Origin of the sequence: Amycolatopsis sp. NPDC051903, assembly GCF_044452505.1 — a bacterium.
Classification (GTDB): Bacteria; Actinomycetota; Actinomycetes; order Mycobacteriales; family Pseudonocardiaceae; genus Amycolatopsis.
On record NZ_JBITBT010000017.1, the window covers coordinates 1,286 to 172,194 of the forward strand.

At 72.2% G+C, this 170,909-nt stretch carries 130 protein-coding genes and 3 pseudogenes; 84 read left to right on the top strand and 49 right to left on the bottom strand.

Annotated elements, in window-relative coordinates; translation table 11 throughout:
* Positions 1–1,144: hypothetical protein (locus tag ACIA77_RS29580; RefSeq protein ID WP_395889268.1), on the bottom strand; the 1,144-nt coding region annotated here is incomplete at its 3' end.
* A gap of 180 nt (positions 1,145–1,324) precedes the next feature.
* On the opposite strand from ACIA77_RS29580, the gene ACIA77_RS29585 reads away from it, so the two are divergent.
* From ACIA77_RS29585 to ACIA77_RS29625, 9 genes are all read left to right on the top strand, one after another.
* A complete protein-coding gene (locus ACIA77_RS29585) occupies positions 1,325–2,059 on the top strand; it encodes a hypothetical protein (RefSeq protein ID WP_395889269.1) in 735 nt (244 codons plus the stop codon).
* Positions 2,052–3,038: an HAD-IIA family hydrolase gene (locus tag ACIA77_RS29590; RefSeq protein WP_395889270.1), complete on the top strand. Its 987-nt coding sequence runs from the start codon at positions 2,052–2,054 to the stop codon at positions 3,036–3,038. The genes ACIA77_RS29585 and ACIA77_RS29590 overlap by 8 nt, the downstream gene beginning before the upstream one ends.
* 16 nt (positions 3,039–3,054) lie before the next feature.
* Entirely contained in the window at positions 3,055–3,261 is a 207-nt protein-coding gene (locus ACIA77_RS29595) for a hypothetical protein (protein WP_395889271.1), read from the top strand.
* A 5-nt stretch (positions 3,262–3,266) separates the two neighbouring features.
* Positions 3,267–4,145 carry a TlyA family RNA methyltransferase gene (locus tag ACIA77_RS29600; RefSeq protein ID WP_395889272.1) on the top strand — a complete coding sequence of 293 codons (879 nt, stop codon included), beginning with the start codon at positions 3,267–3,269 and terminating at the stop codon, positions 4,143–4,145.
* Positions 4,142–5,068: an NAD kinase gene (locus ACIA77_RS29605; protein WP_395889273.1), complete on the top strand. Its 927-nt coding sequence runs from the start codon at positions 4,142–4,144 to the stop codon at positions 5,066–5,068. The genes ACIA77_RS29600 and ACIA77_RS29605 overlap by 4 nt, the downstream gene beginning before the upstream one ends.
* Positions 5,069–5,202: 134 nt before the next feature.
* Positions 5,203–6,984, top strand: coding sequence for a DNA repair protein RecN (gene recN / locus ACIA77_RS29610; RefSeq protein WP_395889274.1), 1,782 nt, complete (start codon positions 5,203–5,205; stop codon positions 6,982–6,984).
* A gap of 9 nt (positions 6,985–6,993) precedes the next feature.
* Positions 6,994–8,139: a DUF1266 domain-containing protein gene (locus tag ACIA77_RS29615; RefSeq protein WP_395889275.1), complete on the top strand. Its 1,146-nt coding sequence runs from the start codon at positions 6,994–6,996 to the stop codon at positions 8,137–8,139.
* A 96-nt stretch (positions 8,140–8,235) separates the two neighbouring features.
* Entirely contained in the window at positions 8,236–9,420 is a 1,185-nt protein-coding gene (steA, locus tag ACIA77_RS29620; protein ID WP_395889276.1) for a putative cytokinetic ring protein SteA, read from the top strand.
* Positions 9,417–10,367 (top strand): copper transporter, encoded by a 951-nt coding sequence (locus ACIA77_RS29625; RefSeq protein ID WP_395889277.1) that lies wholly within the window; start codon positions 9,417–9,419, stop codon positions 10,365–10,367. The genes steA and ACIA77_RS29625 overlap by 4 nt, the downstream gene beginning before the upstream one ends.
* Before the next feature lie 79 nt (positions 10,368–10,446).
* On the opposite strand, the gene ACIA77_RS29630 is transcribed toward ACIA77_RS29625, so the two are convergent.
* The 3 genes from ACIA77_RS29630 to ACIA77_RS29640 form a co-directional block, all read right to left on the bottom strand.
* Positions 10,447–12,363 carry a glycosyl hydrolase family 18 protein gene (locus ACIA77_RS29630; RefSeq protein ID WP_395889278.1) on the bottom strand — a complete coding sequence of 639 codons (1,917 nt, stop codon included), beginning with the start codon at positions 12,361–12,363 and terminating at the stop codon, positions 10,447–10,449.
* 209 nt (positions 12,364–12,572) lie between these two features.
* Positions 12,573–13,787 carry an alginate lyase family protein gene (locus tag ACIA77_RS29635; protein WP_395889279.1) on the bottom strand — a complete coding sequence of 405 codons (1,215 nt, stop codon included), beginning with the start codon at positions 13,785–13,787 and terminating at the stop codon, positions 12,573–12,575.
* 191 nt (positions 13,788–13,978) lie between these two features.
* Positions 13,979–14,608 (bottom strand): LUD domain-containing protein, encoded by a 630-nt coding sequence (locus ACIA77_RS29640; protein ID WP_395889280.1) that lies wholly within the window; start codon positions 14,606–14,608, stop codon positions 13,979–13,981.
* 144 nt (positions 14,609–14,752) lie between these two features.
* Here ACIA77_RS29640 and sigJ point away from each other — a divergent pair, with 144 nt between their 5' ends.
* Both sigJ and ACIA77_RS29650 read left to right on the top strand, forming a co-directional pair.
* The gene (sigJ, locus tag ACIA77_RS29645) at positions 14,753–15,676 is read left to right on the top strand and encodes an RNA polymerase sigma factor SigJ (RefSeq protein WP_395889281.1); all 924 of its coding nucleotides are present in this window, start codon (positions 14,753–14,755) and stop codon (positions 15,674–15,676) included.
* Between the two features lie 186 nt (positions 15,677–15,862).
* Entirely contained in the window at positions 15,863–17,023 is a 1,161-nt protein-coding gene (locus ACIA77_RS29650) for an acyltransferase (protein WP_395889282.1), read from the top strand.
* On the opposite strand, the gene ACIA77_RS29655 is transcribed toward ACIA77_RS29650, so the two are convergent.
* Together ACIA77_RS29655 and ACIA77_RS29660 are read right to left on the bottom strand one after the other, a co-directional pair.
* Positions 16,992–17,705, bottom strand: coding sequence for an aspartate/glutamate racemase family protein (locus ACIA77_RS29655; RefSeq protein WP_395889391.1), 714 nt, complete (start codon positions 17,703–17,705; stop codon positions 16,992–16,994). The two genes, ACIA77_RS29650 and ACIA77_RS29655, sit on opposite strands and share 32 nt — an antisense overlap.
* A complete protein-coding gene (locus ACIA77_RS29660; protein ID WP_395889283.1) occupies positions 17,705–19,141 on the bottom strand; it encodes an NCS1 family nucleobase:cation symporter-1 in 1,437 nt (478 codons plus the stop codon). Before ACIA77_RS29660 ends, ACIA77_RS29655 begins: the two co-directional genes overlap by 1 nt.
* A gap of 133 nt (positions 19,142–19,274) precedes the next feature.
* Here ACIA77_RS29660 and ACIA77_RS29665 point away from each other — a divergent pair, with 133 nt between their 5' ends.
* A complete protein-coding gene (locus ACIA77_RS29665; protein WP_395889284.1) occupies positions 19,275–19,925 on the top strand; it encodes a GntR family transcriptional regulator in 651 nt (216 codons plus the stop codon).
* Positions 19,926–20,321: 396 nt separating this feature from the next.
* Here ACIA77_RS29665 and aroA read toward each other — a convergent pair whose 3' ends face one another.
* Entirely contained in the window at positions 20,322–21,641 is a 1,320-nt protein-coding gene (aroA, locus tag ACIA77_RS29670; protein ID WP_395889285.1) for a 3-phosphoshikimate 1-carboxyvinyltransferase, read from the bottom strand.
* Between the two features lie 95 nt (positions 21,642–21,736).
* Between aroA and ACIA77_RS29675 the strand changes: the two genes are divergently transcribed.
* The 9 genes from ACIA77_RS29675 (at position 21,737) to ACIA77_RS29715 (ending at position 31,622) form a co-directional block, all read left to right on the top strand.
* Positions 21,737–23,437 (top strand): CTP synthase, encoded by a 1,701-nt coding sequence (locus tag ACIA77_RS29675; protein WP_395889286.1) that lies wholly within the window; start codon positions 21,737–21,739, stop codon positions 23,435–23,437.
* Positions 23,434–24,066 carry an NUDIX domain-containing protein gene (locus ACIA77_RS29680; RefSeq protein WP_395889287.1) on the top strand — a complete coding sequence of 211 codons (633 nt, stop codon included), beginning with the start codon at positions 23,434–23,436 and terminating at the stop codon, positions 24,064–24,066. The genes ACIA77_RS29675 and ACIA77_RS29680 overlap by 4 nt, the downstream gene beginning before the upstream one ends.
* 99 nt (positions 24,067–24,165) lie before the next feature.
* Complete coding sequence (gene xerD / locus ACIA77_RS29685) at positions 24,166–25,068, top strand: site-specific tyrosine recombinase XerD (protein ID WP_395889392.1); 903 nt, start codon at positions 24,166–24,168, stop codon at positions 25,066–25,068.
* A gap of 124 nt (positions 25,069–25,192) precedes the next feature.
* Positions 25,193–26,203: a ParA family protein gene (locus ACIA77_RS29690; RefSeq protein WP_395889288.1), complete on the top strand. Its 1,011-nt coding sequence runs from the start codon at positions 25,193–25,195 to the stop codon at positions 26,201–26,203.
* Entirely contained in the window at positions 26,200–26,604 is a 405-nt protein-coding gene (locus tag ACIA77_RS29695; protein WP_395889289.1) for a cobyrinic acid a,c-diamide synthase, read from the top strand. The genes ACIA77_RS29690 and ACIA77_RS29695 overlap by 4 nt, the downstream gene beginning before the upstream one ends.
* Positions 26,604–27,530, top strand: coding sequence for a segregation and condensation protein A (locus tag ACIA77_RS29700; protein WP_395889290.1), 927 nt, complete (start codon positions 26,604–26,606; stop codon positions 27,528–27,530). The genes ACIA77_RS29695 and ACIA77_RS29700 overlap by 1 nt, the downstream gene beginning before the upstream one ends.
* A gap of 344 nt (positions 27,531–27,874) precedes the next feature.
* Entirely contained in the window at positions 27,875–28,882 is a 1,008-nt protein-coding gene (scpB, locus tag ACIA77_RS29705; protein ID WP_395889393.1) for an SMC-Scp complex subunit ScpB, read from the top strand.
* A complete protein-coding gene (locus tag ACIA77_RS29710; protein WP_395889291.1) occupies positions 28,872–29,624 on the top strand; it encodes a pseudouridine synthase in 753 nt (250 codons plus the stop codon). The genes scpB and ACIA77_RS29710 overlap by 11 nt, the downstream gene beginning before the upstream one ends.
* Before the next feature lie 102 nt (positions 29,625–29,726).
* Positions 29,727–31,622 (top strand): Xaa-Pro dipeptidyl-peptidase, encoded by a 1,896-nt coding sequence (locus ACIA77_RS29715; protein WP_395889292.1) that lies wholly within the window; start codon positions 29,727–29,729, stop codon positions 31,620–31,622.
* Positions 31,623–31,664: 42 nt separating this feature from the next.
* Here the strand turns inward: ACIA77_RS29715 and ACIA77_RS29720 are convergent, their stop codons facing one another.
* The 3 genes from ACIA77_RS29720 to ACIA77_RS29730 are packed head-to-tail and all read right to left on the bottom strand — an operon-like array spanning position 31,665 to position 33,742.
* The gene (locus tag ACIA77_RS29720; protein ID WP_395889293.1) at positions 31,665–32,855 is read right to left on the bottom strand and encodes a cation:proton antiporter; all 1,191 of its coding nucleotides are present in this window, start codon (positions 32,853–32,855) and stop codon (positions 31,665–31,667) included.
* A complete protein-coding gene (locus ACIA77_RS29725; RefSeq protein WP_395889294.1) occupies positions 32,855–33,337 on the bottom strand; it encodes a cation:proton antiporter regulatory subunit in 483 nt (160 codons plus the stop codon). Before ACIA77_RS29725 ends, ACIA77_RS29720 begins: the two co-directional genes overlap by 1 nt.
* A gap of 36 nt (positions 33,338–33,373) precedes the next feature.
* The gene (locus tag ACIA77_RS29730; RefSeq protein WP_395889295.1) at positions 33,374–33,742 is read right to left on the bottom strand and encodes a DUF4267 domain-containing protein; all 369 of its coding nucleotides are present in this window, start codon (positions 33,740–33,742) and stop codon (positions 33,374–33,376) included.
* 248 nt (positions 33,743–33,990) lie between these two features.
* On the opposite strand from ACIA77_RS29730, the gene cmk reads away from it, so the two are divergent.
* From cmk to ACIA77_RS29765, 7 genes are all read left to right on the top strand, one after another.
* Complete coding sequence (gene cmk / locus ACIA77_RS29735; protein ID WP_395889394.1) at positions 33,991–34,707, top strand: (d)CMP kinase; 717 nt, start codon at positions 33,991–33,993, stop codon at positions 34,705–34,707.
* The gene (locus tag ACIA77_RS29740; RefSeq protein ID WP_395889296.1) at positions 34,704–35,363 is read left to right on the top strand and encodes a lysophospholipid acyltransferase family protein; all 660 of its coding nucleotides are present in this window, start codon (positions 34,704–34,706) and stop codon (positions 35,361–35,363) included. Before cmk ends, ACIA77_RS29740 begins: the two co-directional genes overlap by 4 nt.
* Positions 35,364–35,379: 16 nt before the next feature.
* Entirely contained in the window at positions 35,380–36,864 is a 1,485-nt protein-coding gene (gene der, locus ACIA77_RS29745) for a ribosome biogenesis GTPase Der (protein WP_395889297.1), read from the top strand.
* 303 nt (positions 36,865–37,167) lie between these two features.
* Positions 37,168–41,106, top strand: coding sequence for a Pls/PosA family non-ribosomal peptide synthetase (locus ACIA77_RS29750; protein WP_395889298.1), 3,939 nt, complete (start codon positions 37,168–37,170; stop codon positions 41,104–41,106).
* Between the two features lie 82 nt (positions 41,107–41,188).
* Complete coding sequence (locus ACIA77_RS29755) at positions 41,189–42,610, top strand: M1 family metallopeptidase (RefSeq protein ID WP_395889299.1); 1,422 nt, start codon at positions 41,189–41,191, stop codon at positions 42,608–42,610.
* Positions 42,611–42,668: 58 nt separating this feature from the next.
* A complete protein-coding gene (locus tag ACIA77_RS29760) occupies positions 42,669–43,526 on the top strand; it encodes a peptidylprolyl isomerase (RefSeq protein ID WP_395889300.1) in 858 nt (285 codons plus the stop codon).
* Positions 43,527–43,598: 72 nt separating this feature from the next.
* Positions 43,599–45,137: a hypothetical protein gene (locus ACIA77_RS29765; RefSeq protein WP_395889301.1), complete on the top strand. Its 1,539-nt coding sequence runs from the start codon at positions 43,599–43,601 to the stop codon at positions 45,135–45,137.
* A gap of 61 nt (positions 45,138–45,198) precedes the next feature.
* Here the strand turns inward: ACIA77_RS29765 and ACIA77_RS29770 are convergent, their stop codons facing one another.
* The 3 genes from ACIA77_RS29770 to ACIA77_RS29780 all read right to left on the bottom strand — a co-directional run bounded on the left by ACIA77_RS29770 (position 45,199) and on the right by ACIA77_RS29780 (position 49,877).
* Positions 45,199–46,953 (bottom strand): FAD-dependent oxidoreductase, encoded by a 1,755-nt coding sequence (locus ACIA77_RS29770; protein WP_395889302.1) that lies wholly within the window; start codon positions 46,951–46,953, stop codon positions 45,199–45,201.
* Between the two features lie 14 nt (positions 46,954–46,967).
* Entirely contained in the window at positions 46,968–48,890 is a 1,923-nt protein-coding gene (locus ACIA77_RS29775; RefSeq protein ID WP_395889303.1) for a maleylacetate reductase and hydroxyquinol 1,2-dioxygenase domain-containing protein, read from the bottom strand.
* A 105-nt stretch (positions 48,891–48,995) separates the two neighbouring features.
* Positions 48,996–49,877: a helix-turn-helix domain-containing protein gene (locus ACIA77_RS29780; protein WP_395889304.1), complete on the bottom strand. Its 882-nt coding sequence runs from the start codon at positions 49,875–49,877 to the stop codon at positions 48,996–48,998.
* 394 nt (positions 49,878–50,271) lie between these two features.
* Between ACIA77_RS29780 and ACIA77_RS29785 the strand changes: the two are divergent.
* Positions 50,272–50,445, top strand: a pseudogene (locus ACIA77_RS29785) (IS30 family transposase); the annotation flags it as partial.
* A 73-nt stretch (positions 50,446–50,518) separates the two neighbouring features.
* On the opposite strand, the gene ACIA77_RS29790 reads toward ACIA77_RS29785, so the two are convergent.
* Entirely contained in the window at positions 50,519–51,343 is an 825-nt protein-coding gene (locus ACIA77_RS29790; RefSeq protein ID WP_395889305.1) for an NAD-dependent epimerase/dehydratase family protein, read from the bottom strand.
* Positions 51,344–51,383: 40 nt separating this feature from the next.
* Positions 51,384–52,199: an IclR family transcriptional regulator gene (locus tag ACIA77_RS29795; RefSeq protein WP_395889306.1), complete on the bottom strand. Its 816-nt coding sequence runs from the start codon at positions 52,197–52,199 to the stop codon at positions 51,384–51,386.
* 217 nt (positions 52,200–52,416) lie between these two features.
* Between ACIA77_RS29795 and ACIA77_RS29800 the strand changes: the two genes are divergently transcribed.
* From ACIA77_RS29800 to ACIA77_RS29825, 6 genes are all read left to right on the top strand, one after another.
* Positions 52,417–53,355: a 5-dehydro-4-deoxyglucarate dehydratase gene (locus ACIA77_RS29800; RefSeq protein ID WP_395889307.1), complete on the top strand. Its 939-nt coding sequence runs from the start codon at positions 52,417–52,419 to the stop codon at positions 53,353–53,355.
* Complete coding sequence (locus ACIA77_RS29805) at positions 53,355–54,614, top strand: glucarate dehydratase family protein (protein ID WP_395889308.1); 1,260 nt, start codon at positions 53,355–53,357, stop codon at positions 54,612–54,614. Before ACIA77_RS29800 ends, ACIA77_RS29805 begins: the two co-directional genes overlap by 1 nt.
* Positions 54,615–54,618: 4 nt before the next feature.
* Complete coding sequence (locus tag ACIA77_RS29810; RefSeq protein ID WP_395889309.1) at positions 54,619–55,767, top strand: hypothetical protein; 1,149 nt, start codon at positions 54,619–54,621, stop codon at positions 55,765–55,767.
* 54 nt (positions 55,768–55,821) lie between these two features.
* Positions 55,822–57,276 (top strand): aldehyde dehydrogenase (NADP(+)), encoded by a 1,455-nt coding sequence (locus ACIA77_RS29815; RefSeq protein WP_395889310.1) that lies wholly within the window; start codon positions 55,822–55,824, stop codon positions 57,274–57,276.
* Between the two features lie 88 nt (positions 57,277–57,364).
* A complete protein-coding gene (locus tag ACIA77_RS29820; protein WP_395889311.1) occupies positions 57,365–59,731 on the top strand; it encodes a polysaccharide lyase 8 family protein in 2,367 nt (788 codons plus the stop codon).
* 102 nt (positions 59,732–59,833) lie between these two features.
* Positions 59,834–61,312, top strand: coding sequence for a flavin-containing monooxygenase (locus ACIA77_RS29825; protein ID WP_395889395.1), 1,479 nt, complete (start codon positions 59,834–59,836; stop codon positions 61,310–61,312).
* A gap of 324 nt (positions 61,313–61,636) precedes the next feature.
* Here ACIA77_RS29825 and ykgO read toward each other — a convergent pair whose 3' ends face one another.
* From ykgO to ACIA77_RS29860, 7 genes are all read right to left on the bottom strand, one after another.
* Positions 61,637–61,759 (bottom strand): type B 50S ribosomal protein L36, encoded by a 123-nt coding sequence (gene ykgO / locus ACIA77_RS29830; RefSeq protein ID WP_204095298.1) that lies wholly within the window; start codon positions 61,757–61,759, stop codon positions 61,637–61,639.
* Between the two features lie 67 nt (positions 61,760–61,826).
* Complete coding sequence (locus ACIA77_RS29835) at positions 61,827–62,996, bottom strand: VWA domain-containing protein (protein WP_395889312.1); 1,170 nt, start codon at positions 62,994–62,996, stop codon at positions 61,827–61,829.
* Complete coding sequence (locus ACIA77_RS29840; protein ID WP_395889313.1) at positions 62,993–65,173, bottom strand: DUF5682 family protein; 2,181 nt, start codon at positions 65,171–65,173, stop codon at positions 62,993–62,995. The genes ACIA77_RS29835 and ACIA77_RS29840 overlap by 4 nt, the downstream gene beginning before the upstream one ends.
* Positions 65,170–66,255, bottom strand: a complete 1,086-nt coding sequence (locus ACIA77_RS29845; RefSeq protein WP_395889314.1) for an AAA family ATPase — start codon at positions 66,253–66,255, stop codon at positions 65,170–65,172. Before ACIA77_RS29845 ends, ACIA77_RS29840 begins: the two co-directional genes overlap by 4 nt.
* Positions 66,252–67,694, bottom strand: a complete 1,443-nt coding sequence (locus ACIA77_RS29850) for a DUF5691 domain-containing protein (protein ID WP_395889315.1) — start codon at positions 67,692–67,694, stop codon at positions 66,252–66,254. The genes ACIA77_RS29845 and ACIA77_RS29850 overlap by 4 nt, the downstream gene beginning before the upstream one ends.
* Positions 67,695–67,743: 49 nt before the next feature.
* Positions 67,744–69,057: an SWIM zinc finger family protein gene (locus ACIA77_RS29855; protein WP_395889316.1), complete on the bottom strand. Its 1,314-nt coding sequence runs from the start codon at positions 69,055–69,057 to the stop codon at positions 67,744–67,746.
* A gap of 169 nt (positions 69,058–69,226) precedes the next feature.
* A complete protein-coding gene (locus ACIA77_RS29860) occupies positions 69,227–70,381 on the bottom strand; it encodes an NAD-dependent epimerase/dehydratase family protein (protein WP_395889317.1) in 1,155 nt (384 codons plus the stop codon).
* 181 nt (positions 70,382–70,562) lie between these two features.
* On the opposite strand from ACIA77_RS29860, the gene ACIA77_RS29865 reads away from it, so the two are divergent.
* Entirely contained in the window at positions 70,563–71,069 is a 507-nt protein-coding gene (locus tag ACIA77_RS29865; RefSeq protein WP_395889318.1) for a GtrA family protein, read from the top strand.
* On the opposite strand, the gene ACIA77_RS29870 is transcribed toward ACIA77_RS29865, so the two are convergent.
* Both ACIA77_RS29870 and ACIA77_RS29875 read right to left on the bottom strand, forming a co-directional pair.
* Positions 70,999–73,173, bottom strand: coding sequence for a glycosyltransferase (locus ACIA77_RS29870; RefSeq protein WP_395889319.1), 2,175 nt, complete (start codon positions 73,171–73,173; stop codon positions 70,999–71,001). The genes ACIA77_RS29865 and ACIA77_RS29870 overlap by 71 nt on opposite strands.
* Positions 73,170–74,114 (bottom strand): NAD-dependent epimerase/dehydratase family protein, encoded by a 945-nt coding sequence (locus tag ACIA77_RS29875; RefSeq protein ID WP_395889320.1) that lies wholly within the window; start codon positions 74,112–74,114, stop codon positions 73,170–73,172. Before ACIA77_RS29875 ends, ACIA77_RS29870 begins: the two co-directional genes overlap by 4 nt.
* Positions 74,115–74,385: 271 nt before the next feature.
* On the opposite strand from ACIA77_RS29875, the gene ACIA77_RS29880 reads away from it, so the two are divergent.
* Genes ACIA77_RS29880 through ACIA77_RS29890 form a run of 3 tightly spaced genes read left to right on the top strand, consistent with a single transcriptional unit; the run spans position 74,386 to position 76,560 of the window.
* On the top strand, positions 74,386–74,895 hold the full coding sequence (locus tag ACIA77_RS29880; RefSeq protein WP_395889321.1) for an XRE family transcriptional regulator: 510 nt from the start codon (positions 74,386–74,388) through the stop codon (positions 74,893–74,895).
* A 2-nt stretch (positions 74,896–74,897) separates the two neighbouring features.
* Positions 74,898–75,482 (top strand): hypothetical protein, encoded by a 585-nt coding sequence (locus ACIA77_RS29885; RefSeq protein WP_395889322.1) that lies wholly within the window; start codon positions 74,898–74,900, stop codon positions 75,480–75,482.
* A 7-nt stretch (positions 75,483–75,489) separates the two neighbouring features.
* Positions 75,490–76,560 (top strand): hypothetical protein, encoded by a 1,071-nt coding sequence (locus ACIA77_RS29890; protein ID WP_395889323.1) that lies wholly within the window; start codon positions 75,490–75,492, stop codon positions 76,558–76,560.
* On the opposite strand, the gene ACIA77_RS29895 is transcribed toward ACIA77_RS29890, so the two are convergent.
* From ACIA77_RS29895 to ACIA77_RS29905, 3 genes are all read right to left on the bottom strand, one after another.
* Complete coding sequence (locus ACIA77_RS29895; protein ID WP_395889324.1) at positions 76,502–77,023, bottom strand: 2'-5' RNA ligase family protein; 522 nt, start codon at positions 77,021–77,023, stop codon at positions 76,502–76,504. The two genes, ACIA77_RS29890 and ACIA77_RS29895, sit on opposite strands and share 59 nt — an antisense overlap.
* Before the next feature lie 350 nt (positions 77,024–77,373).
* Positions 77,374–77,790, bottom strand: coding sequence for a nucleoside deaminase (locus ACIA77_RS29900; RefSeq protein ID WP_395889325.1), 417 nt, complete (start codon positions 77,788–77,790; stop codon positions 77,374–77,376).
* Complete coding sequence (locus ACIA77_RS29905; RefSeq protein ID WP_395889326.1) at positions 77,787–78,644, bottom strand: LLM class flavin-dependent oxidoreductase; 858 nt, start codon at positions 78,642–78,644, stop codon at positions 77,787–77,789. The genes ACIA77_RS29900 and ACIA77_RS29905 overlap by 4 nt, the downstream gene beginning before the upstream one ends.
* Positions 78,645–78,738: 94 nt before the next feature.
* On the opposite strand from ACIA77_RS29905, the gene ACIA77_RS29910 reads away from it, so the two are divergent.
* The 5 genes from ACIA77_RS29910 (at position 78,739) to ACIA77_RS29930 (ending at position 83,307) form a co-directional block, all read left to right on the top strand.
* Positions 78,739–79,188 carry an Lrp/AsnC family transcriptional regulator gene (locus tag ACIA77_RS29910; protein ID WP_395889327.1) on the top strand — a complete coding sequence of 150 codons (450 nt, stop codon included), beginning with the start codon at positions 78,739–78,741 and terminating at the stop codon, positions 79,186–79,188.
* A 71-nt stretch (positions 79,189–79,259) separates the two neighbouring features.
* A complete protein-coding gene (locus ACIA77_RS29915) occupies positions 79,260–79,982 on the top strand; it encodes an SRPBCC domain-containing protein (RefSeq protein WP_395889328.1) in 723 nt (240 codons plus the stop codon).
* A gap of 112 nt (positions 79,983–80,094) precedes the next feature.
* Positions 80,095–81,618 carry a CehA/McbA family metallohydrolase gene (locus tag ACIA77_RS29920; RefSeq protein WP_395889329.1) on the top strand — a complete coding sequence of 508 codons (1,524 nt, stop codon included), beginning with the start codon at positions 80,095–80,097 and terminating at the stop codon, positions 81,616–81,618.
* A 106-nt stretch (positions 81,619–81,724) separates the two neighbouring features.
* Entirely contained in the window at positions 81,725–82,543 is an 819-nt protein-coding gene (locus ACIA77_RS29925; protein WP_395889330.1) for a hypothetical protein, read from the top strand.
* Between the two features lie 257 nt (positions 82,544–82,800).
* Positions 82,801–83,307 carry a hypothetical protein gene (locus ACIA77_RS29930; RefSeq protein ID WP_395889331.1) on the top strand — a complete coding sequence of 169 codons (507 nt, stop codon included), beginning with the start codon at positions 82,801–82,803 and terminating at the stop codon, positions 83,305–83,307.
* On the opposite strand, the gene ACIA77_RS29935 is transcribed toward ACIA77_RS29930, so the two are convergent.
* Both ACIA77_RS29935 and ACIA77_RS29940 read right to left on the bottom strand, forming a co-directional pair.
* Positions 83,258–84,073: an SAM-dependent methyltransferase gene (locus ACIA77_RS29935; RefSeq protein WP_395889332.1), complete on the bottom strand. Its 816-nt coding sequence runs from the start codon at positions 84,071–84,073 to the stop codon at positions 83,258–83,260. The genes ACIA77_RS29930 and ACIA77_RS29935 overlap by 50 nt on opposite strands.
* Positions 84,074–84,728: 655 nt before the next feature.
* A complete protein-coding gene (locus ACIA77_RS29940) occupies positions 84,729–85,616 on the bottom strand; it encodes a cyclase family protein (RefSeq protein WP_395889333.1) in 888 nt (295 codons plus the stop codon).
* A gap of 711 nt (positions 85,617–86,327) precedes the next feature.
* Here ACIA77_RS29940 and ACIA77_RS29945 point away from each other — a divergent pair.
* The 6 genes from ACIA77_RS29945 (at position 86,328) to ACIA77_RS29970 (ending at position 100,654) form a co-directional block, all read left to right on the top strand.
* The gene (locus ACIA77_RS29945) at positions 86,328–86,852 is read left to right on the top strand and encodes a DUF4234 domain-containing protein (RefSeq protein ID WP_395889334.1); all 525 of its coding nucleotides are present in this window, start codon (positions 86,328–86,330) and stop codon (positions 86,850–86,852) included.
* A 1,495-nt stretch (positions 86,853–88,347) separates the two neighbouring features.
* A complete protein-coding gene (locus ACIA77_RS29950; protein ID WP_395889335.1) occupies positions 88,348–91,629 on the top strand; it encodes a family 78 glycoside hydrolase catalytic domain in 3,282 nt (1,093 codons plus the stop codon).
* A gap of 11 nt (positions 91,630–91,640) precedes the next feature.
* Entirely contained in the window at positions 91,641–94,982 is a 3,342-nt protein-coding gene (locus tag ACIA77_RS29955) for a glycosylhydrolase-like jelly roll fold domain-containing protein (RefSeq protein ID WP_395889336.1), read from the top strand.
* Positions 94,979–97,900: a glycosyl hydrolase gene (locus tag ACIA77_RS29960; protein WP_395889337.1), complete on the top strand. Its 2,922-nt coding sequence runs from the start codon at positions 94,979–94,981 to the stop codon at positions 97,898–97,900. The genes ACIA77_RS29955 and ACIA77_RS29960 overlap by 4 nt, the downstream gene beginning before the upstream one ends.
* Positions 97,897–100,344: a beta-L-arabinofuranosidase domain-containing protein gene (locus ACIA77_RS29965; protein WP_395889338.1), complete on the top strand. Its 2,448-nt coding sequence runs from the start codon at positions 97,897–97,899 to the stop codon at positions 100,342–100,344. The genes ACIA77_RS29960 and ACIA77_RS29965 overlap by 4 nt, the downstream gene beginning before the upstream one ends.
* 175 nt (positions 100,345–100,519) lie before the next feature.
* Positions 100,520–100,654 (top strand): hypothetical protein, encoded by a 135-nt coding sequence (locus ACIA77_RS29970; RefSeq protein WP_395889339.1) that lies wholly within the window; start codon positions 100,520–100,522, stop codon positions 100,652–100,654.
* Positions 100,655–100,743: 89 nt separating this feature from the next.
* On the opposite strand, the gene ACIA77_RS29975 is transcribed toward ACIA77_RS29970, so the two are convergent.
* The 4 genes from ACIA77_RS29975 to ACIA77_RS29990 all read right to left on the bottom strand — a co-directional run bounded on the left by ACIA77_RS29975 (position 100,744) and on the right by ACIA77_RS29990 (position 104,439).
* Positions 100,744–102,153 carry an MFS transporter gene (locus tag ACIA77_RS29975; RefSeq protein WP_395889340.1) on the bottom strand — a complete coding sequence of 470 codons (1,410 nt, stop codon included), beginning with the start codon at positions 102,151–102,153 and terminating at the stop codon, positions 100,744–100,746.
* An 80-nt stretch (positions 102,154–102,233) separates the two neighbouring features.
* A complete protein-coding gene (locus tag ACIA77_RS29980) occupies positions 102,234–103,019 on the bottom strand; it encodes a trypsin-like serine peptidase (protein WP_395889341.1) in 786 nt (261 codons plus the stop codon).
* A 96-nt stretch (positions 103,020–103,115) separates the two neighbouring features.
* On the bottom strand, positions 103,116–103,514 hold the full coding sequence (locus ACIA77_RS29985; protein ID WP_395889342.1) for a hypothetical protein: 399 nt from the start codon (positions 103,512–103,514) through the stop codon (positions 103,116–103,118).
* A 115-nt stretch (positions 103,515–103,629) separates the two neighbouring features.
* The gene (locus ACIA77_RS29990; RefSeq protein WP_395889343.1) at positions 103,630–104,439 is read right to left on the bottom strand and encodes an alpha/beta fold hydrolase; all 810 of its coding nucleotides are present in this window, start codon (positions 104,437–104,439) and stop codon (positions 103,630–103,632) included.
* Between the two features lie 109 nt (positions 104,440–104,548).
* Here ACIA77_RS29990 and ACIA77_RS29995 point away from each other — a divergent pair, with 109 nt between their 5' ends.
* The 4 genes from ACIA77_RS29995 to ACIA77_RS30010 all read left to right on the top strand — a co-directional run bounded on the left by ACIA77_RS29995 (position 104,549) and on the right by ACIA77_RS30010 (position 109,004).
* Positions 104,549–105,229, top strand: a complete 681-nt coding sequence (locus tag ACIA77_RS29995; RefSeq protein ID WP_395889344.1) for a GntR family transcriptional regulator — start codon at positions 104,549–104,551, stop codon at positions 105,227–105,229.
* Between the two features lie 78 nt (positions 105,230–105,307).
* On the top strand, positions 105,308–106,726 hold the full coding sequence (locus ACIA77_RS30000) for an aldehyde dehydrogenase family protein (protein WP_395889345.1): 1,419 nt from the start codon (positions 105,308–105,310) through the stop codon (positions 106,724–106,726).
* A gap of 38 nt (positions 106,727–106,764) precedes the next feature.
* Positions 106,765–107,853, top strand: a complete 1,089-nt coding sequence (locus ACIA77_RS30005; RefSeq protein WP_395889346.1) for a Zn-dependent alcohol dehydrogenase — start codon at positions 106,765–106,767, stop codon at positions 107,851–107,853.
* Positions 107,853–109,004, top strand: a complete 1,152-nt coding sequence (locus ACIA77_RS30010; protein WP_395889347.1) for an acyl-CoA dehydrogenase family protein — start codon at positions 107,853–107,855, stop codon at positions 109,002–109,004. The genes ACIA77_RS30005 and ACIA77_RS30010 overlap by 1 nt, the downstream gene beginning before the upstream one ends.
* A gap of 22 nt (positions 109,005–109,026) precedes the next feature.
* On the opposite strand, the gene ACIA77_RS30015 is transcribed toward ACIA77_RS30010, so the two are convergent.
* Positions 109,027–111,345: a transketolase-like TK C-terminal-containing protein gene (locus ACIA77_RS30015; protein WP_395889348.1), complete on the bottom strand. Its 2,319-nt coding sequence runs from the start codon at positions 111,343–111,345 to the stop codon at positions 109,027–109,029.
* Between the two features lie 139 nt (positions 111,346–111,484).
* Here ACIA77_RS30015 and ACIA77_RS30020 point away from each other — a divergent pair, with 139 nt between their 5' ends.
* On the top strand, positions 111,485–111,967 hold the full coding sequence (locus ACIA77_RS30020) for an Lrp/AsnC family transcriptional regulator (protein WP_395889349.1): 483 nt from the start codon (positions 111,485–111,487) through the stop codon (positions 111,965–111,967).
* Positions 111,968–111,989: 22 nt separating this feature from the next.
* A complete protein-coding gene (locus tag ACIA77_RS30025) occupies positions 111,990–113,105 on the top strand; it encodes an acyl-CoA dehydrogenase family protein (protein WP_395889350.1) in 1,116 nt (371 codons plus the stop codon).
* A 36-nt stretch (positions 113,106–113,141) separates the two neighbouring features.
* Here the strand turns inward: ACIA77_RS30025 and ACIA77_RS30030 are convergent, their stop codons facing one another.
* Positions 113,142–113,435 (bottom strand): DUF3040 domain-containing protein, encoded by a 294-nt coding sequence (locus ACIA77_RS30030; RefSeq protein WP_395889351.1) that lies wholly within the window; start codon positions 113,433–113,435, stop codon positions 113,142–113,144.
* 194 nt (positions 113,436–113,629) lie between these two features.
* On the opposite strand from ACIA77_RS30030, the gene ACIA77_RS30035 reads away from it, so the two are divergent.
* The 13 genes and pseudogenes from ACIA77_RS30035 to ACIA77_RS30095 form a co-directional block, all read left to right on the top strand.
* Entirely contained in the window at positions 113,630–114,490 is an 861-nt protein-coding gene (locus ACIA77_RS30035) for an LLM class F420-dependent oxidoreductase (RefSeq protein WP_395889352.1), read from the top strand.
* A gap of 434 nt (positions 114,491–114,924) precedes the next feature.
* Positions 114,925–116,904: a 4-alpha-glucanotransferase gene (gene malQ / locus ACIA77_RS30040; RefSeq protein ID WP_395889353.1), complete on the top strand. Its 1,980-nt coding sequence runs from the start codon at positions 114,925–114,927 to the stop codon at positions 116,902–116,904.
* A gap of 124 nt (positions 116,905–117,028) precedes the next feature.
* Positions 117,029–119,158: a glycogen debranching protein GlgX gene (glgX, locus tag ACIA77_RS30045; RefSeq protein WP_395889354.1), complete on the top strand. Its 2,130-nt coding sequence runs from the start codon at positions 117,029–117,031 to the stop codon at positions 119,156–119,158.
* Positions 119,155–121,449 (top strand): malto-oligosyltrehalose synthase, encoded by a 2,295-nt coding sequence (gene treY / locus ACIA77_RS30050; protein ID WP_395889355.1) that lies wholly within the window; start codon positions 119,155–119,157, stop codon positions 121,447–121,449. The genes glgX (ACIA77_RS30045) and treY overlap by 4 nt, the downstream gene beginning before the upstream one ends.
* Positions 121,446–123,170 carry a malto-oligosyltrehalose trehalohydrolase gene (gene treZ / locus ACIA77_RS30055; RefSeq protein ID WP_395889396.1) on the top strand — a complete coding sequence of 575 codons (1,725 nt, stop codon included), beginning with the start codon at positions 121,446–121,448 and terminating at the stop codon, positions 123,168–123,170. The genes treY and treZ overlap by 4 nt, the downstream gene beginning before the upstream one ends.
* A gap of 92 nt (positions 123,171–123,262) precedes the next feature.
* Positions 123,263–125,407 (top strand): glycogen debranching protein GlgX, encoded by a 2,145-nt coding sequence (gene glgX / locus ACIA77_RS30060; protein ID WP_395889356.1) that lies wholly within the window; start codon positions 123,263–123,265, stop codon positions 125,405–125,407.
* 145 nt (positions 125,408–125,552) lie between these two features.
* Positions 125,553–127,109, top strand: coding sequence for a Re/Si-specific NAD(P)(+) transhydrogenase subunit alpha (locus tag ACIA77_RS30065; RefSeq protein WP_395889357.1), 1,557 nt, complete (start codon positions 125,553–125,555; stop codon positions 127,107–127,109).
* 4 nt (positions 127,110–127,113) lie between these two features.
* Positions 127,114–128,532: a Re/Si-specific NAD(P)(+) transhydrogenase subunit beta gene (gene pntB, locus ACIA77_RS30070; RefSeq protein ID WP_395889358.1), complete on the top strand. Its 1,419-nt coding sequence runs from the start codon at positions 127,114–127,116 to the stop codon at positions 128,530–128,532.
* 379 nt (positions 128,533–128,911) lie between these two features.
* Positions 128,912–130,891, top strand: coding sequence for a maltotransferase domain-containing protein (locus ACIA77_RS30075; protein ID WP_395889359.1), 1,980 nt, complete (start codon positions 128,912–128,914; stop codon positions 130,889–130,891).
* 93 nt (positions 130,892–130,984) lie between these two features.
* Positions 130,985–132,793: a maltose alpha-D-glucosyltransferase gene (treS, locus tag ACIA77_RS30080; RefSeq protein ID WP_395889360.1), complete on the top strand. Its 1,809-nt coding sequence runs from the start codon at positions 130,985–130,987 to the stop codon at positions 132,791–132,793.
* Between the two features lie 5 nt (positions 132,794–132,798).
* Positions 132,799–134,187, top strand: a complete 1,389-nt coding sequence (locus tag ACIA77_RS30085; protein WP_395889361.1) for an aminoglycoside phosphotransferase — start codon at positions 132,799–132,801, stop codon at positions 134,185–134,187.
* 4 nt (positions 134,188–134,191) lie between these two features.
* Positions 134,192–136,396, top strand: coding sequence for a 1,4-alpha-glucan branching protein GlgB (glgB, locus tag ACIA77_RS30090; RefSeq protein ID WP_395889362.1), 2,205 nt, complete (start codon positions 134,192–134,194; stop codon positions 136,394–136,396).
* A 127-nt stretch (positions 136,397–136,523) separates the two neighbouring features.
* Positions 136,524–137,348 (top strand): annotated as a pseudogene (locus tag ACIA77_RS30095) (family 16 glycosylhydrolase); the annotation flags it as partial.
* Positions 137,349–137,832: 484 nt separating this feature from the next.
* On the opposite strand, the gene ACIA77_RS30100 reads toward ACIA77_RS30095, so the two are convergent.
* A complete protein-coding gene (locus ACIA77_RS30100) occupies positions 137,833–138,843 on the bottom strand; it encodes a helix-turn-helix domain-containing protein (RefSeq protein WP_395889363.1) in 1,011 nt (336 codons plus the stop codon).
* Between the two features lie 87 nt (positions 138,844–138,930).
* Between ACIA77_RS30100 and ACIA77_RS30105 the strand changes: the two genes are divergently transcribed.
* The 3 genes from ACIA77_RS30105 to ACIA77_RS30115 all read left to right on the top strand — a co-directional run bounded on the left by ACIA77_RS30105 (position 138,931) and on the right by ACIA77_RS30115 (position 144,878).
* Positions 138,931–143,082 carry a S8 family serine peptidase gene (locus ACIA77_RS30105; protein WP_395889364.1) on the top strand — a complete coding sequence of 1,384 codons (4,152 nt, stop codon included), beginning with the start codon at positions 138,931–138,933 and terminating at the stop codon, positions 143,080–143,082.
* Positions 143,083–143,209: 127 nt separating this feature from the next.
* On the top strand, positions 143,210–144,064 hold the full coding sequence (locus tag ACIA77_RS30110; protein WP_395889365.1) for an SDR family NAD(P)-dependent oxidoreductase: 855 nt from the start codon (positions 143,210–143,212) through the stop codon (positions 144,062–144,064).
* A 265-nt stretch (positions 144,065–144,329) separates the two neighbouring features.
* Positions 144,330–144,878, top strand: coding sequence for a hypothetical protein (locus ACIA77_RS30115; RefSeq protein WP_395889366.1), 549 nt, complete (start codon positions 144,330–144,332; stop codon positions 144,876–144,878).
* Here ACIA77_RS30115 and ACIA77_RS30120 read toward each other — a convergent pair.
* Positions 144,875–145,600 (bottom strand): M24 family metallopeptidase, encoded by a 726-nt coding sequence (locus tag ACIA77_RS30120; RefSeq protein ID WP_395889367.1) that lies wholly within the window; start codon positions 145,598–145,600, stop codon positions 144,875–144,877. The two genes, ACIA77_RS30115 and ACIA77_RS30120, sit on opposite strands and share 4 nt — an antisense overlap.
* Before the next feature lie 200 nt (positions 145,601–145,800).
* Between ACIA77_RS30120 and ACIA77_RS30125 the strand changes: the two genes are divergently transcribed.
* Both ACIA77_RS30125 and ACIA77_RS30130 read left to right on the top strand, forming a co-directional pair.
* On the top strand, positions 145,801–147,405 hold the full coding sequence (locus tag ACIA77_RS30125) for a S1C family serine protease (RefSeq protein WP_395889368.1): 1,605 nt from the start codon (positions 145,801–145,803) through the stop codon (positions 147,403–147,405).
* 251 nt (positions 147,406–147,656) lie between these two features.
* Positions 147,657–149,222, top strand: a complete 1,566-nt coding sequence (locus ACIA77_RS30130) for an AMP-binding protein (protein ID WP_395889369.1) — start codon at positions 147,657–147,659, stop codon at positions 149,220–149,222.
* Between the two features lie 7 nt (positions 149,223–149,229).
* On the opposite strand, the gene ACIA77_RS30135 is transcribed toward ACIA77_RS30130, so the two are convergent.
* From ACIA77_RS30135 to ACIA77_RS30150, 4 genes are all read right to left on the bottom strand, one after another.
* Positions 149,230–150,279, bottom strand: coding sequence for a class I SAM-dependent methyltransferase (locus ACIA77_RS30135; protein WP_395889370.1), 1,050 nt, complete (start codon positions 150,277–150,279; stop codon positions 149,230–149,232).
* Between the two features lie 207 nt (positions 150,280–150,486).
* A complete protein-coding gene (locus tag ACIA77_RS30140) occupies positions 150,487–150,801 on the bottom strand; it encodes a hypothetical protein (RefSeq protein WP_395889371.1) in 315 nt (104 codons plus the stop codon).
* Positions 150,802–150,890: 89 nt separating this feature from the next.
* Positions 150,891–151,508 carry a hypothetical protein gene (locus tag ACIA77_RS30145; RefSeq protein ID WP_395889372.1) on the bottom strand — a complete coding sequence of 206 codons (618 nt, stop codon included), beginning with the start codon at positions 151,506–151,508 and terminating at the stop codon, positions 150,891–150,893.
* On the bottom strand, positions 151,505–151,837 hold the full coding sequence (locus ACIA77_RS30150; RefSeq protein WP_395889373.1) for a PadR family transcriptional regulator: 333 nt from the start codon (positions 151,835–151,837) through the stop codon (positions 151,505–151,507). Before ACIA77_RS30150 ends, ACIA77_RS30145 begins: the two co-directional genes overlap by 4 nt.
* Before the next feature lie 314 nt (positions 151,838–152,151).
* Here ACIA77_RS30150 and ACIA77_RS30155 point away from each other — a divergent pair, with 314 nt between their 5' ends.
* Positions 152,152–152,901 carry a short-chain dehydrogenase/reductase gene (locus ACIA77_RS30155; protein WP_395889374.1) on the top strand — a complete coding sequence of 250 codons (750 nt, stop codon included), beginning with the start codon at positions 152,152–152,154 and terminating at the stop codon, positions 152,899–152,901.
* Here ACIA77_RS30155 and ACIA77_RS30160 read toward each other — a convergent pair whose 3' ends face one another.
* Positions 152,902–153,564, bottom strand: coding sequence for a helix-turn-helix domain-containing protein (locus tag ACIA77_RS30160; RefSeq protein ID WP_395889375.1), 663 nt, complete (start codon positions 153,562–153,564; stop codon positions 152,902–152,904). It lies immediately after the preceding gene.
* Positions 153,565–153,699: 135 nt separating this feature from the next.
* On the opposite strand from ACIA77_RS30160, the gene ACIA77_RS30165 reads away from it, so the two are divergent.
* Complete coding sequence (locus tag ACIA77_RS30165) at positions 153,700–154,515, top strand: class I SAM-dependent methyltransferase (protein WP_395889376.1); 816 nt, start codon at positions 153,700–153,702, stop codon at positions 154,513–154,515.
* A gap of 572 nt (positions 154,516–155,087) precedes the next feature.
* Here the strand turns inward: ACIA77_RS30165 and ACIA77_RS30170 are convergent.
* Entirely contained in the window at positions 155,088–155,912 is an 825-nt protein-coding gene (locus ACIA77_RS30170; RefSeq protein WP_395889377.1) for an oxidoreductase, read from the bottom strand.
* 85 nt (positions 155,913–155,997) lie between these two features.
* Between ACIA77_RS30170 and ACIA77_RS30175 the strand changes: the two genes are divergently transcribed.
* Positions 155,998–156,534: a MarR family winged helix-turn-helix transcriptional regulator gene (locus ACIA77_RS30175; RefSeq protein WP_395889378.1), complete on the top strand. Its 537-nt coding sequence runs from the start codon at positions 155,998–156,000 to the stop codon at positions 156,532–156,534.
* Positions 156,535–156,591: 57 nt separating this feature from the next.
* Here ACIA77_RS30175 and fdhA read toward each other — a convergent pair whose 3' ends face one another.
* Positions 156,592–157,806: a formaldehyde dehydrogenase, glutathione-independent gene (fdhA, locus tag ACIA77_RS30180; RefSeq protein WP_395889379.1), complete on the bottom strand. Its 1,215-nt coding sequence runs from the start codon at positions 157,804–157,806 to the stop codon at positions 156,592–156,594.
* A gap of 202 nt (positions 157,807–158,008) precedes the next feature.
* Between fdhA and ACIA77_RS30185 the strand changes: the two genes are divergently transcribed.
* Positions 158,009–159,007, top strand: a complete 999-nt coding sequence (locus ACIA77_RS30185; protein WP_395889380.1) for an acetamidase/formamidase family protein — start codon at positions 158,009–158,011, stop codon at positions 159,005–159,007.
* 11 nt (positions 159,008–159,018) lie between these two features.
* On the top strand, positions 159,019–159,780 hold the full coding sequence (locus ACIA77_RS30190) for an SDR family NAD(P)-dependent oxidoreductase (RefSeq protein WP_395889381.1): 762 nt from the start codon (positions 159,019–159,021) through the stop codon (positions 159,778–159,780).
* Positions 159,781–159,783: 3 nt separating this feature from the next.
* Here the strand turns inward: ACIA77_RS30190 and ACIA77_RS30195 are convergent, their stop codons facing one another.
* The 4 genes from ACIA77_RS30195 to ACIA77_RS30210 all read right to left on the bottom strand — a co-directional run bounded on the left by ACIA77_RS30195 (position 159,784) and on the right by ACIA77_RS30210 (position 164,482).
* On the bottom strand, positions 159,784–160,707 hold the full coding sequence (locus ACIA77_RS30195; RefSeq protein ID WP_395889382.1) for an alpha/beta hydrolase fold domain-containing protein: 924 nt from the start codon (positions 160,705–160,707) through the stop codon (positions 159,784–159,786).
* 80 nt (positions 160,708–160,787) lie between these two features.
* Positions 160,788–161,063, bottom strand: coding sequence for a YggT family protein (locus tag ACIA77_RS30200; RefSeq protein ID WP_395889383.1), 276 nt, complete (start codon positions 161,061–161,063; stop codon positions 160,788–160,790).
* 90 nt (positions 161,064–161,153) lie between these two features.
* Positions 161,154–163,466: a beta-glucosidase gene (locus ACIA77_RS30205; RefSeq protein ID WP_395889384.1), complete on the bottom strand. Its 2,313-nt coding sequence runs from the start codon at positions 163,464–163,466 to the stop codon at positions 161,154–161,156.
* Positions 163,463–164,482 (bottom strand): LacI family DNA-binding transcriptional regulator, encoded by a 1,020-nt coding sequence (locus tag ACIA77_RS30210; protein WP_395889385.1) that lies wholly within the window; start codon positions 164,480–164,482, stop codon positions 163,463–163,465. The genes ACIA77_RS30205 and ACIA77_RS30210 overlap by 4 nt, the downstream gene beginning before the upstream one ends.
* Before the next feature lie 134 nt (positions 164,483–164,616).
* Between ACIA77_RS30210 and ACIA77_RS30215 the strand changes: the two genes are divergently transcribed.
* The 5 genes from ACIA77_RS30215 to ACIA77_RS30235 all read left to right on the top strand — a co-directional run bounded on the left by ACIA77_RS30215 (position 164,617) and on the right by ACIA77_RS30235 (position 170,351).
* The gene (locus ACIA77_RS30215; protein ID WP_395889386.1) at positions 164,617–165,909 is read left to right on the top strand and encodes an extracellular solute-binding protein; all 1,293 of its coding nucleotides are present in this window, start codon (positions 164,617–164,619) and stop codon (positions 165,907–165,909) included.
* Positions 165,909–166,874, top strand: coding sequence for a carbohydrate ABC transporter permease (locus tag ACIA77_RS30220; RefSeq protein WP_395889387.1), 966 nt, complete (start codon positions 165,909–165,911; stop codon positions 166,872–166,874). Before ACIA77_RS30215 ends, ACIA77_RS30220 begins: the two co-directional genes overlap by 1 nt.
* Before the next feature lies 1 nt (position 166,875).
* Positions 166,876–167,700, top strand: a complete 825-nt coding sequence (locus tag ACIA77_RS30225) for a carbohydrate ABC transporter permease (protein ID WP_395889388.1) — start codon at positions 166,876–166,878, stop codon at positions 167,698–167,700.
* Positions 167,701–167,771: 71 nt separating this feature from the next.
* On the top strand, positions 167,772–169,505 hold the full coding sequence (locus ACIA77_RS30230; protein WP_395889389.1) for an IlvD/Edd family dehydratase: 1,734 nt from the start codon (positions 167,772–167,774) through the stop codon (positions 169,503–169,505).
* Between the two features lie 9 nt (positions 169,506–169,514).
* Entirely contained in the window at positions 169,515–170,351 is an 837-nt protein-coding gene (locus tag ACIA77_RS30235) for a fumarylacetoacetate hydrolase family protein (RefSeq protein WP_395889390.1), read from the top strand.
* Between the two features lie 153 nt (positions 170,352–170,504).
* On the opposite strand, the pseudogene ACIA77_RS30240 reads toward ACIA77_RS30235, so the two are convergent.
* Positions 170,505–170,870, bottom strand: a pseudogene (locus ACIA77_RS30240) (class I SAM-dependent methyltransferase); the annotation flags it as partial.
* Positions 170,871–170,909: the final 39 nt, after the last annotated feature.

Sequence of the window (170,909 nt, forward strand, 5' to 3'; positions counted from 1 at the left end):
CGATCGTGACGGTGGCGGTTTCCGGAACGACCGCGACAAGGGCGGGTACCGCGACCGCGATGGCGGCGGTTTCCGCAATGACCGGGACAAGGGCGGCTATCGCGATCGTGACGGTGGCGGTTTCCGGAACGACCGCGACAAGGGCGGGTACCGCGACCGCGATGGCGGCGGTTTCCGCAATGACCGGGACAAGGGCGGGTACCGCGACCGTGACGGTGGCGGTTTCCGCAATGACCGGGACAAGGGCGGGTACCGCGACCGCGATGGTGGCGGTTTCCGCAACGACCGGGACAAGGGCGGCTACCGGGACCGTGACGGTGGCGGCACCCGCAACGACCGCGACGGTGGCTTCCGGAATGACCGCGGCTCGAGCGGCGGGTTCCGCAGCTCCGGATCGGGCTTCCGCAAGGATGATCGTGGTGGGTTCCGCGGGGACCGTCGTGATGATCGGGGCGGTTCGCGCGGGGTTGACCGCCGCGAGGGCGGCCAGCGTGACCGCGGCTCCTGGAACCGTGACGACAACCGGGGCGACCGCGGTGGCTTCCGCGGCCGTCGCGACTCCGCGGATTCGGGCCCGCGCAAGGACTTCGACCGCGCCGGCGACGAGCGTGCCGAAACGCGGGGCTTCGGCTCGGAGGACTTCGACCTCACCGACGACGATGCTCTCATCCCCGGCGGCACCACCCGCGACGACGACTTCGCCATCGCTGACGCCGGCGACGGCGACCGCTTCACCGCCGACCTGGTGGAAGACGGCGCTGCGGACGCGGACTTCGCGACTGACCGCGAAACCGGCGACGACCGGTCCTCTCGCGACAGCGACCAGGACGACCGGTCGACTGATGACGACGTCGCGCCTGCGACCGAGCGGTCCTCTCGCACCGACGAGGCGGACGCCGCCCACCGCGGCGATGTGATCGACGGCGCCGGTGGCCTCGAGGAGTCCTCGCGCGACGATCGTGACGAATCCGCCCGCGACAGCCAGGACGGCGGCACCGCCGACCGCGACCAGGCCGACGGCGCCGGTACTGACGACAGTGACGGCGACGAGCGATCCACCCGCGACGGCCGCGACAGTGTCGAGCCGTCCCACGGTGACGCCGTGGAAGGCAGCGAGCGGTCCTCGCGCGACCGCGACAGCCACGAGAGGTCCGGCAGCGACGGGCGCAGCGGGAGCGAATGGTCCGGTCGTGACGAGCGGGACGGTGGCGAGCGGTCCCACCGCGACGACCGCGATCGTCCGCGCCGTGACAGCCGTGACAGCCGTGACAGCCGTGGCGGGCGTGAGGACCGGCCGGGGCGCGGTGACCGCGACGAGCGGCCCGTGCGGGGCAAGCGCACCCGCGCCGGTGGGGAGGAGCTCGACGACGCGGCTCTGGCCCGCGAGCTGCTCGAAGCGCCGGAGCTGCCGGAGGGCGTGGAGTACTCCGATCTCGACGAAGAGGTCCGCCGTGAGCTGCTGACGTTGCCGAAGGGCCTGGCGGAGACCGTCGGGAAGCACCTGGTCGCCGCGGGTGGGTTGATCGACGTCGACCCGGAGGCGGCGCTGGAGCACGCCAAGTACGCCAAGACGAAGGCTTCGCGGGTGCCGATCGTGCGGGAGGCGCTCGGGCTGACGGCCTACCACGCCGGCAACTGGCAGGAGGCGCTGTCGGAGCTGCGGGCCGTGCGGCGGATGACCCGCAGCGACGAGCACCTCGCCATCATCGCCGACGCCGAGCGTGCGCTGGGCCGTCCGGAGCGGGCGCTGGACCTGGCGAAGGAAGCCGACAAGAACCGGCTGTCGAAGGCGACGCAGGTGGAGCTCGCGATCGTTGCCGCGGGGGCGCGGCGGGATCTCGGGCAGGTGGACGCGTCGGTGGTGTCGCTGCAAGGCCCGGACCTCGTGCCGTCGAAGCGGGACCCGTGGAGCGCGCGCCTGTTCTACGCGTACGCCGACAACCTGGCGGCCGCCGGGCGCAAGGACGAGGCCCTGCGCTGGTTCCTGAACGCGGCGGAAGCCGACAACGACGACGAGACCGACGCCGCCGAGCGGGCCGCGGAGCTCGCGGATGAGTGACGCGCTCCTGGCGGCCTACGACGCGGTCCTGTTCGACCTCGACGGCACCGTCTACCACGGCTCGCAGGTCATCGCGGGAGCGCCGGAGGCGGTCGCGGCGGTGCGGGAACACGGGGCGGCCGTCCGGTTCGTGACGAACAACGCCTCGAAGGCGCCCGAGGACGTCGTGGCGCACCTGCGCGGGCTCGGGCTGGCGGCCGAGGTCGACGAGGTGCACACGAGCGCCCAGGCCGCCGCCGCCGTGCTCGGCGAACGCGTGCCCACGGGCGCGCAGGTGCTGGTCGTCGGCACGGACTCGCTGGCCGCCGAGGTGATCGCGCAGGGCCTCACGACCACGCGCCGGACCGGCCCCGACGTGGCCGCCGTCGTGCAGGGGCACTCGCCGGACACGGCGTGGGCCGACCTCGCCGAGGCGTGCCTGGCCATCCGCGCGGGCGCGTTGTGGGTCGCCTGCAACGTCGACGCCACCCTGCCCACCGAACGCGGGCTGTTGCCGGGCAACGGCTCCATGGTCAACGCGCTGCGGTCGGCCACCGACACCGAGCCGGTCGTCGCCGGCAAGCCGCAGCCGCTGCTGCTCCAGACGGCCGCGCGGTCGGCGGACGCGAGCCGTCCGCTGGTCGTGGGCGACCGGCTGGACACGGACATCGCCGGTGCCGTCGCGGCGGGCGTCGACGTGCTCGCGGTGCTCTCGGGCGTGTCGACGGCGAAGGACCTCGTGCACGCGATCCCCGCCGAACGCCCCACGCACCTCGCCGCCGACTTGACCGCGCTCACCCAGCGCGCCGACGAGCTGAAGATCGGCCCGCGGCCCGGCTGGGAGATCACACCGGGCGACGCGCTGACCGTCCGCGGCGACGGCGCCGCGCTCGACCTGCTCCGCGCGCTGTGCCAGGCGGCGTGGGAGACGGGCGTGACCGAGGTGCGCGCGGACGGCGACGCGGCCGGGGCGGCGCTGACCGGGCTCGGCCTGGTCTGACTGGTAGTTTGGGACCGTGCAACCGAACGCCCCCCGGCCCGTGCCGGGCCCTCCGCCGGTACCCGGTCCCGGCCCGCAGCAGACCGATCCCCGCGCGGGGATCGACGAAGCCGTGGCGGGCCTGGACGACCTGAATTCGGTCCCTCTCGCCGAGCACGTCGACCGCTTCGAGGCCGTGCACACCGAGCTGACCGTGGCCCTGTCCAGCATCGACCGGGTCTGACCGGCGTGCCCAAACGGGCCCGCCTCGACGCGGAACTGGTTCGCCGCGGCCTGGCCCGCTCCCGGGAACAGGCGTCGGCGCTGATCACCGGCGGCAAGGTCACCGTGCGCGGGATGGTCGCGGCCAAACCCGCCACCGGCGTCGAGAACGACGCCCCCATCGTGGTCAAGGACGAGGACGACCCCGGCTGGGCTTCGCGCGGCGCGCACAAACTGCTGGGAGCGCTCGAAAGGTTCGGCCCCGAAGGGCTCACGGTCGAGGGCCGCCGCTGCCTCGACGCCGGCGCGTCGACCGGCGGGTTCACCGACGTCCTGCTCCGCCACGGCGCCGCCACCGTCGTCGCCGCCGACGTGGGCCGCGGTCTGCTCGACTGGCGGCTGCAGACCGACGACCGCGTGGTCGTGCTCGACCGCACCAACGTGCGCAACCTGACTCCCGACGTGCTCGGCGGCCAGGTCGACCTCGTCGTCGGCGACCTGTCGTTCATCTCGCTCAAGCTCGTGCTGCCGGCGCTCGTCGCGTGCGCACGCGAGGGCGCCGACCTGGTACCGATGGTCAAACCGCAGTTCGAGGTCGGCAAGGACCGGCTCGGCAGCGGCGGCGTCGTCCGCGATCCGGAGCTGCGCGTCCAGTCCGTGCTCGGAGTGCTCGCCGAGGCCGCGAAGCTCGGGCTCGCGTTGCGCGGCGTCGTCGCGAGCCCGCTGCCGGGGCCGTCGGGCAACGTCGAGTACTTCGTGTGGCTGCGTCGCCACGAGATCCGCCGCCAGGAGATCCGCCGTGACGAGGTTCGCCGTCAAGACGCGGGCGCACCCGGCACCGGCGATGGCACTGTGGACGACGTCGAGCGGCTCGTGCGAACCGCTGTCGAGGAAGGACCACAGTGACCACCGAACGCGAAGTGCTGCTCGTCGCGCACCCGGACCGGGAGACCACCCGGGAGGCCGCCCGCGAGGTGTCCGCGCGGTTCACGAAGGCCGGGATCCGGCTGCGCGTGACCGACGAGGACGTGCAGCGCCTCATCGATCCCGACGGCTGCATGGCCATGCCGTGCACCGTCGTCGCCCCGCAGGACGACCCGGCGCGCGGGGCGGAGCTGGTGTTCGTCCTCGGCGGCGACGGCACGCTGCTGCGGGCGGCCGAGCTCGCGCGCCCGGCCGGTGTGCCGGTGCTGGGCGTGAACCTCGGCCGCGTGGGGTTCCTCGCCGAAGCCGACTCCGACGCGCTCGCCGATGCCGTGCAGCGCGTGGTCGACCGCGAGTACCACGTCGAGGAGCGGATGACGGTCGACGTCACCGTGACCAACGGGGGCACCGAGCTGTACCGCACGTGGGCGCTGAACGAGGCGAGCGTCGAGAAGTTCTCGCGTGAGCGCGTGCTCGACGCCCTCATCGAGGTCGACGGCCGTCCGGTCTCCTCCTTCGGCTGCGACGGGGTCCTGTGCGCGACGCCCACGGGCTCCACCGCGTACGCGTTCTCCGCCGGCGGCCCGATCATGTGGCCGGACGTCGAAGCGCTGCTCGTGGTGCCCAGCAACGCCCACGCCCTGTTCGCCCGGCCCCTCGTCGTCTCACCCGACTCGGTGATCACCGTCGGCATCGACCCGGCGGGCCACAGCGCGGTCCTGACGTGCGACGGACTGCGCAGCTTCGACATGCCGCCGGGCTCCCTCGTCCGCGTCGTCTGCGGTCAGCGCCCGGTGCGGCTCGTGCGCCTGTGGGAGGGCGTGTTCACCGATCGGCTGGTGTACAAGTTCGGCCTCCCGGTCCGCAGCTGGCGCGAACGCCGCAGCGGTGGCCGTTCCGTCTGACCCGGCTGCCGGTCGCGGGTGACTCGCGACACGCCCGGCCGCGGTGCGTTCGCACAAGCGTTCGACCAGCCAAAAGGAGCGTTAGCACCGGTCGAGCGCACGGAAGGTCGGTGGGGGCGGCTACCGTATGCGTCGTGCTGGCCGAGATGCGCATCCAGGGCCTCGGAGTCATCGAGGACGCCCTGCTGGAACTGCACCCGGGCTTCACCGTCGTCACCGGTGAGACGGGGGCCGGGAAGACCATGGTCGTCACCGGGCTGCACCTGCTCTCCGGCGGGCGGGCCGAGGCGTCCAAAGTCCGGAACGGAATGCTCAAGGCCTTCGTGGAGGGCCGGTTCACCCTCGACAAGGCGGACGCCGCGAGCCGCATCGTCACCGACGCGGGCGCGGACATCGACGAGGACGGCAGCGTGATCGCGTTGCGCACGGTGGCCGTCGACGGGCGCTCGAGAGCGCACCTGGGCGGCCGGTCCGTGCCGGTCGGGGTGCTGGCGGACCTGTCCGAGCAGGTGATCGCCGTGCACGGGCAGAACGACCAGCTGCGGCTGCTGCGCCCGAGCGAGCAGCGGGCCGTGATCGACCGGTTCGCGGGCACCGCCGTGACCGGGCCGCTGGCGACCTACCGCGAGGTGCGGGAGGAGTGGCTCGCGATCATCGCCGAGCTCACTGAGCGATCCACCCGCTCGCGCGAGATGGCCCAGCAGGCCGACCTCCTCAAGCACGGCCTCACGGAGATCGACGCCGTGGCGCCGGAGCCGGGCGAGGACGTGGAGCTCACCGAGCAGATCAAGCGGCTGATGGCGGTCGACGAGCTGCGCGCGTCGGCGACCGAGGCCCACGTCGCGGTGTCCGGTTCGCCCGACGGCGATCCCGACGCGCCGGGTGCGCTCGGGCTCGTCGGCGAAGCGGTCCGCCGCCTCGTCTCGGCCGAGGATTCAGCGCTGCGCGACCTCGTGCCGCGGCTGGAGGAGGCGTCGGTGCTGCTCACCGACGTCGGCGCGGAGCTCGGCGGTTACGTCGAGGGGCTGGACGCCGATCCGGGGCTGCTGGAGAAGGTGCTCGCGCGCCAGGCCGACCTCAAGCGCCTCACCCGCAAGTACGCGGCCGACATCGACGGGGTGCTGGCGTGGGCCGACGACGCCCGCCGCCGGCTCGAGTCGATGGACACGTCCGAGGAAGCGCTCGCCCAACTGGCCGGCCGCCGCGACGAACTCGCCGCGCAGCTGGCCGGCAACGCCACCGAGGTGTCGGCCGCGCGCGGCAAGGCCGCGGCCGAGCTGGCGTCGGCGATCACGAAGGAGCTGTCCGGCCTCGCGATGGGGCAGGCGGAGCTGGAGATCACCGTCGAGCAGCGGCCCGCCGAGCACGGCGACCGCCAGGCGCTGGCGATCGACGGCCACGCGGTCCACGCGGGTCCCGACGGCATCGACGAGGTCGAGTTGCTGCTGCGCGCGCACAACGGCGCCCCGCCGCTGCCGGTGCACAAGGCGGCCTCCGGCGGTGAGCTCTCGCGGGTGATGCTGGCCATCGAGGTCGTCCTCGCCCACGCCGACACCGTGCAGACGCTGGTGTTCGACGAGGTCGACGCCGGCGTCGGCGGCCGCGCCGCGGTCGAGATCGGCCGCCGCCTGGCCCGGCTCGCGCGTACCCACCAGGTGCTCGTGGTGACGCACCTGCCGCAGGTCGCCGCGTTCGCCGACCAGCACCTCGTGGTGGACAAGGGCACCAGCGGCGGCGTCACGCGAAGCGGCGTGAAGCTGCTGGAGCAGGGTGAACGCGTGAAGGAGCTCGCGCGCATGCTCGCCGGCATGGACGGCACGGAGACCGGCCGCGCCCACGCCGAAGAGCTGCTCGCCGTGGCGGAGAAGGACAAGGCGGCCGCGGCGCCCAAGCGCAAGCGCGCCAAGAAGGGCTGATCCCACGTCATGATCTGGGCCGCGGTGGCCGACGTCGAGGCGGAACTCGCCCAGGCCCGGCGCGACGGCGATCTCGACCGGTTCCTCGGGCTCCTCGGCGACGAAGAGCTGTTCGTGCCCATCCACCGGGAAGACGCGGAGAAGCTGGCCGACGACCGCGCCTGGTCGTCGGCGAAACCGTGCTGCGCCGAGCACGCGCTGCAGGTGTTCACGCGCGGCGCGCTGCCCGACCTCGGGTCCGAGGTGGTGTTCCTCAGCGGCGACCTCGACTGGGCGCTGCACGGCCTCGGCGCCGACGAGCAGGTGGTCTTCAACCGCGGCACGCTCGGCGAGTGGCACGTGCCCGCGTCGGCCGCGCTGCCGTGGCTCGACGCGAACCCGCACCGCGTCACGGCCGTCGAACAGCAGGTCGAGCGGCTCAACACTGCGCGCTACGGCCACTTCGACGGCCCGCTCGCCCACGCGCTCGCGTGCGGCGCGCACCAGGCCGTGCTCACCGCGGAGCCGTGGAACGTGCTCGGTGCGCGCTACCACGACTACGTCGCCGAGGTCCGCGGCCTGCGCGACTGGTGGGGTGTGTCCGACGCGGCCGGCTGGCGCACCGCGATGGCCGGCCTGGTCGGCGACGGGTACGCGCTCACGCCGGGCAACCTGGTGCTCGTCCTGCGCGCCCGGCACGGCGGCGACCTCGACCCGCTGTCGTGGGCCGAGCTCGTGCTGCGCTGGTGCGCGGAGAACGGCGTGCAGGACCAAGCGGCCGAGCTCACCGGCGTCGTGCGCCGCGTGGTGCGGTACGAACAGCGGTTCCGCGCGGACGGGCTGCTGCCCCCGGGCCGGGGCGTCGCGACAACCGTCGGCTGGGACGTCGCCCGGGCGGTGGCGATGGCGCGCTGGGGTCTGGCCGTCGGCCACTGCGACGCGCTCACCGCCGAGCTGATGGTCCTGGAGGCCGGCGCGGTGGCGCGCCGCTACCACCAGTCATGGGCCCAGCTGTCCGCGAGCTACGTCATGGGCCGCGTCCTCGCCCTGGACGACGAGGGTTTCGGCGAGGAGTACCAGTCGGCGGCGCGGGTCCACCACCTGCTGCTTCAAGATCAGGCGAGCCCCTGGACGAACCTCGATTTCGCCGCGGCGGAACCCCCCATCCAACCCTGAACGGCCGCCTGCGGCGACACGGCTCACCACAATGAGTCACGCCCGCTTCGGCGCGTCGGCGTTCGTCCCACGCTCAAATTTGTCACCATCAGCCACATGAAGCTCACCGGTCTGCTCGCGCGAAACCACGAAGCCCTCCCCGGCATCACCGGCGTCGCGCGGGTCGACCGCCGCACGCGGGAGCTGCTGCGCCGCGTCAGTGCCGGCGACGTGGTGGTGCTCGATCAGCTCGACCTCGACCGGGCGACGGCCGACGCGCTGGTCGACGCCGAGGTCGCCGCGGTGCTGAACGCGTCGCCGTCGATCTCCGGCCGCTTCCCGAACCTGGGCCCGGAGATCCTCGTCGACGCCGGGATCCCGCTCATCGACTCGGTCGGCGGCGAGCTGCTGCGCACGGTCAAGGACGGCACGAAGCTGCGTGTCCACGAAGGCGGCGTGTTCATCGGGGAGCGCCAGATCGCCTCGGGCGTCGAGCAGACGGCCGAGAGCGTCGCCGACCAGATGATCGAGGCCAAGGCCGGGATGTCGACGCAGCTGGAGGCGTTCTCGGCCAACACCATCGAGTTCCTGCGCCGCGAGCGCACGCTGATCCTCGACGGGGTCGGCGTGCCCGAGCTGCGGGCGCCGATGCGCGACCGGCACGTGCTGGTCGTCGCTGGCGGCACCGGCCACGCCGAGGACCTCAAGCGGCTCAAGAAGTACATCGGGGAGCACCGGCCGGTGGTGGTCGGCGTCGACGCGGGCGCCGACACCCTGCGCGCGCAGGGCTACCCGCCCGACGTGATCGTGGGCGACCCGACCGGCATCGGCACCGCGACGCTGCGCAGCGGTGGTGAGGTCGTGGTGCCCGCCCAGCCCGACGGCCACGCGCCCGGCGTCGAGCGCATCCAGGACCTCGGCATCGGCGCGGTCACGTTCCCGGCGACCGGCAACTCCGAGGACCTCGCCCTGCTGCTGGCCGACGCGCACGGCGCGAGCCTCGTGGTCACCGTCGGGTTCCAGGCCACGCTGCGGGAGTTCCTCGACCACGGCCGCTCGGGCTCCAACCCGTCGACGTTCCTCACCCGGCTCAAGCTGGGCACGAAGCTGGTCGACGGCAAGGCCGTCGCGACGCTGCACCGCAGCAGGGTGTCGCTGGGCGCCGTCGCGCTGCTCGTTCTCGCCGCCGTCGTCGTGGTGGTCGCCGCCCTGCTCGTCTCCGACGTCGGCTCCGTCTACCTGGACTGGATCCAGCACACCTGGACCACGTTCACGACCTGGGTGAAGGGGCTCTTCACGTGATTTCCCTGCGCTACCACATCGTTTCCATCACCGCGTGTTTCCTCGCGCTGGCCGTCGGCGTGGTGCTGGGGTCCACCGCGCTCAACGGTTCGCTGCTCTCGGGCCTGTCGGACCAGAAGAAGGACCTCGGCACGCAGGTTTCCGACCTCGAAGCGCAGCGCAACGCGCTCAACGCGCGCCTGTCCGACGCCGACGCGTTCGCCGGGTCGATGGGCCCGAAGGTCGTGGCCGGCACGCTCGACAAGCGCTCGGTGGTGCTCGTGACCACCGAGGACGCGCGCCCGGCCGACCGCGACGCGCTCAAGCAGCTCGTGCAGCAGTCCGGAGCGTCGGTGACGGGGGAGCTGCAGCTGACCGACGCGTTCACCGATCCGGAGAAGGCCGATCAGCTGCGCGACGTCGTCACGCGCCTGCAGCCGGCGGGTTCGCACTTCCCGACCGCGGGGGACTCCGGCACGCTCGCCGGCGCGCTGCTGGGTTCGGTGCTGCTGCTGGACAAGAGCACCGCCAAACCGCAGTCCACGGGTGACGAGCTGGCCGCGGCGCTGGGCGGGCTCACCGACGGCGGCTTCGTGAAGCCCAGCCAGGGTGTGCAGCCCGCGCAGCTGGCCATCGTGCTGACCGGCGCGCAGCAGACGGGCGAAGGCGCGGGGGACCGCGCCGCGACGATCGCGCGGTTCGCGACGCAGCTCGACCGCTCCGGCGCGGGCACCGTGCTCGCCGGCGACCCGGGGTCGGCCGACGGCTCCGGCCCGCTCGGCGTGGTGCGCGCCGACACCTCCGCCACCTCGATTCTGTCCACTGTGGACAACGTCGACTCCGCCGCCGGGCGCGTCGCGACGCTGCTGGCCCTGCGCGAGCAGCTCGACGGCGGCTCGGGCCGCTACGGCATCGCCGGCAACGCTCAGGCACCCGCGCCGGGCGTCGGCTCGTCGGCCGGGAACTGACCGCACCGCACCGCACGTCGGCGGCGGGCCGGGGTCTCTTCGAGGGTGAGAGATCCGCGACCCGCCGTCGATTTCGTGCTCAGCAGGCGCCGTTGTCGGCCCAGACGCCCTGGCTGCCGCCCGGGGTGTCGCCCTGCGTCCACCACTTCGCGGTCCACTTGTGCCCGTTGTACGACACGGTCGCGCCGCCGCTGTAGGCCTGCGCCGCGCTCCACGCGGCCGGGCACGCGCCGCCCGGCGACGTGGTCGGGCCACCGCTCGAGGTGCAGAAGCCGTTGTCCGTCCACACACCCTGGCTACCGCCGGGGGTGTCGCCCTGCGTCCACCACTTGGCCGTCCACTGGTGCCCGTTGTACGACACCACCGCGCCGCCGGTGTACGCCTGGGTGGCGCTCCACGCCGGGGCCGAACACGAGCCGCCGCCCGGAGACGTCGGCGTGGTCGGGGTGGTGGGCGTCGTCGGAGTCGTGGGCGTCGTGGGGGTGGTCGGGGTGGTGGGACTGGTCGGCGGCGGGGAGCTGCAGCCCGTCGTGGACGCCGCCAGTCCGTTGACGACGTCCTTGAACAGCGTCGCGTTCGGATCGAGGTCGTAGAGGGAGAACATCATCGCGCCGGCGAGGCCGTTGCAGTGGACGTAGTCCGTGCGCGCCTTGATCGACTGCGCCGACGAACCACCGTAGAAGTTGGTGCCGTCGTAGAACCACGCCGACTGCGTGGCCGGGTCGAAGAACGTGTCCGCCGGGTTGTCGACGATGCCGCTCAGTTCCTTGTACATCGCGATGCCGGGGACGTTGCCGCTCAACGTCTTCCCGGCCGACGGTCCGGTCGCCGACTGGTACAGGCCGTGGTTGGAGCCGGCGGGCACGCCCGTCCAGCCGCGGTAGTAGAACGGGATGCCGAGCGTGAGCTTGTTCGCCGGGAACCCGCCGGGGATGCCGTACGCGGAGGATCCCTGGGTGTAGGCCTTGATCACCGCGTCCGTCGTGTACTTCTCGGTGCCCGGCGGGATGGTGCCGGACGGATCGTCGGGCGAACCGTAGAGCGGGTCCTGGAAGTTCGTCGGCCCGGTCGCGTCCCACGCGCCGTGCATGTCGTAGGTCATCGCGTCGGCGAAGTCGAGGTAGTTCCCGATCTTGTCGGTCTGCAGCTTCGCGATCTTGTCCTGCCCGCCCGGCAGCGCGGCCGAGAGCGAGTAGTGCTTGCCGCCCAGCGCGTCGAGCTCCGAGCGGAACTCCGCGAGCAGCGCGGTGAAGTTCGCCGTGTCGTTCGCGCTGACGTGGTTGCCGAGGTGACCGGTGTTCGAACCGGGGTACTCCCAGTCGATGTCGAACCCGTCGAAGATCCCGGCCGCGGTGCCGGGGCCGCCGTAGCCGCCCTGCGAGGGGAGGTTGCCCTTGATGAACATGTCGATGCACGAGCTCACGAACTTCTTGCGCGACGCGTCGGTGGCGGCCACGTCGGAGAAGTACTTCGAGTACGTCCAGCCGCCGAGGGAGAGCACGACCTTGAGGTTCGGGTGACGCGCCTTGAGTTCCTGCAGCTGGTGGAAGTTGCCGACGATGGGCATGCCGAACGCGTCGGCCGTGCCATCGACGCTGATGTCCGAGCCGAACGACTTCTGGTAGTCGGCGAACGCGTCGCCCGCGCCGTCGCCGGCGTTCGGGTTGTTCTCCCCGGCCGGGTCGGGATCGCTGGCCTTGGTGGCCTCGAAGCAGGTGAGGGTGGCCGGATCGATGTTCTCGAAGTCGTAGATCAGGTAGTCGAGGTTGCCCGCGAGCGCGTCGACGTTCTTGGGGTAGTAGGCGTTCTGGTAGATGCTCCACTGGTCGTAGTAGGCGACGCGCAGGCCGCCCGACGCGGCGGCTTGCGCGCTCGCGGCCGGAGCGGCCCCCGCGCCTTCCGCCGCCGGGCCGGCCAGCGTCGTGAGCCCGCCGACGACCACGGCCGCGACGGCGGCCGAGAGCCACGCGGCTCTTCTGGATACCTTGTGCTGCATGGGTTCTCCCTCGCGCAGGCGAACGGCCCTCCGCGCACGCGGGGTGCGCGGAGGGGGCACGCGACGTGTGGATCACTGCCTGAGCGGTACCGGCCCGGACTGAATGTGAACCAGGCCACGGGGAGAGTCAATACTTTGGACTAGACCAATTCCGGGCTGTGGGCATTATGGGGTGTTTCGTCCGGAAATGCCCGCCGAAGGTCGGCCCGTCACTTGAGCGGCGGGTCGAGCGGGAAACAGGTGACGCGCGCCGGCCACGTGTCCCCGCCGGCAGGCAGCGGCATCCGCTCGAGCGCGTTCGCCGCGTCGGTGTCGCGGGCTTCGTCGGCGGCCGCGTGGAAGATGTCCGCGGCGATCGACTGGTCGAACACGCCGATCTGCGGGTACGGCCACGACGGTGCGCCGTTCAGCGCCGCGGGGATGAGCCGGTCGACGACCTTGCGCAGCGTCGCGCCGTTGCTCGCCTCGTAGCCCCAGACGTCGACGCCGAGGTTGTGCCCGACCTCCGCCATCCGGCCCCACGCCGTGAGGTTGAAGTTGACGTAGTGCCAGGAAATCGTGCGCGTGAGCTCGAGGGGCTGGTTGCCGTCGGCGTCGAACTGCACCGGGAACCGCTTGTGCAGCGCGTCGGTCACGATCCCGCGCGCTTCGGCCGTCTTGCCGAGGTAGGCGGCGATGGTGGCGTTCTGCAGGTCGAGGAACGTGCCGTGGTTGTTGGTGGCGGCCAGTTCCAGCTTCGCCTGCGGACTGGTCTGCATCCAGGTGAGGTAGCGGCCGAGCCAGTCGCGGATCCCGGAGCGGTCGCGGCCGGACCAGCCGGGCGCGCCGGCGTCGAGCAGCGCGAACGCGTCGACCACCTGCGTGAACGACTGCGTCGAATCGATGATCCCCGTGCCGCTGATCGTGTTCTTGCACGGCACGATCTGCGAGTAGGTCATGTTCGGGTTCATGCGCGTGGCCGGGTCGAGGAACCACGTGCGGATGTCGAGAGCCGCGCGCCGGGCGTACTTGGCGTCGCCCGTGTAGTACCAGGCGGTGCTGAGGTAGTAGATCGCGTCCCACGCCACCATGCGGTAGGTGTGGTCGGTGATCGCGTCGGCCTCGGGGTTGCGCTCGCCGTCGCGGTTCACGTACGGGCAGCCCTGCGGGTTGTCGGGCGTCTTCGGCTGGCTCGCCCACTGGTAGGGCGCCTGGCTCTGGTAGTCGTGCTTGTCGCCGCTGGGTGGCGTGGTCGGCTTGTCCAGCACGGACCACGGACCGGCGGTGAGCGCGTCGTCCGCCTTGGCCAGCACCGTGTTCAACGCGGCGCGCTGGGCCGCGGTGGCGTGCCCGCTGCGCAGCGCGCCGCGGATCTGCGCCAGCTTCTTGCCGTCCGCCACGATCGTGTGCGGCACCGGCTGCGCCGCCGCTGTCGTGCCGCTCACCGGGACCACCGCGAGTACCGAAATGAGCGCGGTCGCGCCGAGCACGCGTAACTGCCTTCGCACTGTTTCGCCCTTCGACTTCCGGGGACGCCAGGGATCCCCACGGCAACCGGGCGGCGGTGCGGCTGTGGCGACGGAATTCTGCTGGGCCGCGGGAGGCGGTGTCAATCGGACAGCGTCTTCCGGTGGCCTCAGAAGCCGATGGCTTCGCGCAGCAGGATGACGGTGCTGCGGCCGGGGACGGGTTCCGCGTTGAGGATGAGCAGGCGGTTGACGGCACTGGGCCAGCCGTAGACCGCCTGGGCGCGGGCGCATTCGAGCGGGAGACAGTGGTCTTCGACGCGGCGCAGCGCGGTGTCCAGGTCGGGGACGATCTTCTGCGCTCCGACGATCCAGATCGCGTGGGCGGCGCCGCCCGCGTAGCCGGGGAGCTGGCTGCCGCTGCCGGAGGCGATCACGACGGAGCCGGTTTCGGTGACCGCGGCGACGCTGCCCACGATGAAGTCGGGGCTGGCGCGAAGCCGCCGGATCTCGTCGGCGGCGGTGACGCGGTCCATGGCCAGCGTTCGCGGTCTCACGGCCTGGTACCGGCCGCTGGTGTTGAGGTCGTCGTCGAGGCCGGACAGGCGGAGGGTTTCGCTGGCCGCGGTGAGTACGCTGGCGCCGGCGGGGATCAGGTCGATGACGCGGGCGCGCGCCGCGACAGCGTCGTCGAGGATTTCGACGGCGAACCCGTGCGCCGTCAGCGCGGTGGCCGTGCGGTGCAGGCTCGGCGCGGGAGCCGGTGCGGTGAACGGTGGTGCCGGAGTCGGGGCGGTCATGGGGTCTCCCTGGCTGGTCGTCGCGTGGTGTGCTCGTCTCGGCAGTTCGACAACACACGCCCGCGGAATGTGAGGCCTCACGTTCCGGTGGGCTGTCCGGTCGAACTGGTGAGGGCAGCAGCGACCGAGGGAGCCGACGCGACCATGACCACCTCCGAGCCGGGACCCGGCGGGGCCGATCCGGGCCTCGCCGCGATCATGGGCGAGCGGCGGCACCTGCTGAACCTCGCCTACCGGCTCCTCAGCTCGCTGGCCGAGGCCGAGGACGCCGTCCAGGAGACCTACGCCCGCTGGTACGCGCTGTCGCGCGCCCAGCAGGACGCCGTCGAGTCGCCCGGGGCCTGGCTGACGACGGTGGCCACGCGGATCTGCCTCAACCTGCTCGGCTCGGCCCGGGCCCGGCGGGAGACCTATGTGGGCGAGTGGATCCCCGAGCCGCTGCCCGGACCGGCGGAATGGCTCGGCAGCAGGCCGGGTGACCCGGCCGACCGGGTCACCCTGGACGAGTCGGTCGGCATGGCCTTCCTCGTGGTGCTCGAGTCGATGACCCCGGCCGAGCGCGTCGCGTTCGTCCTGCACGACGTCTTCCGCTACCCGTTTCCCGAAGTGGCCGAGATCGTCGGCCGCACCCCGGCGGCGTGTCGCCAGCTGGCGTCCTCGGCCCGCCGACGCATCCGCGCCGCGCACGGTCCCGCGAGCCCGACGACCCGGCAGGCCGGTCTCGTCCGGGACTTCAAGCAGGCGTGGGAAGCCCAGGACATCACGGCCCTGATCGGCCTGCTCGATCCGGACGCCACGGCGATCGCCGACGGCGGCGGGCTCGCCACCGCCTTCCTCGATCCCATCGAAGGCGCCGAGCAGATCGCGCGCGCCTGGATCGAAATCGCCAAGCGGGCGGCGGGCACCACGACGTTCCTGGAACGCCCCGTCAACGGCCAGCCCGGTCTGGTGGCTCAGGACAACGGCAGCACGGTGACGGTGCTCGCGTTCGACATCGAGGGCGAGAAGATCAAGCGGATCTGGGTGATCCGCAACCCCGAGAAACTCCGGCCCTGGACGGCGAGCTGAAGCCATCGCCGAGTGGTATGTACCACTCGGCGACGCTCGAATCCCAGCGGGTGGACGCGACGTGATTGTCGTTACTGCGCCCTTCCTGCGGAAAAGGCGGTTCTCAGCCGGTTCATGGCAGTTTCACAGGTGATCGGGCAAGTGTGGGGGTGTGATCCACTGTGAAGCCCGGGGCCGCGCCCGCCGATGACGACCACCGAGATCCCACGTCCCACCCAGGGGGAGCCGGAACGCGCGGCGCGGCGGGGGCACCTGCGCCAGCTCGACCTGTACCGGCTGATGACCTTCGTCCTCGTGATCTTCATGCACGTGCTGGGCGCGACGACCTTCCCGCAGGACGTCGTTTCCGACGCGCTCGAGACGCCGCTGCACCTGACGCGCGAGGCGTTCTTCGCGCTGACCACGTTCGTGCTCGTGTTCCGGTACCGCGCCCGCCCGTTGCGGGCCGGGACGTTCTGGCGCAAGCGGGTGCCGCTCGTCGCGGTGCCGTACGTGGTCTGGTCGGTGCTCTACTGGGCCTACTCGCTGCTCACGGCCGAGCAGCCCGCCGGGTCGGTCGCCGCCGCGCTGCGCGCACTGGCGATCGAGATCGTGACCGGCACGGCGTGGTACCACTTGTACTTCCTGCTCGTGACGCTGCAGGTGTACCTGCTGTTCCCGCTGCTGCTCAAGCTCGTGCGGGTGATCCGGGCGCACCCGTGGGTCGTGCTGGGAAGCTCCGGCGCGCTGCAGGTCGCCGTGACGGTGTTCCTGAGCTACCCGCCCGAAGGGGTCGAGTACTCGACCGTCAGCCGGTTCTTCACCACGCTGCTGCCGTACCAGTTCTACTCGGTCCTCGGCGCCGTGGCGGCCGTGCACTTCGAGGCCGTGCACGCGTGGGTGCGCCGCCACCGGTGGGTCGTGGCCGGCGGCCTGGTGGGGTCCCTCGCCGTCGCCGAGGCGGGCTACTTCCTCAGTGTCCACAACGGAGAGTGGCCCGAGCTGGCGAGCGACGCGTTCCGGCCCTACCTCATCCCGTGGTGCGTCGCCGCGATCGCGGGGCTCTACCTCGCCGGCACGCGCTGGGCCGAATCGAGCCGGCGCGGGAGCCGGCTCGTGTCGTGGGCGGTGGACCGGTCGTTCGCGATCTTCCTGGCGCACCCGATCGCGCTGGCCCTCCTGGCGCCGTTGATCGCGTTCGTCGGCGACGGGGCCGGGGCGCCGTGGACGACGGTCGCCGTGTTCCCGGCGACGCTGGCGCTCACCTTCCTGATCGTCGAGGTGCTGCGGCGCCTGCCGTGGAGCCGTGCACTCACGGGCCGGCCGCCGCTGGAGCTCAAGCGGGTGGGTGCCACAGTCGCTGCTTAGGCAACGGCCGGCCGTACGAGCCGGCGCGGCTCGTGGTCAGCCCCAGCGCCACCAGGGATTCGGCAAGCCGGACGGCTGCGGCCACGCCGTCGACCACGGGCACGTCGAGCGCGGCGGACAGGCGCCGGTCGAGGCCGGTCATGCCGGCGCAGCCGAGCACGAGGACCTCCGCGCCGGCGTCGCGCACGCGCCGGGCGGCCGTGAGCATCGCCGACTCGGTGCGGGCCTCGTCGCGCAGCTCGAGCACACCGAGCCCGGTGCCGGTGATGGCGACGCAGTGGTCGGCCAGGCCCGCGGTGCGCAGGCTGTCCTCGATGAGCCCGCACGTGCGGTCCAGAGTGGTCACCACGCCCCAGCGGCGGCCGAGCAGACCCGCGAAGTGCGCGGCGGCCTCGGTGATGTCGACCACCGGGACCGCGAGCAGTTCGCGTGCCGCCTCGCGGCCGTGTTCGCCGAAGCCCGCCAGCACCACGGCGTCGAACGGTTCTTCCGTGCTGCGCAACAGATCGAGCACAGCGGCGGCCGACAGGAAGCTGTCGAGCCAGCCCTCCGCCGAGTCCGGGCCCCACGCCGGCGTGCGCGCGAGGATCTCCGTGCCGGGGCTCGCGGCGAGGCGGGCTCCGGCTTCGATCTCCTTCGTCATCGCCTCGGTGGTGTTGCAGTTGGTCACCAGGATGCGCATCACGCGGCCCGCTTCGACCGCATGACGGCGAAGTAGCCCAGCCCGGCCGACGCCGTCCCGATGAACCACGAGTACGGCGCGGCGGGCGCGAAGAACGGCACGAGCGCGACCACCGCCGACAGCGCGGCCGTGGGCCCGAACGTCGCGAGCGCGCGCGGGTTCACGCCGTGGCGGTAGTGGTAGGGCCCGTCCTTCGCGAACAGCTTCGCGACGTCGACCTCGCGGCGCCGGATCAGGTAGTAGTCCACGATCATGATCCCGAACAGCGGCCCGAGGAACGCGCCGAGCCCGCCGAGGAAGTAGTTGACCACCACGGGGGAGGAGTAGAGCTTCCACGGCAGCACGCACAGCGCGGCCACGGCGCTGATCACCCCGCCGACGGTGAAGGTGATCCGCTTCGGCCAGATGTTGGCGAGGTCGTAGGCGGGGGAGACGAAGTTGGCGACGATGTTGACCCCCATCGTGGCGATCGCGAACGTGAGCGCGCCGATCACGAGCACCGGGGTGCTGTGCACGCGGGCCAGCAGTTCGGCCGGGTCGGTGATGGCTTCGCCGAACACCTGGAGGCTGCCCGCGGTGACGATCACCGACAGCAGCGCGAACGCCGTCGAGTTGATGGGCAGGCCCCAGAAGTTGCCGCGCCGCACCGTCTTCTGGTCGGGCGCGAAGCGGGAGAAGTCGCAGAAGTTGAGCATCAGCGTGCCGTAGGTCGACAGGATCAGGCCGGCCGCGCCGAACCACTGGCGCACCTGCTCCCCTGTGGACAGTCGCACCGGGCTGCTGGTCAGGGAGATCTGCCAGTGCCCGGCGGCGAGGATCCAGACGGCGAGCGCGATCATCACGACCCAGATGAGCGGCCCGCACCAGTCCTGGAACTTGCGCACGGCCTCCATGCCGCGGGTGAGCACGAGCCCCTGCGCGGCCCACAGCAGCACGAAGCAGATCCAGCCGAGCGCGTGCAGACCGAGGAACCCGTGTTCCGTCAACGGTTTCAGGCCCGGCGCGATCGTGAGCACCAGCAGCGTCACGGCGACGCTCGCGAGGTAGGTCTGGATGCCGTACCAGAAGATGGCGATGACGGCGCGGATGAGCGCGGGCAGGTTCGCGCCGAACGTGCCGAAGCTGATGCGCGCCACCACTGGGAACGGCACCCCGGTGCGCTGGCCGATGCGGCCCATCAGGTTCATGCCCGCGTAGATGATCACGAAGCCGAACAGCAGCGCCGTGAACACCTGCCACGCGGAGAGCCCGAGCACGAACAGGCCCGCCGCGAACGTGTAGTTGCCGAGGTTGTGCACGTCCGACATCCAGAGCGCGAAGATGTCGTAGACCTTCCAGCGCCGTTCCTTCGCCGGCGCGAGGTCTTCGTTCCACAGCCGGGGATCGGGTTGCGTGCTGGTGTGCTGCTGGGTTCCGGTCAGCGGCGCTGCTGCCATGGGGCCCTCCGGTCGACGTGCCGGGCATTTTGGTATCCCAAAATTGGTATCCCAAATATCGCGCCGAGATCCACCGCCGTCAACCCTCCGCCGATAAACTGCGGTCGACGGGGAGGCCGGCAGGAGGCACTGCGTGACCACGACGGAGGATCGGGCCCCACTCGCGGCGACGCGCCGGCGGGTGCTCGACGAGCTGCGCGAGCGGATCCTGTCCGGGCGCCTGCGGCCCGGCGACCGGCTGGTCGAACGGGAACTCGCCGACGGGCTCGGGGTGTCGCGCGTGCCCGTGCGCGAGGCGATCCGCAGCCTCGAAGCCGAGGGGTTCGTGGTCGTGGAGTCGCCGCGCCGCGTGGTCGTGCGGACGCTCGCGCGGGTCGACGTCGAGGAGCTGTTCGACGTCCGCGAGTCGCTGGAGAGCCTGGCCGCCGGGCTCGCGGCGACGCGGGCGGGTCAATCCGACCTGCGCCGCCTGGAGCGGCTGCTGGCCGACGCGGCGCGGGCCGCCGCCCGAGGCGATGCCGCGCGGACGACGGTGCTGAACAGCCGCTTCCACGACGAGATCGTCGCCATCGCCGGCAACACCCTGCTCACCACGCTGCTGGCCCCGCTCGAAGGGCGGCTGCGCTGGCTGACCAGCCAGAACGAGCACTGGTCCGATCTGCACGAGGAGCACCACCGGCTCGTGGAGGCCATCGCGTCGGGTGACGCCGCGCGAGCGCGGGAGTACGCGGCGGAGCACGTGCGCGTGAACCGCCGCGTGACGCTGGAGGCCCTGTTCGGTTGAGGAACGGTCGCTCCGACTCGCGGGACGGGGATTGGCCCACCCCGGGTGAACCCGCGGCGGGTAGCCACACGAGACAAGGCTTCGGGCGTGGTGTTCCGCCCGCGTTCCGCGGCTGGAGCGCGGCTCCTGCGCCTGACCTCGCCACGGCGGGCCCGCCGAAGGGCCTCCGCCGGCCGACGCGGCGTGCCGTCCCGGCCGACGTGCGCGACCACCTGCTGCGAGCGAGTTTTTCACGCCCCGGAGCTGCGCACGCGCTCCGCGCCGAGCGCGCCGCCTGGCGCACCACCCTGCCAACGCCGCCCGCGGCGTCGTACGCGGCCGCCCGTCGTGGCGGCCCGGTCCGGGTACCTCGTGCCGGTCACCGAGTCCGGGGTCGTCGCCGGCGAGGTCGGGCGGTTACCGGCCTGAGCCGAGCATCCCGGACCACGTGTCGACGAACCCGGGGAAGGTCTTGCCGACCGTGGCGGGGTTTTCGACGCGGACCCCTTCCACGCGCAGGGCCAGCACCGCGGCGGCCATGACCAGGCGGTGGTCGTCGTAGGTGTGGAACACGCCGCCGTGCAGCGGGGCCGGGGTGATGCGCAGGCCGTCGTCGGTTTCGGCGACGTCGGCGCCCAGCGCGGACAGCTCGGTGGCCAGTGCGGTGATGCGGTCGGTCTCGTGGCCGCGCAGGTGCGCGACGCCGGAGATGACCGACGAGCCGTCGGCGAAGCAGAGCAGAGCCGCGATCACCGGGGTCAGCTCGCCGACCTCGTGCAGATCGAGCTCGACCCCCGGGATGCGCGGGCCGCCGGTCACGGCGAGGCCGTCGTCGTCCAGCTCGACCGTGGCGCCGAGCGCGGGCAGGAGGCTGCGCAGCCAGTCGCCGGGCTGCGTGGTGGTGCGAGGCCAGCCCGCGACGCGCACCGTGCCGCCCGCGGCGACCGCCGCGGCGACGAACGGCGCGGCCGTCGACAGGTCCGGCTCCACCACGTACTCGGGGCACGACAGCTTCGAGGGCGCGACGTGGAACTCCGCGCCCTCGCGCTCGACGGTCGCGCCGAAGCGGCGCAGCATGTCCAGCGTCATCGCGATGTGCGGTTCGCTCGGCGGCGCGTCGCCGACGAGGCGGACCGTCACGCCGCGGTCGAACGCGGGCCCGGCCAGCAGCAGGGCCGACAGGAACTGGCTCGACGCCGACGAATCGAGGTCCACCGCGCCGCCGCGCACGCCACCGTCGCCGTGGACGGTGAAGGGCGGCGCCCCGCGACCAGGTCCGGCACCGTCGTCGATGCGCACCCCGAGGCGGCGCAGCGCGGCCAGCAGCGGGCCGATCGGCCGGCGGCGGATGGCCTCGTCACCGTCGAAGAGCACCGGGCCTTCGCCCAGCGCGGCCAGCGCGGGCGTGAAGCGCGCGACCGTGCCGGCGTTGCCGAGCACGACCTCGACCGGCTCGCGGTGGCTGCTGCCGGTCGAGCCGAGCGGGTGCACGAGGAAACCGTCGGCCGTCTCCTCGGACCGCCCGCCCAGCGACGCCAGCGCGCCGAGCATCAGGCGGGTGTCGCGGGAGTCGAGCGGCACGCGCACCCGCGTCGGCGCGCTCGCGAGCGCCGCCAGCACGTAGGCGCGGTTCGTGATCGACTTCGAGCCCGGCACGCGCACCCGCGCGTCCAGCGCCGCCGCCGCTACCGGCGCGGCCCAGTGGTCAGCTCTCTCGGCGTGGTGCGCTTCCGTCACGGACCGAAGCCTAGCGTGGCCGTCCGCGTCAGCCCGCCGCGCCGGGTACGGGCGTGAGCGAGCGGATCCGCGCGCGTGCGATATGCTGGCGGCCCGTGGGACATCAGTCGCGGGCTACCAAGTTTGTCTTTGTCACCGGAGGCGTCGCCTCCTCTCTGGGTAAGGGACTCACGGCCTCCAGCCTCGGTCAGCTCCTTACCGCACGCGGGCTTCGCGTCACGATGCAGAAGCTCGACCCCTACCTGAACGTCGACCCCGGGACGATGAACCCGTTCCAGCACGGCGAGGTGTTCGTCACCGACGACGGCGCCGAGACCGACCTGGACATCGGGCACTACGAGCGGTTCCTCGACCGGGATCTCGACGGCAAGGCCAACGTCACGACCGGTCAGGTCTACTCGGAGGTCATCGCCAAGGAACGGCGCGGCGAGTACCTCGGCGACACCGTGCAAGTGATTCCGCACATCACCGACGAGATCAAGTCGCGCATCACCGCCGCGGCCGGTCCCGACGAGCACGGGAACGCACCGGACGTGGTGATCACCGAGGTCGGCGGCACGGTCGGCGACATCGAGTCGCTGCCGTTCCTCGAGGCGTGCCGCCAGGTGCGCCACGACGTCGGGCGGGACCACTGCTTCTTCCTGCACGTGTCGCTCGTGCCCTACCTCGCGCCGTCGGGCGAGCTCAAGACCAAGCCGACGCAGCACTCGGTCGCCGCGCTGCGCAACATCGGTATCCAGCCCGACGCGCTGGTCTGCCGCGCCGACCGGGAGCTGCCGGAGGACCTCAAGCGCAAGATCGGCCTGATGTGCGACGTCGACTCCGAGGCCGTCATCGCGTGCCCGGACGCGCGCTCCATCTACGACATCCCGAAGGTGCTGCACGGCGAGGCGCTCGACGCGTACGTGGTGCGCCGGCTCGGCCTGCCGTTCCGCGACGTCGACTGGACGGTGTGGGGCGACCTGCTCGACCGCGTGCACAACCCGAGCGAGATCGTGCGCGTCGCCGTGGTCGGCAAGTACATCGACCTGCCGGACGCGTACCTGTCGGTGACCGAGGCCCTGCGCGCGGGGGGGTTCGCCCACCGCGCCAAGGTCGAGATCGTGTGGGTGGCCTCCGACGACGCGCAGACCGCGTCGGGCGCCGCGTCCGTGCTGTCCGATGTGGACGGTGTGCTGATCCCCGGCGGGTTCGGCATCCGCGGCATCGAGGGCAAGGTCGGCGCCATCGAGTACGCCCGCACGCGCGGCGTGCCGCTGCTGGGCCTGTGCCTGGGCCTGCAGTGCATGGTCATCGAGGGCGCACGGCACCTGGCGGGCATCGAGGACGCGAACTCGGCCGAGTTCGACGAGGACACGAAGCACCCGGTGATCTCCACGATGGCCGACCAGCGCGACGTCGTCGCCGGCGAACGCGACATGGGCGGCACGATGCGCCTCGGCGCGTACCCGGCGAAGCTCAAGCCCGGCTCGCAGGTCGCGAAGGCGTACGGGACCACCGAGGTGTCCGAGCGCCACCGCCACCGCTACGAGGTGAACAACACCTACCGCAAGCAGCTCTCCGAAGCCGGCCTGGTGTTCTCGGGTACCTCGCCCGACGACCGGCTGGTCGAGTTCGTGGAGCTGCCCGCCGACGTGCACCCGTTCTTCGTCGGCACGCAGGCGCACCCCGAGCTCAAGAGCCGCCCGACCCGGCCGCACCCGCTCTTCAGCGCGTTCGTGAAGGCCGTGGTGGACCGCAAGGTCGCCGAGCGGCTGCCGGTGGAACTCGCCGAAGCGCCCGTGGCGGCCCGGTGAGCGAGCCCGGCAAGCACGAGTTCACCGTCGCCGGCTCGCGCGTCGTCCACATCGGACGCGTCGTCGGCCTGCGGGTCGACGACGTGGTGATGCCCGGCGGCGAGACGGCCGCCCGCGAGGTCGTCGAGCACCTCGGCGCCGTGGCGATCCTCTCGCTCGACGCCGAGGACGCCGTCACGCTCGTCCACCAGTACCGGCACCCGCTGGGGCACCGGCTGTGGGAGCTGCCGGCCGGCCTGATCGACAAGCCGGGGGAGGACCCCGTCGACGCGGCGAAGCGCGAGCTGGTGGAGGAGGTCGGGCTGGCGGCGGGCGAGTGGGCGACGCTCGTGGACGTCGCCGCCTCGCCCGGCTTCACCGACGAGGTCGTGCGCGTGTTCCTCGCGCGCGATCTGTCCGAAGTGGACCGCGAGGTGCTCGGCGAGGAAGAGGCCGACCTCGTCGTCAAGAAGTTCCCGCTCGCCGACGCCGTCGAGATGGCGCTTGCGGGCGAACTGGTCAACGGCGCCACCGTGTCCGGGGTGCTGGCCGCCCACGCCGTGCTCACCGGGGCGGCGAAGACGCGCCCGGCCGACGCGCCGTGGCGCGACCGGCCGACCCGGTTCGCGCAGCGGCGCGCCGAGGACTGAGGCCCGTCGTCCGCGCCTGCCGCGCGTCGGCGGGCGCGGACGCCCGGCAGGCCTAGAGTGTGCCCCGTGACGGGCACGGGCAGGACCGCGGTGGTGGACGTGATCGCCGCGTACCTCGACCACCTCGTGGTCGAGCGCGGCACCGCCCGCAACACCCTCGACAGCTACGCCCGCGATCTGCGCCGCTACGCCGCCCACCTCGAGGCGGCGGGTGTCACCGAGTTCCCGGCCGTGACGCCGGCGCACGTCACGTCGTTCGGCGCCGCGCTGCGCGAAGGCGACGCGGAGCACCGGCCGCTGGCTGCGTCCTCGGCCGCGCGGGCGCTGGTCGCCGTGCGCGGGCTGCACAAGTTCGCGCACGCCGACGGACTCACCGAGCACGATCCCGCGCGCGAGGTCCGGCCGCCGGCCGCGGCGAAGCGGCTGCCGAAGGCGCTGCCCGTGACCGACGTGCTGAAGCTCCTGGAAACCCCGCCGCCCGACGGCGAGCGGCCCCTGCGCGACCGGGCGCTGCTCGAGCTCCTCTACTCCACGGGCGCCCGCATCTCCGAAGCCGTCGGCCTCGACGTGGACGACGTCGACGACACCGAGCGCACCGTGCTGCTCGACGGCAAGGGCGGCAAGCAGCGCCTCGTGCCCATCGGCCGGCCCGCCGTGGAGGCGCTGCACGCCTACCTCGTGCGGGCGCGCCCGGTGCTCGCCGCGCACGGCCGCGGCACTTCGGCGATGTTCCTCAACGCCCGCGGCAGCCGCCTGTCGCGCCAGAGCGCGTGGCAGGTCCTCAAGGACACCGCCGAACGCGCGGGCATCACGGCCGACGTCTCGCCCCACACCCTCCGCCACTCCTTCGCCACCCACCTCCTGGAAGGCGGCGCGGACGTCCGCGTCGTGCAGGAGCTGCTCGGCCACGCCTCGGTGACGACGACCCAGGTGTACACGCTCGTCACGGTGAACACGCTGCGGGAGGTCTACGCCACCGCGCACCCGCGCGCCCTGGGCTGAACGCCCGAACGCGTTCCCCCGGCCGTGGTGACTCGGCGAACCCCTCCCGGCGCGGCGCTTTGCCGGGGCTCCGACTCCGCGCATAGGCTGCCGGGGACCTCGCCGAACAAGGAGCTTTCCCGCTATGTCGACACCGACACCGAACCAGCCGGAGCGTCCGGCCGCGTCCGCCGGGTCGGCCGCGGCGAGCCTCTCCCAGGCGACGATCGCCACGCCCGCCGACCACGACGGCGACGAGCCCTCCGACGGCGCGCGGCCCAGCCGGGCCGAGAGAGCACGGGCGCGGGCCAAGGAACGCGAGGAGAGCGGCATCGGGCCGACGGGCCGGCCGCTGCGCGACATCCCGGAACCGCCGCCGCTGGACCACCACGGGCCGGCCCAGGTGCTCGCGATGTGCAACCAGAAGGGCGGCGTCGGCAAGACCACGTCGACGATCAACCTGGGCGCGGCGCTCGCCGAGTGCGGGCGCCGGGTGCTGCTGGTCGACTTCGACCCGCAGGGCGCGCTGTCCGTGGGCCTGGGCATCCAGCCGCACGAGCTGGACCAGACGGTCTACAACGTCATCATGGAGCGGTCCGTCGGCATCGAGGACGTGCTGCGCAAAACCCGCGTCGACGGCGTTGACCTGCTGCCGAGCAACATCGACCTGTCCGCCGCGGAGGTCCAGCTCGTCGCAGAGGTAGGGCGCGAACACACGTTGTTACGGGTCCTTCGTCCAGTGCTGAACGACTACGACTATGTTCTTGTCGACTGCCAGCCCTCGCTCGGCCTGTTGACGGTGAACGCATTGACCGCCGCGGACGGTGTGATCATCCCCCTGGAGTGCGAGTTCTTCAGTCTGCGAGGCGTCGCGCTCCTGATCGACACGATCGAGAAGGTGCAGGAACGCCTCAACCCCAAACTGGACATCACGGGGATTCTCGCCACGATGTACGACCCGAGAACCCTGCACTCGAAGGAGGTCATGGCTCGCGTGGTGGAGGCATTCGGCGACACCGTGTTCGACACGGTGATCAACCGCACCGTGCGGTTCCCCGAGACGACTGTCGCGGGTGAGCCGATCACGACCTGGGCCCCCAAGTCGGCCGGCGCGGCAGCCTATCGCGCGCTGGCCCGCGAGGTGATCGCTCGGTGAGCAGGCGCGCTTCCCTGCCCGGAGCGTCGGAGCTCTTCCGTCTCACCTCCAGCCCCACCAGCACGGCACTCGACCGCCCGGCGGCACCCGCGCCGGCCGAGCCGCTCCCGCCGAAGAAGCGGGCGGACGCCGACCAGCTGAGCCGCGCCGCGGCGCCCAGCGGGTCCGGCCGCACGAAGCACGACGCGAAGATCACCGTGTACGTCTCGGGCGACGAACTCCTCGCCATGGAACAGACCCGGCTGAACCTGCGGGCGAAGCACGACCTCGTGGTCGACCGCGGCCGCCTGGTCCGCGAGGCCGTGGCGGTGCTGATCGCCGACTTCGACCAGCGCGGCGACGACTCCGTGCTGGTCCAGCGATTGCGGGCGACCGAAGACGAAGGCGGATCCGAGGGCTGATGGACGAACCGGCATCGGCCGACCAGCCGGAGCCGGAACCCACGGCCCCGGACCCCGAGGTGCCCGTCGCGCACGAAACGGTGCACGGCGGGACGATCCCCGAGGGCTACGCCGAAGAGCTGAGCACCTCGAAGTTCAAGGTGCGCCTGAAGAACTTCGAGGGTCCGTTCGACCTGCTGCTGCAGCTCATCTCGCAGCACCAGCTCGACGTCACCGAGGTCGCCCTGCACCAGGTCACCGACGACTTCATCGCGTACACGCGCGCGCTCGGGACGGACTGGAACCTCGACGAGACCACGGAGTTCCTGGTCATCGCGGCGACCCTGCTCGACCTCAAGGCCGCCCGGCTGCTGCCGGCGGCCGAGGTCGAGAACGAGGACGACCTCGCGCTGCTCGAGGCCCGCGACCTGCTCTTCGCGCGCGTGCTGCAGTACCGCGCGTACAAGCAGGTGGCCGCTCTGTTCGGCGAACTGGAGCAGGGTGCGCTGCGGCGCTACCCGCGGTCGGTGGCGCTCGAGGAGCGCTTCGTCGGCCTGCTGCCCGAGGTGATGCTGGGTGTCACGCCGCAGCGCTTCGCGGAGATCGCGGTGGCCGTGTTCCGGCCGAAGCCGCCGCCGACCGTGTCGATCGCGCACCTGCACATGGGCCGGGTGTCCGTGCGCGAGCACGCGGCCCTGCTGCGGGTGAAGCTCGCGGAATCGGGGCAGGCCACGTTCAAGGAGCTCGTGGTCGACTGCGAGCACACCGTGGAGATCGTCGCGCGCTTCCTGGCGCTGCTGGAGCTGTACCGCGAGTCGTCGGTGCAGTTCGACCAGGAGGAGGCGCTGGCCGAGCTGCACGTCCGCTGGACCGGCGGCAGCGTCGAAGAGGCCTCGGCCGCCGCGGCCCACGACCGCGTGGCGGCCGAAGAGGAGGAGTACGGGTGAGCACCGAAGACGACCACGCCGGCGTGGAGGCGATCGACCTCGACCGCGAGATGAACCCGGCCGCTCCGGCGCTCGAGGCCGAGGACGGGGCGCCGGACGAAGCGGTGGCTGCCGAGGTTCCGGAGGTCACGGATGCGGCTGCCGGTGAGGACGAGCCCGCGAGCACCGAACCGGAAGCGGCTGAGGAACCGAGTGCCGAGGCGCCCGGGACTTCGCCCGCCGCGGCCGCGAATGCCGAGCCGTCCGCGACCGCGGACAGCGAATCCGTGGAAGCCGGACAGCCGGAGCTGGCGGACAGCGGACCTGTCGACGCCGGGCGGGCGGACCCGTCGGGCAGCGATTCCGTGGAGGCCGCGCAGCCGGACGAGTCGAGTAGCGAACCCGTGGAGGACGGCCAGCCGGAACCCTCGGAAAGCGGAGCCGTTGAAGCCGAGCAGCCGGACGAGTCGAGCAGCGAACCGGCGGACGGGGAGCAGCCGGCGTCCGATGCCGAGGCGACGGAGGCGGAACAGCCGCAGGCCGCTGACACCGGCGCAGCGGATGCCGGGCAACCGGCATCGCCGGAGCCTGCGGCGGCCGATGCCGGGACGTCGGAGACCGCGGATGCCGGAGCTGCCGAAGCCGAGCAGCCGCCTTCGCCGGAATCGCCGGAGCCTGCGGCGGCCGATGCCGGGACGGACGGAGCCGCGGACACCGGAGCCGCCGACGCCGAGCAGCCGCGGTCCCCGGAACCCCCGGAGCCTCAGGAGCCGGGCCACGACCCCGAATCCGACCTCGTCGCGGCCGGGGACGTCAGTGATCTGCCTGACGTCACCTCCGACGAAGCGCTCGAAGCCGCCCTCGAAGCGCTCCTGCTCGTCGTCGATTCGCCGGCGAGCGAGCAGACGCTGGCGGAGACGGTGGAGCAGCCGGTGGCCCGCGTCACCGTCGCGCTGCGGACCATGGCGCAGAAGTTCACCGAGCGCGCCAGCGGGATCGACCTGCGGCGAGTCGGGGAGGGGTGGCGGTTCTACACTAGGGACACGTACGCCCCGTTCGTGGAGAAGCTCCTGCTCGACGGCCAGCGGTCGAAGCTGACCCGGGCCGCGCTGGAGAGCCTCGCCGTGATCGCGTACCGGCAGCCGGTGACCCGGGCCAGGGTCGCCGCGGTGCGCGGGGTCAACGTCGACGGCGTGATCCGGACTCTGCTGGCCCGCGGCCTCATCGAGGAGATGGGCACCGACCCGGAGACGACGGGCACGCTGTACGTGACGACCGAGCTGTTCCTGGAGCGACTGGGGCTGTCGTCGCTGAACGACCTGCCCCCGATCGCTCCGCTGCTACCCGAAGTGGACACCATCGATGACATCTAGCGAGCACCCCGACGGCGTCCGGCTGCAGAAGGTCCTCTCGCAGGCCGGCGTCGCGTCGCGGCGCGCGGCCGAGGACCTGATCGTGGCCGGCCGGGTGGAGGTGAACGGCGAGGTCGTCACCGAACTCGGCCGGCGCGTCGACCCGCTCGAGTCGGTGATCCACGTCGACGGCACGCGCGTGAACCTGCGCGACGACCTCGTGTACCTCGCCTTCAACAAGCCCAAGGGCGTCCACTCGACGATGTCGGACGACCGCGGCCGCCCGTGCGTCGGCGACTACCTGCGCGGCCGTTGGGAGGAGACGCCCGGCGTCGTCCACGTCGGCCGGCTCGACGAGAACACCGAGGGCCTGCTGCTGCTCACCAACGACGGCGACCTCGGCCACCGGCTCATGCACCCGTCCTACCGCGTGCTCAAGACCTATTTCGCGGAGGTCGAGGGTCTCGTGCCGCGCGGTCTCGGCAAGGAGCTGCGGGCCGGCTGGGAGCTGCCCGACGGCATCGTCAAGGTCGACCAGTTCCGCGTGAAGGACATGCACTCCGGCAAGAGCATGATCGAGCTCGTGATCCACGAGGGCCGCAAGCACATCGTGCGCCGCCTGATGGCGTCCACCGGGCACCCGGTGCGCAAGCTCGTGCGCACCGCGGTCGGCGACGTGCAGCTCGGCAACCAGCGCCCCGGCACGATCCGCCGCCTCAACCGCGGTGAGGTCGGCGCGCTGTACCGCAACGTCGAACTCTGATCCGTTCGGGGGTTTCCCGCTCCGGTCCCCACTTTCCGCCCTGGTGCCGCGCGTCCGCGTCCTCCTAGCTTGATCGACATCCGATTGCGCTGGAGGACTGGAATGCGTGTGCTCAGAGGGCTCTGCGCGGCGGCGGTCGTCGCCGCGGGGCTCGTGGTGCCGGTGCAACAGGCGGCCGCGAGCCCCGCCGGCACCGAGCCGGTGTACGACTTCGCCGGAGCGGTCCGCGAAACGGTGTGGGTGGACGTCGGCCGCGACGGTGACGGCGACGGCAAACCCGACCGCGTCGCCGCGGACATCGTGCGGCCGGCGGAACCGGCGGCGCAGGGCCGCAAGATCCCCGTGATCATGGACGCGAGCCCGTACTACTCATCACTGGGGCGCGGCAACGAGAGCGAGTTCAAGACCTACGACCAGCAGGGCCGCCCGGTCGGGTTCCCGCTGTTCTACGACAACTACTTCGTGCCCCGCGGCTACGCGGTCGTGCTCGTGGACCTCGCCGGCACCAACCGGTCCACCGGTTGCGTCGACGTCGGCGGCGCGTCCGACGTGCAGTCGGCCAAGAAGGTCGTCGACTGGCTGAACGGCCGCGCCACGGGCTACAGCGCGAAGTCCGGGGGCAGCAAGGTCACCGCGAGCTGGAGCGACGGCGGCGTCGGCATGATCGGCAAGTCCTACGACGGCACGATCGCCAACGGCGTGGCCGCCACCGGCGTCGCCGGGCTGAAGACGATCGTCCCGATCTCGGCGATCAGCTCGTGGTACGACTACTACCGCTCCGACGGCGCGTCGTTCGGCTTCGACCCCGACGGGCTGGCGCGGACCGTGGAGACGCGCAACGGCGGCCAGGACTGCTCGGCGGAGAACGCGAAGCTCGCGAAGGGTGCCACCGCGAACGGCGACTACGGCCCGTTCTGGGCGGAGCGCGACTACGCGGCGCAGGCGAAGAACGTGCACGCGAGCGTGTTCGTCTCGCACGGCGTGAACGACCTCAACGTCAAGACGATCAACTTCGGCCAGTGGTGGGACGCGCTCGCGAAAGCCGGGGTGCAGCGCAAGATCTGGCTGGCGCAGACCGGGCACGTCGACCCGTTCGACTACCGCCGCGCCGAGTGGGTCGACACGCTGCACCAGTGGTTCGACCACTACCTCATGGGCCTCGACAACGGCATCGAGAAGCAGCCGATGGCGACGGTCGAGCGGCAGCCGGACCAGTGGGCCGACCAGTCCTCGTACCCGGCGGCGGGTGCGGCCGCGACGACGCTGCGCCCGCACGCGGGCTCGGTGGCCGGCGTCGGCACGCTGACCACGGCCGCGTCGTCCGGCACGGCCTCGTTCACCGACGACCCGAAGCTCGGCGAGGACGCGTGGGCGGCGAACCCGGCGGCGGCGTCGGCCAACCGCGTGCTCTACAGCACCGGCACGCTTTCCGCGCCACTGCAGGTTTCCGGGACTTCGTCGATCACCGTGACGGCCACGCCGAGCACGTCGTCGGCGCGCCTGTCGGCGATGCTCGTGGACTACGGTCCCGCCACGATCCGCAACTACTCCGCCGGTGGCGAAGGCATCAAGACCGGCACCGCGGAGACCTGCTGGGGATCGAACGCCCCCGGTGACGACGCCTGCTACAAGGTCACCAGCGCGGACACCGCGAACGTCGGCTACACGGTGATCAGCCGCGGCTGGGCCGACCTCGCGAACTACCGGTCGCTGAGCAAGGAGTCGCCGCTGACGCCCGGCAAGGCGTACTCGATGACGTTCCGCCTCGCGAGCACCGACCACGTGGTCCCCGCGGGCCACGCGCTGGCCCTGATCATCGGCGGCACGGACGGCGACTTCATCACGGGCCCGGCGAAGGCGCCGAAGCTGACGGTGGATCTGGCGAAAACGTCGGTGCGGGTGCCGCTCGCGGGCACCGCACCCGCGGGCCCGGGCGCGGCCCTGCCGGGCACCGCGGTCACCTCGGTCCGCAACGACCCGCGGCTCGACCTGCGGTGACCGGCCGGGTGGGCGTCCCGCGCGCCGGGGCGCCCACCCGCCTCACGCCGGGGCTTCGCTCGGCTGTTCGCGCGGTTTCCGTTGCAGCGCCTTGGCGATCGGCTCCACGATGCGCGCGGCGGTGGGCCCGAGGATCGCCATCAGCAGCACGTACGCGGTCGCCAGCGCGGCCAGTTCGCCGTCGACCGCGCCGGCGGTGACGGCGAGGCCGGCGATGACGATCGAGAACTCGCCGCGCGCCACCAGGGCCGCGCCGGCGCGGGCGCGGCCGAGCCTGCCGATCCCTTGTCTTCGCGCGGCCCACCAGCCGGTGCCGACCTTGGAGAGCGTGGTGAGCACGGCGAGCGCGACGGCCCACCCGAGCACCGGCGGGATGGACGCCGGGTTCGTGTTGAGCCCGAACACCACGAAGAACACGGCCGCGAACAGATCGCGCAAGGGTTCGAGCAAGCGCGTCGCGTTGTGGGCGGTGGAGCCGGACACGGCGATGCCGAGCAGGAACGCCCCGACGGCGGCCGAGACCTGCAGTGCCGAAGCGATGCCCGCGACGAGCAGCGCCGCGCCGAGGATCTTGAGCAGGAACACCTCGCGGTCGTCGCTGTCGACGAGCGCGGAGACGTAGCGGCCGAACTTCAGGGCGATCACGAGGACCACGGTGATCACCAGCAGCGAGATGCCCACGGCCTCGAGTCCGCCGAGGAAGCTGACGCCGCCGAGGATCGCGGTGAGGATCGGCAGGTAGAGCGCCATCACCAGGTCTTCGAACACCAGGATCGACAGCACGACGGGCGTTTCCCGGTTGCCCAGCCGGCCGAGGTCGCCGAGGACCTTGGCGATGATCCCGGACGACGAGATGTAGGTGACCCCCGCCATCACGATCGCGCCGATCGGGCCCCAGCCCAGCAGCAGTGCGACGGCCGCGCCGGGCAGTGCGTTGAGCACGATGTCGACGAGCCCGGCCGTCCACGAGCGGCGCAGGCCCGTGAACAGTTCCGCCGCCGAGTACTCGAGCCCCAGCAGCAGGAGCAGCAGCACGACGCCGATCTCGCTGGCCAGGTGCGTGAAGTCGCCGATGTCGGCGAGCGGGATCACGCCGCCGGAGCCGAAGCACAGGCCGCCGAGCAGGTAGAGCGGGATGGGGGAGAGGCCGATCCGGCCGGCGAGCCTGCCCAGCACGCCCAGCACGAAGAAGACCCCGCCCAGTTCGATCAGGGACAGCGCGGTGTGGTCCATCAGCCTTGTTTGAGGATCTTGGCGGCGGCGTCCAGACCTTCGGACGTCCCGACCGCGACGAGCAGGTCGCCGGCGGTGAAGGTGAAGTCCGGCGTGGGGGACGGGTGCACCTGCCCCGCCCGCGCCACCGCGACCACCGACACACCGGTGCGGGTGCGCATCGCCGTGTCGCCGAGCGTGCGGCCGTCGAACAGGCCGTCCTCGGCGATCGGCAGCTGGCGGGTGTGGATGCCCGGCAGTTCGCGGTGTTCCTCGGTGAGCTGCGCGACCAGTTGCGGCGCACCGAGGAGGTTCGCGAGCGCACCCGCTTCGTCCGCGGAGAGCGGCAGGGAGGCCAGGCAGGCGTCGGGGTCGTCGGACTTGGAGACGATCAGCTCGATCTTGCCGTCCCGCTGCGTCACGACGCCGATGCGCCGTCCCGCACGGGTGGCGAAGTCCTTGCGGACACCGATTCCGGGCAAGGGGGTCACTTCGACGTTCACACCGGCCACGGTAACCCATTGTCCGTTTCGCCAGGCTCAGGCGAGCTCGAGCAGGAGGGTCGCGGCGATCACCACGGCCGCCGTGGCGCCGTGCACGCCGAACGCGAGCGCCCGGTTTCCCTTGTGCCGCAGGATGATCAGCATGTCGCCGATGGGGATGAAGGCCTCGGCGAGCAGGATCCAGCCGAGCACGTGCGGTCCGCCGATCAGCATCGCCGCGCCCGCCGCCAAGCCGGCCCCGATGTCGCGGACGCCCTTGATCTCGAAGAACGCCGTGGTGCCGGTGGGGATCGTGGCGAGGCCGAAGGTGGCGGCGCTCTTCGCCGGGGCGAGCAGGTAGGTCAGCCCGATGTACACGATGCCGACGGCGACGATGCCGGCGATGACGTAGGCGGTGACGATCATGAGTCCTCCAGAGAACTAGCATCGCTAGGAACACTGACAAAGCTAATCTAGCGACGCTAGATTGTCTAGTGCTGCTGGAATCGAAACCGGGACGGCGCGCGGATCGCCTCGCGCTGCTCGTCGCGCGCTTCGGGGGCCGACCGCACCCGAGCCGCCTGACCGGCCAGGGCGGGCGACGGGCAGAATGAACGCCGATCAACGCAGAGGACGACGCGAGGAGAGTTTCGGTGACGGGAGCCCTACGTGGTGTGGTCGCGCTGGACGGCCCGTCGGGAACCGGCAAGACCACGGTCGCGCGCAAGCTCGCCGACCGGCTCGGCGCGGGTTACCTCGACACCGGTGCGATGTACCGGCTCGTGACGCTCGCGGTGCTGCGGTCGGGTACCGACCCGGCCGACACCGACGCGGTCGGCCACCTCGCGCATGACGTGCACTTCACCATCGGTACCAGCCCCGAGCGCCCCGACGTGCGGCTCGAGGACGAAGACGTGGCCGCCGAAATCCGCGGGCCCGAGGTCACGCAAGCCGTCTCCGCGGTCTCCGCGGTGCCGCAGGTGCGCGAGCTGCTCGTGGCGCGCCAGCGCCGGATCATCGCCGATGTGCTCGCCGACACCGGCGGGATCGTGGTGGAAGGGCGTGACATCGGCACCGTCGTGGCGCCCGAGTCGCCGCTCAAGGTCTACCTCACCGCTTCGGCCGACGTGCGCGCCGCGCGGCGCAGCGGCCAGGACACCGCCGCCGGGCGCGAGGTCACCGTCGAGGCCGCGCGCGAGTCCGTCGAGCGCCGCGACCGCCTCGACTCCACGCGCTCGGCGTCGCCGCTGCGCGCGGCCGAGGACGCCGTGCCGGTCGACACGTCCGAGCTGACCATCGACCAGGTGATCGTCGCCCTGTCCGAGCTCGCCTGCCGTCGCGGCCTGCTCGACGACTGCCCCGCCGACGCCGCGGTCGAGGTGGCGCCGTGACCGGAGGCGCGCTGCCCGAGGGCGCGATCGGCCTCCTGCACGACGCCGGGCGCATCTTCGCCCGGTACCATCTGCGCTCGGCGTTCCGGATCCGCGTGCACAACCGCGAGCGGATGCCCGCCACCGGCCCGGTCGTGGTGATCGCCAACCACAGCTCCATGATCGAGCCGCAGCTGATCTTCGGAATGCTGCCGCGGCGTTCGGCGTTCCTCGTCAAGGCCGAGATGTTCAAGGGCGCGGCGGGGCGGTTCCTGCGGGCGATCGGCCAGATCCCGGTCAAACGGGGTGAGATCGACCGCACGCCGCTGATCACGGCGGTCGGCGTGCTCAAGGCCGGCGGGGTCGTCGGCATCTTCCCCGAGGGCACGCGGGGCGCGGGTGACGTCGGCGCGGCCGAGAAGGGCGCGGCCTGGCTCGTGCGGGCCTCCGGGGCGACCGTGCTGCCGGTCGCGACGCGGGGCACGTTGAAGCCCGCGGGCGGGAAGCGGCGCTGGCGCCCGCGCGTGGACATCCTCACGGGGGAGCCGTTCACGCCGAAGGTCGGCCCGGGCCGCACCGGCCTGGAAGAGGGCACCGAGGAGCTGCGGCTGCGGCTCGCGGGGCTCGTGAAGACTTTGGACGATTGGCGCGCCGGGAACGGACTCGGCTCGCCGTAGGTGGAGTGGGAACACGATGACAGGGTTTGACGGCGGCACGGACGCCGGGTTCGAAGGTGCCGGGGAAATCGACGGCACCTGGTCCGACGAGACCGAGTTCGCCGCGCTCGACGCGCAGATCGAGGCCGAAGGCGCCGCCGAGGAGGCGAACCTCGCGCAGCCGGTGCTGGCCGTGGTCGGCCGGCCCAACGTGGGCAAGTCCACGCTGGTCAACCGCATCCTGGGCCGGCGAGAGGCCGTGGTGCAGGACGTGCCGGGCGTGACGCGTGACCGCGTCGCCTACGACGCGTACTGGGGCGGCCGGCGGTTCACGCTGGTCGACACCGGCGGCTGGGAGCCCGACGCGACGGGCCTGCAGGCCGCCGTCGCCGCGCAGGCCGAGATGGCGATGCAGACGGCCGACGCCGTGCTGCTCGTGATCGACGCGACCGTGGGCGCCACCGCCACCGACGAGGCCGTGGCCCGCGTGCTGCGGCGCTCGAAGAAGCCGGTGCTGCTCGCCGCGAACAAGGTGGACGACGACCGGCTGCTGGCCGACACCGCTTCGCTGTGGTCGCTCGGGCTCGGGGAACCGCACCCGGTCAGCGCGCTGCACGGCCGCAGCTCGGGCGACCTGCTCGACGCGATCATCGAGGCCCTGCCCTCGGCGCCGCGCGAGAGCGGCACCGTGACGGCCGGCCCGCGGCGCGTCGCGCTCGTCGGCAAGCCCAACGTGGGCAAGTCGAGCCTGCTCAACAAACTGTCGGGCGAGCAGCGCTCGGTGGTCGACGCGGTCGCCGGCACCACCGTCGACCCGGTCGACTCGCTGGTGGAGCTCGACGGCGAGGTCTGGCGGTTCGTGGACACGGCGGGCCTGCGCAAGCGCGTGAACTCCGCCAACGGAGCGGAGTACTACGCCTCCCTGCGCACCAAGACGGCGATCGACGCGGCCGAGGTCGCGATCGTGCTGCTCGACGCCGCCGAGCCGCTGTCCGAACAGGACCTGCGCGTGCTGACGATGGTCGTCGAAGCGGGCCGCGCGTGCGTGCTGGCCTTCAACAAGTGGGACCTGGTGGACGAGGACCGCCGCCACGCGATGGTGCGCGAGCTCGACCGTGGTCTGGTCCGCGTGCCGTGGGCGGAGAAGGTGAACATCTCCGCGCTCACCGGCCGTTCCGTGCGCAAGCTCGCGCCCGCGCTGCGCACCGCGCTGAAGTCGTGGGACCAGCGCGTGCCCACCGGTCAGCTCAACGGGTGGCTCTCCGACCTCATCGCGGCGACCCCGCCGCCGGTGCGCGGCGGCAAGCAGCCGAAGGTGCTCTTCGCCACGCAGGCCGGCATCCGCCCGCCGACGCTGGTGCTGTTCACCACCGGTTTCCTCGAAGCCGGTTACCGTCGGTTCATCGAGCGCAAGTTCCGCGAGCGGTTCGGCTTCGAGGGCAGCCCCGTCCGGGTGAACGTGCGGGTGCGGGAAAAGAAGGCGAAGCCGAAGGTCGGCGGCAAGGCCGCGAGGGGCCGCTGACTCGAACCGGAGCGGTTTCCCGGTCGCCACCGTGGAAACGCGCCCGGGAACCCCGTTCCCCGGCGCGTTTTTCACGCTCCGATCAGGCCCTTGCGCTCGGTGACGTCCGACACTCGGCTGTGACCCTTGCGCTATCCGACGTTCACCTCGGCGTATTGTCGAGGGCCGCAACGGGCGCCTCATTCGGAGTGCCGGCCCGAATGACGCTCGCGGAAGGTGAGTGATGGGCTTGCACGCCCGTGTTACGACCCTGCACGTCCTGTTCCTGAATCCGGTGGTCACCCGCCGTGACGGGGTGGTCCGGTGACCCTCACCGCGGACCACGCCGGGACGACCACCACCGACGACGCCGGCGCCCTACTGGCGTGCGTCGCCGAGGTGACCCACGCCCCGTCGCCCACCCCGGTCGCCGACCGCGCCCTCTTCTGGTCCGGGCTCGGCGCCAGCGAGCGCACGCTGCTCCAGGTGCTCGCCGAGACCGCCGAGCGGCACCCCAACGCCGCCGCCGTCGACGACGGCACCACCACCCTGACCTACCGCCGCCTCCTCGAGGAGATCGACGCGTACGCCCGCCGCCTGCGGGCCCACGGCGTCGGCCTCGGCGACCGCGTCGGCATCCGCATCTCCTCCGGCACGGCCGAGCTGTACGTCGCCATCCTCGCCACCCTGTCCGTCGGCGCCGCCTACGTGCCGGTCGACGCGGACGACCCGGACGAGCGCGCCGAGCTGGTGTTCGGCGAGGCCGGCGTGGCCGCCGTCGCGACCGACGGCACCATCACCGTCACCGGGACCCCGGGCCGCCGCGAAGGCCGCCCCGGACCGGCCGACGACGCGTGGATCATCTTCACGTCCGGTTCCACCGGCAAACCCAAGGGCGTCGCCGTCACGCACGCCTCCGCCGCGGCCTTCGTCGACGCCGAGGCGCAGCTGTTCCTCACCGACGAGCCCGTCGGCCCCGGCGACCGCGTGCTCGCGGGCCTGAGCGTCGCGTTCGACGCCTCCTGCGAGGAGATGTGGCTCGCGTGGCGCCACGGCGCCTGCCTGGTGCCCGCACCGCGCGCGCTGGTGCGCACCGGCGTCGACCTGGGCCCGTGGCTGGTCGCGCAGCGCATCACCGTCGTGTCCACCGTGCCGACGCTCGCCGCCCTGTGGCCGGCCGACGCGCTCGAGGACGTCCGCCTGCTCATCTTCGGTGGCGAAGCGTGCCCGCCGGAGCTGGCCGAGCGCGTGGCCGTCGAAGGCCGCGAGGTGTGGAACACCTACGGCCCGACCGAGGCCACCGTCGTCGCCTGCGCCGCCCAGCTGACGGGGGAGGGGCCGGTGCGCATCGGCCTCCCGCTCGCGGGCTGGCAGCTGGCCGTGGTCAACGAGGCGGGCGAGCCGGTTCCGATGGGCGAGACCGGGGAGCTCGTGATCGGCGGCGTCGGCCTGGCGCGCTACCTCGACGCCGAGAAGGACGCGCAGAAGTTCGCGCCGCTGCCCGCGCTGGGCTGGCAGCGCGCCTACCGCAGCGGCGACCTGGTCCGCGCCGAAGCCGAGGGCCTGCTGTTCCTCGGCCGGCTCGACGAGCAGGTCAAGCTCGGCGGTCGGCGCATCGAGCTCGGTGAGGTCGACGCCGCGCTGCAGGCGCTGCCCGGAGTGCAGGGCGCGGCCGCCGCGATCCGCCGCACCAAGGCGGGCAACCAGGTCCTGGTCGGCTACGTCGTGCCGAGCGCCGGCACCGGGTTCGACGTCGACGGTGCCGCGACCCGGCTGCGCGAGCAGCTGCCGGCCGCGCTGGTGCCGCTGATCGCGGTGATCGACGACCTGCCCACGCGCACGTCGGGCAAGGTCGACCGCGCCGCGCTGCCGTGGCCGCTGTCCACTGTGGACGCCGGCGAGGCGGGCCTGTCCGCCACCGAGGCGTGGCTGGCCGAAGGCTGGGCGGAGATCCTCGGTGTGACCGCGGCGGACCCGAAGGCCGACTTCTTCACCCACGGCGGCGGCAGCCTCACGGCCGCGCAGCTGATCGCGCGCATCCGCACGCGCCATCCCGAGGTGTCGGTCACCGACATCTACACGCACCCGAAGCTCGGGGCGCTGGCCTCGATGCTCGACGCGCTCAGCGGCGCGGAGACCGAGCGCCGCGACGTCCAGCCCACACCGCGGCGTGCGGGTGTGCTCCAGACCGTGCTGATGGTCCCGCTCATGGGGCTCGTCGGCCTGCGCTGGGCGACGCTCGCCGCGGCGCTGTCGAACGTGCTGGCGCTACTCGGGTTCGCCTGGGCGCCGACGCTGAACTGGGGCTGGGTCGCGCTCGCGTGGCTGGTGCTGTTCAGCCCGGCCGGGCGCATCGCGATCGCGGCCGGTGGCGCGCGCGTGCTGCTCTCGGGTGTGCTGCCCGGCAGCTACCCGCGCGGCGGCAGCGTGCACCTGCGCCTGTGGACGGCGGAGAAGCTGGCCGAGTTCAGCGGCGCGGACGGCGTCGCCGGCGCGTCGTGGATGACGACCTACGCGAAGGCGCTCGGCGCGCGCGTGGGCAAGGACGTGGACCTGCACTCGCCGCCGCCGGTCACCGGTTTCCTGAAGCTGGGCCGCGGCGCCGCCGTCGAGCCCGAGGTGGACCTGTCGGGCCACTGGGTCGACGGCGACCTCGTGCACATCGGCAAGATCCGCATCGGCGCGGAGGCCCGCGTCGGTTCGCGCAGCACGCTGTTCCCCGGCGCCCGCATCGGCAAGGGCGCGGAGATCGCCGCCGGGTCGACCGTGCGCGGCGCCGTGCCGGCCGGCCAGCGCTGGGCGGGGTCGCCCGCCGTCCGCGCCGGCAAGGACGCGAAGGACGCGCTGAAGTGGCCGTCGAGCCGCCCGCCGCGTTCGCGGTTCTGGGCGACGGTCTACGGCGCGACGTCGCTCGTGCTCGGCTTCCTGCCGGGCTTGGCAGCGCTGCCCGGTGTCGCGGTGCTGGGGTACGCGATCTGGGGCTCGCCGAGCCTGGTCGACGCCGCCGGGAGCGCCCTGATCTTCACGCCGGTCGCGACCGTGGCCTACTTCCTCACCTACGCGCTGCTGGTGCTCAGCGGCGTGCGCCTGCTGGGCGTGCGCCTGGTCGAGGGCTACCACCCGGTGCACGGCCGCGTCGCGTGGCAGGTGTGGGCGACCGAACGGCTCATGGGCATGGCCCGCGAAGGGCTGTTCCCCTTGTACGCCAGCCTGTTCACGCCGGTGTGGCTGCGGCTGCTCGGCGCGAAGGTCGGCCGGGGCGTCGAGGCCTCGACGGTGCTCGCGCTGCCGAAGATGACCAAGGTCGACAGCGGTGCGTTCCTCGCCGACGACACGATGGTCGCGACTTACGAACTCGGCCACGGCTGGCTGCACGTCGCGCCCGCGCGCATCGGCAAGCAGGCGTTCCTGGGCAACTCCGGCATGACCGCGCCGGGCCGCTCGGTGCCGAAGCGCGGCCTCGTGGGCGTGCTGTCCTCGACGCCGGCGAAGGCCAAGAAGGGCTCCTCCTACCTGGGCATGCCGCCGCTGCCGGTGCGTCGCGCGATCGGTGAGGCCGACACGAGCCGCACGTACAACCCGGGGCTGCACCTCAAGGCCGCGCGCGCGTTCGTGGAGCTGTGCCGGATCGTGCCGGTGATGTGCGGGGTCGCCCTCACGGCCGGTGTCGTGTTCGGGCTGCTGGGAATCGCGCGGCAGACCGGGTTCCTGATCGCCGCGCTGCTGGCCGGGCCGGTGCTGCTGGCCGCCGGGATCGTCGCGGCGCTCACCGCGACCGCGGTGAAGTGGCTGCTGGTCGGGAAGTTCCGCGAGATCGACCACCCGCTGTGGAGCTCGTTCGTGTGGCGCAACGAGCTGGCCGACACGTTCGTCGAGGCGCTCGCCGTGCCGTGGCTGATCGGTTCGATCGGCGGCACGCCGCTGCTCACGGGCTGGCTGCGCACCATGGGCGTGAAGATCGGCCGCGGCGTGTGGCTCGAGACGTACTGGCTGCCCGAGGCGGACCTCGTGCGCCTGGGTGACGGTGCGACGATCAACCGCGGCTGCGTGGTGCAGACCCACCTGTTCCACGACCGGATCATGAGCATGTCCCGCGTGGAGTTCGGCGAGGGCGCGACGCTGGGCCCGCACGGCATCGTGCTCCCCGGCGCGAGCATCGGCGCGCGCACCACTGTGGGCCCGGGTTCGCTGGTCACGCGCGGCGACGCGGTGCCCGCCGACACGCGCTGGCTCGGCAACCCGATCTCGGCCTGGCGTCGGTGAGCCCGGGACCGTTGCGGCGGGCGGAGATCCGCGCGATATTTCCGGGAGAAGACGACCACACCGAAAGCGGGGTTCTGCGCGCGTGACCTCCTCGAAGGCTGCCGTGCCGGCACCCGGCGCGGAAACCTCCGGAGATTCGTACCTTCCCGGCCACGGCAACGGCGGCTACCACGTCCGGCACTACGACCTCGACCTCGACTACCGGGTCGGTCCCAACCGGCTGTCCGGCACCGCGGTGCTCACCTGCGTGGCGACGCAGGCGCTGTCGCGGTTCTCGCTCGACCTCGGCGAGTTCCGCGTCTCGCGGGTGCTCGTGGACGGCAAACCGGCGAAGTTCGTGCGGCGGGCGCTGAAGCTGCAGGTGAGACCGGCGAAGTCCGTGCCCGCGGGCACGGAGTTCCGGGTCGAGGTGCGCTACGTCGGCAATCCGCGGCCGGTGCCCAGCCGGTGGGGTGACATCGGCTGGGACGAGCTCACCGACGGCGCGCTCGTGGCGAGCCAGCCGATCGGCGCGCCTTCGTGGTTCCCGTGCAACGACCACCCGGCGGACAAGGCGAGCTACCGCGTGGCGGTGAGCACGTCGTCGACCTACCTGGTGGCGGTGACGGGGAACCTCGTGTCGCGCACGCAGTCGGCCAGCACGGCGCAGTGGGTGTTCGAGCGGCCGGAGCCGACGGCGACGTACCTGATGAGCGTGCAGATCGGGCGCTACGACGACGTCGAGCTCGTGGCCGGCGCCGGCGCGGGCTGGTTCTCGCACCCCGAGGCGCGCTCGTTCCGGCTGCGCCTGGGGTTCGGCCGCGGCAGCGGGGTCGAGTCCGTGGTGACGACGGTGCCGCAGCGGGCCGCGGTGCCGCCGCGGCTGCGCAAGGCGTTCGCGCGGGATTTCGGCCGCCAGGGCCGGATGATGGACGCGCTGCAGCGCTGGTACGGGCCGTACCCGTTCGGTGAGTACGTGGTGGTCGTGACCGACGACGAGCTCGACGACCCCATCGAAGCGCAGGGCATGGCGATCTTCGGCGCCAACCACGTGGACGGCAAGCGCACGTACGAGCGGCTCGTGGTGCACGAACTCGCGCACCAGTGGTTCGGCAACAGCCTCACGGTCGCCGACTGGCGCCACATCTGGCTCAACGAGGGCTTCGCGACCTACACCGAGTGGCTGTGGTCCGAGGAGGCCGGCGGCGAGCCGGCCGCCGCGTTCGCCCGGTGGTGGCACGCCCGGGTCAAGGCCAAACCGGCCGACGTGCGGATCAGCGACCCGGGCGTGGGGCGGATGTTCGACGAACGGGTGTACAAGCGCGGCGCGCTCACGCTGCACGCCCTGCGCGGCGAGATCGGCGACCCGGCGTTCTTCGCGCTGGTGAAGGCGTGGCCCGCCGAGCACCGGCACGCGACGGTGAGCACGGACGAGTTCGTGGCGGCCGCGGAGGCGTACGCGGGGCGTTCGCTGAGGGAGTTCTTCACGGCCTGGCTGGACACGCCGGCGCTGCCACCCCTGTGACCGGTTCCGCCGGGCGGCGGCGGGCGGGCACAATGGCGGCCTGACGAAGGGGGCGTCCATGACGTGGCCGGATCCACCGCGACGAGGTGGGACAGCGTGGGTCTGGGTCCTGGCGACGGTGGTGGTGCTCGTCGCCGCCTTGGGGATCACCGCGTTCGTGACACCCGGGTTCCTCCGGCCCGCTGCCTCCGTGTCAGGACTCGGGCGGGTCGTGCGGGGCGCGCACGGGAGCACTCCGCCGACCGCGCCGCCGACCACGAGTGAAGGCCCGCCGGTGTCCATCCCGTCGGCGCGCACGCCCGAGCCGCACCGGCCGCAGGCTCTGGCGGACCCGTCGGACTGCAGCTACCCACCGGACCCGGCCGCGGCCGCGGGCAAGACCGCGACCCCGCCCGCCGACGGCCCGGAGCCCGCGAACGGCACGCTGGGTGTCGACCTGCGCACCACGGCCGGCGACATCGGGCTGACGCTCGACCGCGCGCTCGCGCCGTGCACGGTGGCGAGCTTCGAGGCACTGGCCAAGCAGGGCTTCTACACCGGCACCCGGTGCCACCGGCTCGGCACGACCGACCTGCAGATGCTGCAGTGCGGCGACCCGCTCGGCGACGGCACGGGCGGGCCCGGCTACACCGTGCCCGACGAGTTCTTCCCGGAGCTGACCTACGGCCGCGGCCTCGTCGCGCTCGCCAACGCGGGCCAGCCGGGCTCCGGCGGCAGCCAGTTCTTCCTGATGTTCGGCGACACCCCGATCCCGCCGTCGTACACCGTCTTCGGCACCATCTCCGACGCCGGCCTGACCGTCCTGGACAAGATCGCGCGCGGCGGCGTGGACACCTCGGGTCCCGGCGCCTACGGCGACGGCACCGGCCCGCCGAACATCCCGGTCGGCTTCACCGAGGTCACGGTCCAGGGCTGACCACCGGGCGTCACCACCCCGTCACGCCTCCGGCGGCTGCGGCGCCGGCGCGCGGCGCGGCAGGCTCGCGGAATGGCGATCGAGTTCCGGCAACGGCACGTGAACCAGGCACTGATGGGCATCCCGAGACGCGCGGAGTCCTCGGACCGCGCCACGCTGACGCGGACGTTCGTGGCCGCGGGCTCGTTCTCGGCGATGCTGCACTCGAGCGACCACCAGGTCCTCTACGGCCGCCGCGGCGCGGGCAAGACGCACGCCTTGCTGCACCTGAGCGACCTCGTCGACGGTGCCGGCGACGTCGCGGTCTACCTCGACCTGCGTACGCTCGGCAGCGCGGGCGGGCTGTACTCCGACAGCGGGATCCCCGCCGCCGTGCGGGGTACGCAGCTGCTCGTCGACACGATCGAAGCGGTGCACGACGAACTGCTGGCGGTCGCCGTCGACCGCGAGCTGGGCGACCCGGACACGCTGCTGCCGGCGCTCGACGCGGTCGCCGAGGCGGCCACGGCCGTGGAAGTGGTGGGGGAGGTGGAGCGCGAGACGAAGGCGAACTCCGCCGAAGAGGTGTCGCACGGGCTCGAACTCGGGCTGCCGTCCACAGCGCGGGTTTCGCTGGGGCACAAGCGATCCGCCGGTGGGGAGCGCCGGCTGCGGCGCACCGGGACCGAGCGGCACCGGGTGGTGTTCGGTCCGCTCGGGCGGGCGCTGCGAGCCGTTACCCGGGCGCTGAAGGGCCGGCGGATGTGGCTGCTGCTGGACGAGTGGAGCTCGCTGCCGCGGCAGCTGCAGCCGTTGCTCGCCGACCTGCTGCGCCGCAGCTTCCTCCCGACGCCGGGAATCACGGTGAAGATCGCGGCCATCGAACGCCGCTCGCGGTTTCGCGCCCGGCTCGCCGACGGTGATCACCTGGGGATCGAGGTCGGGGCCGACGCGGCGTCGGCCGTGAGCCTCGACGACCTCATGATCCTCGACGACGCCCGCACGCGCGCCCAGGAGTTCTTCGCGCAGCTGTTCTTCAACCACGCCACCGCGCGGCTGGTGGCGATGCTGCCGGCGCCGCCGGCCGACGCGAATGCGTTGGTCGCGGAAGCCTTTCGCGGCAGTGCGTTCGGCGAGCTCGTCCGCGCGGCCGAGGGGGTGCCGCGCGACGCGATCAACATCGCCGCGCTGTCGGCCCAGCGCGCGCACGACCAGCCCATCGGCCTGCGCGACGTCCGGCTCGCCGCGCGGGACTGGTACCTGCGTGACAAGCAGAGCGCCCTCTCCGGCGACGAGGCCGCGACCGCGTTGCTGCGGAAGCTGGTCGACGAGGTCGTCGGGCGCCGCCGCTCCCGCACGTTCCTGCTCGACCGCGCCCAGGGTCCGCGCCACGAGCTCATCGCGGACCTCTACGACGCGCGGCTGCTCCACGTCCTGCGCCGCGGCCTGGCCGACCAGCACCACCCCGGGACGCTGTACGACGGGTTCGCCATCGACTACGGCTGCTACGTGGCGTTGCTGCTGGGCGAGGACTCCCGCCGGCCGCGCGGGTCGTGGCTGACGCTGCCGAAGGGCGTGCCACCGGACGGGTTCAGCCTGGCGCGCGAAGCGGTGGATCTGGACCGGCTCTGACAGAAGTCCGCCCGCGGAGCCGGGGAAGGCCGGCTCCACGGGCGGACGCGGGGGAAACCGCTCAGGCTCGGGAGAGCACCGACTTCAGCGCGGCGAGCAGCTTCGCCGTCGCGTCGGGCTCCGGGGCCGCGGTCACGTGGCGCCAGGCGATGTAGCCGTCGGGGCGGACGAGCAGGGCGCCGGCTTCGTCGATCTCGCTCGTGCGGGTCCAGTCGCCGTAGGAGTCGCGGGCGCCGTCGGCGCCGACGGTCACCACACGCAGGTCCAGGCCGAGCTCGGCGGCCGCCTTTTCGGCCGCCACGCGCCACGCGGTGCCCGAGAGCCCGGTGACCACGGTGAACTTGCCGCGCCCCACCAGGTCCAAAGTGGACTCCCGGCGGCCGTGGGCGCCGACGAGCCACACGTGCGGGATCTTCGCGCCCGGCGTGGTCGTCGCGTGGTGGAACAGCTCCGCGTCGCGGCCATCGGGCGCCGGGGCCGTGCCGTCCGGGAGCACGGCGCTCGAGGCGTAGCGCTGGTCGAGCTCGACGCCGTGGGCGTTGAACTCGTAGTTCTTCAGCTCGATCGCCTTCTCCAGCTGCCGCCGGCGGCGCGCGCCGTCCTCGGTGGCGGCTTCGCAGGCGGCGAGGCCGGCCGCGATGCCGGCGGAGTCCGTGTCGCCCCCGATGCCGAGGGTTTCGAAGATCGGGCCGAACTGGTCGCGCGAGAGGTTCGCGCGGTCCACGATCTGCTTGCCCACCGGCGCGCGCTCGGCCGAGTACGTCTCCAGCAGCCCCTCGCCGGCTTCGCCGCGCACGACCATCGCGAGCTTCCACGCGAGGTTGAACGAGTCCTGGACGGACGTGTTGGAGCCCAGGCCGTTCGACGGCGGGTGCCGGTGCACCGCGTCGCCGGCGCAGAACACGCGGCCGCTGGAGTACTGCGTGGCGTAGGAGTGGTTGACCGTCCACAACGACGTCGAGGTGATCTCGACCTCGAGCCCGGGGTCGCCGATCAGGTCGCGCACGATCCGCGTGGCCTCGTCGACGTCGACCTCCGGCGGAGCACCGGCGATGTCGTAGCCCCACACGAGCAGCCACTCGTTCCACGGCCGCACCATGCGCACCAGGCCCATGCCGATGCCGCCCATGTGCGCGCCCGGCCGCATGACCCAGTACAGGACGCTCGGCCGGTGCGCGACGTACTTCGCGAGGTCGGCCCTGAACGTGATGTTCATCGAACCCGCCTTGCCGGTTTCGCCGGCGATCGGCAGCCCGGCCTGCTCCGCGACGCGGCTGCGGGCCCCGTCGGCCCCGATCAGGTACCGCGCCCGCAGCGTGAACTCGTCGCCGCGCACGCGGTCGAGGAAGCGGGCCGTGACGCCGTCGGCGTCCTGGGTGTAGTCGACGAACTCGGTGTCCAGCCGCAGCTTCGCGCCGCGCTGGGCGGCGTTGGAGACCAGGATCGGCTCGAGGTAGGTCTGCGGCAGGTCGATCATGTGGCACGGGCTCGCCGCGCCGTACTCGGTCGCCGAGCGGTCCCCGGTGCCCCAGCTGGCGATGCGGCCGATCTCGTTGCCCGCCAGCGAGGTGCAGAGCACCGTGTCGCCCATCAGCTCGGGCGGCGTGCCCTGCGCCAGCGCCTGGTCCTCGACGCCGAGGTCGCGCAGGACCTCCATGCCGCGCTGGTTGGTGATGTGGGCCCGCGGCGTGTTGGCCGTCCAGCCGTACTTGGTGGCCAGGACCGTACGCACGCCGTAGGTCGCCAGTGCCAGCGCGGCCGAACCGCCCGCCGGCCCGCTGCCGACCACGATCACGTCGGTGTCGAACTCGTTCATGCCGTTGATCCTCGTCAGTGCTCGGGAGCGGGGGAGATGCGGAAGGTGAAGTCGAGCCGGCGCCAGTGGGCGGGCTCGCGGCCGTCGGGCGCGGGGCCGGACTGCTCGGCGAAGTCCACGATCAGGCCGTCCTTGACACCGAACACGGTGTCGGAGTCGAGGTAGTCACCGCCCTTGACGAACAGCTGCGTCACCAGCGTCCGGTAACCCGGCTTCGCGATGAGGAAGTGCACGTGCGGCGCGCGGTAGGGGTGCCGGCCGACCGAGTCGAGCATCTGCCCGACCGGGCCGTCGGCCGGGATCGGGTAGGCCGAGGGCACGATCGTCCAGAACCGCAGCCGGCCTTCGGCGTCGGTGCGGAAGCGGGCGCGCAGCACCGGCCCGTCGACGTCGGGCAGCTGCACGTCGTAGAAACCGTCCTCATTGGACTGCCACACGTCCACGACCGCGTCGGCCACCGGGGCGCCGTCCGGGTCGGTCACGCGCACGTCCGTCCACAGCGGAGTGCCGGGCAGCCCCTCGGCGAGGTCCGCACCCTGTGCCGTCTCCGGCGGGCCCTGCACGTAGAACGGGCCGAGCACCGCGGACGGCGTGGTGTCGGGCGTGCGCGAATTGGTGAGCACGTCGACCACACTGGACACCCCGAGGGTGTCGGACAGCAGGATGAACTCCTGGCGCTTGTCGTCGGTGAGGTGCCCGGCGCGGGTCAGGAACTCGATCGCGAACTCCCACTCCTGCTGCGTGAGGTCGGTGCGCACCACGTAGGAGTGCAGCGTGCGCACGAGGTCCTGCAGCAGTTCCCGCAGCCGCGGGCTGGGCGTCGAGGAGAAGCTGTCCACGACCTCCCGGGTCAGGGCGCGCAGGTCCGGTTTGGTGCCTTCGGCCGGCGCCGGGCGGGTGCCGGCCCAGGCTTGGCGCACCAGGTCTTCGATGCCCTCGCGGGTGATCTCGCGCGGGTTCGGGTACGGCTTGGCCGAAGCGATCTCGGCGGCTTTCGCGATGTCGGCTTCGGCGAAGCCCAGTTCGGCCAGCGAGTGCGGCACCGGCAGGCTCGCGATGAGGTCGTACACGCCGGTCGCGGCGTCGGGCGCGCCGAGCGCCTCCGCGATCCGCCGCATGGCCTCCGGGGCGCCCGGGGTGTTGTAGGCCATGGCGTAGGGCAGCACGACGGTGTGGGTCTCGGAGTGCGGCAGGCCGAAGCTGCCGCCGAGCGTGTGGCACAGCTTGTGGTGCAGCGCCATGCCGACGGAGCCGAGGCAGGTGCCGGCGAGCCACGCGGCGCGCAGGGCCTCGCCGCGGGCGTCCACATCGGACGCGTCGGCGGCGATGCGCGGCAGCGCGGAGGCCAGCAGGCGGATCGCCTCGAGCGCGAACTGGTCGACGATCGGGTTGGCGTCGGGGGAGTACAGCGCCTCCACCGCGTGCGCCATCGCGTTGATCCCGCTCGTGAGCGACACCTCGACGGGCAGCTTGAGGGTGAGGTCGACGTCGTACACCACGACCTCGGGCAGCACCTTCGGCGTGGTCTGCGTGGTCTTGCGCCCCTCGGCCGTCTCGCCGATCACGGGCGTCATCTCCGACCCGGCGTAGGTGGTCGGCACGATGATCTGCGGCAGGTCCGTGCGCAGCGCGATCGCCTTGGCGAGCCCGGTCGTCGAGCCGCCGCCGATGGCGAGCACGCAGTCGACGTCGTTCTCGGTCACGACCTTGAGCGCGCGCTCGGTCACGTCCACCGGGGTGTGCATCGCGGCCTCGTCGAACCGGGCGGCCAGCAGCGGGCCGAGCGCGTCGGCGACGCGGCCCACGGGCCCGGCCAGCGGCGGGCTGCCCAGCAGCAGGACGCGGGTGGCGCCGAGCCGGCGCACTTCGTCCGGCAACGTGGCGACGGTGCCGCTGCCGAACACGACCCGGGCCGGGTTGGCGGTGTAGCTGAACATCGTTGGTCCTTCCACGCGGGTGCCTCGAGTATCCGGACGATGCGGCCGGGTTTCCTGCACGTTCCTGCCGCACCGGCAGCACGAAACGCGCGCGCCCGGGCTTTGTTACCCGTCGCGGCGGATGGCGCCCGGGGTGGTGCCCAGCTGGGTGCGCAGCACGCGCGTGAGGTGCTCCTGGTGGGAGAAGCCGCAGCGGGCAGCGATGTCGGCGATCGGGTCGCTGCTGGTGCGCAGGAGCAGGCCGGCCTGTTCGACGCGCAGGCGCAGCAGGTACTGGTGCGGGGGCAGCCCGGTGCGGGCCTTGAAGCGGCGTGCGAACCGGCTGACGCTCAGCCCGGTCGCGGCGGCGAGTTCCGCCAGGCCCAGCGGTTCCGACAGGCGTTCGGTCATCAGCTCGCGGACCCGGTCGAACTGCCGGTCCGACAGCGCCGACGCGGCGGGGGCGGGCTCGCCGGAGGTGCGGCCCGCGCGGTGGCGGCGCGCCAGGTGTGTGGCCACCAGCGCGCACAGCTGGTCGGCGTAGGTGCGGGCGCTCGGCTCCCAGTCGCGGACGACCCCGTCGAGCGACAGCAGCAGCTGTTCGAGCAGGGGGTCGACGGTGCCGAGTTCCTCCGCGAGCCGCACCGGCGTGTCGGTCTCCGCGGCCTGTTGCACCGCGGAGTCGGCGACGTAGACGTGCAGCGTGTCGAGCTCACCGCCGAGCTCCACGGCCAGGTCGGCGTGCGAGGGCTGCAGGAACAGGCCACCGGCCGGGACGCGCCGCATCTGCTCGGCCGGCGTGCCGAAGCGCCGCCGGACCGTCACGGGCCCGGCGAGGTGCAGGATCAGCTGGTGCGTCGGCGCCGCCGCGAACAGCCCGCGGTGGGGCCGTTCGTGCTGCTTGGACAGGTACACCGACTCCCAGCCGAGGCCGGCGCTGGTGCGCTCGGGGCGGATCCACGGCAACGCGAGGATGCCGTTGGTGTCGGCGGCCGAGAGCTCACCCACCACGTCCTCCTCGCCTCGACCGACCGGATGCCCCGAGTGTAGGCGTCCGGCACCCCGGGCCGGGACGGGTGAAGGCCCGCCGGGCAGCGTGGGTTCTGGGAGTCGCTGCATACCCCGGTTCGAGGGGCGCGGTGGACGTTCCGGTCCAGGTGGAGCGCGGGCCTCAGGGCAAGTTCGCGGCCACCGGTGAGCTGCGCCGGGCCGTGCTGGACAATCCGGGCTGCAGGTGCTGCGACGGGTTTTCCCGACCAGCCGGAGGTGCACGTGACCCGCGAAGCGAACTACCAGGCCCTCTACCTGCAGGGACGTGGTGGGCTGCGCCGCGCACCGGCCGCATCGTGCGCACCCCGGTGCCCCGGACGACGTCAGCCGCGACTCCCCAGCCCTGGCAACGGGCTCCAACGAGAACACCAACGGCCTGCTGCGCTGACACTTCCCCGAAGGCAGCGACCTCTCCGTCCACAGCCCCGAACATCTCGCCGCCGAGCTCAACGGCCGTCCACGCAAAACGCTCGGCTGGGAGATCCCAGCCGAGCGCTTGGCTGAACTCCTGACCACAACCCGATGATCAACTCGTGGTGCGACGACCCTCGGAATCCACCCGGGCCGGCGGGCCTTCGGGGCAAGCGGGCGGGGCTCGGTCAGAGCGGGTTGAACGCGCCCAGCGGAGCCGTGCAGAACGGGCCGCCCACGAACTCCGCGGCGGCGCCGGTCGGGGCAGGCTTGTCGGCGAGCTGGTCGGCGTAGGCCTCGGCGTTGTCGAGGGACTTGTAGCCCAGCGCTTCGGCCTCGGCGAGCGAGTACACGCGCCGCGTGTTGTCGGAGACGCCCCAGATCAGGCGGTAGCCCGGCGACGGGGTGCTGAGGCAGGCTTCGAAGAGGCGGGCGCCGTCGTCGGGGGAGAGCCACGTGGTCAGCCCGCGCGGGCCGAGCGGCAGCGGTGTCTCGAAGCACGAGCCGATGCGGACCACGATCACGTCCATGCCGAAGCGCGACGCGTAGAGGCTGCCGAGCGCTTCGATGGCCGCCTTGCTCACGCCGTAGTAGGTGTCGGGGCGCGGGCTCGAATCGGCGGGGAGGCCGGAGTCGCCTGCGTCGGCGTTGCGGCGGAAGCCGACAGCGTGGTTGCTCGACGCGAGGACCACGCGCTTGATCCCGGCCTCGCGGGCGGCTTCCAGCACCGTGTGGGTGCCGCCGACGTTGACGTCGAGCGTGGCCTCCCACGAGTTCTCGCGGCTGTGCCCGCCGAGGTGGATCAGGGCGTCGGCTCCCGCGCAGGCCGCGGCCATGGCGGCGGGGTCGGTGACGGAGCCGGTCACGAGCTCGACGGCTTCACCCGGCTCGGCCGGGGCCTGCTCGGCCAGGTCGAGCAGCCGCAGCACCCGGCCGGGTTTGCGCAGCCGCGGGCGCATCAGGGTGCCGACGATGCCTGCCGATCCGGTGATCAGCACGCGCTGGTCTGCCATGGGGTTCCTCTCGAAACGCAGAAACGGGGAAAGGCGGCGGTCAGCGGATGCCGGCGCGGCGCAGCTGCTGCCCGAGCTCGGCGGTCGTCTCGGCCAGCAGCTCGCCGACGCGCTGGACGTCGGCGTCGGTCACCTGGCCGACCGGCATCGAGCAGCTCATCGCGTCGGTGCCGGGGATGCGGTAGGGGATCACGGCGGCGACGCACCGCACGCCGAGCGTGCCTTCTTCGATCTCGGCGGCGTACCCGCGGTCGCGGGTGCGCGCGAGGTCGGCGTGCAGCGCTTCGCGCGTGGTGATCGTGTTCGGGGTCAGCGGCGCGAGCTTGGCCGGCACCAGGTCTTCGATCTCGTCGTGCGTCAGCTCGGCCAGCAAAGCCTTGCCCAGCGCGGTGGCGTGGGCCGGCAACGTGCGGCCGACGCGCGAGACGAGGTGCGTCGAATGCTGCGATTCGCGGGTTTCGAGGTACACGACCTCGGTGCCGTTGCGGCGCGCGAAGTGGGCCGTGAAGCCGGTCTTCTCGCGGATGCGCTCCAGCGCCTCGGTGGCGAACGGGACGATCGCGTCGCGGTCGAGGTAAGCGGTGCCGCAGATCAGCGCGCGCACGCCGAGGCGGTAGCGCGCGGTGTTGGCGTCGGCCTCGAGCCAGCCGGCTTCGAGGAGGGTGCGCAGCAGGCCGTGGAGGCTGGAGCGCGGGAAGCCGGTGCGCGCGTGCAGGTCCGAGAGGGAGAGCCACACGTCGTTGGCCGCGAAGGTCTCGATGAGGTCGATCGCGCGCCGCGCCGACTTGACGCCCGCGCTCTCCGCACCGGGCGTGGCGCCGCGCGCCGCGTCCGCGGTGTCCAGCTTCTGCGCCATGTGCGTCCTCCCACCGGGCCGTTGACTTGTGACTCCGGCCATATTAGCGTCCCGAACAGCGTTCTTATGGATGAACATAGTCAGCATAACAGACTCCATTCAAGAATGTGAACACCGGGAGTACCTCGAGCGCGGAGGCGGCGCCGGTGGGATCGTCGAACCCGTGGCCGGGCACGCCACCCGGACGCCCCGACGAGGACGGAAAGAGCAGAAACTGATGGCACAGCCCAAGATCGAGCTGGACGGCTTGCTGGCGTTCCCGCTGACGCCGTTCACCGAGGACCTCGAGGTGAACCTCGACGGGTTCGCGGAGAACGTGGAAAGCCACGTGGCCGCCGGTGCGGGGGCGTTGTTCGTCGCTTGCGGTACGGGGGAGTTCAGCTCGCTGTCGCCGGACGAGGTCTCGGCGCTGCTGGCCCGGGCCAGGGACGTCGTGGGTGGGCGGGTGCCGGTGTGGATCGGCGCCGGCGGTGGTGCCGCCGCGGCCCGCGCGGGCGTCGCGGCCGCGCAGGCGGGCGGGGCCGACGGGGTGCTGTTGCTGCCGCCGTACCTGGTCACGGGTCCGCAGCCGGGGCTGGTCGACTTCGTGCGCTACGCGGTGGGCGACACGTCGGTGCCGGTGATCGTGTACCACCGCAGCACGGGGGTGTTCACGGCGCCGGCGGCGGCGCGGCTGCTCGACATCCCGTCGGTGGTGGGGCTCAAGGACGGCTACGGGGACCCGGAGGTGATGACGCGGATCGTGACCACGATCCGGTCGCTGGGCACGGAGCGGGCGCGGGAGTTCTTGTTCTTCAACGGATTGCCCACGGCGGAGGTGTCGGCGAAGGCCTACGCGGCGATCGGCGTGGCGCGGTATTCCTCGGCGGTGCACTGCTTCGCGCCGGAGATCGCGCACCGGTTCCACCGCGCGCTGGCCGAGGGGGACCACGCGGTGATGGACGCGCTGCTGGCCGGGTTCTACCTGCCGCTGGTGGCGCTGCGGGACGAGACGCCGGGGTTCGCGGTGTCGCTGGTCAAGGCCGCCGCCCGCCTGCGCGGGGACAAGGTCGGCACGGTGCGGCCGCCGCTGGTGGAGCCGACGGCCGCGCAGATCGACCGCCTCGGCGTGATCGTGGAGCGCGGGTTCGAGGTCCTGAAGGGGATCGAGGGCTGATGAAGATCCGGGACGTGGTGCTCACGCCGGTCGCGTTCGCGGATCCGCCGCTGCTGAACGTGATGGGCGTGCACGAACCCTTCGCCCTGCGCAGCGTCGTGCAGCTGATCTGCGACGACGGGGTCGTCGGGCTCGGCGAATCCTACGGCGACGCGGCGTTCCTGGGCGAGGTGCGCAAGGTCGTGCCCGAACTGGCGGGGCACGACGTGTTCGACCTGCCCGGCCTCAAACGCCTGATCGCCCGCTCGCTGGCCGGCACGGTGCTGACCGACGAACACGGGCTGATCGGCGGGTTCTCCATCCGCAAGACCATCGCCAGCGTGTACTCGCTGTTCGAGGTCGCCTGCCTCGACGCCCAGGGCCATTACCTCGACCGCCCGGTCGTCGACCTGCTCGGCGGCCGGGCCCGCGACGCGGTGGACTTCTCCGCGTACCTGTTCTACAAGTACGGCCGCCACGTCGATGCGTCCACTGAGGACAGTTGGGGTGAGGTGATCACTCCGGACGCCTTGGTCGGTGAGGCCAAGCGGATGATCGAGCGGTACGGGTTCGGCTCGATCAAGCTCAAGGGCGGGGTTTTCCCGCCGGACGAGGAGATCGACGGCATCCGGGCGCTCGCGGAGGCGTTCCCGGGCCACCCGCTGCGGATCGACCCGAACGCCGCCTGGACGCCGGCCACGAGCATTCGCGTCGCGCGTGAGCTCGACGGCGTCCTGGAGTACCTGGAAGACCCCACGCCCGGGATCGACGGGATGGCGAAGGTCGCGGCCGAGGCGAGCATGCCGCTGGCGACCAACATGTGCGTGGTCAACTTCGGCGACGTCGAACCCGCCTTCCGGGCCCGCGCGATCGGCGTGCTGTTGTCGGACCACCACTTCTGGGGCGGGATGCGCGACACCCAAGCCCTTTCGGTCGCGTGCGAGGCCTTCGGTGTCGGGTTGTCGATGCACTCCAACAGCCACCTCGGCATCAGCCTCGCGGCCATGGTGCACGTCGCCGCCGCCACCCCGCACCTGACCTACGCCTGCGACACCCACTGGCCGTGGAAGACCACCGACGTGATCGCGCCGGGGACACTGGAGTTCGTCGACGGCGCCGTCGCCGTTCCGGACAAACCCGGCCTGGGCGTCGAACTCGATCCGGACGCGCTGGCCCGCGCGCACGAAGACTTCCTCCGCTGCGGACTCACGAAACGGGACGACGTGACCTACATGCGCCGCTACACCCGCGGCTTCGAACCGAACACGGCGAGGTGGTGACGCCGTGAAGGTGACCGGCTACGCCTACCCCTGGGACGTCCTCGGCGACCCGGGTTTCATCTCGCGTGTGCGGGACCTCGAGATCGACGAGGTCGCCGTCGCGCTGACCTACCACAGCACGCGCGCGGCGACGCCGTATTCGCCCGAGCGCACGTCGGTGATCGCGCGCACCGCGGCGAGCTACCGGCCCGAGCGCGAAGCAGCGTGGGGCGGCCGCGAGCTGCGGCCGGCGGCGCCGGACTGGGTCGCGCAGCCCGACAGCGGCGGCGACGCCGTGCGCCTGCTCAACGCCGCGGGCGTGCCCGCCGCCGCGTGGCTCGTGTTCACGCACAATTCCCAGCTGGGCACGGAGTTCCCGCAGTACACGGTGCGGAACTGCTTCGGCGAGTCCTACCCGTGGGCGCTGTGCCCGGCGCAGCCCGCCGTGCGCGAGTACGCGGCGACGCTGACCGCCGAGGCCGTCGCGGGGCTGCAGCTCTCGTCGGTGATCCTCGAGGCGTGCGGCCCGCTCGGCGCCGTGCACCAGCACCAGCACGAGAAGACCGACGGCGTCTGGGCGCCCGCGGTCGCGCGGCTGCTGTCGATCTGCTGCTGCGAAGCGTGCGCCGAAGACTGGACCGGGTTCGATCCCGCCGAGGTGCGCGAGACGCTGCGCACCGAGGTGCACCGGCTGCTCGACACGGCCGACCTCGGCGTGACCGAAGACTGGCTGCCCGCGAAGCTCAAGGACACCGTGCTGGCCACGCGCCAGCGCGCCACCGACGCGCTGCGCGCCGCGGTGCTCGCCGAGCTCGAACCGGGCACCCGGATCGTGCTCCACGGCGCGCTCGATCCGTGGGTGACCGGCGCGCTGCCGGGCCTCACGCCGGCCGCGGCGGACGACGCGGCGTCGGTCGTGCTGCAGAACTGGGCCCCGGGCCGGGGCAGCGTCGACACCGTGGCCGCGGCGCGTCGGGCGCTGCCCGGCGACGTCGCGATCGGCAGCTACGTCACCGCGGTCGCCGCGAGCCCCGTGCCGGACATCGAGGCCTACGTGACCGAGCTCGGCAAGGCCGGCGCCGCCGAGCTGCACCTCTACCATCTGGGTTTGGCGGGCCCCGGCCGGTGGCCGGACCTGCACGCCGCCACGGCGGCGGCGCACGCCGTGCGGTGACGCACGGACCCGCTGGGCCCTGAACCCCGATCCACCGAGGAGACACGCCCCACCATGAGCCGAGAAACCTCCGCCCCGGAGCTCGAGCGCACCCTCGCCGCCGCGGCCGCGGCCGCCCGCCCGTTCGCGGCGGCCACGCCCGCCGAACGCGCCGGCTGGCTGGAAGCCGTCGCCGACGCCCTCGACGCCGACGCCGAGGAGCTCGTCGCCCTCGCCCACACCGAAACCCACCTGCCCGCCGCGCCGCGGCTGAAGGGCGAGCTCGCCCGCACGACGTTCCAGCTGCGCCTGTTCGGCCAGGTGCTGCGCGACGGCGCGTTCCTCGGCGCCACCGTCGACCACGCCGACGCCGAGTGGCCCATGGGCCCGCGGCCCGACATCCGCCGCGTGCTCGTGCCGATCGGGCCGACGCTGGTCTTCGCGGCCAGCAACTTCCCGTTCGCGTTCAGCGTCGCGGGCGGCGACACCGCGTCGGCGCTGGCCGCGGGCTGCCCGGTGGTCCTCAAGGCGCACCCGGGTCACGAGGAGCTCTCCACGCGCACCGGCGACATCGTCGTGCGCGCGCTGGCCGCCGCGGGCGCGCCCGAGGGTGCGTTCGCCGTGATCCACGGGTTCGAGCAGGGCGTGACCGCGCTCAAGGACCCGCGCATCCAGGCCGCGTCGTTCACCGGCTCCGTGCCGGGTGGGCGCGCGCTGTTCGACATCGCCGTCTCGCGGCCCACGCCGATCCCGTTCTACGGCGAGCTCGGCAGCGTGAACCCGGTCGTCGTCACGCCGGGTGCGGTCGCCAAGCGCGGCGAGGCGGTGGCGAAGGCGTACGCGGGTTCGTTCTCGCTGGGCGCGGGCCAGTTCTGCACCAAGCCGGGCCTGCTGTTCCTGCCGGAGGGCCACGGCCTCGACGACGCGCTGCGCGAGGCCGTGTCGGGTGTCGCCAAGCAGCCGATGCTCAACGAGCGCATCGCGCAGGGCTTCGCGCACAAGCTCTCCGAGCTGCGCCAGGCGCCGGGCGTGGCCACGGTCGTCGACGGCACGCACCAGGGCGAGGCGTTCGCGCCGAGCCTGCTCACCACCACGGCCAAGGAGTTCCTGGCCGGCGGCGAAGCGGTGCGCGAGGAGCACTTCGGTCCCGCGTCGCTGATCGTCACCTACACCGACGCCGACGAGCTGGCCGGCGTGCTCGACACGCTGGAGCCGGGTCTGACCGCGACCGTGCAGGGCGAAGCGGACGAAGCCGACTACGTGCGCCCGCTGCTGCCGTCGCTGACGCGCATCGCGGGCCGGCTGCTGTGGAACGACTGGCCCACCGGCGTCACCGTCAGCTGGGCGCAGCAGCACGGCGGCCCGTACCCGGCCACCACCGCGCCCACGACCACTTCGGTCGGCACCGCGGCCATCGAGCGCTTCCTGCGCCCGGTGGCGTGGCAAGGCTTCCCCGACGCGCTGCTGCCCGAGCCGCTGCAGGAAGCCAACCCGTGGCAGCTGCCCCGGCGCACGGACGGGGAGCGCTGAACTTCCCTTTAACCGCAACCGATAACTGAATTCCTGGTCCCCGAAAATCCCGCAAGCCAAGGACGTCTTGATCCTGGGAGGGTTTGTCATGCCCGTAAACCGGAGAACTGCCCTGCGCGGCGGCGCCGTCGCGGCCGCCTCGGTCGCCCTGACCGCCGCCGCGCGCCCGGCCTTCGCGGCGGGTGTGGCACCCGCCGCGCCCACCGCGCCCGCCGATCCGCTGAAGACCATCGTCACCGGCTACCGCGAGCTGCAGACCGGGATCAACCGGCCCTCACCCGAGCGCACGGCCGCGCTGAAGAACCTCGGCCGCGTCGCGAAGGCGTACAACGACACGATGACCGTCACCGGCGGTCCACTGTGGACCGACCTGCCGCTGGGCCCGGGCAGCGACTACACGACGTCGATGTACGCACGGCTGCGGGCGATCGCCGTCGACTGGGGCACGCCCGGTGGCACGCTCTCGGGCGACCCGCAGGTGCTCGAGCGGATCAAGCAGGCCCTGGAGCTGATCTACGCGAGCCAGTACAACCCGCAGGTCGGCGAAATCGGCAACTGGTACACCTACGAGATCGGTGTGCCCTACTACGTGCTCCACACCCTCGTCACGGTCGCCGACGAGCTGACGGCCGACGAGCTCGCCCGCTATGTCAGCCCGATCAAGCGTTTCGTGGGCAACCCGAACGTGCGGGCCAACAGCCCGAGCACCGTCGAGACCGGCGCCAACCGCGCCGACAAGGCCTTGATCTCCATCGTCTCCGGCGCGCTGATCGGCGACACCGCATGGATCAGGACGGGCATCGACGCCCTCACCGACGTCGCGGGCGGCGGCGCGGCGAACCTCGTGGCCAAGCTGGACGAGTCGGGCGGCGACGGCTTCCACGTCGACGGCTCGTTCATCCAGCACGAAACCATTCCGTACCCCGGGCACTACGGCATCGTGCTGCTGACCGCGCTGTCGGGCGCGATCCACGTGACCGAAGGCACCGAGTACGCACTGCCCGAGGATCTCAAGCAGAAGATCTACGCCCTCGTGCCCGACACGTTCGCGCCGTGGGTCTACGCCGGCGCGCTGATGGAGCCGGTGCGCGGGCGCATGCTGTCGCGCCAGGGGGAGACGGGGCACGACATCGGCCACCAGCTCACCGTCGCGACGCTCGTGCTGGCGCGCTCGGCCACGGGCGCGGCGAAGGACCAGCTCTCGGGGCTCGCGGCGAAGTGGCTCTCCGAAGGCACGTACGCGCCGTTCCTCGAGATCCCGGACCCGGAACGGTTCGCGCCGGGGCCGGATCTCGTGGCGACACCGGGCATCGAGTTCGCGCAGGAGATGCTCGCGACGCACGTGCGGCCGGCGCCGATCACGGCCACGCACCGGATCTTCGCGCAGCAGGACCGGATGCTGCACGTGACCGAGGGCTGGTCGAGCGCGCTGGCCGTGGGGTCCACGCGGATCTCGCGCTACGAATCGATCAACGGCATGAACCAGCACGGCTGGTACGTCGGCGACGGCGTGCTGTACGTGTTCCTGCCGAACGCCAAGGGGCACTACTCCGACGCGTACTGGCCGACCGTCGACCCGCTGCTGCTGCCCGGCACGACCACGAAGACCGGTCCGACGGGCGCGCTGCAGTCCACGCCGATGTCGACCAGGGCCCACGTCGGCGGTGTCCAGTGGGACGCGCGCCACGGCGCGTGGGCGATGGACTTCGTCTCCCTCGACGGCACGCTCACCGCCAAGAAGTCGTGGTTCTTCACCCCGGCGGGCGTCGTCTGCCTCGGCGCCGGGATCACCGACGCGTCGGGCCGGCAGGTGCGCACCACGATCGAGAACCGCAACCTGGGGGAGAACGGCGGCGGCGCGCTGCTCGCCGATGCCCGGGTCCTCTCCGCGCAGCCGGGCAAGACCGCGGCGCTGCGCAACCCGCGCTGGCTGCACCTCGACGACGTCGGCGGCTACGTGCTGCTCGACAACGCGAACGTGACCGCTCTGCGCGAGGACCGCACCGGCGCGTGGCGCGACATCGACACGGGCGCGAACACCAAGGGCACGACCGATCCGTACACGCGGCGTTATCAGAAGCTCGTGATCGAGCACGGAGTGAAGCCGACCGACGCGAAGTACGCGTACGCGGTGTTGCCCGCGGCGTCGGTGGTCGGGACCGTCGCGTCGGTGCTCGCGTGGCGGGTCCGGGCGAACACATCCGCCGTTCAGGCGATTCGGTTGTGGGACAACACACTCCTCGCAAACTTCTACAAGGCGGATACTGTGGACGAGGTGACTGTCTCAGGCCCGGCCTCCGTGGCTCTGGGGCGCAGCGGCTCGGGCTGGCAGCTCGCCGTCTCGGATCCGACACAGCTGCAGGACAGCGTGCGGGTGACGGTGCGGCGCCAGACCGTGGAGGTGCCGCTGAAGGGCACCTTCGGCGCGACGCAGGTGGTGCACCTGCCGCGCTGAGTCCCGGCTCCCCCGCCGGGCCGGTGATTCCCGACCCGGCCCGGCGGGGCCCCACTTGCCGGTACGATCGAGGGCACGCTCGAGCCGGGGAGAGTGATCACGATCGCCACGCACGTCGACGTTCTCGTGGTAGGTGCGGGGCTGTCCGGGATCGGGGCGGCCTGCCGCCTGCAGCTGCGGACCCCCGGCAAGACGTACGCGGTGCTCGAGGCCCGCGACACCATCGGCGGCACGTGGGATCTCTTCCGCTACCCCGGCGTGCGCTCGGACTCGGACATGTTCACGCTCGGTTACCCGTTCCGGCCGTGGAAGGACCCGAAGGCCATCGCCGACGGCCCGTCGATCCTCAGCTACATCCGCTCCACGGCGACGGCCTACGACGTCGAGAAGCACATCCGGTTCGGCCACCGCGTGGTGCGGGCCGCGTGGTCCTCGGCCGACGCGCGCTGGACGGTGGAGGCCGAGCACGACGGTTCGGTCGTCACCTTCACGTGCTCGTTCCTGTACTTGTGCAGCGGTTACTACAGCTACGACAGCGGCCACGTCGTCGACTTCCCGGGCCGCGACGAGTTCGCCGGCACGATCGTGCACCCGCAGCACTGGCCTGATTCGCTGGACTACGCGGGCAAACGCGTGGTCGTCATCGGCAGCGGCGCCACGGCCGTGACGCTCGTGCCCGCCATGGCGGAGACCGCCGAGTCCGTGACGATGCTGCAGCGCTCGCCGACGTACGTGGTCGCCCGCCCGGGCGCCGACGCGCTGGCCGACCGGCTGCGCGCCGTGCTGCCCGAGCACCTGGCGCACCGCCTGGTGCGCGGCAAGAACGTGGTCATGGGCACCCTGTTCTTCCAGCTCATGCGGCGGTTACCCGAACGCGCCGCGGCGGTGCTGCGCGAGGCCGCCGCGAAGCAACTGCCCCCGTCCATCCCGGTCGACCCGCACTTCGTGCCCGAGTACAAACCGTGGGACCAGCGCCTGTGCCTGGTCCCCGACGCCGACCTGTTCCGCGCCCTGCGCGGCGGTAAGGCCGACGTGGTGACCGACCGCATCACCCGCTTCACCCCGTCGGGCATCCAGCTCGAATCGGGCCGGCACCTGCCCGCCGACGTCGTCGTCACGGCCACCGGCCTGCGCATGGTCGCGTTCGGCCAGATCGCGCTGACCGTCGACGGCCGTGCCATCGACCCGGGCTCCCAGCTCGTCTACAAGGGCATGATGTTCGGCGGCATCCCCAACCTGGCCTGGTGCGTCGGCTACACCAACAACTCCTGGACCCTGCGCGCCGACCTCGCCTCGCAGTACGTGTGCCGCCTCCTGACCCACATGGACCGCCACGGCTACACCACCTGCACCCCCGACCCCACCCGCGCCCCGGCCGGTCCGCTGCGCCCCGTCGTCGACCTCATGTCCGGCTACATCAAACGCGCCACCCCGAACCTGCCGAAACAAGCGGCCCGCCGCCCGTGGCTCATGCGCCAGAACTACCTCCTCGACCTGGCCGACATGCGCCTCAACCGCCTCGACGACGGCGTGATGGCCTTCCGCAAAGCCCACGAACGCATCCCCGTGCCAGCCGCCTGAGGAGTTTCGCTCCTGGGGTGCGGTGAGGAGCGTGGCTGACGCGGTCCTGCGCAGGGGCGTGTCGCGTGGCGTAGGCACCCCGAAGCTCAAGTGTGACTACGGCCGCTGACCCCGTGTCAAGGCGGGAAAGCGTGCCTTGACACGGGGTCGGCGGCCGTGTTCGGGCTTCGGATCGAGGTGCCGGGCAGGGGCTGGGTGCATCCTTCGTGGCGTTGTCGGGTGGCGATTTCGCAGGGGCTTCGACTCGCCTTGAGCTGTGGTCAGGGGGAAGGCAAAAGCGCCGCCTGCCTCCCAAGAGACAGACGGCGCCCACGTTTGCTCAGATCAACCCTGCCGAGCCTTGATCCGCGGGTTGTTCCGGTTGATCACGAAGATCTTCCCGTGCCGGCGAACCACCTGTGCACCAGGCTGGCGGGCCAGGGACCGAACCGAAGCGCGTACCTTCATCGCTCACCCCATCCTCTCCGAAGCCCTCGCCGAGCTTCTGTGGTCTACAACAGCATGACCGGTCGGTTTAATCCCCGAGGGCGGTCGACGCCCAGCGGCCCAGATCGTCTCGGCGCAGGGCCGCGGCCATGAGGTCCGGGAAGAGGTCGGGGGTGCAGGCGAAGGCCGGCACGCCGAGTTCGGCCAGGGCGGCCGCGTTGTCGTGGTCGTAGAAGGGGGCGCCCGAGTCGGACAGGGCGAGCAGGGTGACGACCTGCACGCCCGAGCCGACGAGTTCGCCGACGCGGTGCAGCAGTTCCTCGCGCACGCCGCCTTCGTACAGGTCGCTGATGAGCACCAGCAGCGTCTGCTCGGGGCGCTCGACGAGCTGCTGGCAGTAGGACAGCGCGCGGTTGATGTCCGTGCCACCGCCGAGCTGGGTGCCGAAGAGGAGGTCGACGGGGTCGTCGAGGTGCTCGGTGAGGTCGACCACGGCCGTGTCGAACGCGACGAACTTCGTGCTCAGCGCCCGCATCGACGCCAGCACGGCGCCGAACAGGCCGGAGTACACGACCGACTCGGCCATCGACCCGGATTGGTCGACGGCGAGGATCACCTCGCGCTGCACGCTGTGCTGCCGCCGCCCGAAGCCGATGAGCTTCTCGGGCACGACCGTCTTCAGCTCGGGGGAGAAGTGCTTCAGATTGGCGCGCACGGTGCGGTTCCAGTCGATGTCGGCCGCGCGCGGGCGTTGCGTGCGGGCCGCGCGGTCGAGCGCCCCGCGCACCGCCGCGCGCGTCGGCTCGGCCAGCCGCGCCTCGAGCTCGGCGACGACCGTGCGCACCACCGAGCGCGCGGTCTCCTTCGTCTCCTCGGGAAGCACGCCGTTGAGCGACAGCAGGGTGCCGACGAGGTGCACGTCCGGTTCGACGGCGCTCAGCAGCTCCGGCTCCATCAGCATGCGCGTGAGCCCCAGCCGGTCGACGGCGTCGCGCTGCATCACCTGGACCACGGAACCCGGGAAGTACCGGCGGATGTCGCCCAGCCACCGGGCCACTCGCGGCGCCGACGCGTTCAGGCCGCCGCCGCGCCGGTCGCCGTTGCGGGGCTCCTCGCGCTGGTCGTACAGCGCCGCCAGCACGCCGTCGACAGCACCGTCCTCTTCGGACAGTGAGAACCCGGTGCCCTCGGCGCCGCTGCCGCCGCCGAGCACGAGCCGCCAGCGGCGGAGCCGATCGGGGTGGTCCGCGTGCGTCATGACGTCGCTCCGATCAGGGTCGCGAGGACGGGCAGCGCGCTCGCCGCGCGGGTCTCGTCCACCTCGGCGGCGGGCCGGCGGTCCACTGGCGTCTTGCCGGACAACGTGGCCGCGCGTTCCCCGATGGCGCGCTTCTCCGGGCCCGCGAAGGCACCGAAGGTGCGCCGCAGCAAGGGAAGGACTTCGGTGAACACGTCGGGCGGGATCGTGCCGAGCCAGGTGTCGACCACGCGCAGCATGCGTTCGTCGTGCACGAGCAGGAGCGCGCCGCCCGCGAAGAAGCCCTCCACGTAGGCAGCGCCGCTCACCGGCGGGATACCCGGGGTGAGCGCGCGGCCGAGCCGCACCTCGACCTCCGTGCTGTCGAACCGGTCGGCGTCGTGCAGCAGCCGCACGACGCGCCCGGCCAGCAGCGGCGGCAGCGAATCGCGCGCGGACAGCTTCTCCAGTGCGACCAGCCAGCGCTCCCGCGCCGCGTCGCCCAGCAGCGTGGTGGCTTCGTGGACGTCGTCGACCAGCTCGCAGAACTTCGCGGCCGCCTCTTCGTCGATGCCGTGCGTCGCCGGCGGCAGGCCGGCGCAGACCCGCGTGAGCATCCGGTCCGCGACCTCTCGCAGCCGGTCGGTGTCCGTGCCGCGGACGTCGCCGTAGCGCGTCGCGCGCGCCAGCGGTGGCAACGCGGCCATCAGCTCGGCGACGTCGGTCACGGCCGCCCGCGCGTCGAGCGCCCCCAGTACGTCGGGCAACGCGTCGCCGAGGTCACCGAGCAGGCAGCCCTCGACCGCCGTGGTGATGTCGACCATCGGCGGATCGCTCGCCATCGCTTCGCGGACCCGCGCCGACGCGGCCGACGGCACGGTGGTGCCGTGGACCCCCGCGGCGATGAGGTCGACTTCGTACTCCGGCTCCCAGCTCAGCGTCCACGTCTCGCGGAACGTGCCCTTGCTGCGCACGGCCGAGTCCTCCGGCAACCCCCACGGGATGTCCAGCATCAGGAGCCGGTGCAGCAGCCGGGAACGCTCGAGCCCGCCGGGGGTGCGCAGATCGAGGTCGAGCTCGCGCGTGGCCGGCTCGCGCTTGAGCCGCAGCCGCCGCGCGGTCGCGACCAGGTCGGCCGCGAGCGGCGCCTGCGGGATGCTGTCGGGCACCTCACCCAGGAGCTCGCCCACGACGAGCCGGCGCGTAACGAGGTCCGCCTGCACGTCGTCGCCCGCGCACAGCACCGAGCGCGTCGCGGCGTCGACCTCCGCCAGCCCGGCCGAGGACCGCCCGCGCAGCGCCGCCAGCGTTTCGGCGAGCCGCACGGCTTCGATCACGTGCGCGGTCGAAACCGGCAGGTCCTCCTCGCGCAGCACTCCCGCGACGGCGGTGAGCCAGCGCGTGGTGACGTCGTCGGCTGTGGTGAACAGGTGGTGGTACCAGCCGGGGGAGCGCACGCCCGCGCCGTAGCCGCTGGCCGTGGCGAGCCGGCCGTGGGTCCACGGCACCCACGTGCACACCACCTTGCGCTTCGGGAGTCCTTTGAGGACGGTCTGGTCGCGGCTCGCCGGCGGCAGCGGGCCGGCCAGCGCGGGCACGTGCCACGCCCCGCAGACCACGGCGATGCGGTCGAAACCGTCCTTGCGGGTCTTGCGCAGCACGCCGCGCATGTACGCCTCGCGGCGCTGCTCGTGCTGGTCCGGCGGCTGTTCGCCTTCGCGCAGTGCGGTCATCGCCTCGGCGATCACCTCGAACGGCGACTCGTCGCCGCGGCGCGATTCGACGACGTCGTCCCACCAGCGTTCGGGGTCGTCGTACCCGCCGGCCGCCGCGAGCTCGGCGAGCGGATCGGCACGCGGCGCGCGAGCCTCACCGCCCGGCGCGAACTGGTGCGCGGCCGGCAGGTCGCAGAACCGCACCGGCACGCCCGCCTCCGTCGCCCACCGCAGCGCCTGCCACTCGGGGCTGAACACCGCGAACGGCCAGAACGCCGCGCGCGACACGTCGTCGGCCGCGTAGGCGAGCAGCGCGACCGGTGGCCGCAGGTCCTCGTCGGCGGCGAAGTCCACGAGCTTCTCGGCTTCCGGCGGGCCCTCGATGAGCACCACGTCGGGCTGCAGCTCGGCGAGCCGCCTGGCCACCGCCCGCGCCGAACCCGGCCCGTGGTGCCGGATCCCGAGCAGGTGGGTGGTGCTCATCCGCTGATCTCCTGCCCCGCGCGGTAGAAGTCGGCCCAGCCGTCGCGCTCGCGCACCACGGTTTCGAGGTACTCGATCCAGATCGCGCGGTCGGCCACCGGGTCCTTCACGACGGCGCCGTGGATGCCCGCCGCGACGTCCTGCGCGCGCAGCACCCCGTCGCCGAAGTGCGCGGCCAGCGCGAGCCCGCCGGTGAGCACGCTGATCGCCTCGGCCGTCGAGAGCGTGCCCGACGGCGTCTTCACGGCCGTGCGCCCGTCCTCGGTGCGGCCCGCGCGCAGCTCGCGGAACACCGTGACCACGCGGCGGATCTCGTTGAGCTCCACGGCTTCCGCGGGCAGCGCCAGCGACGCACCCAGCTGGGCGACGCGCCGGCTGACGATCTCCACCTCAGCGTCGGCGGTGTCCGGCAGCGGCAACACGACGGTGTTGAACCGGCGGCGCAACGCGCTCGACAGCTCGTTGACCCCCTTGTCGCGGTTGTTCGCCGTGGCGACGAGCGTGAAGCCGGGCCGCGCCTGCACCTCCGTGCCGAGCTCGGGGATCGGCAGGGTCTTCTCCGACAGGATCGTGATCAGCGAGTCCTGCACGTCGGCCGGGATGCGCGTGAGCTCTTCGAGCCGGGCGACCTTGCCGTCGCGCATCGCGCGCAGGATCGGGCTCTCCACGAGCGCGCGGTCGCTCGGCCCTTCGGCGATCAGGCGCGCGTAGTTCCAGCCGTAGCGGATCTGCTCTTCGGCCGTGCCGGCCGTGCCCTGCACGAGCAGGGTCGAGTCGCCACTGATGGCCGCCGAGAGGTGCTCGGAAACCCACGTCTTCGCGGTGCCCGGCACACCGAGCAGCAGCAGCGCGCGGTCCGTGGCGAGCGTGGCGACGGCGACTTCGACGAGCCGGCGCGGGCCTACGTACTTCGGCGTGATCTCGGTGCCGTCGGGCAGCGTGCCGCCCAGCAGGTACGTGACCACCGCCCACGGCGAGAGGTGCCACGAAGGCGGCTTCGCCCGGTCGTCGGCCGCGGCGAGCGCGGCGAGTTCGGCGGCGTACTCCTGCTCGGCGTGGGGCCGGAGGACTGCGGACGTCATGAGAGCTCCTCGTGCATTTCGCGGCGGAAGGTCAGGGTTTCGGCGACGCCGCGCCGCCACGGCGCGGCCTCGCCGGGATGCGGGATCGCGGCCAGGCGGTGGCGCAGGCACGCGGGCGGCACGGCCTTGGCGATGAGCGCGGCGGCGTGGGCCACCAGCCGGTGGTCCTGCTGCGCGGCGACCCAGTCGAGCAGCACGCGGCCCAGCTCTTCGGGCCACGGCCGCGGCAGGTCGAGGATCAGGCGCGTGAGTGCCTCGATCTTGAGGCCCCGCGCCAGTTTCGCGATGGTGGCGGCCTGCTTCGCCGGCGGCAGCACCCCGATCAGCGCGGCCGTGGCGCGGCTGCCGGGTTCGGCTTCGACGAGCGCCTGCGCCCACGCTTCGTCGCGCTGCCGGATCGCGGCCGTGGCCCAGCTCTCCCGGACGACCGCCAGCGGCGCGCCCTCCACGAGCAGGCCCACGAGGTCGGCCGGCGTGCCGAACTCCGCCCAGAACGCCAGGGGAGTGGCGGCGACGATCGCCCGCAGCCGCGCCGTGTCCTGGCCCGGCCCGTGGGGCACGCGGACGCCGTCGCGCACCAGCGTTTCGTCGGCACCGGGCGGGGTGAAGACCAGTACGCCGGCCCGCTGCGACCGCTGCCGCACGGTGACGCACGCGCGCAGGCGCGCGGCCATCCGCTCGCCGAACCCGGTCTCCGGCAACGAACCCAGCAGCCGCACGGCCGTGTCGCGCACGGCGGCCGCGCGATCGCCGAGCGCCGCGTCGAGGAACGGCTCGTCGCTCGGGGTCAGGTGCCCGCCCAGCAGCGTGAGGAACGTCGCCCGCAGGTCGGCCGGCTCGCTGCGCCAGGTGGCGGTGAGCGCCTCCCGCGCGGCCGCCGGTTCCTTCACCAGCGCGCGTTCGAGCCACGCCTGCCGCTGTGCCGGCGTGCCGTACTGCCACGCGTCGTCCCCGGCGTCCTCGGCCACCGTGACCAGGAACGCCCAGTCGGGGTTGCGCTCACCCAGCCACGCGCCGACCGGCCCCGCCAGCTCCGCCAGCGGTGCGCGCAGCGCGACCCGCGCCCGCGCGGCGTCGGCCAGGACCGGGATCTGCTCGGGCGCCACGCGGAAACCCCGGCGCGCCGCCGTCTGCAGCCACTCCTCCAGCAGCTCCGGGCGGTTGGCGTGCACCAGCCGCGCCAGCCGTTCCCGCGCCGCCGGCGGCACGAACGGCCGCGCGTCCGGTTTCGCCGGCTCTTCCCGGCGGGTGCCGGTCAGCGGTTGCCGCCCCGCGCGGCGGTAGTTGGCGAGCAGCGCCGCCGTGGTGAGCACGGCGTCGGCCTGGTCTTCGGGTTCGCGCGCCACCGCGCGCACCGCGTCCGGCAGCCCCGACGGGTCCAGGGCACGGCGCCGGGTGCCCAGCAGCGCGGTGCTGACGAGGTCCTCCCACGCCTTCATCGGACGACCACCGACAGGCGTTGTTCGCAGGGTGTCCAGGGGAGCACAGTCACAGGCGCACCACGCCGTTCTGGTGCCAGCACGTGAGGGGCCGCAGACCGGCGGAGGTGAGCTCCGCGGCGAGGGTCACGGGGTGGTCGGCGGCGAGGGCGAGCAGCGGCCAGGGATCGGCCGAGGGCAGCAGGGGCAGCGCGGCACCGTCCACATCGGACAGGGCCCAGCCGTCGGGGTGGCGGGCCGGGGTGAGGTCGGACAGGAGCACGGGCCAGCGGTCCAGCCACGGGTCCGCGGCGAGCGCGTCGGCGTGCTCGGCGAGGGCACCCGCGACGGTGTCACCGCGCGGAGCCGGGGTGGGCACGGCTTCGGTGCGGTCGGCGACGAGCGCCCGCAACGGCAGCGCTCCCGGGTAGAAGGCGAGCTCGCCGGGCATGACGTACCCGGGTGGCAGCGAGCTGTCGAGCGGCCGCCCGGGCGGGGCGAACGACAGCACGAGCGCCACGCGGCCGGAATTGCGCCCGCGCAACCAGGTGCGGCGGCTGCGCAGCTGGTCCTGCTCCTCGTCGACCGCTCCGGCCACGAGCCACTGATCGGCCACGCGCTCACCGGACTCCAGCACCTGCGCCGTGCCCGCCGGGAAGCCCACGCGCGAACGCACCGTGTCGGCCAGCTCGGCCGGCAGCTCGTCGAGCCGCCCCGCCGCCCCGGCGAGCACGTAGAGCAGCGCCAGTTCGGCCAGCAGTTCCCCCGGCCAGTCGCGGCCGCGGCCGATCAGACCCGACGCGCGCCGCAGACCGCTCGCCAGCCCCGGTGCCTGCGCGTCGACCATCCGCGCGGCGACCGCCCGCAGTTCGTCACCACCGCCCCGTTCGAACCCGGCGAACCCCGCACCGACGCGGTCGGTGAGCCACCCGCGCAACTCGGCCGCGCCCGCCGTGACGCGCGCGAGCCGTTCCTGCGCGCGCTTCGCCGCGGCTTCGAGGTCCTTCGGCCCGTCGGTGTTCCGGTCGGTGCGCGCCGCCCGCGCGGACCGCTCGTCGAGCCAGGTCCGCACGGGGCCGGGTTCGTCCGCGGAACCGGGCACCTGTCCCGCGGACCACAGCAGCAACAGGCCCAGCGCGTGTTTGCACGGGAACTTCCTGCTGGGACACGAACAGCGGAACGCGGGCCCGGCCAGCTCCACCGCCGTCTGGTACGGCTTCGCGCCGCTGCCCTGGCACGCACCCCACACCGCGCGCGCCGACGCGCCGGTGCGCGACCACTTCGCCGGCGCCGCGAGCCCGCGCCCGGCCTTGGCCGACGCCGGGTCCGGCGCGAGTCCCGCGACCCGCCCGGGGTCCCAGCGCGCTGCCACCTGTTCGGCCACGTTTTCCTTGCCGCTTCCGGTTTTCCGTCCCCTGGAGGGGCTGACCGGAAAAGCATCTCATCCGCCACCGACAGTTTCCGCCCGCACCACCACCCCGCTGAAAAAGCGCACAAAAACGCCGGGCCGCAAGCGTGCGGCCCGGCGTTTTCAGCGTGCGGGAGCGAGCGCGTCAGGACTTGATCGCACCGCGCCAGCGGACGGTCGGGCGCATGCGCTCGTCGTTCACGCGGTGCTTGTTCGAACCGACGATGTCGAACAGCGACTCGATGAGCGTGTCCGACAGCAGGTGCGGCTGCAGACCCAGCTCCACCAGGCCCGTGTGCTTCACGTTGTAGTAGTGCTCGGCCTGCTCCACCCGCGGGTTGTCCAGGTTCTCGATCTGGACCGGGCCCGGGAAGGTGTTCGCCACGATCTCGGCGATCTGGGCCACCGAGTAGCTCTCGGTCATCTGGTTGAACACGCGGAACTCGCCGCGGTCGGCCGGGTTCTCCACGGCGAGCCGGATGCACTCCACGGTGTCGCGGATGTCGAGCAGGCCACGGGTCTGCCCGCCCTTGCCGTAGACGGTCAGCGGCTGGCCCAGCACGGCCTGGATGACGAAGCGGTTGAGCACGGTGCCGAACACCGCGTCGTAGTCGAACCGGGTCGCCAGGCGCGGGTCGAGCGCGGTCTGCGGGGTCTGCTGGCCGTACACGACACCCTGGTTGAGGTCGGTGGCCCGCAGGTCCCAGATGCGGCACGCGAACTCGATGTTGTGGGAGTCGTGCACCTTCGAGAGGTGGTAGAAGGAACCCGGCTTCTTCGGGTAGAGCATGCGGTCCTTGCGGCCGTTGTGCTCGACCTCGAGCCAGCCCTCTTCGATGTCGATGTTGGGCGTGCCGTACTCGCCCATGGTGCCGAGCTTCACCAGGTGGATGTCCGGATTGAGCTCGGCGATCGCGTAGAGCACGTTGAGGTTGCCGACGACGTTGTTCTGCTGGGTGTAGACGGCGTGCTCGCGGTCGATCATCGAGTAGGGAGCGGACCGCTGCTCGGCGAAGTGCACGATCGCGTCGGGCGCGAAGTCGCGCACGGCCGAATAGGTGAACTCGGCGTCGCACAGGTCACCCTCGAACAGGGTGAGCTTCTTGCCCGAAACCTCCTCCCACGCCGCGACCCGGGTGGGCAGGTCTTCGATGGGGACGAGACTTTCGGCTTGGAGTTCTTCGTCGTACTTCCGACGGGCGTAGTTGTCCAGAACAGCCACTTCGTGGCCTTTGTCCGACAAGTGCAACGCCGTGGGCCAGCCGAGGTAGCCGTCACCGCCGAGAACCAGCACTCGCATTGAGGAGCCTTTCCGTATCGTTTACGCGACAAGCACGCTGATTCCTCTTTGTACATGACGCCTTGAACACGTCCGAACCTATCGACCAGGTGCTGATGATCACCTGGCAAGGAGCTGTGAATCTTCTGTGCGTCGGGGGGCCGGACGGCAGGCCGATCGGCCCGGGGGGAAACTGGGGTTCATGACGACGGTAACCAACCCGGTGAAACCTCGCACGACGGAGGAATCACCCCGGCCCCGGCGTCGCCTCGCCGGCAGGTTCTTCCGCGCCGCCACCAGTTCGGTCGCGGCGACCCTGCTCAGCCAGGCGGCGTTGCTCACGGTGCTCGCGCTCGGCGGCGCGCCGTGGCTGGCCAGTGCGTTCGCGTTCGCCGCGGGCGCCGTGCTGAACTTCTTCCTCACCCGCCGCTGGGTCTGGGGCCGGCGCGGCCGCCCCGAGGTGGGCCGCGAACTGCTGCCGTACGTCGTCGTCATCTCGCTCGGCGGGCTCGCTTCGGTGGGCTTGACCACGCTGACCGGCCACCTGCTCGCGCCGCTGAACCTCCCGCACCTCTGGTGGGTCGTGCTGATCGACGGAGCGTACGTGTTCAGTTACGCACTGGTGTTCGTGGTGAAGTTCACGATGCTCGACCGCTTCGTGTTCGCCCGCGGCGCAGCACGTACCCCCGCCACCACGTCCCTGTCATGACCCGCGCGTAGTTCGCGCCGTAGACGACGCTGCCGCCCTTCTTGCTCTTGCCGGCCTTGCGCAGCCGCATGCTCATCGGCCGCTCGAGCACCCGGGCGCCGCGCGCCGTGACCCCCAGCAGCAGTTCCGACGACTGGTACTGCGGTTCGTTGAGCGGGACCGCGCAAGCGAGTTCCGCGCGCATCGACCGGAAGCCGAACGACGTGTCGGTGATCTTCCGCCACGTGAGCACCGAAGCCAGCCACGCGAACACGCGCACGCCGACCCAGCGCATGCGGCTGTCGGCCTCTTCGTGGCCCAGCCGGCGCGATCCCGTGACGAAGTCGGCGGTGTCGTCGAGCAGCGGTGCGACCAGCTCGGCCATTTCGCTGTTGTCGTACTGACCGTCGCCGTCGGTGGTGACGACGTAGCGCGCGCCGCGCTCGGCCGCGAGGTGGTAACCGAGGCGCAAAGCCGCGCCCTGGCCCCGGTTCGCCGGCGCGACGCACACGTACGCGCCGTGTTTCTCGGCGATCGCCGCGGTGTCGTCAGTGCCGCCGTCGACGACCACGAGCACGTCGACCGGGAGGCCGAGGCATTCGTCGGGCATCTTCTCGAGCACCTGCCCGATGCCGCCCGCTTCGTTGTACGCCGCGATCACCACGGTCAGCTCGGACAGCTCGGCGCCCGGGTGCCGGTCGTCGAAGTCCTTGACGGCGCCGACGTCCGTCGCGTCCGGGTACGCGGCGAGGCGCCGCCGGCTGGCCGCGGTGAGCGTGGTGAAGCCGAGCGCCCCGGCCACCGGCAGCAGCACGAGCGCGGGCAACTGGTAGCGCCACGAGAATTCGAACACCGCCGACGCGAAGAGCAGGAACAGCCCGGTGCCGGCGGCGAAAAGCGCACCGCTGCGAGCCTTGTCGCGCGGTTTCTTGCGCCGCAGCACGGTGAACAGGCCCAGCAGCGCGAAGAAGCCGAGCACCGCACCCGGCACGAACCCGCCGCGGATCTGGTAGTCGCGCAGGAACGTGGCGATCGGCTCGTTCACGCTCGGGTTCACGCCGTCGTACTGCTGCGTGATCATCGCGATGTCGGGTGGTTCGTTCCACTCCGGGTACGTCTGCTGGAACTGCCAGCGGTCGATCGGCACGTCGTTGATCGCCGTGGCGCGGGTGAACTGGAAGCTCTTCCAGAAGTCGCCCAGGATCGCCTTCGCGACGTCCCACCACTGCGCCTTCAGCACGGCCACCGAGAACTCGTGCGCCAGCGCGGTCCGGTCGGCGCCGGGCGGCAGCGGGCCGGGCCACGCCGGGTCGAGGTCGGCGTGCGTGTAGTTGTCGACGAGCCGCAGCGGCTGCGGTTCGACGGGGCAGAACACCTGCAGCTCGGGGGAGAGGTGCAGGTTCGCGCAGTCCGCGACGGCCGCGGTGCGCCCGTAGAGCATGCTGCCCGACGGGCCGGTGAGGCCCCACTTCCCGGTCTGCGCCTTGACTTCCGCCGCGTAGGGCACGATGACTACGAGCATCGCGAGCACGCCGATGCCGGCGTTGCGCCAGCCGCGCCACGTGCGCCACGCGCTGCCCGCGCTGAGCACGTACAGCAGGAACGGCACCGCGAGCGCGACCCCGATCAGCCGCACCAGCACGGCGAAGCCGACCACCAACCCCGCGAGCGCGATCCGCCGCCAGTTCGGCGCGCCCTTCGCCAGCAGGATCCACAGCAGCCCGAGCAGCAGCGCCTCGAAGAGGACCTCGGACATGATGTTCTGCTCGATCTGCAGCTGGTACGCGTCGAGCAGGATCGGCGCCGTCGCCAGCGCCGAGACCCACCGGCGCGCGCCGAGGCGCCGGGCGAGCGCGTAGATCCCCACCGCGATGGCCAGCCCGCCGACGTGCTGCACGGCCGCCACCCACGAAAGCCCGCCCACGGCCAGCAACGGCCGCAGGACCAGGTCGTAACCGATGGGGTTGAGCTGGTCGGCGCGCAGCGCGTGCAGGTTGTCGAGGTAGCGGTACGAGTCGATGTACAGCAGGGCCGGCCGGTAGGCCACCCAGGTGAGGACCCGCAGTGCGGTACCCGCGACGAGCAGCACGAGCAGGAACGCGTGGCGGCGGAGGAACAAGCTCACGGGGTCGCTTTCAGGTCCAGATCCGAGAAGTACTTCCAGGCGGTGGCGAGGCCGTCGGCGAGCGAGATCGCCGGGGTGAAGCCGATCGTCGCGGCGCTCGCCGACACGTCGACGACGACCGCGGGCATCTCGCCCTGGGGCGCGGGCACGTGCTCCACGGGCAGCTCGGCGCCTGTCACCTCGCGCACGGTCTGGACCATCTCGAGCACGGACACCGAGTGGCCCGCGCCCACGATCGCCCGGCCGCAGTAACCGCTTTCGAGCGCCAGCGCGATCGCGCGCACCACGTCGTCCACGTGCACGAGGTCGCGACGCTGCTCGCCGGTGCCGTACACGCGCACGCCTTCGCCGGCCATCGCGGCGCGCATCATGCGCGGCACGAAGCTGTCCTTGTGCGACATGCCGGGGCCGTAGACGTTGGTGAACCGCAGGGCGCACGTGGTCATGCCGTAGGCGCCGGAGTAACCCGACAGCAGCATCTCGCACGCGGCTTTCGTGGCGCCGTAAGGCGTGAGCGGCCGGGTGGGCAGGTCCAGGGTGATGGTGGCCGTGCCGACGTCGCCGATCACGGCGTTGGTCGAGGCCAGCACGAAGGTCTGCACCTCGCGCTGCCGCGCGAGCTCCAGCAGCCCGTGCGTCACCGCGACGTTCTCCTGGTAGGTGTCTTCGGGCAGCTCGACCGACTTCAGCACCGACGTGAGCGCGGCGAGGTGGACGATGGCGCCCGTACCCGGAGTGACGGCGGCTTCGCGCACGCCGGCGTCGCGCAGGTCGCCCGTGACCACGCGCACACCGTCGTCTTCGGTCGCGAACGGCACGCGATCCACGACGGTGACGGGGTAGCCGCGTTCACGCAGCTCGCGGACGGCCGCGCGGCCGATGAAGCCGCTGCCACCGGTGACGACGACAGGTGTCCTTTCAGGACCGTTCTCCAGCACCATGGCGCACAACCTACCTCCGCAGCCTGTGAGCACGGACAGCGGACGAGGGCCGCTGCGGCGGCGCGCGGGTGATCGCTCCCGGGATGTCCGGTAGGTCCGCCCCCGCCCGCGGCGCCCGTGTGTGGCCACCCCCAGTGACCACACACGGGCGCCCGTCCCGTTTTCGCGACATCCCTCGGGTCGGAGTGTATCGTTGACGGGACGGTTGATGTCAAGTTTTCGTGACAGCTATGCTCGGGGCTGTCACGAGCGGAGAACGGTTGGGGGCCAGATGACCGGGACGCCGGACACACCGGACACGACGGATGCCGCGGACACTGCGGACACTGTGGACACTGCGAGCACGGCAGCCGAGGAGACCAGCTTCGCCGAGCGGCTGGCGCACCTCATCGCCACCGTGCACCCGCCGGACCGCAAGCCCTACTCCTACCGCGAGATCGCGCAGGGCGTGGCGGACCTGACCGGGGTGAGCATGTCGGCCACCCACGTGCAGCAGCTCGCCGTGGGCGCCCGGCGCGACCCGAAACGTTCGCACATCCAAGCGCTGGCGCGCTTCTTCGGCGTGCCCGTGACCTACTTCTTCGACGACGACGTGGCCGAGCGCGTCGACGGGCAGATCGCCGACGTCGTCGCGTGGCGCGACACCGAAGCCCGCAACCTCGCCGAACGCGCGATGCGGCTCTCGGAGCGCGACCGGGAGACGGTTTCGGCGCTGGTGGACCAGCTCAACAGCTACGACGCCGGGCGCGACCGCGGCCGCCGCGGGCGCAAACCCGAGTAGCTATGCTGATCTTCGCCGGGGCACCGCGGTGCACCCGGCTGGTCCAGCCGCCGAGCGCACCGGGAGGGGTCATCGACCCGAGCCTGCGAGCGCGCGCCCGCACCCGCGTGCGCGACCTGCTGCGCGACGTACCGCCGCCGCGCCCGTGGTCGATGAACGCGTGGATCGACCGGCTGGAGCGCCGCCGCGGCCGGGACATCGACCTGGTGGCCGTGCAGTACGCACCCGGCCGGCCCTCGGGCGCGTGGCAGCGGCGCGAGGACTACGACCTGATCGCGTACACGGCCGGCACCTCGCCGATGCACCAGGACCACATCATCGCCCACGAGATCGGGCACCTGCTGTGCGAGCACCGCGGGGTGTGCCTGATGGCGGACGCGGAGGCGGCCGCGCTGGCGCCCGACCTCAGCGCCCACACGCTGTCGCACCTGCTCACGCGCGTGACGACCGACGCGGACGAGTGCGAGGCGGAACTCACGGCCGTGCTGCTGATGAGCGCCGCGACGGCCGAGGCCGAACCGCTGAAACCCGGCGCGTCCGGACGCTCGGCCGAGCGCGCGCGGCGGCTCGCGTCGCTGCTCGGGTAGCCGCCGGATGATCGACGCGCTGTTCTTCGGGGTCGGGCTCGTCGCCGTCGCCGCCGGGGTCTGGCGGGCCGTGCGGGCCCGGCGCACCGGCGCGGGCGCGGGCCTCGCGACGAGCCTGATCGCGCTCGGCGTCGCGCTGTTCCTGCTGGCCGACAGCGCGCAGGCGGTCGAGAGCCGGCTCTACCCGAGCCTCGGGCGGCTGCTGTCGAACCTCGCGACGATGGTGGCCGCGTACGGCATCGAGGTGACGGTCGCGGAGATCGGCGGGGTCGCGGACCGGCGGCGGCGCAGCCGGCTCACGGCGCTGGCGGTGGCGCTCGTCGTGCTCGTGGCGGCGTTCTTCTCGACGCGCGGGCTGCCGACAGGCATCGGCCTGTTCGACGAGCTGTACCGGACCAATCCGACGCTGGTCGCCTACATCGCCGTGTACACGCTGTACCTCGGCTTCGCGGTGGTGGACATCGCGATCGTGTCGGCCGGGGCGGTGCGGGCGGGCGCCGGTGCGCTGCGGGCCGGGCTCGGGGTGGTGCTCGTGGCCTGCGTGTTCGCGCTGGCGTACCTGGTGGGCAAGGTCGTGGACCTCGTCGCCGACGTCACCGCCGAGCACCCGGTGGCCCGCGTCTGCCGCGGCGCGTTCTCGACGGTGGACTGCGCGCTGAGCGTCGGGTTCCCGGCGCTCTCGGTGCTGCTGATCGTCGTCGGGCTGACGCTGCCCGCTCTACCGGCGGCAGGCCGCGCGGTGCGGGACGCCCGGACCCGCCGCGAGCTGCGGCCACTGCGCGAGCACGTCGTCGCGCGCTTCCCCGACGTCGTCCGCCTCGGCCGCGCCGGCGCGACCGGGCGGGAGCGGCTGCTGACGACGATGAGCGAGATCAACGACGGCCTGCTGCTCGCCGGCATCCCGCCCTCGACGCCCGCGGCCGCGGCCGCCCAGGTCCTCGCGGGGGCCGCGCCCGCGGCGACCGCCGAAGAAGTCCCGGCCGACACCGCGTTCGCGGCGGACGTGGCGCGGCTGCGGGCTATCGCGCGGGCGGTGCGAGGGGCGCGGTCAGGCGGAGCTGCCAGCCCTGTTCGGTGAGCACGACCAGGTGCAGCCCCTCGGCGCGGCCGGTCAGGGGGAGCAGGGCCCGGGTGCGCTCCGCCACCTCGGCGTTCTCCGTGTCCGACCCACCCAGCGCGACGGAGACGTGGGCGGGCGGGTGCGGCCCGAACCGCCCGCCGTAGGGAAGGACGTCCGGCCAGCGATCACACGCCGCGTCAGCCAGGGGCTGCAGTGCGGGCGCCGCGACGGCGACGAACCCGCCCGTGACGACCAGGTCGGTGAGCGGCACGTCGGTGACCTCGTGGCGCGCGGCCAGTTCGGTCACCGCCGCGTCCACGCTGTCGTCGAGGCGCTCGCCGGGCAGGAACGGGTACAACGCCGTCACGTGCGGCGGCAAGCCCGGCCGTACCAGGCCCGGGTTCACCGCCGCGGCCGCCTCCAGCAACCCCGCCGCGGCGGGGAGTTCGACCACGAGCGCACTGGTTCCGATCACGGGCACGAGATGATCGTCTCGCACCCGCTGATCGCCGCGCATCCGGCCCGGTTGCTTCCCCCGCCGGAATTGAGGCTAACCTCAGTTCCGCACTCGCTCGAATGGGAACCCTAAGTCTTTCCCAAGTTTTCCGCCGTATTCCCGGCTCGGATCTACACTCGGTGGATGAAGATCGTCCTATGGACCGCATTGTGCGGATTGTGTGCCGTCGCCGGCCACGTGCTCCTGGGCGTCGTGGCGGTTTCCCTGCTCCTGGCCTGTGTTCCGGTTCGCCGGGAGGCCGGCCGGGGTGCGCCGGAAAGAGAATTGATCACCACTCGCGGCTGATATTCTCCGTGGTGTCGCCGAAATGAAATTCAGCGGTAATAACCGTCGACGGGAACCCTGGCTTCGTCGAACAGAGCCGGGCCCTGCAGTGCGAAACCGACGGCCGTGACGGGGGGTTTGAGGCCGTTCAGCTGTTCCGTCGACAACGCGTAGACCACCATGCCCAGTCCGGAGCGCTCGATCGCGCCCGTGCACATCCCGCACGGCTGGCAGCTCGTGTACATCGTCGTCGTCGCGGCCTGCTCGGGGGTCAGCTCGCGCGCCGCCCAGCGCGCGAGCTTGAGCTCCGGGTGCGCCGAGATGTCGCGGTCGGTGATCGTCGTGTTCCACTCCTCCACCAGCACCCGCCCGTCGGCGGTGGCCAGCAGCGAGCCGAACGGCGGGTTGCCGCTCGCGCGCCCCGTGGCGGCCAGCTCGATGGCACGGCGGAGCAGAGCCTCGATCATCGTGGTCCCCTTTCGCGGGAAAGCTGTGTCCAGGCGTCCGCGACGGCCGCGAGCGCCCGCCAGGCCGCCGACGGCCGCCGGGTCTCCTCAGGGTCTCCCGAGAACGGGTCGAGCACCACGTCTGCGGCGCCCATGGACCGCAACTCCGCCAGATCGCCCACGACCTGCTCGACGGTGCCTTCGCCCATGCGGCGGTCGGCCGGTGGTTCGCCGGTGATCCGCAGCAGGATCCGCGGGGCGAACGCCGGCGCCGGTTTGCCCGCCGCCTCGGCGTGCTCCCGCAGCTTCGGCAGTGTTTCGCGCAGCCACGCCGGCCGGAACCGCAGCGGGTGCCACGCGTCGCCGAACCGCACGGCCCGGCGCAGCGCCGCGTCGCTCGTGCCGCCGACCCACACGGGCACGCCACCGGCGCGGTAATCGCCCTCGTCGGCCCACGCCGCGCGGATGACGCCCAGGTACTCGTCCGTGAGCGCGCCCCGGCGCTCGAACGGCACGCCCAGCGCGGCGAACTCCGCACGCGCCCAGCCGACCCCGACGCCGAGCACGAACCGCCCGCCGCTGAGGTCCGCGAGGTTCGCCGCCATCCGCGCGGTCACCAGCGGGTGCCGGTAGGGGACGATCAGCACGGTCGTGCCCAGCCGCACCCGGCTCGTCGCGCCCGCCAGCCACGCCAGCGTGGTGAACGGCTCGTAGAACGGCGCCGGGTACTGCCCGGCGACGTCGTCGGTGATCACGAGGTGGTCCGACACCATCAGCAGGTCGTAGCCGAGGCCCTCGCTCGTCTGCGCCCACGCCCGCACCACACCGGGGTCGGTGCCGGGGCCGAAGTTGGGGATGTTCACGCCGAGTCGCACGAAGGCAACGCTATCGGCGCGGACGGTGTCCGGTGAAGGGATTCCTCCCGGCAGATCGGCCCCTTCACCGTGGATCCGCCGGTAGATTGCCCGGATGGCCGAGACTCTCGACGACTCCGACTGGGCGATCCTGGCCGAGCTCCAGACGGACGGCCGGCTGCCGCTCACCGAACTCGGCAAGCGCGTGAGCCTCAGCGCTTCGGCGGCCACTGAACGCGTGCGCCGGCTCGAGGCACTCGGCGTGATCACCGGGTACCGGGCCGAGGTGGATCTGGGCAAGGCCGGGTACGCCGTGCTCGCCGTGGTGCGCCTGAAGTTCCCCGGAAACCGGCACGAGCCGCTGCACACGCTGCTCGCCGAGCGCACCGAACTGCTCGAATGCCTGCGCACCACGGGCGACGACTGCTACCCGCTCAAGGTAGCCGCCACGGCCATGGCGCACCTGGAACAGCTGATGGGCGAGCTGGCGCAGTTCGGCGGCACGACCACGAACGTCGTCTACAGCCGGCCGCTGCCGTACCGGGGCCCGCGCAAACCCGCCTGAATGAGGTGTCGAATCCGGCCGGGCTCGTTCGACGCGTCTTCGGAAGGGCCGAAGCGACCGAAGGAGCCGACGTGGGCCGGGAAATCGAAGTGACTTGGGACGGCGTGCTGGCCGGCAGCCCGGAGCAGGTGTGGGACGCGTTCACCAACCGCACCGGCGGCTGGCTGTGGCCGATCACGTACGAACCGCGCCGCGGCGGCGCCGAGCGGGGCCTGACGCCGGCGGGCGGGACCGTGCTCGAATGGGACCCCGCGCGGCGGTTCGTGACGCGCGCCGAGCAGGCCGACGGGTGGTTCAACCAGCTCGGCTACGACCTGGAGCCCGTGCGCGCCGGCACGCGGCTGCACTACACGCACCGCACGGTGCTCGGCGACGACCACGAGGTGCAGCTTGATTCGTGCCTGCACCACACGAAGTTCTACTACCACTCGCTCACCGAATACGTCCGCTGCTTCGCCGGCCGTGACGCGGCGTACGTCTCGGCGCAGGCGCCGGCGTCGTCCGCCGACGGGGGCTTCGACGCGGTGTGCCGCGCGCTCGGTGCCGGGGACGCGGGCGTCGGTGCGCAGGTGGTCGCGAAGGGACCGGTGACACTGGCCGGTGTGGTCGACTACCGCACCGACCGGCTCCTCGGGATCCGCACGGACAGCGCGCTGTTCCGCGTCTACGGCCGGGACGCCTGGGGCTGGCCGGTCGCCGTCGCGGTGCACGACTTCGCGGCCGGCGCCGGGGGCACCGAAGAGGACTGGACCACCTGGCTGGCCGGGGTTTTCGGCTCCGCGGCGGGAGCCTGAGCGGGCGGACGAGCGTCCGATCCGGCCGCCGAGTGTTCATCCGCGCGTCGTTGATGGTCCGGCGCGGCCTCGCCTAGCGTCGGGCCGAATTCGGACCTATGCGGAGGTACGCATGCCCACTGGGGATCTCAGCCGGCGTAACTTGTTGCGCGTGAGCGGTGTCGTGGCGGCGGGAGCGGCGATGGGCATGCTGCCCGGCGTCGCGTTCGCGGCTCCCGCACCCGGCACGTCGCAGCAGACCAAGACGGTCACGGGCACCTTCAAGCCTGACGTGCCGGACTGGTACTACCTGCCGGTCGACGTGCCGCGCGGGGTCAAGCAGATCGACGTGGTGTACTCCTACGACAGACCGGCCGTGCCGGCCGGGACGCGTGGGAACGCCTGCGACATCGGCATGTTCGGGCCGGAGGGCCACGACCTCGGCAACAGCCGCGGCTTCCGCGGCTGGTCCGGCGGGTTCCGCGACCGCTTCTCGATCAGTGCGTCGGAGGCCACGCCCGGCTACGTCGCCGGCCCGATCAAGCAGGGCCGCTGGCACGTGATCCTCGGTCCGTACACCGTGGCGCCGCAGGGCATGAACTACCGCGTCGACATCACGCTCACGTTCGGCCCGGACGACGCGCCGTTCAAGCCGAACCCGGCGCCGGAAACCGCCCCGGCCCGCCAGCGCGGCCAGTCGTGGTACCGCGGCGACTGCCACCTGCACACCGTCCACTCCGACGGCAGGCGCACGCCGGACCAGCTCGTCGCCGACGCGCGCGCGGCCGGTCTCGACTTCATCGTCTCCACCGACCACAACACCAAGAGCTCGCAGCTCATCTGGGGCGACTACGCCACCGACGACCTGCTGATCCTCAACGGCGAAGAGGTCACCACGCGCTCGGGCCACTGGCCCGCGATCGGCCTGCCCGCCGGTACCTGGATCGACTGGCGCTACCGCGCGGCGGACGCGGCGGACTTCCGGCGGTTCACCGACCAGGTGCACCGCGCCGGCGGCCTCGTCACCGCGGCCCACCCGTTCGCGAACTGCTTCGGCTGCACCTACGAGTTCGCGTACGAGATCGCGGACCTCGTCGAGGTGTGGAACGGCCCGTGGACGGCCGACGACGAGGCCAGCGTCACGCACTGGGACGGCCTGCTGCGCGGCGGCCGCTGGATCCCCGCGATCGGCGACTCGGACGCGCACAACCCGGACCAGGTCGTGGCCCTGCCGCACACCGTGGTGCAGGCGAAGAGCCTGGGCCGCGCCGACCTGCTGGCGGGGCTCAAGGCCGGCCGCAGCTGGCTGGCCGAGTCGAAGGACGTGAACCTCGAGTTCGGTGTGTCCGGCGGCGGCCGCAGCGCCGGCATCGGCGAGCGGCTCACCGCGGGCACCGGCACCCCGGTCATGGTCAGCGCGACCGTCGCCGGCGCCCCGGGCACCACGGTCACGTTCCTGGACCAGCTCGGCCCCGAGCACACCGAGACCGTGCCCGCGAGCGGTACCGCGACCGTGACGTGGACCACCTACCCGCGGTACAGCCGGTGGGTCCGCGTCGAGGTGCGCCGCCCGTCGGGTGGCCCCAACACCACCACACCGAACGCCATGGTGGCGATGTCCAACCCGATCTTCCTGGGCGCCGCCGACGGCAAGTGACGCCGGCCGTCCTCCTTCACCCACACGCTCACCAAACCTGCCCTCCGGGCAGAATTGTCCGGAGAGCTGAGCGAAGGGTGGGGGAGGACGGGTGCGCGGGTGCGGCGTGAAGGCGGCGATCCTGGCCGTCGTCGTGGTGCTCGCGGTCGTGGTCGTCGTGGTGGTCGTGCTGTCGAACAGCGGCAAGATCGCGACGCCCGGCTGCACGGTCACGGTGCCGCAGCAGGGCGGGCAGTCGGAGCCCACGCAGTTCACGCTGCAGCCCGACCAGATGAGCAACGCCGCGACGATCGCCGCGGTCGCGTCCAAGGAGGGCCTGCCGGCGCACGCCGTGACCATCGCCCTCGCGACGGCCCTGCAGGAGTCCAAGCTGCGCAACCTCAGCGGCGGCGACCGTGACTCGGTGGGCCTGTTCCAGCAGCGCCCCAGCCAGGGCTGGGGCTCGCCCGAGCAACTGCAGGACCCCGTCTACGCGTCGACGGCGTTCTACGAGAAGCTCGTGAAGCTCGACGGCTGGGACTCGATGCCCATCACGGAGGCGGCGCAGTCCGTGCAGCGCTCCGCCGCCCCCGACGCCTACGCGCAGTGGGAACCCCAGGCCCGCGCCGCGGCGGCCGCGCTGACGGGCCAGTACCCCGCCGCGCTGACCTGCCGCAACATCACCGTCGGCCCGGCCACCGAGGACCTCGTGAAGACCGCCACGGCCGAACTGGGCACCGCCCGCCTGAGCGGCGCCCACCCGGCCGCCCAGGGCTGGGCCATCAGCACCTGGCTGGTCGCCCGGGCCCGCACGGTGGGCGTCGACAAGGTCAGCTTCGCCGGCCAGAGCTGGACCGCGGACTCCGGCGCCTGGTCCGCCGACCCGGCCGCCGGGCCGAACCTCTCGCTGCACCAGGTGCCCGCCACGCCGCCGAGCTCCCAGTAGCGTCCACTTCGGACAGTGGCTCTTCGGGTGGTCAGCCCGCGAAGGCGTCCACCCCCGTCAGCTCCGCGGACACCCGCCACAACCACGCCGCGGCGCCTCCGGTGGCCGGTGTGCCGACTTCTTTTACGTGCCGGCCTACTGACGCGGGCGGGCCCCGCCGCCGTGGACGTTAGTCGCGCCCGTGCTGCTACTCGTCGGGGTCGGCGGCTGACTGGCGCCCGGCCCCGCGACGAGCCGCAGCGACGCGCTGAAGACCGGTGGTCTCGCGGGCAGCGCTCTACGCGTTGTGGCTCAACGACCGGCGCCGGCGCGCCGAAGAGGTGCGGCAGGAGATCAAGCGGCTGCGCCATGATCTGGACACGCGCAGCGCGGACCAGGATCGCGAGCGCGTGTCCGAGCAGCGGTTCGCCAAGTCCGTGGAGTTGCCGGGGCACGGCGTTGCCCGCCCCGGCCGGGCCGGCGCGCAGCCTGGTCAGCGTGCACGCGACGGTGCCCGATGTGCTGTGCTCGTACCTGCGTCGGCCGCTCGACCGTCCGCGGTACCGGAGCACGACGGGAAGCCGGAGGACGAACGGGCGCTGCCGGTGCGGCTGACCGCGCAACGGCTCGTCGCCGAGCTGCTGCTGCGGTACGCGTCGCTGCACATCAGTGCGAACCTCAGCGGCCGCGTGATCAGCGGGCGCGTACTTCACCGCCGCCGTGCCAGCGGCACGGTCAGGGTTTGCGGCCCACGGCTGCGGCCAGGCAGTGATCGGAGAGTTTGAGCGGCTGCACGCGGGGGCCCCCGGGCCACCAGTCGGCCGGCTGGACCAGGCCGGGTTCGAGCAGCTCGAGTCCGGTGAGCATGGTGTTGATCTCGGCGCGGGTACGGAAGTGGATCCGCCCTGAGGAGGCGCCTTGGTACACGCGTTCGATGTTGCGGGCGACGACGCTGTACTCGTCGTCTTCGGGATCGAGGGCGTGGCTGAACACCACATACGACCCTGACGGCAGGGCGTCGAGGTAGTCACGCAGTACGGCGGCCGGGTCGTCGGCGCAGAAGTGCAGGCTCATCGAGTGGATCAGTGCGATGGGTTTGTCCCAGTCCAAGTCGCTGCGCACGGTCTGATCGGCCAGCAGCCTCGTGGGCTGGAAGATGTCGCCGCTGACGATGTGGGTTTGCCTGTTGTCGGCCAGCAGCGCCCGGCCGTGGGCGAGCACCACCGGATCGTTGTCGACGTAGACCACGCGCGCGTCGGGGTTGGACCGTTGTGCGACCTCGTGCACGTTCTCGGCGGTGGGCAGGCCGGAACCGCAGTCGAGGAACTGGTCGATGCCCACGTCGCGCGCCAGGAAGCGCACGGCGCGGATCAGAAATTCTCGAGCGACGATGGCCAGTTCGGTCACCTCGGGCGCCACGGCTTGCACCTTGCGCAGCATTTCCCGGTCGACCTCGTAGTTGTCTTTGCCGCCCAAGCCCGCGTCGTAGACCCGGGCGGTACTCGGCACGGTCGGATCGATGACCATCGCAAGGTCGTCGGGCTCGCTCATGAGCAGCAACGTACCGCAAACCGGTTGCGTCGCGACTTTGACCGAGTGCGCACCGTAATGAGGAACCCGAACGGCTCTGCTCTCACTACGGGAAACGCACCGGCGAGCGCGACGTGAACTGGCCCGACTGGTACGCCGAGTACGTGGTCGCCGAACGGACCGGCACGGAACTGCCGACCTGAGACCGACGGGGAGGCAGATCATCCGCCCGCCCTGCCGCCAACCGGACCTCTGACCCGATCCGTCCACAAAGGTCTCAGCGCTCCACGCGGCGACCAGCAGGTTCCGCTGCCGCTTGGTTCTTGCTCTGGTTGACGCGCCTCTGAACGTATTGCTGGGTCCGTCGGTCCGCCCCGTAGGCGGGCGATGGCGATCGTGGAGAGCGCGGACTCGGCGGGCCGGGCGCCGCCGCGGTTGAGCTGGCGTCGTTGGGTGCGGCCGGAGGAGGCTTTGGTCCGGGCTGACGCCGCAGAGCGCGGCGAAGGAGGCCATGTTCGCCGGCTGCGGATTGCCCCCGGCGGTGACGAGTGGCGTTGCGGTGGTGTGGGGTCCGAGGCCGTGGCAGTGGTGTTCGGTGCGCTGGGCACGACGGTCGTCACGGGGCTCGTGGCGACCGTCGTGACCTTGCAGCACCACACAGGCGCGACCAGTTGGGTCAGAACACCGCGATCGGGTTGACCGGCAGTCCCGTCGCGCCCGACACCCGCGGCGGGGCTGCGGTCAGGAGGAAGGCGTAGCGGCCCAGTTCCGCGCACAGCGCCGCCAGGTCGTCGACGTTCGCGGCGTCGATCAGCGGCATGCCCAGCCGCGTCAGTGCCACGGCGTGCAGCGGGAAGGGCACGGCGGGGTCCAGTGGCGGGAAGGCGTCACCGATGTCGCCCGCGTAGAGCGACACGCCCCGGTGGTGCATCCAGCGCACGGCGTCGAGGCTCAGGCCGGGCGAGGACCGTGCCGGGTCGGGCGTGAACTCCCAGCCGCACCGGACGACGAGCGCGTCGCCGGACTCGACGCGGACCCCCGCGTGTTCTTCCGCCCCTTCCAGGTCCCGGGCGGTTACCGCGTGCCCTTCGGGCAGCGGCCCCTCGCCCGCCAGGTCCAGGAGGACTCCGCGGGTGACGATCCCGGTGCTGAACGCCGCGCTGGAGCCGTGGTGGACACCGGCGGGCGTCACGCTTTCGGCGAGCGGCCGGCCGGGGTAGACGGTCCCATCGCCGGCGATGTGAGCCAGCGCGTCGAGGTGCGTCGAGCGGGGGTGGTGGTTGGTCACGACCAGGACGTCGAGGCTCGCGCACACCGAATCCGCCGGGTGCTCGGGGTGCAGCACGAGCTGCTGCACCGGTGACTCCCGGGTCTCGGCCGGCACGAACGGCCCGCTGAGGATCGGCGTCGGTTCGATCGGCAGGGCCAGTGAGACCCAGCGGCCCGTGCGCACCTCGGCGGCCGCGCGGAGGCAGGCTTCGCGGGTGATGAGGTTGAGGGTGCCACGCTCGTCGTCGTCGTCCCAGCGACCCCAGTTGTCAGGCAATTCCAGTTCGTCATCCACGACGACCACGCTAGGAGCGGACGGCGCCCGGGGACTGACGTGCAGCGCCAGGTGAACTGATCGTTCGCGCCACGTCGGTTCGCACGATCAACGACGCTGCGACGCGCAGGCGGGCGCCCCACACCCTTGGTATCGCAAGCGGGGGTGGTGCCGGGGCCCGACCGCTCGTGCTGTCGCGGTCCTTCGCACGTGGCCGAGTCCTCCGCTGGAGGCGGAGTTGAGGCTGAGCACGGAGCGGCAAGTGTGGCGTCGGGGTGCAGTTTCGGCACGCCGCTGGGCGCCTTCGCCTGGTGCACCACGGAGTGGTCTGGAGCGAGACGATGGGCGATTGACAGATCGCTCCTGCGGAAACAGCGATCAGCCACGCGCGTCTCACGAACGATCGTTTCTGAACTCGATGAGCGGTGGAGCGGGGCCCTGGCAGGAAGAGCCGACGCCGCTCGTTACGGCCGTTGTATCCAGACGTGGACACGACTGCCGCAACGAACGTTCGGCACCCGCCGATTCGTGGCCGGTCTGACGACCCGCCCAGGTGAGGGGTCAACCGCGCCCACGGCGCCGAGGACGGTTAGACCTCTTTCCCGTCGGCAGCCGGGGCCACGTTGGTCCGCCTGGCTGACAGGTCACAGCCGAGATACGGAGGCTGGCAGGTCGTAACAACCGCGCTGAAGATCGCGACTCTGCGCGGGACAGGAGAGGAAGTACTGATCGATGAGCCAGCCCAACCCGTACTCGTCACACCCCCAGCCCCAGCAGCAAGGGCAGCGCAATTTGCCGCAACTGCATTCAAACTCTTCCGTTGTACCGGGCGTTGCGGGAGCTGTGCCCTACTCGGTCGCGACCGGGCTCGCGATGAAGGAGCGGCACCCGGTGACGGTGTGGCTGCTTTGGCCACTGATCACGCTGGGGATCTACCACCTGGTCTGGTACTACAAGATCCACAAGGAGATGGCCGAGTTCGATCGTCGCCGGGCCGTTCCAGTCGCAGGCCCCATGCTGGTGCTTTTGTTCCTCAGCTGGACCTTCATCGCCCCGATGGTCAGTTACTACAACTGCGGCAACCGCATCCGCAACGCCCAGCGCGCCGCCGGCCTGCAAGCCAGCTGCTCGCCCGTGGCGGGCATGCTGCTCATGGTGGTCTTCGGCGTCGGCATCCTCTATTACCAGGTTGAGCTGAACAAGGTCGTCGCTGCCTACGGGGTGCCCGAGGGGCAGCAGATCGGGCTTCGCGTCTGAGCCCGGCGACGACAGGAGGTGTAGCTCACCAACCTGTCTGATCACATCTCGGCTCGCCGCGGGGCTGGTGGCTACGCGGGCTCGATCGACTGATCCCGTCCGTCGCCGCCGCCGGTGCCGCGTGAGGCGATGTAGTACAGCAATCGGTGAACGTCGAGGAAACCGCTTGACCCGTTGAGCGGGACGCGTCGCGACGTGATCCGATCGGGTAGTGGCCGCGTGCCGCTGCGCCAGGGAGTCGAAGAAGCTTCTGAGCATCTTCTTGCATGGGCCTCCTGCGGCAGTTCCAGCCCGGCAAAGCGGTACACCTCATTGCCACACAGCCGCGGCTCTCGGTCCGGCCCCGTTCGGCGGACTGATCTGGTGGCAACAATGATGCGGCGCGGTCGAACGCGCGCCGGCTGGCTGAGCGCTGGTCGCTCGCGGCAAGCGCTTCTCCGTGGGCGGCAGTGAGCCAGGAGCGCCGTAACCGATCGGCTTTGCGGTGCGCCAGTGTTTCGATCGTGGCGAGGAGCTCAACAGCGGCAGCTGTTTCGCCGAGGTCAAGCAGCACAAAGGCCTGTTCGGCTGAAGTGTGTAACTTGAAAGCCGGGATGTCGGACTGGCTGGCAGCTTGCTTCGCGCTCGTAGTGCAGCCAACGTCGGGGACGGCTGGGACAGGATGCGCGGACGTGCCCACCCGTCCCGCGGAAAACTCTGCGCCGTTCGGGGCTGAGGCTGGCGGTCGCAACGGGTCTCCTCGGCGGTTGGGCTCCTGCGTGACGAGCAGTTGCCCGCCCACGCGGTTCTGGGGCTGTGCCACGGGTGTCGGGCCAGTTCGGCGCGGACGAATCGCAGCTAGGCGATCGCGGCCTCGACCTTCGCCCGCGTCCCCGGGCTGACGCGATCAGGGCGGTCGAGCACGGTGGAGACCGCGGCCGAGGGAGACGTGGCCGGGTCCTGATCGTGGCCGCGTCTCCGCGGTCCGGCCTCGTTGGGCGTCGTGCAGCCTCGACAGAGCCCTCAGTTGAGACTGGCGGTGAGCTGGCCGTTGATACGTAACAATCGGAGTGGTCCAGTCGGACGTACCGGTTTATCCCTGGGTTTACTCGTCATTGACTCCGCCTTCGAAGGCGGAGTAGCGTCACCGCGCCAGGCTATGAAACCTTTCAATCCGGAGGTCGCGATGAGGCGGCAGGAGTGGGGCCGCGCGCCCGTTCTGGAGGTTCGCGCGGTGGACCGGTGTGAGCAGGTCGCGCCAGGCAAAGCGATCCAGGCACGGCGAGACGCTGCGCGACAAGGCGAACCCGAGCGTGTACAACAGAACGCCGCAACGCTGCGAGAGCAGTAGCGCTCCGAAGCCGTAGGCGCGCTCCGACGTCGGGGCGCCTTCCTGCTGGTCCGCACCGTCCTGTCCAATTCTGGACAATTTTGTTGTGTCTCAACCAAAACCCCGGTCGCGCCCGCTAGAGTTGAAACGTTTTATCACCGGACTCAGCCGTCCCCAGGAGCTGCTGTGCGTTACAGACCCCGCCGTGTGCTCACCTCCCGCCGTCTCCTCACCCTCGCCTCGCTGGCTTCGCTCGTCATCGCCGGCGCCGCCGTGCCCGCCGCCGCGGCAGGAAGCGATCGCTTCGGCGCCACCGGTCTCCGCTCGGACCACCTCGACCGTCCACTGGGGACGGACGACACCGCACCCGCGCTGAGCTGGCAGACCGTCGCCCGGGACCAGACCGCGTACGAAGTCCAGGCCGCCACTTCGGAAGCGCGGCTGGCTCACCCCGACCTCTGGGACACCGGCCGCGTCGCCGGCACCACGACCGAACTCCGCTACGCCGGCCGTGCCCTCGGCAGCCGCCAGCGCGTCTACTGGCGAGTCCGCGTCTGGTCCGGCCGGACGCCTTCGGCGTGGAGCACCGCCACCTGGTTCGAAACCGGCCTCACCGAACAGAGCGACTGGTCCGCGGGCTGGGTGGCGAACAGCCAGTGGAAGCTCGGCATCAAGCCCACCCGGCCGGTGGTCGTCACCCTCCCCGCGCAGACTGCCCGGTACGTGAAACTCGACGTCACGAAGCTCGGCCTGCCGCTCGCCGAACAGCCGCTGGACAGTCAGAACCGCATGGTCACCACCGGCACCAGCCGCCGCTTCCCGGACCTGACCTACCGCCTGCAGCTCGCCGAGCTGCAGGTGCGCGACTCGGCGAACGCGGGCGTGAACTTCGCCGACGGCCGCCAGAAGTACGTCACCGCGTCGGAGACCGAGACCGTGCGCAAGGAGTGGGAGCCCGGCCTGATCGCCGACGGCCTGACCACGTCCAACCCCGAGGACGCCGGGAACGCCGGTTACCAGAGCGCGGCGCACACCAGCGCGGACGCCGACATCTGGCTCACCGTGGACCTCGGCGCCGCACACACCTTCGACCAGGTCGTGCTGTACCCGCGCACCGACACCCTCACCGCCGAGGGCAAGACGCCGAACTTCCCGGTCGACTACACCGTGCAGACCGCGACCGACGCGGCCGGGCCGTTCACCGTCGCCAAGACCGTGACGGGCCAAACCGCGCCCGACACCTGGTTGCCGCCCGCGCTGCCGGTGTTCGCGAAGGACTTCGCCGTGCCCGGCCGGGTCACCAGTGCCCGGCTGTACGTCAGCGGCCTCGGCGTCTACGTGCCCAGCCTCAACGGCGCCCGCGTCGGTGACGCCGTGCTGGAACCGGGCAACAGCGACTACGCCGACCGCGTCACCTACGCCACCTATGACGTCACGAAGCAGGTGCGCGGCGGCGCGAACACGATCGGCATCGCGGTCGGCAACGGCACGGCCGACTCGCTGCACACCTCCGGCCGCTACCGGAAGTTCGCGCGCACGGCCAGCGACCCGCAGGTGATCGCGCAGCTCGAGCTCACCATGGCCGACGGGACGGTGCAGCGGATCGGTACGGACGCGAGCTGGCGCACCACTCTCGGCGCCACGACGGCGTCCTACTGGTACGGCGGCGAAGACTACGATGCCCGTCGCGAGATCCCCGGTTGGGACAAGCCCGGCGCCGACCGCGGGGGCTGGTCCCCGGTGGTGCCCGCAACCAGCACAGCGAAGCTGACCGGCCGGCAGACCGAGCCCGTCCGGGTGGCGGAACAGCTGCCCGGCGGGGAGGTCTCACGCCCGGCGCCCGGCGTGCGGGTCTACGACGTCGGCCGCAACATCGCCGGACTGCCGCAGGTGACGCTCACCGCGCCGGCCGGCACGGTCGTGCGGGTGTATCCGGCCGAAGCGCTGCGCGACGGGCAGGTGGACCAGTCCATCAGCAACGTCGGCGCGCCGATCTGGGACAGCTTCACGGGCAAGGGCGGCGAGCAGACCTGGCACCCCGACTTCACCTACCACGGCTTCCGCTACCTCGAGGTCGTCGGCGTGCCGGACGACGCGAAGCTTTCGGTCACCGGTTTGCGGGTGATGGCGGACAACCCGTCCGCGGGTGACTTCGACTCGTCGAACGCGACCCTCGACGGCATCCACCGGCTCACCCGGGCCGCCCTCGAGAACAACATGCAGAGCATCCTCACCGACTGCCCGAGCCGCGAGAAGCTCGGCTGGCTGGAGCAGGACCACCTCGCGTTCGACACGATCGCCCGCAACTACGACGTCGAGGCCTACCTGGGCAAGATCGTCCAGGACATGGCCGACGGGCAGGAGGCCGGCGGCCTGGTGCCCAGCACCGTGCCGGACTACGTGACCCTCGCCGGCGCCTACCGCGACGACCCGAACTGGGGCGGCGCACTGGTCCAGGTGCCGTTGAAGGCCTACCAGACCTACGGCGACAAGGGGCTGCTCGCTCAGTACTACCCCGCGATGCAGCGCTACCTCGGCTACCTGCGGGGCCAGGCCACGCGGTGGACCGGCGGCGTGTACGACTACGGCCTCGGCGACTGGATCACCACCGAGTCCCCGGCGATGCCGCGCGCGATCGTCGGCACCTTCGGCGTCTGGGCAGTCGCGGACGGGCTCTCGCAGGTCGCGACAGCGCTCGGCCACAGCGCCGACGCCGCGACCTACCGCGCGCAGGCCGACACGCTGGCCGAGGCCGTGTGGGCCAAGTACTACGACCCCGCGACCGGCCTGTTCGGTGGCGGAGGTCAGGGCGCCACGGCGCTCGCGCTCGACATGGGCGCGGTGCCGGCCGACCTGCGGGCCGCTCAGACCGGGCACCTCGTGGACACCATCGAGGCCGCCGGCCGGCACTTGGTGATGGGGGAGATCTCGTTCCCGTCCGTGCTGCGGGTGCTCTCGCGGGCCGGCCGCGACGACGTCGTGTACGGGATCGCCACGCAGACCACCAGCCCGAGCCTGGGCCACCAGGTGCAGGCCGGGCTGACGGCGCTCGGCGAGACCTGGGACGGCGACAGCGGCCAGTCGCAGGACCACTTCATGCTCGGCGCGATGGACGGCTGGCTCACCACGCGGCTGACCGGGATCGGGCAGGCGGCCGGCTCGGCCGGTTTCCGGGACCTGGTGATCGACCCGGCGGTGGTCGGTGACCTGAAGTCCGCCTCCGGCAGCTACGAAAGCGAGTACGGCCGCGTCAGCACCGCCTGGACGAAGTCCGACCGCGAGTACCGGCTGGCCGTCACCGTGCCGCCGGGCAGCACGGCCGAGGTGCACGTGGCGCTGTTCCGCGACGCCCGCGGCCACTACGCGCTGCCCACCGGCGCCCGGCTCACGCGGATCGACGGGGACGACGCCGTCTTCCGGGTCGGCTCCGGCTCCTACACCTTCCGCTCCTCCATTCCGCGCGGCTGAAGGGGAATCCCATGCGCAGGACACTGTTGTCCCTCGTGCTCGCGGTGGCCACGGCACTGAGCCTCGTCTCGCCGGCGACCGCCGGGCACGACCCCGGCCCGGCCGAGACGACGAGTCTCGCCCACTTCGACCCGGCGGCTTTCGCGAACCCGCCGAAGGACAGCCGCCCGGCGATCTACTGGTACTGGAACAACACCATCACCAGTGACATCACCGATCGGCAGATGGCCGAGATGCGCGCGAAAGGCGTGTACGAGGCGGTGATCTTCCCGCTCGGCGGCGACGAGATGAAGCCGGTTTTCCTCAGCGAGGACTGGTTCACGCTCGTCGGGCACGTGCTGCGCGAGGCGCAGCGCACCGGCATGAAGATGTGGCTGTTCAACGACAACAACTTCCCGAGCGGCCGCGGCGCGAACTACGTCGTCAACGGCGGCACCCTCGGTGACCGGACGCTGGCCGCGCGGCCGGAGCTACGGCTGAAGGGGCTGCTGCGCTCGACCCGGATCGTCACGGGCCCCTCGACGCTGAAGCTCGCCGAGACCTCGGGGCTCAGCGTGGACACCGGCAAGCTGGTCGTCGACCCGGCCACCGCGCCGGGCGCCGCCCCGCTCACGCCCGGCGCCGGCTGGACCGACTACACCGTGAGCGGCAAGGTCACGCTGACCACCGGCGGCGTCCAACTGGCGGTGCGCTCGGACGGCACCCACGGCTACCTGGTCGACGTGAACTCGAAGGGCGCGGCCAGCGTGTACAAAGTGGACGGTCCGAACCGGACACAACTGACCACCGGTGTGAACACGCCGGGCTTCACCCCGTCCCACGTGCAGACGGTGAGCGTGACCGTCGCCGGGAACACGATCACCCCGAAGATCAACAACACCGTGCAACCGGCGGCCACCGACGCGAGCTACCCGACCGGGGCGGCGGCGGTGTCCGCAGAGGGCACGCAACGCTCGCTGTGGGACGACCTGACCGTCACCGGGCCGGACGGCGCCAAGCTGTGGTCCTCGACCTTCGACGACGCCACCGCGCTCGCCGACTTCCCGCAGGACCGCGTCGACCTCGCCGGCGTCACGGCGGCGGCCGCGCGGCCGGTCGGCACGACCGCCGCGGTGGAGCTCACGGGCGACACCTGGCAGGTGCCGGCGGGCCGCTGGCAGGTCGACGTGTACTCGCAGGTCCTCCTGCAAGACGACACCAGCGGGTACACCCGCGGCTACCTCGACCTGCTCGACCCGAAGGCGACGGACGCGTTCCTGAGCGTGGCGCCCGAGGAGTACGTGCGCCGGTTCCCCTGGGCGATGGGCACGGTCGTGCCGGGGTTCTGGGACGACGAGCCGTTCCTCGCCTCCGCGCAGCCGCACCCGTTCAAACGCCTGCCGTCCTCGCCCGGGCTCGCCGACGCCGTCCGCGCGGCCGGCGGCACCCCCGGCGTCGCGTACACCGCGGCGGCGGACGGCCTCGACGCGGTGGCCGACCAGGCCGCCGGGTCGTACTGGCGGGCGGTGAACACCCTGTTCGCCACCAACTACTACCAGCGCGAAGCCGACTGGATGGCCCAGCACCACTTGAAGCTGATCTCCAACCCCCTGCTCGACGAACAGGGTCCGCAGCAGCGGATGAACTCGACCGGTGACCTGTCGAAGGACAACCAGTGGGCGCAGGTGCCCGGCAGCGACATGATCACCACCGACTACACCGCCGGTGAGCAGACGACGTTGGCGCGCAACGCTTCCTCGGCCGCGCACCAGAGTGGGGCACCGCGGTCGCTGATGGAGACCTTCGGCAACGCGGGCTGGCAGGTGGCCCCGGACTACATGCACGCCACCGTCGGCGCCCTGGCCACCCGGGGCGACAACCTCACGTTCCTGCACGCGATGTACACCGACGAAACCTCGGTGACCTTCGCGCCGCCGATCGGGCCGCGCAGCACGTTCTGGGCCGACATGCCCGACCTGGACGCGTGGATCGGCCGGGTGATGGAGCTGGGCCGCGGCACGAACCTGGCCCGGACGGCGATCGTGCAACCCCAGCGCGCCGCCGAGCAGACCCGGGTGGCCGACTCGGCCCACCAGCTCGACAAGGACTTCTCCGCCACGGCGTTCGCGCTGGAACGCGGACAGGTCGACTTCGACCTGCTGAGCGACTCGTCGCTGTCCGGCGACCCGGCCGCGCGCTTCCAGGCCGTCCCGCGTGGCGGAACCCTGCGGGTCGGCCGGGCGGACTACCGGCTAGCGGTGCTGCCGCGCACACCCGTGCTCGACCTCGCCTCGGCCCGCACCCTGGCGGAGTTCGTGCAGAGCGGGGGACACCTCGTCGCGGTCGGCCCGCTGCCGGCGCGGGAGGCGACCGGTCACGACGCCGACCTGGCCCGGGAACTGCGGAACTTGTTCGGTGCCGCCGGCACTTCGTGGCAGCGGCGCGGAGCCGGCGAGGTCGCGCTCGTCACCGATGTGAACGCGATCGCGGGCCTGGCGCAGAACGCCGGGGTCGGCGCGGCCCGGCTGCAGCCCGCGGCGGACGCCGTGCGAGTGCAGCGCACCGGCCGTGGCGCGGACACGGCCTTCCTGCTGAACAACGAGAGCGACGCCGTGGTGACCACCACCGCGACGTTCCCGGTCGGCGGCACCCCCGAGATCTGGGACCCGCGCACCGGCACGGCGAAACTCGCCACGGCGTACTCGGCCGGTCGCAGCACGACCGGCGTCCCGGTCACGCTCCAGCCGTACGAAACCCTGGGCGTGGTGTTCCGCAAGGGCGTCCGCGACACCGCGCACCTGACCGACGGCACCCTGCCCGCGACCTCGGTTTCGCTGACCGGGCGCGACCTGCAGGCCGCCGTCACCGCGATGGCGCCCGGCACGTACCCGCTCACCGGGCAGGCGAACGGCCGCACCTACCGCGGCACCGTCCGCGTCACCGACCCGCTGGCGCCGCTCGCGCTCGACGGGCCGTGGACCGTCCGGCTGGAGCAGGACGGCGCGGTCGCCACCGAACGGCCGCTCGGCTCCTGGACCACCTTCGCGCCCACGTTCTCCGGCAGCGCCGTCTACACGACGACGGTGACGCTCACCGCGGCCGATCTCGCCCGGCGCGAGCTGGTGCTCGATCTGGGGGAGGTGCACGACCTCGCCACCGCGACGGTGAACGGGACCGCGCTGCCGGCCGCGCTCTGGCATCCGTACACAGTGGACGCCACGCAGGCGCTGCACCCCGGCGTCAACACGATCAGCGTGCGCGTCACCAACACCCTGGCCAACTCGCGCAACAAGATCCTGCCGTCGGGCCTCGTCGGCCCGGTCGTGCTGCGCCCGCAGGCCACCGTCACCGCCCGGCTGGAGGCCACCCGATGACTGTCAGCAGACGCACGGTGCTCACGATCGGGGCCGCGCTCGGCGTCGGCGCCACCCTGTCGTGGGCCCCGCCGGCCCTCGCCGCACCCGGTAGGCCGTTCGCCGAGCGGTTCGCGAAGCCGGACGCTTCGACGGCCGCCAAGTTCCGCTGGTGGTGGCCGCACGGCCTGGTCGACCTCGCCGAGATCGCCCGCGAGGTGGACCAGATCGCCGACGCCGGGTTCGGCGGCGTCGAGATCCAGGACGTCCACCACAGCGTGCAGACCGTGATGGACCCGGAGCACCACGGCTGGGGCACGCCCGCGGGGCTCGCCGCGGTGGAGACGGCACTGCGGCGGGCGAAAGCCCGCGGCCTGACCGTCGACCTCGCGATGGGCCCGTGCTGGCCGACCGCCGTCCCGACCATCACGCCCGACGACGTCGCGGCGAGCAAGGAGCTGGCCCACGGCGTCGTCACCGTCGAGGGCACCTACACCGGGCCGCCGCCACCCGCGGTGGTGCCCGCGGAGAACGGGGTGGGGAAGCAGGAGCTGCTCGCCGTCCAGGCCGCGCGGGTCATCGGCTCGCCCACGGCGGCAACGGTCACGCTGGACCCGGCGTCGGTGCGGGCCGTGGAAGTCCACAACGGACAGATCGACTGGACCGCGCCCGAGGGCACCTGGGTGCTGTTCGCGTACTGGGCCCGCGGCTCGGCGCAGCAGCCGGAGGCGGGCCCGCACACCGCGCCGCTCGCCTACGTCGTCGACCACTTCAGCGCAGCGGGCACGAAGGTGGTGCTCGACGAGTGGAACGCGACGATCCTCACCCCCGCCATTCGCCGCCTGCTGAAGGACGTCGGCGGCGACCTGTTCGAGGACTCCCTGGAGATCGAAACCGACGCGACCATCTGGACACCCGCGTTCCTCACCGAGTTCCGGAAGCGCGCCGGTTACGACCTCCTGCCGTACCTGCCGGTTGTCGTGCAACGCAAGGGCAAGTACCTGTTCGCCTTCGACTCCGACACCTCCAACCACGTGCGCGACGACTACAACCAGGTGCTCTCGGACCTCTACCACGAGAACCACCTGCTCCCGGTGCGGGACTTCGCGCACCGCCTCGGCATGACGATGCGCGTGCAGCCCTACGGCCTGCAGACCGACGCCATCCGCAGCGCCGCGCTGCTGGACGTGCCGGAGAGCGAGTCGCTGGGGTTCAAGAACCTCGACGACTACCGCGTCCTCGCGTCCGGCCGCGACCTGGGCGGACGGAAGCTGCTCTCGTGCGAGTCCGCGGCGTACGCGAACGGTGCGTACAACACGACCTGGGACAAGGTGCTGCAGACGATGGGCAGCGTTTTCGCGGGCGGCGTGAACCAGGCTGTGCTGCACGGGTTCGCCTACGCGATGGCGCCGGGCGCGCAGTGGCCCGGGTTCGCGGCTTTCTCGCCGTACAACGGCACGGGCATCGGGTACGCCGAGGCGTGGGGCCCGCGCCAGCCGACGTGGGGGCACGTGCCGGACATCGCCGGCTGGTTCGCCCGCACCCAGTTGGTGCTGCGCACCGGACGGCCGCAGGTGGACCTCGCCTTCTTCCGCCAAAAGGGCTGGACGTCCACCGGCATCGGCGCGCCGTGGGCGACCAACGACGGCATCCCGGCCGGCTGGACCCACGGCTTCCTCAGCGAAGGTGTGCTGGACCTGCCGAGCGCGGTCGTCCGCCGCGGCCGCCTGGCGCCGGACGGGCCCGCGTACAAGGCGATGATCCTCGGCGGCGACCAGTTCCACGGCAGCGAGCACACGCTGTCGGTGCCCGCGGCGCAGCGGCTACTGGACTTCGCCGGCGCGGGCCTGCCGACGATCGTCATCGGCACCTGGGCGGACGTCCACGCCGAGGGCATCGCGCTGGCAGGGGAGAACGAGCGGCTTCGCGCTCTGATCGCGGAGTTGCTCGCGCAGCGCACGGTCCGCGTGGTCGCCGACGCCACCGGCATCCCGGCCGCGCTCGCCGAGCTGGGCGTCACGCGCGATGTGGAGCACGAACCGTCCACGGTGATGAGCGTGCACCGCATCGACGGCGACACCGACTACTACTACCTTTGCAACGCCCGGCACGCGGAGAACCGCAAGATCACCGCGGTCACGCAGGACGTGTGGCTGACCGCGCAGGACCGCGACGCCCAGCCGTCCGTGCTCGACGCCTGGACCGGCGAGACCGAACGGCTCGGCGTGTTCTCCCGCACCGGTGACAAGGTCCGGGTTTCCGTGTCGCTGAACCCGGGCCAGTCGGTGATCATCGCGCTCGGCCGCGGTGATCACGGCGACCACGGCCCGAGCGCGGTGTCGACGGAAGCGCCCGAGGCGCGCTACCTGGACGGCAAGCTCGTGGTGCGAGCCTCGGCGGCGGGCACGTACTCGACGACTCTGGCGAACGGCCACGTCGTGCGGACTTCGGTCGCCGCCGCGCCCGCGCCGATCGCTCTGTCCACTTGGGATCTGGAAGTCGAGGATTGGCAACCGGGTGCGACCCCGACCACCACACTCAAACCGAAACGACGGTTCTCGCTGACGGAGCTCGCGGCCTGGCCGTCGATCCCCGGACTCGAGGACGTGTCGGGCGTCGGCCGCTACCGCACCACCGTCGACCTCGGCCGGTGGGACCGCGGGCTCGGTGCCCATCTGGACCTCGGCGAGGTGTTCGACACCTACCGCGTGCGGGTGAACGGCACCGCGCTGCCGCCGGCCGACGTGCTCGACACCGTCGTCGACATCGGGCCCTGGCTGCGGTCCGGGCGCAACACCATCGAGGTGGAAGTCGCCTCCACGCTCAACAACCGCCTCCGCGCGAGCCGTCCCGAGGTGTTCGCGATCGCGGCGCGGCAGGCCTACGGGCTGGTCGGGCCGGTGCGCCTGCTGCCCTACCGTCAGGTGGAGGTCCGATGAAGGTCACCCGGCGCGCCGCGCTCGGCCTCGGAGCCGCGCTCGGTTTGGCAGCGGCAGTCCCCTGGGAGGCTTCGGCTTCGACGGGGGCGCCGGTGCGGCCCGTCGCTCTCGGCGGCGTCCGGCTGCTGGAGAGCCGGTACCTGGCGAACCTGCGCCGCACCGTGGCGTACCTGAAGTTCGTCGACCTCGACCGGCTGCTGCACACGTTCCGGCTGACCGTCGGCCTGCCGAGCGCGGCCGAGCCGTGCGGGGGCTGGGAGGCGCCGGACATCCAGCTGCGCGGGCACACCACCGGGCACCTGCTCTCGGGCCTGGCGCTGGCGGCCGCGAACACCGGGGACGGCGAACTGGCCGCGAAGGGCGCGCGGCTGGTGGCCGCACTGGCCGAGTGCCAGGCCGCGTCGCCCGCCGCGGGGTTCACCGAGGGTTACCTCTCGGCGTTCCCGGAGTCGGACTTCGTCAACCTCGAAGCAGGGAAGTCGGTGTGGGCGCCGTACTACACGATCCACAAGATCCTGGCCGGGCTGCTGGACCAGCACCGGCTGCTCGGCACCGCCGGGGCCCTCGACGTCGCCCGCGGCCTCGCGCGCTGGATCGACGCGCGGACGGCGCCGCTTTCCCACGACGCCATGCAGAAGGTCTTGCACACCGAGTTCGGCGGGATGAACGAGGCGCTGGCCAACCTGTACGCGATCACGCGGGACCCGCTGCACCTGGAGCTGGCCCGGCGGTTCGACCACGAAGAGGTCTTCACGCCGCTCTCGGCGCGCCAGGACACGCTGGCCGGGCGGCACGCGAACACCGACATCGCGAAGATCGTCGGCGCGGCGGCGGAGTACGACGTGACCGGCGAGCCGCGCTACCGCACGATCGCGACGTACTTCTGGGACCAGGTGGTGCACCACCACAGCTACGTGATCGGGGGCAACGCCAACGCGGAGTTCTTCGGTCCGCCGGACCAGATCGTCAGCCAGCTCGGCGAGAACACCTGCGAAAACTGCAACAGCTACAACATGCTGAAGCTCGGCCGGCTGTTGTTCCTCCAGGACCCGAGCCGGACCGAGTACCTCGACCACTACGAATGGACGTTGCTCAACCAGCTGCTGGGCGAACAGGACCCGGACTCGCCGCACGGGTTCGTCACCTACTACACCGGGCTGGTGCCGGGCGCCGAACGCAAGGGCAAGGAGGGCGTGGACTCGGACCCCGGCACGTACAGCAGCGACTACGGCAACTTCACCTGCGACCACGGCACCGGCCTCGAGACGCACGCGAAGTACGCGGAGAACATCTACTTCACCTCAGGCGACACGCTGTACGTCAACCTGTTCATCCCGTCCACAGTGGACTTCCGCGGTGCCTCGGTGCGGCTGGAGACCGAATACCCCTACGACGAGACGGTGCGGCTGCGGGTGGACGGCTCCGGTGAGTTCGCGCTGCGCATCCGGATCCCGGCGTGGGTCTCGAAGCCCACGTTGACGGTCAACCACGCGCCGGTGGCCGCTTCGCCGGGGTGCTTCGCGACGATCAGGCGGCGGTGGCGCGAGGGAGACGTCGTCGAATTGCACCTCCCGATGGCCCCGCGGTGGCTGCCCGCGCCGGACAACCCGGCGGTGCGGGCGCTGACCTACGGCCCGCTGGTGCTCGCGGCCCGGCACGGTTCCACGGTGCCGCCGGTGATCCCGACGGTGGATCCGCGCACAGTGCGGCGTGAGCCCGGGCGGGCCGAGTTCAGTGTGCGCTCGGGAGAGCAGCGGCTGCGGCTGAGCCCGTTCCTGGACGTCCAGCACGAGCACTACAGCGTGTACTTCGCCTCGCCGCCGGACCGACCGGCACCGAAGACCGTGGCGGTGTACCCGCTCGGTGCGGACCTGGCGGAGTCGGCGCATCGCTGGCCGGCCGCCGTGCTCGTCGGTGGAGCGGCGGCGGGGGAGCGGGGCATCGAACTCGACGGCGTCGACGGGCACGTGCGATTGGCCTCGGGCCTGCCGGCGAACCTGACCGAGCTGACGGTGTCGATGTGGGTGCGCGCGGACACGATCGTCAATTCGGCGCGGGTGTTCGACCTCGGGTTCAACGCGCAGTCGTACCTGTTCCTGACCTCGCGCACCGGCAACGGCGTGGCCCGCTGCGCGATGAAGCTGGGCGGCATGGCGGCGGAGGACTACGTGGACGCCGCCACGGCACTCCCCCAGGGCGTGTGGACCCACGTGGCGATCACCGCGGGAACCGGGTTGCGGCTGTATTTCGACGGCGAACTCTCCGGGGTGAACCCGGCGCCGCTGATGAGCCCGCTCCTGGTGGGTGCCACGCAGTTCAACTACCTCGGCCGTTCGCAGAACCCGAAACACCCCTACCTGCACGGGGCGGTCGCGGACTTCCGCCTGTTCGGCCGTGCGCTGGGGGAAACGGACGTGCGGGCGCTGGCGGCCGGTCACGGCTGAGGCCCGGCCGCGGTCCGGACACCTGCGGCGGAGGGGCCGTCTGTTCCGGGCCACCACGCGGTTCACGAGGGCGAAGTGGCCGAGGTGGTCGGTGGCGAACTCCCGTTCCCAGCCGGGGCCGACGCGGGTGAGGGGGCGGGCCTGACGCCCGCGCTGGTGATGATCAGGTCGATCCGTGGCCGGACGCGAGGAAGGCGTGGACGCCGCCGAGGTCGCCGAGGTCGAGGGGATGGTCTCGACGTGGCCGAGGCTCTCGGCTGCCGCGTTCGGGCGGTGGGCGGGGCGACGACGTGCGCGCCCGCTGCGGTGAGGGCGCCGGTGTGGTGTCCCAGCCGAAGCCAGAGCCGATCTTGTCGGCACGCTCATGCGCCGAGGCTGCGAACCGGTGCGTGCTCCAGGTCAACTCCGCGCGAGCACCGGATCCGGCGTGAGCTCCGGCACGTGGTCGCGCCGCCGCCGGGCGGCGATGGCCAGGCCGGTGAGCGCGGCGACGAGCCCGGTGCCCACGATGAACGCCCAGCCGCGGCGGAACGCGGCGAGGTCCTGGTCGCCGGCGTAGATCGCGACGAGCACGGCCGTGCCGAGGACCGTGCCGATCTGCCGGCTCGTGTTGATCATCGACGACCCGGCGCCCCAGCGCGGCGCGGGCAGGACCGTGCCGACGACGCCCGACACGCTCGGCATCGTGAGCCCCACGCCCGCGCCGGTCAGCAGCTGGCCCGGCAGCATCGCCGTGGCGTAACTCGGTTCCGGGCCCATGAGCAGCAGCCACACGGTCACGCCGAGCGCCATCGCCAGCCCGCCCGCGGCGATCACCGGCCCGGGCCCCGTGCGGTGCGCGAGCCGGCCGGCCAGTTGCGCCACCGGCACCACCACGAGCGGACCGGGTGCGAGCGACAGCCCCGCCACGAGGATCGAGTCGTGCCACTGCGAGGTGAGGAACAGGACGTTGCCGAACAGCATCGCGCCGAACCCGGCCGAGTAGACGGCGATCGCGACGCACGCCAGCCACAGCGTCGGCACGCGCAGTGCGGGCAGGTCGAGCACCGGCACCGCGTGCCGCGCCGAACGCCACGGCACCCAGGCCAGCGCCACCGCTGCGACGGCGAGCGCGGTCAGCACGGTCGCCGAGCCCCAGCCGTGGTCGGCCGCTTCGACGAGCGCGTACGCGAGGGCCCCGACGCCGACCAGCAGCCCGACGGCGCCGAGCAGGTCGGGCACGCCGGTGGTGCCGTCGCGCGTTTCGCGCAGCACCCGCGGGCCGAACGCCAGCGTCAGCACGCAGATGGGCAGGTTCACCAGGAACACCCACCGCCACGACGCCTCCACCAGCAACCCGCCGACGGGCGGACCGAGAGCGGCGGCCACCGCGCCGATCGACGCCCAGACCCCGACGGCCATGGAACGGCGGTGCGCCGGGAACGCCGTGAGCAGCAGGGCGAGTGCCGTCGGCATCACCAGCGCCGCGCCGATCGCTTGCAGGGCGCGGAAGGCCACCAGCAGTTCGATCGACGTCGCCGCCGCGCACGCGGCCGAGGCCAGCGTGAACACCGCGACGCCGAGCAGGAACAGCTTGCGGCGTCCGTAGCGGTCGGCGAGCCGGCCCGCCGGGGCGAGGAACGCGGCGAACAGCACGGTGTAGCCGTTGAGCACCCACGACGTCGTCGCGAGGCCGGCGCCGGCGAACGCCGTGCGGATCGCCGGGAACGCCACCGTGACGATGAACAGGTCGAGGCTCGCCAGGAACGTCGCGGCCGAGACCACGAGCAGGACCGCGCCGGGACGCGCGGCGGCTGGGGCGGGTGGCATGGCGGGCTCCCGTCGGGCTGGGTTCGTGAAGACAACTTAGCCCGAAGCAGTGCGTCCGTTCAAGAGACCCAGCAGGTCAACTAGCTCGTGACGGAGTCGTAGAGCCGCTGGATGTCGTCGTCGAAGTAGGCGCTGTAGGACACGTCCGGCGTGTCGCCGCCCGCCTCGTAGCCGCCGATCACGCCGACGACGGTGCCGAGCCCGGTCGCCGGGTCGGCGCCGGTGACCCACGGGGCGCCGCTGGTGCCGTCGGGGAACCCGGGGCATGCGACGCGCTGCTGGTAGGTGTCGGACCGGGTCGTGGTGTTCTCGCACACCACGGGCGCGTCGGCCGGGTCGGGGTAGCCGGTGAGCGTGATGGCGTTGGTGAAACCGCGACTGACGCCGAGCTGGTTCGCACCCGTGAGGCTCTCCAGCGATGCCGCGGTGCCGGGGCGCGCGACCGTGAGGAACGCGAAGTCGAGGTCCTGGTCCGCGGACGCGGCCCAGCCGGCCGGCACCGCCGCCGCGGTCACCGTCCAGGTCCCGAACGGCGCGACCCCGTCGTGGTAACCGGGCTCGAAGGTCAGGCCGGCGGTGCCGGCGCCGAGGCAGTGCGCCGCCGTGAGCACGAGGTCACCGGCCGGGCTGTGCACGACGCTCGCGGTGCAGAAGTGCTTGCCCCCGGCGAACAACGCGCCGACGGCGCTGTTCGCCGACGCCGCCGGTTTCGCGGGCTCCGACGCGGCGGCGCTCGCCGCGGCGGCACCGGAGTCGCCGGAGTCGGCCGGCGCGACGGAATCCACGACGGTCGCCGCCCCGCCCGTCAGCACGAGCACCGCGGCGGACGCCACCGCCACGACGACCCGCGAAACGTTGATCAGCACCTGTCCAGATCACCACGCATCCGGGCGCGAAGCACGCTTCCCGCCCGGATGCACAGCAACCTCACAGTGGTGCTCAGGCAACACCCAGGGTCGGCATCAGGGATGCGTCACCAGCAGTGTGACGCCCGCTTCGCCACCGCAGTCGACGAACACGGGGCCGACGCCGTTGCCGATCCGGTCCGAAACCCGCGCCGTGGCGCGGTAGTGGGCCGGGTTCGGGTCGACGATCGTGAGGTCGGCGAGCGCGGGGTGGCCGGGCAGGCCGCCGACGACGGTCTTGAGGCCCGTGCCGCCACCGCAGTTGCCGGTGATGGTGATCTCCTGGCCGTGCGCGGTGGCCGGGTTCGGACTGACCCGCACGACGGCCCGCGCGCCCTTCGGCGGCAAGGCCGCCGCCGGGGCCGGGTTCGCCGACGCGGCGGTGAACCCGATCGTGCCCGCCGCCACCAGTGCCGCCGCGCCGGCCGCACCGGCGAGGACCTTCCAGGAAACCATGGTGTTTCTCCCTCCTCAGGTGTCCACTTCGGACACTTGCCGGACGAGCCCCGCCGTGGGGGCCACTTCCGGCAAGACGACCGGATCCGGGGAAGGGTTCTCCCAGTGATCCAGATCACTCGAGGTCGGTGAGGAACTCCGTCAGCACGGCCGCGTACGCGTCGGGTGTCTCCTCCTGCGGCGTGTGGCCGGCCCCGGGCAGGATCCGGACTTCACCGCGCCACAGCCGGGGTGAGGTGATCGTGCGCAGGTACTCGAGGTTCACCAGCTGCTCCTCGGCACCGTGCAGCAGCGCCACGGGAACGCGCGCGCCGGCGACGATCGAGCGCTCGTCGGAGTTTTCGGGCGATTGCAGGCTGCGGGCGAGCCCGGCCCGCGCCGCCGGGTCGGTCGCGAGGATGTGCGCCACGGCCGCGTCGAGCGGCAGCGGTGAGCCCGGCGCGAGCTGGCTGCGCGCGTACGCCCGAGCGTCCTCACGCGACACTTCGCCGGTGAAGCCGATGCCCACGGCCGGGTTCGGCAGGAACGCCGTGCCGAGATCGGCCGGCGACGAGACCGGCGGCGTGCCGTGCACGAGGATCCCGCGCACCCCCGGCAACTTCGTCGACGCCGACAGCGCGATGTGCCCGCCGAGGCTCCAGCCGACGAGCACCGCGTCACCGGCGCCGGCCGCCTCGGCGAAGTCCGCGACCACCCGCGCGTAACCGGGGATCGAGTAGGTGCCCGGATCCCGGGCGGGTTCCGAATCGCCGTGGCCGGGCAGGTCGAGCGCGAACGCGCGGAACCGCTGCCCGAAGGGGCCCGCGAGCACGCCTTCCCACGTTGCCGAGGACGACGAGTTGCCGTGCACGAACACGACGGCGGGGCCGGTGCCGGAACTGGTGCGGTAGGCGATGCGCTGCCCGCCGGCGTCGATGGTCTGCATCCGCCGAACACTAGGCCGGGCCGGGCCCGTGCGGTATCGGCCGCACGGCGGACCGCCCGGCGCTACGATGGCGTGAATTGTCGCCGGAGCCCCGCAGGGTGGTCGTTTCGTGACAGAGGCCGGACAGGCGCGGCAGCCGGGCGAGCGGCTGAGCCCGCGGGTGGCGAAGCAGGTTCGCGACCTGATCATGAGCGGTGCCGTCCGCGGCGGGGAACGCCTGCGCACCGAGCACCTCGCCGAACAGCTCGGCGTGAGTGCGACTCCCGTGCGCGAAGCCCTGATGTCGCTCACCGGCGAGGGTATGGTCGAGTTCCGGCCGGGCCGCGGGTTCAGCGTCGTGCCGGTGACGCGCCAGGACGTGACCGATCTCTACGACGTGCAGGCCTACCTCTCCGGTGAGCTCGCGGGCCGCGCCGCGGAACGGCTCACCGCCGCCGACTTCGCCGGTTTGCTCGCACTGCAGGAAGAACTGGAACGCGCGGTGGGCGCGGGGGACCTCGACGCGACCGAACGCGCCGATTTCGAGCTGCACCGCCGCGTGAACCACGCGGCTTCCGCGCCGAAGCTCACGTGGATGCTGTCGCTGACCCTGCGGTACGTCCCGTTCACGGCGTACGCGGAGATCCCCGGCTGGCCGCTCGCCGCGCGCGACGGTCACGCCCCGATCCTCGACGCGCTGCGCGACGGGGCGAGTGCCGCCGCGCGCGCCGCGATGAGCGCGCACATCCGCCTGGCCGGTGTCCTGCTCGTCGACTTCCTCGCCGCGCAGGGCGTGCTCGCCGGCGAGTGACGCATTCGCCACTGGGCAACGCGGGACGGTTTTCTATAGAATCCGCCGCGAGGGATGTTCCCGGTCGAAGGAGACTCGGTGCGAGAGCGCAACGTGCTGTACATCGGTGGCGAATGGGTCCCGGCCGCGGGAGGCGCCACGATCGCCGTGGAGAACCCGGCCACCGAGGAGGTGCTGGCGCGGATCCCGGAGGGCACGGCCGACGACGTCGATCGCGCGGTGCGGGCCGCGCGCGAGGCGTTCCCCGCGTGGTCGGCCACGACCAGGGCCGAGCGCGCGGACCTCCTGCGCAAGCTCCACGAAGGACTCGCCAAGCGCGCCGAGCAGATCGGCGAGACGATCGCCCGCGACGTCGGCACGCCGTTGCGCATCGCCACGCGCATCCAGGCCGCGCTGCCGCAGACCGATGTGCAGACCTACGTGGACCTGCTCGGCCAGGACGAGCCGGAGGAGAAGGTCGGCAACTCGCTGATCGTGCGCGAAGCCGCCGGCGTCGTCGCGGCGATCACGCCGTGGAACTACCCGCTGCACCAGATCACCGCCAAGATCGCGCCCGCGCTCGCCGCGGGCTGCACCGTGGTCGTCAAGCCGAGTGAGGTCGCGCCGCTGAGCGCCTACCAGCTCTTCGACGCCCTCCGCGAAGCCGGTTTCCCCGCGGGGGTCATCAACCTCGTCACCGGCTACGGCCCCGTTGTCGGCGAGGCGCTCGCGACGCACCCGGACGTGGACGTGGTGTCGTTCACCGGGTCCGTGCGCGCCGGCACGCGCGTGGCCGAGCTCGCCGCGCGGTCGGTCAAGCGCGTGACGCTGGAGCTGGGCGGCAAGTCCGCCAACGTGATCCTCGCCGACGCCGACCTCGCGACCGCGGTGAAGGTGGGCGTCTCCAACGCGTTCCTGAACGCGGGCCAGACCTGCACGGCGTGGACTCGCATGCTCGTGCCGCGCGAGAAGCACGAGGAAGCCGTCGCGCTGGCCAAGAAGTTCGCCGAGGGCTTCACACCGGGCGACCCGCTGGACGCGAAGACGAAGCTGGGCCCGCTGGTGTCGGCGGCGCAGCGCGAGCGCGTGCGCGGGTACATCGAGAAGGGTGTGGCCGAGGGCGCGACCCTGGTCACCGGCGGCGCGGAAGCACCGGAGGGGCTGGACACGGGCTTCTTCGTGCGCCCCACGGTGTTCGCGGGGGTCGACCCGGACTCGACGATCGCGCAGGAGGAGATCTTCGGCCCGGTGCTGTCGATCATCCCGTTCGACGACGAGGAAGACGCGCTGCGGATCGCCAACAACTCGACCTACGGCCTGCACGGCGCCGTGTGGTCGGCCGACCAGGACCGGGCGGTGGCGTTCGCGCGCCGCGTGCGCACGGGCCAGATCGACGTGAACGGCGGCGCCTACAACCCGCTCGCACCCTTCGGCGGCTACAAGTCCTCCGGGGTCGGCCGCGAGATGGGGCGGCCCGCACTTGACGAGTTCACCGAGATCAAGTCGATCCAGCTCTGAACCCCCCGATCGCCGGCACAAGGCAAGGAGAAGACACCGTGGTCAAAGCCGTGGTCGTGCGCGAGCCGGGAGCCGCGCCCGAGGTCCGCGACATCGCGCTGCCGCCCGTGGGCCCCGCCGACGTGCGCGTGCGCATCGCCGCCGCCGGCGTCTGCCACTCCGACCTCTCGATGGTCGACGGCACGCTGAAACCGCAGTACCCGTTCGTCCCCGGGCACGAAGCCTCGGGCGTGGTGGCCGAAGCCGGCGCCGAGGTGACGAACGTGAAGCCGGGCGACCGGGTCGTGCTCAACTGGGCGGCCGCGTGCCGCGAGTGCTGGTTCTGCCAGGCCGGGGAGCCGTGGCTGTGCTCGGCGATCGAGGGCATCACCACGCTCCCGCGCGGGGAGGTCGACGGCGAACCGCTCAACGTGGTGCTCGGCGTCGGCGGGTTCGCGGAGGAGACGGTGCTCCCGGCGACGTCGGTGGTGCCGCTGCCCGACGGGGTGCCGCTCGACCTCGCGGCGCTGATGGGCTGCGCGGTGCTCACCGGAGTCGGCGCCGTGCGCAACACCGCGAAGGTCCGCAGTGGACAGTCGGTGCTCGTGCTCGGCCTCGGCGGCATCGGGCTGTGCGCGGTGCTCGGGGCGAAGCTCGCCGGCGCGTCGCCGATCATCGCCGTGGACGTCTCGCCGGAGAAGGAAGAGCTGGCCCGGGCCGCGGGGGCCACGCACTTCCTGCTGAGCGAGGACAAGCTCGCCAAGCAGGTGCGCGGGCTCACCGAGGGCCGGGGCGCCGACCACGCCTTCGAGTGCGTGGGCGCGGCCGCGACGATCCGCACGGCGTGGAGTTCGGTCCGCCGCGGCGGGCACTGCACCGTGGTCGGCGTCGGGCGGCGCGACCAGGAGGTGGTGTTCAACCCGCTGGAGATCTTCCACTTCGCCCGCACCCTCACCAGCACCGTCTACGGCGCCTCCGACCCGGACCGCGACATCCCGGTGCTGGCCGAGGAGGTCAAGTCCGGTGACCTGAACCTCGAGAGCCTCGTGACCCACCGGATCTCGCTCGAGGAAGTGCCGGGGGCCTTCGAACGGATGCGCGCGGGCCAGGGCGCCCGCTCGCTGATCCGGATCGGTGCGGACGCCTGATGCCGGAGCTGGACACCGAAGAACAGGCCATCGTGGACACCGTGGCCGAGTTCGTGGACCGGGACGTGCGCCCGGTCGCGCGCGACCTCGAGCACGCCGACACCTACCCCGAAGCGCTCATCGAGCGCATGAAGCAGCTCGGCGTCTTCGGCCTGGTGATCCCGGAACCCTACGGTGAAGTCAGCGTGTCGACACCGTGCTACGCGCTCGTCACCGCCGAGCTCGCGCGCGGCTGGATGAGCCTCGCGGGCGCGATGGGCGGGCACACCGTCGTCGCGAAGCTGCTGCTGATGTACGGCACGGAGGAGCAGAAGCAGAAGTACCTGCCGCGCATGGCGACCGGTGAGCTGCGCGCCGCGATGGCGCTCACCGAACCGGGCGGCGGTTCGGACCTGCAGGCGATGCGCACGCGCGCCCGCCGCGTCGGGGACGAGTACGTGGTCGACGGCACGAAGACGTGGATCACCAACGCGCGCCGCGCGGGCCTGGTCGCCGTGCTCTGCAAGACGGATCCCGATGCCGAACCCAAGCACCGCGGCATCAGCGTGCTGCTGATGGAGAAGGTGCCCGGCTTCGAGGTCTCGCGCGACCTGGGCAAGCTCGGCTACAAGGGCGTCGAGACCTGCGAACTGTCTTTTTCGGACTGCCACGTGCCCGCGTCGGCGTTGCTGGGCGGGGAAGAGGGCCGCGGGTTCCCGCAGATGATGCGCGGGCTCGAGATCGGCCGGATCCAGGTCGCCTCGCGGGCGCTCGGGGTCGGGCGGGCCGCGTTCGACGACGCGTTCCGCTACGCGCAGGAACGCGAGTCGTTCGGCAAGCCGATCTGGAAGCACCAGTCCGTCGGCAACCACCTGGCGGGCATGGCGACGAAGCTGACAGCCGCGAAGCAGCTCGTGCTGCACGCCGCCCGCCAGTACGACACCGGTGCCCGGTCCGACCTCGAAGCGGGCATGGCGAAGCTGTTCTGCTCCGAGGTCGCGATGGAGGTGGCGCTCGACGCCATCCGCGTGCACGGCGCGTACGGCTACTCCACGGAGTTCGACGTCGAGCGTTACTTCCGCGACGCCCCGCTGATGATCGTCGGCGAGGGCACCAACGAGATCCAGCAGGACGTGATCACCCGGCAGCTCATCGCCCGCGGCGGGCTCTGACCCACCGCGGGCGGGCTGCCGCTCAGTCGGCGACGTCGAGGGCCGCGCGGATGATGCTGTCGCTGTCGATGCCGTGGTGGCGGTAGACGCTCTCGAGGTCACCCGACTGCCCGAACCGCGTCACGCCGAGGTGCGCGGCGCGCACCCGGTGCACGTTCGCCAGGAACGCGAGCGTGTGCGGGTGCCCGTCGAGCACCGTCACCATCGGCGCGGAGCGCTCGGCGGGCAGCGCCGAGTCGAGGATCCACGTGTCCGCGGTGTCCTGGCCCGACCGGGCTTGCAAGGCGCGGAAGAGCAGGCCCGCGCTCGTCACGCACACCACGTCGGCGTGCTTGCCCAGTGCGTCGAGGCGGTCGGCGGCGGCCAGGGCTTCGGTGACCATCGCGCCCATCGTCACGATCGTCACGTCCGGCCGCGCGACGGCGGCGGTGCGGATCGGGTAGGCACCCGCGACGACCTGGCGGCGCCGGCGTTCGCGCGCGGCCGGGTCCGCCGGCACCACGGCCAGGCTCTGCTCCACGGGCCGGGTCGACAGGCGCAGGTAGGCCGACGTGCCGTCGGACCGGCCGAGACGGGCCAGCGACGCCAGCAGCGTCCACTCGACGTCGAGCGCGAACGCCGGTTCGTAGGTGATGCAGCCCGGCTGCTCGAGCCCCACCGACGGCGTGGTCACCGACTGGTGCGCGCCACCCTCCGGGGCGAGCGTGACGCCCGAGGGCGTGCCGACGAGGATCGACTGCCCGCCACCGTAGATGCCGAACGACCACGGTTCGAGCGCGCGCTCCACGAAGGGGTCGTAGAGCACGCCGATCGGCAGCAGCGGCCGGCCCCAGCGAGACCACGTGGTGCCGAGCTCGCCCAGCGCGCTCACCAGGTTCACCTCGGCGATGCCCAGTTCCAGGTGCTGGCCGGTGGGGCGCTCGCGCCAGTGCAGGATCGTCTCGGGGTCGTCGGCGAACCAGTCGACGCGCTCCTGCGGCGACCACACGCCGACCTTGTTGACCCAGCCGCCGAGGTTGGTGCTGGAGGAGACGTCGGGACACAGCGTGACCACGAGCTTCGCGGCCTCCGGTGCCTCGCGCGTGAGGTCGAGCAACGCGCGGCCGAGCGCGGCTTGCGTGGTGGTGCGCCCGGACGGCGTGCGGCCGATGTCCGCCGGGATGGCCGGAACCTGGTGCGGCACAACGGGTTCGCGACGCAGGCGCGCGGCGGTGTCGGCGCACAGCCGCGCCGCGGCGGACCCCTCGGCGAACGTGCGCCACGGGTCGTCGAGCGAAGTGCCGACGCGCTCGGCCAGCTGCCCGATCTGCTCGGCGGTGAGCAGCGACGAGTGGTTCTGCGGGTGGCCTTCACTGGCCAGGCCGAACCCCTTCACGGTGTAGGCGAAGATCACCGTGGGGCGGCGGTCGTCGATGGCGTCGAACGCGTCGAGCAGCGCGGGCAGGTCGTGGCCGCCGAGGTTGCGGATGGCCGCGTGCAGGGTGGTGTCGTCGAGCGTGTCCAGCAGCGGCGCCAGCTCAGCCGACGCGAGCCGCTCGCGCAGCTGCGCCGGCGTGCAGCGCAGCAGGCGCTGGTACTCCGGGTTCGGCATGTCGTCGATGCGCCGGCGCAGCGCTTCACCGCCGGGCCGCTCGAACAGCTCCTGCAGCAGCCGGCCGTACTTGACGGTGAGCACCTGCCAGCCGGCCGCGTCGAACATGCCCTGCAGGCGCGTGGCACCGATGTTGGGCACCACGCGGTCGAGCGACTGGCGGTTGAGGTCGACGATCCACACGACCTCGCCCAGCTCCTGGACGTTCGGGTCGAGGATCGACTCCCAGACGGCGCCTTCGTCGAGTTCCGCGTCGCCGACGAGCGAGTACTGGCGGCCGGTGCCGGCGCCGCCGGTGGTGGATTCGACGTAGCGGCGGGCCAGCGCACCCCAGATCGGGGCGGTGGCGCCGATGCCGACGGAGCCGGTGGAGTAGTCGACCTGATCGGGGTCCTTCGACCGCGACGGGTAACTCTGCAGGCCGCCGAACTCGCGCAGCGACGTCAGGTACTTCTCGTCGAGGCCGCCGAGCAGGTAGTTGATCGCGTGGAGCACGGGGGAGGCGTGCGGCTTCACCGACACGCGGTCCTCGGCGCGCAGCCGCGCGAACCACAGCGCGGTCATGATCGAGACCATCGACGCGCTCGAGGCCTGGTGCCCGCCGACCTTCAGCCCGGTCGGGTTGGGGCGCACGCGGTTGGCGTGGTCGATGATCGCGGTGGACAGCCAGAGCACGCGGTCCTGTACCTCACGCAGGACCTCCGTGGCTTCGGCGGATCCGGGACTGCGTTCGGCGGCGGGAGTGCTCACGACGGACCTCTCTGCGATTTTCGTTGGGCGTAACGAGGACTTCAGTCCAACAGAGCTGGGTATGCTGCACAACCGATGGTCTGTTCACTGAGCAGAACGCCCAGAATCGCACCCGACGGTGCGGAGAGGACTGCGCACCATGCCCAGTCACCAGCGGCTCGACGCCACCGACGCCCGCATCCTGCTCGCGCTCAACCGCAACCCGCGTGCCACCGCCGTCGCTCTCGCGGACGAACTCGGGCTCTCGCGCAACACCGTGCAAAGCCGGCTTTCGCGGCTCGAACAGGGCGACGCGCTGCACTCGGTCGAGCACCGCGTCGACCCCGCCGCGCTCGGTTATCCGCTCACGGCGTTCGTGACGGTGCAGGTCACCCAGCGGCTGCTCGACGAGGTCGGCCACGCGCTGGCCGCCGTGCCGGAGGTGCTGCAGGTCCGCGGCCTCACCGGCCAGTCGGATCTGCTCGTGCACGTGGTCGCGCGCGAGGCCGACGACCTGTACCGCATCGCCGGCCAGATGCTCGAGATCCCGGGCGTCGAGCGCACGCACAACGCGCTGGTGATGCGCGAGATGGTGCCCTACCGGCTGACGCCGCTGCTGGAGCGCGCCGTGGCCGGGAAGTGAGCGGCGCGGGCAGACTGGCGGTGTGGACGATCTTGTCGCGCGGACGCGCGAACTGCGGTCCCTGCTCGCCGCCGAGGCGGTAGCGGGCGAGGCCGACCGGAGGCTGACGGACAAAGCCGTGCGGGCGCTCGGCGACGCCGGGCTCTTCCGGCTCGGCACGCCGCGCCGGTACGGCGGGCACGAGACGACCCTGCGGGCGCTCGTGGACGTCGGTGCCGAGGCGGGGGAGGCGGACGGCGCGACGGGCTGGGTCGTGACCCTGCTGAACGCCTGCGCGTGGGTCGTGAGCCTCTTCCCGGAGCGGGCGCAGGACGAGGTGTTCGGCGCGGACCCGCTCGCGAAGGTCGCGGGCGCGCTCGCGCCCACCGCGCGGGCCGAACGCGTGGCGGGTGGCTACCGCGTCGGTGGTCGGTGGCCGTACGCGTCGGGCATCGCGCACGCGGACTGGGCGTTGCTGGGCATCCCGGTCGGCGCCGCCGGTGAGCCCGCGATGGCGCTCGTCCCGGCGAGCGACTACGCGGTCGAGCGCACGTGGGCCGTCGCGGCCATGCGGGGCACGGGCAGCGACACCGTCGTCGCGCAGGACCTGTTCGTGCCCGGCCACCGGGTCGTGCGAACCGCGGCGGTTCTAGAACGTGTTCCAGTGTTCGCGCCGTACCTCACGGTGGTGCTCGCGGCGCCGCAGCTCGGGCTCGGCCGGGCGGCACTGCGACTCGTGCGGGAAGCGGCCGCGACCAAGGCCGTCACCGGAACCGCCTACGCGCGGCAGGCCGATTCCGCAGTGTTCCAGCTGCGGTTCGCCGAGGCCGCGCTGAAGGTGGACACCGCGCACCTGCACTGCGCGCGGGCCGCGGACGACGTCGACCAGGCCTCATCAGGAGGGGGTGAGATGGGCGGGCTGGCACGGGCCCGCGTGCACGGTGACATCGGGCTGGCCGGGCAGAGCGTGGTCGACGCGATCGGGATCCTGGTGGCGCTGCACGGCACCGGCGGGTTCGCCGACGCCCACCCGTTGCAGCGCATCTGGCGGGACGCGAACTTCGCGCTGACCCACGCGATGGCACAGCCCGCGGTGAACTACGAGATCTACGGCAAGGCGCTCCTCGGCGTGCAGCAGAACATCACCGCGATGCTCTGAACCCGTGCTACGCGGTGAAGTGCCGGTCGCCGGAGGCTAGGCGGAACCGTCCGCCCCGTGGTCGCGCTTGCGCAGCAGGAGCCTCCGGTGGATCCAGACGAACAGCGGGACCGTGACGAGGCCCCAGAGGAACAGACCGGTGCTGCCGGCCAGCAGCCCGATGACGATCATCAGGACGACGGTGATGTCGGCGAGGATCAAGGTGGTGAACCACAGGCGGGAATGAGCCGGGGGTGCACCCTCGCTCAAGGCCGCGACGAAATCGGGATCGCTCGCGGCCAGCTCTTCTTCGATCTTCCGCAGCGCACTGCGGTCGCGATGGGGAAGCATGACCCCCTCCTCAGGACGGATCCGGGGTGATCGCCCTTCTAATTGACTACCCCGCTCCTCCCCACGTCAAGCGCGCTTTTTCCAGGAATAATCGGCAAACCGCGGCGGTGGTCGGGTGCACCCCGACCGGACACTTCGGGCGGCCAGCGGGATTCCGTTGCAAACTGAAACACGTTCTAATATCGTCGACTGCTGTGAGATACGGCATCGTGCTCTTCACGAGCGACCGCGGCATCACGCCCGCGGCGGCGGCGCAGGCGGCCGAAACGGCCGGGTTCGACACCTTCTACGTCCCCGAGCACACGCACATCCCGGTCAAGCGCACGGCCGCGCACCCGCGCACCGGGGACGCGAGCCTGCCCGACGACCGGTACCTGCGCACGCTCGACCCGTGGGTCTCGCTCGCGACGGCCGCGTCGGTCACCTCGCGCATCCGGCTGGCCACGGCCGTCGCGCTGCCGGTGGAGAGCGACCCGATCACGCTGGCCAAGGCGATCGCGACGCTCGACCACCTCTCCGGTGGGCGGGTGACGCTCGGTGTCGGTTTCGGGTGGAACACCGACGAGCTCGCCGACCACGGGGTGCCCGCGCGCAAGCGGCGCACCGTGCTGCGCGAGTACCTGACCGCGATGCGTGCCTTGTGGACCGACGACGTGGCGAGCCACGAAGGCGAGCACGTGGCGTTCGGCCCGAGCTGGGCGTGGCCGAAACCCGTGCAGCAGCGCATCCCCGTGCTCGTCGGCGCGGGCGGCGCCGAGCGCACGTTCCGCTGGATCGCCCGCTGCGCCGACGGCTGGCTCACCACACCGTCCGAAGTGGACGTCGAGGAGAACGTGGCGCTGCTGCGGGAGATCTGGCGCGAGGAGGGCCGCGAGGGGGAACCCGAGGTGGCCGCGCTCGGACCGCGGCCGGACCCCGAAGGCCTGGCGCGCCTGGAAGCCGCCGGCGTCACGGAGGTGATCTTCGGGCTGCCGGACCGCGAGCCGGCCGAAGTCGTCGCGTGGCTCGGGCGGCTGGCGGGCAAACTCGAGCACGGGACCCTCATCCGGCCCTGACGAGATCCCGAGTGGTCCGGCGCCGTGGTGTCCTTTTCGGACCGGCGCGACAGCCGCCTCGCCGGGAACATCGGGACGAAGCGGGAGAACGGCGCCGACCGCGTCCTGCCGGTCGACCGTCGGCGGCCACGGGATCGAACCGGTGTGCCGGCAGGTTCGCCCAAGCTGCACGCGATGGGCGGCGAGAACTTGTTCGCCCTGCCTCGCCTACCCGAACCCGGGCTCGCTCGCGCGTCGAGCCGGAGGAATCTCACCCGAAGAGGTGAAGTCGGAGCCTGGCCGTCATGGTGTTCACCCGATGGCCTCTTGGTAGGCGTGGCGGTGACCGGCCGGCACGCCCCCCGACCAGCCGGTCACTGCCATTCGCTTCGGCATTCGGGTGCCGTGCGGCGGGGCGATTGGCGCGGCCCGCCGGGTGCCGGAAGACTGGCCCGGTGCAGAGCCCGATCCCCGCTGAGCCGCCCGGCCCCGACGTCTCACCCGAGCTGGCCGAGCTGGCCGGCGCCTACGGCGTCGCGACCTCCTACGAGAACTCCGACCGCGTCGAGGTGCGGGTGGAGGCCGATGTCGTCGTCGCGGTCCTCGCCCAGTTCGACGTGGACGCCTCGACCGAGGACGCCGTGCGGCGGGCGCTGGAGGAGGTCCGGGCGGCGCGCGCGTCGGCGGACCTGCCGCCCACGGTCGTCGTCCGCGCCGGGCGGACGCGCGAGCTCGGCCGCGAGGTCACCGTCGAGCTGGAGGACGGCACGACCCGCGAGGTCGGCCCGACGCTGCCGGCCGACCTGCCGCTCGGCTGGCACCAGGTGGTCGACGGCGACCGGCGCGCGACGCTCGTCGTGGTCCCGGCGAAGCTGCCCGAGGTGAATTCCGCGTGGGGCTGGATGCTGCAGCTCTACGCGCTGCACTCGGCCGCTTCGTGGGGGATGGGCGACTTCGGCGACCTGCGCACCACGGCCACGCGCTCGGCCGCCGAGCTCGGCGCCGGCGTGCTGCTGGTCAACCCCGTCCAGGCGTTCGCACCCGCGCACCCGGTGGAGCGCTCCCCGTACTCGCCGTCGAGCCGCCGCTTCGCCAATCCCGTGTACCTGCGGGTCACCGACACCGAGGCGTTCGCCGAGGCCGACGAGCCGACGCGCGCGAAGGTGCTGGCGCTGGCCCCGGACGCGGTTCCGGACCTGATCGACTACGACGCCGTGTGGGACGCCAAGCGCATCGCGCTCGAGCTGCTGCGCCCGCACCACCCGCGCCCGGTCGAGCTCGACAGCGACCTGCGCGACTTCGCGACGTTCGGCGCGCTGGCCGAGGTGCACGGCGCCGACTGGCGCGAGTGGCCCGAGGCGCTGCGCGACCCGGCGAGCCCCGAGGTGGCCGCCGCCCGCGAAGAGCTGACCGGCCGCGTCGAGTTCCACGGGTGGCTGCAGCAGCTGTGCCACGAGCAGCTCGACGAGGTCCGCCTCGCGGCGCGCGAAGCCGGCATGACGGTGGGAGTCGTGCACGACCTGCCCGTCGGCGTGCACCCCGGGGGTGCCGACACGTGGGCGCTGCGCGACGTCTTCGCCGCGCGGGTGCGGGTCGGCGCGCCGCCCGACGCGTTCAACCAGCAGGGCCAGGACTGGAACCTCCCGCCGTGGCGGCCCGACCGGCTCGCCGAAGCCGGGTACGCGCCGTTCCGCGACGTCGTGCGCGGGGTGCTGCAGCACGCCGACGGCATCCGCGTGGACCACATCGCCGGCCTGTGGCGGCTGTGGTGGATCCCCCCGGGTGAGCCCGCCGGGCGTGGCACGTACGTGCACTACGACGCCGAAGCGATGCTCGGCGTGCTCGCGCTCGAGGCGCACCGCGCCGGCGCTGTCGTGGTCGGGGAGGACCTCGGCACGGTCGAGGACGTCGTCACCGAGACCATGCACGAGACGGGCGTGCTCAGCTCCGCCGTGCTGTGGTTCCAGCGCGACTGGGACGCGCCCGGCCAGCCGTTCGTGCGGCCCGCCGAGTGGGATCCGCACGCGATGGCGAGCATCTCGACCCACGACCTGCCGACCGTCTCGGGCTGGCTGGAGGCCGAACACGTGCGCGTCCGAGCCGAGCTGGGGCTGCTCGACCGGCCGGTGGAGCAGGAGTACGCCGAGGCGGCGGCCGAACGCACGGCGCTGCTGGACCTCGTGGCGCGCGAAGGCATCCCGGCCGACGACCCCGTGGTGGCGCTGCACACGCTGCTGGCCTCGGCGGCGTCGCGCCTGGTGCTCACCTCGCCGGCCGACGTGGTGGGCGAACGCCGCCAGCCGAACCTGCCGGGCACGGTCGACCAGTACCCTAACTGGCGGATCCCGCTCCCCGTCAGCGTCGACGGGTTCTTCGCCGACGCCCGGGTGCGCGCGGCGGTCGCGCCGCTGAAGGCGGCCCGGCCGCTCCGGTAACGCACGCCGGCTCGCGAAGAACCGCTCGCGAAAAGAACGGCCGGCGAAAACACAGTGGTTCGGCACCCGTCGCCGGTGGGTAGCCCACCGTCCGCAAGAAACCGACGTCCCCGAGGAGAGTCCCGTGCGTCCCTGGCCCGGAAGGCCCTACCCGCTCGGCGCCACCTACGACGGGGTGGGCACGAACTTCGCGCTGTTCTCCGAAGTCGCCGAGTACGTGGACCTGTGCCTGTTCGACGAGGACGGCACCGAGACCCGCGCGCGTCTTGAGGAGGTCGACGGGTTCGTCCACCACGGGTACCTGCTCGGCGTCGGCCCGGGCCAGCGCTACGGCTACCGCGTGCACGGCCCGTACGACCCCGACCGCGGCCTGCGCTGCAACCCGAACAAGCTCCTGATCGACCCGTACGCCAGGGCGTTTTCGCGCGGCGTCGACTGGTCGGAAGCGCTGTTCGGGTACAAGTTCGACAGCCCGGACGAACGCAACGACCAGGACTCCGCCGGGCACGTGCCGTACTCGCTCGTGGTCAGCCCCTTCTTCGACTGGGCCAACGACCGCGCGCCGCGCACGCCCTACCACGAGACCGTGATCTACGAAGCGCACGTGCGCGGCATGACGATGACGCACCCGTTCGTGCCCGAGCGGCTGCGGGGCACGTACGCCGGGATCGCGCACCCCGCCGTGATCGAGCACCTCAAGAAGCTCGGGGTCACGGCGGTCGAGCTGATGCCGGTGCACCAGTTCGTGACCGACCACGGCCTCGACGAGCGCGGGCTGCGCAACTACTGGGGCTACAACACCATCGGCTACTTCGCACCCCACGACAGCTACGCGGCGATGCCGGGCCAGGGCGGGGCCGTGCAGGAGTTCAAGGGCATGGTCCGCGCCCTGCACGAGGCGAACATCGAGGTGATCCTCGACGTCGTCTACAACCACACCGCCGAGGGCAACCACCTCGGGCCGACGTTGTCCATGCGCGGCATCGACAACGAGGCGTACTACCGGCTGGTCGAGGACGAGCCGAAGTACTACATGGACTACACGGGCACGGGAAACTCCCTCAACGTGCGCAACCCGCACACCCTGCAGCTGATCATGGACTCGCTGCGGTACTGGGTCACCGAGATGCACGTGGACGGCTTCCGCTTCGACCTCGCCTCCGCGCTGGCGCGCGAGTTCTACGACGTCGACCGCCTGTCCACGTTCTTCGAGCTCGTGCAGCAGGACCCGATCGTGAGCCAGGTGAAGCTCATCGCCGAACCGTGGGACGTCGGACCCGGCGGGTACCAGGTGGGCAACTTCCCGCCACTGTGGACGGAGTGGAACGGGCAGTTCCGCGACACCGTGCGCGACTTCTGGCGCGGTGAGCCTTCGACGCTCGGCGAGTTCGCGTCACGCATCACCGGATCTTCGGACCTGTACCAGGACGACGGCCGCCGCCCGTTCGCGTCGATCAACTTCGTGACCGCCCACGACGGCTTCACGCTCACGGACCTGGTGTCCTACAACGAGAAGCACAACGAGGCCAACGGCGAGGACAACCGCGACGGCGCCGACGACAACCGGTCGTGGAACTGCGGGGTGGAGGGCCCGACCGACGACGAGGAGGTGCTGGCCCTGCGCGCCCGCCAGCGCCGCAACCTGCTCGCCACGATGCTGCTGTCGCAAGGCGTGCCGATGCTGCTGCACGGCGACGAGCTCGGCCGCACGCAGCAGGGCAACAACAACGCGTACTGCCAGGACACCGAACTGTCCTGGATGGACTGGGGGCTCGCGAAGGAGAACGCGGACCTCGTGGAGTTCACCGCGGCGCTCACCGCGTTCCGCAAGGCGCACCCGGTGTTCCGGCGCCGCCGGTTCTTCCAGGGCAAACCGGTGCGCAAGGGCGAGGAGCTCGGCGACATCGCGTGGTTCACGCCGGCCGGCGAGCTGATGACCGAGCAGAACTGGGACGACGGTTTCGGTAAGTCCGTGGTCATCTTCCTCAACGGCGAGGGCATCTCCGACCTCGACCCGCGCGGCATGCCGGTGGTCGACGAGTCGTTCCTGCTGGCGTTCAACGCGCACTACGAGGACATCGCGATGACCTTGCCCGCCAACGGGTACGGCACGGAGTGGACGGTCGTGGTCGACACCGCCACGGGCACGGTCGGCGAGACGGACGCGGAACCGGTGCCGGGCGGGGGCAAGCACACGCTCGCCGCGCGCTCGCTCGTGGTGCTGCAGCGGACCGGCCGGGAGGAGCAGGAGTGAGCGCGCCGTCGTCGACCTACCGGGTGCAATTGCGCCCGGAGTTCACCTTCACCGACGCCGCCGGGATCGTCGACTACCTGCGCGCGCTCGGCGCGGGCGCGCTGTACGCGTCGCCCGTGCTGGACGCGACGCCCGGCTCGACCCACGGCTACGACGTGGTCGACCCGGCGCGCGCGCGGCCCGAGCTGGGCGGTGAGCCGGAGCGGCGCGTATTGGTGGCGCGGCTGAAGGACGCCGGGCTCTCGCTCGTGGTGGACATCGTGCCGAACCACATGTCGGTGGAGGTGCCGAAGGTCAACCGCTGGTGGTGGGACGTGCTGCGCCACGGCCAGGCGGCCGAACACGCCGGCTTCTTCGACATCGACTGGAGCCGCGGCAAAGTGCTGCTGCCCGTGCTGGGCGACGACGACGCCGTGACCGAGCTGAAGCTCGAAGGTTCGGGTGAGACCGCCGAGCTCGTCTACTACGACCACCGCTTCCCGATCGCGCCCGGCACCGGCGAAGGCACGCCGCAGGACGTGCACGCGCGCCAGAACTACGAGCTGGTCGGCTGGCGGCGCGGCAACGCCGAGCTGAACTACCGCCGGTTCTTCGACATCACGAACCTCGCGGCCGTCACCGTCGAGAAAGCCGAGGTCTTCGCGGAAACCCACGGCGAGGTGCTGCGCTGGGTGGCTGACGGTGACGTCGCGGGCCTGCGCGTGGACCACCCGGACGGCCTGGCCGATCCCGGCGGGTACCTGCGCCGGCTGCGCGAGGGCGCGCCGGGCGCGTGGCTCGTGGTGGAGAAGATCCTGCACCCCGGTGAGGCGCTGCCGCAGAGCTGGCCCGTCGACGGCACCACGGGTTACGACGCGCTGCGCGAGATCACCGGCGTGTTCGTCGATCCCGCCGCGGAGCCGGTGTTCACGCGGCTGGCGGACGAGCTGGGGGTGCGCACCGACTACCTCGCGGTCGAGGAGGAAGCCCGGCGCCTGGTGACCGACCACATCCTCGTGGCCGAGGTGCGCCGGATCGCCGCGCTGGTCGACGAAACCGAGGCGGCAGCCGCGCGCGCCGCGGTGGCGGAGGTGATGATCGCGTTCGGCGTGTACCGCTCGTACCTGCCCGAAGGCGCGGCCGAATGGGCGGGCGCCCTCGAACGGGCCAGGTCACGCCGGCCCGACCTGGCCGAGGCGTTCACCGCGCTGGACGCGCAGGTCCGCGCCGAACCGCACGGTGAGCTCGCCACGCGCTTGCAGCAGACGTCCGGCATGGTCGTGGCCAAGGGCACCGAGGACACGACCTTCTACCGGTTCACGCGCTTCGCCGCGCTCAACGAGGTCGGCGGCGACCCGGACTCCTTCGGGCTCGACCCCGCGCAGTTCCACCGGCTCGCCGAAGGCCGCGCGGCCGGGCGGCCCGCGACCATGACCACGCTGACCACCCACGACACCAAGCGTTCGGAGGACACGCGGGCCCGGCAGGTGGTGCTGTCGGAACTGGCCGGCGAATTCGCCGACGCGGTGCGCCGCTGGACCGCGCGCGCCGGCCTCGACGAGCCGTCGCTGAACCTGCTGGCCTGGCAGACGCTCGTGGGCGCGTGGCCGATCGGCCCGGAGCGCCTGCGCGACTACCTCGACAAGGCGGCCAAGGAGTCGAAACTCCGCACCACCTGGACCGACCACGACGAGGAGTTCGAACGCGCCGTCGCGGCGTGGCCCGCGCGCGTGCTCGACGACGCCGAGCTGGCCGCCGACGTCGAGGCGTTCGTCCGGCGGCTGGCCGGCGCCGGGTACGTGAACTCGCTGGGCCAGAAGCTCGTGCAGCTGACGGGCCCGGGCGTGCCCGACGTGTACCAGGGCACGGAGCTGTGGGACTTCTCCCTCGTCGACCCCGACAACCGGCGCGCGGTCGACTACGGCGCCCGCCGCGAAATCCTCGACCGCGTGCTCGCCGGCGAGCTGCCCGAGGTCGACGAATCCGGTGCCGCGAAGCTCCTCGTGGTGCACCGCGCGCTCACCTTGCGGCGCGAGCGGCCCGAGCTGTTCACCGGGTACCGCCCGCTGCACGCCGAGGGCGCGGCGGCCGGGCACCTGCTGGCGTTCCAGCGCGGCGCGGACCTCGCGGTCGCGGTGACGCGGCTGCCGGTGGGGCTCGAGAAGTCCGGCGGCTGGCGCGACACCGTGCTGCCGCTGTCCGAAGGGGTGTGGACCGACGTCCTCACCGGCCGGGCCCTGGGCGACGCGCCCGCGGCGGCGGCGCTGTTCGCCCGGTACCCGGTGGCTCTTCTGGTGCGAGGGGATTCCTGATGTTCACCGTGTGGGCACCCGCCGCGGAGCGCGTGCGGGTCCGCGTCGACGGCACCGACCACGACATGACCCCGGTCGGCGGCGGGTGGTGGCGCGCCGGCGTCTCCGGTACCGATTACGCGTTCCTGCTCGGCGACGACACCAAGCCGCTGCCGGATCCGCGTTCGCTGCGCCAGCCCGCCGGCGTGCACGAGGCCTCGCGCGGGTACGACCACTCGGCGTTCGCCTGGACCGACGGCGCGTGGACGGGCCGGCAGCTGCCCGGCGGGGTCGTGTACGAGCTGCACGTGGGCACGTTCACCGAGGGTGGCACGTTCGATTCCGCCATCGAGCGGCTCGGCCACCTCGCCGACCTCGGCATCACGCACGTCGAGCTGCTGCCGGTGAACTCGTTCGACGGCACCGCGGGCTGGGGCTACGACGGCGTGCTGTGGGGCGCGGTGCACGAGCCCTACGGCGGGCCCGACGGGCTCAAGCGGTTCGTCGACGCCTGCCACGCGCGTGGCCTCGCCGTGGTGCTGGACGTGGTCTACAACCACCTCGGCCCGTCGGGCGCGTACCTCGACCGCTTCGGGCCGTACTTCGCGGGGCACACCGACTGGGGCGCCGGGCTGAACCTCGACGGCCCGGGCTCGGACGAGGTGCGCCGGTACGTGCTCGACAACGCCTTGGGCTGGCTGCGCGACTTCCACGTCGACGCGCTGCGGCTCGACGCCGTCCACGCGCTCGTGGACAAGCGCGCCGTGCACCTGCTGGAGGAGCTGGCCACCGAGGTCGACCGGCTGTCCGCGGCGCTGCGGCGCCCGCTCACGCTCATCGCGGAGTCGGACCAGAACGACCCGCGGCTCGTCACGCGGCGTGACGGCGGTGGTTACGGCCTGGGCGCGCAGTGGTCCGACGACCTGCACCACGCGCTGCACGTGCGCATCACCGGCGAAACCACGGGCTACTACACGGACTTCGCCGCGCCGGGCGCGCTCGCGAAGACGCTGCGCGAGGCGTTCTTCCACGCCGGCACGTGGTCGTCGTTTCGCGAGCGCACGCACGGGCGGCCCGTGGACACCCGCACGACGCCGGGGCACCGGTTCCTGGCCTACCTGCAGAACCACGACCAGATCGGCAACCGCGCCACGGGCGATCGCCTCTCGGCCACGGTCGCGCCCGGGCTGATCGCGTGCGCCGCGGCGGTGGTGTTCTGCTCGCCGTACACGCCGATGGTGTTCATGGGCGAGGAGTGGGGCGCGAGCACGCCGTGGCAGTTCTTCGCGTCGTTCCCGGATCCTGAGCTGGCGGAGGCCGTGCGGACGGGGCGGCGGCGCGAGTTCGCCCGCCACGGCTGGGGCGAGGCGGACGTGCCGGATCCGATGGACCCGGCGACCGTCGAACGGTCCAAGCTCGACTGGGCCGAACCGGCGAAGGCGGGGCACCGGGAGGTGCTGGAGCTCTACCGCACGCTGATCCGGCTGCGCCGCGAACGGCCCGAGCTCACCGACCCGGACCTCGCCGGGTTCGAGGTGCGCGCGGCGCCGGACGACTCGTGGCTCGTGCTGCACCGCGGTTCCCTGCGGCTGGCGTGCAATTTCGGCGCGACGGACGCGGTCGTCCCATTGGCTGGGACGCCCGGCGAGGTCCTGGCGTCGTGGGGTGCCCCCGAGTTCGACGACGCGCGCGGGACCGTGCAGCTTCCACCGGCTTCGTTCGCGCTGGTGGCCACCTCCTGACCGGCGTCAACCCCGCGAGCAGGAGTCTTTCCCGGGAAAGTTCAGCCGGGTAGCAGGGCCCGGAAAACCGCCCGGCCTGGGAAGATCTCCCCATGGCAACACGACCCGCTACCGACACCCAGGTCCTGGCCGGCCGTCCCTTTCCGCTCGGCGCTCACCCGGAAGCCGGAGGGGTGCGCTTCGCCGTCACCTCGGCGGTCGCCGAAGCCGTGGAGGTGTGCCTCATCGCCGACGACGGCAGCGAGCGGCGCATCGAGCTCACCGAGCGCACGTTCGGCGTGTGGCACGGGCTCGTCCCCGGCGTCACCCCGGGGCAGCGCTACGGCTACCGCGTGCACGGGCCGTACGACCCGCTCCGGGGACTGCGCTGCAACCCGGCGAAGCTGCTGGTGGACCCGTACGCGCAGCGGATCACCGGGCAGCTGACCGACCTCGGCGCCGCACAGGGGTTCACGGGCCACCCCGACCGCGGGCCGATGTCCACTGTGGACTCCCTGGGCAGCGTGCCGCTTTCGGTGGTCGCCTCGCCGGGCGGGCCGGACACGGGCAGCAAACCCGAGGTGCCGTTCGAGGAGTCGGTGATCTACGAGCTGCACGTGAAGGGGTTCACCGAACTGCACCCCTTCATCCCGGAGGCGCTGCGCGGCACCTACCTCGGCGTGGCGCACCCGGTGGCGATCGAGCACCTCACGCGGCTCGGGGTGACCACCGTGGAACTGATGCCGGTGCACGCGTACGCCGACGAGCCGTCGCTCGTGCGGGCCGGCCGGCACAACTACTGGGGCTACTCGCCGCTGGGCTTCTTCGCGCCGCACCCCGGCTACGCCAGCGAGCCGGGCCGGGAGATCGAGGAGTTCCGTTCGATGGTGGCGGCGCTGCACGCGGCCAACATCGAGGTGATCGTCGACGTCGTCTTCAACCACACCTGTGAGGGCGGACCGGACGGGCCGACGCTGTTCCTGCGCGGGCTCGACGCCCCGGCGTACTACCTGCACACCAAGCGCGGGCACATGGCCGACATCACCGGCTGCGGCAACACGCTCGACGCGGGCTCGCCCACGGTCGTGCGGCTCGTGACGGACTCGCTGCGGTACTGGACGCAGGAACTCGGCGTCGACGGCTTCCGCTTCGATCTGGCGAGCACGCTCGGGCGCCCGCGCGGCGGGATGTTCGACCGCGATTCGACGATGCTCACGGCCATCACGACGGACCCGGTGCTGTCGCGGTGCAAGCTCATCGCCGAACCGTGGGACGCGACGGGGGACGGCTACCGCGTCGGCGACTTCGGCGCGCAGTGGGCCGAGTGGAACGGGCGCTACCGCGACACGGTGCGCGACTTCTGGCGCGGCGCCACCGGGGTGCGTGACCTCGCGTACCGGCTGTCGGGGTCGTCCGACCTCTACGACCACAACCTGCGCCGGCCGTGGCAGTCGATCAACTTCGTGACCGCCCACGACGGCTTCACGCTGCGGGATCTGGTGTCCTACAACGAAAAGCACAACGAGGCCAACGGCGAGGACAACCGCGACGGCACCAACGACAACCGCTCGTGGAACCACGGCGCGGAGGGGGAGACCGACGATCCGGCGATCGGCGCGCTGCGCACCCGCCAGGCGCGCAACCTCTTCGCCACGCTGATGCTCTCCACCGGCACCCCGATGCTGGTCGCGGGCGACGAGATGTGGCGGACGCAGGGCGGCAACAACAACGCCTACTGCCTCGACGACGAGACGTCCTGGGTGGACTGGACGCCGACGGCGGAGACCGAGCCGATGCTGTCGTTCGCCCGGCGGGTGGTGCGCCTGCGCGCCTACAGCCCCGCGCTGCGCCAGCCGGAGTTCTTCGAGGGCCGCACCACGCCCACCGGCAAACCGGACCTCGTGTGGTTCCGCCCCGACGGTGAGGAGTTCGACGAGATCGACTGGTTCGACGAGAGCCGCCGCACGCTGTGCATGTGGATCGACGGGTCCAACTCCCAAGCGCGCAACCGCGAAGGCGCCCTCGTCACCGACCACTCGTGGCTGCTGATCCTGCACGCCGGCGAAGACGACGTCGAGGTGGTCCTGCCGGGCCCCGAGTACGGCGTCACGTACAAACCCACGCTGGACACCGGCACGGCCGACGGGAGCCCCGCGTACGTGGGTGTGCTGGAGCCCAAATCCCGGATCGTGGTCGGGGCCCGGTCGGTGCAGCTGCTGCGGGCACCGCGGGATCTCGTGCCCTGGCCGCTGCCGTGACGGCGGCCGCGCTGGTCGCATCGTTCAAGAAGATTCGAAGGCATCGTTCAAGAGACAACTGTCACCTGGTGTCCGCGGAATCCGCTTTTCACCCTGGTCGTTGGACGCTGAAATCCCCTGTGGTGATCTCCGAGGAGGAGAACTGATGACCGACCACAGCACATCGCCCGGGGCGCCCTTGCGCATCGGCCTGGTCGCGGAGCCGGCCAAGTCCGAGACGCGGGTGGCGCTGACCCCGGACACCGTGCGCAAAGCCATCGGCCTCGGCTACCCCGTCGTGGTGGAGTCCGGGGCCGGTGTGCGGTCCGGGTTCGACGACGAGGCCTACCTGGCCGCGGGCGCCGAGGTGTCGGCCGATCCGGTGTGGGACGCGGAAGTCGTCGTGACGATCAACCCGCCGGACGCGGAACAGATCGAGCGGCTGCTCCCCGGCACGACGCTGGTGTCGATGCTGGCGCCGGCGTTGGAGCCGGACCGGCTGGCGGCGCTGGCCGCGAAGGGCGTCACGGCGCTGGCGATGGACGCGGTCCCGCGGATTTCGCGGGCGCAGTCGCTGGACGTGCTCAGCTCGATGGCGAACATCGCCGGGTACCGCGCGGTGATCGAGGCGGCGCACGTGTTCGGCCGGTTCTTCACGGGCCAGGTCACCGCGGCGGGCAAGGTGCCGCCGGCGAAGGTGCTCGTCGCGGGTGCCGGGGTCGCGGGGCTGGCGGCGATCGCGGCCGCGAACAGCCTGGGTGCGGTGGTCCGGGCGACGGACCCGCGGCCGGAGGTGGCCGACCAGGTGCGGTCGCTGGGCGGTGAGTACCTCGCGGTGGAGGTCGAGCAGGAGGCGAGCACCGACGGCTACGCCAAGGCCACGTCGGAGGCCTACGACAAGCGGGCCGCGGAGATCTACTCCGAGCAGGCCGCCGACGTGGACATCGTCGTGACGACGGCGCTCATCCCGGGCCGGCCCGCGCCGAAGCTGCTGACGGCCGAGCAGGTCGCGTCGATGAAGCCGGGCAGCGTCGTGGTGGACATGGCCGCGGCGCAGGGCGGCAACGTCGCGGGCACGGTGGCCGGCGAGGTCGTGACCACGGACAACGGCGTGACGATCATCGGCTACACCGACCTGCCGGGCCGGTTGCCCGCGCAGGCCTCGCAGCTCTACGGCACGAACGTGGTGAACCTGCTGAAGCTGCTCACCCCGGAGAAGGACGGCCGGCTGACCCTCGACTTCGAGGACGTGGTGCAGCGCGGCCTGACCGTGGTCCGCGACGGCGAGGTCCTGTGGCCGCCGCCGAAGGTGTCGGTGAGCGCGGCGCCGCAGGCCGCGCCCGCCCCGCGGGCGGAACCCGAACCGGAGGAGCCGCGGTCGCCGTGGCCGAGGTTCGCGGTCGCGGCGCTGGGGGCGGTGGCGCTGTTCCTGGCGTCGGCGTTCGCGCCGCCGGAGCTGGCCGGGCACCTGACGGTGTTCGTGCTCGCGATCGTCATCGGCTTCTACGTGATCGGCAACGTGCACCACGCGCTGCACACGCCGCTGATGTCGGTCACCAACGCGATCTCGGGGATCATCGTCGTCGGCGCGATCCTGCAGATCGCCGGTGGCGGTGCACTGACCACGATCCTGGCCGCGGCCGCCGTGCTGCTGGCCGCCATCAACATCGTCGGTGGCTTCACGGTGACTCGCCGGATGCTGTCGATGTTCTCGAGGAGCTGAGCCGGTGCACGCGGAGACGTGGAAGACGGCGGCGTACCTGATCGCCGCCCTGCTGTTCGTGGCCAGCCTCGCGGGGCTGGCCAAGCACGAGACCTCGCGGCGCGGGGTCTGGTTCGGCATCGCCGGCATGGCGATCGCGCTGGTCGCCACCGCGGCCACCGCGCTCGGCATCGCGTCCGGGCTGGGGATCACGCTGCTGCTGGTCGCGCTCGTGATCGGCGCGGCGATCGGGGTGTGGCGGGCCCGGGTGGTCGAGATGACCGGCATGCCGGAGCTGATCGCGCTGATGCACAGCTTCGTCGGTCTCGCCGCGGTGCTGGTCGGCTGGAACGGGTTCCTCGAAGTCGAAGCGGACAGCGCGCAGACGGAGCTGGCCGGGTCGCTGCTGGGCATCCACCACGCCGAGGTCGTGATCGGCGTGTTCATCGGCGCGGTGACGTTCACCGGGTCGATCGTCGCCTACCTCAAGCTCTCGGCGCGGATCCCGTCCAAGCCGTTGCAGCTGCCGGGCAAGAACGCGCTCAACCTCGGCGCGCTGGTCGTGTTCGCGGTGCTGACGGTGATCTTCGTGCTCAGCCCCGCGACGTGGCTGCTCGGGGTGGTCACCGTGCTGGCGCTGCTGCTGGGCGTGCACCTGGTCGCCTCCATCGGCGGCGGGGACATGCCGGTGGTCGTGTCGATGCTCAACAGCTACTCCGGCTGGGCCGCGGCCGCGTCGGGCTTCCTGCTGGGCAACGACTTGCTGATCATCACCGGCGCGCTCGTCGGCTCGTCCGGTGCGTACCTGTCCTACGTGATGTGCAAGGCGATGAACCGCTCGTTCATCTCGGTCATCGCGGGCGGGTTCGGCGCCCCGGCGGCCACCGGTGGCGCCGAGGTGACCGGTGAGCACCGCGAGATCGACGCCGCCGGCGTCGCCGACCTGCTCTCCGGCGCCCGCTCGGTGGTCATCACCCCGGGGTACGGCATGGCGGTCGCGCAGGCGCAGGCCCCGGTGGCCGAGCTGACCCGGCGGCTGCGCGAGCAGGGCGTCGAGGTCCGCTTCGGCGTGCACCCGGTCGCCGGCCGGCTGCCCGGGCACATGAACGTGCTGCTCGCCGAGGCGAAGGTGCCCTACGACATCGTGCTGGAGATGGACGAGATCAACGACGACCTCGCCGACACCGACGTGGTGCTCGTGATCGGCGCCAACGACACGGTCAACCCGGCCGCCGCCGAAGACCCGGGCAGCCCGATCGCCGGCATGCCGGTGCTGCGGGTCTGGGAAGCGGGCAACGTCGTGGTGTTCAAGCGGTCCATGGCCACCGGCTACGCCGGGGTCCAGAACCCGCTGTTCTTCCGCGACAACACCCAGATGCTCTTCGGCGACGCCAAGGAGCGGGTGCAGGACATCCTCGCGGCGCTGCCGGCCCGCGTCGGCTGAGGCGCTCACCGCTTTTTTGCGCCCCCGGTCCGCTGACCACTGTGGACGGTGCGGCCCCGGCTGCCCGGGCGGGGCCGTCACCCGTTCCGGTATTTCCGGCACGCGCGCGACACGCCGGCCGGCCGGGTGAACACCGTTCGACTTCCGTGTTACGGGGGAATCGCGAAAAGCAGGCGCCGGTGATTGTTCCGCGCTCCGACTTGCGATCTCGGCGGCGCTGTGGGAGAGCGGGGAATTGCGCCGGACGGAGTGGTTTCGCCCGGCCGGGTGGCGGGTACGTTCCGTAAAAGGCCCCGCTGTCAAGGGCTTTGAGTGAATCAGGCACACTGACCGTGCTCGAGTTCGCACAGAAATCCACCCAGGCAAGAGGGGCGTTGCCATGACCGGCCGGCTCGGTATCGACGACGTCAGCCCGACCGTCAGCTGCGGCCGATATCCGGCCAAAGCCGTTGTGGGGGAACACTTTCCCGTTTCGGCCACGGTGTGGCGCGAAGGCCACGACGCCGTGGCGGCGACCGTAGCCTGGCGGGGCCCCGGCGACCGCGTCTCGCGGCAGACGCGGATGGCGGAGCAGGGGAAGGGACTGGACCGCTTCGGCGCCGTGATCGTCCCCGACGCCGAGGGCATGTGGACCTACCGCGTCGACGCGTGGAGCGACCCCTGGGCCACCTGGGAGCACGCGGTCGAGGTCAAGATCGCCGCGGGGCAAGGGGCCGGGGAACTGGCCAACGACCTCGAGTCGGGCGCGCGCCTGCTCGACCGCGTGTCCCGCCGTCCGGATCGCCGCGCCGAGCGCGCGCTGCTCGCGGGGGCGGCGGCGGACCTGCGCGACGAGGGCCACGACGTCGCCGCGCGCGTCGGGGCGGCGCTTTCGCCCGAGGTGCGCCGGATCATGCACGAATTCCCGGTGCGAGAGCTGATCACGAAGGGCAAACCGCAGAAGCTGTGGGTCGACCGCAAGCGCGCGGCGTTCGGGTCCTGGTACGAGTTCTTCCCGCGCTCCACCGGCGGCGTCGACGCCGAGGGCCGCGCGGTCCACGGCACGTTCGCCACGGCGGCCCGGGCGCTGGACCGCGTCGCGGGCATGGGCTTCGACGTGGTCTACCTGCCGCCCATCCACCCGATCGGGCGAGTGAACCGCAAGGGCCCCAACAACACCCTCGTCGCCACACCCGATGACGTCGGCTCGCCGTGGGCGATCGGCGCCGACGAGGGCGGGCACGACGAGATCCACCCCGACCTCGGCACGTTCGACGACTTCGACGCGTTCGTCGCCCGCGCGGAGGAACTCGGGATGGAGGTGGCTCTCGACCTCGCGCTGCAGGCGGCGCCGGACCACCCGTGGGTGCTCAAGCACCCGGAGTTCTTCACCACGCGCCCCGACGGCTCGATCGCCTACGCGGAGAACCCGCCGAAGAAGTACCAGGACATCTACCCGGTCAACTTCGACAACGACCCGCGCGGGATCTACGACGAGGTGCTCCGGGTCGTGCTGCACTGGGTGTCGCACGGGGTGCGCATCTTCCGGGTCGACAACCCGCACACCAAGCCGCCGGACTTCTGGGCGTGGCTCATCCAGTCGGTGAAGGACGCGCACCCGGACGTCATCTTCCTGGCCGAGGCGTTCACGCGTCCGGCGCGCCTGTGGGGCCTGGCGAAACTCGGTTTCACCCAGAGCTACACGTACTTCACGTGGCGCACGACCAAGGACGAGCTGACCGAGTTCGGTGTCGACCTCGTCGAGCACTGGAACGAGGGCAGGCCCAACCTGTTCGTGAACACGCCGGACATCCTCCACGAGTCGCTGCAGCACGGCGGCCCGGCGATGTTCGCGCTGCGGGCGGCGCTGGCGGCCACGCTCTCGCCCACGTGGGGGGTGTACTCCGGGTACGAGCTGTACGAGCACGTGCCGGTGCGCCCCGGCAGCGAGGAGTACCTCGACTCGGAGAAGTACCAGCTGCGCCCGCGCGACTTCGAACGGGCGCTCGCCGAGGGCCGCTCGCTGGAACCGTGGCTGGCGAAGCTCAACGCGGTCCGCAAGGCCCACCCGGCACTGCAGGGCATGCGGACCCTGCGGTTCCACCACGTCGACAACGGCGCGCTGCTCGCCTACTCCAAACAGGACCCGGCGACCGGCGACACCGTGGTGACGGTGGTGAACCTCGACCCGCACGGTGCGCAGGAAGGCACCCTGTGGCTCGACCTGGAGTCGCTCGGCTTCGAGTGGCACGAGCGGCTCATCGCGCACGACGAGGTCACCGGGGAGACCTGGGACTGGGGCCAGGCCAACTTCGTCCGGCTCGAACCGTGGCGTGCGGTCGCGCACGTCGTCGCGGTGCGGCGCCGGCTCGCCGGGTAACCGGGCCCTCGAAAGATTTCAGCCACCCTGCACGCACGGCACGCGGCAGGGACGATCGAACGTACCGCCGAATGCGGGACGAGGTGGAGTTTCATGGACGACGAGAGCCGGCCCGACGCAGCACTGGGCCTGGACGGCGTACCGCACACCGGTGAGGCGATGACCGCCGAGGGCCTGCTCGTGGAACCCCAGGCCGACGACTTCGGGCACGCGGTGGAGGCACCGCGCGACCCGGAGTGGTTCAAGGGTGCGGTGTTCTACGAAGTACTGGTGCGCGCGTTCACCGACTCGAACGGCGACGGCACCGGCGACCTGCGCGGGCTCGCCAGCCGGCTGGACTACCTCGAGTGGCTCGGCGTGGACTGCCTGTGGCTGCCGCCGTTCTACGCGTCGCCGCTGCGCGACGGCGGTTACGACATCAGCGACTTCCGCGCAGTGCTGCCGGAGTTCGGCAGCGTCGAGGACTTCGTGTACCTGCTCGGCGAGGCGCACAAGCGCGGCATCCGCGTCATCACGGACCTGGTGCTCAACCACACGTCCGACGCGCACCCGTGGTTCCAGCAGTCGCGCAACGACCCGGACGGCCCGTACGGCGACTACTACGTGTGGAGCGACGACGATTCGCGCTACGCCGACGCGCGCATCATCTTCGTCGACACCGAGACGTCGAACTGGACCTACGACCCGGTGCGCGGCCAGTTCTACTGGCACCGCTTCTTCAGCCACCAGCCGGACCTCAACTACGAGAACCCGGCCGTGCAGGACGCGATGATCGACGTGCTGCGGTTCTGGCTCGACCTCGGCATCGACGGGTTCCGGCTCGACGCCGTGCCGTACCTGTTCGAGCAGGAGGGCACCAACTGCGAGAACCTGCCGCGCACGCACGAATTCCTCAAGCGCTGCCGCAAGGTCGTCGACGACGAGTTCCCCGGCCGCATCCTGCTGGCCGAGGCGAACCAGTGGCCCTCGGACGTCGTCGAGTACTTCGGCGACCCGGACGTCGGCGGGGACGAGTGCCACATGGCGTTCCACTTCCCGCTGATGCCGCGCATCTTCATGGCCGTGCGCCGCGAGTCGCGGTTCCCGATCTCGGAGATCCTGCTGCAGACGCCGCAGATCCCGTCGGGCACGCAGTGGGGCATCTTCCTGCGCAACCACGACGAGCTCACGCTCGAGATGGTCACGGACGAAGAGCGCGACTACATGTACGCCGAGTACGCCAAAGACCCGCGGATGAAGGCCAACATCGGCATCCGCCGCCGCCTGGCGCCGCTGCTGGACAACGACCGCAACCAGCAGGAGCTGTTCACGGCGATGCTGCTGTCGCTGCCCGGTTCGCCCGTCCTGTACTACGGTGACGAGATCGGCATGGGCGACAACATCTGGCTCGGCGACCGCGACGCGGTCCGCACGCCCATGCAGTGGACGCCGGACCGCAACGCCGGCTTCTCCTCGTGCGACCCCGGCCGCATCTACCTGCCGGTGATCATGGACCCGGTCTACGGCTACGAGGCCCTCAACGTCGAGGCGCAGTCGAACAACGCGTCGTCGCTGCTGAACTGGACGCGGCGGATGATCGAGGTGCGCAAGCAGCACCACGCGTTCGCCGCCGGTGACTTCGTGGACCTCGGCGGTTCGAACCCGAGCGTCCTCGCGTACCAGCGGCAGTGGCAGCGGCCCGACGGGCGCCACGACGTCGTGCTGTGCGTGAACAACCTGTCGCGCTTCCCGCAGCCGGTGGAGCTCGACCTGTCCGCGCACCTCGGCTCGGTGCCGGTGGAGCTGACCGGTGGCGTGCGGTTCCCGGAGGTCGGTGAACTGCCGTACCTGCTCACGCTGCCCGGTCACGGGTTCTACTGGTTCCAGCTCGTCGAGCGGGAAGCCGAAGGCGAAATGAGGTGAGTCCGTTGGGCGACCACGAACACCTGATCGGGCAGCTCGTCGCCGAGCTGCCGGAGTGGCTGCCGGCGCAGCGCTGGTTCGCGGGCAAGGACCGGCCGATCACGGCGGTGCGCGCGCTCTCGGCGACCGAGCTGGTCGCGGGTGATCCGCAGCTGCTGCACGTGGTCGTCGAGGTGGCGCAGGGGGACCGGACCGAGCCCTACCAGCTGCTGGTGGGGCGCCGGTCGCACCCGCCGGAGATCGCGTCGGCCGCCTGGATCGGCGCCGACGGCGGGCTCAACTTCTACGAGGCGAGCGGCGACGCGGACCTCACCGCGGTGTTGCTGGACAACATGGTGACCGGCGAGCGCGTCGGCCCGCTCTCGTTCGAGCACGAACCCGGCGCCGAGCTCACCGGCGGGCTGCGGGCGCGGCCCATCACGTCCGAGCAGAGCAACACGTCGCTCGTGTATGGCGGCCAGTACATCCTGAAGCTCTTCCGCAAGCTGAGTCCGGGCATCAACAAGGACCTGCTGCTGCACCGCGCGCTGCAGGAAGCGGGGTGCGCGCACATCGCGCAGGTCGTCGGCTCGATCACGGGTGAGCTGGCCGGCGCGCGGGCGACGGTCGGGATGCTGCAGGTGTTCCTGCCCGACGCCGTCGACGGCTGGGCCATGGCCACCACGAGCGTGCGCGACCTGATGGCCGAACCCGATCTGCGGCCCGACGAGGTCGGCGGCGACTTCGCCGGCGAGGCCGAGCGCCTCGGCGCGGCGGTCGCCACCGTGCACACCGACCTGGCGGCCGCGCTGGGTGCGCACCCGGTGGACGAGGCCGAGCTCGACCGGACGGTGGCGGGCATGACCGAGCGGCTCGACCGGGTCGCGCGCGACGTCCCGCAGCTCGCCGAGCACGTGCCCGCGCTGCGGAAGGTGTTCGACGCGCTGCGCGAGCTGCCACCCGGCCGTCCGGAGATCTCGATGCAGTACATCCACGGCGACCTGCACTTGGGCCAGGTGCTGCGCACGGTCGGCGGCTGGCTCCTGCTCGACTTCGAGGGGGAACCGGCCGCACCCCTGGAGGAGCGGCACGCGCTGCGCTCGCCGCTGCGCGACGTCGCCGGGATGCTGCGCTCGTTCGACTACGCGGCCCGGCAGCTGCTCGTGGGCCAGCCCGACGAGCCGGCGCTCACCGAGCGCGCGCTCGACTGGGCGCGGCGCAACCGCACGGCGTTCTGCGACGGGTACGCCGCCGCGGGGGGCCCGATCGGCGACCCGCGCGAGCACGCGGAACTGCTCCGTGCGTTCGAACTCGACAAAGCGGTGTACGAAGTCAGCTACGAGCACGCGAACCGGCCGGATTGGCTGACCGTGCCGATGGCGGCGATCTCCCGGATCGCCCACGGAGGTGAGTGAAGACGTGAACGCGGCTCCCCGGGATCTGCCCGCGGCGGCTCCGTCCCCGCAGGACATCGACCGGCTCCTGGCCGGCTCGCACCACGATCCGCATTCGGTGCTCGGCGTCCACGCCGACAGCGCCACGGGAGTGGTGGTCCGCGCGCTGGTACCGGGCGCGAAGTCGGTGACGGCGCTCGCGGGCGAGCGGCGCTTCCCGCTGGAGCGCGTCGTCGACGCGCTGTTCGCCGCGGCGCTGCCCGAGCACCCGGGCGACTACCGGCTCGAGATCGGCTACGAGGGCCACACCGTGGTCACCGACGACCCGTACCGCTGGCTGCCGACGGTGGGCGAGCTGGACCTGCACCTGATCGGTGAAGGCCGGCACGAGCGGCTGTGGGACGTGCTGGGCGCGCACCTGCGCGGCTACGACACCCCAGGCGGCACCGTCGAGGGCGTGTCGTTCGCCGTGTGGGCGCCGACCGCGCGCGGCGTGCGCGTGATCGGCGACTTCAACGGCTGGGAGGGGCGCGGGCACGCCATGCGCTCGCTCGGCTCGTCGGGCGTGTGGGAGCTGTTCGTGCCGGACGTGCCGGTGGGCACGTGTTACAAGTTCCGGATCCTCGGCGCCGACGGGCACTGGCACGAGAAGGCCGACCCGATGGCCTTCGCGACCGAGGTGCCGCCCGCGACCGCGTCCAAGGTGACGAAGTCGGTGCACACCTGGGGTGACGACGACTGGGTCGCCGCCAGGGAGGCGACCAACTGGGCCGACGCGCCGATGAGCGTCTACGAGGTGCACCTCGGTTCGTGGCGGCCCGGCCTGGGCTACCGCGAGCTGGCCGATCAGCTGGCCGGCTACGTCGAGGAGACCGGCTTCACGCACGTGGAGTTCCTGCCGGTGGCGGAGCACCCGTTCGGCGGTTCGTGGGGCTACCAGGTCACCTCGTACTACGCGCCGACGTCGCGCTTCGGTTCGCCCGATGACTTCCGCTACCTCGTGGACCACCTGCACCAGCGCGGGATCGGCGTGCTCGTGGACTGGGTGCCGGCGCACTTCCCGCGCGACATCTGGGCGCTCGCGCGGTTCGACGGCAGCCCGCTGTACGAGCACGAGGACCCGCGCCGCGGCGAGCAGCCCGACTGGGGCACGCTCGTGTTCAACTTCGGCCGCAACGAGGTGCGCAACTTCCTCGTGGCCAACGCGCTGTACTGGCTCGAGGAGTTCCACCTGGACGGGCTGCGCGTGGACGCCGTCGCGTCGATGCTGTACCTCGACTACTCGCGGGGCGAAGGGGAGTGGTTGCCGAACGAGTACGGCGGCCGCGAAAACCTGGATGCGGTGCGGTTCCTGCAAGAGCTCAACGCGACCGTCTACAGGCGACACCCGGGCGTGGTGATGGTGGCGGAGGAGTCGACGGCGTGGCCCGGCGTCACGCGGCCGACGCACCTGGGCGGGCTCGGGTTCGGCTTCAAGTGGAACATGGGCTGGATGCACGACACGCTGCGCTACCTGAGCCACGAGCCCGTGCACCGCGCTTACCACCACAACGAGATGACGTTCTCGCTCGTGTACGCGTGGACCGAGAACTTCGTGCTGCCGCTCTCGCACGACGAAGTGGTGCACGGCAAGGGATCGCTGTGGCAGCGGATGCCGGGGGACGACTGGAACAAGGCGGCGGGACTGCGCTCGCTCCTGGCGTTCATGTGGGCGCACCCGGGCAAGCAACTGCTGTTCATGGGCGGTGAGTTCGGGCAGCCGCAGGAGTGGTCGGAGGCGCGCTCGCTCGACTGGCACCTGCTCGAGAGCCCGCTGCACGCTGGCGTGCAGGCGCTGATGCGGCAGCTCAACGAGATCTACCGGGGCACCGCCGCGCTGTTCAGCGGCGACGTGCGCCCGGAGGGTTTCCGGTGGATCGACGCCAACGATTCGGCCGGCAACGTGCTGAGCTTCCTGCGCATCGGGTCGGACGGATCGCGGCTCGCGTGCATCGCGAACTTCGCGGGCGTCCCGCACCACGACTACCGCGTGGGCCTGCCGGCCGCCGGCCGGTGGCTCGAGGTGCTCAACACCGACGCCGAGGTCTACGGCGGTTCGGGGGTCGGCAACCTCGGCGCGGTCGAAGCGGCGGACAAGCCGTGGCACGGCCTGCCGGCGTCGGCCGTGCTCCAGCTGCCGCCGAGCGGGGTGCTGTGGTTGCTGGAGGAGGCCACCTCGACACCCCAGTGAGGTTGTCGGAAAATTCCTCACGTTTACCCTTGCCGGTGATCAACCGCGCGGGTTACTTTGTTGCCACCCACAACAAACCCGGGGTGGCGCCGCCAGGTCACCCCTCGAGCGACGAGGGATGACGACGATGAAGTCTCTGAAGACGTCCGCCCGGTGGCGGCTGCTGGCGATCCCCGCGGCGGTGGCACTGGCGGGAGGGGTGACGTTCGCGGCGGCGCCGGCCGGCAGCGCGGCGCCCGCGAGCCCGGCCGCCACGTTCACCGACGACTTCGACGGCCCGGCGGGCTCGCCGGCCGACGGGTCGAAGTGGAACTACGAGACCGGCGACAACGTGAACAACCACGAGCGCGAGTGGTACACCTCCGGCGCGGCCAACGCGGCGCTGGACGGCCAGGGCCACCTGGTGATCACGGCGAAGAAGGAGTCGTCCGGCAACAACTGCTGGTACGGCCCGTGCGAGTACACGTCGGCGCGGCTCAACACCTCCGGCAAGTTCTCGGCGAGCTCGGGCCACATCGAGGTCCGCATGAAGCTCCCTCGCGGGCAGGGCATGTGGCCGGCGTTCTGGATGCTCGGCGGCGGCAACTGGCCCGACGACGGCGAGATCGACGTCATGGAGAACATCGGCAAGGAGCCGACCACCGTGCACGGCACGATCCACGGCCCCGGCTACTCGGGGGCCAACGGCATCGGCGCGGCGTACAACGGCCCGAACTTCTCCGACGACTTCCACACCTACGCCGTGGACTGGTCCACGAACAAGATCGTGTGGTCCGTCGACGGCAACGCCTACGAAACCCGCACTCCGGCGGACCTGGGCGGCAACCGCTGGGTCTACGACCACCCGTTCTTCCTCATCCTCAACCTCGCCGTCGGCGGCGACTGGCCGGGTGACCCCGACGGCGGCACCCAGTTCCCGCAGCAGCTCGTGGTCGACTACGTGCACGTGAGCTGAGGCGTCCACAGCGGACACCCGGTTCCCCGCACCACCGGTCGCCACCGCGAATTCGGGCCGCGGCGGCGGGCGGAGATCAGGCGGGCGCGGATCTCCGCGGCTTCGCCCGGCTCGTCTCCCGGCGAGCCGGGCGAAGCCCCGGGAGGCCCGCCCGGCGGGCACCGCCCGAGGTGCCGCCAGAGACCTGGCCCGGGCCGGAGTTCCCCGTTGCGGCGGCGGGGGATCCCGGCCCGGGCCGGAACCACGTCGGGGCCGCGGTTCAGAGCCGGCCGCGGGAACTTGCAGCGGCCGGAACCGAGCCGATCGGCCGATGGCAGCCCGGCTGGCCGGCGCCGGCTCAGCCGGGCCGGGTGCGGAGACCTCCGGCCCGGCTTCAGGGGTTCCTGCCTGAGCACGGCTTCCCAGGCCGGCCGCGGTCCCGTTCGGCCGAGCGGCTTCCCCGCCGCCGAGGCTGATCCGGCTACCTCCGTTGTCGCGCGGTTCAGAGCCAGCCGCGGGCCCTGGCGTTCATGCCGGCCTGGAAGCGGGTCGTCGCGTTGAGGTCGGTCATCAGGCGCTGGACGCGGCGCTGGGTCGTGCGGGGGCTCCAGCCGAGGGCGCGGCCGATGCCCGCGTCGGTCTGACCGGCGGCGAGCAGGGTGAGCAAGGTGGTCGTCTCGGGGTCGACGTCGGGGGCGGGCTCGGTGAGGGCTTCGGAGATCGGCATGGCGCGGTCCCACTCGGCTTCGAAGAGGGTGACCAGCGCGTCCAGCAGCGCCGACGCGTGGATGATGTACGCGGCGTCGACGACGTGCGGCGAGGAGCTGATGGGGATCACAGCGACCTCTTCGTCGGCCATCACCATCTTGATCGGCAGGTGCGGGCGCACGCGGGAGCGTTCGCCGTGCTGGCCGCTGACCAGGATGTCGTTCGTGAGCCGGCCGGGGACCGCGACCGCCTGCCGGTCGTAGATCACGCGGTAGGTGATGCCCGCCTTGAGCCGCTGCCGTTCCGGGTCGAGGTTCTCCCCGGGGGCGCTGACGTAGGGCGGGCGGTCGAACCCGCGGATCTGCGTTCGCGCCTCGTCCTGCAGCCGGCGCACGCGCACGTCGATGTTCTCCGCGCCCGTGACGACCTCGACCAGTTCGGCCGGGTGCGTGAACCGGCTGGCTTCGCGGTGCACGGTCATCAGGTCTTCGATCGCCGCGCGGGCGCTGCGCAACTCGGCCGCGCGTTCGGCCGCGAGTGCACCGAGTGCGATGTCCGGTGCCGCCGCGAGGTAGCGCGCGGGCCGGCCCGGCACGCGGCTCGCCATGCCGCTCGCGGTGAGCCGCGACAGGGCCCGCGCCACCTGCTGGGCGGAAAGTCCGCATTGTTCGGCCAGGTCCACGGCGCGCGTGCGCGGGTGGCCCAGCAACGCCGTGTACACCCTCGCGTCGACGGCCGGGATGCCCAGCGCGTCGAGGTCTCGCAGCTGCTGGCGTGAACCTGCCAGCTGGCGACTATTGGTCATGGTGGCTATCTTGCGCCAGCCGCGCGGGCACTGGGAAATTGATCCGACCACTGCTCTCCCCGTCCCCCCGACCCGAAAGGGAGCCTGGTGCCCCGAGCCCGAACCACGGCGCTGCGCCGTGCGCTGATCGCTTTCACCGCCGCCGCCACCCTCACCGGCCTCGCCGTTCCGCCGGCCACCGCGGCGCCACCCGAGGATCAGCCGCCGCCCGCCAGACACGTCGCGATGCCCGACGGCGGCAGCATCACCGTCGACCCCGACGGCACCGCGACCCGCACCGACGCCCACGGCAAGACCCTCGCCAAGACCGTGCTCGCCCTTCCGCAGGGCACCTCCGCTCTCGGCAGCCTGGCGCCCACCGACAACGCCGTCCGCGCCGCGTTCAGCCGGACCACCACGCCGCCCGCGCAACCTGCCGACGTCCTCGTGCAGCTCGCCGGTTCGACCATCGTCACCGGCACCCCGCTCCCGGCCGGCCGCCGCGCGGCCAAGACGTCGGACACCGGCGTCAACGCGGCGCTCACGAAGGTCGGCGCCACCTCCGTCGAGCCCGTCTTCCCGGGCGTCAGCGACGTTCCCGCGCTCGCGAAGACCGTGCTCGTGCACCTCTCCGGCCGGGACACCGACGCCGCCGCGAAGACGCTCGCCGCGACCCCCGGCGTGGTGAGCGCGCAGCCGAACCGCCGCGCCTCGACGATGTCGACCGGCCCCGTGCCGGTGCCGCAGCCGGCCGTCAAGGCGGCGAAACTGCCGCAGGCGCACCGGAACCCGCCCGCCCCGCTGCCCGCGAACTACGGGGTGACGTCGTCGGCCCAGAGCTACCTCAACGCCGGCGGCACCGACGCGCTCGGCGCGTATTCGTTGCTGGGCAAGGAGTACGGCCAGCTGCCCGGCACCGGCGAGATCATCACCAACGTCTCGCTCGGCGACCTCACCGACCAGAGCATGGCCGACGCCGGTGACAGCTACGTCCAGGCCAACGGCCCGACCACGGTGGTGCGCGACGGGCAGCGGTACCTCGACATCCCGTCGATGCCGCTGATCCCCACCTACACCGCGGACTCCTCCGGGCACCTCGACCCGGCCGGCTCCGTCGAGAACCAGGACGCCTCGCTCGGCGAGGTCCTGATGGACTTCGGGGTGATGGCGCCCCTGCCGCACGACCGCCAGCGCGCAGGCGCGCAGGGCGACGGCTTCACCGACCTGCTCGGCATCGCGCCCGGCGCGCAGTACCGGCTGGTCGTGCCGAAGGAACCGACGCTCGACCAGATCTCGGTCGCGCTGCTCGCCGCCGCGCGCCAGACGCCGCGCCCGGACGTGATCACCGCGAGCCTCGGCGTCGGCACCGACAGCGTGGGCTTCCCCGGCCGCTACCTCGAAGACGACCCGGTGGCGCAGGCCGTGATCACGACGATCGTGCAGCAGTACCACATCGTCGTCACCGTGTCCGCCAACGACGGCACGCGGGTGTTCACCCCGGCGGCCGTCGGCCCGGACGGCGGCAGCACGCCGACCGACGTCACCAAGGACGCCCGCGACACCACCGACATCGGCGACGACCAGTTCTCCACCACCCCGACCAAGGTGCTCGACTCCGGCGCGATCGCCGTCGGCGGCACCACGCTCGACGACACGCTCGCCGTGTCGCAGCAGGCCGGCGGCGCGGCCGCGCACAACCCGACGTTCGCGACCACGCGCACCGACGGCGGCGGGCTCTTCTCCTCGGGCTTCGGCACGCGCGTCGACGTTTCCGCGCCCAGCGACGGGATCCTCGTCGTGGCGCACACGCAGCGGGGGAACGCGCAGGACGTCACGCCGGTGCTCAACGGCGGCACGTCGGCGTCGGCTCCGATGACCGCGGCCGCCGCGGCGGTGGTGCTGCAGGCCGCGAAGCTCACCGGCCGCTCGCTGAGCCCGGCCGACGTCCGGTCGCTGCTGCAGCACACAGCGCGCCCGGTCGCGTCGCCGCCGCAGATGGACCGGCCGGTGACGGTCGGCCCGCAGCTCGACGTGACCGCGGCCGTCCAGTCCGTGCTGGGTGACCACCGCGGCAAGGTCGACCCGGCGATCACCCGGCTCTCGGTGGCCCACCGCGTGACCACCGGCGGGCTCGGCGGTTCCTTCACCGAGAACGCCGACGGTGGACGCGTCGACCTCGACACGGGCGGCACGGGGGAGGGCCTCGTCGGCCCGGTCACCGTGGGCGCCGACGTCGTCGGCGCGCCCGGCAACGCGTCCTACGCGCTGGAGGTCAACGGCCACGAGTTCACCTCGGACGTGCCGGCGGTGCGGCTGAGCCCCGGTGAAATCCTGGCCGCGGCCGGACTTCCGGTGGTGTCCACAGAGGACCGTTCGGTGCGGGTCACGTTCGAGGTGCGCTCGGGCCACCGGGTGGTGGCGTCGGCTTCGCAGACGCTGACCTTCGGCCCGAGCGACGGCACGTACGCCGAAGCGCTCGCCCCGGTCGCGCCGGCGTCCGTGCCGGCCGGACGCGAGGTGAAGGTGCACTACGACCTGACCGGCGTGCGGAACGTGTCGAACCCCCAGCTCGTCGTCTCGACGCTCGGGCACTGGAACCCGGTCAGCGCACCGCTGTTCGGCACCGGGTTCGTGGCGCCGCTGACCGCCACGTCGGGTGACGTGGTCGTTCCGGCGTCCGCGTTCGCGGGCGGCGCGGGCGTGTACGGGATCGGGCTCGTGCAACGGTCGGTCACCGGCAGCGCCGGCGATCCGACCTACGGCGAGTTCACCGCGATCCGCGTCGGCGGACCCGCGCAGCGGCCGGACGCGCCCACCCTCACGGCGGGCGGCGCTTCGGGACACTTCGCCGAGCTCACCCGTGCGGCTCCGGGCTTCTCGCTCGGCTACGACGTGCGCGGTGTGCCGGGTGCGACCGGGGCGGCGGTGGAGGTTTCGGCTCCCGCGCCGACGCTGTACAACGCGCTCAACACCGTCACCAACGCCAACGGCGATCGCCGCGACCAGGGTGGACCGAGTGCGGGATCCGTGGCGTACCAGCAGCTTCCGGCCCGCAACGGCGTCGCGAAGCTCGACGCGGTGCAGCTCGGCCTCGGTGGCTCGCTCGACTACAACGTGCGGGTGTTCGCGACCGACCGGCACGGCAACGTGGTGGGCCAGGCGTCGCCGACGTCGTTCCTCGTGCTCGACGACGGGTACGCGCCGGGCGACACGGTGGTGACGAGTTTCGCCGCCGCGGCCACGGGGTCGTCCTACGTCGCGCTGCGCGAACCGGGCGGCGGTGAGTCGGTGCGCGAGTACGACGCCGCGCACGGGACCTACGGCCGGGTGCTGGCGAACGACGCGTCGAACAGCGACGCGTACCAGGTGCTCGGCGCGGACGCCGATCGGCTGGCGCTGCTGCACGTGACGCCCGCGGGCTGGACCGTCGAGACGTACGACACCGGGTCGCTGCAACGCGTCGCCGCGGCGACCGCCGAGGGCTACTCGGTGTCGGGCGGCCGCGTCGACCCGACCCGGCACCGCGCGGCGCTGCTGGCCAAGCGGACGTCGGACAACACCGACTTCGTGCTGCCGCTGGGGCTGGCCGACGGTGCGCTCGGCGCGCCGCTGCCCGCGGATCCGCCGGGTGCGGTCGCGGGCGGGTTCAAGATGATCGCGCTCGACCAGGCCACGGGGCTGGTCTACCTGGCGCGCGCCGGCAGCGGCCTGATCTGCTTCGGCGCGGGCGCGGCCTCGGTGGCGGCGGTGGACCTCGACTCGGGCACGACGCGGCTGTCCGACGGGGGCAGCGTGTGCGCCAACGGGCTGGCGTTCGACGACGGCGCGAACAAGCTGTACGAGACGGTGTACCGCTCGGTGAGCCTCAACATCGTCGGCACCACCTCGCTCGGGTCGGTCGCCGGCGACACGCTCACGGCGGGCGGCTCGGTGACGGTGCGGCAGCAGCAGTCGTCGTTCCTGGCCGTCGACGGGGTCCACCACCTCGGGCTGATCGCTTTCCGCACCCCGCCGGTGATCTCGCAGTTCGGCAAGGTCGGCGGCGTGATCACCGACAGCAACGCCACGAGCCAGTTCGCGGTGATCGACCTGGCGACCGGCAAGCAGGTGTCGGTGGTGTCCGGCCTGAACTTCGTCGCGAGCCCGTTCGGCGGCGAGGTCAACTCGCAGACGGAACGCTCGGCCCAGCTCGACCCGGCCACGCGCACCGGCTGGGTGCCCTCGGCCGACGGGCGGCAGCTGCAGCAGTTCCGGTACTGACCGGTCCCTCCCGGCGGCGCGGCCGGGAGGGCGTGGCGGTGGCGGGATCGGTCCGATGTGGACCGGTCCCGCCATTTTTGCGGGTTTCGATCGCCGACGCCCGCGGCGGCAGGGCAAGATCGACAACATGGACCGACCGCTGGCGGGCAGGATCGCCGTCGTCACCGGCGCGAGCCGGGGCGTGGGCAAGGGCATCGCGCTGGAACTGGGCGCCGCGGGTGCGACGGTGTACCTCACCGGCCGCAGTGCGGGCGCCGGCCCGTTGCCCGGCACGATCGCGGAGACGGCCGCGGAGGTGACGGCGCTCGGCGGCACCGGCGTCGCCGTGCGCTGCGACCACCACGACGACGGGCAGGTGGCCGCGGTGTTCAAGCGCATCGCCGTCGAAGCGGGCCGGCTCGACGTGCTGGTGAACAACGTCTTCTCCGCACCCGATCTCGCGGCGTGGCTCACCAAGCCGTTCTGGGAGCTGCCGATCAGGGCATGGGACGAGGTGCTCGGCATCGGCGCCCGCTCGCACTACGTGGCGAGTGTCCACGCGGCTCCGCTGCTGTTCGCCGCGGGTGGCGGCTTGATCGCGAACATCTCGTCCTCGGGCGCGGCCGCGTACCAGCAGAACACCGTCTACGGCGTCGGCAAGGCGGCCGTCGACAAGATGACCGCGGACACGGCGCTCGAACTGCGGCCCCACCACGTCGCGGTCGTGTCCCTCTGGCCCGGGCTCGTGCGCACCGAACTGCTGGCCTTCGCCGCGCGCCGGACGCCCGAGGGCCGCGCCGTCCTCGACATCCCCGGTGCCGGCGCCTTCGACCTCGCCGCGGCGGAGTCCCCGCGCTTCGTCGGCCGGGGCGTGGTGGCACTGGCTTCGGACCCGGACGTGCTCAACCGCTCGGGCACCGTCGAAACCACCGCGGATCTCGCGGCGGCCTACGGCTTCACCGACGTGGACGGCACCCTGCCGGGCGAGATCGCGCCGTCTTGAGCCCGGGGCTGATCCGGCCGCCCGCATTGTGCTCCGACCGTGACAGCCGTCCAGCGAGTCGTTCACGGCCACGACGGCCGTCACGACCACTGGCGCCGAACGGCCCGGTTCGCCCGAAAACTCCCCGACACACGGCGTTGTGCCGCTCCGGGTTCAGGCGCGGGCACGAGAGGAACACCACTCTCGACAATCGCTTAGGTTTGCCTAAGCTCACCGTGCCCGACCTGCCGGGTTGCCCGCTCCAGTCCGGAAAGGACGTTCCGCCGTGAGTACCCCCGTTGTTCAAGCCGCGCCTGTTCCCGTCACCCCGTCCGTGCGGCGGCTGCGCGCCGCGGCGGTGGCCCGGATCGTGTTCGGGGTGGTGTGGGCCATCGACGCCACCTTCAAATGGCTGCCGGGCTTCGTGCACGGCCAGACGCTCGGCAAGGAGCTGGGCAAGGCCGACAAGATCACCGTCCCCGTGGTGCACCAGTGGCTCGAGCTGTGGCACGCGGTCGCGAGCTGGAGCCCGGCGGCGTTCGCCGCCGGCACGGCCGTGATCGAGACCCTGATCGCGCTCGGCCTGATCCTCGGCGCGTTCTCGAGCCTCGTCTTCCTCGGCAGCGCCGTGTTCTCGTTCGGCATCTGGTCGGCGGCCGAAGGCTTCCACCTGCCGTGGACCACGCCGGGCATGACGGACCTCGGGCCGTCCGTCGGCTACATCTTCGCCTCACTCGGCCTGTACTACGCGGCCGCCGGCTCGGTGTGGAGCCTCGACACGGTGCTGCAGCCGAAGCTCGGCAAGCTCGCGTTCCTGGCCGCCCGCCCGGCTTAGCGGGCCGCGCCGGCCGGTCCGGGACCCAGGTCGAGCAGCTCCTCGAAGAACCCGCCGATCCGCCGTTCGCGGTCGACGAGGTGGACTTCGAGGATCCAGTGCGCCGCCTGGCCACCCCGGTCCGGCCGGCGCATCGGTCGGTCGCTGCCCGGCGCGATGTACGACTCGATGCGCTCGCCGTCGATCGTCTCGTGCGGGAACTGGCCCACGAGGTGCCCGGCGTGCGCGCCGCCGAACTCCCAGCCGGCTTCCGCCGCGAGCTTCGTGACGTGGGCGTACAGCTCGGCGCCGCTCACGTCCGGATGCGCCTCGAAGTAGGCGCGCCCCGCCTGCCACACCACGGGGAGGCTGTCGCGCAGCCGCTGCTTCACCGGGTCGTCGCCCAGCACGAACGTCCGCCCGAAGTCGGCCTCGAACTCCTCGAAGATCGGGCCGAAGTCCACGAACACGATGTCGTCTTCGGCGATCACCCGGTCCGGCGGGTTCTCCCGGTACGGCCGCAGCGTGTTCTCGCCCGCGCGCACGATCCGCTTGTGCCAGTAGCGGTCCACGCCGAACAGCTCGGCCGCGAGGTCGCGTACGGCGTCGCTCGCCTCCGTCTCCCGCACGCCCGGCGCGAGCAGCCCGCGCCGCTGCACCTGGTCGAACAGCTCGACGGCCTTGGCCTGCGCGTCCAGCAGCCGCCGGGCGCGCAGCGCCTCGTCCTCGATCAACTCAGCCATGCCCCGACCGTAACCGGCACTCGCCCGCGCCCACCAGGGGTGCCCGATTCGTGCACCTGCGGGAAGGAACGTCCGGTCTTCAGGGGAACCGGGGAAAACTCCACAGCTTGCGCACGGAGCGTGGCAAGGAAACTCTCAGGTACGGGGTGTGTCCTGGTCGAGGCGGCAAGCCAGGAGCGGGACGAGGCTGGAGCGGGAAGATGAGCGAACAGGAACCGGGTTCGACCGGCGGACAGGCCGGCGGCTGGCCGTACGGCGACCAGACCCAGCCGGGCCACTACGGACAGCACGAGCAGGCGCACCAGGGCCAGCAGGGTCAGCCGGGCCAGCCGGGCCAGCCGGGCCAGCACGGTCAGTACGGTGCGTACGGACAGCAGAACCCGTACGGCTACCAGGGCTGGGGGCAGCAGGGTGCCTGGGGCACGCAGCAGTACCCGCAGACGCCGTACCACAAGCCGAAGCCGCCCCGGCCGGTGCGCAGCGCGGCGATCGCGGTCGGCGCCATCGGGCTGTCGGTGGTCCTCGGCCTCGGGATCGGCCACTTCGTGTGGACACCCGGCACCGCGAGCGGCAACCAGAACTTCGGGTCCGTCGCCCCGCCCGGGGGCGCGTCGAGCACGTCGATCGACGCCAACGGGATCGCGCAGAAGGTCGACCCGGCACTGGTCGACGTCAACACCGACCTGGGTTACCAGGGCGCGGAAGCCGCGGGCACCGGCATCGTGCTGACCTCCGACGGCGAGATCCTCACCAACAACCACGTCGTCGAAGGCGCCACCAGCATCAAGGTGACCGACCTCGGCGACGGCAAGACCTACACCGCGTCGGTTCTCGGCTACGACCGCAGCCACGACATCGCGGTCATCAAGCTCAACGGCGCTTCCGGCCTCAAGACCGCGACGCTCGGCAACTCGTCTTCGGTCCAGACCGGCGACGCCGTGGTCGGCATCGGCAACGCCGGCGGCGCGGGCGGCACCCCGGCCGTGGCCGCGGGCAAGGTGACGGCGCTGAACCAGTCGATCACCGCGTCGGACGAGTCGAGCAGCTCCTCGGAGCAGCTGTCCGGCCTGATCCAGGTCGACGCCGACATCCAGTCCGGCGACTCGGGCGGCCCGCTGGTCAACGCGAGCGGTCAGGTGATCGGCGTCGACACCGCCGCGTCGCAGAGCTTCCAGTTCAACGGCGGCCAGGGCCGTGGCTTCGGCGGCGGGCTCGGCCGCGGGCAGGGCGGGGTCGGCCAGGGTGACGGCGGTTTCGGCCAGGGCCAGGGCGGGTTCGGCCAAGGGCAGGGCGGTCTGGGGCAGGGTGACGGCCAGCAGGGTGACGGTCAGCGGGGCGGCTCGAACGGGAACCAGGGTTTCGCGGTGCCGATCAACCAGGCGATCGACCTGGCGCACCAGATCATCGGCGGCAAGTCCTCCGACACCGTCCACATCGGACAGAGCGCGTTCCTCGGTGTGTCCGTGAGTGACGCCGGCCAGCAGGCCCAGGGCGGCTTCGGCCAGGGGCAGGGCGGGCTCGGCCAGGGCGGCTTGGGTCAGGGCCAAGGCCAGGGCCAGGGCCAGGGCAGCTCGCCCGGAGCGCTGATCCAGCAGGTGGTCCAGGGTGGCCCGGCCGCGGCGGCCGGCCTGACCGGCGGCGACGTGATCACCGCGGTGGACGGCAAGGCCGTCGACTCGGCGACCACGCTCACCACCCTCATGGACACCCACCACCCGGGCGACAAGCTCACCGTGACGGTCGTCGACCAGACGGGCCAGCAGCACGACGTCTCGATCACCCCGGCCAACGGGCCGGTCGGCTGAGCCGAACCACCACGGGGTCCCGGTCCACTTCGGACCGGGACCCGGTGGTGGTTCCGCCTCTCTTCGCCGCGAAAGAGGGGCTTCGGGCGGCTTCGTGCGGCTGCCGAACGGGGGCTCGCTGGTCCCGGGGACTGGTCCGGTCGGCGTCTCCTGCGCCCCTGGCACCGCTGGTGCCTCACATTCCCGGCTGCCGGGGCCGATCGCGGCTTATCGTGTCCCAGGCACCGTCGCCGAAGCCGGGAGAGGAATCCGTGGACGCCACCAGCACCTGGTCGTACGAGCCGCTCACCCCCACCGCCTACCTCGATCGCGCCGCGGCCGCCCACGGCGACCGCATCGCCGTGGTCGACGGCGAGGACCGCTGGACCTACTCCGAACTGCACGAACGGTGCCGCCGGCTCGCCGGCTCCCTCGTGCCGCTCGCCGGCGGGCGGCCGGTGGCCGTGCTGGCGCCCAACACCCACGTGCTGCTGGAGGCGAACTTCGGCGTCCCGTGGGCGGGCGTGCCGCTCGTCGCCGTGAACACGCGGCTCGCGGCGCGCGAGATCGCCTACCTGCTCGAGCACTGCGACGCCGCGGTGCTGGTGCACGACCCCGTGTTCGACGAGCTGGTCGCCGACGCCGTGGCGCTGCTGCCCGGCGAGCCGCCCGTGCGGATCCGCGCGGGGGAGGAGTACGAGCGGCTGCTGGCCGCCGCCGAGCCCCTCGCGCTCACGCCGGACGACGAGCGGTCAGTGCTCTCGATCAACTACACCTCCGGCACGACCGGCCGGCCGAAGGGCGTGCTGTACAGCCACCGCGGCGCGTACCTGCAGGCGCTGGCGATGGTCGGGCACACCGGGTTGTCGCCGTCGGCAGTGCACCTGTGGACGCTGCCGATGTTCCACTGCAACGGCTGGTGCTTCCCCTGGGCGGTCACGGCCGCGGCGGCGACGCACGTGTGCCTGCCGAAGGTCGAGCCCGCCCGCGTGTGGCAGCTGATCCGGGAGCAGGGCGTCACCCACCTCAACGGCGCGCCGACGGTGCTGTCGATGCTCGCGTACGCCCCGGAAGCGGCGCCGGTGGAGAAGCCGGTGCGCGTGGCGACGGGCGGGGCGCCGCCGTCGCCCGCGATCCTGCGGCGGATGCGGGAGCTGGGCTTCGACGTCACGCACCTCTACGGCCTCACCGAAACCTACGGCCCGGCGATGATCTGCGACTGGCGCCCGGAGTGGGACGCGCTGGGCGAGCAGGAGCAGGCGCGGCTCAAGGCGCGCCAGGGCGTGGGCAACATGATCTCGTGCACCGCGCGCGTGATCGGCGACGACGGTGCCGACGTGCCCGCCGACGGCGCGACGATCGGCCAGATCGCCCTGCGCGGCAACAACGTCATGCTCGGCTACCTCAGCGACCCGGCGGCGACGCGCGCCGCGGTGCCCGACGGATGGTTCCGCACCGGCGACCTGGGCGTCGTGCACCCCGACGGGTACGTGGAACTGCGCGACCGCAGCAAGGACGTGATCATCTCCGGCGGCGAGAACATCGCGTCGGTGGAGGTGGAGCAGGCGATCGCCGAACACCCGGCCGTGCTCGAAGTCGCGGTCGTCGCCGTGCCGGACGACCGCTGGGGCGAGGTGCCGGCGGCCTACGTGACGCTGCGCGAGGGCGAAACCGCGACGGAGGCCGAGATCGTCGAGTTCGTGCGCGAGCGGCTGGCGCGGTTCAAGGCGCCGAAGAGCGTGACCTTCGGCGACCTGCCGAAGACGTCGACGGGGAAGATCCAGAAGTACGTGCTGCGCGAGAAGGCGTGGGCGGGGGTCGAGCGGCGGATCCAGTGACGGCGGGTCAGCCGAGCCGGTAGAAGCGCCACAGGTCGTGTTCGATCGGCAGCACCTCGATGCGGTCGAACCCGGCTTCGTGCGCGTAGGCCTCGACGGTCGAACGGCGGATCGCGGTGCCGGTGGCGGCCGAATGGGGGCTGCTCATGCTGTCGGGCAGGCAGATCGCCACGCTGAAGCCGTACATCAGCCGCTCGACGGCGTCGCCGGGCGCGGTGAACCTGTCCGCGACCTTCATGTCGGCCACGAGCACCGTCGCGCCGAGGCGGTGCATCGCCTCGAGCGCGCGCACGGGGTAGGGCAGGTCGTGGAGGCATTCGAAGGCCATCACGAGGTCGTACGGTCCGGCGTCGGCCGTGCCGATGTCCTGGCGGTGCACGGTGATGCGGTCTTCGAGGCCGGCTTCGGCGACGTTGCGCCGCGCGAGCTCGACGGTGGCGCGGTCGAGGTCGAAGGCGTCGATGATCGCGTGCGGGAACGCCCGCGCCAGCGCGATCGCGGCCCAGCCACCGCCGCAGCCGACGTCGGCGATGCGCGTGGGGCCGTCGATGAGCTTGGCGAGGACGTCGGGCATCGCGGGCAGCCACTCGGTGGCCAGCAGGTGCAGGAACCCGGGGCGGTTGAGCGCGGCCTGGGACTCGCGCATGTCGGCGCCGTGGCCGGACCACGGGAAGCCGTGGCCGGTGCGGAACGCCTCGGCGACCTGGGGCACGTGCCCCGCGGCGCTCACCAGCTGGCGCGCGAGGGGGCTGAGGTAGGCGAGCGCGTCCTGGTCGGCCAGCACCGTCTCCGCGCCGGGCGCGAAGCCGTAGCGCCGGTCGCCCTCCGAGCCGGTGACTTCGAGGAAACCCGAAACCGCCTGCTGTTCGAGCCACTCGCGGGCGCAGCGCTCGTCGGTCCCGGTCGATTCGGCCAGCTCACCGGGGGAGCGGTGACCGCCGGCGAGCGCCCGGTAGTAGCCGAGGCGGTCGCCGAGCGCGATCGCGATGACGTCGGACGTCGCGACAGCGGCGTCGAACACGCGCGCGGCCACGGTTTCCGCGGGATCTTCGGCCATCACCCAGTATTTCCGGCGCCCGGCGAGCCGGACAACGGCCGACTTTTCACCGCGGCCCCGGCTGCTCCGAGCTGTACTTCGCGGAGGCCGTGCCGGGCATTCTCCGAGGGACGGGCCGCTGGGTCCAGACCACGGTCGAATCGTCGGCGGGTGCGCCCTGTTCGCGCGCGCGCACCTCGCCCGGGCACGAGTCCGATGCCGACGGACTCAGGCCGGCTTGACCTCACACGACCACACACCCCCGGCCCCGCGGGTGCACGCGATCTGCTCGTCGTCCCCGCCGGCGGGCCGGCGCCACGGCATCACAGCGTCACCGGCGATGAGCGCGTCGAGCGTCTGCAGCTCCGGATCGCGCGGCTCGGGGTGGTGCTCGTAGCCCGCGCGGCCCAGCGCCAGCGCGATCGCCATGCCGAGCAGGTTGACGTCGTTCGCGGCGGCCGGCAGGTCGCCGCCCCCGTCCGGCCGCAACCGCACCCCGGCCTCGGGCGTGTAGACGATCGCTGCGGTGTAGCTGTCGGACATCGCCGGGCACTCTCCGTTCCTGAACCCACTTTGCGGGGCCCAGCGTATTTCCCCCACCTGCCCCTGACCACCAGCGGCCCCCTCGGGTCTCAGCCGAGCGCGCGACGCAGCCGCGGCGTGCGCACGAGCACGCGGCACGCGTACCGCACTTGGGCCCAGCGACCACTCCGGCTGCTCGCGAGTTCGTGGAGCTCCGACAGGAACAGCTCGGCGTATTCGGCCCGGCTCCCGGCCGGCAGCAGCGCCACCGCGCAGGTCGCGGCCAGGCGCGAGAACGCGATCACCTCCGCCCGGCTCGCCGCCGGTCCGGCCCAGCCGGTCCACCGCGGGCCGCGCGAACCGAAGCCGTGGTCGCCGAGGACCTCGAGCACGTTCGTGCGCGCCAGATCGAGCTGATCCACCAGTTCGGCCACGCACTGCCGCGCGAGATCGTGATCGGCGCGGCCGGTTCCCTCGCCCGTCAGGGAAAGCGCGCGCCGGGCGTAAGCGCGGGCAGTGTCCAGCGCCGGGCCCAGCTCAGCGGGGCCCGCGAGGTCCGCCGTCACGTCCAGTTCGCGGCACAGCTGCCGCAACCGCGCGGTGACGAGCGGCCGGTCGACCACCCGGAGCGAACCGCTCAAGTGCGGCAACACCGACTCCGCGACGTCCTCGTGCGTCCGGGCGAGCATCCGGTCCAGGCCGAACAGGAGGTCCAGCGGCGCGTTCACCGGGTGCCTCCCGAAAGGCCGGGCCGCAGCCGCTTCGCCGCGGGTGCCGACTTTTCCGCGCGCAGCAAGGCTTCGCGCGCCGCTTCGATGCCATCGGGGTCCAGCCGGTAGTAGCGCCGCCGCGGCCGGCCCGCCTCGGCCGGATCGGTTTCCTCCCACCGCGACCGCAGCCACCCGGCTCTCTCGAGCCGCGCGAGGATCGGGTGGATGGTGCCGCTGGGCAGCCCGGCCGCAGCGCAGATCTCGAGCCCGTAGCGCTCCTGGGCGGGCTCCGGCAGGAAGGCGTGCAGCACCAGCTGGGTCGGGAGGGTCATCCGCGGACCGGCCATGGTTGAACTCTACCTAGCCCTCGGTCCCGTGAGAAGCCCCCGGGTTTTCGGTACCAGGGTGGTACTTGTCAACGACGGCAGGGGCTTGACACCGCGCCGGCCGACGGAGCAGGCCGTCCGCACCTGCCCGTCCGGGTGCGGCGGCACCCCCCCCGGGGGGGCCTGCCGGGCCTCACGACGCGGCCGATCACCCGGCACCACTTCTCCGGCTGGCAATTCCAGAACACGGACCCTGTCGTGAGAGTCACGCGGCGTGGCGGCGCGTGATCGTTCTCGGGCAAGCTGGGGCGTACCCGAGAGCGTGAGGACGACCGATGGACTTGAACCTGGCCGGCAAGCGGGCGCTGGTGACCGGCGCGTCGAAGGGCATCGGCGCGGCTATCGCGGAGGTGCTCGCCGGCGAGGGCTGCCACGTGCACCTGGCCGCGCGCAGTGAAGGTGCGCTCCAGGACCTGGCGAAGAAGCTGCGCGACGCGCACGGGGTCGAAGTGACCGTGCACGCCGTGGACCTGCGGGTGCCCGAGGACCTGGAGCGCCTGGCCGCGGCGACCGCCGACGCGGACATCCTGGTGAACAACGCCGGTGACATCCCCGCGGGCACGCTGGACCAGGTGGCCCGCGACCGGTGGCGGCACGCGTGGGACCTCAAGGTCTACGCGTACGTCGACCTCTCCCGGCTGTTCTTCGCGCGGCTGGGCGAACGCGGCGGCGGCGTGATCGTCAACGTCATCGGCGCGGCGGGCGAGCGGCCCACGGCCGGTTACATCGCGGGTGGCGCCGGCAACGCCGCCCTCATGGCCTTCACCAAGGCGCTCGGCGGCGACGGCCCGCGCCGCGGCGTGCGGGTGGTCGGGGTGAACCCGGGGCCGGTCGCGACGGAGCGGATCACGGCCATGCGCGCGGCCAACGCCGACGTCGACGCGAGCTTCGCGGCGCTGCCCTCCGGCCGCGTCGCCGAGCCTCGCGAGATCGCCGACCTGGTCACGTTCCTGGCCTCGCCGCGGGCGGCCTACATCAGCGGCACCATCGTGACCATCGACGGCGGCCTCTCCGCCGCGGGCTGATCACCGGGCGCCGAAGGCGTGGCGCCACCGCTCGGCCGAATCGGCCAGGTCGCGGCCGACGTGGGCGAAGTAATCGCCCATCGCGGACAGGCGCGCGGCGGCGGGGGAGCCCGCCAGCAGGTCGGCTCCCAAGCGGGCCGAACCGGCCCACGCGGCGCACACGTCGGCCTCGCGCCGGCACGAGCGGTACCACGCGTCGTCGTCGACGCGGTAGCGGTCGCGGGTGCCGGAAACGCCACGGATGCGCAAGACGAGCTCGAGCTGCTCCAGGTAGGCGACCGCTTTGGACACCGACGCCGGGCTCACGCGCACGCGCGCCACGAGGTCCGCTGCCGACAGTTCCGCCTCGTCGCTCGTCAGGAGTGCGGAGAGCACACGCGCGGGCATCCGCGGGAGTCCCGTGTGGACCATCATCTCCGTGAACCTGTTCTCGAACCCGGTGAGGGCGGGCCCGTCCGCCGGCACCCGCCGGCTGCGCGACGCCGTGGCCTCCTGCGCGCGGTCGGCGCGGTAGCCGAACGAACCGCCGTTGCGCCGGATCTCCCGGCTCACCGTCGACGTCGGCCGGCCCAGGCGCCGGGCGATCTCGGCGTAGGGGAGCCCGGCCGAGAGCCCCTCGGCGACGGTGCGGCGGTCTTCGTGCGTGAGACGGCTTCCCGGCATGGCGTCCAGCGTAGCGCTCATTGCAACGGCGAAACCGCGTGGCACTCGCGACAGCCATTGCAACACAAGAAAAATCCGAGTTGACGAGCCTCGGTGACCGTCGTAGTTTCCGGATCGGGAAACAAGGGGGTCACCATGGGCACGACGGCGTTCACCGCGGTGGAGAACAGCCTGTACCTCACGCTCGACGGCCGGGTGCTCGACAGCCGCGCACCGCGCCCGGTGCTGGGCGATCCGACCGCCGCGGGCGTCGCCGAGGCGCTCGGGCACGACAGCACCACGGCACCGCTGGTGAAGAGCCAGGTCTTCGACATCGCGGTGCGCTCGCGGATCCTCGACGACGTGGTGCGCTCGTTCGTCGCCCGGCACCCCGACGCGGTGGTGCTGGAACTCGGCGCCGGGCTCGACGGGCGGATCGAACGCGTCCGTCCACCCTCCACAGTGGACTGGTACGACCTCGACCTGCCGGCCGTCGTCGCCGCGCGCGAACGCCTGCTGCCGGCGCACCCGAACGTCCACCCGATCGCGGCCGACCTCACCGAGCCCGGCTGGCTCGACCGGCTGCCCGAGGGCCGGCCCGCGGTGGCGGTCGCCGACGGACTGGTCGCGTTCCTGCCGCAGGACGCGTTCGTCGCGCTGCTGAGCGGGCTCGCGCACCGCTTCCCCGAGGGCGAGATCGCGTTCAACAGCTACACGCGCTTCCACGTGTGGGCGATCAAGCACTACCGCGGCACCGGCTCCATCGCCGGCGTCGTGGCCAACCCCGGGTTCGACGACCCGCGTGACCCCCAGCGCTGGGTGCCGGAGCTGGCACTGGTGGAAGAGCTGTTCGCCACGCGGGCGCCGGAGGTCGCGCTGCAGCCGCTCGCGCTGCGCTGGTTCACGCGGCTGGCGGCCCGCAGCGCGACCCTGTCCCGGCGCGGCACGTGCGTGCTGCGGTACCGGTTCTGACAGTGACAACGGGGTGCGGGGTCATCCGTGCGAGTTGACCCGTTGTCTGACCGACCTTGGTGTGTTTGCTGAGATCTGTCGCTCGGTGCGGGTGGCCCCGCCCGCACGTCACCTGCTGAGCGGCGTGACCTGGCAGGAGCCTGGTCAGAGGCGCCCCATCACTGTCTTGTCCGCCCGCGGGGGTCGGTGCCCTGCCACCACCGGATGAGGGAGATGGCATGTCCGGCATCGCAAAGATCCCCGCGCGGGCCACCGTCGACGTCGATACTCACCTCGAGACCCACGTCGCGGTCGCGCTTGACCAGGTCGGCCGCGTGCTCGCACGGCGGTCCTTCGCCGCCGGTCCACGCGGGTATCGATCACTGCTGCGCCGGAGCAACAAACCGGGCTGCGAACGCAGTCCTCCACCGCATCGTCCTGTGCCGGCTGCGCTACGACTCCACGACCCGGCCGTACTTCCAACGACGCACCGATACAAGGACTGACCGAACCCGAACTCAGCCTATGCCTCAACCGCTACGTCGCCCGAGAATCCGTCACGCCCTTTTGGCTTGACGGTCCATCGGGGCATCTCAGGCATCCGGGTAGCGGGTGTCGACGGCGTAGGCCTCCCACTCCGCGAGGTCGGCCAGCTGCTTCTCGAGCTTGGCCCGGATCCGCGTGACGGCCTCCGGCCCGAGCGGCAGCCGCAGCGGCGCGTCCGGGGTCTCGACGAGCTTGATGATCGCCGCGGCCGCGCGCGCCGGGTCGTTGGGCTGGTGGCCGTCCTGTGTGGAGAACTGCTCGCGCAGCCGGCCCGCGGGGGTTTCGCGGTAGTCGGCGATGGGGTCGGCGAAGGCCATGGACCGGCCCGCGAACTCCGTGCGGAACGGTCCCGGCTCCACGATGCTCACGCGGATCCCCAGCGGCGCGACCTCACCGGCGAGCGCCTCGGACATGCCCTCCAGCGCGAACTTCGACGTCGCGTAGATCGCGTGCCCCGGGTTGCCGACCACGCCGCCGACCGACGACAGCTGGACGATGTGCCCGCTGCGCCGCTCGCGCAGGTGCGGCAGCACGGCGCGCGTCACCGCGAGCACGCCGAACACGTTGGTCTCCATGACCTTGCGCGTCTGCTCGTCGGTGAGCTCTTCGAGTGCGCCGACGAGGCCGTGGCCCGCGTTGTTGACCAGCACGTCGATCTGCCCGTACTCGGCCAGCGCCGCGTCGACGGCCGAGCGGATCGACGCGGGATCGGTCACGTCCAGCCGCGCGACGAGCGCGCGGTCGGCGAAGTCCTTCACGGACTCGACGTCGCGGGCGGTCGCGACCACCCGGTCGCCGAGGGCGAGCACGGCCTCGGCGAGCACGCGGCCGAACCCCGCGCTCGTGCCGGTGATGAACCAGACCCGGCTCATGGACCACTCCTTCAGGTGAGATATCTTGAGTCTCAAACCAAACTACCTTGAGACTCAAGGGAGTGTCCAGCCGGGGAGTGTGGTCGTGGAGCAGGATTCGGTCGGTGCCGGGCTCGGCGCGTGGCTGCGCGTGATGCCCGCCGGGGTGGACCCGGACGTCGAGGCCGCGCGGCAGCGCATCGGGCGGCTGTCGCGCCAGTTCGAGCAGGTGCTGGAGCGCGCGGCCGCCGCGCACGACCTCACGCCGGGCGACTGGCAGGCGCTCTCGGCGCTGCACCGCTCCGGCGAACCGCCCGTGCTCACGCCCAAGGAACTCGGGGACCTGCTGGGCGTCACGTCGGGCACGGTGAGCGTGCGCATCGACCGCCTCGCCCGCGCGGGCCTGGTCGACCGCGTCGCGGCCGCCGACGGCCGCAGCCGCCCGGTGCGGCTCACGCGCAAGGGCCGCGCCCGGTGGGCCGCCGCGACGCGGCAGCGCACCGAAGACGAACACGCCCTCTTCGCCGGTGCGCTCGACTCCGCTCGGCTGGCGGCGCTCAACGCGCTGCTCGGTGACCTCCTGGTTCGCTTCGAAACCGAGTTCGGCAAGTCGTCCACAATGGACACGATTCGGGGCGGGTGAAGCCCGGGCCGGCCGGGGTGGCGCCACGCCCCGGAAGCGCCACCCCGGCCGGTGAACTCAGACCAGCATCCCGTGCGGGTCCAGGACGTACTTGCGCGCCGCACCCTCGTCGAACTCGTGGTAACCGCGCGGGGCGTCCCCGAGCGAGATGGGCGTGGCGTTCACGGCCTTGGCGATCTGGACGCGGTCGTTCAGAATCGCCATCATCAGGCGCCGGTGGTACTTCATCACCGGGCACTGACCGGTCGTGAACGAGTGCGACTTCGCCCAGCCCAGTCCGATGCGGATGGACAGCGATCCGTGGCGGGCTGCTTCCTCACCGGCGCCCGGGTCGCCCGTCACGTACAGGCCGGGGATGCCGAGTGCCCCGCCCGCGGCGGTGACGTCCATCAGCGAGTTGAGCACCGTCGCCGGGTGCTCGGTCGCGGACTCCTTGCCGTGGCCGCGCGCCTCGAACCCGACGGCGTCGACGCCGCAGTCGACCTCGGGCGTGCCCAGGATCTGCTCGATCTGGTCCTTCGGGTCGCCCTTGGACACGTCGACCGTCTCGCAGCCGAAGCTGCGCGCCTGTGCCAGCCGGTCGGCGTTCAGGTCGCCCACGAGCACCGCGGCTGCGCCCAGCAACTGCGCCGACGCGGCCGCCGCCAGGCCCACCGGTCCGGCACCCGCGATGTACACCGTTGAACCGACCGTGACGCCCGCGCTGACGCAGCCGTGGAAACCGGTCGGGAAGATGTCCGACAGCATGGTCAGGTCGAGGATCTTCTCCATCGCCTGATCGCGGTCGGGGAACTTCAGGAGGTTCCAGTCCGCGTAGGGCACCATCACGTACTCCGCCTGGCCGCCGACCCAGCCGCCCATGTCGACGTACCCGTACGCCGAACCGGGCCGGTCCGGGTTCACGTTCAGGCAGATCCCGGTCTTGCCCTCCTTGCAGTTGCGGCACCGGCCGCACGCGATGTTGAAGGGCACCGAAACCAGGTCGCCCTCCTTGATGAACTCGACGTCGCGGCCGGTCTCGACCACTTCGCCGGTGATTTCGTGACCCAGCACCAGTCCTTGCGGTGCCGTCGTGCGCCCGCGGACCATGTGCTGGTCGGAACCGCAGATGTTGGTCGCCACGTTCTTCAGGATCACGCCGTGGGGGGTTTTGCGACCCACGTTCGCCGGGTTCACACCCGGGCCGTCCTTGAGCTCGAATCCCGGGTACTCGATCGTGTCGACCTCGACCTTGCCCGGACCCATGTACGTGACCGCTTTGTTGCCTGCCATGAGTTTCTTGCCGCCTTTCCTCGTTCTCCGGTGAACAGGTGGCGCGGCGCGGGAGGTTTCCCCCCGTCACGTCAGGCATTCCATGCTAGAAAAGTGAACGCGCCGCGTGAAGGGCCCGCGTGCTGACTTGCCTGCGGGCGCCCGGGTCGGCAAGATCGATCGCGGCGGGGGGCCGGGAAAACCACTGTCTTGAGGAGCCGCGGTGGAGATCGTCGAGTTCACCCCCGAACGCGAGCAGTACGCGTGGACTTTCGGTGGGGTGGAACCCATTCGCCGGGTCGCACCCGGCACGCTGATGAAGCTCTGGACCGAGGACGCGTTCAGCGGACGGCTGCAGAGCGCGTCGGACAAACCGAGTGAAAAGCTCGACATGCGAGAGGTGAATCCGCAGACCGGTCCGTTCTACGTGGAGGGTGCCGAGCCGGGTGACACGCTCGCGCTGCACTTCGTGGATCTGGACCCGGCGCGCGACTGGGCGGCGTCGGCGACGATCCCGTTCTTCGGTGGTCTGACCGCCACCGATCGCACGGCGATGCTGCACGAACCGCTTCCGGAGCTGACCTGGATCTACCACCTCGACCGCGACCGCCAGGTCGTGGTGTTCGAGGCGCTGCGCGGCGAGTTCCGCCTCGATCTGCCGGTGGAGCCGATGCTCGGTACGGTCGGCGTGGCGCCCGCGGGCCGTGAGGTCCGCACCTCATTGGTACCGGACATGTTCGGCGGCAACATGGACACGCCCGAGATGAAGGCCGGCAGCACCTGCTACCTCGGGGTGAACGTGCCGGGTGCGCTGTTCTCCGTCGGCGACGGCCACTACCGCCAGGGCGAGGGCGAGGCGTGCGGCACCGCGGTCGAAGGCGCCATGAACGTGACGCTGATCGTGGAACTGATCAAGGGCGGCGCCCCCGGGTGGCCGCGGATCGAACAGGACGACCACTACGTGGTGGTCGCGTCGTCGCGCCCGCTGGAGGACGCGTGGCGGGCGAGCCAGCACGGCATGATCGGCTGGCTCGGCGAGCTGTACGGGCTCGACCCGCTCGACGCCTACCAGCTGCTCACCCAGATCAGCCAGGCCCCGCTGGCCAACGTCGTCGACGCGAACTACAGCGCCGTCACCAAGATCCCGAAGCGCCTGCTGCCCACGGGCGAGGCCTACGGCGGAATGCACCGCTACCTGCGCGAGCAGGCCGCGAAGCTCTAGGAGGAGAAGACATGGATCTGCGGCTGGCCGGGCGCAAGGCCCTGGTGACCGGTGGCACGAAGGGGATCGGGCGCGCGATCGTCGCCTCGCTCGCTGGCGAAGGCGCGGCGGTGGCGTTCTGCGCGCGCACCGAATCCGAGGTGCGCGCCACGGAGAAGGACTTCCGCGACGCGGGCGCGACCGTGTCCGGTGAGGCGGTGGACGTCGCCGACGGCACCGCGCTGACGGCGTGGGTCGAACGCGCCGCGGCCGACCTCGGCGGTCTCGACATCGTCGTGGCGAACGTCAGCGCACTGTCCATCGGCCCGACCGAGGAGAACTGGAGCTCGAGCTTCGAGGTCGACCTGATGCACACGGTCCGCGTCGCCGAATCCGCGCTGCCCCACCTCGAACGCAGCGAGGCGGGCTCGATCATCGCCATCTCGAGCGTCTCGGGCCGCGAAATCGACTTCGCCGCGCCGGCCTACGGCACGATGAAGGCGGCGGTGATCCACTACATCCAGGGCCTGGCCTTCCAGCTGGCGCCCAAGGGCATCCGCGCGAACACCGTGTCGCCCGGCAACACCTACTTCGAGGGCGGCATCTGGCACAGCACGGAGACGGGCAACCCGGACCTGTACAACCAGGCGCTGGCGCTGAACCCGACGGGCCGCATGGGCACGCCGGAGGAGATCGCCTACGCGGTGACGATGCTGGCCAGCCCGCTCGCGTCGTTCATCACGGGGACGAACCTCGTGGCTGACGGCGCGCTGTCGCGCGGGGTGCAGCTGTAGATCTCAGTTCCGTGCGGCGCTCCCGGCTCGCGGGCCGGGAGCGCCGAGCTGTGTGTGCAGGAAGTCGATGCCCGCGGTGGTCATCGCTTCGCGGGTGCGCAGTCCGTAGACGTGGCCGACGTCGTCGAGCCACCGGAAGTCCGCGTCGGCGCCGGCTTGCCAGTACGTGGTGACCAGCGTTTCGCTCTGGGTGATGGGGACGGCGTCGTCCGCGGTGCCGTGGACGGCGAGCAGCGGCGCGGCGGCCGCGGTGACGTGCGTGAGCGGGCTCGCGGCCGCGGCGAGGGCGGGGTGCTGGGCGGGCGCGCCGCCGAGCAGCCAGGCGTGCGGGTCTTCGCCGGTGGCGTGGAACGGCGAGCTCGGCGGGGGCGGCGGCAGGCGCGTGAAGTCCGAGGGTGCGCTCCAAGCCACGACGGCCTGCACGCCGCTGTCCGGGCCGGCGACGCCGATCTGTCCTTCCAGGTCTGCGCGGCCGCCGGTGACGGCGAGCATCACCGCCAGGTGCCCGCCCGCCGCGTGGCCCCACGCGGCGAAGCGGTCCGGGTCGAGCGCGAGCGCCGCGTGGTGGTGGCGCAGCCAGCGCACGGCCGCCTTCACGTCGTGCAGCTGCGCCGGGTACACCGCTTCCCGGCTGTGTCTGAAGTGGACCTTGGCGACGGCGAACCCCGCGGCCGGCAGGCGTTCGCCGAGGTAGCGGCCCAGCGGCGCGTGCTTGGGCGAGCCGACGGCGAAGGCGCCGCCGTGCACGTACACGACCACCGGCCAGCCCGTCGCGGGCGGCGGGCCGGCCGGCACGGCCAGGTCCAGCAGCAGCGGCCGGTAGCCGAGCAGGGGAGCGACCACGGCGTCGCGGTAGAGCACGCTGCCCTGGCCCGGCTCGGGCTCCGGCGGGGCGGTCTGCGGGAGAGCGGGCAGCACGTGGGTCACGCCGCCGACTATCACCCACCGCGAGCCCGAACCGGTAGCCGTACCAGAAAGCGGGAAACCCGGCGGTTTTCGTACAGCCGTCACAGGGCGAAGGCGACCGACCGCACGACGAGCGCGGCGATGAACACCACCGTGAACGCCAGGTCGATCGACACCCCGCCCGCGCGGACGGGCCGCAGGACGCGGCGCACGGGCGCGATCACGGGCTCGGTCGCGCGGTGGCTGTAGTAGCGCGCCTTCCCGAGCCAGGGCGGCCCGGTCGTCACCACGCGCGTCCAGTCCAGGATCATCCGCGCGATCAGCACGAGGATGAACAGGGTCAGCAAGTACCCGACCAGAGTTCCGATCAGGCTCATCACACACTCCTCGGATGGCAGTCGTTGCACCCTGCTCAACGCGGGGAGGGCCCGGAGAGTGTCCCGTTTGCCGGGGTTCTCAGCGACTTATCAGCCGGGAACCACCGTGACCTGCGGCTGGAGCACGCGATCGAAGCCTGTGAACCTTCGCGCGCCCGCCATCGGCACCGCCAGCACGCTGTGCGCGACCGCACTGGACGGGCCGACGTGCAGCTCGACCGGCCCGGCGTCGACGAGGCGGTCGCCGGCCCGGCCGGTGTACGACGTGAGGTCCGCGTGCAGGTCCAGGTGCACCACGCGGGTCGCCCCGGGCGGGAGCGCCACGCGCGGCGCGGCGATCAGCTGCCGCAGCGGGCGCGCGACCTCGGCGACCGGGTCGTGGAGGTAGACCTGCACGACCTCCGACGTCTCCGTGTCGTGCGGGTTGCGCAGGGTGACGCTGACCCGGCACACGCCGTCGGTCGGCCACGCGGCCGCGCCGGTGACCGACACCCACGTGGCCGGGTGGTAAGCGAGGCCGTGGCCGAACGGGAACACCGGCGTGGGGTCGATCGAGCTGACGTCGCTGCGCGCGGCCAGCGCCGCGCCGAGGTAGGTCGAGGGCTGGGTCGCCCCGGCGGCGGGGAAGCTCACCGGCAGGCGGCCCGACGGTTCGACCCGGCCGGTCAGCACGCCCGCGAGCGCCGCCGCGCCCGCTTCGCCCGGGTAGAACCCGCACACGACGGCCGCCAGCCGGTCGACCTGGCGCGACAGCTCGTAGGGCCGGCCGGACAGCAGCACCAGCACGACGGGCGTGCCCGTCGCCAGCACCGCTTCGAGCAGCTCCTCCTGCCGGCCGGGCAACCGCAGGTCGGCCGCGTCGCAGCCTTCGCCGGACGTGCCGCCGCCGAACAGGCCCGCGCGGTCGCCGAGCACGGCGACGCAGACGTCCGCCGCCGCGGCCGCCTCGACGGCCGCGGCGAGGTCCTCGTCCGTCCCGTCGGTGACGCCGCAGCCGGGGGCGAAGGTGACGTCGAACGACTCCCGCAGCGCCTCGGCGACCGTGGGCACGTCGAGTCCGAAGGGCACGTCCGGGTGGTGCACGCCGACGTGCATCGGGAACGAGTAGCAGCCGAGCATCGCGCCCGGCTCGTCCGCGCGCGGGCCCACGACCGCCAGCCGGACACCGGAACGCAGCGGCAGCGCTCCGGTGTTCGACAGCAGCACCACCGACCGCTCCGCGAGCTCGCGCGCGAGCTCCCGCGACTCCGCGTCGTCGAGCGCCGTCACGGCCGGGTGTGGTGTCCATCCGGGATCCAGCAGGCCCAGTTCGAACTTCTGCGTCAGCACGCGGTGCAGCGCGCGGTCCACGAGGGACTCGTCGACGCTGCCGTCGGCCAGCGCCTCCACGAGCGGCGTGCCGTAACAGTCCACTGTGGGCAGTTCGACGTCGATGCCCGCGGTCAGCGCCTGGCGCGCCGCGTCCGCCTGTCCGGTCGCGACGTGGTGCAGGGTGTGGAGGAACGCCACGGAGAAGTAGTCGGCCACCACGGTGCCGGTGAACCCGTAGCGCTCGCGCAGCAGCGTGGTGAGCAGCGCCGGATCGGCCGCGGCGGGCAGGCCGTCGAGGTCGGTGTAGGCGTTCATCACCGAGCGCGCCCCGGCGCGCAGCGCGTGCTCGAACGGGGGCAGCAGCACGTCGGCGAACTCGCGCGGGCCGATCGCCACGGGCGCGAGGTTGCGCCCGGCCTTCGACGCCGAGTAGCCCGCGAAGTGCTTGAGCGTCGCGACGATCCCGGCCGATTCGAGCCCGGCGACGTAGGCCGCGCCGATGGTGCCCACGAGGTAGGGGTCCTCACCGATGGTCTCCTCGACGCGGCCCCAGCGCAGGTCCCGCGCCACGTCGAGCACCGGCGCCAGGCCCTGGTGCACGCCGAGCGCGCGCATGGTCCGCCCGATGCGGGACGCCATGCGCCGCACCAGGTCCGGGTCGAAGCTCGCGCCCCAGCACAGCGGCGCCGGGTACACCGTCGCCTGCCACGCCGCCAGGCCCGTGAGGCACTCCTCGTGCACCACCGCGGGGATGCCGAAGCGCCCGCGCGCCACGATCTCCTCCTGCGTCCGCGCGAGCCCGCGCGCACCGATCTCGGGGTCGACCGGCCGCGTGCCGAACGCGCGGGTCAGCTGCCCGACGCCGTGCGGCACGAGCGCGTCCCAGTCGGGCGGGTCCTGTGCGAAGTCGTGCTGGTGCGGCGCGACCTCACCGCCGGAGTCCATGCCGACCCAGATCCCGGACAGCTGCGCCACCTTCTCCCGCACGGACAGGCGCGCCACGAGGTCGCGCACCCGCTCGGCGACGGGCAGCCGCGGGTCGCGCCACGGTTCGCCCGCGGCGTCGGCGGGCTGGGCGGTCTCGGTGGTCACGAGCGGGCTCGCGGCGCGGCGCTCGACGAGCGCACCACCAGTTTCGTGTCGAGCACCACGGGCTCACGCTCCTCGGTTCCGCCGTTGATGAGTCCGATGAGGACGGTGATGGCGCGGTGGCCCATCTCGCGGATGGGTTGCTCCACCGTGGTGAGCGGGGGAGTGCACAGCGCCGATTCGGGGATGTTGTCGAAGCCGACCACGGACACGTCGTCCGGTACGCGCAGGCCCAGCGCCGAAGCGGCTTCCAAGGTGGCGATGGCGGAGGTGTCGTTGGCGGCGAACACCGCCGTCGGCCGGTCGGGGCGCGTCAGCAGCTCGCGCGCCGACGCCGCCGCCAGCTCACCGTCGTAATCCCCGGCTACGACCAGGGTTTCGTCCACCTCGACGCCGGCTGTGGCCAGGGCGCGCCGGTAGCCGGTCTCACGCAGCTGCGCCGACTGCAGGTCCGGCCGGCCCGCGAGCAGCGCGATCCGCCGGTGCCCGAGCGCGAGCAGGTGCTCGGTCGCCAGCTGCGCGCCGCGCAGGTTGTCGGAGACGATCGCCGGCAGCGGCGAACGCCCGGTGTGCGGATCCACGGCGACGACGGGAGTTCCGGGCAGGCCTTCGAGTTCGGCGGCGGGGGTCACGAGCACCGCGCCGTCGACGAGCGTGCCGCTCAGCCGCGACAGGTACCGGCGCTCCCAGCCCTCGGGGTCGCCGGTGCGCCCACCGGCCGAGTACACGACGAGCTCGAACCCGGTGCCGCGGATCGCGTCCGCCGCGCCCTTGAGCAGCTCGGTGCTGAACGGTTCGAGGTCGGCCACGAGGATGCCGATCACGTTGGTCTTGTGGTTGCGCAGGCTCTGCGCCACGAGGCTCGCCTCGTACCCCAGCTCGTCGATCACGGCGCGGACGCGCGCGAACGTGTCGGCGGCGACGCCGTAGCGCTGGTTGATCACCTTGGACACCGTCGCGACGGACACTCCGGCGCGGGCGGCGACGTCACGGATCGTGACACGGGAACGAGGCTGCACCGGCTCAGCCTAGCGATGTAAAACGTTATCGACAACGATTGACACGGGAATTTCGGGCGCGCAGACTCTTCGCCATCCCGGGCGCCGTCACGCCCCGTCCAACTCGGCCGAAGTCGTCAGGAGTGGATCCGCCCATGCGTCCCAGCCGGAGATTTCCCCTCGCCGCGCTCGCCGCGGCCGCCGCGCTCGTGCTCTCCGCGTGCGGAGGAGGTGGCGACGACGGACCGGCCGCCGCGTCGGGACCGGTCACGCTGACCTGGTGGCACAACGGCACCGCGGAACCCGTGCGGTCCCTGTGGCAGCAGGTCGCCGACGATTACCACAAGGCGCACCCCGACGTGTCGTTCACGGTGCAGCCGATCCAGAACGAGGAGTTCCCGACGAAGGTGCCGCTGGCGCTGCAGTCGAGCACGCCGCCGGACCTCTACCAGCAGTGGGGCGGCGGGGACGAGGCTTCGCAGGTCACCTCGGGCCGCGTGGCCGACCTGACGTCGTCGGTGCAGAGCTGGATCGGCGGCGTCGGCCAGACGGCGCAGGGCTGGCAGGTCGGCGGGAAGCAGTACGGCGTGCCGTACGTGCAGCACGTCGTCGGGTTCTGGTACCGCAAGGACCTCTTCGCGCAGGCCGGGATCACGGCGCCGCCGACGACCATGGCGGACTTCACCGCGGCCATCGGCAAGCTGAAGGCCGCCGGCATCGCGCCCATCGCGCTCGGGGGCAAGGACCGCTGGCCCGACGCGTTCTACTACGACTACTTCGCCGTGCGCGCGTGCTCCACGCAGGTGCTCAAGGACGAGATCTCCGCCGGCAAACTGCAGAACCCGTGCTGGGTCAAGGCGGGCCGGGACCTGCAGGGCTTCCTCGCCACGCAGCCGTTCCAGACCGGGTTCAACGGCACGCCGGCGCAGCAGGGCGCGGGCAGCTCGGCCGGCCTCGTCGCCAACGGCAAGGCCGCGATGGAGCTGCAGGGCGACTGGGAACCGAGCACCATGTCCTCGCTCACCGACGACAAGGAGCTCGACGGCAAACTCGGCTGGTTCCCGTTCCCGTCGGTGCCCGGCGGCGCGGGCGACCCCGCGGTGCTGCTCGGCGGCGGTGACGGGTTCTCGTGCACGACGCGCGCGGCAGCCGCGTGCGCCGGGTTCCTGCAGTACCTCACGAGCACGCCGGTGCAGAAGAAGATCGCCGAGGCCGGCTCGGGCCTGCCGGTGAACGCCGAGGCCGTGTCGTCGCTGAAGAACGAGTCGCTCAAGGCCGTGGCCGAGCAGACGCGCAAGGCGTCGTACGTGCAGATGTACTTCGACCGCGCGTTCCCGACCGCCGTCGGGCAGGCGCTCAACGACGCCGTCGCGAACCTGTTCGCGGGGCAGGGCAACCCGGAAGCGGTGGTGCGGGCCGTGAACCAGGCCGCCACCGGGAACAAGTGATGGCGGCTCCCGCTCCGCCCCGGCCGCTCGCGCGGACCGTCCACAGTGCACCCCGGCGCCCCGCGCGGCGCCGGGGCCGCACCCGGCTCGAGCTCGTGCTGTTGCTCGGCCCGGCGCTGGTGCTGTTCACGGGGTTCGTGCTGGTGCCCATCGGCATCGCGCTGTACTACAGCTTCTACTCCTGGAACGGGTTCGGCCCGCTCACGGACTTCGTGGGGTTCCAGAACTACGCCGACGCGTTCGGCGGCGCGGTCTTCCGCGGCGCGATCGGGCACAACGTCATCATCGCCGTGCTCTCGATCGTGGTCCAGCTGCCGCTGAGCATCGGCCTCGCGCTGCTGCTGGACCGCAAGCTCAAGGGCCGCACCTTCCTGCGGATGGTCGTGTTCGCTCCGTACGTGCTGTCGGAGGCGATCACGGCCGTCATCTGGGTGCTCATGCTGCAGCCAGGGGGCTTCGTCGACGAGATCCTGCGCGGCGCCGGCCTGGGCGGGCTCGTGCACCAGTGGCTCGCCGACCCGGGGATCGTGCTGTACACGCTTTTCGTGGTGATGACGTGGAAGTACCTCGGCTTCGGCATCATCCTGCTGCTCGCGGGCCTGCAGGGCGTGCCGCCGGAGCTGCGCGAAGCCGCCGCGCTCGACGGCGCGACCGCTTGGCAGACCACGCGCCACGTGGTGCTGCCGCTGCTCGGCCCCACGATCCGGATCTGGGTTTTCCTGAGCGTCATCGGTTCGCTGCAGCTGTTCGACCTCGTGTGGATCATGACGCTCGGCGGCCCGGCCAACGCGTCGACCACGATGGCCAGCTACCTCGTGGACCACGGCTTCAAACGCTACGAGTTCGGGTTCGGCAGCGCCGTCGCCGTGGTGCTGTTCGCGATCTGCTTCGTGTTCGCCTTGCTGTACCAGCGGTTCGCGCTTCGGCGCGACACCGCCGGTGCGCTGACCCGGGCGGTGAGCTGAGGTGGCGGGCCGGCGCTGGGGCCTGGTCGCGGGGTACGCGGCCGCGGTCGTCGTCGTGGTGGTCACGGTGGTGCCGGTGCTGTTCGTGGTGCTCGGCGGCTTCCGCACCAACGGGCAGCTGAACCGCGATCCGGCGGGCCTGCCGGGGCCGTGGGTGTGGGACAACTACCGCAGCGTGGTCACCTCGCCCGACTTCTGGCGGTTCCTCGGCAACAGCGCGCTGATCGCGGTGGTGGCGACGGCGCTGGCCGTGAGCCTGGGGTCGATGGCGGCGTTCGCCTTGTCCCGCTACGTCTTCAAGGGCCGTGAAGCCGTGTATGTCCTGTTCACCCTCGGCCTGCTGTTCCCGCTGGGCGTCGCGACGCTGCCGCTGTACCTGTGGTTGCGCCAGCTCGGGCTGCTGGAGAACCCGCTGGGTGTCGCGATCCCGGAGGCGGCGTTCTCGCTGCCGGTGACGATCGTGATCCTGCGGCCGTTCATGCACGCCGTGCCGGGCGAGCTCGAGGACGCCGCGGTGCTCGACGGCACGAGCCGGCTCGGGTTCTTCTGGCGGATCATGCTGCCGCTCTCGGTGCCCGCGCTCACCACCGTCGCGGTGCTCGCGTTCGTGACGAGCTGGAACGCCTACCTGTTGCCGCTGCTGGTGTTCAACGACAGCGCGCACTTCACGCTGCCGCTGGGCGTGGCGACGTTCCAGTCGCAGTATTCGCAGGACACCGCGCGGGTGCTGGCGTTCACGGCGCTGTCGATGGTGCCGGCGCTCGGGTTCTTCGTGGTGGCGCAACGGCGGATCGTGGGTGGGCTGACCGGGTCGGTCAAGGGTTGATCACTTGCCCCGCCGCGCCGGGTGCGGTGGAGTGGGGGAAAGGACCAGCGGCTCCGGGAGGCGAGGTACACGTGGGTGACGAGCAGGGTGGCCGGCGCAGCGCGGCGTGGTTCGGCGCGTCGGGCCGGGCCGGGATGATCCACCGCTCGTGGATGCGATCGCAGGGCTTCGGCCCGGACGTGTTCGACGGGCGGCCGGTGATCGGCATCGCGACGAGCGCGTCGGAACTCGCGCCGTGCAACGTCCACCTCACCCGCGTGGCCGAGGCGGTGAAGCGCGGCGTCTGGCAGGCCGGCGGGTTCCCGCTGGCGTTCCCGACCATGGCGACGGGCGAGACGCTCATGCGGCCCACCGCGATGCTGTACCGCAACCTCATGGCGATGGAGGTCGAGGAGCTCATCCGCGCCAACCCGCTCGACGGCGTGGTGCTGCTGTCCGGCTGCGACAAGACGACGCCGGCGATGCTGATGGGCGCGGCGAGCGTCGACCTGCCCGCGGTGATGGTGACCGGCGGTCCGATGCTCAACGGCAAGTTCCGCGGTGAGGACGTCGGGTCCGGCACGCACGTGTGGAAGTTCGAGGAGGAGCTCAAGGCCGGGCGCATGAGCCAGGAGGAGTGCTTCTTCGCCGAGGGCTGCATGGCGCGCTCCAACGGGCACTGCATGACCATGGGCACGGCCTCGACCATGGCCTGCCTCGCCGAGGCGCTCGGCATGCAGCTGCCCGGCTCGGCGACGTGGCCGGCCGTCGACGCGCGCCGGTTCGAGATCGCGCAGTCGGCGGGACAGCGGATCGTGGCGATGGTGGAGGAGCAGCTGCGCCCGTCGGCGATCCTCACGCGCGAGGCGTTCGAGAACGCGATCCGCGTGAACGCGGCCATCGGCGGCTCGACCAACGCGATCATCCACCTGCTCGCCCTCGCGGGCCGCGTCGGCGTGCCGCTGGCGATGGCGGACTTCGACGCGCTGGGCCGCGAGGTGCCGACGCTCGTGAACCTCATGCCGTCGGGCAAGTTCCTCATGGAGGACTTCTGCTACGCCGGCGGCCTGCCCGTGGTCGTGCGGCGGCTGGCCGAAGCCGGGCTGCTGCACCAGAACACGGTCACCGTGACGGGGAAGTCGTTGGCGGACAACGTGTCCGACGCCGAGTGCTGGAATGACGACGTGATCACCGAGGTGACGGAACCGTTCCAGCCGGCGGGGACCGGAACCGCCGTGCTCACCGGGAACCTCGCGCCGGACGGCGCGGTGCTCAAGCAGTCGGCCGCGTCGCCGGAGCTGCTCACGCACACCGGTCCGGCGCTCGTGTTCGACACCGCCGAGGACTACCACCGCGTCGCCGACGACCCGGACCTCGACGTCACCGCCGACACGGTGCTGGTGATCCGCGGCGCCGGGCCGAAGGGCTACCCGGGCATGCCGGAAGTGGCCAACGTGCCGCTGCCGACGAAGCTGCTCAAGGACGGCGTCACCGACCTCGTGCGCATCTGCGACGGCCGGATGTCCGGCACCGGCTACGGCACGGTCGTGCTGCACGTGAGCCCGGAGTCCGCCGCGGGCGGGCCGCTCGCACTGGTGCGGACCGGCGACCGGATCACGCTCGACACGCCGGCCCGCTCGCTCACGCTCCACGTGTCCGACGAGGAGCTGGCCGCGCGCCGGGCCGGGTGGCAACCGCCGGAATCGCCGTACGTCAGCGGGTACACGTGGCTCTACACGCACCACGTGACGCAAGCCCACCAGGGCGCGGACTTCGACTTCCTGCACGGTTCCCGCGGCCCGGGCGTGCCGCGCGATTCACACTGAGGAGCCGGGATGACTTCACTGGTCAAGACAGCGGCGGGCTGGGGCGTGACCGCGGCCGCGGGCACCGGGCTCCTGCCGCCGGGCACGACGTTGGGCTCGCTGCTCGCACTGCCGGCGGCCGAGCTGACGGCGCGGGTGGCCGCCGTCGAGCTCGGATCCGCTCCGCCGGGCGAACCACTCGCCCCGGTCGACGACGACACCGAGGTGTGGGCGGCCGGCGTGACGTACGAGGTGTCCCGCGAGGCCCGCATGGAGGAGAGCGGCGACGCGGCGATCTACGCCCGCGTGTACGACGCCGAGCGCCCGGAGCTGTTCTTCAAGAGCGTCGGCCGGCGCGTGCGCGGGCCGGGTGAGGCGATCGGCGTCCGCGACGACTCGACGTGGGACGTGCCCGAGCCCGAGCTGGCGGTGGTGGCCAACGCGGTGGGCGAGATCGTCGGCTACACCGTGGTGAACGACGTCAGCTCCCGCAGCATCGAAGGCGAGAACCCGCTGTACCTCCCGCAGGCCAAGATGTACCGCGGCTCCTGCGCGGCCGGACCGTCGATCGTGCTCGCCGCCGCCGTCCCCGACCCGTACGTCCTGGGGATCTCGGTCCGCATCGACCGCGGTGGCGCCCCGCTGTGGTCCGGCGAGACCACCACGGCGCGCCTGCACCGCAAACTGCCGGACCTCGTCGCCGCCCTCTACCAGGGCGACCTCTACCCGCGCGGCGTCCTGCTCGCCACGGGCACGTCCGCCGTCCCGGGCCCCGACGTGACCCTCCAGGACGGCGACGAGGTCACGATCACCATCGACGGCGTCGGCACCCTCCGCAACCCCGTCCGGCGGGGGCTGTTCCCTTAGCCGGTGGCGCTGTTCCCGGGTCTTGGTGAGGGTGGCGCTGAGGTAGCGGACGTCGGCGATGCGCAGGCTGTCGTCGTGGAGCGAGAGCAGGCGGTGGGTGGCGAGTAGGTCGCGCACGGTGGTTCCTTCCAGGGTCCAGCCGAGGCTGGTGAGGTAGGGGGCGGCTTCGTTGCGGGGGCCGTAGTAGCGCACCGTCGCCATGTGGGGGTCGAAACCCTGGGCCTGCCAGCGTTCGGAGATGCGGTTCAGGCTTGCCTTGGTCGTTTCCTCGTCGCCGGGTTGTGGGTTGGGGCGGTGTTCGGTGGCGAGGCGGCTGCCGGGTGCGCTGAGGTGGGTGATGGTGTCCAGCAGCCGGTCCTGTGCCTCGGGTGGCAGGTAGCCCAGCAGGCCTTCGGCGCTCCAGGCGGTCGGCAGGGCCGGGTTGAACCCGGCGGTGCGCAGTGCGGGGGGCCAGTCGTCGCGCAGGTCGGCCGCGGCCACGCGCCGCTCGGCGGTGGGTGTGGCACCCAGTTCGGCCAGGGTGCGGGTCTTGAACTCGACGACGTGTGGCTGGTCGAG

What these genes read in the sequence shown, in the direction of transcription:
- ACIA77_RS29860 (WP_395889317.1), bottom strand. Translation starts at nt 70,381, where the DNA reads ATGCGAGTGCTGGTTCTCGGCGGTGACGGCTACCTCGGCTGGCCCACG.
- sigJ (WP_395889281.1), top strand. Translation starts at nt 14,753, where the DNA reads ATGACCACCTCCGAGCCGGGACCCGGCGGGGCCGATCCGGGCCTCGCC.
- ACIA77_RS29615 (WP_395889275.1), top strand. Translation starts at nt 6,994, where the DNA reads ATGATCTGGGCCGCGGTGGCCGACGTCGAGGCGGAACTCGCCCAGGCC.
- ACIA77_RS30215 (WP_395889386.1), top strand. Translation starts at nt 164,617, where the DNA reads ATGCGTCCCAGCCGGAGATTTCCCCTCGCCGCGCTCGCCGCGGCCGCC.
- der (WP_395889297.1), top strand. Translation starts at nt 35,380, where the DNA reads ATGACAGGGTTTGACGGCGGCACGGACGCCGGGTTCGAAGGTGCCGGG.
- ACIA77_RS29765 (WP_395889301.1), top strand. Translation starts at nt 43,599, where the DNA reads ATGGCGATCGAGTTCCGGCAACGGCACGTGAACCAGGCACTGATGGGC.
- ACIA77_RS30135 (WP_395889370.1), bottom strand. Translation starts at nt 150,279, where the DNA reads ATGGCCGAAGATCCCGCGGAAACCGTGGCCGCGCGCGTGTTCGACGCC.
- ACIA77_RS29960 (WP_395889337.1), top strand. Translation starts at nt 94,979, where the DNA reads ATGACTGTCAGCAGACGCACGGTGCTCACGATCGGGGCCGCGCTCGGC.
- ACIA77_RS30200 (WP_395889383.1), bottom strand. Translation starts at nt 161,063, where the DNA reads ATGAGCCTGATCGGAACTCTGGTCGGGTACTTGCTGACCCTGTTCATC.
- ACIA77_RS29640 (WP_395889280.1), bottom strand. Translation starts at nt 14,608, where the DNA reads ATGACCGCCCCGACTCCGGCACCACCGTTCACCGCACCGGCTCCCGCG.
- ACIA77_RS29770 (WP_395889302.1), bottom strand. Translation starts at nt 46,953, where the DNA reads ATGAACGAGTTCGACACCGACGTGATCGTGGTCGGCAGCGGGCCGGCG.
- ACIA77_RS29865 (WP_395889318.1), top strand. Translation starts at nt 70,563, where the DNA reads ATGACGACGGTAACCAACCCGGTGAAACCTCGCACGACGGAGGAATCA.
- glgX (WP_395889356.1), top strand. Translation starts at nt 123,263, where the DNA reads ATGGCAACACGACCCGCTACCGACACCCAGGTCCTGGCCGGCCGTCCC.
- ACIA77_RS29935 (WP_395889332.1), bottom strand. Translation starts at nt 84,073, where the DNA reads ATGAGCGAGCCCGACGACCTTGCGATGGTCATCGATCCGACCGTGCCG.
- ACIA77_RS29890 (WP_395889323.1), top strand. Translation starts at nt 75,490, where the DNA reads ATGATCGACGCGCTGTTCTTCGGGGTCGGGCTCGTCGCCGTCGCCGCC.
- ACIA77_RS29875 (WP_395889320.1), bottom strand. Translation starts at nt 74,114, where the DNA reads ATGGTGCTGGAGAACGGTCCTGAAAGGACACCTGTCGTCGTCACCGGT.
- ACIA77_RS30065 (WP_395889357.1), top strand. Translation starts at nt 125,553, where the DNA reads ATGACCGACCACAGCACATCGCCCGGGGCGCCCTTGCGCATCGGCCTG.
- ACIA77_RS30075 (WP_395889359.1), top strand. Translation starts at nt 128,912, where the DNA reads ATGACCGGCCGGCTCGGTATCGACGACGTCAGCCCGACCGTCAGCTGC.
- ACIA77_RS29955 (WP_395889336.1), top strand. Translation starts at nt 91,641, where the DNA reads ATGCGCAGGACACTGTTGTCCCTCGTGCTCGCGGTGGCCACGGCACTG.
- ACIA77_RS29730 (WP_395889295.1), bottom strand. Translation starts at nt 33,742, where the DNA reads ATGATCGTCACCGCCTACGTCATCGCCGGCATCGTCGCCGTCGGCATC.
- ACIA77_RS29975 (WP_395889340.1), bottom strand. Translation starts at nt 102,153, where the DNA reads ATGCCACCCGCCCCAGCCGCCGCGCGTCCCGGCGCGGTCCTGCTCGTG.
- ACIA77_RS29880 (WP_395889321.1), top strand. Translation starts at nt 74,386, where the DNA reads ATGACCGGGACGCCGGACACACCGGACACGACGGATGCCGCGGACACT.
- ACIA77_RS30155 (WP_395889374.1), top strand. Translation starts at nt 152,152, where the DNA reads ATGGACTTGAACCTGGCCGGCAAGCGGGCGCTGGTGACCGGCGCGTCG.
- ACIA77_RS30165 (WP_395889376.1), top strand. Translation starts at nt 153,700, where the DNA reads ATGGGCACGACGGCGTTCACCGCGGTGGAGAACAGCCTGTACCTCACG.
- ACIA77_RS30150 (WP_395889373.1), bottom strand. Translation starts at nt 151,837, where the DNA reads ATGGCCGGTCCGCGGATGACCCTCCCGACCCAGCTGGTGCTGCACGCC.
- ACIA77_RS30120 (WP_395889367.1), bottom strand. Translation starts at nt 145,600, where the DNA reads ATGGCTGAGTTGATCGAGGACGAGGCGCTGCGCGCCCGGCGGCTGCTG.
- ACIA77_RS29840 (WP_395889313.1), bottom strand. Translation starts at nt 65,173, where the DNA reads ATGAGCACCACCCACCTGCTCGGGATCCGGCACCACGGGCCGGGTTCG.
- ACIA77_RS29790 (WP_395889305.1), bottom strand. Translation starts at nt 51,343, where the DNA reads ATGGCAGACCAGCGCGTGCTGATCACCGGATCGGCAGGCATCGTCGGC.
- ACIA77_RS29820 (WP_395889311.1), top strand. Translation starts at nt 57,365, where the DNA reads ATGCCCGTAAACCGGAGAACTGCCCTGCGCGGCGGCGCCGTCGCGGCC.
- ACIA77_RS30140 (WP_395889371.1), bottom strand. Translation starts at nt 150,801, where the DNA reads ATGTCCGACAGCTACACCGCAGCGATCGTCTACACGCCCGAGGCCGGG.
- ACIA77_RS30030 (WP_395889351.1), bottom strand. Translation starts at nt 113,435, where the DNA reads ATGCTTCCCCATCGCGACCGCAGTGCGCTGCGGAAGATCGAAGAAGAG.
- ACIA77_RS29720 (WP_395889293.1), bottom strand. Translation starts at nt 32,855, where the DNA reads ATGGACCACACCGCGCTGTCCCTGATCGAACTGGGCGGGGTCTTCTTC.
- ACIA77_RS30100 (WP_395889363.1), bottom strand. Translation starts at nt 138,843, where the DNA reads ATGACCAATAGTCGCCAGCTGGCAGGTTCACGCCAGCAGCTGCGAGAC.
- steA (WP_395889276.1), top strand. Translation starts at nt 8,236, where the DNA reads ATGAAGCTCACCGGTCTGCTCGCGCGAAACCACGAAGCCCTCCCCGGC.
- ACIA77_RS30010 (WP_395889347.1), top strand. Translation starts at nt 107,853, where the DNA reads ATGCCGGAGCTGGACACCGAAGAACAGGCCATCGTGGACACCGTGGCC.
- ACIA77_RS30235 (WP_395889390.1), top strand. Translation starts at nt 169,515, where the DNA reads ATGACTTCACTGGTCAAGACAGCGGCGGGCTGGGGCGTGACCGCGGCC.
- ACIA77_RS29815 (WP_395889310.1), top strand. Translation starts at nt 55,822, where the DNA reads ATGAGCCGAGAAACCTCCGCCCCGGAGCTCGAGCGCACCCTCGCCGCC.
- ACIA77_RS29710 (WP_395889291.1), top strand. Translation starts at nt 28,872, where the DNA reads ATGACATCTAGCGAGCACCCCGACGGCGTCCGGCTGCAGAAGGTCCTC.
- ACIA77_RS29945 (WP_395889334.1), top strand. Translation starts at nt 86,328, where the DNA reads ATGAGCCAGCCCAACCCGTACTCGTCACACCCCCAGCCCCAGCAGCAA.
- ACIA77_RS29910 (WP_395889327.1), top strand. Translation starts at nt 78,739, where the DNA reads ATGGCCGAGACTCTCGACGACTCCGACTGGGCGATCCTGGCCGAGCTC.
- ACIA77_RS30220 (WP_395889387.1), top strand. Translation starts at nt 165,909, where the DNA reads ATGGCGGCTCCCGCTCCGCCCCGGCCGCTCGCGCGGACCGTCCACAGT.
- ACIA77_RS29845 (WP_395889314.1), bottom strand. Translation starts at nt 66,255, where the DNA reads ATGACGTCCGCAGTCCTCCGGCCCCACGCCGAGCAGGAGTACGCCGCC.
- ACIA77_RS30190 (WP_395889381.1), top strand. Translation starts at nt 159,019, where the DNA reads ATGGATCTGCGGCTGGCCGGGCGCAAGGCCCTGGTGACCGGTGGCACG.
- ACIA77_RS29590 (WP_395889270.1), top strand. Translation starts at nt 2,052, where the DNA reads ATGAGTGACGCGCTCCTGGCGGCCTACGACGCGGTCCTGTTCGACCTC.
- ACIA77_RS29760 (WP_395889300.1), top strand. Translation starts at nt 42,669, where the DNA reads ATGACGTGGCCGGATCCACCGCGACGAGGTGGGACAGCGTGGGTCTGG.
- ACIA77_RS30020 (WP_395889349.1), top strand. Translation starts at nt 111,485, where the DNA reads ATGCCCAGTCACCAGCGGCTCGACGCCACCGACGCCCGCATCCTGCTC.
- ACIA77_RS30160 (WP_395889375.1), bottom strand. Translation starts at nt 153,564, where the DNA reads ATGCCGGGAAGCCGTCTCACGCACGAAGACCGCCGCACCGTCGCCGAG.
- ACIA77_RS29660 (WP_395889283.1), bottom strand. Translation starts at nt 19,141, where the DNA reads ATGGCAGCAGCGCCGCTGACCGGAACCCAGCAGCACACCAGCACGCAA.
- ACIA77_RS30125 (WP_395889368.1), top strand. Translation starts at nt 145,801, where the DNA reads ATGAGCGAACAGGAACCGGGTTCGACCGGCGGACAGGCCGGCGGCTGG.
- ACIA77_RS29715 (WP_395889292.1), top strand. Translation starts at nt 29,727, where the DNA reads ATGCGTGTGCTCAGAGGGCTCTGCGCGGCGGCGGTCGTCGCCGCGGGG.
- ACIA77_RS29805 (WP_395889308.1), top strand. Translation starts at nt 53,355, where the DNA reads ATGAAGATCCGGGACGTGGTGCTCACGCCGGTCGCGTTCGCGGATCCG.
- ACIA77_RS29795 (WP_395889306.1), bottom strand. Translation starts at nt 52,199, where the DNA reads ATGGCGCAGAAGCTGGACACCGCGGACGCGGCGCGCGGCGCCACGCCC.
- ACIA77_RS29630 (WP_395889278.1), bottom strand. Translation starts at nt 12,363, where the DNA reads ATGCAGCACAAGGTATCCAGAAGAGCCGCGTGGCTCTCGGCCGCCGTC.
- ACIA77_RS29885 (WP_395889322.1), top strand. Translation starts at nt 74,898, where the DNA reads ATGCTGATCTTCGCCGGGGCACCGCGGTGCACCCGGCTGGTCCAGCCG.
- ykgO (WP_204095298.1), bottom strand. Translation starts at nt 61,759, where the DNA reads ATGAAGGTACGCGCTTCGGTTCGGTCCCTGGCCCGCCAGCCTGGTGCA.
- ACIA77_RS30110 (WP_395889365.1), top strand. Translation starts at nt 143,210, where the DNA reads ATGGACCGACCGCTGGCGGGCAGGATCGCCGTCGTCACCGGCGCGAGC.
- ACIA77_RS29835 (WP_395889312.1), bottom strand. Translation starts at nt 62,996, where the DNA reads ATGACGCACGCGGACCACCCCGATCGGCTCCGCCGCTGGCGGCTCGTG.
- ACIA77_RS29965 (WP_395889338.1), top strand. Translation starts at nt 97,897, where the DNA reads ATGAAGGTCACCCGGCGCGCCGCGCTCGGCCTCGGAGCCGCGCTCGGT.
- ACIA77_RS29800 (WP_395889307.1), top strand. Translation starts at nt 52,417, where the DNA reads ATGGCACAGCCCAAGATCGAGCTGGACGGCTTGCTGGCGTTCCCGCTG.
- fdhA (WP_395889379.1), bottom strand. Translation starts at nt 157,806, where the DNA reads ATGGCAGGCAACAAAGCGGTCACGTACATGGGTCCGGGCAAGGTCGAG.
- ACIA77_RS29700 (WP_395889290.1), top strand. Translation starts at nt 26,604, where the DNA reads ATGGACGAACCGGCATCGGCCGACCAGCCGGAGCCGGAACCCACGGCC.
- ACIA77_RS29985 (WP_395889342.1), bottom strand. Translation starts at nt 103,514, where the DNA reads ATGGTTTCCTGGAAGGTCCTCGCCGGTGCGGCCGGCGCGGCGGCACTG.
- treS (WP_395889360.1), top strand. Translation starts at nt 130,985, where the DNA reads ATGGACGACGAGAGCCGGCCCGACGCAGCACTGGGCCTGGACGGCGTA.
- ACIA77_RS29850 (WP_395889315.1), bottom strand. Translation starts at nt 67,694, where the DNA reads ATGAAGGCGTGGGAGGACCTCGTCAGCACCGCGCTGCTGGGCACCCGG.
- ACIA77_RS29990 (WP_395889343.1), bottom strand. Translation starts at nt 104,439, where the DNA reads ATGCAGACCATCGACGCCGGCGGGCAGCGCATCGCCTACCGCACCAGT.
- ACIA77_RS29775 (WP_395889303.1), bottom strand. Translation starts at nt 48,890, where the DNA reads ATGTTCAGCTACACCGCCAACCCGGCCCGGGTCGTGTTCGGCAGCGGC.
- ACIA77_RS29920 (WP_395889329.1), top strand. Translation starts at nt 80,095, where the DNA reads ATGCCCACTGGGGATCTCAGCCGGCGTAACTTGTTGCGCGTGAGCGGT.
- ACIA77_RS29690 (WP_395889288.1), top strand. Translation starts at nt 25,193, where the DNA reads ATGTCGACACCGACACCGAACCAGCCGGAGCGTCCGGCCGCGTCCGCC.
- ACIA77_RS30170 (WP_395889377.1), bottom strand. Translation starts at nt 155,912, where the DNA reads ATGAGCCGGGTCTGGTTCATCACCGGCACGAGCGCGGGGTTCGGCCGC.
- ACIA77_RS29655 (WP_395889391.1), bottom strand. Translation starts at nt 17,705, where the DNA reads ATGCGCATCCTGGTGACCAACTGCAACACCACCGAGGCGATGACGAAG.
- ACIA77_RS29900 (WP_395889325.1), bottom strand. Translation starts at nt 77,790, where the DNA reads ATGATCGAGGCTCTGCTCCGCCGTGCCATCGAGCTGGCCGCCACGGGG.
- ACIA77_RS29650 (WP_395889282.1), top strand. Translation starts at nt 15,863, where the DNA reads ATGACGACCACCGAGATCCCACGTCCCACCCAGGGGGAGCCGGAACGC.